The organism is Brachybacterium sp. AOP25-B2-12 (genome assembly GCF_052378625.1).
In the GTDB taxonomy this organism is placed as follows: Bacteria; Actinomycetota; Actinomycetes; order Actinomycetales; family Dermabacteraceae; genus Brachybacterium.
The window spans coordinates 1-228775 of record NZ_JBQSXW010000003.1; the positions used below are offsets into that span (position 1 = coordinate 1).

The window sequence follows — 228775 nt, forward strand, 5'->3', positions numbered from 1 at the left end:
ACTTAAACGCTGACCGCGACTGTAAAGAGGTGGGAGCCACTCCTCTCAGCATTGCCACGGGTTGCCGCAGCCCGTCCGATCCGGGTGCCGACCACCCGCAGGACCCGCCACGCCGGCGCCCGTCGGTGCGGGCCGTCACCCTGGTGCCCACAGCCACCTGGCATCGCCGGACCGCGCGCCCTACGCTGGTGGGACCCCCGCTCACGCCGGGGCCCCACCAGCACATCTGGAGACTCGATGAAGACCTCCGTCCAGCTCTACAGCGTCCGTGAGGCGCTCGCGGCAGACCCCCTCCGCACGTTCGAGACCCTCAAGGACGCCGGCTTCGCCCGCGTCGAGCCCTTCGGCCTCGTCGAGCACGCGCAGATCCTGCGCGACGGCCTCGCCGCCACCGGCCTGACGGCTCCCACCACCCATGCCTCGCTCCTGGCCGCCGAGGACCCCTCCGCGGCCTTCGGCCTCGCCGCCGAGCTCGGGATCGGCACCGTCATCGACCCGTACTGGGAGCCGACGGACTTCGAGACCGCCGAGGGCGTCCGCGGCGTCGCGGACAGGCTCAACGCCCTGGTCCCCGTGGCACGGCAGCACGGGGTCGGCGTCGGCTACCACAACCACGCCTTCGAGCTGCGGAACCGGATCGACGGGCGCCCCGCGCTCGTCATCCTGGCCGAGCTCCTGGATCCCGCGGTGGCGCTCGAAGTCGACACCTACTGGGCCGCCGTCGGCGGCGTCGACCCGGCCGCCCTGCTCACGGAGCTCGGGGAGCGCGTGCGCTTCGCCCACCTCAAGGACGGACCGATCTCCGAGGACCCCTCGGCGCAGCTGCCCCTGGGGCAGGGGCGGATCGACGTCCCGGCGATCCTCGCGGCCGCACCGTGGCTCGAGCTCGGCGTCATCGAGTTCGACGACTACGCGGGCGACACCCTCGAGGGCGTCGAGCAGTCGCTGCGACACCTCGAGCACCTCCTCGGAGCGACCGAGGAGGAGGGGCGATGACCGCCCAGGACCTCCGCGCCACGGCCACGGGCGACGGGCCTGCGGGCTCGGGCCCCGTCGGCATCGGGATCATCGGCGCCGGGACCATCTCGGCGCAGTACCTCCAGCAGCTGACCTCGTTCCCGGACGTGGACGTCCTCGCGATCGGCGACCTCGTGCCGGAGGCCGCCGCCTCCCGCGCCGAGGAGTTCGGCGTCCCGCACTTCGGGACGGTCGAGGAGCTGCTGGCCCGCGAGGACATCGAGATCGTCGTGAACCTGACGATCCCCGCCGCACACTTCGACGTCTCCCGGCAGATCCTCGCCGCGGGCAAGCACGTGTGGACCGAGAAGCCGCTGACGACGGATCGCGAGAGCGCCGCCGAGCTGCTGCGGATCGCCGACGAGGCAGGGCTGCGGATCGGCTCCGCCCCCGACACGGTGCTCGGCGCCGGCATCCAGACCGGACTGCGCGCGGTGCGCGACGGGGAGATCGGGACCCCCAAGTCCGGGCTCACGATCTTCCAGGTCCCTGGGCCCGAGGCCTGGCATCCCAATCCCGCCTTCCTGTTCCAGACCGGCGCGGGCCCCCTGTACGACCTCGGGCCGTACTACCTGACGACGCTGGTCCTGGCCTTCGGCCCGGTCGCCTCCGTGAGCGCGGTCGCCTCGACCGCGCGGACGACGCGCACCATCGGCTCCGGTCCGCGCGCGGGCGAGGACTTCGACGTCACCGTCCCCACGCAGGTCTCTGCGCTGCTGTCCTTCGACTCCGGCGCCAACGCCACGGTGCTGCTGTCCTTCGACTCCGCGCACGTCCACCAGGGGGTGGCCGAGCTCTACGGCACCGAGGGCACCGTCGCGCTGCCGGACCCCAACGTGTTCGACGGACCGACCCGGCACATCACCTACCGCGGCGAGGAATGGACGGAGAAACCCGCCGAGGGCTCCGTCGCCGGTCGCGGCCTGGGCACCCTCGACCTCGCACGCTCGATCCGCACCGGGGCCCCCCACCGCCTGCAAGGCGACCTCGCCGCGCACGTCCTGGACATCATGGTCTCCATCGACGAGGCCGCCGAGGACGGCGAGATCGTGCAGGTGGCCTCCACCTGCGCGATCCCGGATCCCCTGCCCGCGGACTTCGACCCCACCGCTCGCACGCTCTGACCACGCCGCGCCGCCGCCCGGTCGCGGCGACGCACTCCCCCACGCCCCCAGGAGGCACGATGACCACGTACGACCCCGACCGCCCCCTCGGCGTCGCCCTGATCGGCTACGAGTTCATGGGCCGCGCCCACTCGCAGGCCTGGCGCACCGTGACACCCGCCTTCGACGGCCCGGCCATCGCCCGTCGCGTCCTCGTGGGCCGCGACGCCCGGAAGGTCCAGGACGCCGCACGGCGCCTGGATTGGGAGGAGTACGCGACGGACTGGCACGAGGTCATCACCCGGGACGACGTCGACATCGTCGACATCTGCACCCCCGGGTTCCTCCATGCCGAGATCGCGATCGCCGCCCTCGACGCCGGCAAGCACGTCCTGTGCGAGAAGCCGCTGGCCAACGACACCGCCCAGGCCGAGCAGATGGTCGAGGCCGCCCGCCGCGCCGAGGACCGCGGGCAGATCGCGGCGCTCGGGTTCAACTACCGGCGCGTGCCGGCCCTCGCGCTGGCCCGAGGGCTCGTCGAGGACGGCCGCCTGGGCACCGTGTACCAGGCCCGTGCCGACTACCTCCAGGACTGGCTCGCCGATCCGGATTCGCCGATGAGCTGGCGCCTGCGCGCCGAGACCGCCGGCACCGGGGCGCTCGGGGACATCGGCTCCCACGCCATCGACCAGATCCAGTTCCTCACCGGGCAGCGCACCACCGCCGTGCGCGGACGCCTGGCGACCATCGTCCCCGAACGTCCCGGCGACGACGGCCGCGAGGCCGTCACGGTCGACGACGCCGCCTGGGCCACCCTCGAGCTCGACGGCGGGGCACTGGCCTCCGTGGAGGCCAGCCGCATGGCCACCGGCGCCAAGAACGAGCTCTCGATCGCGCTGTACGGCAGCAAGGGCGCGCTGCGCTTCGACCTCGAGAGTCCCAACGAGCTGTGGTTCCTCGACGCGACGGTGCCGGTGTCCGAGCAGGGCTTCTCCCGGATCCTCGTCACCGAGCCCGAGCACCCCTACCTGCAGGCCTGGTGGCCGCAGGGCCACGTGATCGGGTGGGAGCACACGTTCTCCCACCAGATCCACGACCTGCTGTCCGCGATCAGCGGCGCCGGTCCCGCCTTCCGCCCCGACTTCGCCGAGGGCCTCGCGCTGCAGCGGGTCCTCGACGCCGTCGTCGCCTCGGACGCCGCCGACGGCGTCACCGTCCATCTCGATCGCTGAGGAGCATCCATGTCACATCCGCACACCCTGTTCACCGGCCAGTGGGCCGACCTCACCCTCGACGAGGTCGCGGAGCTCGCGGCCGGCTGGGGCTATGACGGCCTCGAGATCGCCGTCTCCGGCGAGCACCTCGACGCCGCCCGCTGGGACGAGCCCGGGTACGTCGAGGAGCGACTGGGCATCCTCGCCAAGCACGGGCTGCAGGTCCACGCGATCTCCAACCATCTCAAGGGCCAGGCGATCTGCGATGACCCGATCGACTTCCGCCACCGCGACATCGTGGGCTCGGCGGTCTGGGGCGACGGCGATCCCGAGGGCGTGCGCCGCCGTGCCGCCGAGGACATGAAGAACACCGCGCGCCTGGCGCAGGCGATGGGCGTCACGACCGTCGTCGGCTTCACAGGCTCGAAGATCTGGAAGTACGTGGCGATGTTCCCGCCGGTCTCCCAGGAGGTCATCGACGACGGCTATCAGGACTTCGCGGACCGCTGGAACCCGATCCTCGACGTCTTCGACGAGTGCAGGGTGCGCTTCGCCCATGAGGTCCATCCCTCGGAGATCGCGTACGACTACTGGACGACGCGCCGCGCCCTGGACGCCCTCGACAACCGCCCGGCGTTCGGCCTGAACTGGGACCCCTCGCACTTCATGTGGCAGGAGATCGACCCGGTCTCGTTCATCACCGATTTCGCGGACCGCATCTACCACGTGGACTGCAAGGACATCCGGGTCCGCACGACCGGGCGCAACACGCGTCTGGGCTCGCACCTGGCCTGGGGCGACCCGCGTCGCGGCTGGGACTTCGTGTCCTTCGGCCGCGGGGACGTCCCGTGGGACGCCTCGTTCCGCGCGCTGCGGTCCATCGGCTACGACGGCCCCATCTCGATCGAGTGGGAGGACGCCGGCATGGACCGCCTGCACGGCGCCAAGGAGGCGCTGGAGAACCTGCGGGCGCTGGACTACCCGGTCTCGGAGACCTCCTTCGACGCGGCGTTCAGCAACCAGAGCTGAATCCCGCGGGTCCCGATCCGAGCGCGCACCGGCTGCCGGTGCGCGTTCAGTCCTCGATCCGCAGCCCGACGTGCCGGGCGAGGTCCTCGGCCCACCGGGTCACCAGCGCGGGATCCACGATCACTCCGCGCGCGCCCTCCCAGCCGTCGATCCGTTCGATCCGGGCGCCGCGCAGGTCCAGGTCCGCGCACCGCGCCTCGTGGAGATGGAGGGTCCCGATACGACCGCCGCGGACGGCCACGCGGGTCACCCGCGCGGCCCCCAGGTCGAGGTCCTCGATGTCGGCGTCCTCGAGGAGGCAGTCCTCGAGGACGGCACCCCGAAGGTTGAGATATCCCCACCGGCCCCCGTCGACACGGACGGACTGCCAGCTCGCGTCGGGCAGCTCCGCGGCCCCGATCCGCAGGCGCACCAGCTCGCAGTGCTCGAGCCGCACGTGGGGACCCTCCCAGGCCGCCGCGTAGGCGTCGGAGATCCGCACCTCGGCGAGCTCGGCGTGGGCGAGGTCGGGCAGGTGGGCACCGCCGGACGCGTCGATGCGTGCGATCCGGTCGAACGCGTCCCGGGGAGCGCGGTCGAGCTCATCGGCGACGACGCGCGGATCCTCGGGACCGAGGTCCGGGGCCTGGAGGCGGGGTGCGGCGACTCCGGTTCGACGGCCGGCACCGCGGCCGCCGGGTGTCGTGCGTGGGGTCATCTCTCTCCTCGTCAGGACCGGGGCCTCGACCGTGCGGTCGGCGGCGCGGCGGGCCGCGGAGGTTTCGTCCAGCCGCGGGCGTCCGCCGATCCTAGGATGGGAGACATGGCCGACATCCGAGCACAGTCCCTCGTCACCACCGAGCGGGCGTCCCTGTCCGACGACCTCGTGTCGTTCGGCCCCGATGCCCCCACGATCCTCCCGGGATGGGGCGCCCAGGAGCTGCTCGAGCACCTGATCGTGCGCGAGCAGCGGCCCGATCTGGCCCTCGGGGTCCTCGTGCCGGTGCCGGCGATCTCCCAGTGGGCCGAGTCCGAGCGGGCGAAGCTGCGCGACCTCGACTGGGCCGAGCAGGTCGCGAAGTTCCGTTCCGGCCCCCAGCGCTTCTCCCCCGTCCGCGGGCTGAACCGCCTCATGAACACCGGGGAGTACTTCGTCCACCACGAGGACCTGCTGCGGGCCCGCCCCGGCTGGGCCCCGCGCGACCTCGGTGAGCCCGCCGAGCGTGAGCTCTGGGGCATCGTCCGACACATGGCACGGGCACTCGTGCACGCCGACGTGGACCTCACCCTCGTCTCCCCTCTGGGCGGCGTCCGGATCCCCGCCAAGCACCCCGTGGGCAGCATCCGCGTGACCGGGAAGCCGTCGGAGCTGCTGCTGTGGGCCTTCGGCCGTGACCGGGTGGCGCGCGTCGACGTGCAGGGCGAGCCCGCGGCGATCGAGGCGCTCAACCGCGGGACGCGCGGCGTCTGAGCCGGAACAGCCGGGGGTGGTGCCCCTTCTGGAAGAAGCGGTGCTCGTCCATCAGCGACCATCCGCACTCCGGATCCTCGAGCACCGTGTGCATGCGCCGGATCTCGTGGGTGAGGACGCCCATGCGCGCCCCGGGTGCCGCGAGCTCGGCGGCACGGCGCAGCAGCGCCCCGTGCAGGGCGAGGTTCTCGGCGTGCTCCCCGTGCAGCTCACCCCAGGGCGGGTTGGACAGGATCCGGGTGAAGACGGGATCCAGCGGTGTGGTCAGCACGTCCCCGACGACCCACTCGACGCGTCCCTTGTGCCGTGCCGCCCGCTGGTGCGCGCGGGCGGCGTCGATCGCGACCTCCGACAGGTCCACGCCGACGGCGCGGGCCGGTGCCGTGACCGCGAGCTGCTCGACGAGGAAGGTGCCCGAGCCGCACGTCATGTCCAGCACCTCGTCGTCGGCTCCGATGTCCAGCAGGTCCAGGATGCTCGCGGCGATGGTCGCGTTGACGGCGCCGGGGTAGTCCACGACGCGCCAGGCCCGTGCCGAGAGCGGTCGCGGCGTCGTGCGCAGCAGCACTTCCCAGGAGGCCTCCCGGGCGATCCCCGGATCGGCGCGCCGGATCCGCACCAGCAGGTTGCCGTCCTCGGTGGCAGGGAGTCCGCTGCGTTCGGAGAGCTCCTCGGCGATCCGACGCATCACGGGTGTCCCGGCGCCGGCGGCGGCGATCCGGATGCCCGTGAACGGCGTGGTGCGCGGCGTCGCGCGGCGGATGCCCCGGATCCGTGCCGTCAGGTCCTGCATCACCGAGGTCTCCAGGATCCCGGTGGGGCGCCGCGTCGGCGCGATCACGCTCTCGTACGCCGAGACCACGCAGCGCAGAGCTCTGACGGCGGTGAGATCCCGCGTGCACAGGCGCAGCTCCGTCGACGAGATGATGTCGACGGGGCCCAGCCGCTCTGCCTCCCGGCGCGCGGCTTCGCCGCAGCCCTCGAGCACCTCGAGCACGATGTCGACGGCGGGTCCCTCCGCCGTGTCGACCGCGCTGTGCGCCGACCATGCGGCGCTCCTGGCACCGCCGGCCGCGCCCGGGTCCGTGTCTCGGCGCGCCATGGTTCTCCTCCGTCGTCCGTGCCCGTGCCGAGCTCCGGCCGGGCGATCCCCGAGCGTACCGGGCGCTCTCGCGGCTCGATCCGCCGCATGCGGGGCGACACGCGACACGCAGGGGGCGATTCGGGGCGGTCCGGGAGGTCGGATCGGTAGACTGCCAGGGTGTTCACCGTGAGTATCTGTTCCCTGAAGGGCGGCGTCGGCAAGACGTCCGTCACCCTCGGTCTCGCCTCGGCGGCCCTGCACCAGGGAGTGAATGCTCTGGTGATCGATCTGGACCCGCAGGGCGATGCGACCCTCGGCCTCCTGGGTGAGCCCGGCAGCTCCCCGGACGTCGCCGAGATCCTGTCCTCCCCCCGCACCGAGACGGTCGATCGGGCGATCCGCCCCGTCCCGTGGTCCGAGGGCGCGTCCTCGCACCTCGATCTCATCGCGGGCACGCACCGCTCGGGGCTCGTCGACTTCCCCGCGCCCACGCCCAAGGACGTGCGCAAGCTCCGGGAGGCCCTCGACAAGCGCACCCACCACTACGACATCGTCCTCATCGACTGCCCGCCGTCGCTGAACGGTCTGACCCAGATGGCGCTCGCCGCCTCGGACCGGGCGCTCGTCGTGTGCGAGCCGGGTTTCTTCGCCGTCACCGCGGCGGACCGCGCTCTCAAGCTCGCCGCCGAGATGCGCGAGGACGACCTCGCGCCGCGCCTGCAGCCGCTGGGACTCGTGGTCAACCGCTACCGGCCCCGCTCGGTCGAGCACCAGTACCGCCTGGCGGAGCTGCGTGATCTCTTCGGTCCTCTGGTCCTCGAGCCCGTGATCGAGGAGCGGGTGGGCCTCCAGCAGGCACAGGGCGGTGCGATCCCCCTGCACAGCTACGAAGGTGCCAGCGGCAAGCGGCTCACGGAGGACTTCGACGCCCTCCTGAAGACCGTGATGGACTCGCGGCAGAACAGCTGATCTGCGGGGGCCCCTCCCCCGGACGTGACGAAGGCCCTGCACCGTGCGGTGCAGGGCCTTCGTCGTGCGGTCCCTCGTGCGCCGGCGGCAGATTCCCCGGCCCGGGACGGCGCCGCGCGGCTCAGCCGGCGTGACGGGTGCGGCGGCGTGCGGCGAGCTCGTCCTGGAGGGCCAGCTCGGCGTCGTCGGCGGGATCCACGCTCGGGAGCGTCAGCAGGTCGTTCTCGACCTCGCGCCAGACGCGGCCGACAGCGATGCCGAACACGCCCTGGCCGCCCTGGACGAGGTCGAACATGTCCTCGGCGGAGGTGCACTCGTAGACGGAGGCGCCGTCGCTCATGAGGGTGATCTGGGCCAGGTCCTCGACGCCGCGCTCGCGCATCGCGGCGATCGCGACGCGGATCTGCTGGAGGGACACGCCAGTGTCCAGGAGGCGCTTGACCACCTTGAGGACCAGGATGTCGCGGAAGCCGTAGAGGCGCTGACTGCCCGAGCCGGAGGCGGCACGGACGCCGGGCTCGACGAGGCCCGTGCGGGCCCAGTAGTCGAGCTGGCGGTAGGTGATGCCGGCGGCCTTGCACGCGGCGGGGCCGCGATAGCCGACCTCACCGGGCGTGTCGACGAGCTCGTCGAACAGGACGCCCTGGGCGGGCTCGGCGGGGACGACGGTCTGTGCGGACCGGTCCGCGGGTCGGTCGATGTTCACGACTACCTCCAGGTGGACAGCTCGCACCGGGGAAGAGCGCGAGCACGGCCCCACACTAGTCCGATCCGGGGATGCAGGCACCGCGACGCGCCGTGTCCGCACGGACGTCGGGCGGGGTCAGAGATCGCGCAGAGCGCCGCGCAGCAACGCGGAGTGCAGCGAGATCATCGATTCGCCGAGGTCACGGGCCAGGTTCTCGGCCTCGCCGCGGGCTGCCGGGTCCGAGGGCCGGCTGTGGGGCCGTGCCACCGATCCGATCATGTGGGCCTGCCGCTGCGCCGAGGTGCGCAGCATGACGAGGTGCCGGGGGTGCAGTCCCTCATCGGCCAGCGCCGCGGCGGCACGCACGATCTCCAGCTCGGTGGCCCCGAACCGGGTGGCGCCCTCGGGGAGCATGCCGAACTGCTCGAGCTCGGTGAGGAAGGCGTCCTCGACCTGCGCCTCCCGGCGCAGCGCCGCACGATCCAACCGCACCGACCGCATCTGGGAGGTCGGGCCGGGCCGCGAGGCGATCGAGGTGACCGAGGCGTCGCCCTCGGCGACGCCATGCTCCTGCAGGTGCTCCTTGATGACCTTGAGCGGCCAGAAGCGATCCCGTTGCGCCCGCAGCACGAAGACGAGTCGCTCGACGTCCGTGCGGGAGTACTTGCGGTAGCCGCTCGCGGTGCGCTCGGGGGTGATCAGCTCCTCGGCCTCGAGGTAGTGCAGCTTGGAGTGCGAGAGGTCGGGGAACTCCTCCCGGAGCTGGGTGAGGACCTGACCGATGGACAGTCGCGCTCCCGGAGCCGGCTTGCGGGATGCTGACGCCGGCACGGGGTCACGACCTCCCGGGCTGCAGGTGGTACGTGAGGCGATACTTGCCGATCTGGACCTCCTGGCCGGACTGCAGGTGCGCCTCGTCGACGCGCTCCTTGCCGACGTAGGTGCCGTTGAGCGAGCCGAGGTCACGGATCAGGAAGCCCTCTCCGTCACGGATGAAGGCAGCGTGCTTGCGGGACACCGTCACGTCGTCGAGGAAGATCTCGCTCTTGGGGTGGCGGCCCGCGACGGTCTTCTCGCCGTCCAGCAGGAAGCGGGCACCGAGGTTGGGGCCCTTGCGGACGATCAGGAGGGCGGAGCCGTCGGGCAGCGCCTCGATGGCCGAGCGGTCCAGCGCCGTGAGGCCGTGCTCGGGCTCGTCGATGTTGTCGGGGATGGAGATCGCGCTGAGCGTCGACGTCTGGTCGTAGCGTTCCGGGCGCGCGTCCTCGCCCTGGATCGGATCGGTGTTCTCGGTCACCGTGTCACCCCTTCATCCTCCGAGCCGTCCGGTCACGGCGCAGCGACCCCTGCCGCCGGCTCTCGCCACCATCTTCGCACGTCATCGCGGGGAACGTCCTTCCCCGTGGCCGCGAACCGCAGGATTTGACGAGGATTTGACCAGCGCGGGCTCGCGCGGTATCAGACCTTCGGCACATCCGGGACATCGTGGACGAGTCGGGAGAAGTCGGTGAACGGGGACGTCGGGGGTTCCGGTGCCCTCGCGAGGACCCAGTAGCGCGAGACGGAGACCTCGAGCGGGCCGTGCTCCATGCGCGCCGCGAGCGACTCGATGGCCTCCCGATGGCGGTCCACGTCCAGGTCCGCCGGCGCCAGCCACGGCGCCCGACGCAGATAGCGCAGGAGGTCGGCCATGTTGGTGAACACCGCACGTCCGCGATGGGCGTCGGAGCGCTCCACGCGCAGCCCGGCGTGGGTCAGCTCCCGCTCGACGAGCTCGAGGGAGAGGTCGGGACGCGGCTCGGGGACACCGAAGGCCGTCCGGATCTCGTGCATGTCGTCGCCCCCGGACTGCTGGGTCGCGAAGGTCCCACCGGGGCCCAGCACGCGGCGCACGTCCTCGGCGTCGAAGTCGGCATGGCGCGCCAGCACGAGGTCGAAGCGTTCCGGCGCGAAGGGGAGCGAGGTGCCCGGAGTGGTGGTGTCCACCTCGATCACCTCGACGCCCAGCGGGGTCAGCCGCGCGCGAGCCGCCGCGGCGGAGCGGGCGTCGGCCTCGGTGACGACGGTGTCCTCGGGCAGCACGTCGGCGTAGGCCTCGAGGTACTCCCCTCCCCCGGCGCCGAGGACCAGCAGGCGATGGGACACCTGCGCGAGGTTGCGGGCCACGGTGTCGAAGCGCCAGGGCGTCTCCTCCTCGCCGTAGCCGGTGAGGTCCAGGAGGTCCTGGGCGACGGGGTCCTCGGCCAGGGCGGCACGCCAGGCGTCGAGGGTGGCAGGGTCCGTGGTCATCGCAGCAGGCTCCTCGTCGTCGGCGGGCCGGGCGCGCGGTGGCGCACCGGCATCCTCCAGCGTACCGATCGCGTGGTCCTGTCGAGCTGCTGGGCCGTGCCGCAGGTCACGCCCGTCTCGATTCGCGCCGCAGGGCAGGAGCGGGGTAGCATTCTGGACGGTCCGATGCTCCGCGGAGGACCGGATGGCCAGCACAACGGGATGTGGCGCAGCTTGGTAGCGCACTTGACTGGGGGTCAAGGGGTCGCAGGTTCAAATCCTGTCATCCCGACGGATGAGCCCCGGTGAGATCGCAGGATCTCACCGGGGCTCCGTCGTGTGCGGACTCTGGTGACCACGAGCCAGGCCGGTCGTAGCACGACGGACGCATCGTTGCGCCGAATCCGTGCCGGAGTGATCGTCGACGCGGCCGTGAACGCCGTGTGCACGACGACAGGGGTCGCAGATGCCTCTGCCACGGCCGATGCGCGTGTCGCGCGAGCCGGTGACGACCGCCCTGCGGGCCAGGGACCCGTGCCGGCGTGGATCGGCACTGCCGAAATGTCAGCCCTCGTCCAACCCCACCAGCGCCGCGGAACGGCTCCACAGCTCGGCGGCCAGCCGCGGATCGTCCGCCTGCCGGTTGGCGCGTGCCAGCTGCCGCGAGGCGAAGTACCCGCCCGAGGGGTAGGCCGGGCTCGGGCAGTGCTCGGCGAGCTGGACCAGGGTGTCGGCGCCCGTCTCCGTGGTGCCCATGAACCGGGACGTGAGGGGGTTCTGATACAGGAGCCCCAGGGCTGATCCCTTGCCGCCCGCGAAGCTGCTGGCGATCACCCCGGGGTGGAAGGCGGCGCTCGCGAGCCCCTGATCGCCGTAGCGCCGGTCGAGCTCGCGCGTGAAGAGGATCTGCGCCAGCTTGGCGTTGCCGTAGGCGCGCCGCGGCCGGTAGCTCTTCGTGGCCTCGAGGTCCTCGATGTCGAGGTGGCCGAACATCGTGTTGGCGACCGAGGAGGTGTTCACGACGGTCGCACGGCTCTCGAGGAGCCGGTCCAGCAGCAAGCGGGTCAGCAGGTACGGGGCGAGGTAGTTGAGCTGGAAGGTCAGCTCGTGGCCGTCACCGGTGACCTCGCGCTCGCGACCACGGATCCCGCCGGCGTTGTTGGCCAGCACGTCGATGTGCGGGACGTCGGCCAGGAGGCGTTCGGCGAGCTCGCGCACGGAGTCGAGGTGGGAGAAGTCCACGAGGTAGGAGGGGGCTTCGACCTCCTCCGCGACCTTCGCGGTGCGCTCGGCGGACCTGCCGATCACGATCACCCGGTGGCCCTCCCGGTGCAGGCGTCGTGCCGCGGCCGCCCCGATCCCGTCGCTGGCTCCGGTGATGACGATGGTCCTGGATGCGTCCATGGTGGGTTCCCGCCTGTCGAGATGTCGTGATCCGTCGAGGGCCAGACTAGGCACGTCCCCTCGACGGTGCGCTCAGCAACGGCGGCCGGTCGCGACCGGCACGCCGGGACGGCTCAAGCCCCGACGACCGCCCCGGCGCCGACCAGCCCGCCGCGGGGCTCGAACTCCGAGGGCGCCCTCCGGATCCGGGACAGGGCGCTGGCGACCGCCCCTCGCGCGACGACGTCCGCCCCCAGGGTGCTCAGCACCAGCTCGGGCACCGGATGGGGCATGTCCTGCAGCAGCACGCCCGCCCGGTCGAGGATCGGTCCCGACCAGTCCGCGGCCTGACCCGCGACGACCACCCGGTCGACGTCCACGAGGCTCGCGAGCACCAGCGCCAGGCGCGACAGACGATCGGCCATCCGCTCGACCACGAGCGCGGCCAGCGGATCCCCCGCGGCCGCAGCGGCCATGAGCACGGGACCGTTCAGCTCCGGGTCCGATCGCCCGGACAGCACCGAGGGCGCCTCGACCTCGTGGGCGAACGCGCGGGTCCACAGGCGGGCGAGCGAGGGGAACCCCTCCGCCTCGCCCTCGCCCTCGGCGCGCGGCACCCCGCCCAGCATCTGCCAGAACCGCATCTCGCCGGCGCCGCCGCGCGCGCCGCGCAGCAGACGTCCGTCCACGACCACCCCGGCACCGATCCGCTCCCCCATCAGCACCGTGACGCTGTCGGTGTCGTCGAGGAGCGAGTCCTCGGCCATCGCGGCGAGGTTCGCATCGTTCTCCAGCAGCACCGTGCCCCCGAGGGGCTCGTCGAAGCCCGGATTCATGATCGGCCAGTAGTCGCCGGAGGTGAGCGTGCGCCCCTGGCCGTCCACCGGGGCCGGGACCCCCACCACCGACAGCAGCACGTCTCCGGCCTCGCGGCCGGCGGCGGCCAGCGCCGCGTCCCGCACCTCGCGCGCGGCCTGCTGGCGCTCGGGTCCGGTTGCCCGGATCGAGGCGACCGGGCGTGTGGCGGCGCCGAGCTCGACCCCGCGCAGGTCCGAGACGATCACGGTGAAGTGGTGCTCGGCGGCATCGAGCCCCAGCACCACCCCTGCGGAGGCCCGCAGGGCGTAGCGCCGAGCCGGTCTGCCACCGCGCGAGCTCCTGCCCGACGGCACCTCGGCGGCCTCCTCGAGCCACCCCGCCTCCACCAGGTCCGCGCACACGCCCAGGACTGTCGCGCGGGTCAGGCCGGTCCGCCGCATGGCGTCGGCGGCGGTGAACACGCCGCTGTCCAGGGCGAACCGCACGAGCGCATCGGAGTTGATGCGGCGCAGGAGCTGAGGGGATCGCGCCGTGTCCGAAGTCATGGCTTGACGATAGCGGTTCCCTGCCGCACAATCGGATACACCCTAAATATAGGTTCCATATCAACAGGGGATCCTCCCCCGCGAACCCGTAGGAGACAACGATGTCCCCGTCCACCTCAGGACCGCTGACGCCCACGCGGCGTCATGTGCTCGCCGGCGCCGGAGCCGCCCTCGCGGCCCTCACGGCAGCCGGTTGCGGCGCCTCCGGCCGACCGACGGTCACCTTCTACCAGTCCAAGCCCGAGGCGATCTCGTACTTCAAGGACCTCACCGAGAAGTTCACCGCCTCCCAGGACCGATTCCGGATCCTGCACGACACGGCCACGAACCTCTCGGCGAGCTTCGTGCGCGACAACCCCCCGGACCTCGGCTGCCTCAACTACAACCTCGAGATGGGTCGGTACATGGAGCGCGGCGCGCTCTCGGACCTGGCCGATATGCCCGAGGCGTCGACGATCCGCGAGGACGTCCTCGATCTCGGCAAGGCCTACGCCTCCTACGCCGGACGCACCAGCGTGATCCCCTATTCGGTGACGGCCGCCTCGGTGATCTACAACCGGCAGATCTTCGCGGACAACGGCGTGGAGGTGCCCACGACGTGGGACGAGTTCCTCACCGTGTGCAACACCTTCCGCGACGCCGGCATCACCCCGATCTACTCGACCTACCGCGATCCCTGGACGATCGCGCAGGGCGTGTTCGACTACACCGTCGGCGGCATGATCGACGTCCAGGCCTTCTTCGCGAAGATGAACGAGCTGGGTGCTGACGTCGGGCCCGATTCCGAGGTCTCCTTCGCCAAGACCCTGCGCGAGCCCGTCCAGCGCATGCTCGAGATCACCGCCTTCTCCAACGCCGACGCCGAGTCCCGCGGATACGCCGACGGCAACACCGCGATGGCCCAGGGCAAGGCCGCGATGTACTTCCAGGGCACCTGGGCGCTCGCCGAGATCGAGAAGGCCGAGACCGGCGTGGACCTCGGGACCTTCCCGCTGCCCGTCACCGACGACCCCGCCGACCTCAAGGTCCGCGTGAACATCGACCTGTCGCTGTGGGTGCCCGAGAAGGCCACCCACCCCGACGGCGCCCGGGAGTTCATCTCCTACCTCATGCAGCCCGAGATCCAGGACGCGTACAACGCCGCGTTCCTGGCCTTCGGCACCACCAAGGACGCCCCGCCCGTGACGGACTCGCGGATCGTCGAGATGCAGGGCTACTACGACCGCGGCCAGTACTCCATGGGCGCCTCGCAGTTCATCCCCTTCACGATCCCCTCGCACAACTACATCCAGTCGATCGTCACCGGCAGCGACGCCGAGGCCACCCTGCGGCGGCTCGACTCCGACTGGGCCCGTCTGGCCTACCGCGCCTGATCTCGACACCTCACACCGAAGGACACACCATGTCTGCACCCAGCTCGGCCGCACCGGCCCGGGGTCGGCGGCGCGCTCCCGTGACGCCGAGGTCACGGCGCCGCGTCGACCCCGTCTTCTACCTCTTCCTGCTGCCCTCGCTCGCGCTCTTCACGGTCGCGATCACGGTCCCGGCCGTCATCGGCTTCGCCTACAGCTTCACCAACTCGATCGGCTTCGGCGACTTCGAGTGGATCGGCGTGCGCAACTACATCGCGCTGTTCCGAGACGAGGGCATCCTCTCCGCCTACGCATTCACCCTGGGCTTCGCCCTCGTGACGGTGATCGTCGTCAACGCGATCGCCTACCTGCTCGCGCTCGCGCTGACCTCGAGCATCCGCTTCAAGACGGCCCTGCGCACCATCTACGTGATCCCGATGGTCATCTCGGGCATCATCATCGCCTACGTCTTCCAGTTCCTCTTCTCCAACTCCCTGCCGGCGATCGGGCAGGCCATGGGGATCGAGACGCTGTCCACGAGCATCCTGGCCAACCCCGACCTCGCGTGGCTGTCGGTCGTCTTCGTCACCGCATGGCAGGCGATCCCCGGCACGATGCTCATCTACATCGCCGGCCTGCTCACGATCCCCGGAGAGGTCTACGAGGCCGCGGCCATCGACGGCGCCGGCTCCACGCGGCGCCTGTGGAACATCACGTTGCCGCTGACGGCCGGGTACATCGTCATCAACACGATCCTGGGCTTCAAGGGCTTCCTCAACGCATACGACATCATCGTCGGCCTGACCAACGGTGGCCCCGGGGTCTCGACCCGGTCGATCGCGATGGCGATCTTCAACGGCTTCAGCGGGGGCGACTACGCCTACCAGATGGCCAACGCCGCCATCTTCTTCCTCATCACCGTCGTCATCGCGCTGCTCCAGCTGCGCCTGACCCGCGGAAAGGCCGGGTTCGGATCATGACCATCATCGCCCCCACACCGATCGCAGACGAGACCCGGCGCGCTGACACGGCGCCGCTCAAGGGCCGTGGCGCCCGCGGCCGCTGGCCGCTGACGATCCTCCTGATCATCGGCTCGATCACCATCTTCGTGCCCCTGTACGTCACCATCACGATGGCGCTGAAGACCTCGGCCCAGGCCGTCGACGGCAACGCCTTCTCCCTGCCCGCCCCGTTCACGCTCTCGAGCTTCGCGGAGGCCTGGGCGCTCACGGACTTCCCACGGGCCCTGGCGATCTCCGTGTTCGTCACCGCGATCGCCGTCACCGGCGCGATCCTGCTGTCCTCCGCGGCCGCGTATGCGATCGTGCGCAACTGGGATCGTCGCCTGTTCCGCTGGTCGTTCTTCTACCTGCTCGCGGCGATGTTCATCCCCTTCCCCGTGGTCGCCCTGCCGCAGATCCGTCTGACCGGCATCTTCGGCCTCGACAACCCAGTGGGCGTGGCGATCCTGCACATTGTCTTCGGTCTCGCGTTCAACACGTTGCTGTTCACCGCATTCCTGCGCTCGCTGCCCCTCGAGCTCGAGGAGTCGATGCGGATCGACGGCGCCGGCACCTGGCAGGTCTTCTGGCGCCTGGTGTTCCCGCTGCTGTCCCCCATGGCGGCCACCGTCGGCATCTTCGCGTTCCTGGGATCCTGGAACGACTTCATGATGCCGAGCCTCATCATCTCCGACCCGCAGCTGCAGACCCTGCCGGTGCTCCAGAGCATCTTCCAGACGCAGTTCAGCAACAACTACAACGTCGCCTTCGCGTCGTACCTCATGGCGATGGGCCCGGCGATCCTGGTGTACCTGCTCACCCAGCGCTGGGTCCTGTCCGGGCTCACGCAGGGCGCCATCAAGTGACCGCACGCCCTCAGACCACCGCACGCACCCACGAAACGGAGCACGCATGACCACGACCGCTGTCGACGCCCAGCGCCGTCCCGCCGCCGACCAGGCCGACTGGTGGCGCCAGGCATCCGTCTACCAGATCTACCCGCGCTCGTTCGCCGACGGCAACGGCGACGGCATCGGGGACCTGACCGGGATGATCTCCCGCATCCCCTACCTCGACGCCCTCGGGATCGACGCCGTCTGGCTGAGTCCCTTCTACCCCTCGGCGCTCGCCGACGGCGGCTACGACGTCGACGACTACCGCGCGGTCGATCCCCGGATCGGCACGCTCGAGCAGTTCGACGAGCTCGTCGCCGGCCTGCACGGGGTCGGGATCCGCGTGATCGTCGACATCGTCCCCAACCACACCTCGGACCGTCACGTCTGGTTCCAGGTGGCGCTCGCCTCCGAGCCCGGCTCGGCCGCCCGTGCCCGGTACATCTTCCGTGACGGCCTCGGGGAGGACGGGTCCATCCCGCCCTCGGACTGGACCGCGATGTTCGGCGGCTCCGCCTGGGAGCGCGTCCCGGACGGGCAGTGGTTCCTCCACAGCTTCGCCCCGGAGCAGCCGGACCTGAACTGGGCCAACCCCGAGGTGCGCGAGGACTTCCTGACCACGCTGCGCTTCTGGTCGGATCGCGGGGTCGACGGCTTCCGGGTGGACGTCGCGCACGCGCTGGCCAAGGACCTCCCCGAGCACCTGCCCTCGACGGCGGAGATCGAGGCGCTCCAGGGCGACGGGGAGAACCCGTTGTGGGACCGCGACGAGGTCCACGAGATCTACGTCGGCTGGCGCGGCGTGTTCGAGGAGTACGACCCGCCCCGCACCGCGGTCGCCGAGGCGTGGGTCGAGGCCCATCGCCGGGTCCGCTACGCCTCCTCGGAGGGGCTGGGCCAGGCGTTCAACTTCGACCTGCTCGAGGCGGACTTCGATCCCGCGCAGTTCCGGGCGATCGTCACCGACAACCTGCGCCTGGCCGAGGCCTCGGGCTCCTCGAGCACGTGGGTGCTCTCCAACCACGATGTGGTGCGTCATGCCACGCGGTACGGCCTGCCGCCCCGCGGTGAGGACACCAGCCACAAGCAGGGCACCCGCTGGGTGCTCTCGGGAGGCACCGAGCCCGTTCTGCAGGCGGACCTCGGGTTGCGGCGTGCCCGCGCCGCGACCCTCTTCGAGCTGGCGCTGCCCGGCAGCGCCTACCTCTACCAGGGCGAGGAGCTGGGCCTGCACGAGGTCGCCGAGATCTCCGACGCGGACCGTCAGGACCCGACGTTCTTCCGCAGCCCGGGGATCGACAAGGGGCGCGACGGCTGCCGTGTGCCGCTCCCCTGGTCCCGCGAGGGCTCGTCGGCCGGCTTCGGCGAGGGTGGGGCGCACCTGCCCCAGCCGGACTGGTTCGCCGACAGCTCGGTCGAGGCCGAGGAGTCCGATCCGGACTCGACGCTGTCGCTGTACCGTCGCGCACTCGCCCTGCGCCACGCGCTGCAGTCCGGCGAGCACCTCGAGTTCGACGAGCGTCTGAGCGGCGGGGACGTGCTCGTCTTCACGCGCCCCGGCGGGTGGACGGTCGCCACCAACTTCGGGGACGCTCCCGTCGAGCTGCCCGAGGGCGAGGTGCTCCTGACCAGCAGCCCGCTCGACGAGCAGGGACGTCTGCCCGGGGCCACGACGGCCTGGCTGCGTCGCTGACCGCCGGACGCACGACCCAGGACCGCGGGCCGGCACCACCGCTTGTGGTGGTACCGGCCCGCGGCATGTCCGGGCGCCGCCCCCTGTCACGCCGGGGCGCCCTCGGACCGTGCTGCGACGCTCCCGTCGAGCTCGGGGCCGCTCCCTCTCCAGCGCCGCATGACCAGGAACTTCACCACCGTGGACACGATCGTCACGGCGCCGAGCACGACCGTCTGCACCCCGGTGGGGGCCGTCGGCCACACACCGTCCAGGCCGGCGAGTGCGCCCGTGGTCAGCGCCCAGGTCAGGACCAGCACCCCCAGGCCCTGCGCCTGGTGGACCAGGGCTCCCCGACGCGAGCGGACACCGAAGGTCCAGCGCCGGTTCACGGAGGTGTTGACGCCCGTGGCCACCAGCAGGGCCAGCGTGTTGGCGCCCTGCGCGCCGAGGATGCCCAGCAGGTGCAGCAGCGTGAAGCCGCCCAGATGCACCACGGTCGTGAAGGCACCCACGGCCGCGAACCGGATGACCTGTCCCCCGGTCTGGGCGGAGGGCATCGTGCGTCCCATCCGGCCGCGGATCTCCTGGATCGGCAGCTCGTCGTGGCGCAGCTCCCCCCGCAGCCGGAGGACGCCGCGGATGTCGTCGCGGGCCGTGGCCACGACGTCCACCCGGGAGTCCGGGTCGTCGTACCAGTCGACGGGGACCTCGTGGATCCTGAACCCGCAGCGCTCGGCGATCACGAGCAGCTCGGTGTCGAAGAACCAGGCATCGTCCCGGACCAGCGGCAGCAGCTCGCGCGCGACATCGCCCCGGATCGCCTTGAAGCCGCACTGCGCATCGGTGAACGAGGCGCCGAGCGCCACCGAGAGCCCCGCGTTGTAGCACCGCGAGATGACCTCGCGGCGCGTACCGCGCATGACCCGCGAGGAGCGGTGCAGGCGGGTGCCGATCGCGAGGTCGGAATGTCCCGACATGAGCGGCGCCACGAGCGTCCACAGGGCGTCCAGGTCCGTCGACAGGTCCACGTCCATGTACGCCGGGACGAAGGCGTCCGAGGCGCTCCATGCCGCGCGCAGGGCGAGCCCCCGCCCGCGACGGTCCAGACGCAGGACGGACACGGTCGATGTGGTGCGGGCGAGCTCGCCGGCGATCCGGTCGGTCCCGTCGGTGCTGCCGTTGTCGGCGATGGTGATCCGGTACGGGTAGGGGAAGGTGTCCCGCAGGTGCCGGTCCAGCCGCGCGATGCAGGCCGCGAGGCTCCGCGCCTCGTCGAGCACGGGGATCACCACCTCGAGGACGGTCGTGCCGACCCGGTCCTCGAGGAGCCCGAGGGCGGGCGCCGACCCCGATGCCGGTGCCGGTGCCGGACCCATCGGGGCCTCGGCCCCTGCCCGGGAGCCCCTGGCCGGCCGGGGTTCCCCGGCGCGCGAGGGCAGCACCTGCGGGGTGCCGGTCGAGAGGTCGGCGCTCATGACGTGGCTCCGGCCAGCGGCTGGGTGAGGTCGTAGAAGGTCTGGTCGCCCAGGGTGACCGTCGCGTAGTGCTCGCCGGCCCATGCCAGGATCTCCCGGGAGGCGGTCGATCCGCCGTTCTGCTGACCCATCCGGGAGCTCTCGAGCAGGTAGTGGATCCGACCGTCGGCCACGTACTGCTGGAACTGCGCAAGGGTCGGGCTCGGATCCGAGCCGTTGAACCCGCCGATCGCCATCACGGGGTGACCTGTGGCCAGCTGCAGTCCCGCGGCGTTCTGGCTCCCGATGGTCGCAGCGACCCACGTGTAGTCCCCGGCGTCGGCATCCAGGGCCGCGACGACCTCCGCGCTCGGTGTCGAGGCGGACAGGAGGCCCCCCATGCCGCCGCCTCCTCGGGATTGCCCCTCGCCGCCCTGTCCCGGGGAGGTCGAGGGGCCCTGCGCGCCGCCCGTCCCGCCCTGGGGGGCGCCCGCGGACCCTCCGGTGCCCTGGGGGCCGGTGTTCTGCCCACCTGCGCCCTGCCCACCTGTGCCTTGGTTGCCTGTGCCTTGCGGCCCGGCCGCCTGGCCGCCGCCCTGCCCGCCGCCCTGCCCGCCGTTCCGGCCGGGCATCCCGCCTGCGCCGCCCATCCCGCCGGGGCCGCCTCGGCCCGTGCTCGGGCCGGCCGTCACGATCGAGCCGGTGCGGGCGGTCGAGACGGTCGTCACCGCATAGGCGGCCTGGCCCGCGAACGCGGAGATCAGGCCCGCGGCGATCAGCGCCACGAGCATCGGACGCCGCAGACGCGGCAGGATCAGGAACCCGCAGGCCGCGAGGATGCCGGTGACCAGCACCAGCACCCGCAGCCAGAGCCCGTACTCCGTGGTGCGTGACAGCAGCACGTACCCCCAGCCGCCGGTCGCGAGCATCGCGACGGCCAGCACGATCCGCGGGATCGGACGCGACCGTGCGCGCCACAGCTCGGCCACGCCCGTGCCCACCACGGCGGCGATCGCCGGGGCCAGTGCCACGGTGTAGTAGTCGTGGAAGATCCCCGCCATGAAGCTGAAGGTCAGCGCCGTGACGAGCAGCCACCCGCCCCACACCACCAGGCCCGCCCGCGCGAGGTCCGTGCGGGGCCGGCGACCGCGCAGCGCGAGCCCTGCGACCAGCAGGATGAGCGCGGCAGGCAGCAACCAGGAGATCTGGCCGCCGGTGGCCTCGGAGAACATCCGACCCAGCCCGGTCGACCCCCAGGCCTGGCCACCGCCACCTCCTGCTCCCCCGCCGACGGAACCCGTCTCGTCACCGTTGATGCGACCCAGGCCGTTGTAGCCGAAGGTGAGCTCGAGGAAGGAGTCGTCCTGGCTGCCGCCGACGTACGGGCGCAGGCTCGCCGGGATCAGCTCGACGATCGCGACCCACCATCCGCCCATCACGACCAGCGACCCGAGCGCGACGAGGGCCCCGAGCAGTCGCCGTCGCAGCCCGGTCGCCGCGAACAGGACGAAGGCGAGTCCCAGCACGGGGACCACCAGGAAGACCTGCAGGGTCTTGGTGAGGAAGCCCAGTCCGATCAGCGCACCCGTGAGGGCCATCCAGCGGATCGATCCGCGCTCGATCGCCCGCACCGTGGCCCAGGCCCCGAGCGCCATGAGGAGCACCAGCAGCGCGTCGGGGTTGTTGAAGCGGAACATGAGCACCGCCACCGGCGTGAGGGCCATCGCAGCCCCCGCCAGCAGACCGGCCCCGATGCCCGAGGTCCGTCGCACCGTGCGGGTGACCACCAGGACGGTGCCGATCCCCATCAGCACCTGCGGCAGGAGGATCGAGAAGGAGGACAGCCCCAGCAGGCGCACCGACAGCGCCATCACCCACAGCGAGGCGGGGGGCTTGTCCACGGTGATCGAGTTCGCCGCGTCCGAGGAGCCGAAGAAGAACGCCTTCCAGCTGACGGAGCCCGCCTGCACGGCGGCGGAGTAGAACGCGTTGGCATAGCTGTTGACGGTGAGGTTCCAGAAGTACAGCACCCCGGTCAGGGCCAGCAGTCCCAGGAGTGCGAACAGGGCCCATCGGGGGTCCCTGGTCCTCGGGGATCCGGGGGCGTCGCCCGGGGACGGGCTTCCCGGCGGCGTGGCGGGGACGAGCGGTCGGGGCGTTGCGGTCGTGGACATGGCGACAGGCTCGACCCGATCCCTATGCCCCTGCTGTGCGAGGCCGATGGGCCGCTTGTGCGCCCGCGGGCCCGGATCCGCGCACGTCACAGCCGGACGCGGGGCCGATGCACAGCAGATCGACAGCCGCAGCGCCCACGGTGGCGCCCATGACCGCAACACCCGGCCCTGTGCCCGCGCCCTCCGGCCCCGCGCCCGTCCCACCCGGCTCGCTCCCCCCCGTCCTCCTCGGCTTCGGCACAGGGCGCGGCGGGCCCGTCGTCCGCGCCCGTCCCATGGTCCGGTCGCAAGAGCGCCATCTCGGCTCGCCTGGCCGTCCGCGCCCCCGTCGACGCGCTCGACGGTACGACTGCGGGAGGCTCCGACGCGCGCGAGCGACCCTCCGGCGCCCTCGCGGATGACGCGATGTGACGGCCGGATTCGCGCGAGGACCCAAGGATCCCTAAGGTCTGACCCAGGCCGGAGCAGGGCACGCTGCTCCCGCCCATGGAAGGACACCATGAGCATCAGGACCGACCACCCCGGGACGCTCGCACAGGACCGGGGGCGCGCGTTCTCGACCCGAGCCCTGTCCACGACGACGACCCCGGGGGACGGGCACGCCGCCCGGGCCACGCCCATCTATCTCACCGCGGGATTCGTGCTGGACGACTTCGACCACGCGCACGCCCGCTTCGCCGGGGAGAGCGAGGACGACGGGTTCGTCTACACCCGCCACGGCAACCCCACCACCCGCACCGTCGAGGCCCGCCTGGCCTCCCTCGAAGGAGGCGACGAGGCGATCCTGCTCGCGAGCGGCCAGGCCGCCGTCGCCGCCACCCTGCTGGGACTGCTCAGCGCCGGGGACCGCCTGGTGTCCTCCGCGAGCATCTACGAGGGCACCAAGGGCCTGATCCTCGAGCACCTCGGGCGTTTCGGGATCGGCGTCGACTTCGTCGGGGACCCCGCGGACCCCGCCGCCTGGGAGGCCGCGATCACCGATCGCACCCGGGCGGCCTTCGGGGAGTCGATCCCCAACCCCCGCAACGACGTGCTCGACATCCCGACGGTCGCCGGCATCGCGCACCGTCATGGGATCCCCCTGGTCGTCGACAACACCCTCGCCACGCCCGCCCTCCTGCGGCCCCTCGAGCACGGCGCGGACGTCGTCGTGCACTCGGCCAGCAAGTTCCTGGCCGGGCACGGCAGCGCCCTGGGCGGCGCGATCGTGCTGGCTCCCGCGGACCGCTGGGACCAGTCCCGCTACCCCCAGCTGGCCGAGCGCACCGGCCCGGACGGGCTCACCGCGCTGGACCGCAGCGGGGATCGCGCCTTCGCCATCTACCTGCGGGACCTGGTGGTGCCCCGCCTGGGCGCAGCGCCGTCCCCGATCAACGCCTTCCTCATCGGCCAGGGTCTCGAGACCCTCGCGCTGCGGGTCGAGCGCCAGAGCGAGAACGCCGCGACCATCGCCGCCTTCCTCGCCGAGCGGCCGGAGGTGGCCCGCGTGGACTACGCGGGACTGCCCGGGAGTCCGCATCACGCCACGGCGCGGCGCCTCCTGGGCGACGGCTGCGGCTCGGTGTTCGCGGTGACGCTGGCCGGGGGGCTGCCCGCGGCACGCGCCGTCTTCGACGCCGTCGAGGTGTTCACCCGCATGACCCACCTCGGGGACGTGCGGTCGCTGATCCTGCACCCGGCCTCGACCACGCATCTGCTGCGCACGCCCGCCGAGCTCGAGAGCTCCGGGATCGGTCCCGGCCTGCTGCGGCTCTCGGTCGGGATCGAGGACGTCCAGGATCTCCTGGCCGATCTCGCCCAGGCGCTCGACGCCATCGGGCGCCCCGTCCCCGCGGCCGTCGAGGCCGACGGGTCCCCGGACGGACGGAAGGCTCCGGCCCTTCCCGGCCCGGTCACGGGTCCGGCGGCACGCGCCGCCACGTCCCCCGTCGCCCTCGCGCACCGCGCGCTGACCGCCCAGGAGGCCTGATCATGGCTCGACCCCAGCATTTCGGATGGTTCCTGTCCCGCGGCTTCGGACCCCAGGGATGGGGACGCGCCGACTGGGACTGGGGCTACGACTGGCGCCGACCGGATCTCTACCAGCAGTCCGTGCGCGAGCTCGAGCAGGCGGGCCTGGACCTCGTGATCATCGAGGACGCCCTGTCGGCCGGGAATCCCTCGACCCTGGACCTGCGGGTGCGGGGCGCCTACGGCGCACCCAAGCACGACCCGGTGGCCCTGACCCCGTACCTCCTGGACGCGACGGAGCACATCGGGATCGTCCCGACCGTCAACGTCGGCTCCTACCTCCCCTACGTCGCGGCCCGGCAGTTCGCCAGCCTGCATCATCTGAGCGACTCGCGGGTGGGCATCAACGTCGTCACGGACGTCGGCAGCGCACGCCACCTGGGCCAGGAGCCCCTGGATCACGACGCCGCCTACGACCGCGCCGACGACTGGATGCGCGGGATCCGCGAGCTGTGGCACAGCTGGCACGAGGGCGCCCTGGTCCAGGACCCGGCGAGCGGACGCTTCGCCGACGCGGCCCACATCGAGGCGGTCTCCCATCGTGGCACGCACCATGCCTTCGAGGGCCCGCTGAACGCGGTGCCCTTCGACGCCGACGACCCGCTCATCGTCTCCCCCGGAGGGTCCCCGAGGGGGCTCGGCTTCGCCGGTGCGCAGTCCGACGTCCAGCTCGCGCTGGCCCGTCTCGACATCGAGTCGCTGCGCACCTATCGCCAGAAGGTCCGCAAGGCCGCCGCCGTCCACGGCCGCGAGGATCTCATCAGGACGCTCTTCGTGCTCAAGCCGCGACTCGTGGCCAGCGCCGAGGAGGCCGATCGGATCGTCGCGGCCTCGGCTCATCCCACCGAGGCGGACCTCGCGGTCATCGCCCATGCCTGGTCCTCGGACGCCGAGACGGACCTGACGGCCCTGGAGCTCGACGCCCCGCTGGACCCGGGCGTGTTCGGGGACCACGTCTCCCGGGGCACCATCTCGGGGTTGCGCGGCCGCCATCTCGAGGACCCGGATGCCTCGCTGCGCAACATCCTGTCCCAGCATGCGCGTCTCGGTCGGCTCGCCGACCGCAGCGGGCTCGTGGGTACCGCCGAGGAGCTCGCGGACTTCCTCGAGGAGGCGGGCGAGGAGGCGCACACCGACGGCTTCATCTTCTCCGGGGACCTGCACCCGGTGACCGTCCATCGCATGCTCGACGACCTCGTGCCCGTCCTGCGGCGGCGCGGGATCCTGCGTCGGGAGTACGCCGAGGGCGGGGTGACCGCGAACCTCCGGGACTTCTGAGGCTGCGTCCGTCCGCCTCTCGGGCGGGCGGACGGTAAGTCCTGGACCGGGGCACGCTCCGGCAGCGGTCGCCAGATCACCAGCACCGCGACCGCCGCGGCCATGATCACCGCCGTCAGCGCCACACTGAGCGGGAGCAGCGCGTCCAGCAGGACCAGCGCAACCACCAGCGGCATGGCGATGTTGACGGCGCGCGGTGCCTCGCGGCGCATGGCGATCCACCAGATGCCGAGCACGAACAGGGCCACGGGCACGCTGACGGCCAGCGCCGTCCCGACGTGCCCCAGCTCGGCCTCCCCGGAGATCGCGTCGATCTGCAGCTCGATCCCGGCGGAGAACGCCGCGGCGGCCGCGAACACGACGTAGTGGGCGTACCCGTCGCGCAGCGAGGACCCGAAGGACCGGATCGCCCGGTGGTGGGGATGCCAGGGAGTGCGGTGGCCGCGCTCGGCCAGCAGCGGCACGGCCAGCTCGGCGAGGATCAGGACGGGCACGACCGGCATCCGCAGGTGCTCGGGGACCACGAGCATGCCGAGCCAGAGCACCTGCACCAGGGCGATCCCTCCGGCGTAGCGCAGGGCGGTGGCCCGCAGCTCGGGTGCGCCGTGGGCCGCCCGCAGCCACTGCGTCACCATCGCCACGCGCATGACCACGTACCCGACGACGGAGATCGTGAGGTCGTCGTCGACGAACATCGGCTCGATCCCGGTGGCCAGCACGAGCACGCCGCTCATCTGCACGATGGCGAGCACCCGGTAGAGCCAGTCGTCGGTGTCGAAGGACGTCGCGAACCAGGTGAAGTTCATCCAGGCCCACCAGATCGCGAAGAACGCGAAGGCGAACAGCAGGATCCCGTGGAGCACGTGCCCCTCGGCGAGGGCGTGGTGGAGCTGGACCGAGGCGATGCTGACCGCCACGACGAACACGAGGTCGAAGAACAGCTCGAGGCTCGACGCGACCCGCCCGGGTGCGTGGGGGTCACGAGGAGGCATCGGGACGAGGCGATGGGAATCCGTGGGAGTCGACATCGAGAAGGCCTCCGGGTCGAGGGGTGGGGAGCAGGGACGCGGGACCGACGAGCGCGTCGCGCAGCGGGAGCGGCGTGTCACGAGGTCGGCGGGGTGCTGATGCGGGACGAGGTGCCCCCAGGATCGGTGCGACGATCGGCCGAGGCCGACGTGGGTGGCGCGGTCCGGTCCCCGCATCATCCCCCGCCCTGGCCGATGACGGGCCCTCCCGGCCGTGTGACCTAGACTTCCCCGCATGACCAGCGCCTTCACGACAGAGCCGGCCGCGCAGGGCACCTCCGGGACCGCGCACGAGCAGTACGTCCTCACGCTCGTGTGCACGGACCGGCCCGGGATCGTCCACGCGATCACGGGAGCAGTGATCGCCGTCGACGGCAACATCGACGAGAGCCAGCAGTTCACCAGCACCGCCACCGGCAGCTTCCACATGCGCCTGCAGGTCTCGACGTCCGCCTCCCTCACCGACCTCGAGAGCGCGCTGGCGCCCGTCATCTCCCGCTACGGCGTGACCCACACCCTGGACGTCGCCGGCCGGCACCGGCGCACGCTGCTGCTGGCCTCCACGGCTCCCCACTGCGTGCGCGACCTCCTGGTCCAGCGCGACAGCGGCGACCTCCCGATCGACGTGCCCCTGATCCTCGCCAACCATCCGGACCTCGCGCGCCTGGCCGCCTTCCACGACGTGCCCTTCGAGGCCCTGCCGACCCGGGGCGCCGCCGAGAAGGCGGCCTTCGAGGAGCGGGTCCTCGAGGCCGTGCAGGAGCACGACGTGGAGCTCGTGGTGCTCGCGCGGTACATGCAGATCCTGTCCCCCGAGCTCTGTGCGGAGCTGTCCGGGCGATGCATCAACATCCACCACTCGTTCCTCCCCGGGTTCAAGGGCGCCAACCCCTATCGGCAGGCCTACGAGCGCGGCGTCAAGCTCATCGGCGCCACGGCGCACTTCGTCACCAGCGACCTCGACGAGGGTCCGATCATCGAGCAGAGCGTGGCCCGGGTGGACCACACCCGCTCCCCCGCCGAGCTCATGGCGCTCGGGCGCGACGAGGAGGTCCGGGCTCTGCGTCGGGCGGTCGGCTGGTTCGCGCAGTCCCGCGTGCGCCTGGACGGCCAGCGCACCGTCGTCTTCCGCTGAGAGGCCCGGGGCAGGCCCCGGTGGCGCACCGCAGCGGGAACCCTCTGTGGCACAGGATGTGCACAGCAATGACCGGGGCCCGGCATAGAGCCAGGTCATAGCGTCGGGATCGTTCAGCACACGACGATCCGAGGAACGCCCCATGACCTCAGCACACCTGCCCGACCCCCGTGATCACAGCGCACCGGCGTCGGTTCCCGGCGACCACCCCGCACACGGGGTCCGTCCACCGGACGCGGAGCGTCCGACCTACGAGGGACGGCCCCTCGACCATCCCGACGAGCCCGTCGTCGACCAGGGACTCCGCTTCGACATCGGCACGCTCCTGAGCCGGCGGCGCTCGCTGGCCCTGCTCGGCGGGAGCGCGGCCGCGCTGGGGCTGGCGGCCTGCGGCGCGGCCGGCACCGAGGGCTCCACGAGCTCCTCCGCCTCCGACGGCGGCACCTCCGGCGGGGAGATCCCCGACGAGACCGCGGGCCCCTACCCCGGGGACGGCAGCAACGGCCCGGACGTGCTCACCGAGAGCGGCGTGGTCCGTCAGGACCTCCGCTCGAGCTTCGGCACCGGCTCTGCCACCGCGACCGGGGTGCCGATGACCCTCACGCTCTGGCTGACCGATCTGTCCCAGGACAACGCCCCCTACGCGGCGTCGCCGTGTACGTCTGGCACTGCACCGCCGACGGGCAGTACTCGATGTACGCCGAGACCCTGCAGGAGGAGAACTACCTGCGCGGCGTGCAGATCGCGGGCGAGGACGGCACGGTGACCTTCACGAGCATCTACCCGGGCTGCTACTCCGGCCGGTGGCCGCACATCCACGTCGAGGTCTACCCCGACGAGGCCTCCATCACGAGCACCGACAATCTGCTGGCCACGTCCCAGGTCGCGCTACCCCAAGCCGTCAGCGAGGGTGTCTACGCGACCACCGGGTACGACGGCTCGGCCCAGAACCTCGCGGCGATCACCCTGGACTCCGACAACGTCTTCGGCGACGACGGCGGGGAGCTCCAGCTGGCCGACGCCGAGGGTGACGTCACCGCGGGGTACACCGTGACCCTCCCGGTCGCGATCGACCCCACCACCACCCCGCAGGCCGGCGCGGTCCCTGAGGGCGGTGGGGGCGGCGCACCGAGCGACGGCGGCGGGGCACCCCCGCAGGGAGGCACGCCGCCGAGCGGTGGCCCCGGGGGCACGCCCCCGTCCGACGGGGGCGGCACGCCGCCGGCGGGCGCCCCCACGCAGGCTGCGAGCACGGCCGCCGGGGACCTGGTCGGCTCTCGCTGAGGCCCGCGCGTGGCGGTCGCCCCGGGAGGGAGACCGCCACGCCCGGCCGGCCACGCTCAGCCCTTGACGCCCCCGGCCGCCGCGAACCCGGTGCCCAGGCCGCGACCCAGCAGCAGGTAGAGCACCACCACCGGGAGCGAGTAGAACAGCGAGAACGCCGCGAGCTGCCCGTACGCCACCTGCCCGTACTGCGAGGAGAAGGTGTACAGGGTGACCGCCGCCGGCAGCTTGTCCGGCGTCAGCAGCAGCATGAAGGGCACGAAGAAGTTGCCCCACATGCCCACGAACGTGAAGATCGTGGCCACCGAGAGCCCCGACCTCATGAGCGGGATGACGATCGACGTCAGGGTGCGCAGGACGCCCGCGCCCTCCGTCCACGCGCTCTCCTCGATCTCGATCGGCACCGCGTCCATGAACCCCTTGGTGAGGAAGATGGCGTACGGCAGGGACGAGGCCCCCAGGAACAGGATCGCCCCCGGCATCGAGTCGATGAGGTTGACCCGCACGAACAGCGAGTACACGGGGATCATGATCGCCGTGATCGGCAGGCCCGTCGAGAAGATGATCGTCAGCAGGATCGTGCGCTTGCCGCGGAACCGGTACCGGGACATCGGATAGGCGCACAGCACGGCCGCGACCATCGTCACGATCGTCGCCCCACCGCAGAGGATCAGCGAGTTCAGCAGCGGTCGGAACGTCGTGTCGGTGTTCCAGATCGCCGCGAAGTTCCCGAGCGACCAGCGCTCGGGCCATTGCACCGAGAGCGAGGCCTCGGTGTTGAACGAGGCGAGCACCACCCACAGCAGCGGGACGAGGAAGATCACCCCGATCACGATCATCGCGAGCGAGGAGGCGCCCATCGCGGTCCGGGCGCGGGACCCGCCGCGGCGCGCGCGCCGCACGGCGCCGGGCGAACGGGTCACGGGCCTGCCTGCATCGGTGCGGACGTCGGTGGTCATCGCTTCTCCTCCTCGGGCAGCAGGCGCAGGTAGACGAGGGAGGCGATCGCCCCGATCAGCAGCAGGAGGAGCGCGACGGCGGTGCCGTACCCCAGCTGGCCGTAGGAGAACGCCTGCTCGTACATGTACAGCGGCAGCGTCTGGCTCCGCTGGGCGGGACCGCCGCCGGTCATGATGAAGATGAGGCCGAAGACCGACAGCGTCTGCAGCGTGATGAGCATGAGGTTGGTGGCGATCGCGGGCCGCAGCAGCGGGATCGTCACCGACCAGAAGCGTCGGATCGGCCCGGCGCCGTCGAGGGACGCGGACTCGTACACGTCCGGCGAGATCGAGCCGAGCGCCGCCGAGTAGACGAGCATCGAGAAGGCGCTGCCGCGCCACACGTTGGCGAAGCTCACCGCGATGATCGGCGCCGTGAACAGCATGTCCTGGGCGGGCAGGCCGATGGTCGTGAGGAACGCGTTCAGGCTCCCCTGGTCCGCGAAGAACGTGTAGAGCAGGTAGCCCGCCACGACCTCGGGGAGGATCCACGCGGCGATGATGATCGCCGTGACGACGTAGGTGACGGCGCGGTGCGCCTTCTCCATCATGGTCGCCAGGAACAGTCCCAGGATGTTCTGTCCGATGACCGCCGAGACGACCGTGAAGATCACGGTCAGCAGCACCGAGTTCCAGAACGCCGGGTCCGCGAAGGCCTCGAGGAAGTTGTCGACGCCCACGAACGACGTCTCCGCGGCGCCGTCGCCGCGCAGCGCGTTGTCGGTGAACGCGAGGTACAGCGAGTAGAGGATCGGCCCCAGCATGAACAGCGCGAGCAGGGCGAAGGCCGGGATCATCGGGATCCCGCGCCGGAACGTCAGCCGGTCGCCGATGCCGTGGCGTCCCGTCCTGCGAGCCGGGGGCGGGGTGCCGGGCGTCGGTCCTCCCGCCGGCACGGCGGTCTCGTCGGTCACGGTGCTCATGACCCCTCCTTCTCGACGTTCTCGGCGCCGACGATCCCCGTGACGGCGGTGTCGTAGGCCGCGGCGGCCTGCTCGGGGGTGCGGGACATCGTCATCACGGACTCCATCGCCTCCTGGATCGCGGAGGAGACCTCGGGGTAGGCCGGCAGCGTGGGCCGGTAGTACGCGGTCTCCAGGAGTCCCGTGAAGAACTCGGCTGTCGGGGAATAGGTCCGGTACTCCTCGACCTCGGCGACGTCGGCGCGCACGGTGATGTGGTTGTCCTCGATCGCCCGCTGGACGAGGTTGTCGCGGGTGCAGAGCGCCTCGATGAACGAGAACGCGATCTCGGGATCGGTGACGTACTGCGGCAGCGTCCAGCACCAGCCGCCCGCCAGGGTGACGAAGCCGTCGCCGCCGCCGTCCTGGGTGGGCATCCGCGCCAGGCCCATGGTGGCCTCCCATTCCGGCCAGGGGTTGGGGGCGCCCTCCGTCCAGTTCTGGGAGATCCAGGACCCGTCGAGGAGGATCCCGATCTTCCCCTCGGGCATGAGCTGGGTGTAGATGGTCTCCCCGATGTTGGGATCGAGGTGCCGGGAGACGGGGAGCGTGAGCTCCTCCTCGAACACCGTCCGCAGGAAGGTCAGCGCGTCGAGGAAGCCCTGCGAGCCGATCACCCACCTGCGGGTGTCCTCGTCGTAGAGCCGGCTGGGCGTCCCGTACAGCAGCATCTCGAAGCCCTGCATCGACGCCTTCTCGCCCTGTGCCTTCCCGGAGAAGAGGAAGAAGGGGGTGACATCGGGGGTGGCCTGCTTGATCGTCCGGGCCGCGTCGAGGATCCCGTTCCAGTCCGTGGGCTGCCAGTCCTCCGGCAGGCCCGCGGCCGTCAGCACGTCCTTGTCGAACCAGAGGGCGCGGGTGTCGGTGTGGGTCGGGACGGCGTAGACCTTGCCGTCCTCCCCCGTGACCGCCTCGCGGCTCGCCTCGGCGATCTGCTCCCAGTCCGCCCAGCCGGCCACCAGCTCGTCGATCGGGCGGATGTATCCGGCGCCGACGTCGGACAGCAGGATGAACGTGTCCTCGTACACGCAGTCCGGCGAGGTCCGCGGGGAGGACATGAGCAGTTCGTTCTTGGTGAAGTAGTCGTTCTCCGAGGCGACGATCGGCAGCAGGTCGATCGTGCGCTCGGGGTAGGTCTTGGTGTACGACGCGGCGGTCCGGTTGATCCACTGCTCCATGAGCGTGCCGGAGCCGAACTGCTGGAAGGCGATCCGGATGACGTCGGGGTCATCGACCGCGGAGGTGCCGCACGAGGTGAGGGCCGCGAGCGGCAGGACGGTCGCGGCACCTCCCACGTACCGCAGGAAGGTGCGCCGGTCCGGTGGGCGCGCAGGGTTCGGCATCAGGACCTCCTCGTCCGTGTCGACGGTCGAGCAGGTCGACCGGGGTGACCACGCTACAGGGCGTTCATCCCTCGGTCTCGTGCGGGGCCGGCTCCGGGCGCCTCGTGACCGGGAGGAACCGCTCGATCGGGACGTGCTGGCTGCGGGCCGCATCGGCGTACCGCATGCCGGGGGGCACCTGCGCGAGCTCGAACCACCAGCGGGCGCGGGGCGCCAGGCGCACGTCGTGCCAGGGCACCTCGAAGCCCGGCCGGCGCCACAGGGTCAGTCCCAGCTCCTCGGTCCGCCCCTGGGCCACGAGCGCGAGCCGGCGCAGCTGCGCCAGGGAGTGCACGCCGGGTCGCAGTGCGGCGGGGATCGCGAGGCGGCCGTCCAGGGGAAGAGGCCATCGTGTCTCTCCCCAGGCGAGCACCGCGTCGTCGGCGTCGCCGAGCACGACGGCCGGCATCCGGAGGTCCTCGGCGTGCGGTGCGCGGTGCCCTGCCACGCGCGCCCGGACGAGGTCGTCGGCGCGGACGAACGCCCCTGGGAGCAGGACGCGCCCTCCGGCGCTCGCCGTCACGAGGGCGGCACCGGTCCAGGGATCGAGAGCCCCCGGACGCCCGGGGACGGCATGCGGGCGCAGATCCCGGTCCACATCGGCGAGGACGTACACCTCGGCGGTGTCCCCCGGCCTCGAGGACAGCGGCACCTCGACCACGGTCCCCGCGCTCGGCGCACCGCCGGGGCGCGGTCGCCCGTGCATCCCATTCACGCGCGAAACGCGGCCGTCGGCTCGTCGCGCAGGGCGATCGCGTAGAGATCCCGGAAGCGATCGTTCATCGGCGGCGGACCGTCGACGGCGAACCAGCGCGCCGCGGTGTTCTCGCCGTCCGCCGGGTGCGGATCCCCGGAGACGTGCTCGTAGACGAAGGTGAGATCCAGGAACTGGGCGATGTCGCCGTTGTCGTACGTGATGGGCGCCAGGGCGCGCACGTCCACGAGGCGCAGCGGCCGCGCGAGGACCCCGGCCTCCTCCGCGACCTCGCGGGCGCCGGCCTGCGCCGGCTCCTCTCCCGGGTCGATGATGCCCGTCACGGGGGTCCACTCCCCGTTGTCCCGCCGACGCACGGCGAGCATCCGGGTGCGGTCCGCGTCGAACACGAAGGCGGTGACACCGGGCATCCAGAGCAGGTCGTGCCCGATCCGGCGTCGGAGGTCCAGGACGAAGTCCGGCGTGGCCACGGTCAGGCCCCCGGGAGATCGTTGTCGAGGGCGGGTGCGCCCTGGTCGTCCCGGGTCGTCGTCATGCGTGCGAGTCTACGGGAGACGACCTCCCCCGCATCCGTGCAGGTGCCGTGGACAGGCACCTCAGCGCTTGCGGAACCGCTTCTCGCGGATCCGCACCCCCAGGCCGATCGGCGAGCCCTCGAAGCCGAAGTCCTCGCGCAGACGGCGTTCGATGAACCGCCGGTAGCCGTGCTCGAGGAAGCCGGTGGCGAAGATGACGAAGCGCGGAGGGCGGGTCCGCGCCTGGGTCGCGAAGAGGATCCGGGACTGCTTGCCGCCCCGCAGGGGGTGGGGGTGCGCGGCCACCAGGGTGCCCAGGAAGGCGTTGAGCCGGGCCGTGGGGATGCGGGCGTCCCAGGACGCGAGGGCCGTGTCGAGCGCCGGCACCAGCTTGTCGGTGTGGCGGCCCGTCTGGGCGGAGATGTTCACGCGCGGTGCCCAGGCGACGTGCGCGAGATCCTTCTCGATCTCGCGCTCGAGCTGGCCGCGCCGCTCCTCGTCCAGGAGGTCCCACTTGTTGAAGGCCAGCACGAGGGCCCGGCCGGACTCGAGCACCATGTCGATGATCTTGAGGTCCTGGGTCGAGACCGTCTCGGAGGCCTCCAGCAGGACCACCGCGACCTCGGCGCGCTCGAGGGCCGCGCGGGTGCGCAGGGAGGCGTAGAAGTCCGCGCCCTGGCTCTGCAGCACGCGCCGACGGATGCCCGCGGTGTCCACGAAGGTCCACGTGCGCCCGCCCAGCTCGATGCGCTCGTCGACCGGGTCCCGGGTGGTGCCCGCGACGTCGTCGACGACGACCCGGTTCTCCCCCGCCAGACGGTTCAGGAGCGAGGACTTGCCCACGTTGGGGCGGCCCAGGAGAGCCACCCGACGCGGCCCGCTGTTCAGCGCCGTGCCGCGCCCCTCGAGCGGGAGGACGGCCATGGCGGCGTCCAGCAGGTCGCCGGAGCCTCGACCGTGCAGGGCCGAGACGGGATGCGGCTCGCCGAGACCGAGGTTCCACAGGGCCGCGGCCTCGAGCTCCCCGCGGGTGTCGTCGACCTTGTTGGCCACGAGCACGATGGGGCGCTGGGAGCGCCGCAGCACCTTGAGCAGCTGCTCGTCGGTCTCGGTGATCCCGACGTTGGCGTCGACCACGAACATCACGGCGTCGGCGAGGTCGACCGCGATCTCCGCCTGCTCGGCCACGCGATGGGCGATGCCCTGGACCTTCTCCTCCCAGCCCCCGGTGTCCACCAGCAGGAACTCGCGCCCGGCCCAGTCCGCCTCGTAGAACACGCGGTCGCGGGTGACGCCGGGCTTGTCCTCGACGACGGCCTCACGGCGGCCCAGGATGCGGTTGACCAGGGTGGACTTGCCGACGTTGGGGCGTCCCACCACGGCGAGCACCGGGAGGCGCCGCTCGGGGGCCGCATCGGGTCCCGCGACGGCCTCGCCGGCGAGCACCTGCAGGTCGTCCTCGTCGAGGTCGTAGTCCTCCAGCCCTGCCCGCCAGGCGGCAGTGATCTCCGCGTCGTCGGGCGCCTCGGAGAGGTCCTGCCCCGGGTCCGTGGCGGCCTGCGCCCGGACGTCCTCGACGAGGCCGACCACGACGTCGACGACCTCGTCGATCGTCAGGTCCGTGGTGTCCACCGGGACCACGCCCTCTGCGGGCGTGAGGAACTCCGAGACGCTCGAGTCGTCGCGGTCGCGACGCAGCACCTGATCCTGCATGCGGGCCTGGGTCTCCAAGCTGTCCTCGAGCCCGAGCTCGGCGGCGCGACGGCGCATCCGGGCCTCCTCGCTCGCGCCGAGCAGCACCCGCACGTCGGCGTCGGGGGCCACGACCGTGGTCACGTCACGCCCTTCGGCGACGGCGGAGCCGAACTCCTGGGCGGCCGCGCGCAGCAGCGCGCGCTGGCGCGCCTGCAGGATCGAACGGACCAGGGTGTTGGTGGCGACCGCGCTCACGGCCGTGCTGACCTCCTGCGTGCGGATCTGCTCGGTGACGTCCTGGCCGCGCACGACGACGCGGGCGCCGTCGGGGTCGGTGCCCAGCTCGAGGTCGAGGTCCTCGGCGACGGCCGCGACGGCCTCGCGGTCGGCGAGGTCGACGTGATCGGCGAGGCAGGCCCAGGTGACGGCGCGGTAGGTCGCGCCGGTGTCGAGGAGTCCCCCGTGCAGTCGCTGGGCGAGGAGACGGGAGACGGTGGACTTCCCCGATCCTGCGGGTCCGTCGATGGCGATCGTCACGGGATGCATCGCCCCAGGATACGGGGACTCAGGCGTCGACGACGCTCCACCCGCGCCCGCGGAGGGCCTCGATGAGTCCGTCCTCACGGGCGCGCTCGACCGCGACCTGTGCCAGACCCACCCGCTGGCCCAGCGAGTGGTCCATGCGCACGTCCTCGAGGTTCACGCCGATCTCCCCGATCTCGGTGAGCAGGCGGCCCAGCTCCCCGGGGCGGTCCGGGACGTGCACCACGATGGTCGCGAAGGAGTCCGCCGCCCCGCCGTGCTTGCCCGGGATCCGGTGCACGCCGCGGTTGCCGTCGTCGATGAGCTGGGCGAGGGGGCGCCGCTCCCCGTGGCGCCCCGGATCGCCCTCGTCCTCGGGGACCAGCGAGTCCAGCGAGGTGATGATCCCGTCGAGCCGGTCCCGCATCCGCGTCAGCACCGGACCGACGGCGCGGGCGTTGGCGCCCAGGATCTCGACCCACAGACGGGGGTCCGAGGCGGCGATGCGGCTGGTGTCGCGCAGTCCCTGGCCCGAGAGCTCGAGCGCCGTCTCCGGGGCGTCGAGGAGGCTCGCACCGAGCAGGCTCGCGACGACCTGCGGCACGTGCGAGACGTGGGCGACGGCCAGGTCGTGCTCTGCGGCGTCGAGCACGAGCGGGAGGGAGCCCACCTCGAGCGCGAGGGCGCGCAGCAGCGAGACGGCGTCCTCGCGCGTGGTGGTGTGCGGGACGACGATGAACGGGCGGGCGACGAACAGGTCGCCGGTCGCCGAGATGATCCCGGAGACCTCCCGTCCTGCCATCGGGTGGGCGCCCACGTACCGTTCGAGCGCCGCCGGGGGGACCCGGTGGCGCACCCCGTCCAGAACGGTCGACTTCACGCTCGCCACGTCGGCCACGATCGCCTCGGGCCACGCGGTCAGGGCGTGGGCAACCAGGGTCGCGGAGATGTCCGGGGGTGCCGCGACGAGCACGAGCACCGGGTCCGGGTCCTCGGCGGTCGGGCGACGCCCGGCCCCCAGCTCGACGGCGAGGGACTCCGTGCCCGGTGAGGCGTCCTGGACCTGGACGTCCACGCCGGCGTGGCCGAGGGCGAGCCCCAGCGAGCCGCCGATCAGGCCGGTCCCGATGATCCGCACCGGCGAGGGCACGAGCGGCGCGCTCACAGCCCCACCTGCGCCATGAGGGTGCCCAGCTCCCGGCCGACGACGGGGCGGGTGGCCCCGGGGGCGAGGTCGCCGAGCTGCACGGGACCGATGCGGGTGCGGACCAGGGCCGTCAGCTCGTGGCCCTGGGAGGCGAACATGCGGCGCACGATGCGGTTGCGCCCCTCGTGGAGCACGACCTCGACGACGGCCTCGCGGCCGTCGTGGGCGATCAGGCGGGCCGAGTCGGCGGCGGCCGGGCCGTCCTCGAGCTCGACGCCGTCCCGGAGGTCCTTCAGCAGGCCGCGCGGGAAGGCGCCGGGGCAGTCGAAGCGGCACACGTAGGTCTTGGTCATCTCGAAGCTGGGATGCGTGAGGCGATGGGCGAGCTCCCCATCGTTGGTCAGCAGCAGCAGGCCCTCGGTCTCGTAGTCGAGGCGACCCACGTGGTACAGCCGCTCGGCGCTGTCGGCGACGAACTCCGTGAGATCGCGCCGGCCCTGCGGATCGCTCATTGCCGAGACCACCTTGCGGGGCTTGTTCAGCGCGAGCGTCACGGTCGCCGCGTCCAGCTGCAGGCGCCGCCCGTCGACGTGGATCACCTGCCGGGCGGTGTCGACCCGGACCCCCTGCTCGGTGACGACGGCGCCGTCGACCGTCACACGTCCCTGGCCGATGAGCACCTCGCACGCCCGCCGGGAGCCGAGCCCCGCGTGGGCGAGGACCTTCTGCAGGCGCTCCCCCTCGGCGGTGTGCGCGTCCCCGGTCGGTGCGGTGCGCCGGGTGCCGTCGTCCGCGCGCAGACGGACGGTGCGCGGTGGGGAGAAGTCGCTGCGGCGGCGGCCGCGGCCGTCGGTGCCCACCACCGGGTCAGGCCGCCGCGCCGCGCGCGATGAGCTCCCGCGCGAGCTGGCGGTAGGCCTCGGCGCCCTTGGTCGCCGAGGCGAAGCTCGTGATCGGCTCCGCCGCGACGGAGGCGTCGGGGAACTTGACCGTGCGGTTGATCGTGGTGTGGAACACCGTGTCGGGGAACGCCTCGACGACCCGCGAGACCACCTCGCGGGCGTGCAGGGTGCGGGCGTCGAACATGGTGATGAGGATCCCGTCGATCTCGAGGCGCGGGTTGATCCGGTCCTGCACCTTCTCGATGGTCTCCACGAGCAGCGCCACACCGCGCAGGGCGAAGTACTCGGCCTCCAGCGGGATGATCACGCCGTGGCTCGCCGCGAGGGCGTTGATGGTCAGCAGCCCCAGCGAGGGCTGGCAGTCGATGATCACGACGTCGTACTCGTCGAGCACGGGCCGCAGGACGCGGGACAGGGCCATCTCGCGCGCCACCTCGTTGACCAGCTGCACCTCGGCGGCTGAGAGGTCGATGTTGGCGGGCAGGACGTCGAGGTTCTCCGTCTCGGTGGACCGGATGACGTCGTGCACGTCGTGCCGGCGGTCCATGAGGAGGTCGTAGACCGTGACGTCGAGGTCGTAGGAGTTGATCCCGGTGCCCGCGGACAGCGCGCCCTGGGGGTCGAGGTCCACGAGCAGCACCTTGCGACCCAGCTCCGCGAGGGCGGCGCCGAGGCTGATGACGCTGGTGGTCTTGCCCACCCCGCCCTTCTGGTTGACCATCGAGATGACGCGGGCGGGTCCATGGCCCTGGAGAGCGGGGGGCTCCGGGAAGTCCGGGACCGTGCGGCCCGTCGGTCCGAGGGTGATGTCCAGCGTCTGCTTGGCGTCGCTCACGTGGTCTTCCTGTCGTCTGCGTCGTCGGGGAGGCCGGTCCCGGGCCCTGGGGCTCGAGCCGCCGCGCTCGGTGCGCTCCGGGCCCGCGGCGGCAGGGAGGGACAGTCCGGGGAGGGTCGCCTGGCGCTCGTGGGGAGTCGATGCGCCGGGACCGCCGGGCGGGGTCGCCGCGGGAGGATCGCTGGTCAAGTCTAAGCCCCTCGGATCGCACGCGGATGGGCGGCGGCGTGCGCCTCCCGCAGGGAGTCGACCGTGACCTGGGTGTAGAGCTGGGTGGTGGCGACCGAGGCGTGCCCCAGGAGCTCCTGGACGCTGCGGACGTCCGCGCCGCCGTGCAGCAGATGGGTCGCATAGGAGTGCCGCAGGGTGTGGGGGCTGATGTGCGTGGCGAGGCCGGCGGCCTCGGCCGCCTCCTGGACGATGGCCCAGGCGGCCTGGCGGGTGAGCCGGCCGCCCCGGGCGCCGAGGAACATGGCGGGCGTCCCGCGCCCCGTCCGCGCGAGCTCGGGTCGGGACCGGGTCAGGTAGGCGTCGAGCGCCGCCCGGGCGTAGGAGCCCAGAGGGACCACCCGCTGACGGTCGCCCTTGCCGCGCAGCAGGGCCTGGCGGCCCTCGAGGTCGAGGTCGTCGATGTCCAGGCCGACCGCCTCGGAGATGCGGGCGCCGAAGCCGTAGAGCACCTCGAGCAGCGCGCGGTCGCGCAGCGCCCGCTCGGCGGGAAGGCGCCCCGGGCGGGGACGGCCCGCCGCATCGAGCAGCTGCTCGACCTCGGCCACGGTGATCGGGTGGGGCAGGCGGCGCGGACGTGCCGGGGCGGGCAGCGAGGCGGTCGGATCCGGGACGCCGGCAGAGCTCTCGTCGTCGAGGAAGGCGTGCAGCCCCCGGACCGCGGCCAGGGCCCGGGCCACCGACGAGGCCGCGAGCGCAGGGCGACCCTCGCCCCCCTCGCGGATCCGCCGCATCCAGCCGGTCACGTCGGCGGGCGCGGCGTCCGCGAGATCGACGTCGAGCTCCGCGAGGTGGTCGAGGTACCGCACGAGGTCGCGGCGGTAGGCGGCGACCGTGTTGGTCGACAGCCCGCGCTCGACGCGCAGGTGGGCGAGGTACTGGTCCAGCACGCGGGCGTCGCCGCGGCGCTGGGGAGCGGTGGTCACGCCGGAGCTCGGAGGGTCGGCACCGCGGTCGGGATCGGGCGGCTCAGAACCGCACGAACGGATCGACGGCCAGCGCGACGAACAGGAGGGAGAGGTAGGTGATCGAGGCGTGGAAGACCACCATCGGCCCCAGCGCCCTGCCGGTGAGGCCACGATGCACGCGCACCGCGTAGCGGATCACCAGCCACAGGAACCAGGCGCCGGTGGCCACGGCCGCGACGGTGTAGACGGGGCCGGTGTGGCCCAGCGGCACGATGGCCAGGCTCGCCGCGATCATCGCGACGGTGTGCCCGATCATCTGGTACGAGACGGATCGCCGCGAGGCGACGACGGGCAGCATCGGCACGCCGGCGGTCTCGTAGTCCTTGGAGAACTTCTCGGCCAGCGGCCAGTAGTGCGGCGGAGTCCAGAAGAAGATGACGAGGAAGAGCATCACCGCGGACCAGGAGATCCCACCGGTCACGGCGGACCAGCCGATGAGCACCGGCATGCACCCGGCGACACCGCCCCAGACGATGTTCTGGCTGGTGCGGCGCTTGAGGAGCATCGTGTAGAAGACGACGTAGAGCAGGATCGCGGCGACCGCGAGGGCCGAGGCCACCGGGTTGACGAGCAGCCACAGCCAGGCGGCGGCGACGATCGACAGCACGATGCCGAAGAGGAGCGCGGCGCGGGGCGAGACCTCCCCCGTGACGATCGGGCGGTTGCGGGTCCGCTTCATCTGCGCGTCGATGTCGCGGTCGAGGTACATGTTCAGCACGTTCGCGCCGCCGGCGGCGAGGTAGCCGCCCACCAGCGTCCACACGATCAGCAGCAGCGGGGGGAACCCGCCGGCCGCCAGGAACATCGTCGGGATCGTCGTGATGAGCAGGAGCTCGATGATGCGGGGCTTGGTCAGCGCGACATAGGCGCGGAGCGTCCGCAGAGGGGACGACGGGGTGGGGGCCTGCTGACGGGGTGCCGTCGCGGCATCCGTTCCGTGCGTGGCTGTCACGAGCCGTCGTCCTTCCGCGCGAGGTGCATGCCGAGCGGGGCCCACGGCAGCCTCCCCAGTCTAGGGGACGCCCGCTCGCGCGGAGCGGCAGCCCGCGCCGGATTGCGCCGATGATCACGGACGGCCCATGCGTCGGGGGGCGGACTACAGTGGAGGCGTCGACGCATGGGATCCCGTGCGTCAGCGTCTCTCGAGGGACGCGCCGTTGCGCGGCCCTCTCCGACGGAAGGAGCAACTTCAGTGACGGACACCTTCACGGCCCCCCAGGGCTGGACCGATCTCGACAAGCGCGCAGTGGACACGGCCCGCGCCCTCGCGGCCGACGCCGTGCAGAAGGTCGGCAACGGCCACCCGGGCACCGCGATCAGCCTCGCCCCGGCCGCGTACCTCCTGTACCAGGACGTCATGCGGCACGACCCGGCGGACACCCGCTGGCTGGGCCGCGACCGCTTCGTGCTCTCGGCCGGGCACTCGAGCCTGACCCAGTACATCCAGCTCTACCTCGGCGGCTTCGGCCTCGAGCTCTCCGACCTCGAGGCCCTGCGGACCTGGGGCTCGAAGACCCCGGGCCACCCCGAGTACCACCACACCGACGGCATCGAGACCACCACCGGCCCGCTCGGCCAGGGCCTGGCCACGGCCGTCGGCTTCGCGATGGCCCAGCGTCGCGAGCGCGGCCTGCTGGACCCCGACGCCCCCGAGGGCACGAGCCCCTTCGACCACTTCACCTACGTGATCGCCTCCGACGGCGACATGCAGGAGGGCGTGACGAACGAGGCCTCCTCGATCGCCGGCACCCAGAAGCTCGGCAACCTCGTCGTGCTGTGGGACGACAACGACATCTCGATCGAGGGCCACACCGACATCGCCTTCACCGAGGACACCCCGGCGCGCTACGAGGCGCTGGGCTGGCACGTCCAGGTCGTCGACTGGCGCGGCGGCGACACCTACGTCGAGGACGTCGCGGCGCTCAAGGCCGCGATCGAGACGGCGCAGAAGGTCACCGACAAGCCGTCCTTCATCGCCCTGCGGACGATCATCGCCTGGCCCGCCCCCGACGCCCAGAACACCGGCGCCGCCCACGGCGCGGCGCTCGGCGCCGACGAGGTCGCTGCCCTGAAGAAGATCCTGGGCCTTGACCCGGAGAAGGACTTCCAGGTCGACGACGAGGTCCTGGCCCACACCCGGGAGCTGCGCGAGCGCGGTGCCCGTGAGCACGCCGAGTGGGACGAGAAGCTCGCCGCCTGGCGCACCGCCCAGCCCGAGCGCTCCGCGCTGCTGGACCGGCTGGTGGCCCACGAGCTGCCCGAGGGCTTCGCCGAGGCGTTCCCGACCTTCGAGCCGAGCGCCAAGGGCCTCGCGACCCGCGCCGCCTCCGGCCAGGTCCTCGCGGCGCTCGCACCGGTGCTGCCCGAGCTGTGGGGCGGCAGCGCCGACCTCGCCGGCTCGAACAACACCACCATGAAGGGTGAGCCGTCCTTCATCCCCGAGGAGAACCAGACGGTGGAGTTCCCGGGCAACCGCTACGGGCGCACCCTGCACTTCGGGATCCGCGAGCACGCGATGGGCGCGATCCTCACCGGGATCAACGTCGACGGCCTCACCCGCGCCTACGGCGGCACGTTCCTGCAGTTCGCCGACTACATGCGCGGCGCCGTGCGCCTGGCCTCCCTCATGGGCGTCCCGGACATCTTCGTGTGGACCCACGACTCGATCGGCCTCGGCGAGGACGGACCGACCCACCAGCCGGTCGAGCACCTCGCGGCGCTCCGAGCGATCCCCGGGCTCGCCGTCGTACGCCCGGCCGACGCCAACGAGACGGCCGTCGCCTGGCGCACCACCCTGGCCCAGCGCGAGCAGCCGGTGGGCCTGGCCCTGACCCGTCAGGCCGTTCCCACCGTCGACCGCACGGAGTACGCCTCCGCGGACGGCGCGGCCCAGGGCGGCTACGTCCTCAAGGACGCCGCCGGCGGCGAGCCCGAGCTGATCCTCATCGCGACCGGCTCCGAGGTCTCCATCGCCGCCGAGGCCCAGAAGCAGCTCGAGGCCGACGGCGTGGCGACGCGCCTGGTGTCGATGCCCTCGACCGAGTGGTTCGAGGCGCAGGACGAGGACTACCGCGAGTCGGTGCTCCCGAGCGCCGTGCGGGCCCGCGTCTCCGTCGAGGCCGGCATCGCGATGCCCTGGTACAAGTTCCTCGGCGACGCCGGCCGTGCCGTGTCCCTCGAGCACTACGGCGCGTCCGCCGACGCCGCCACGCTGTTCGAGCAGTACGGCTTCACCCCCGAGCACGTCGTGCAGGCGGCGCAGGAGTCCCTCGCCGCGGCACGCCGCTGATCTCCCCCGGGGCAGCACCGTCCTCGGCGGACGGACGCCGCACACCCCGGCCGCCCCGGGCGGCCACCTCATGACAGGAGCCGAGCACATGTCCAATCCCCGCACCCAGGCACTCAGCGATGCAGGCGTCTCCATCTGGCTGGACGATCTGTCCCGCCAGCGCCTGACCTCCGGCAACCTCCAGCAGCTCATCGACACCGAGAACGTCGTCGGCGTCACCACGAACCCCTCGATATTCCAGGCGGCGATCGCCGGCAAGTCCGACTACGACGCCGACATCGCCCGCCTCGCGGGCGAGGGCAAGGGCGTCGAGGACGTCATCGAGGTCCTCACGACCGACGACGTCCGCGCCGCGTGCGACCTCTTCGAGGGCATCTACGAGGGCTCCGACGGCTTCGACGGCCGCGTGTCGATCGAGGTCGACCCGCGCCTGGCCCACGAGACCGAGCGCACCATCGAGCAGGCCACGCGTCTCCACGGCCTCGTCGGGCGCCCCAACGTCCTCATCAAGATCCCCGCGACCCTCGAGGGTCTGCCCGCGATCACCGCGGCGACCGCCGCCGGGATCAGCGTCAACGTGACCCTGATCTTCTCGGTGGACCGCTACCGCGCGGTCATCGACGCCTACCTCACCGGTCTCGAGCAGGCGCACGAAGCCGGGATCGACCTCTCCACCATCCACTCGGTGGCCTCCTTCTTCGTGTCGCGCGTCGACACCGAGATCGACCGCCGGCTGCAGGAGCTCGGCGGCACCGCCGAGGACCTCAAGGGCACCGCGGGCGTGGCCAACGCCCAGGTCGCCTTCGGCGAGTACCTCGAGCAGTTCGCCTCCGAGCGCTTCGCCCCGCTGCAGGCCGCCGGCGCCCGCGTCCAGCGCGCCCTGTGGGCCTCGACCGGCGTCAAGGACCCGGCCTACCCGGACACCCTCTACGTCGACCAGCTCGTCGCGGATCCCTCGGTCAACACCATGCCCGAGAAGACCCTCGACGCCGTGGCGGACCACTCGGTGATCGGCACCGTGCTCGATGCCGCCGTCGCCGAGCGCGCCGAGGCCGAGCTCGACCGGATCTCCGACGCCGGGGTCGACCTCGACGACGTCTGGGACGTGCTCGAGCGCGAGGGCGTCGAGAAGTTCGAGAAGGCCTGGAACGAACTGCTCGAGACGGTGTCCGCTTCCATCGACGAGACCCGGGCCTGACCCAGGTCGCAGAGGGCCGGCGGCATGGCCGCCGGCCCCTCGTGTGCCGAAAGGACCTCCATGACCCCGACCCCTCCCGCTGAGGAGCAGCGTCCCGCGCCCAGCGCGCCCGACGCGCCCCTCGGGAACAACCCTCTGCGCGATCCCCGCGATCGCCGCCTGCCGCTCATCGCGGGCCCGTGCTCCATGGTGATGTTCGGCGTCACCGGGGACCTGGCCAAGAAGAAGCTGCTCCCGGCGATCTACGACCTCGCCAATCGCGGCCTGCTGCCGCCCAGCTTCGGCCTCGTCGGCTTCGGCCGGCGCGACTGGAGCGACGAGCAGTTCGCGGACTACGTCGAGGAGAACGTCCGCGCCCACGCGCGCACCCCCTTCAACGAGGACGTCTTCGCCCAGCTCCGAGGCGGGCTCCGCTTCGTCACCGGCAACTTCGACGACACGTCCGCCTTCGAGCGGCTGACGAAGGTCGTCGGAGAGCTCGACGAGACCCGCGGGACGGGCGGCAACCACGCCTTCTACCTGTCGATCCCCCCGAGCGCCTTCCCCGACGTCTGCGAGCAGCTGGCCAACTCCGGGCTCAACACCCCGCGGGACGGCTCGTGGCGGCGCGTGGTCATCGAGAAGCCCTTCGGCCACGACCTGGCCTCGGCGCAGGAGCTCAACGCCGTCGTCGAGAAGGTCTTCCGCCCGGAGGACGTCTTCCGGATCGACCACTACCTCGGCAAGGAGACGGTCCAGAACATTCTGGCCTTCCGCTTCGCCAACCAGCTCTTCGAGCCGGTGTGGAACGCCAACTACGTCGACCACGTCCAGATCACGATGGCCGAGGACATCGGCATCGGCTCCCGGGCGGGGTACTACGACGGCATCGGCACCGCGCGCGACGTCATCCAGAACCACCTCCTGCAGCTCCTCGCGCTCACGGCGATGGAGGAGCCCGTCTCCTTCGACGCCGCGGACCTGCGCACCGAGAAGGAGAAGATCTTCAAGGCGGCGGAGGTCCCCGAGGACCTCTCCCTGCACACGGCCCGCGGGCAGTACGTCGGCGGCTGGCAGGGCGGGGAGCACGTCAAGGGCTACCTCGAGGAGGACGGGATCCCACAGGACTCGACCACCGAGACCTTCGCGGCGATCCGGCTGGACATCGCGACGCGCCGATGGGCGGGCGTCCCGTTCTACCTGCGCGCCGGCAAGCGCCTGGGTCGGCGGGTCACCGAGATCGCGGTCGTGTTCAAGCGGGCGCCGTTCCTGCCGTTCCGCGACACCGACACCGCGGACCTGGGGCAGAATGCGATCGTCATCCGGGTCCAGCCCGACGAGGGCGTCACCATCCGCTTCGGGTCCAAGGTGCCCGGCACGCAGATGGAGGTCCGCGACGTGACGATGGACTTCGCGTACGGCTCCTCGTTCACCGAGGAGTCCCCCGAGGCCTACGAGCGTCTGATCCTCGACATGCTGCTCGGGGATCCGCCGCTCTTCCCCCGCCAGCAGGAGGTCGAGCTGTCCTGGAGGATCCTGGACCCGATCACCGACTACTGGGCGGAGTCCATGCCCCCCTCGCCCTATCGGGCGGGGACCTGGGGCCCCGAGACAGCGACCGAGATGCTCGCCCGTGACGGGCGCACCTGGAGGCGACCGTGATCACCACCCTGACCGACACCACGTCCTCGGCGATCGACAAGAAGCTCGTCGAGATCCGCGAGGAGGGCGGCGTGACCGCCCTGGGCCGTGTGCTCACGCTCATCATCGTGGCCAGCGTCGACGACCTGGCCGAGCCGCTGGCCGCCGCCGTGCGGTCCAGCCACGAGCACCCGTGCCGCGTGCTGGTCCTGCGGGCCGAGCCCGATGCCGGGTCCGACGGGCTCGACGCGGAGATCCGCGTGGGCCGGGACGCCGGCGCCGGGGAGATCGTGCTGCTGCATGCCCGCGGGCAGGTGGCCACGAGCCTCGACACGCTCGTGACGCCTCTCCTCCTGCCCGACGCCCCGATCGTCGCGTGGTGGCCCTCGAACGCGCCCTCGAGCCCGGGACAGGACGTCCTGGGGTCGATGGCCCAGCGCCGCATCACCGACGCCAAGGAGGCCGCCGCACCCAAGGCGATGCTCAAGCGTCTGCGCCGCGGGTACCGCAGCGGCGACACCGACATGGCGTGGTCGCGCATCACCAACTGGCGCGGTCTCGTGGCGTCGGCCTTCGAGATCCCCCCGATCTCGGTGCCCCGCTCCGTCTCGGTCCACGGGGACCCCAAGGATCCCTCGGTGATCCTCATGGTGTCGTGGCTGGGCACCGAGCTGGGCGTGCCCGTCGAGGTCGTGTCCGAGGACGCGACGGCGGGGACCCTGTCGGCCGTGGTGCTGCACCGCGAGGACGGCGACATCGTCCTGCGGCGCGAGTCGGAGGAGTCCGTCGTCATGACGCTGCCGGGCGGCACGTCCGACCAGCACGTGACGATGCCGCGCCGCAGCCTCTTCGAATGCCTCTCGGAGGAGCTGCGCCGCCTGGACCCCGACGAGGTCTACGGTGACGCGCTGTGCCGGGCGTTCCCCGCGATCGAGGATCCGTCCACCTTCGCGGCCGGGAAGCCGGACACCGCCGACATCGTCGGCGCCGGTCCCGCCGAGCTCGCGGGTGCCGCGGCCAAGGCGGTCGCCGGTCAGCTCGCGGCGGCGATCGCGGCGCGCGGCGTGGCCCATCTGGTGCTGACCGCAGGGACCATCGGCGTGCGCACCGTCACGGAGCTGGCCGATGCGATCCTGGCCCACGGGATCGACACGGAGAAGCTCGAGCTGTGGTGGGGCGACGAGCGTTTCGTCAACGCAGACTCCACGGACCGCAACGACAACGCGGTGCGGGCCGGCTTCCTGGACCGTCTCCCGCTGTCCGAGCACCGGGTGCACACGATGCCCTCGACCAACAGCGGCATGGGGCTGGACGACGCCGCGGCCTGGTACGGCCAGCAGCTCGACCTCGCCGGCGGCGACCGTCCCTTCCACACCCGGGGCGAGGCGTTCTTCGACGTCCTGCTGCTGGGCGTGGGACCCGACGGGCACGTCGCCTCGCTGTTCCCGGAGCATCCGGACCAGAAGGACTCGACGGTCACGACGGTGGCGGTGCGGGACTCCCCCAAACCCCCGCCGGACCGTCTGTCCCTGACCTGGCCCGTGCTGAACTCGGCACGCCATGTGGCGCTGCTGGTCTCCGGCGCGGAGAAGGCCGCGGCCGTCGCCCGGGGTCACGCCGGGATCGATGCCTGGGAGTGCCCCGCCTCGGCGGTGCGCGGCCTGGAGTCGACCACCTGGTACCTCGACGAGGCCTCCGCCGCGGACCTCTGACGCGCGGTCCCGACGACGACGGGCCCCGACCTCCGCTCAGGAGGTCGGGGCCCGTCGTCGATGCGGCGGTGCCGCGATCAGCCGGTGACGGCCATGATCGGCGCGAGCACGCCCAGGGCGATCGCGCTGAGGGCCCAGATGAGGGCCATCGTCAGGGTGAGACGGTTCAGGTTGCGTTCGGCGACGCCGGAGGATCCGGCGCCCGAGGAGATGCCGCCGCCGAACATGTCGGAGAGGCCGCCGCCCTTGCCCTTGTGCAGCAGCACGAGCAGGATCACGAGCAGACCGGTGACGGCCAGCAGCACCTGCAGGATGATCTTGACGAGAGAGAGGTCCACGTAGGGGATCCACCTTCCGGGTCGGAACGACGAGCCGTGCCAGGATACGGCACGACACGGCCCGACGCCCCGCCGGGGAGCCGGACCGTGCCGTGGCGTGACGGATCAGGCGGCGTCGGCGAAGCGCACGATCTTCGCGAACTCCTCGGCCTTGAGCGACGCGCCGCCCACGAGGGCGCCGTCGACGTCGGGCTGGGCCATGATCTCGGCGACGTTGGAGGACTTCACGCTGCCGCCGTACAGCACGCGGACGGCCTGCGCCACGCCCTGGTCGTACAGCGCGGCGAGGGTCTCGCGGATCGCTCCGCAGACCTCCTGGGCGTCCTCGGGGGTCGCGACCTCGCCGGTGCCGATCGCCCAGACGGGCTCGTAGGCGATGACGACACGGCGGGCGTCCTCGGCGGACAGGCCCTCGAGGCCGCCCTCGAGCTGGGCCACCGTGTACTCGATCTGCTTGCCGGCCTTGCGCTCGTCCAGGCCCTCGCCGACGCACAGGATCGGGGTCAGGCCCGCGGCGATCGCGGAGTTCACCTTGCGGTTGGTGACGGCCTCGCCCTCACGGTGGTACTCGCGGCGCTCGGAGTGGCCCACCAGCACGTACGTCACGTCGAGGGCGGCGAGCATCTGTCCGGAGATCTCCCCGGTGTAGGCGCCCGTCCCGACGTGCTCGGAGAGGTCCTGCGCGCCGAGGGCGAGCGGGAAGGCGTTGGTGGCGATCGAGGTCTGCGCGGTGCGCAGATCCACGAACGGCGGGATCACCGCCGCCTCCACGGTGCTCTCGTCGACGCCCTTGAGCGCCTCGCCGAGCGACTCCACGAGGGCCAGGCCCTCCTTGTAGTCGAGGTTCATCTTCCAGTTGCCCGCCATGAGCGGGGTCCGCGTGGTCATGCCCTGTCCTCCTCGAGGATCGTGATGCCCGGCAGCTCCTTGCCCTCGATCAGCTCGAGGCTCGCACCGCCGCCGGTGGAGATGTGCGAGTAACGGCTCTCGTCGAGCCCGAGTGTACGGACGGCGGCGGCGGAGTCGCCGCCCCCGACCACGGTGTAGCCGGGGCACGCGGCGACGGCCTCGGCCACCGCACGCGTCCCGCCGGAGAAGGCCTCGAACTCGAAGACGCCCATCGGCCCGTTCCAGAACACGGTCGCCGCATCGGCGATCTTGCCCGCGAACAGCTCGGAGGACCGCGGCCCGATGTCCAGACCCAGCTGGTCGGCCGGGATCTTGTCGGCATCGACGACCGTGGGGGTCGCATCGGCCGCGAACTCCGGGGCGACGACCGCGTCGACCGGGAGCACGAGGTCCACGCCGCGCTCACGCGCCGTCTCGAGGTAGCCCCGGACGGTGTCGAGCTGGTCGGCGTCCAGCAGGGAGGTGCCGATCTCGTGGCCCTGGGCCTTGAGGAACGTGAACGCCATGCCGCCGCCGATGAGGATGCGGTCGGCCTTGTGCAGCAGCGACTCGATCACGCCCAGCTTGTCGGAGACCTTGGCGCCGCCGAGGATCACCACGAAGGGGCGTGCCGGATCGTCGGTGACCCTGCGCAGCGCCTCGACCTCGCCGAGGACCAGCTGGCCCGCCGCGGACGGCAGCAGGGTGGCGACGTCATAGACCGAGGCCTGCTTGCGGTGGACCACGCCGAAGCCGTCGGAGACGTAGGCGTCGGCCAGGGCCGCGAGCTGCTCGGCGAAGGCGTGGCGCTCGGCCTGGTCCTTACTGGTCTCCCCGGCGTTGAAGCGCAGGTTCTCCAGGACGGCGATCTGCCCGTCCTGCAGGCCCGCGGCGGTCTCGCGAGCGGAGTCGCCCACGGTGTCGGTCGCGAAGGCGACCGGCTGCTCGAGCAGCTCGGAGAGCCGCTCGGCGACGGGGCGCAGGGAGTACTTCTCCTCGGGGGTGCCCTTGGGGCGGCCGAGGTGGGCCACGACGACGACGCGGGCGCCGGCGTCGAGAAGGGTGCGGAGCGTGGGGACGGAGGCGCGGACGCGCCCGTCGTCGGTGATGCGGGTGCCGTCGAGCGGCACGTTGAGGTCGCTGCGGACGAGCACGCGCTTGCCGCGCAGGTCGCCGAGCGAGGCGATGGACTTCAGCACGGGGTTTCCTCCCGGGGTCTGTGGGGTGTCGGTACGACGGGAGCCCGCCCGGCGACCGGCCCCGAGGGGCGGTGCCGGACGGGCTCCCGATGGGTCACGCGATCAGGTCGCGCCGACGGTGTGTCAGAGGCTCTTGCCGACGAGCTGCGAGAGCTCGACGAGGCGGTTGGAGAAGCCCCACTCGTTGTCGTACCACGCGAAGACCTTCACGAGGTTGCCGTTGACCTTGGTCAGGCTCGCGTCGAAGATCGACGAGTGCGGGTCGCCCTCGATGTCCTTCGAGACGATCGGGTCCTCGGTGTAGCGGAGGATGCCCTTGAGGGGCCCCTCGGCGGCCTTCTTGATGGCGGCGTTGATCTCCTCGATGGAGACCTCGCGGGACGCCTCGAAGGTGAGGTCCGTGATCGAGCCGACCGGCACGGGCACGCGCAGCGAGTAGCCGTCGAGACGGCCCTTGAGCTCCGGCAGCACGAGCGCGACGGCCTTGGCGGCGCCGGTCGTGGTCGGGACGATGTTCAGGGCGGCGGCGCGGGCACGGCGCGGGTCCTTGTGGGGCCCGTCCTGCAGCACCTGGTCCGAGGTGTACGCGTGGATCGTGGTCATGAGGCCCTTGACGATCCCGAACTCGTCGTTGAGCACCTTGGCGACCGGCGCGAGGCTGTTCGTGGTGCACGACGCGTTGGACACGATGTTGTGCGCGGCCGGGTCGTAGTCGCCCTCGTTGACGCCGATGACGAACGTGGCGTCCTCGTTCTTGGCCGGGGCCGAGATGATGACCTTCTTGGCGCCGGCCTCGAGGTGGGCCTTGGCCTTCTCGGCGTCCGTGAAGATGCCGGTGGACTCGATGACGACGTCCGCGCCGATCTCGCCCCACGGGAGCTTCGCGGGATCGCGCTCCTCGAAGGCCTTGATCCGCTTGCCGCCCACCGTGATCGACTCGTCGTCGAAGGTGACGTCCTCGGAGAGGACCCCGCCGATCGAGTCGTACTTGATGAGGTTGGCGAGGGTGGCGTTGTCGGTGAGATCGTTGACGCCCACGATCTCGATGTCCGCGCCCTGAGCGAGCGCGGCGCGCAGGAAGTTGCGCCCGATCCGACCGAATCCGTTGATGCCGACCTTGACTGTCACAGGTTCCTCCTTGGATCGCGGCCCCTGGCCGCGGGAACGGTGGTGGCGCTGTCCTCCGAGCACGCCGGGGGCGTGCGCGGGCGAACGCGCCGGAACGACCCGAGCCTACCAAGTCCGCATGACGCGTCGTGACCTGCCCGGGGGCTGGATGTCGGGGAAGGATCTCCCGTCCCCCCGAGCCTCCCATCCCGGCGCCTGTCGACCCGGGTCCAAGGTCCCGTCGGGGCGCGGGATCAGTCCTCGCCCTCGGGCAGCCCGGTCGCGGTGGAGTCGATGCCGAGCTCCTCGGCACGCTTGTCGGCCATGGCCAGCAGCCTGCGGATCCGTCCGGCGACCGCGTCCTTGGTCATCGGGGGGTCCGAGAGCCGCCCGAGCTCCTCGAGGCTCGCCTGGCGGTGCTCGAGCCGCAGGGCGCCGGCGACCCTGAGGTGGTCCGGGACCTCGTCGCCGAGGATCTCCAGGGCCCGCTCGACGCGCGCCCCGGCCGCGACGGCGGCCCGGGCCGAGCGCCGCAGGTTCGCGTCGTCGAAGTTGGCGAGGCGGTGCGCGGTGGCCCGGACCTCGCGCCGGGTGCGGCGGTCCTCCCAGGTGAGCACGGTCTGGTGGGCGCCCATGTGGGCCAGGAGGGAGGCGATGGCATCCCCATCGCGCAGGACCACCCGATCCGCTCCGCGGGCCTCGCGGGCCTTGGAGGCCACGCCGAGCCGGCGGGCGGCGCCCACCATCGCCAGCGCGGTCTCGGGACCGGGGCAGGTCAGCTCGAGCGCGGCGCTGCGGCCGGGCTCGGTGAGGGAGCCGCGGGCCAGGAACGCCCCGCGCCAGGCGGCAGCGGCATCGGCCGCGGCGCCGCCGACGACCGCGGGCGGCATGCCGCGCACGGGCCGACCGCGATGGTCGAGCAGACCGGTCTGGCGGGCGAAGGCCCCGCCGTCGGCGAGCACCCGCACGGCGTAGCGCGTGGTCCTGCGGATCCCCGTCGGTGCGAGGACGGTGACCTCGCTGGGGTGTCCGTACACGTCGACGATCGCCGTCTTGAGCCGTCGGGCCGTCGCCGAGGTGTCGACCTCGGCCTCGACGACCACGCGCCCGCCCTCGAGGTGCAGTCCCCCGGCGAAGCGCAGCAGCGCCGCGACCTCGGCCTTGCGGGCCGAGGGGCGCGTCACCGGGAGGTGCGCGAGCTCCTCCTTCACGTCACCGGTCAGTGCCATGGGCCTCTCGCGTCTCCTTCCGGGGTTCCGTGTCGTCGGCGGCGGGCTCGCCGGGCGCCGTGGGTTCGAGGTCCGAGACGTCCCCGTAGACGCCGTCGAACACGTCACGATACGCGGCGGCCAGACGCACGGGGTCATGGACGGGTCTGCCCGAACCCACCGAGACCTGGCGCAGGAGCGCCTGGATGCCATGGCGCTCGGCGTGCTCGGCGAGGTCGAAGGAGTCGTCACGGAGCGTGGGATCGGCGATCAGCGCGTCGAACCGGATCCCGTCGGCGTGCTCGAGGAGGGCGTCCAGCAGGGAGCTGGAATCCATACCCGCGGTCTCGCTGGTCCCGGCCGCGAGGTTCATCGTGATGCAGCGCCGTGCGGGGCTGGTGCGGATCGCCTCGGCGAGCTCGGGGATCATCAGGTGCGGGAGCACCGAGGTGTACCAGGAGCCGGGCCCGATGATGATCCAGTCGGCGCCGCCGATCGCGTCGAGCACCTCGACGGGCACCGTCGGCGCATCGGGCACCAGGCGCAGCTCCTCGACGCGGCCCGTGGCCACGGCGACCTCGGCCTGGCCGCGCACGGTCCGGACGGTGCCGTCGGGATCGGCGACGCGGGCCTCGATGTCCAGGGGCTCGAGCGCCATCGGCAGCACCCGGCCGCGAGCTCCCAGCAGCTCCCCCACCTTGTCGAGCCCCGCGATCGGGTCGCCGAGGATCTGCCACAGGGCGACGATCAGCAGGTTGCCCAGGGCGTGGCCGTCCAGCTCCCCGTCGGTGCGGAAGCGGTGCTGGACGACGTCGCGCCAGACGACCCCCCAGTCGGAGTCCTCGCACAGGGCCGAGAGCGCCATGCGGAGGTCCCCTGGCGGCAGCACGGGCATCTCCGCCCGGATCCGCCCGCTCGATCCCCCGTTGTCGGCGACGGTGACGACGGCCGTCAGCTCGTCGGCGAGATGGCGCAGTGCCCGCAAGTTCGCGGCGAGACCGTGGCCGCCGCCGAGGGCGACCACCGACAGCCCGCGGTCGGCCCCGACGGCGGTGTAGGGCGAGGAGGGTCGCGGTCGGGGATGTGCGAGGGGGCGCCGGGTCCCGGCCGTCACTCGCGTCCCAGGTCGCGGTGACGCACCCGGACCGGGTGCCCTGCCCGACGCAGCTCGTCGCCGATCCGCTCGGCGACGGCGACCGAGCGGTGCTTGCCGCCGGTGCAGCCGATCGCGAGCGTCGTGAAGTGCTTGTTCTCGGTCGAGTAGCCGCGCAGGACCGGGGCGATCATGTCGAGGTAGCGCTCGACGAAGTCCCGGGCGTTGGCGTCGCCCAGGACGAACGAGGACACCGCGTCGTCGGTCCCGCGCAGGGGTCGCAGCTCCGGGACCCAGTAGGGATTGGGGATGAAGCGCACGTCGCTGACGTGATCGGCCTCGATCGGGATCCCGTACTTGAAGCCGAAGGACAGGATGTTGACGGTGAGCTCCTGCTCGCGCGAGGTCCCGAACAGCGTCCGCATCTTCATCGTCAGCTGGTGGACGTTCAGCGTGGAGGTGTCGATGACCACGTCCGCGAGCCGGCGGTAGGGCTCGAGCAGCTCGCGCTCGCGGCGGATCCCCTCGAGCACGCCCTCGTCACCCTGGAGGGGATGGGGTCGACGCACGGAGTCGAAGCGCCGCACGAGCGTGCCCTCATCGGCCGTCAGCATCACCAGACGGGGGCGCAGCTCCGCGTCCCGGAGCTCGCTGACCACGTCGTAGAGCTCGGAGAACAGGGACCCGGACCGGGGATCGACGACCACCGCGAAGCGCGGCGGGCGTCCCTCGGTCTGCAGCTGGAGGTCGTAGAGCGCACGGATCACCTGGGGGGCGATGTTGTAGACGACGTACCAGCCGAGGTCCTCGAGCGCGTGCGCCGCGGTCTCGCGGCCCGCTCCTGCGAGGCCGGTGATGATGACGATCTCGCCGGGCTCCTCGTCGGTCACCGAGACCTGCTCGGCCGTCGCCTCCTCGGGCACGGCGGCCCGCACGGCCGCGGCGTCCTCGCTCGGGTTCCGGTCCGCGTCGTCGGCGGACGGCGTCCGGGGGCTCTCATCGGTGGGCACGCCGGCCCCTCCTTCTGCTCGCTGGGCGTCGGTCCTCCGCGACCCGTCGGGACCTGCCGCTCACGAGAGGATCTCCCCGGTCGCCATGTCCACCGCGGGCTGCGGCCCTTCGGAGTGTAGTGCGGCGTGGATCACCTCGGCGAGCGAGGGCCCGATGCCGGGGACCGCCACGAGCTCCTCGACGCTCGCCTCGCGGATCGCCCGGACGGTCGTGAAGGCGTCCAGCAGGGCGGTGCGCCGGGAGGGACCCAGACCGGGGATCTCGTCGAGAGCGCTGTCGTGCATCGCGCGTCCGCGCTTGGACCGGTGGTACGAGATCGCGAAACGGTGGGCCTCGTCGCGCAGTCGCTGCACGAGGAACAGGGCCTCGCTGGTGCGCGGGAGGATCACGGGATGCTCCTCGCCGGGCAGCCAGATCTCCTCGAGGCGCTTGGCGATCCCGGCGAGGGCGATGTCGGTGACACCCTTGTCGTCCATGGCGCGCTGGGCCGCCGCGACCTGCGGGGGGCCGCCGTCGACGAGGATCAGCGAGGGCGGGTACGCGAAGCGGCGCGCCTCCTCGTCGTCCTTCTCGGGCGGATGCAGATGGCGCTCGAGGCGACGGGAGATGACGTCGTACATCGATGCGGTGTCGTCGCGGGCCGCCTCGCCGTGGACGGCGTAGCGCCGGTACTCGCTCTTGCGCGGGAGCCCGTCCTCGAAGACCACCTGGGAGCCGACGACGTTGGTGCCCTGGGAGTGGGAGATGTCGTAGCACTCGATCCGCAACGGCGGCTCGTCGAGGTCCAGCGCATCCCCGAGGTCCTCGAGCGCCTTCGAGCGGGCGGTGAGGTCCCCCGCGCGGCGCAGGCGGTGCAGGCGCAGGGCCTCCTCCGCGTTCTTGGTGACGGTGTCCAGCAGGTCCTTCTTCTCGCCGCGCTGGGGGACGCGGAGATCGGCCCGTGCACCGATCAGCGCCCGCACCTCCTCGACGTGGGCCGGCATCTGGGGCACGAGCACCTCGCGGGGCACGGCGCCGTCGGCATACAGGGTGGTCAGGGCACGCTCGACGAGGTCCGCGGAGGTCGACTCGTCGAGGATCTCGGCGGTCCAGCCGCGCTGGCCGCGGATCCGCCCGCCGCGCACGTGGAACACCTGGATCGCGGCCTCGAGGTCGTCCTGGGCCATGCCGATGAGATCGGCGTCGGTCGAGTCGGACAGGACCACGGCGTTGCGCTCCATGACCTTGTTCAGGGCGCCGAGGTCGTCGCGCAGCCGCGCGGCCGTCTCGTAGTCCATCGCGGCGGAGGCCTCGCGCATCCGCTTCTCGATCTGCCGGGTGTACTTGGCGGTGTTGCCCGCCATGAAGTCGCAGAACTGCTCGGCGAGGTCGCGGTGGTCCTCCGGGGTGATCTGCCCGACGCAGGGGGCCGAGCACTTGTCGATGAAGCCCAGGAGGCAGGGGCGCCCCGAACGCTCGGCGCGGCGGAACACCCCGGCGGTGCAGGTGCGCACCGGGAACACCCGCAGGAGCAGGTCGACGGTCTCGCGGATCGCCCAGACATGGGTGTACGGGCCGAAGAAGCGGTCCCCCTTGAGCTTGGCCCGCCGTGTCACGTGGATGCGGGGATACGTCTCCCCCATCGTCACCGCGAGATACGGGTAGGACTTGTCGTCGCGGAACTTGACGTTGAACCGGGGGTCGAACTCCTTGATCCACGTGTACTCCAGCGTCAGCGCCTCGACCTCGCTGGTCACGACGGTCCACTCGACGCTCGCGGCGGTCGTGACCATCCTCCGGGTGCGCGGATGCAGACCGGCGACGTCCTGGAAGTAGTTGGACAGGCGCGCGCGGAGGTTCTTGGCCTTGCCGACGTAGATGACACGGCCGTCCGCGTCGCGGAAGCGGTAGACCCCGGGCGAGACCGGGATGGTCCCGGGGGCGGGGCGATAGGTGGCCGGATCCGCCACGGCTCAGCTCCCCTGTGCGGCGTGCGCCCCCACGACCGCGGCGTGACGCCCCTCGAGCACGTGGCGCAGGAAGCGCCCGGTGTGGGACTCCTCGACGCACGCGATCTCCTCGGGGGTTCCGGTCGCGACGATCCGGCCGCCGCCGCTGCCGCCCTCGGGGCCGAGGTCGATGACGTGGTCGGCCGTCTTGATGACGTCGAGGTTGTGCTCGATGACGATGACGCTGTTGCCCTTGTCCACGAGGTGCTCGAGCACGCCCAGCAGCTTGCGGACGTCCTCGAAGTGCAGGCCGGTGGTGGGCTCGTCCAGGACGTAGATGGTGCGTCCCGCGGAGCGCTTGTGCAGCTCCGAGGCGAGCTTGACCCGCTGCGCCTCGCCGCCGGAGAGGGTGGGCGCGCTCTGGCCCAGCCGCACGTACCCCAGGCCCACGTCGCACAGGGTGGCGAGCTGCCGGTGGATCGCCGGGACCGCCTCGAAGAAGTCCACGGCCTCCTCGATGGGCATGTCGAGCACCTCGGCGACGTTGCGACCCTTGAAGTGCACCTCGAGGGTCTCGCGGTTGTACCGCGCCCCGTGGCACACCTCGCACTGGACGTAGACGTCCGGCAGGAAGTTCATCTCGATCTTGATGGTGCCGTCGCCCGAGCAGGCCTCGCAGCGGCCTCCCTTGACGTTGAAGGAGAAGCGGCCGGCCTTGTAGCCGCGGACCTTCGCCTCGGCGGTCTGGGCGAACAGGGTGCGCACGCGGTCCCACACCCCGGTGTACGTGGCGGGGTTCGAGCGCGGGGTCCGGCCGATGGGCGACTGGTCGACGTGGACCACCTTGTCCAGGTGCTCGAGGCCCTCGACGCGCTTGTGGCGCCCCGGGACGGTGCGGGCGCGGTTGAGGTCGCGTGCGAGCACCTGATAGAGGATGTCGTTGACCAGCGTGGACTTGCCCGATCCCGAGACGCCCGTGACGGCGGTGAGCACGCCCAGCGGGAAGGAGACGTCCACGCCGTGGAGGTTGTTCTCCCGGGCGCCGATGACCTTCAGGGCGCGTTTCGGGTCGATCTTCCGGCGCTCGGAGGGCACGGGGATCGACAGCTCGCCGGAGAGATAGCGGCCCGTGAGGGACTCCGGGTTGCGCCGGAGCTCCTCGACGGAGCCGGAGTGGATCACGCGGCCGCCGTGCTCCCCCGCCAGCGGGCCGATGTCGACCACCCAGTCCGCGGCGTTGAGGGTGTCCTCGTCGTGCTCGACGACGATCAGGGTGTTGCCCAGGTCCCGCAGACGGGTGAGCGTCCCGATCAGGCGCTCGTTGTCCCGCTGGTGCAGTCCGATCGACGGCTCGTCCAGGACGTACAGCACGCCCACCAGGCCCGAGCCGATCTGGGTGGCGAGCCGGATCCGCTGGGCCTCGCCGCCCGACAGCGTGCCCGCGGCGCGCCCCAGGTTCAGGTAGTCGAGGCCGACGTCGAGCAGGAAGCCCAGACGCGCGAGGATCTCCCGCAGCACGGCGTCGGCGATCTGGCGCTCACGCTCACCGAGCTCGAGGTGGGAGAGGAAGTCGCGGGCGTCGGCGATCGACATGTCGCAGACCTCGGCGATCGAGCGGCCCGCGACCGTCACGGCGAGGATCTCCGGACGCAGGCGGGCACCGCGGCACGCGGGGCACGGGACCTCGCGCATGAACTGCTCGTAGCGCTCCTTGGCCCATTCGGACTCGGTGTCGTCGTGCCGTCGCTCCAGGAAGAACAGGACGCCCTCGAAGCCCGTGGAGTAGGTGCGCTCGCGGCCGAACCGGTTGCGGTACTTCACGTGGACCTTGTGGTCCCTCCCGTTGAGGAGGGCGTCCTTGGCGCGCTCGGGCAGGGCGCGGAAGGGCGTGTCCATCGAGAACGCGAGGTCCTCGGCGAGGCCCGTCATGACCTGCTGGTGGTAGTCGGCCTGGCCCATCGTCCAGGGGGCGATCGCGCCCTCGGCGAGGGTGAGGTCCTCATCGGGGATCACGAGCTCCGGATCGACCTCGAGGCGCATGCCGATGCCGCTGCACTCGGGGCAGGAGCCGTACGGGGCGTTGAACGAGAACGCCCGGGGCTCGATGTCGTCGAGGGTCAGGGGGTGGTCGTTGGGGCAGGCGCGCTTCTCGGAGAAGCGGCGCTCACGGGCCGGGTCACCCTCGTCGAGGTCGACGAAGTCGATGAGGAGGATCCCCTCGGCCAGCCGCAGGGCCGTCTCGACGGAATCCGTCAGACGGCGGCGCGCGTCGGGCTTGGCCGCGAGGCGGTCCACGACGACCTCGATGGTGTGCTTGTACTTCTTGTCGAGGGTGATCTCCTCGTCGAGGCGGCGCACCTGGCCGTCCACCCGCGCCCGCGCGTATCCCTGGGCGCGCAGGGAGCTGAGGAGATCCGCGTGCTCGCCCTTGCGGCCGCGGACCACGGGCGCCAGGACCTGGAAGCGCGTGCCGGCCTCGAGGGCCAGCAGGACGTCGACGATCTGCTGCGGGGACTGCGAGGAGACCCTCTCGCCGCAGACCGGGCAGTGCTGGATGCCGGCGCGTGAGAACAGCAGACGGAGATAGTCGTACACCTCGGTGATGGTGCCGACGGTCGAGCGCGGATTGCGGTTGGTGGACTTCTGGTCGATCGAAACTGCGGGAGAGAGCCCTTCGATGAAGTCCACCGAGGGCTTGTCCATCTGCCCCAGGAACTGCCGCGCATAGGCGGACAGGGATTCGACGTACCGCCTCTGCCCCTCGGCGAAGATGGTGTCGAAAGCCAGGGAGGACTTCCCGGATCCGGACAGCCCCGAGAACACCACCAGGGCGTCCCGGGGGATCTCGATGTCGACGTTCTTGAGGTTGTGCTCTCGCGCACCACGGACGACCAGCGTTTCACTCACCGCGCCATCCTACGAGCGCCCCCCGACGAACGAGCGCGAGGTCTTTGTCACCGCAGGGCCCAGGCGAGATGGAACACCTCGGGTCGGGCCCGGGCGGCGATACTGGGACGATGACGAGCGCCGACGGCCCCCGACCCGACACCTACACCGGCGAGACCGCCCCGGGCGGGCCGACCGCGCTGCGGGTCCTGCCGAGCCTGATGATCCGCAAGGCCTCCGTCGGCCCGATGGACAACAGCGCCTACCTGCTCACGTGCCGCGTCTCCGGCGCGCAGCTGCTCGTCGACGCCGCGGCCGATGCCCCCCGGCTCGAGCGCCTGGTGCGGGAGGGCTCCTCCACCTCGCGTCTGGACACCATCGTCACGACGCACAGCCACCACGACCACGTGGGTGCGCTGGCCGCCCTCGTCCGCGCGACCGGGGCTCGTACCGCGGCCGGTGCGGCGGACGCCCCGGACATCGCCGTCCTCACGGACGTGCTGCTCCGGGACGGCGACGTGCTGCGCGTGGGCGTCCACGACCTGGAGGTGATCGGCCTGCGCGGCCACACCCCGGGAAGCATCGCCCTGCTCTACCGAGGCGGCGAGGACGGCGACCATCTGTTCACGGGCGACTCGCTGTTCCCCGGAGGGGTGGGAGCCACCCAGGGGGACGCCGAGCGCTTCTCCCGTCTGCTCGACGACGTCACCGCGCGCATCTTCGACCGGCTCGGGGACTCCACCTGGGTCTATCCCGGACACGGACCGGACACGACCCTGGGTGCCGAGCGCCCCCAGCTGGCCGCGTGGCGCGAACGCGGCTGGTGACGGACCCGAGGGATGCGACGGTCTCCTCGGCCGACGGGGCCGGCGGAGCTGACGGAGCCGACGGAGCCGACGGAGCCGACGGAGCCGACGGGCTCAGCGTGCTGGGCATCGCCGGCGATGGCGGGTTCGTGATCGTCGACCTCGATCGGCAAGGTCATGAGACAGGTCGCATCACGGGCGCCGCGGAGGACCTGGCCCCGGCGGTGCGCCTGCACGAGCAGCGGCGCTCCCCGCGCTGGGTGCTCGCCGACAGCGCCGAGGCCTGCCCTCCCCTGCTCGCCGACGGCGTGCGCCTGGCACGGGCGCACGATCTGCGTCTCGTCCACAGGATCCTCGCGGGCTCGGAGCTGGTGCGGGACCCCGGACCGCTCCGGGGCGCGGCCGCGTGGGCGGCACCCCTGGAGGAGCACGTGCCCTCTCCCGAGGAGCACGCCGCGCTGTTCGAGCTCGGTGCGTCCTCCGGCGGCGGGAGGGGCGGTGTGCCCCACGGCATCGACGAGATGCTCGCCGAGCTCGCCCGCCAGCGCACCGCCATCGAGGGCTCCGACGGCCCCGACCGTCTCCGACTCCTGGCCGCCGGGGAGTCGGTGGGCGGGCTCGTGGCCGCGGAGCTGCACGCGGCGGGCATCCCCTGGGACGTCGAGGCGCACGACGCGATCCTGCGCGCGGTCCTCGGTCCGCGCCCCGCGCACGAGCAGACACCGCCGGAGATGGTGCGCGCCGCGGCCGAGGTCCGCACCGCCCTGGGTGATCCGCGCGTCGGCCTCGACTCCCCGCCCCGGCTGCTGCGCGCCCTGCATCGCGCCGGCATCGACGCGCCCTCGACCTCGCGCTGGGACCTCGAGGCGATCGATCACCCCGCGATCGCGCCCCTGCTGCGGTACAAGAAGCTCTCCCGTCTGCACACCGCCAACGGCTGGAACTGGATCCGCACCTGGGTCCACGAGGGCCGCTACCGCCCCCTGTACGCACCCGGGGGTGTCGTCACCGGGCGCTGGGCCGCCAGCGGCGGCGGGGCGCTGCAGATCCCCCGCCTGCTGCGTCCCGTGCTCACGGCCGATCCGGGATGGGTCCTGGTCGGAGCCGACGTCGCCCAGCTGGAGCCGCGCGTGCTCGCGGCGATGTCCGGGGACACGGCCATGGCGCGCGCCGGGGCCGGGCAGGACCTGTACGCCGGGATCGTCGATGCCGGCATCGTCCCGACCCGCCAGGAGGCCAAGATCGCGGTCCTCGGGGCCCTGTACGGCGGCACCACCGGGGACAGCGGACGCCTGGTGCCCCGCCTGCGCAGCACCTTCCCGGTGGCGATGGCGCTCGTCGACGAGGCCGCACGCACCGGGGAGCGCGGAGGGACGGTGACCACGCTGCTCGGCCGCTCGTCCCCGCCGCCCGAGGAGCGCTGGTCGCGCTCCCAGAGGACGGCGAACGGTCCCGATGCGTCCGAGGCCGAGCAGGCCCTCGCCCGCCGCAGCGCGCGGGACCGGGGCCGGTTCACCCGGAACTTCGTGGTCCAGGGCACCGCGGCGGAGTGGGCCCTGACCTGGATCGCGCTGGTCCGTCAGTCCTTGGACGGGCTGGACCCCGTGCCCGAGCACGCGGCCGCTGCGCGATCGGGCCCGGTCGCCGCGCATCGTGCCCACCTCGTGTACTTCCTGCACGACGAGATCGTCGTGCACGCGCCACGAGAGCACGCGGACGCGGCGGCGGCGGCGATCCGAGCGGCCGCCGAGGGAGCCGGGCGACTCCTGTTCCCCGGCAGCGAGGTCGACTTCCCCCTGGACCTCGAGATCCGGGACCCGTCCGCGCTCCCCTGATCCCGGAGCGCACGAGAGCCCCGCGGCGATGCCGCGGGGCTCTCGTGGAGGTGATGCGGACGACTCAGGCGTCGACGTTGGCGGTGTGACGGTTCACCGCGGCGCGCAGCAGTGCGAGGTTGGTCCCCTGACGCTCGGCGGCGAGGTACAGGAACACGTGCGGGGAGAGCAGCTTGATGAGGTGCAGCTGGTCGTCCAGGGTCAGCAGCATGTCGTCCAGACGCGAGTTCAGACCGAGGGCACGGATCGTCTTGATCTTGGCCTTGACCATCTCGCTGTTGTAGGCGCTGGCCACATCGAGATCGAAGTCCGGACGGCGCGACACAGAGGTCAGCGGCATCCCGGACTCGATGTCGACGACGGAGGCGCCGATGAACCCGTTGATGTCGCCGGCGATGGCCTCGATCATCTCGTTGAGCTTCTCCTGCGATGCCATGGATTCTCCTTCAGATGGTGTGCCGCGCAATGGCGGTCACGACGTCCTTGCCCGGCACAGCATAAGGTGTGAAAGCGACAAGCGGCATATGACGCCGGAAACGTCCGCTTCCGATGGTCGGACCTGTCACAATTCACCACGAACCCGACGGAAAGACCCCGGCACCGCCGAGGAAGGCCCTCACCTCATGACCAGACCCCGCACCGCGGCGAACCGCGCCGCCGACGCCGGGACCGGGCGCCCCTCGCTCGACCACGGTCGTCGAGCCCGGCATCACCTGGGCACGGCTGCGCGTCATCGCGTCGTGTTCGCCGGCCCGGTGGGCGTGGGCAAGACCACCGCCGTGCGCGTCCTGACCGATGTCGACGCGGTCGACACCGAGGTCCCGATCTCGGCTCCGGCCTCGTCCGAGGATCGTGCCGTCCCCGGCAAGCTCACCACGACGGTCGGGATCGACTACGGCATCTGGAAGCCCACCGAGGACCTGTCCGTCGCACTCGTCGGCACCCCCGGACAGGATCGTTTCGGGACCGCTCGCGCCTCGCTGCTCGCGCCGCACTCGCGCGTGGTGCTGTGGGCCTTCGGCGACGGGGATCAGCTGGTCGACGACGTCCGGTCCTGGCTCGACACGGTGGCGTCTCCCGTGGTGCACCGCCGCATGGCGATCGCCGTCACCCGGACCGACGACGGCGCCAACGCCGCCCGTGCGGCGCTCGCACCGCTGCTCGCCGAGCACAACGTCCCCACCGCTCCGGTCCTCGCCGTCGATCCGCGCGACCGCGACGCCGTCATGCGGGTCGTGTGCGCGGCCCTCGACCTCCCGGAGGGAGCACGATGACCGAACCCGCCGAGACCGCCGAGCTCGACAGCCTGCATCTCCACCCCTCGATCGCGGCGGACTGGGACGTCTGGTCGATCGTGATCGCCCAGACCGCGCTGCGCCGGCTGGAGCAGGTCAGGGAGTCGTTCCCCGAGATGTCGGCGGCGGTGCTCGCGAGCGCCGACGGCATGCACGTGTGCTCCCTGGGCGTGGATGTCGACGACGCCGAGCGCCTCGCGGCCATGAACAGCTCGCTGTTCGGGGTGGCGCGCGCCGAAGCGCAGATCATGGTCGCGGACACGGACCCCGCGGCGCGGACGGTCGTGACCATCACGATCGGCAACGTCCAGACGGCCGTGCTGGGGCTCATCGTCGAGCCCTTCGGTCAGCTCCTGCTGGCGATCAGCGCGCAGGACGTGCAGCTGGGGACGCTCATGATCACGGCGAGGACCGCCGCGACCGAGATCGCGACGCTCCTCGGGGAAGCCGCACCGCCGACGCTGTGAGGCGGCAGGCGCGCTGTCTGACGGAGCCGCCCACGCTGTGAGGCGGACGGCGAGCTCTCAGGCCGAGCCGCCCTGGACCTGCCGCAGCTCCTTCTTGAGCTCACCGACCTCGTCGCGCAGGCGCGCCGCGACCTCGAACTGCAGGTTCTCCGCGGCTTGGTGCATCTGGGCGGTCATCTCGTCGACCATCGCGCTGAGCGCACCGACGGGATCATCGCCGAGGTCCACCGTGCGGGCACCGACGTTGTCGAGCACCTGTGCGCGCGCACGGTCGCGCGCGACCCGCTCCTTGCCGGAGCGGTAGTCCGTCGACAGCAGCGTGTCGGTGTCGATGTCCTCGCGCGCGAGCATGTCCGTGACGTCGGCGATCCGCTTGCGCAGCGGGGTCGGGTCGATGCCGTGCTCGGTGTTGTAGGCGACCTGCTTCTCGCGCCGGCGGTTGGTCTCGTCGATCGCCTGCTGCATCGAGTCGGTGATGCGGTCGGCGTACATGTGCACCTGGCCCGAGACATTGCGGGCGGCACGTCCGACCGTCTGGATGAGCGAGGTCCGGGAGCGCAGGAACCCCTCCTTGTCGGCGTCGAGGATCGCCACGAGGGACACCTCGGGCAGGTCCAGGCCCTCGCGCAGGAGGTTGATGCCCACGAGCACGTCGTACTCCCCGACGCGCAAGGAGCGGAGCAGCTCGACACGGCGCAGCGTATCGACGTCGGAGTGCAGGTACTGGACCCGCACTCCCTGCTCCAGCAGGTAGTCGGTCAGGTCCTCGGCCATGCGCTTGGTCAGGGTCGTCACGAGCACGCGCTCGTTCTTGGCGACCCGGTCCTCGATCTCTGCGCGGAGGTCGTCGATCTGGCCCTTGATGGGCTTGACGATGATCTCGGGGTCCACGAGGCCGGTGGGCCGGATGATCTGCTCGACGACCCCGTCGGAATGCTCGAGCTCGTAGGCGGCGGGCGTCGCCGAGAGGTACACGGTCTGGCCCACGCGCTCGGTGAACTCCGAGAAGGTCAGCGGGCGGTTGTCGAGCGCCGAGGGCAGGCGGAACCCGAAGTCGACGAGGGTGCGCTTGCGGGAGCGGTCCCCCTCGTACATCGCGCCGATCTGCGGGACGGTCACGTGGGATTCGTCCAGGACCAGCAGGAAGTCCTCGGGGAAGTAGTCGAGCAAGGTGTTGGGGGCGGTGCCGGCCGCGCGTCCGTCGAGGTGGCGCGAGTAGTTCTCGACGCCGTTGGTCGTGCCCATCTGGCGCAGCATCTCGAGGTCGTGGGTGGTGCGCATCCGAAGGCGCTGGGCCTCGAGGAGCTTGTTCTGGCCCTCGAGCTCGCTGAGGCGCTCCCCCAGCTCCTCCTCGATCGTGCCGATCGCGCGCGCGAGCCGCTCGGGCCCGGCCACGTAGTGCGAGGCCGGGAAGATGTGGATGGAGTCCTCCTGGCGGATCACCTCACCGGTGACGGGGTGCAGGGTGTAGAGGGCGTCGATCTCGTCGCCGAAGAACTCGATGCGGATCGCGAGCTCCTCGTACATCGGGATGATCTCGACGGTGTCCCCGCGCACCCGGAAGGTTCCGCGGACGAAGGACACGTCGTTGCGGTCGTACTGCATGTCCACGAAGCGCCGCAGCAGGTCGTCGCGGTCGATCTGCTCGCCCACCGCGAGGCGCACCATCCGGTCCACGTACTCCTGGGGGGTGCCCAGACCGAAGATGCAGCTCACGGAGCTCACGACGATCGTGTCGCGCCGGGTCAGCAGCGAGTTGGTCGCCGAGTGGCGGAGCCGCTCGACCTCCGCGTTGATGGCGGAGTCCTTCTCGATGTAGGTGTCGGACTGCGGGACGTAGGCCTCGGGCTGGTAGTAGTCGTAGTAGGACACGAAGTACTCGACGGCGTTGTGGGGCAGAAGCTCGCGGAACTCGCTCGCGAGCTGGGCGGCGAGGGTCTTGTTGTGCGCCATCACGAGGGTGGGGCGCTGGAGCTCCTCGATGAGCCAGGCGGTCGTCGCGCTCTTGCCGGTGCCCGTGGCGCCCAGCAGCACGACGTCCTGCTCGCCGGCGCGGATCCTCCGGGAGAGCTCGGCGATCGCCGCGGGCTGATCGCCCGAGGGGGTGTATTCGGAGATCACCTGGAAGGGGTGCTCCGTACGGGTGAGATCGGTGACCGGGCGCATGGGCACGAGCCTACGTCCGCCCTCCGACAGACGAGGCACACGCGGTGCTGGGTGCCTGTGGCGCGCGTCGGGCTCCCGGTCCCTCAGCGCGTGACGGGGATCCCCGTGATCCGCCAGAGGTCCGCGACGAGCTGGATCGTGACCTCGTCCCCCACCGGGGTGTCCCGCGGCTAGATCAGCTCGACGACCCGCGGCTCGCCGGAATCCAGGCGCTGGGTGCTCTGGGAGTCCGTGAGCGGCCTGTTCGATCGGCGCGGACCGCCGAGCGCGTGAGCGACCGACAGGTGGGCGACGCTGCCGTCGATCACCGCGATGTCGAAGTGCGACTTGTCGTCCGCGATCCCCTCCGGCATCTCGACCGTCCCGCTCTGGTTGCCGGGGCCGAAGATCGAATCGATCTCCCCGTCGGTCCTCGTCAGGGAGACCGTGACGACCAGGTGCCCCGTGATGATCCGGGCCTCCTCCGCCCGGAACTCGAGCTCCACCGAGCCGTCCGCCCAGGCCACGGGGTCCGGCGCGGTCGAGGTCGGTCCGTCGAAGGCGTTCGGCGCGTTCGCCCCCTCCGGGGCGGTCGACGTCTCCGGGGTCCGGATCGTGAGCTCGACCCGGCGGTTCATGGCCTTGCCCGCGGACGTGGTGTTCGAGGCGACCGGCGCGGACTCCCCCGTGCCGTCGATCGCCAGGGGGTACCGGGTGGTGTCGATCCTGGCGCCGAGGGCGTCGGCGACCGCCTGGGCAGGTCTGCGCGACAGGTCGAGGTTGTAGGCGTCCTCGTCGACGTCGTCGGTGTGGCCGACGACCTGGACCTCCCCGGGCTCGTGGTCCTGGATCACGAGTGCGGCGTCGGTGATCACCTGGTCGGCCTCGGCCGTGAGGTCGGCAGCGCTCGAGGCGAACAGGACGTCCGAGCCCAGGCTGACGGTCGTGGACTCCTCAGTGCTGGTCCGTCGGGTCTGGCGCTCGAGGTCGACGGTGCAGGAGATCATCGGCGACACCGGCGCCTCTGCGACGGGCGTGTCCAGGATCGGATCGAGCCCCTCGATGACGGGGGCTCGCCGTCCACGACCGGTACCCCGGTCACCAAGCGCGCCGTGGGCAGGTACACGGCGAGCTCGTCTGCCCCGAGGTCGCCGTACACGAGCTGGATCATGCCGGACACCTGCTGCTGCTCGTCCGTCTCCGCCCGGGATTCGTAACTCGACAGGAGCATGCCGTCCGCGTCGCCATCGAGCGCCACCGAGGCCACCAGGTCCCGCTCCAGGTCCACCAGTCGCGCCCCCATCCCGGCCCGGAAGTCCAGGGAGGCACCTCCCCGCCCCTGCGACACGTAGTACGCGACGCCGAGGTCCGCCAGGTCGCCGTGCGGATCCTCCGCCGTGAGATCGATGGTCAGGATCAGATGCCCGCGGGAACGGACGATCGGGCGCACCCCGATCCTGATGTGGGCACGGCCGCGCGCCGATCACGCGCCGCGCGGAGCGGCTCATAATGCCGCGACCGGGGGCGATACCGGTTTCGCGCCGGTCCGTCCGCATTCATCGGGCGAGCAGGTCGTGCGCCCTGTCGAGCTGATGGCGCGCCCGGTGCGCGAGGAGCGCCGCATCGCCGGTGTTCAGCACCAGCAGATCGCTGCGGCGGATCCGCTCCAGGTCGTCGACCTGTGCCGCCATGACGGACTCGGCATAGGCCCGGTCGCGACCACGGTCACGGGCGATCCGCGAGATCCGGTCCTCCCTCCGGGCCAGGACGCTCACGAGCACGGCGAAGTCCCCGTCCCGATGCTTCTCCAGCAGGAGTGGGCTGTCGTGCACGACGACCTCGATCCCCCGTGCGGCCGCCTCGACCTCCTGCCGCGCGACGGCGTCGTCGACCCGGCTCAGCACGATCCGCTCGAGGTCCTCGCGGGCGCGCGGATCGGAGAAGACCCGTGCCGCCAGGCGCGGGCGGTCCACGGTCCCGCCGTCGAGCAGGATCTCCGGTCCGAAGCGCGCGACGGCCTCGTCGACACCGGGCCCGGGGACGTCGAGCACGGCACGGGAGAGCGCGTCGAGGTCGATGACCGTCTCCCCCGCTCGACGCCAGAGATCGGCGACCGTGCTCTTGCCCGCACCGATGCCGCCGGTCAGCCCGATCCTGCGCATGATCATCGCCCCACTCTACGGAGCGTCACACGGGTGCCCGACCGGTGTGCCTGCACGGTAGATTCGCTCGGTGCCACCCGAACAGCTGCTCGCCTCCAACGACCTCCTGCGGGCGCTCGACCTCGTGGGCGTGGTCGTCATGGGGATCACCGGCGGAGCGCTCGCGGGACGGCTGCGCTTCGACGCGGTGGGCTTCGCCGCGATCGGGATCGTCTCCGGGCTCGGCGGCGGGATCCTGCGCGACCTGATCCTGGACCAGGGCACTCCCGCGGCCTTCGCGGGGCCCTGGTACCTGGTGTGCGCCCTGGGCGGAGCAGCCTTCTCCTACCTCGTCGCGACGGACGGTCGGACCTGGCGCCGCGCGACCACCCTGCTGGATGCCCTCGCGCTGGGGCTGTGGGCCGCGGCGGGCACCGCGAAATCGCTCGACGCCGGTCTCGATCCGCTGCCGGCGATCCTGCTGGGGGTGGTCTCCGCCGTGGGCGGGGGTGCCGTGCGGGACGTGATCGTCGGACGGGTCCCCGCGATCTTCGGCGGTGGCCCCCTGTATGCGACGAGCGCGCTGGTCACGGCGATCGGCACGTGGACCGTGCTCTCCCTGGGCCTGCCGGGGCCGACGATCCTGGGCGCCGTGGCGCTCGGAGCCGGACTCGCGATCCTCGCCGCCTGGCGCCGCTGGGGCCTCCCCCAGCACCAGGAATGGCAGGTCACGCTCTCGGCGCCCCAGCTGAAGTCCCTCGTCCGGCGGGTGCGGCGCAGCGAGCGCCGTCGGCTGGTCCTGGAGACCGGGTCGATCCCCGCGCAGACCCAGCTCGCCGGGGCCGACGAGCTGACGCAGGATGCGACGGCCGCGGACGACTCCGCCGAGGAGTACACGCGCGCGCCCGAGGGCTCGGGATCCGGGATCGACGGACCGGAATCCGCGCGTCGCCGCTTGCCCGGGACCGAGCAGGCCCAGGAGGAGCCGGGGCGCGGCTGACGCTGCGGGAGGGCCCGGGATGCACCCGGGCCGGCCGGATGCGGCGGCAGGCGCGGTCGCCTCGGGCGTGTGGACGCGGAGGCCTCAGGGCTCGAGCAGGTCCAGGGCGCGGGCGACGTCGTCGGCCCGGAGCTGGCCGGGTGCCGAGGCCCCGCCGACCGTGCCGAACGTGGCCACGGATCCGTAGCGGCCCCCGACCAGGCGGGACACCGCTCCGAGCGGGCCCATGCTCATCGTGACGAGCGGGACCCGTGCCCCGTGGTCGCGGAACCGGGCCGTGGCCCGCAGCAGCGTCAGCACGTCGCGGGGCTCCTGCGGCATCACGGCGAGCTTGGCGAGGTCCGCTCCCGTGTCCTGCAGGCGGAACAGGGCCTCCACGATCTCGTCCTCCGGGGGCGTCCGGTCGAGCACGTGCCGCGAGGCGATGGTCGGGACGCCGAGCGCGCGGGCGCGTTCGAGGACGGCGGGAAGCTGCGCGCCGAGGGCCGCGACCTCGACGTCCAGCAGCTCGGCGCCGCCGGCGTCGAGGACCGCCGCGCACAGGTCCCCCAGCGCCGTCCCCGAGATCGCCCGGGAGCCGCCCTCAGCGGCCGTGCGGACGGTGACGAGCAGGCCCGGACGCGGAACCGTCGCCTCGAGGTCCGCGCGCAGGCGAGGGAGCTGCGCGCCCACGGCCTCGCGGTGCGCCTCCTCGGTCAGCGAGGGCTCGAAACGATCGACCCGCCACTCCACGATGTCGATCCGGTGCCCCGGCAGCGCGCGTACCTCGGCCTCGAGCCCTGCGGGGTCGGCGGCGGTGAGGGGGACGACGAGGGCGGGCCGTCCCGGTCCGAGCGTCCGCCCCCGCACGAGGACCGATGGCGCGGGCGTCGTCATCCCTCAGCCCTCGTCCGCGGTGACCGCAGCGTAGGCCGCGAGCAGCAGCGCGGGATCCGGGCCCTCGAGGCGTGTGGGCCGTCCGATGCCGTCCAGGACGATGAAGCGGAGCATGCCCGCGCGGGTCTTCTTGTCGCGCCGCATCTCGTCCTCCAGGCGCGGCCACTGCCGGGACCGGTAGCTGGTGGGCAGGCCGAGCGAGGTGAGGATCCGACGATGGCGATCGACGTCGGCCTCGGGGAGCTTGCCGGCGAGGTGGGAGAGCTCGGCCGCGAACATCATGCCCACCGACACCGCGGCCCCGTGGCGCCACTGGTAGCGCTCGTTGTGCTCGATCGCGTGCCCCAGGGTGTGCCCGTAGTTGAGGAACTCGCGGCGCCCGGTGTCGGATTCGCGGAGGTCCGCGGAGACGACGTCCGCCTTGACGCGGATGCCGCGCTCGAGGACCTCGCGGAAGGCGTCGCTCGTGGTGTCGAGCACCGCGGCGGGGTCGGCCTCGGCGAGCTCGAGGATCCGCTCGTCGGCGAGGAAGCCCGCCTTGACGGCCTCGGCGAGCCCCGCCGCGGTGTCGTGCGCGCCGAGGCCGCCCAGCACGTCGAGGTCCTCGATCACGGCGATCGGCGGATGGAAGGCGCCGACGAGGTTCTTGCCCTCGGAGGTGTTGATCCCGGTCTTGCCCCCGATCGCCGCATCGACCATCGCGGCGACGGTCGTGGGGATCTGCAGCACCTCGACCCCGCGCAGCCAGGTCGCCGCGACGAACCCCGCGAGGTCCGTGGCGGCGCCGCCGCCGAGCCCGATCACGAGATCCTTCCGCCCGATCTCGGCCTGCCCGCACACCTGCCAGAGGAAGCCTGCGACCTGGGCGGTCTTGGCCTCCTCGCCGTCCGGGATCTCCGCGAGGAACGCGTCGCGCCCGGTGTCGGAGATGGTCGTGCGCAGCTCATCGGCCACGGCGCGCAGGGACGGCTGATGGACGACCATCACGCGGCGCGCCCGCTCGGGCAGGTGCTCGCCCACGGTCGCGAGCAGGCCACGGCCCACGAGCACCGGGTAGGAGCCCTCGGGGGTCGCGACGTCGATGCGGGTGGTGGTCATGAGGAGGCCTCTCGATCGGTCGGTGTCGCGGCGTCGTGGGCCGCGCGGGGGTGTCGGGTGCCGTGCGTCCGTCCCTCGAGGGTGCGGTCAATGCGTCGGGCGACGGCGACGGGTCCGCGGCCGGCCCCGTCGATGGTGTGCACCGCGAGCTCGCGGTAGGCGGGCATGCGCGTGGCGGTGATGCGGCGCCAGGCCACCATGGGGTCCTCGCCGGCCAGCATCGGTCGTCCCCGCCCGCCGCGCAGGCGGTGGCGGGCGGTGCGGTCGTCGACCGTCAGGAGGATCACCGTGTGGCCGAGGAGCCGGTCCCCGCTCGCGGGCGTCAGGGGGGCTCCGCCCCCGAGCGCGAGGACCCCGTCGTGCGTGGCCAGCAACTCGGCGAGGACGCGCGCCTCCACGTCGCGGAACCCGCTCTCCCCCTGGGCCTCGAAGATCTCCGGGATGCTCCTGCCCTCGCGTCGCTCGATCTCGTGATCGAGGTCGAGGAAGTCCACGCCCCACATGCGGGCGAGGGAGCGTCCCACCCGGGTCTTGCCCGCGGCCATGGGGCCGATGAGGACCGCGCGCGGTCCCACCTGTGCCACCGACCGGTCGCGCTCGGGGAGCTCGTCCTCCGGACGGCGGTTCACGGGCGGTCGCCGGCCGCGTCCTCCCGGCCCGTCCGCTGCAGCGCCAGGGTCGCGGCGAGGTGCGCGTCGATCTCCGTCACCGAGTCCCCGCCGGACTTCTCCAGGAGCAGGTCCGCGAGGGTCAGGGCGACCATGGCCTCGGCGATCACCGCGGCCGGCGCCACGGCGCAGACGTCGGAGCGCTGATGGTTGGCGGTCCCGGCCTCCCCGGTGGCGAGGTCGACCGTGCGCAGCGCGCGGGGCACGGTCGAGATCGGCTTGAGGGCTCCGCGCACCCGCACGACCTCGCCGTTGCTCATCCCGCCCTCGAGCCCACCGGCACGGTTGGACACGCGGGCGGTGCCGGCGGGGCCGCCGGTGCTCGGCACGATCTCATCGTGGGCGACGGACCCGCGACGGGCGGCGGACGCGAAGCCGTCGCCGATCTCGACGCCCTTCATGGCCTGGATCGACATGATCGCCTGGGCGAGCCGGCCGTCGAGGCGGCGGTCCCACTGGGTGTGGGAGCCCAGGCCCACGGGGACTCCGTACGCCAGGACCTCGACGACGCCACCGAGGGTGTCGCCGTCCTTCTGGCAGGCGTCGACCTCGGCGACCATCGCGGCGGAGGTCCCGGGGTCGAAGCAGCGCAGGGGGTCCTCGTCGAGCCGGCTGCCGTCGTCCGGACCTGGCAGCGGTGCGCCGTCCGGGACGCGGACGGGACCGACCGCGAGGGTGTGGGACACGAGCCGGATCCCGGCGGTCTGCTCGAGGATCGCGGCCGCGACACGGCCCGCGACGACGCGAGCGGCGGTCTCGCGCGCGCTCGCGCGCTCGAGGACGGGCCGGGCCTCGTCGAGGCCGTACTTGAGCATGCCCGCGAGGTCGGCGTGCCCGGGCCGGGGGCGGGTCAGGGGTCGGTTGCGGGCGATCTCGCGCTCGTCGCCGGTGCCCGCGTCGACCAGCAGGTCCTCGCGGGCGACGGGATCCGCGGACATGACCTTCTCCCATTTGGGCCATTCGCTGTTGGCGATCTCGACCGCGAGCGGCGAGCCGAGCGTGCGTCCGTGCCGCAGTCCGGCGACGACCCGCACGACGTCCTTCTCGAACTTCTGCCGGGTGCCACGGCCGTACCCGAGGCGCCGCCGGGCGAGGGTCTCGCGCAGGTCCTCGGTGGTCAGCGCGATGCCGGCAGGGACGCCGTCGAGGACGACGATCAGGGAGGGGCCGTGCGATTCGCCGGCGGTGAGCCATCGGAGCATGGGGTCGATTCTCCCATGACCGGGGACCGTGAGGCCCACGCGTCCCAGGAGGCATCCGGCGACGGCGCACGGGCGCCCGGCCCGCTGCCTCAGCCGCCGGTCCCTGGGCGGGAGAACAGCAGATGGGTCAGGCCCGACCCCGAGGCCACGGACTCCACGGCCAGGCGCTGCTCGAGGCCCTCGAGCCCGTCCCAGAGGCGTTCGCCGCGGCCGAGCACGATCGGGACCACGGCCAGATGCATGCTGTCGACGAGGTCCGCCGCCAGGAACTCCCGGACCGCCTGCACGCCGCCGCCGATCCGGACGTCAAGATCACCGGCAAGCTCACGGGCACGCGCGAGCGCCTCCTCAGGGCTCGCGTCGAGGAACTCGAAGCGCGTCCCACCCTTCATCACGAGCGGCGGACGCGGATGATGGGTCAGGACGATCACCGGGGTGTGGAACGGCGGGTCCTCGCCCCACCAGCCACGCCAGCCGTCATCCGGCCAGGGACCGCGCTGGGGGCCGAACTTGTGGCGACCCATGATCTCGACGCCGATCCCCCGGTCCCAGCGTGACGCGAGCACGTCGTCGATCCCGGTGGTGCCGGGGCCCTGACCCGGCAGGCCCATCTCCCGGAACGTCCGGGTCGGGAACGCCCAGCTCATCAGGCGGTGGCCGGCGTGCCCGAAGGGCTCCTCGAGCGACTGGCCCTCCCCCGTGCCGAAGCCGTCGAGGGAGAGGGAGAGGTTGTGCACCCGCACCTGGGACATGGATCCTCCGGGATTCCGGGACACCGGAGCCGGTGCCGTGTGCCCAGTATGAACCTGCGCCACCGACGGGTGCGTGCACCGGGCGCCCGACCGACGCAGGGGCGCCCGTCCGATCAGTCCTCGTCGAGCTCCTGGGATTCCAGCGGTGCGAGCTGCTCGACGAGCGGGACCACGTCGGCGATCCCGTCACGCACGATGCTGGCGCGATACGGAAAGCGGAAGATGTCCTCGGCCTGGGTCGATCCCGTCAGGACGAGGATCGTCCGCAGCCCGGCCTCGAGCCCCGAGCGGACGTCCGTGTCCATCCGGTCCCCGATCATCACGGTGGTCTCGGAGTGGGCGTCGATCCGATTCAGGGCCGTCCTCATCATGAGAGGGTTCGGCTTGCCGACGTAGTACGGGGAGATCCGGGTGGCGGCCGTGATCATCGCCGCGACAGCTCCCGTGGCCGGCAGCGGGCCCTCCGCGCTGGGACCTGTCACGTCCGGATTGGTGGCGATGAACTTCGCGCCGTTGCCGATCAGGCGCACGGCGCGCGTGACCGCCTCGAAGGAGTAGGTGCGGGTCTCCCCCAGCACCACGAACTCGACGTCCTCGTCGGACAGCACGAAGCCCGCGTCGTGCATGGCGCTCGTCAGGCCCGCCTCCCCGATCACGTAGGCGCTCGACCCGGGAGACTGCTCGGAGAGGAACTTCGCGGTGGCCAGGGCGCTGGTCCAGATGGCGTGCTCGGGCAGGTCGATGCCGGCTCGTGCCAGACGTGCCCGCAGGTCGCGCGGGGTGTAGATGGAGTTGTTGGTGAGCACGAGGTAGCGCCGGCCGCGCCGCTCCAGCTCGGCGATGAACTCGGCGGCGCCCGGCAGCGCGCGCTGCTCGTGGACGAGCACGCCGTCCATGTCGGTGAGCCAGGTGTGGACGGGACGGCCTTCGAACGACGTGGTCATGTCCCCAGTGTGCCGCACCGGTACGACGACGGGGCGCCGTCCTGGGAAGGACGACGCCCCGTCGGGCAGGCACCCGGACGCGCCGGGATGATCCGAGGATCAGTTGCCGGTGAGCTTCTCCCGCAGGGCGGCCAGCGCCTCGTCCGAGGCCAGGGTGCCCTCGTCCGTGGAGCTCGACTGGTACGAGGAGGCGTTGCTCGGCGCCGGCGAGCTGGAGCTCGTCGAGGTCGAGGAGGAGCTGCCGCCCGCGGCGGACTCCTCGTCGGCACGCAGCGCCTCGGCGACCTGCGCCTTGTGCTGGGTCCAGCGCTCGTACGCCTTGGCGTACTCGGCCTCCCACTGCTCACGCTGGGAATCGTAGCCCTCGAGCCACTCGTTGGTCTCCGGGTCGAAGCCCTCGGGGTACTTGTACTCGCCGTTGGCGTCGTACTCCGCGGCCATGCCGTAGAGCGCCGGGTCGAAGGTCGAGTCGTCGCCCTCGGGGTCGACGCCGTCGTTGGCCTGCTTGAGGGACAGCGAGATCCGGCGACGCTCGAGGTCGATGTCGATGACCTTGACGAAGACGTCCTGGTCGACGGTGACGACCTGCTCGGGCAGATCGACGTGACGCTGGGCCAGCTCGGAGATGTGGACCAGGCCCTCGATGCCGTCCTCGACACGCACGAACGCGCCGAAGGGGACCAGCTTGGTGACCTTGCCCGGGACGACCTGACCGATCGCGTGCGTGCGGGCGAACAGCTGCCACGGGTCCTCCTGGGTCGCCTTCAGCGACAGGGAGACGCGCTCGCGGTCCATGTCGACGTCCAGGACCTCGACCTTGACGGGCTGACCGACCTCGACGACCTCGCTCGGGTGGTCGATGTGCTTCCAGGACAGCTCCGAGACGTGGACGAGGCCGTCGACGCCGCCGAGGTCCACGAACGCACCGAAGTTGACGATCGAGGACACGACGCCCTCGCGGACCTGGCCCTTCTGGAGCGTCTGCAGGAAGTCGCTGCGCACGGCCGACTGGGTCTGCTCGAGGTAGGCGCGACGGGAGAGGACCACATTGTTGCGGTTCTTGTCGAGCTCGATGATCTTGGCCTCGATCTCCTGGCCCACGTAGGGCTGGAGGTCGCGGACGCGACGCATCTCGACCAAGGAGGCCGGGAGGAAGCCGCGGAGGCCGATGTCGACGATGAGGCCGCCCTTGACGACCTCGATGACGGTGCCGGTGACGACGCCGTCGTCCTCCTTGATCTGCTCGATCGTGCCCCAGGCGCGCTCGTACTGGGCGCGCTTCTTGGACAGGATCAGACGACCTTCCTTGTCCTCCTTCTGGAGGACGAGGGCCTCGACCTCGTCGCCGACCTCGACGACCTCGCCGGGATCGATGTCGTGCTTGATGGACAGCTCGCGCGAGGGGATGACGCCCTCGGTCTTGTATCCGATGTCGAGCAGCACCTCGTCGCGGTCGACCTTCACGACGGTGCCCTCGACGATGTCGCCATCGTTGAAGTACTTGATCGTCGCGTCAATCGCGGCCATCAGCTCATCGGCGTCGCCGATGTCGTTGATGGCGATCTGGGGTGCGGAAGAGTCGGTCAGGCTGGTCATGTAGTCGGAACTCCGTCGGGACAGGTTTGAGTAGGAACACGTTCGGTCGCACGGGCCGGCGGTGCGGCACGGGCCCTCCGGTCCGGAGGACGCACGTGGCAGAGCGCATGGCGGCGCACAGACGCGCACAAGCATAACAGGCTCGCGTCCCGCGCGCTCGGGGCGACGGCAGGCGCGGAGGCGTCAGGAAGGCAAGCGGGTCCTCAGTGCGCGGCGTCGAGCCAGGTCCGTCCCACGCCGACCCCCACCGACAGGGGCACGGACAGCTCGTACGCCGATCCCATGCCGTCGACGACGACGCGTCGGACCTCGTCGAGCTCACCGGGAGCGACGTCCAGCACGAGCTCGTCGTGGACCTGCAGCAGGATCTGCGAGGAGAGCTCGGCCTGGCGCAGCCCGATCTCCACGCGGAGCATCGCGAGCTTGATGATGTCGGCGGCGCTGCCCTGGATGGGCGAGTTCAGCGCGACCCGCTCAGCGTTCTCCCGACGCTGGCGGTTGTCGCTCGTGAGATCCGGCAGGTAGCGGCGACGCCCCAGGATCGTCTCGGTGTACCCGCTCTCGCGGGCCGCCTCAACGCTGCGCCGGAGGTAGTCGCGCACCCCGCCGAAGCGCTCGAAGTAGCCGTCGCGCAGGGCCGTGGCCTCTGCGTTGGAGATCCGCAGCTGGCGGGAGAGCCCGAAGGCCGACAGCCCGTAGGCCAGGCCGTAGCTGACGGCCTTGGTCTTGGAGCGCATCGCGGGGTCGACGGCGTCGGGAGAGACGTCGAAGACCCGCGAGGCCACGAAGTTGTGGAGGTCCTCCCCCGAGCGGAAGGCCTCGATGAGGCCGGCGTCCTCGGACAGGTGCGCCATGATGCGCATCTCGATCTGGGAGTAGTCCGCGGTCAGCAGGACGTCCGCATCGCGCGAGGCATGGAAGGCCGAGCGGATGCGGCGACCCTCCTCGGTGCGCATGGGGATGTTCTGGAGGTTGGGGTTGTTCGAGGACAGGCGGCCGGTGGCGGCGATGTTCTGGTGGAACGTGGTGTGGATGCGGCCGGTCGGGGAGATCGCCCGTCGCAGCGTGTCGATGATCTGGCGCATCTTGGTCACGTCGCGGTGGGCGAGGAGGTCGGCGAGGAACGGGTGCTGCGTCTGGACGTACAGGTCCTCGAGCGCCTCCGCATTGGTGGTGTAGCCCGTCTTGGTGCGCCGGGTGCGCGGCATCCCGAGACGCTCGAACAGCACCTCCTGGAGCTGCTTGGGCGAGCCCAGGTTGATGCGATCGCCCCCGAGGTGCCCGAACGCGGACTCGGCGACCGCGCTCTGCTGCTGGGCGTGCTGGGCGTCGAGCTCGGCGAGCACGTCGTCCTCGACCGCGATGCCACGGGCCTCCATCTGCTCGAGGACCAGGGCCAGCGGGAGCTCGAGGTCGTCGTGCAGGGAGAGGGCCTCGTGGGCCTCGAGGTCCGCGCGCAGGAGCGGCTCGAGCCGACGGGCGGCGTCGGCGAGCCGGGCCAGGGCCTCGGCGTCGGCGGAGGCGGAGTCCGCGTCGAGGTCCAGCTCCTGCTGGGCTGCGCCCGAGGCCGGGGCGAGATCCTCCTGCAGGTGCCGCAGCGCCAGCCCGGCGAGGTCCGTGGGGCGGGTGTCCGGGCGGCAGAGGAACTCCGCGATCGCGAGGTCGGTGCGCCACCCGGAGACGTGCAGGTCGCGACCGGAGAGGCGGTGCCCGGTGAGCTTGGTGTCGTATGCGGCCTTGGGGATCCCCGGATCCGCGAGCCAGGCCGCGAGGGCACGCTCGGCGACGTCGTCGAGGTCCACGAGATCGAGGACGACGGTGGCGCCGTCGGTCGACAGGGCCAGGAGGTCCGCGTCGCCCTGGCCCATCTCCCAGGTCCCGCGCACCTCGATCGCCGCGCCGGTGGCGAGGGTCTGCTCGAGCTCGGTCGCGATCGCGGCTCCGGTGGGGCGGCGCACGGCGGCGGTGTCGAAGCCGCCGTCTCCCGCGGCCGCGTCCGCGGAGGCATCGCCCCCGCCGCCGGCGTAGAACACCGTCGGGACGTCGCGGCGGATCGTGGGGCCGAAGGCGAGGTCGTCGAAGATGCCCATGAGAGCCACCTGGTCCCCGCGTCCGAGCGTGTACCGCTCCGCGTCCGTGGGCAGGTCGAGGTCGCGGACCGCGGCGTTCATCCGACGGTTGCGCACGACGTCCTCGACGTGATCGCGCAGCGACTGCCCGGCCTTGCCCGTGATCTCCTCCGCGTGGGAGAGCACCCCGTCCAGGCCCCCGAACCGCTCGATCCACTTGGCGGCGGTCTTGGGCCCGACGCCGGGGACGCCGGGGAGGTTGTCGGCGGACTCCCCGACGAGCGCCGCGAGGTCGGGATACCGCTCAGGGGAGACGGCGTACTTCTCCTCGACCGAGGCCGGGGTCATGCGACGCAGCTCCGTGACGCCCTTGACCGGCTGCAGCAGCGTGACCTCGTCGGTCACGAGCTGGATCGCGTCGCGGTCGCTCGAGACGATGAGGACCTCGCCGCCGTCCGCCTCGGTCGTGGTCGCGAGCGTGGCGATGATGTCGTCGGCCTCGAAGTCCTCGACGGTGACCCAGGTGACGCCCATCGCGTCCAGGACCGTCTGGATGAGCCCGATCTGGCCGACGAACTGGGCGGGGGTCTCGTCGCGACCCGCCTTGTACTGGTCGTAGATGCGGTCGCGGAAGGTGCCCCCGGGCAGGTCGAAGGCGACCGCGACGTGCGTGGGCTCCTCGGACTGCACGACGTTGATGAGCATGCGGACGAAGCCGTACACGGCGTTGGTCGACTGGCCGCGGCCGTCGGTGAAGCTGTCCGCGGGCAGGGCGAAGAAGGCCCGGAAGGCCATCGCGTGCCCGTCGATGACGAGGAGTCTCTCGGGGGTCGCGCTCGTCGCGTTCTGGCTCATGACCTCAGTCTCGCACGGAGCTGTGACACTCTGGCCCCATGCCCGAGACCGGCTCCGTGCCCTCCCCCGCCCCGCTCCCCTGGACTCCCGAGGAGGTCGGGTCGATCCTGCGCGGGACCCTCTGCGAACGCCTCGGGATGCAGCTCCTGGCCCTCGATGCCGAGGGCGGGACGATGACGATGCCCGTTCAGGGCAACACCCAGCCCGCCGGGCTGCTCCACGGCGGGGCGACCATCGCGCTCGCGGAATCCGTCGCGTCCTTCGCCGCGATCCTGCTGGCACGCCGCACCCACGGGCCCGAGGCCCAGGCGGTGGGGACGCACGTCACGGCCGTCCACCACCGGTCGGCGCGCACCGGGATCGTCACGGCCACCTGCACCGCCGTGCACACGGGCCGCACCCTGGCGACGTACGCGGTCCAGGTGCGCGACGAGGCGGATCGCCTGCTGTCGACGGTCTCGGTCTCGACGATGCTGCTGGCGCCGCGCTGAGCCTGTCCGGCCGGGGTGCAGGGCCCGGGGATCATCCCCGGAGGTCGACCCCGGAGGACTGCACGTCCTGGACCTGGTTGTTCTCGGCGTAGGTCACCGAGCTCACCTGAGCGGTCACGGGGTCGCCGTCCTGCAGGAGGATCGTGCCGCTGCGTCCGACGTAGTGGATGTCGCCGCCGTCGCGGAGCGCGACCAGCGCGTCCTCGACCGTCGAGGCCTCGTCACCGCCGTCCAGCACCGCCGGGATGAACTGCGCGACCTGGGTGCCCTCGACGGTCGCGGCCGACTGCGCCGAGAGCGCGAGCACGACCAGGGCGTCGTACGCCTCCTCGGAGAAGTCGAAGCCTCCCAGGCCCAGGCTCGTGTCGGCCGCGAGCATCATGTCGACGTGCTCCGCGCTCGGCACGACGCCGGCGCGGGTGCCCGTGACCTGGGCGAGGGCCTCCGGCGGCAGCTGGTCCCCGTAGGCTCCCGAGTTGTAGTAGCCCAGGCGGACGGGGATCCGCAGCACGGGCCTGCCGTCCGGGCCGAGATTGCCGTCGTGGAGCGAGCGCAGGATCGCCACCGATTCCTGGGCCCCGCCGTTGACGACGATCAGGGACGGCTTGGCGGCCAGGAGCGCCGCGGTGTCGAGGGCCGGCGCGTCCGGCGCAAAGAAGAAAGGACCCACGAGCGATCCGTAGTTCGGGGCGACGACGTCACGCAGCTCCTGCTCGAGGCTGCGGCCCTGGGTGGAGTCGCGCGAGACGTAGGCGACGCTGCGGGGCACGAGTCCCTGGTCCCCGGTGGTGGCCAGGGCCTCCTGGCCGAAGGTGCGGGCGAGGCCGCGGTCCGAGACGGTCAGCCGGAACAGCAGGCCCCGGGTCGCCGCGGCGTCGGCACGGATGCCCATCGCGGTCGACGTCACCGAGACGACCGCGATCCCCGCGTCCGCGAAGTGGGGCATCGCCCGGGCCAGGACGTCCTCGTCGCAGCTCACGATCGCCGCGGAGGCCCCCCGGTCGGCGAGCGTGGTGACGTAGCCCGCCAGATCATCAGCGGGATCGGTGACCACATAGCGCTCGACGAGCTCGACGGGCCGGCCGAACACGCCGCCGGCGTTGTCCACGTCGATCCGCGCCTCGGAGATCCCCAGCGCGATCTGCTTCTCGAACTGCGCCTCGAGGCCGTAGCCGCCGCCGACCGTCCCCACCACGAGCGGGACGCCGGGATCCTTGGTCGGGGCGTCGGGCGACGGCGAGGCGCTCTGCTGGCCACGCCCGGTCCGTCTCGTGCACGCCGTGAGCGTGACGCCGACGAACCCGGCCGCGAGCGAGCGCGACACGGCCCGACGCGAGGGCCCGGACCGGACGCTCATCGCTCAGTCTCTGCCCTGGCCGCCGAGCTGGTCGATGACGGCGTCGGCGACCTCGCGCATCGTGAGCCGGCGATCCATCGAGGTCTTCTGGATCCAGCGGAACGCCTCGGGCTCGGACTGGCCCATGTTCGACTGCAGGAGCCCCTTGGCGCGGTCGACCCGCTTGCGGGTCTCGAACCGCTCGCCGAGATCCTGGATCTCGTGCTCGAGCTGCATGATCTGCGCGTGGCGGGACATCGCGATCTCGATCGCGGGCAGCAGGTCCCCGGGGGTGAAGGGCTTGACCACGTAGGCCATGGCCCCCGCGTCACGGGCCCGCTCGACGAGCTCGGCCTGCGAGAAGGCGGTGAGCATGACGACCGGGGCGAGGTTCTCCGCGCCGATCTTCTCGGCGGCCGTCACGCCGTCGGTCTGGGGCATCTTCACGTCGAGGATCACGATGTCCGGGCGCAGCTCGCGGGTCTTCTCGATCGCGCTCTGCCCGTCGCCCACCGCGGCGACGACCTCGAAGCCCGCCTCGGTGAGGGTCTCGACGATGTCCATCCGGATGAGGCTCTCGTCCTCGGCCACGACGGCACGCCGGCGCACGACCCCCTCGGGGGTCTCGTCGGCTGCGATCGGATCGGGCGTCTCGTCGTCGTTCATGTCACCTCGGGGAACGAGCGACGGAGCCCTGGGCTCCGTCGCGATGATGTGCTGTGGGTATCCTAGACCAGCGCTCCGGGCCGGTCCCGGCGAGCCGGGTTGGCGAAATGGCAGACGCGGCGCACTCAAAATGCGCTGTCCTCAGGACGTGCGGGTTCGAGTCCCGCACCCGGTACGACGGGGGCGTGCCCGCGACAGCGGGCACGCCCTCCTCAGATGCTCACTCGGGGATCGGCTGGGCGATCGAGTCCGCCTCGATCCGCGCCGACTCCGTGCCGTCGAGATCGCCGATCCGGTGCACGCGCAGCGTGTTGGTGGAGCCATGGACCCCGGGGGGCGAGCCCGCCGCGACGACCACGAGGTCCCCCGGCTGGAGCCCCTTGTGCTCGCGGAGGAGGTCGTCGACCACGCGCACCATGGTGTCGGTGTCCTGCTGCATGGGCACGTGGTGGGCCTCGATGCCCCAGCTCAGCGCGAGCTGATGGCGGACGTGCTCGTAGGGCGTGAGCGCCAGCAGGGGGATCGTCGGACGCAGGCGGGACAGCCGCCGGGCCGTGTCCCCGGACTCGGTGAAGGTCACGAGGTACTGCGCGGAGAGCTGCTCGCCGATCTCCCAGGCCGCACGGGTGATGGCCCCGCCGCGGGTGTGGGGGATCGTGCCCAGCGGCAGGATGCGGTCCGCGCCGTTCTCCTCGGTGTTGGTGATGATCCGGTCCATCGTGCGGACGCACTCGAAGGGATAGGCCCCGACGCTCGTCTCGCCCGAGAGCATCACGGCGTCGGCCCCGTCGAGGATCGCGTTGGCGCAGTCCGAGGCCTCGGCGCGCGTGGGACGCGGGTTGGTGATCATCGACTCGAGCACCTGGGTGGCGACGATGACCGGCTTGGCGTTGCGGCGCGCGAGCTCGATGGCGCGCTTCTGGACGATCGGCACCTGCTCCAGCGGCAGCTCGACGCCGAGGTCGCCGCGGGCGACCATGATGCCGTCGAAGGCGCCGACGATCTGGCGCAGCGAGCGGACGGCCTGGGGCTTCTCGATCTTGGCGATGACGGGACGGCGGATGCCCTCCTCGCTCATGATCCGCAGGACGTCGTCCATGTCGTGCGCGTCGCGCACGAAGGACAGCGCGATGAGGTCCGCACCCAGGCGCAGGCCCCAGCGGAGGTCGTCGATGTCCTTCTCGCTCATGGCGGGGACGGAGACGGCGACGCCGGGCAGGTTGATGCCCTTGCTGTCCGAGACCGGGCCCGGGACCTCGACGACCGTGGTCACGTCGGTGTCGGTGACCTCGGTGACGCGCACCGAGACCTTGCCGTCGTCGATGAGGAGCAGGTCGCCGGGGCGGCAGTCGCCCGGCAGGCCCTTGAACGTGGTCGAGACCCGCTCCTTGGTGCCCAGGATGTCGTCGGTCGTGATGACGAACGTGTCCCCGACGGCGAGGGCGTGGGGTCCGTCGGAGAACTTGCCCAGACGGATCTTGGGGCCCTGCAGGTCCACGAGCACGGCGACGTTGCGGCCGAGGTCCTCCGCGGCCTGACGGATGTTGGCGTACACCGCCTCGTGATCGTCGTGCGTGCCGTGGCTCAGGTTCATCCGGGCGACATTCATGCCGGCCTCGATGAGAGTGCGGATCTGCTCGTACCCGGCGGTCGCCGGGCCGAGGGTGCAGACGATCTTGGCTTTGCGCATGGTGACCCATCTATCGGTACGTGAGGAACGTCAGAATCCTATCGTGACGGCGGATGTCGCCGCCTCCCCGGAATGCCCCGTCAGAGACCGATGGGGGACATGCCGGGTTCGACCGGGGACGGCAGCGCCGTCGACCCCGTCAGGTACTCGTCGACCGCCGCGGCGGCCGAGCGGCCCTCCGCGATCGCCCAGACGATGAGCGACTGGCCACGGGCGCAGTCGCCCGCGGTGAAGACGCCCGGCACCGAGGTGGACCAGCCGTCGTCGTGGACGATGTTGCCGCGGCCGTCGAGGTCCACGCCGAGCTCGCTCAGCAGACCCTGGTGCGCCGGCCCTGTGAAGCCCATCGCGATGAGCACCAGCTGGGCGGGCAGCACCTTCTCCGTGCCCGGGGTGGGGATGCGGCGGCCGTCGACGACCTGGGTGCGTGCGACCTGGATCCCGGCCACACGGCCGTCCTCGTCGACCTCGAAGCCGGTCGTCGAGGCGAGGAAGGAGCGGTCGCCGCCCTCCTCGTGGGAGCCGGACAGCTCGAACAGCACGGGGTGCGTGGGCCAGGGGTGGCGGTCGTCGCGCTCCTCGGGGGGCTGCACGCCGATCGCGAGCGTGGTCACCGAGCGCGCGCCCTGACGCAGCGCCGTGCCCAGGCAGTCGGCGCCGGTGTCCCCGCCGCCGATGACGATGACGTCGAGCCCCTCGGCCGAGATGTGCTCGGCGGGGTCGATCTCGTCGCCCTCGACGACGCGGTTGGCCTGGGTGAGGTAGGTCATCGCCGGGTGCACGCCCGCGGCCTCGCGGCCGGGGACGGGCAGGTCGCGCGGGATCGAGGCGCCCGTGGTCAGGACGACGGCGTCGACCCGGGAGCGGAGCTCCTCGATCGAGATCGCGTCGGGCCCGTCGCCGCCCACGGTCACGCCGGGGCGGAAGCGCGTGCCCTCGGCCCGCATCTGCTCGAGGCGGCGGTCCACGAAGCGCTTCTCGAGCTTGAACTCGGGGATCCCGTAACGCAGGAGCCCGCCGATCCGATCGTCCTTCTCGAGCACGACGACGGTGTGGCCGGCGCGCGTGAGCTGCTGGGCGGCGGCCAGACCCGCCGGGCCCGAGCCGACCACGGCGACGCTCTTGCCGGTCTGGCGGGACGGGACCTGCGGCTCGACCCAGCCCTCGTCGAAGGCGCGATCGATGATCGACACCTCGACGTTCTTGATCGTGACGGGCGGCTGGTTGATGCCGAGCACGCAGCTGGACTCGCACGGGGCCGGGCAGGCGCGCCCGGTGAACTCGGGGAAGTTGTTCGTGGCGTGCAGGCGCTCGCTGGCGTCGTGCCAGTCGCCGCGATAGACGAGCTCGTTCCACTCCGGGATGAGGTTGCCCAGCGGGCAGCCCTGGTGGCAGAACGGGATGCCGCAGTCCATGCAGCGTCCCGCCTGGCGGGAGACGACGTCCAGCTGGCCCTTCTCGCGCAGCTCGTACACCTCGCGCCAGTCCAGCAGGCGCACGGAGACGGGCCGCCGGGACGGCAGCTCGCGGTCGCGGTACTTCAGGAATCCACGCGGATCAGCCAAGGGAGCCCTCCAGGATCGAGTTCCACACCTCGTGGGAATCGGGGTCGATGCCGCCCTCGAGCGCGTCCTCCCGGATCTGCGTGACCCGGAGGAAGGCCCGCGGGGCGATCTCCGTCAGCCGGGCGACGAGGGCGTCCTCGTCGGCCAGCAGCGCCTCGGCGCTGTCCGAGCCCGTGCGACGGGCGTGCTCCCGCACGGCCTCGAGCACGAACTCGCGATGGTCCTCGCGGACCGCCGAGATCTCGAATGTCGCGGCGTCGGCGGGGTTCAGCCGCTCGCGGTCCAGATCCAGGACGAACAGCGTACCTCCGCTCATGCCGGCCCCGAGGTTGCGCCCGGTCGGGCCCAGCACGAGGATCGCGCCGCCGGTCATGTACTCCGCGCCGTGGTCGCCGATCCCCTCGACGACGAGGGTGGCCCCGGAGTTGCGGACCCCGAAGCGCTCCCCCGCACGGCCGGCGAGGAACAGGCGCCCGCGGGTCGCGCCGTAGGCGCAGGTGTTGCCCGCGACGACCGCGGAGTCGATCGAGGCCGCCGTGCCGCGGCCGTGGCCGATCGCGACGACCCCGCCGGACAGGCCCTTGGCGACGTAGTCGTTGGCGTCCCCGCGCAGCTCCATGGTGATGCCCGCGGGCAGGAAGGCGCCGAAGGACTGCCCGCCGACCCCGTCGAGCTCGAGCCGGATCGTGTCGTCGGGAAGGCCCTCGCCGCGGTAGCGGCGGGTGACCTCGTGGCCCAGCAGGGTGCCCACGGTGCGCTGGACGTTGCGGACGTGGTCGCGGATCACGACCGGCTCGCCCCGTTCGAGGGCGGGCTCGGCGGCGAGGATCCAGGGCTGGTCCGCGGCCTTGTCGAGCGCGTGGTCCTGGCCGCGGCGGCGCTTGGGGTGGTCCCCGTCCATGATCGTCGGTGCGGCGAGGATCGGCCCGAGATCGAGCCCCTCCTGCTTGTAGTGGCGATGCGCCTCGTCGACGTCGAGCAGGTCGACGCGGCCGATCGCCTCGTCGATCGAGCGCAGTCCGAGTGCCGCGAGGTGCTCGCGCACCTGCTCCGCGATGAACTCGAAGAAGGTCACGACGAACTCGGGCGTGCCGGTGTACCGGGCGCGCAGCTCGGGGTTCTGCGTCGCGACGCCCACCGGGCAGGTGTCGAGGTGGCAGACGCGCATCATGATGCAGCCGGAGACGACCAGCGGCGCGGTCGCGAAGCCGAACTCCTCGGCGCCCAGGAGCGCGGCGACGACCACGTCGCGGCCGGTCTTCATCTGCCCGTCGACCTGCACCGTGATGCGATCGCGCAGGCCGTTGAGCAGGAGGGTCTGCTGGGTCTCGGCCAGGCCCAGCTCCCAGGGGATGCCGGCGTGCTTGAGCGAGTTCAGCGGACTCGCGCCGGTGCCGCCGTCGTGCCCGGAGATGAGCACGACGTCGGCGTGGGCCTTGGAGACGCCGGTCGCGACGGTGCCCACACCGAAGCGCGACACGAGCTTGACGTGGACGCGCGCCGAGGGGTTGGCGGACTTCGCGTCGTGGATCAGCTGGGCGAGATCCTCGATCGAGTAGATGTCGTGGTGCGGGGGCGGCGAGATGAGGCCGATCCCGGGCGTCGAGTGCCGGGTCCGGGCGATCCAGGGGTAGACCTTCTCGGGCGGCAGCTGACCGCCCTCGCCGGGCTTGGCGCCCTGGGCGATCTTGATCTGGATGTCCCGGGCGAAGGTGAGGTACTCCGAGGTCACGCCGAAGCGACCCGAGGCGATCTGCTTGATGGCGCTGTTGCGCTCGGGGTCGTGGAGCCGTTCGGGATCCTCGCCCCCCTCGCCGGAGTTGGACATGCCGCCCAGGCGGTTCATGGCGATCGCGAGCGTCTCGTGGGCCTCACGGGAGATCGAGCCGTAGCTCATCGCCCCGGTCATGAAGCGCGTGACGATCGCCGAGACCGGCTCGACCTCCTCGATCGGGATCGCCGGCAGGGACCCGGTGCGCAGCCCCATGAGCCCGCGCACCGTGAACAGCCGCTGGGACTGGTCGTCGACCATGTCGGTGTAGCGGCGGAACTCGTCGTACTGGCGCGAGCGCGTGGAGTGCTGGAGCCGGAAGACCGTCTCGGGGTTGAACAGGTGGGGCGGCCCCTCGCGGCGCCACTGGTACTCCCCGCCCACCTCGAGGCGGCGGTGCGCATTGGCGTAGCCCTGCGGGGGGTAGGCCACGGCGTGACGGGCCGCGACCTCGGCGGCGATCGACTCGAGGCCGATCCCCTCGATCTGGCTCGTGACGCTCGGGAAGAACTCCTCGACGAGCTCGCTGGAGAGCCCCACGGCCTCGAACAGCTGCGCGCCGCGATAGGAGGCGACCGTCGAGACGCCCATCTTGGACATGATCTTCAGGACGCCCTTGCCGAGCCCCACCAGGAGGTTGCGCACGGCGGTGGGGCCGTCGATGTCGCCGACGATCCCGCGCTCGACGAGGTCCTCGGCGGACTCCATCGCGAGGTAGGGGTTGACGGCGCTGGCACCGAAGCCGATGAGCAGCGCCATGTGGTGGACCTCGCGCACGTCGCCGGCCTCGACCACGAGCGCGGCGCGGGTCCGGCGGCCCTCGCGGATCAGGTGGTGCTGGACGGCGCTCGTGAGCAGCAACGAGGGAATCGGGGCGAGCACGGGGTTGGAGTCGCGGTCCGAGAGCACGAGGAAGGTCGCGCCGTCGTCGATCGCCGCGACCGCCTCGTCGCAGATCTCCCGGAGGCGACGACGCAGCGCGTCCTCTCCCCCGCCGACCTCGTACAGCCCGCGCAGGCGGACGGTGTGGAAGTCCGCGGTCCGGGGGGTGGAGTCCACGGCGCTGATCTTGGCGAGCTGGTCGTTGTCGATCACGGGGAACTCGATGCGCAGCTGGCGCGCGTGGGCCGGGGTCGCGTCCAGCAGGTTGCGGGCCTCGCCGATGCTCAGGCCCAGGCTCGTGACCATGGCCTCGCGGATCGAGTCCAACGGGGGGTTGGTGACCTGCGCGAACATCTGCGTGAAGTAGTCGAAGAGCAGCCGTGGGCGGTCCGAGAGGACGGCGATGGGCGTGTCGGTGCCCATCGCACCGAGCGGCTCTGCGCCCTTGGCGGCGATGGGGCCGATGAGGATCCGCAGCTCCTCCTCGGTGTACCCGAAGGTCTGCTGACGACGGACCACCGAGGCCCGGGAGTGCGAGATGTGCTCGCGGTCGGGGAGGTCGGAGAGGGAGACCGTCTGGTCGGCGATCCACCGGGCGTACGGGTGGTGCTCGACGAGCTCGGCCTTCAGCTCGGCGTCGCCGATGATCCGGCGGGCCTCGGTGTCGACGCAGAAGACCTCGCCGGGGGCGACCCGGCCCTTCATCGCGACGTGCTCCGGCGGGATCGGCAGCAGCCCGGACTCGGAGCCGAGCACGACGAGGCCGTCGTCGGAGACCCAGTACCGCAACGGTCGCAGGCCGTTGCGGTCGAGCTTGGCGGCGACCTGGGTGCCGTCGGAGAAGACGAGGGCGGCGGGGCCGTCCCACGGCTCCTGCATCATCGAGTGGTACTCGTAGAAGGCCCGCAGCGCGGGGTCCATCCCGGGGTCGTTCTCCCACGGAGCCGGCACCATCATCATGATCGCGTGCGGCAGGGAGCGGCCCGAGAGGTGCAGCAGCTCGAGCACCTCGTCGAAGCTCGCGGAGTCCGAGGCGCCCGGGGTGTTGACGGGCAGCAGGCGCGAGAAGTCCTCGCCGAACGCGTCGGTCGCCAGGCTCGCCTCCGCCGCGCGCATGCGGTTGACGTTGCCGATCACGGTGTTGATCTCGCCGTTGTGGGCGAGCGTCCGGAACGGGTGGGCCAGCGGCCAGGCCGGGAAGGTGTTCGTCGAGAAGCGCGAGTGGACGATCGCGAGCTTGGTCTCGTAGCGCTCGTCGCGCAGGTCGGGGAAGAACTCGGCGAGCTGCGTCGTGGTGAGCATTCCCTTGTAGATGAGCGTGCGGGTCGACAGCGACGGGAAGTAAGCCACGGTGTCGTGCTCGCTGCGTCGGCGCACGGCGAAGACGGCGCGCTCGAGGGCCAGGCCCGTGCGCTCGGCCGCCGCGTCCGCCAGGAACAGCTGCGAGAAGACGGGCTGGGTCGAGCGCGCCGAGGGGCCGACGAGACCGTCGACCACGGGGACCTCGCGCCAGCCGAGCACCGTGAGGCCCTCGGAGACCGCGATCTCCTCGATCACGCGGACGGTCTCGGCCCGCTCGTCGTCGTCCTGGGGCAGGAAGGCGATGCCCGCGGCGTAGGCGCCGTAGGCGGGCAGCTCCACCGGGGCGACGGCGCGCAGGAACCGGTCCGGGAGCTGGGTCAGGATGCCGGCGCCGTCACCGGTGTTCTCCTCGGCACCCACGGCGCCGCGGTGGTCGAGGTTCTCGAGAGCCAGCAGCGCGTTCTCGACGATGTCGTGACCTGCGTGGCCGCGCAGCGTCGCGATCATGGCGACGCCGCAGGCGTCCTTCTCCTGCTCGGGGCGGTAGAGCCCCGTGGCCGCGGGAATCGCGGAGAATCGGGAGGACAGCGGGATCATGAGACACCCCTTCCGGTGACCGGGACTTTTCGACAGAGCTCACGCCAGGGGCCTCCACGGGCCGCCATGGCTGGGCGTGGTCGCGGTGCGGGGCGTGTGCACCGGTGTCGATATTACTCGCGGTGTCCGGACTCCGAGCGCGGACCATCCGAGATTCGAGACACATCGTCTCCCGGATCCTGGCCGTGACCAGGGATCCCGGGCTCCGATGCACCCTCGGTGACCGGCGCGGCAGAGCCCTCCGTGACCGACCCGGAGGCGTCGGCCGAGGCGGTCGCCGAGGCACCGACCGAGGCGTCCGCGGTCCGGTCGCCTCCGTCCGCGCGATGCGCCTCGAAGCCCCGTGCGGCACGGCGGCGGGAGAGCAGGACGAGCATCACGGCCGCCAGCAGCATCGTGATCATCGAGACCCAGACGTTGATCCGCAGGCCCAGCACGATCTCGGCCTCGTCGGTGCGCATGAGCTCGATCCAGAGACGGCCGGTCGTGTAGATGAGCACGTAGCCCCAGAACACGCGGCCCCCGCCCAGGCGGAACCGGCGCTCGAGCGCGAGGAGCAGGGCGCAGCCCGCGAGGTTCCACAGCAGCTCGTACAGGAAGGTCGGGTGGTAGGTGCCCGGGACGCAGCCGCCGATCGGGTCGCCGTTGGTGACGCAGGTGATGTCCAGAGCCCAGGGCAGGGTCGTCGGCCCCCCGTAGAGCTCCTGGTTGAACCAGTTGCCGAGCCGGCCGATGGCCTGGGCGACCATGAGGGTGGGGGCGATCGTGTCGGCGAGCACCGCGAAGGGCAGCTTCTTGCGCCGGGCCATGAACCAGGCGCCGAGGGCCCCGCCGAGGACGGCGCCCCAGATCCCAAGGCCCCCGTTCCAGATGTAGAGCGCCGCGACCGGGTTGCCCCCGGGCCCGAAGTACGCATCCGGGGAGGAGACGACGTGGTAGATCCGTGCCCCGATGATGCCGGCGACCACGGCGACGAAGACGACGTCGAAGAGCTGGTCGCCGTTGCCGCCACGCGCGACCCAGCGACGGGTGGACCACCACAGGGCCACGCCGATCCCGGTGAGGATGCACAGCGCGTAGAAGTGGACGGTGAGCGGTCCCAGGGAGATCGAGGAGACCGGGGGGCTGGGGATCTCGGCGCGGATCATGCCGTGGCCTCCGTGGTGCTCGTGTCCTCCGTGGCGTCGCGGACGGGGTTCTCGACGCCGGTGCGCAGCTCCCGGGCCGTGGCCGCGAGGGCGGTGCGGGCAGCGGCGGCGTCGGGGGCGTCGGCCAGCGCGCGCACGAAGGCTGAGCCGACAATGACGCCGTCGGCGTATCCGGCGACCTCCGCCGCCTGCGCGCCGGTGGAGACGCCGAGGCCCACGCACACGTTCTGCGCGCCTGCGGAGCGGGTGCGCTCGACGAGGCCGCGCGCGGCCCCGCTCACGGAGGTGCGGGCGCCGGTGACGCCCATGGTGCTCGCGGCATAGACGAAGCCGCGGGTCCGGGAGACGACGTACTCGAGGCGTTCGCGCGGGGAGCTCGGGGCCACGAGGAACACCCGATCGACCGCGTGCTCGTCGGAGGCGGCGATCCACTCCCCCGCCTCGTCCGGGATGAGATCGGGCGTGATGAGTCCGGCGCCGCCGGCGGCCGCGAGGTCGCGGGCGAGGGCATCGGGCCCGTACCGCAGGACCGGGTTCCAGTAGGACATCACGAGGATCGCGGCGCCGTGGCCCGACAGCGCCTCGACGGCGGTGAGGACGTCGCGGGTGCGGGTGCCGGCGGCGAGCGAGGCCGTCGCGGCCTGCTGGATCACGGGCCCGTCCATGACGGGATCGGAGTAGGGAAGACCCAGCTCGATCATGTCGGCGCCCTCGTCGATGAGCACGCGGGCGGCGTCGATCGAGGTCTGCAGGTCCGGGAACCCCACGGGGAGGTAGGCGACGAGCGCGGCGCGGTGCTCGGACCGTGCGCGGTCCAGGGCGTCCTGCGCCCTCAGGCGGGTGCTCATGCGGTGGGTCCCTCCGTGCTGTCCCCGGCCGGGGCGGCGGCGCCGTCCGGCAGGGTCGTGCGGGCGAGGTCCCTGAGGCGGGACAGGTCGTGGACGGCGTCCGGGTGCTCGGCGTCGCCCGCCGTGCCGTCGGTGTCCGCCGTGGTCGCTGCGGTCTCGTCGTCCTCGAGCAGGCCGAACCACCGGGAGGCGGTGTGGACGTCCTTGTCGCCGCGCCCCGAGAGGCTCACGAGGATCACGGCGTCCGGGCCCAGCTCACGACCCAGCTCGAGAGCCCCGGCGAGGGCGTGCGCGGACTCGATGGCGGGCATGATGCCCTCGGTCATCGACAGCAGGGCGAAGGCGTCCATCGCGGCGGTGTCGGTGATGCCGCGGTACTCGGCACGGCCGATGCTCGCGAGCCAGGAGTGCTCGGGGCCGACGCCCGGGTAGTCCAGGCCCGCCGAGATCGAGTGGGACTCGATGGTCTGCCCGTCCTCGTCCTGGAGCATGTAGCTGCGCGCCCCGTGGAGCACGCCCGGGGTCCCGCGCGAGATGGTCGCGGCGTGGCGGGGCGTGTCGACCCCGTCGCCGGCGGCCTCGCACCCGAGGATCCGCACGTCGGGATCGTCGAGGAAGGCGTGGAAGATGCCCATCGCGTTGGAGCCGCCGCCGACGCAGGCGACGACCGCGTCCGGGAGGCGTCCGATCCGCTCGAGCGTCTGCTCGCGCGCCTCCTCACCGATGATGCGCTGGAAGTCCCGCACGAGCGTGGGGAACGGGTGGGGGCCCGCGACGGTGCCGAAGATGTAGGTGGTGGTCTCCACGTTGGTGACCCAGTCGCGGAACGCCTCGTTGATGGCGTCCTTGAGGGTGCGCGAGCCGTGGGTGACGGGGACGACCTCCGCGCCGAGCAGCCGCATGCGTGCGACGTTGAGCGCCTGGCGGCGGGTGTCCTCCTCCCCCATGTAGATGGTGCAGTCCAGGCCGAACAGCGCCGCGGCCGTGGCCGTCGCGACGCCGTGCTGCCCCGCGCCCGTCTCGGCGATGACGCGCTTCTTGCCCATCCGCACGGTCAGCAGCGCCTGGCCGAGGACGTTGTTGATCTTGTGGCTGCCGGTGTGGTTGAGGTCCTCCCGCTTGAGCAGGATGCGGGCGCCCCCGGCGAGCCGCGAGAACCGCGGGACGTCGCTGAGCAGCGAGGGACGGCCGGTGTACTCCCGGGCCAGCCGGGCGAGCTCCTCGGTGAACTCGGGATCCACGAGCGCCTTCTCGTACGCCTCGGTGAGCTCGTCGAGGGCCGGGACGAGGGCCTCGGGCAGGAATCTGCCGCCGAAGTCCCCGAAATAGGGTCCGTGGTGCTCGCGCAGGGCGAGGCCGGGGGTGGGCTCGGCGGCCGTCATCGGCGCTCTCCGTCCGTCGGAAGGGTGGGGGTGGTCGGAGCGGGGCGGCCCGTGCGGGGCACGGACGCGAAGGCGCGGGCGGTCGCGGCGGGGTCGCCGGAGGTCACGAGCGCCTCCCCGACCAGGACCCCGTCGGCCCCGGCGGCGGCGTAGGCACGGACGTCCTCGACGCCGGCGACGGCGGACTCCGCGACCGCGAAGCGGTCCGCCGGGATGCTCGCCAGGAGTCCCGCGGCACGGTCGAGATCCACGTCCAGCGTGCGCAGGTCACGGGCGTTGACGCCGATGAGCCGGGCGGGCAGCCGGAGGGCGCGCTCGATCTCCTCGGCGGTGTGCGCCTCGACGAGGGCCTGCATGCCCAGGGCGGAGACGAGGGCGTGCAGGTCCGCGAGCTCGGCATCGGTCAGCGCCGCGACGATGAGCAGCACCAGGTCCGCGCCGTGCGCCCGGGCCTCGAGCACCTGGTACGGGTCCACCACGAAGTCCTTGCGCAGCACCGGGGTGTCGATGCGGGCGCGCACCGCGTCGAGATCGGCGAGGCTGCCGTGGAAGCGGCGCTGCTCGGTGAGGACGCTCACGGCACCGGCGCCGGCGCCGGCGTAGATCTCGGCGAGGGCGGCGGGGTCCTCGATGGCGCCCAGGTGCCCCTTGGAGGGGCTGGCCCGCTTCACCTCGGCGATCAGGCCCAGGGTGGTGCCGTCGCCGACGAGCGCGGCGTGGGCGTCGCGTGCGGGGGACGCGGCGGCGGCGAGCTCGCGGATCCGGGCGTCGTCGACGACGGCGCGACGGAGGGCGAGGTCCTCCCGGACCCCGGCGATGATGTCGTCGAGCACGGTCCCTGTCGTGATCACGGGGCGGATCCTTCCGGAGGCTGGAGGGCGAGGTGTCGGTGTCAGGCGCCGACGGAGGTCACGGGGGCCAGGACGGCCAGGGCCGGGAGGTTGCGGGCCACGGCGTAGGCCACGACGAGAACGGCGAGCACGACCAGGCCCGCGCGACCGCGGGTCCCGGGTCTCCATGGCGCGGCGGGCACCCCCCGGAGCCTGGCCCGGAACCATCGGGCCCAGCCCAGGACCGCGGCGGGCACCAGGAGCAGCACGAGGGCGTTCGAGCGCACGGCCAGCACCGGGTCACCGGCGGTGAGGGCGTGCACCGCACGGGTCATCCCGCAGCCGGGGCACAGCAGGCCCGTCATCGCGTGCACCGGGCACAGCGGCACGTCGCGGGTGAAGGGGTCGAAGAGGAGCTGCGTCGTCCCGAGCACCGCGAGTCCACCCGCGGCGACCGCGACGGGGACGAGCACCCGGCGCATCGCCGAGGCGTCACGGGGGCGGCGCGCCGGTGCGGGATCGAGCGCGAGCTCCGGGATCACCGCGAGGCGGCCTGCGCGCGGCGCGACCTCTGGCCGAACCCCGAGAGCCGGAGCACGAGGCTGACGACGAGGAGGACGACAGCGACCGCGAGCCCGATCGGGATCAGGACCGGCTGGCCGATGACCATGGCCAGCGCCACGATCGTCGCACCGATGACGACGCCCAGGAACATGACCCAGGCGGCGACGGTCTTGCCGTGGTTCTGGGGCGGTGCGGGCGGGACGCTGTAGGTCTTGGACATCGGTGAAGTCTCCACTCGGTCGTGCGGCGGTCGATCCGGCGCCCATTGTGCCACGCGAGGAGGTCCATCCCGGAGCCCGACGGGCCCCGCGGACGGCGGCGGCACCGGCGACGCGGCCGGTCAGGGGGTCCGGGCCTCGGGGTGCTGCGCCGGGGACGCGGGGGTGTCCACGTCCTCGTCGAGCTGTTCCTGGTCCGCCCATGTCGGGTCCTCGCCCCGGGACAGGGCGTCCCAGGCGGCCGAGGGATCGTCGAAGGGATGCTCCGGGGTGTCCGCCGGAGCGCCCACGGCGGCCGACGGGGCGCTGCCGTGCGGGCCGGCGTCACGGTCGTAGCGTCGGGAGCGTCGCCATCCGCGTCCCCGCCACAGCACGAGCACCCCGAGCGCCACGAGGAGCACCGACGGCACCAGGGCCACGAGGGACCAGGGCGTCACGGTCACCTCCGCCCCGGAGCCGAGCAGTCCGGTGGAGGCGACGACCGCGCTCGTGGCGTGGCCCTCGGGGTCCGCGCGCACGAGCAGCGCCGAGGCCGCGGCGCCAAGCCCGCACACGACCAGGACGGGTCCCGTCACGAAGCGCACCACCGAGGAGGAGATCGCCATGGCCAGGGAGGTCGCGAGCGCCACCACCGCGAGGGCGACGACCGCCGGGGCGGCCTGGTCGCCGCCGACGGCGACCGCGGTGCTGCCGCCCGCGAGGTCCGGGACCGAGGCGTGCAGCCAGGCCGCACGCGTGATCCCGAACAGGGCGCCGGCCACGATCAGGCCCGCGAGGACGGCGTCGCGTCGGCGCAGCCGCCCGCGAGAGGGCGACGTCGCGCCGGCGGACGTGGCGTCGATGTCGACCGTGGCGTCGGTGACTGCTGTGCCGGACGTGCCGTCGGTGCCTGTTGCCGCGTCGGTGCCGGTTGAGGCGCCGGTTGAGGCGCCGGCGTCGGCGTCGGTGACGCCGTCGGTGCCCGGGGCGGTCGGGTCGTCGTCGCTCATGCGTCCCGGAGGGTCGCGGCGGAGGCGACGGCGCGCAGGGCGGCGGCGGCCTTGGACTGGGACTCGCGGTACTCCATGCGCGGGCTGGAGTCGGCGACGACGCCACCTCCGGCCTGGACGTGCGCGCTGCCGTCCTTGATGACGGCGGTGCGGATCGCGATCGCCATGTCCATGTCTCCCGCCATGTCGAAGTACCCCACGGTGCCGCCGTACACACCCCGGCGCACGGGCTCGAGGCCGTCGATGATGCGCATGGCGCTCGGCTTCGGGGCTCCCGAGAGGGTCCCCGCCGGGAACGTCGCGCGCAGCGCGTCGTAGGCGGTCGCGTCCTCGTCCAGGACGCCGGTGACGGTCGTGACGATGTGCTGGACGTGGGAGTACCGCTCGACGTGCATGAGGTCGCGCACCACCACGGTGCCCGGGGCGCAGAAGCGCTGCAGGTCGTTGCGGGCGAGGTCGACGAGCATGAGGTGCTCGGCCCGCTCCTTGGGATCGGCCAGCAGCTCCTCGGAGAGCCGCTGGTCCTCCTCGGGTGTCGCGCCCCGTGGCCGGGTCCCGGCGATCGGGTGCGTGGTGGCCGTGCGTCCCCGCACCGTGACGAGGGACTCGGGGCTGGCGCCGACGACGTCGAGCGGCTCGCCGTCGCCGTCGACCGTGCGCACGAGGTACATGTACGGGCTCGGGTTCATGCGACGGAGCACCCGGTAGACGTCGAGGGGGTCCTCCGCCGTGGGCAGCGAGAAGCGCTGGGACGGGACCACCTGGAAGGCCTCGCCGTCGATGATGTCCTGCACCGCCGAGCGCACGGCCTCCTCGTACTCGAGCTGCGCCGTGCGGGCCTTGGGGTCGAGGTCGCGGACGGTCTCGTAGATCGTCGGCCGTCCCGGCAGGGGCGCCCGCAGGCGCCGCGCCATGGCATCGAGGCGGGCGCGCGCCTGGTCGTGCGCGGTGTCGACCCCCTCGTCGGTGGCGTTGAGGTTCAGGGCGTTGGCCACGAGGGTCACGGTGCCGTCGTGGGCGTCGTGCACGGCGACGTCCTGGGCCAGCATCATCGAGAGATCGGGGATGCCGACCTCGTCGGGCGGCGAGGGGTCGAGCTTCTCCCAGTGCCGCACGGCGTCGTAGGCGATGAATCCGACCAGGCCGCCGGTGAACGGGGGCAGGTCCTGCTGACGGCGCGCGCGGAAGGCGGAGGTGACCTCGGCGAGGGCCCGCAGGGGGTCCTCGGTCTCGGTGAGGCCGGCCGGGGCGTCGCCGAACCAGCGGGGGGCGCCGTCCTTCTCGGTGAGCACGGCCCGTGCACGGGTGCCGATGATCGACCAGCGGGAGTCCTCGCCCTCCCCCGCGGACTCCAGCAGGAAGGTGCCGCGCGGGTCCTCGGCGTCCACGAGCCGGCGGTAGAGGCTGATGGGCGTGTCCTCGTCGACGAGCAGACGCACCGACAGCGGCACGATCCGCTGGGTCGCGGCGAGGGTGCGGAAGGTCTCGCGGTCCGGGGTGACGACGCCCAGCGGAGCGGCCTCGATCCCACCGACCTGCTCGGGATAGGCGTCCTGGGAGCGCTCCGTCATGCGCGCACCGTCCCCACCTGGGCGGCATCGCTCCCGGAGGGCTGCCCGGCGGGAGCTTCGACCGCCGACCGGGCTCCGGAGGCGGCGCCATCCGCGGACGCGGCGCCATCCGTGACAGCGGACAGCTCACCGCCGTCGAAGCACGTGGCGGTGCCGCGATGGCATGCGGGGCCCACCTGGTCCACGCGGACCAGCAGGGTGTCGCCGTCGCAGTCCAGGGCCACCGAGCGCACGGTCTGCACGTGGCCGCTCGTGTCTCCCTTGCGCCAGTACTCCTGGCGCGAGCGCGACCAGAAGGTGGTGCGACCTCCCGTGAGGGTTCGGTGCAGCGCCTCGTCGTCCATCCAGCCGACCATGAGCACCCTCCCGCTCGTGGCGTCCTGGACAACGGCGGGCACCAGCCCGTCGGCGTCGCGCGTCAGGCGCGCGGCGACCTCCGGGTCCAGCGCCGAGTCCGCCGGGTCGACCCGGCCGCTCACAGGGCGCGCACCAGGTCGTCGGTGCGGTCGGTCCGCTCCCACGTGAACTCCTGCAGCTCGCGGCCGAAGTGGCCGTGCACGGAGGTCGCCGCATAGATGGGACGCAGCAGGTCCAGCTGGTCGATGATCGCGGCGGGGCGCAGGTCGAAGACCTTGCGGATCGCGGCGGCGAGCTGGTGGTCCGGCCGCGTGCCCGTTCCGAAGGTCTCGACGTACAGGCCCACGGGCTCGGCGCGGCCGATCGCGTACGCGACCTGGACCTCGCAGCGCTCGGCGACGCCCGCGGCCACGACGTTCTTGGCGACCCAGCGCATGGCGTACGCCGCCGAGCGGTCCACCTTGCTGGGGTCCTTGCCGCTGAAGGCGCCGCCGCCGTGGCGGGCCATGCCGCCGTACGTGTCCACGATGATCTTGCGGCCCGTGAGCCCCGCGTCGCCCTTGGGGCCGCCGATCACGAAGCGCCCGGTGGGGTTGACGTGCACGGTCACGTCCGAGACGTCCAGGCCCAGCGCGCCGAGGTCGGCGAGCACGGGCTGGACGACGACCTGCTCGATCCCGGGGGTGAGCTGGCCGGCGATGTCGACCTCCTCGGCGTGCTGGGTCGAGACGACGACGGTCTCGATGCTGCGGGCGACGCCCTCGTCGTCGTAGCCGATGGTGACCTGCGTCTTGCCGTCGGGCCGCAGGTAGGGCAGGACCCCGTCGCGGCGAGCCCGGGAGAGGTTCTGGGAGAGCTTGTGGGCCGCGTGGATGGGCAGCGGCATGAGCTCGGGGGTGTCCGTCGAGGCGAAGCCGAACATGAGGCCCTGGTCCCCCGCGCCGAGCTGGGAGTAGGCCTCGTGCCCGCCCCCGCCGCGCCGTTCGAGGGACTCGTCGACGCCGGCCGCGATGTCCGGGCTCTGCGAGCCGATCGAGACCTCGATGCCGCAGCTGTCGGCGTCGAAGCCCTTCTCCGAGGAGTCGTAGCCGATGTCCCGGATCACGTCGCGGACGATCTTCGCGACGTCGGTGTACCCGGTGGTGCGGACCTCTCCGGCCACGTGCACGAGACCGGTGGTCACGAGCGTCTCGACGGCTACGCGGGCCCCGGTGTCCTGGCGGAGCATGTCGTCCAGCAGCGCATCGGAGATCTGGTCGCAGATCTTGTCGGGATGCCCCTCCGTGACGGACTCGGAGGTGAACAGGCGCAGGGCGGTGCGATCGGGCGTCGGGCTCATGCGTCCCAGCGTACGTGGCCCAGCAGACGGACGACCTCGTCGATGACGGTGTGGGACACGACGAACTTGTCACCCTCGGCGGTCCCCACGTCCTGGCCCTCGCCGTCCAGGATCGTGACGGCGTTGACGGCGCCGCCGAACACGTCCCCGCTCACGTCGTTGAACACGAGCAGGTCCGCGCCCTTGGCACGGGCCTTGGCGCGCGCGTGCTCGAGCGCGGTCGTCCCGGCGTCGCCCGTCTCGGCCCCGAAGCCGACGATCACGGCGGGGCCGGTGGCGGGATCCTCCGCCCGGTCCTCGACGGTCGTGCGCAGCACGTCCTGCGTCCGGACCAGCGGGAGGGTGGGGACGTCGTCCCGACCCTGCTTCTTGATCTTCGCGCTCGCGAGTGCGGCGGGGGTGAAGTCGGCGACGGCGGCAGCCATGACCAGGACGTCCGCGGCGCCGCGCTCGCGGGCCACGGCCTCGGCGAGCTCGGCGGCGGTGCCCACGTCGATCCGGCGGGCGCCGGGCGGGGTCTCGAGGTCCACGGTCGCCGCGATGAGGGTGACGTCGGCCCCGCGGGCGAGCGCCGCGTGGGCCAGGGCGAACCCCTGGCGCCCGGAGGAGCGGTTGGCGAGGTAGCGCACCGGGTCGATGGGCTCCCGCGTCCCGCCCGCGGTGACGAGCACGTGGCGCCCTGCGAGGTCCGCGGGCGCGGGGCATCCCTGCTCCCGGGGCGCGGCGGCGACGGCGCGCAGCGCGTCGAGGATCGCCTCGGGCTCGGGCAGGCGTCCGGGGCCCACGTCGGGTCCGGTGAGGGGTCCATCGGCCGGTTCGAGGACGTGGACGCCCCGCTCGCGGAGCACGGCGACGTTCTCCGAGGTCGCGGGGTGGTGCCACATCTCGGTGTGCATCGCCGGGGCCACGACCACCGGGCAGCGGGCCACGAGGGCCGCCGCCGTCAGCAGGTCGTCGGCGCGCCCCATCCGCAGCCGCGCCAGGAGATCGGCGGTGGCCGGGACGATCACCATCAGATCGGCCTCGTGGCCCAGGCGGACGTGCGCGACCTCCTCGACGTCCTCGAAGACGGAGGTGCGCACCCGGTGATGGCTGAGGGCCTCCCAGGTCGCGCGTCCCACGAACTCGAGGGAGGCGGCGGTGGGGACCACGTGCACCTCGGCCCCGGACGCGACGAGGCCGCGCACGACGTGCGCGGCCTTGTACGCGGCGATGCCGCCACCGATGCCCACGAGCACCCGGGCTCCCTGCAGCGGGGAGCGGGACGGGGTCATCGGGAGGTTCCTGACCTGAGGGGGCGGGTCAGAAGCTGAGCTCGGAGTTCGGCGCCTCGGGTGCGTCGTCGCCGAGCTCGAGGGGAGCCGGGGACGGCGAGGCGGGCTCCTCGCCCGGGACGATGGGGCGCGCCTCGAGGAGTCGGGCGTCGATCTCGCGCAGCGCGATCGACAGCGGCTTCTCCTGCGCCTCGACGTCCACGAGGGGGCCGACGTGCTCGAGGAGGCCGTCGCCCTGGAGCTGGGAGTAGTAGGCGTTGATCTGCCGTGCGCGCTTGGCGGCGTACAGCACCAGCGAGTACTTCGAGTCGACCGTCTCGAGCAGGTCGTCGATGGGCGGGTTCGTGATGCCCTCGGGCTGGGCGACGGTTCCGGACACGGGGTCCCTTCCGGTTGACGGAGCGATGCAACTGACCACCATACGCCGTGGGCGCCCGAATGCCGGGCACGGCCCGAGGGCGCGCACGTGAGATCGGGCACGACGGTCCCCGTCCGGGGCGTCCCCGTGCGGACGCCGTCGCGACGCGACGGCGGTCAGGGGATGCCGATGACGCGGGCCAGCTCGTCGGCCGCGCGCTCGACGTCGTCGTTGACGATGGTCACGTCGAACTCCCCCTCGGCCGCGAGCTCGACCTTGGCGGTCTCGAGCCGACGTGCGCGCTCCGCCTCGTCCTCGGTGCCGCGTCCGACGAGCCGTCGGACCAGGGTGTCCCAGTCCGGCGGAGCGAGGAACACGAAGAGGGCGTCGGGGACGCTCGCGCGCACCTGGCGTGCGCCCGCGAGGTCGATCTCCAGCAGCACGGGCCGTCCCTCGGCGCGCGCCCGGTCCAGCTCGGCGCGCGGGGTCCCGTACCGGTTGCGGCCGTGGACGATCGCCCATTCGAGCATGCTGCCGGTCTCGACGAGCCGCTCGAACTCGGCTGCGGAGACGAAGTGGTAGTGCACGCCGTCGATCTCACCGGGTCGCGGCGCGCGGGTGGTCGCCGAGACGGTGAGCCGGATCTCGGGGTGCCGCGCGCGGATGGCCGCCGAGACGGTGCCCTTGCCCACGGCCGTCGGACCGGCGAGGACCGTGACCTCGTGCCGACCGTCCGGCCGCGGGGAGGGGGCCTGGCGGGCCGTCACTCCGAGAAGTGCTGGATGAGCTTCTCGGCCTGGTGGGAGCCGAGGCCGCGCACCTTGCGGGACGGGGAGATGCCGATCTCCTCCATGATCTGCTGGGCCTTGACCTTGCCGACGCCGGGAAGGGACTCGAGCAGCGCGGTCACGCTGAGGCGTCCGATGACCTTGTTGGTCTCGGCCTCCTCGATGACCGTGCGGATCTCGGCACCACGACGACCGGTGCTGTCCTTCAGGCGCGCCTTGATCGCCGCGCGCTCGCGCCGGGCCTCGGCGGCCTTCTGCAGAGCCTCGGCACGCTTCTCGGGAGAGAGAGGGGGGAGAGCCACGGTAGGTACCTCATGTTCTGTGTCGATGCGGTCGTGGTCGGTCCCGGATCCTGCTGGGGACCCGTTGGTGGCATGAGCCTAACCCTGACGGTGCTGTTCAGTGCACATTTCCCGCGCGTCGGACGCGATCCGTGCCGTTCGGATGCCCGGATCCGGGTCGTGCCCGGCACCCGGGGCCCGTCGTCCGGCGCGGGCGGAGGTCTCAGGTGCGGGTGCGGGCGTACGCGGTGCGCAGCACCCGGGCGGCGTCACCGAGCGCGGTGCGGTCCGGTCCCGCGGCCAGCAATGCGCGCGAGACCGACACGAGCACGCGGTCCGCCGCGGCACCGAAGACGGCGCCCAGCTCGGCGGGACCGGCGCCCTGGGCGCCGAAGCCCGGCGCCAGGAGCGGGGCGGTGCCCGAGGCCAGGTCGATCCCGAGGTCGCGGGCGGCCTGACCGGTCGTGGCCCCCACGACCAGCCCGACACTCCCCCACGGCGCGGCGAGACCGCGGGCGCGCAGTCGGGCGTTGTCCGCCTCGACCTCCTCGACGACCGCGCGGGCCACCGCGCGACCCGCCTCGCGCCCGGCGTGCTGCACGGCCGCGCCCTCGGGATTCGACGTCAGGGCAAGCACGAACAGTCCCTTGCCGTGCTCGGCCGCGAGGTCGACCGTCGAGGTCAGGGCGCCGACCCCGAGGTACGGGCTGACCGTGATCGCATCGGCCTCCAGCGGCGCGCCCACGGGCAGGTACGCCTGGGCGTAGGCGGACATCGTCGAGCCGATGTCCCCGCGTTTGACGTCGAGGATGCTGAGGACGCCGCGCTCGCGGGCCGTGGTCAGCAGCTCCTCGAGGACGGCGATCCCGGCGCTGCCGTGGCGCTCGAAGAAAGCCGACTGCGGCTTGATCGCGGCGACCTCTCCGGCCACGGCGTCGAGGGTCCCCAGCGCGAAGGTGCGCAGGCCCGCCGGATCGTCACCGAGGCCCCAGGCCGCCAGCAGCGGGCCGTGGGGGTCGACGCCGGCGACCATGGGACCGTGCCGCCGGACGGCCTCCTGCAGCCGGGCGCCGAACGGCACCGGGCCCTCCCCCGTGCCGGGGTCGCTCATCGCCGGATCCGTCATGCCGACACCGCCGCGGCGTGGTGGCGCGCACGCTCGGCGCGCAGGTGCGCCACGTGGTCCTGCAGGCTCGTGACGGCGAAGGGACCCTGCGGGAGCGACTCGATGCCCTGGACGGCCGCCTGGAACTCCTGGAGCGTCGTGATGATCGGGACGTCCACGCTCGTGGCGGCCGCGCGGATCTCGTAGCCGTCGTGGCGCGCGGAGGAGCCCGTGGGGGTGTTGAGGATCAGCGCGACCTCGCCCTGCTCGATGAGGTCGATGATCGTCTCCCCCTCGGTGACGTCCGAGGCCTTGGCCGTGACCGTGCAGGCCACGCCCGAGCGCGCGAGGACCTGCGCGGTCCCGGCGGTTGCGATGATCTCGAAGCCGAGCTCGGCCAGGCGTGCCGCCGGCAGCACGACGCCGCGCTTGTCACGGTCGGCCACGGAGACGAACACACGGCCGCTCGTGGGCAGTCCCTGCCCCGCGACGGCGAGCTGGGACTTGGCGAAGGCGCGGGGGAAGGTGCTGTCCAACCCCATCACCTCGCCGGTCGAGCGCATCTCGGGGCCCAGCAGCGAGTCGACGCTGCGCCCCTCGGCGGTGCGGAACCGCTTGAACGGGAGCACGGCCTCCTTGACGGCGATCGGCACCTCCGCCGGCAGGTGGGTGCCGTCGCCCTCGGGCGGCAGGACCCCCACCCCGCGGAGGTCGGCGATGCTGCGTCCGGCCATGACGAGGGAGGCCGCACGGGCCAGGGGCACGCCTGTGGCCTTGGAGACGAAGGGGACGGTGCGCGAGGCCCGCGGGTTCGCCTCGAGGACGTAGAGGATGTCCTGGGACAGCGCGAACTGGATGTTGAGCAGTCCGAGCACCCCCACGCCGCGCGCGATCGCCTCGGTCGAGACCCGGATCCGGTCGCACACCGCGTCGGACAGCGACACGGGCGGGAGGGTGCACGCGGAGTCCCCGGAGTGGATCCCGGCCTCCTCGATGTGCTCCATGATCCCGCCGATGTACAGCTCCTCCCCGTCGAACAGCGCGTCGACGTCGATCTCGGTGGCCGTGTCGAGGAACCGGTCGATGAGGATCGGCGCCTCGGCCCGTCCGCCGTCGGGCAGGTTGCGAGAGACGTAGTCCACCAGCCCGGCCTCGTCGTAGACGATCTCCATGCCGCGGCCGCCCAGGACGTAGCTGGGGCGCACGAGCACGGGGTAGCCGACGGACTCGGCGACCTCGCGCGCATCGGCCAGGGCCCAGGCGGTGCCGTAGGGCGGGGCGGGCAGCTGCGCCTCGCGCAGCACGCCGCCGAACAGCCCGCGGTCCTCCGCGGCGTCGATCGCATGGGCGGACGTGCCGATGATGGGCAGCCCCGCCTCCTGCAGGCGCGCGGCGAGCTTGAGCGGCGTCTGCCCGCCGAGCTGCACGATGACTCCTGCGACGGGCCCCGCGGCGCGCTCGGCCTCGTAGACCTCGACGACGTCCTCGAAGGTCAGCGGCTCGAAGTAGAGGCGGTCGGCGATGTCGTAGTCCGTCGAGACCGTCTCGGGGTTGCAGTTGATCATGACGGTCTCGTACCCGAAACCGCCCTCCTCGGGCCCCGTGGACAGCGACAGCGCCGCGTGGACGCACGAGTAGTCGAACTCGATGCCCTGGCCGATCCGGTTGGGCCCCGAGCCCAGGATCAGCACGGCGGGACGCTCGCGCGGCTCGATCTCCGTCTCCTGGTCGTAGGCCGAATAGTGGTACGGGGTGCGCGAGGCGAACTCCCCGGCGCAGGTGTCGACGGTCTTGTAGACGGGGTTGACCCCGAGGGCCTCGCGGACACCCTTGACGACGTCCCCGCTGATGCCGCGCAGCTGGCCGATCTGGTCGTCGGAGATGCCGTGGCGCTTGGCGCGCCGGATCAGCGCGGCGTCCAGCACCTCGGCGTCCCGGACGTCCTCGGCGATCTCGGCCACCAGCAGCAGCTGGTCGAGGAACCAGCGGTCGATCGCGGTCGCCTCGTAGAGCCGCTCGACGAGCTCGTCCGGGTCGGCGAGCCCGGCCGCCGCGGCGCGCAGGATCCGGGAGATCGCCACGAGGCGCCCGTCGGTGGGGGTGCGGGCGGCGTCGATGAGCGCGGCGACCTCGTCCTCGTCGGGGGCCTTCCCTGAGTAGTCGACGACCGCGCCGGGCACGTCGAGGGAGCGCTGTGCCTTGCCGAGCGCCTCGGTGAAGTTGCGGCCGATCGCCATCGCCTCGCCGACGCTCTTCATCGTCGTGGTGAGCGTCGCGTCGGCGGCGGGGAACTTCTCGAAGGCGAAGCGCGGGATCTTCACGACCACGTAGTCGAGCGTGGGCTCGAAGCTGGCCGGGGTGGTGCCGGTGATGTCGTTGCGGATCTCGTCGAGGGTGTAGCCGATCGCCAGGCGCGCGGCGATCTTGGCGATCGGGAAGCCGGTGGCCTTGGACGCCAGCGCCGAGGAGCGCGAGACCCGCGGGTTCATCTCGATGACGACGATCCTCCCGGTGTCGGCCTCGATCGCGAACTGGACATTGCAGCCGCCCGTGTCGACGCCCACCTCGCGGATGATCGCGATGCCCAGGTCCCGCAGCCGCTGCAGCTCGACGTCGGTGAGGGTGAGGGCCGGGGCCACCGTCACCGAGTCGCCGGTGTGGACGCCCACGGGGTCCACGTTCTCGATCGAGCAGATCACGACGCAGTTGTCGTGGCGGTCCCGCATGAGCTCGAGCTCGAACTCCTTCCACCCCAGGATCGACTCCTCGAGCAGCACCTCCGTGGTGGGCGAGTAGTGCAGGCCGTCCCCGGCGATCCGACGCAGGTCGTGCTCGTCGTAGGCCATCCCGGAGCCGAGGCCGCCCATGGTGAAGCTCGGGCGGACCACCATCGGGTAGCCCAGCTCCTCGGCGGCGGCCAGGCAGTCCTCCATCGTGTGGCAGATGCGGGAGGCGGCGCTCTCGCCGCCGATCTTCGCGACGACCTCCTTGAACCGCTGGCGGTCCTCGGCCTTGTCGATCGCCTCGATGGAGGCGCCGATCATCTCGACGCCGAACTCCTCGAGGGTGCCGCGCTGGTCCAGGGCGATCGCGGCGTTCAGCGCCGTCTGCCCGCCGAGGGTGGGCAGGATCGCGTCGGGGCGCTCCTTGGCGATGATCGTGCGGATCACGTCGGGGTCGATGGGCTCGACGTAGGTGGCGTCCGCGATCTCCGGGTCGGTCATGATCGTCGCGGGGTTGGAGTTGACGAGGATGACCCGCAGGCCCTCCTCGCGCAGCACGCGGCAGGCCTGGGTGCCGGAGTAGTCGAACTCGCAGGCCTGACCGATGACGATCGGGCCGGAGCCGATGACGAGGACGGAACGGATGTCGTCGCGACGGGGCATCAGGACTCCTTGCGGGGGGTGTCGGCGACCGGGGACGGGGTCGCGGGAGCGCGGTGCTCGCGCACGAGGTCGACGAGCCGGTCGAAGAGGTAGGCGGCGTCGTGGGGACCGGACGCCGCCTCGGGGTGGTACTGGACGGAGTAGGCGGGGATGTCGAGGCAGCGCAGCCCCTCGACGACATCGTCGTTCAGGCCGACGTGGGAGACGACCACGCGGCCGTAGCGCCCGCCGTCGTGGGGGGCGATGTGCTCGCCCTCGATGGGCAGGTCCACCGCGAAGCCGTGGTTATGGCTGGTGATCTCGACACGACGGGTGGCCGTGTCCAGCACCGGCTGGTTGATGCCGCGGTGGCCGTACTTGAGCTTGTAGGTGCCCAGGCCCAGTGCGCGCCCCAGGATCTGGTTGCCGAAGCAGATCCCGAAGAACGGGATCCCGGCGTCCAGCACACCGCGCAGCAGCGCGACCTGCTCGTCGGCGGCGGCCGGGTCCCCGGGGCCGTTGGAGAAGAACACCGCGTCGGGGGCGATCGCGAGGATCTCCTCGAGGGTGGTCGAGGCGGGCAGCAGGTGGACGCGCAGGCCGCGCGCCACCATGTGACGGGGGGTCGCCCCCTTGATGCCGAGATCGACGGCCGCGACGGTGCCCACGACGTCACCGTCCGGCTCGAGGACGACGGGCTGGGCGATCGTGACCTCGTCAACGAAGTTGGCGCCGGCCATCGAGGGCTCGGCGCGGACGCGCTCGACGAGCTGCTCGGGGGTCGACCCGGTGAGCTCCTCGCCGGAGAAGACGCCGCCGCGCACCGAGCCGCGCTCGCGCAGGTGGCGGGTGAGCAGGCGGGTGTCGATGCCAGAGATCCCCACGACGCCGGAGGCGGCCAGGAGGTCGTCCAGGCTCTGCTCGCTGCGCCAGTTCGAGGCGCGCCGCGCGGCGTCGCGCACCGCGTAGCCGCGGACCCACACGCGGGCGGACTCCATGTCCTCGTCGTTGGCGCCGGTGTTGCCGATGTGCGGGGCCGTCTGGACGACGATCTGCCCGGCGTAGGAGGGATCGGTGAGCGTCTCCTGGTAGCCGGTCATGCCGGTCGCGAAGACGACCTCGCCGAGGCGGGCGCCGACGGCGCCGTAGGCCTCCCCCTGCAGGGACAGGCCGTCCTCGAGGACGAGGGCGGCGGGCACGGGACGCCGGTGCTCGCGGGAGCGGGCGGTGGGGGTCATGAGGTCTCCTTCCGGAGGGCGTTCGGGACGTGGAGCAGGAGGTCGTGGTCCTCGCGGCGGTCGAGGCGGATCCCGGTGTCGAGCTCGCGCCCGCCGAGCCGCCATCGCAGGAGCAGCAGGCCGTCGCCGCCGATGACCTTGCCGGCCATGCCGGGGGCGGTGCGCACCTCGGCGACCGCCTCGGCGGGGATGGTGAAGGAGGCGGCGCCGGGGCGTCGGAGGTCCCAGGAGCCGTCGGCGCGGCGGCGCACGGACACCCGGGACCGGACGCCGAGGCCGTGGGCGACGATCCGCTCGAAGGGGCGGCCCGCCTCGGTGGTGTTCACGTAGGCGCCCGGCACCGGGCCGGCGGCCTCGGGGGACTCCTCGGTCACGAGCGGGGTCGGGGCGGGCAGGTCGCCCTGACGGCGGCCGCGGCGGCGCCAGCCCCACAGCGCGAGCAGCACGAGCAGCACGAAGATCGCCGCGAGCGCGAGGATCGGGGGGACGTACCTCATCGGGCCACGAGCTCCCCGTCGCGCACGGTGACGCGCCCGCGCAGGACGGTCAGGACGTTGCGTCCGGGCAGGTCGCGTCCCCGGAACGGGGAGTTCGACGAGCGCGAGGCATGCTCTGCGGGATCCACCGGGGCGTGGGGTCGCGGGTCCCAGACCAGCAGGTTCGCGGGCTCCCCTGCCGCCAGGGGCCTGCCCTGGCTCTCGTCGCGGGCGATGTGCGCGGGCGTCTCGGACAGGGTCCGGGCCACGTCCCGCCAGCTGATCGCGCCGGTGTCGACCATCGTGGACTGCACGACGGCCAGCGCGGTCTCCAGGCCCGTCATCCCGAAGGCGGCGACGTCCCACTCGCGGTCCTTGGCGTCGCGGGGGTGCGGGGCGTGGTCGGTGGCGACAATGTCGATGGTGCCGTCGGCCAGGCCCGCGCGGACGGCCTCGACGTCGCGGTCGGTGCGCAACGGCGGGTTCACCTTGAAGGTCGCGTCGTAGCCGCGGGCGTTCTCGTCGGTCAGCAGCAGGTGGTGCGGGGTGACCTCGGCGGTCACGTCGACACCGCGCTGCTTGGCCCAGCGGATGATCTCGACGCTCCCTGCCGTCGAGAGGTGGCACACGTGCAGGCGCGAGCCCACGTGCTCGGCCAGCAGCACGTCGCGGGCGATGATCGACTCCTCGGCGACCGCCGGCCAGCCGGCCAGGCCGATCTGCGCCGAGACGACGCCCTCGTGCATCTGGGCGCCCTCGGTCAGTCGGGGGTCCTGGGCGTGCTGGGCGATGACGCCGTCGAAGGTCTTGACGTACTCGAGGGCGCGGCGCATGAGCACGGGGTCGTGGACGCACTTGCCGTCGTCGCTGAACACGCGCACGCGGGCCCTCGAACTGGCCATGGCGTCGAGCTCGGCGAGGCGCTCGCCGGCCAGGCCCACCGTCACGGCACCGATCGGTCGCACATCGCACCAGCCGGCCTCCTCGCCGCGGGCGAGGACCTGCTCGACGACGCCGGCGGTGTCGGCGACGGGGGTGGTGTTGGCCATGGCGTGCACGGCCGTGAACCCGCCGCGCGCGGCGGCCTGCGTGCCGCTGTCGACGGTCTCGGCCTCCTCCCCGCCGGGCTCGCGGAGGTGCGTGTGCAGGTCCACGAGGCCGGGCAGGAGGATGCAGCCCTCGGCGTCGATCACCTCCGCACCCTCGGGGGCCACGAGGTCGGGGCCGATCTCGGCGATCACGACGTCCTCGACGAGGACGTCGGCGGTGCCGAGGCCGTAGGGGCTCGCGCCCCGGATCAGGATGATGCTCATGGGCTCAGGACTCCCGGGCGTTCGAGGCGAGCAGATGGTAGAGGACCGACATGCGGACGCTGACGCCGCTGGCGACCTGTTCGACGATCACGCTGCGCGCAGAATCGGCGACGTCCCCGGCGATCTCGAAGCCGCGATTCATCGGCCCGGGGTGCATGACGATCGCGTGCGCGGGCAGGCGGTCCGCGCGGTGCGTGGTGAGGCAGAAGCGCCGGGAGTACTCGGCGGGCGTCGGGAAGAACCCGCCGCCGATCATCCGCTCGCGCTGGACCCGCAGCATCATCACGGCGTCGGGCCCGCGGTCGATGGCCTCGTCGAGGTCGTACAGCACCTCGCAGGGCCACACCCCCGCGCCGACCGGGACGAGCGAGGGCGGCGCGACGAGGGTCACCCGCGCACCCAGCAGGGTCAGCAGGAGCACGTTGGAGCGTGCGACCCGCGAGTGCAGCACGTCGCCGACGATCACGATGTGGCGCCCGTCGAGGCCCTCGCCGTCGGGCGTGGCACCCACGAGGTGGTGGCGCAGGGTGAAGGTGTCCAGCAGCGCCTGGGTGGGGTGCTCGTGGGTCCCGTCGCCGGCGTTGACGATCGGCTGGTCGATCCACCCGGCGTGGGCCAGCAGGTGCGCGGCGCCCGAGGCCCCGGACCGCACCACGACGGCATCGGCCCCCATGGCCTGCAGGGTCAGCGCGGTGTCCTTGAGGGATTCGCCCTTGGAGACGCTCGAGCCCTTGGCCGAGAAGTTGATGACGTCGGCCGAGAGCCGCTTGGCGGCGGCCTCGAAGCTGATGCGGGTGCGGGTGGAGTCCTCGAGGAAGAGGTTGACGACGGTGGTGCCCACGAGGGTGGGCAGCTTGCGGATCGCCCGGGACTGCGTGGCCGCCATCTGCTCGGCGGTGTCGAGGATCCCGAGGGCCTCGACGCGCGAGAGATCCGCGATGGAGATGAGGTGCTTCATGCCTGCTCCCCCTCGGTCGCGCCAGGACGCTCGATGCGGACGGCGTCCTCGCCGTCGACCTCGTCGAGGTGGACGGTCACCCGCTCGCTGCGGGAGGTGGGGAGGTTGCGGCCCACGTGGTCGGCGCGGATCGGCAGCTCGCGGTGGCCGCGGTCCACGAGGACCGCCAGGCGCACGGCGGCCGGCCGGCCGATGGCCCCGAGGGCGTCCAGCGCGGCCCGCACGGTACGACCGGAGTACAGCACGTCGTCGACGAGGACGACGGTGCGTCCGTCGACGCCGCCGGGCGGGATGACGGTGCGCTGGGGGGCACGGGTGGGATGGGACCGCAGGTCGTCGCGGTACATCGTGATGTCGAGGGACCCGCAGAGGTTCGCGCCGTCGCGGCCGGTCCCCTCGGTCTCGGCGATCGTCGCGGCCAGGCGGCGGGCGATCGGGACGCCGCGCAGCGGGATCCCGAGCAGGACGAGGTCGTCGGTCCCCTGCCCGGTCTCGATGATCTCGTGGGCGATGCGGGTGAGGGCCCGACGGATGTCGTCGGCCCCCAGGACGGTGGTCGCTGTCGAGGGCATGATCAGGTGCTCCCTTCCACGCCTCACAGGACGTGCGGTTAAAGGGTTCGGATCGTTCCGGGCGAGTATAGGCCCGTCGGGCCACGCTCCGGTGCGGCGTCCCAGCGGTGCGCCGCGCCGGGCGTCAGCCGATCAGGCCTCGCAGGTCCGCGAGGCGCTGCAGGAGGGCGTTGACGAAGCGCGGGGAGTCCTCGGTGGACAGCTCGCGCGCGACCGAGGCGTACTCGCCGATCACCGCGCCGGTCTGCTCCTCGGGGGTGTCGAACAGGATCTCGGCCGCGCCCAGGCGCAGGATCGCGCGGTCGACCGCGGGCATGCGCCGCAGCGGCCAGTCGCGGCTGTGCGTCTCGAGCTGCTCGTCGATGTCGGCGGCGTGCTCGGCGTGCAGACGCACCAGGGCAGCGCTGCGATCGGGCAGTGCCGTCTGTGCCGCGGTGAGCACGAGGCGATCACCGAGCACCTCGAGCTCGGCGCGCCCCCGGGCGTCGGCCTCGTACAGGACGTCGATGGCGCGGATCCGCTCCCGGGTGCGTCCGGAGAGCCGGTGCGTGTTGGCGGGGTAGGTGCGCAGCAGCTCGACCTCCTCCCCCTCACGGCCGGGGATCGGGAGGTTCAGGGGGTCCGGGGTGCGCCGCGAGGACGCCGAGGGCTCGGTCACCTCAGGCGCGACCCAGGTAGTCGCCGTTGCGGGTGTCGACCTTGACCTTGGTGCCCTGCTCGAGGAACAGCGGGACCTGGATCTCCTTGCCGGTCTCGAGCGTCGCGGGCTTGGTGCCGCCGGAGGAGCGGTCGCCCTGCAGGCCGGGCTCGGTGAACGTGATCTCCAGGACGACGCTCGCGGGCAGCTCGACGAACAGCACCGTGCCCTCGTGGAAGGCGACGACGACGTCCTGGCCCTCGAGGAGGTAGTCCTTGGCCGAGCCCACGGCGTCGGCCGTGACGTTCGTCTGCTCCCAGGTGGTGGTGTCCATGAAGACGTACATGTCACCATCCATGTAGGAGTACTGCATGTCACGCTTGTCGACGGTCGCGGTCTCGACCTTGATGCCGGCGTTGAAGGTCTTGTCGACGGTCTTGCCGGACATGACGTTCTTGAGCTTGGTGCGCACGAAGGCGGGGCCCTTGCCGGGCTTGACGTGCTGGAACTCGACCACGGTCCAGAGCTGTCCCTCGATGTTGAGGACCAGTCCGTTCTTGAGATCGTTCGTCGAAGCCATGGTTCTCCTCGGGTCGGTTGTCAGGCACGGTCCGGCGGGTGCTCGATGCCGCCTGCTCCTCCTGCGGAACGGGCGGGGCGATGGGCCTCGCAGCTGCGCTCGCGGAGGAGTGCAGGGGTGAGCACGTCGTCCGGGCACGGGCCGACGAGGGCCCGGGCACGGCTCCGTACTTTACCGTGCCCGGCGACGCCGTCACCCGCGCGGCGTGGTGAGGTCGATCATCGCGAGCAGCCGCTCCAGCAGGGAGTGGGCCGCGCTCTCCTCGCGCCATCCGCTCGTGCGCAGGGCGCGCGAGACGGTCTGCTGGGTGATGCCGAGGGCCGTCGCGAGGTCCCGCTGGGTCACCCCCGGGCGCTCGCGGAGGGCACGGACCACGCGCCACTGCCCCGCGCTGCGGGTCCGGATCATCCAGGCGACCAGCCCCATCACCGCGTGCGCGTCGCGCACCGTGGCCTCCTGCCGGGGGTCGGCGGCGCGGATGCCCGCGGGTCCCTCCCCCGCGCGCCGCGCCGCCGTCAGCGCCGCCGCAGAGGCCTCGACGGCACCCCCGCGGGACGCCCGCAGCTCGGCGCCCCGGGCGAGGTCGAGAGCGCCGATCCCGAGGCCGACGTCCCACACGTCCTCCTCGAGGGTCACCAGGAGGAGCGCGAGCGCGTCGGCCGCACGGGCCGCACAGGCGATCACCTCGGTGCCGCGGGTGCGCTCGGGCGGGTGCGGAACGGGGACGCTCGACAGGGCCGTCAGGAGGGCCGGAACGGGGTCCGGGGTGGCGTCCGGGTCACGGGCGGCGATGCTGAGCACGTACATGGGTGGATCATACGTGCCGACAGCGCCAGAATGCTGTCATCGACACGACAGCTCGTGATGGCTGTCATCGTCCAGTTGGAAGTCGGCGTCGCTCGCGCACAGCGCGTCACGGGGGATGACCCGGGTCGGGAGCTCCGCGCCACGAGATGCGGCACGGGTCGAGCACGACACGCCGAGAGGTGCGGCCCGGGTCGAGCACGACACGTCGAGAGGTGCGGCCCGGGTCGGGCAGGGCGCGCCGAGCGGCCCCGGCACGTGCCGGCCGACGCCGCCCGGAGCCGGCCGGGCGGTCACGCGAGGTCGATGAGCTCCTCGTAGGAGGCGTTCCAGAGGTCCTCGACGGCGTCGGGCATGACGAGCACGCGCTCGGGGCTGAGGGCACGCACCGCGCCGGCGTCGTGGGACACGAGGATCACGGCGCCCTCGAAGGAGCCGAGCGCCCCCAGGATCTCCTCGCGGCTGGCGGGGTCGAGGTTGTTCGTGGGCTCGTCCAGCAGCAGCACGTTCGCGCTCGAGACGACGAGCGTCGCCAGCGCCAGGCGGGTCTTCTCGCCGCCGGAGAGCACCCCGGCCGGCTTGTGGACGTCGTCCCCGGTGAACAGGAAGGAGCCCAGGATCTTGCGGGCCTCGACCTCGGGCAGCTCGTAGGCCGCGGTCATCATGTTCTCGAGCACGGTGCGGGAGTCGTCGAGGGTCTCGTGCTCCTGGGCGTAGTAGCCGATCCGCAGGCCGTGGCCGGGGATGATGCGCCCGGTGTCCGGCTCGTCGACCCCGGCGAGGATCCGCAGCAGCGTCGTCTTGCCGGCACCGTTGAGCCCCAGCACGACGACACGGCTGCCGCGGTCGATCGCGAGGTCCACGTCGGTGAAGATCTCCAGGCTCCCGTAGGACTTCGAGAGCCCCTCGGCCATGAGCGGGGTCTTCCCGCACGGGGCGGGCTTGGGGAACCGCAGGCTGGCGACGCGGTCCACGCGCCGCTCCTCCTCGACCCCGTCGAGCATCCGCTCGGCGCGCTTGAGCATGTTCTGCGCGGCGACGGCCTTGGTGGCCTTGGCACGCATCTTCTCGGCCTGGGCGGTGAGCGCGGTCGCCTTCTTCTCGGCGTTGGCGCGCTCGCGCCGGCGGCGCTTCTCGTCGTCCTCACGGGAGCGGAGGTACTGCTTCCACCCCATGTTGTAGATGTCGATCACCGAGCGGTTGGCGTCGAGGTAGAACACGGTGTTGACGACCTCGCCGATCAGCTGGACGTCGTGGCTGATGACGATCACGGCCCCGCGGAAGGCCTGCAGGTACTCGCGCAGCCAGTGGATCGAGTCGGCGTCGAGGTGGTTGGTGGGCTCGTCCAGGATCAGCGTGTCGGCCTGGGAGAACAGGATGCGGGACAGCTCGACCCGGCGGCGCTGTCCGCCCGAGAGCGTCTTGAGCTGCTGGGTCAGCAGGCGCTCGGGCAGTCCGAGGTTCGCGGCCATCCGCTTGGCCTCGGACTCGGCCGCGTAGCCGCCGCGCGCCGCGAGCTCGTCGTCCAGGCGCGCGTAGCGGTTCATCGCCTTCTCGCGCTGGGCGTCGGTGATCGTCATGTCGGCCATGGCGTCCTCGGCCTTGCGCAGGCGCTCCATGATGTCGTCGAGGCCGCGGGCCCCGAGAATCCGGGCGATCACGGTCTGCTCGGGATCACCGGTGTGGGTGTCCTGCGGAAGGTAGCCCAGCTCGCCGCGGACCTCGACGGTCCCCGAGGCCGGCTGCAGGGTCCCCGAGAGGACCTTGGTGAGCGTCGTCTTGCCGGCGCCGTTGCGCCCGACGAGGCCGACCCGGTCGCCGGCGTTGACCTGGAAGCTGACGTCGCTCATGAGGAGCCGGGCGCCGACGCGGATCTCGAGGTCGCTGACGGTGATCACGGGGACGGCTCCTGCGAGGTGGGGGCTGGATGGGAGGCCCCGACACGGCAGGGCCCGGGCGAGTCTACGGCGGCACCGGGCTCGAAGGCCCCCTGTATTCCGTGGGGCTGTGATGGGATGAACGGACCGCCGCCCCGTGGACCACCCGTCCAGGGGCGTCTCCCGCTCGCCGCCGACCGGGGCGAGCCCCCACCACACCAAGGACGTGACGCAGGATGCTCGTCGGAGTGCCACGAGAGATCAAGAACAACGAGTTCCGGGTGGGCCTGACAGCCGCCGGGGTGCACGAGCTGGTGGCCGCGGGCCACGAGGTGCTCGTCGAGACCGCGGCGGGCCTCGGTGCCGGGGTCTCCGACGAGGACTATCTCGCCGCCGGTGCCCGGATCGTTCCGGATGCGACCTCCGTGTGGGAGCAGGCGGCGATGATCGTCAAGGTCAAGGAGCCCGTGCAGAGCGAGTACCCGCTGCTGCGGCGCGACCAGATCCTGTTCACGTACCTCCACCTCGCGGCCGACCGCGCGCTGACCGATGCCCTGCTGGCCTCGGGCACCACCGCGATCGCGTATGAGACCGTGCAGCTGCCCGACCGCTCGCTGCCGCTGCTGGCCCCCATGAGCGCGATCGCGGGGCGGCTCGCGTCCCAGGTCGCGGCCTATAACCTGATGGCGCCCATCGGCGGCTCGGGAGTCCTCATGGGCGGGGTCCCCGGGACCCGGGAGGCGAACGTGGTGGTGGTCGGCGGTGGGATCGTCGGCGAGCAGGCCGCGATCATGGCAAAGGGTCTGCACGCCAACGTCACCGTGATGGACGTGAACCTGGCCCGGCTGAACACCATCGCCACGGTCCACGACGGGGACATCCTCACCCGCTACTCGACCGCGCTCGATCTCGCCGAGCAGATCGCCGACGCCGATGTCGTGATCGGCTCGGTGCTGATCCCCGGCACGCGGGCTCCCAAGCTCGTCACAGACGCGATGGTGGCCACGATGCGCCCGGGTTCGGTGCTCGTGGACGTCGCGATCGACCAGGGCGGCTGCTTCGAGGGGTCGCACCCCACGACCCACGCGACGCCGACCTTCTCGGTGCACGGCACGACGTTCTACTGCGTGGCGAACATGCCGGGATCGGTCCCGGTGACCGCGACGGCGGCGCTGACGCACGCGACCCTGCCCTACGTGCTGCGCCTGGCACGCTCGGGCTGGCGCGAGGCGCTCAGGGCCGATGCCTCCCTCGTGCCCGGCCTGTCGGTGCACGACGGCGCCCTGCTGCACACGGGGGTCGCCGAGGCGCACGGGCTCGTGGCGACGCCGGTGGCGGACGTGCTGGGCTGACACCCCCGCGAGTGAGTCCGTCGCGGGCCGGGACCGCCAGAGGTCGGGCCGCGATCTGCGGACCGCGGGCGACGTGCGACGAGCGACGTGCGACGTGCGACGTGCGACGTGCCGAAGGGACCACAGAGGCTTCCGGAGCCGCGCACAGCCGCCGCCGGAGACCGCCAGGAAGCACGACGGGCCCGGGACGATCTCACGTCCCGGGCCCGGCGTGCTCGAAGGAGCGTCCGCTCAGAGGTTGAAGCCGATCGCCCGCAGCTGCGCGCGGCCGTCCTCGGTGATCTTGTCCATGCCCCACGGGGGCATCCAGACCCAGTTGATGCGGTGCGACTCGGTGATCGGGTCGAGCGCCGCGAAGGTCTGCTCCTCGAGGACGTCGGTCAGCGGGCAGGCAGCGGACGTCAGGGTCATGTCGATGACGGCCTCGCCGTCGGTGACGGTGACCCCGTAGACGAGGCCCAGGTCCACCACGTTGATGCCGAGCTCGGGGTCGATGACGTCCTTGAGCGCCTCGATCACCTCGTCCTGGCTCGCGTGGGCGGAGGCGGCGGGCTCCGCGGGGGCGGTGGCCTCCGCGGTCGCCTCGGGGGCGGCGGTGTTCTCGGTCATGGGAACCTCCTGGTGAGGGTGCGCGTCAGGACGCGGCGGTGAGGTAGCGCTCGTAGCCCTCGGCCTCGAGGCGCTCGGCGAGCTCGGGCCCGCCCTGCTCGGCGACCTGCCCGTTGACGAACACGTGCACGAAGTCGGGCTTGATGTAGTTGAGGATCCGCGTGTAGTGGGTGATGAGCATGATGCCCACATCGGTGTTGGCCTTGGCGCGGTTGACGCCCTCGGAGACGACGCGCAGGGCGTCGACGTCCAGGCCGGAGTCGGTCTCGTCGAGGATCGCGATGGAGGGCTTGAGCAGCTCCATCTGGAGGATCTCGTGGCGCTTCTTCTCGCCGCCGGAGAAGCCCTCGTTGACGTTGCGCTCGGCGAAGGCGGGGTCCATCTTCAGGGCGTCCATGGACGCGGCCATGTCCTTGACCCAGGTGCGCAGCGCGGGGGCCTCGCCGTCGACGGCGGTCTTGGCGGTGCGCAGGAAGTTCGAGACGGTCACGCCGGGGACCTCGACGGGGTACTGCATCGCGAGGAACAGGCCGGCGCGGGCGCGCTCGTCGACGCTCATCTCCAGGACGTCCTCCCCGTCGAGCAGCACGCTGCCCTGGGTGATCTGGTACTTCGGGTGACCGGCGATCGCGTAGGCGAGGGTGGACTTGCCCGAGCCGTTGGGGCCCATGATCGCGTGGGTCTCGCCGCCCTTGATGGTCAGGTCGACCCCCTTGAGGATCTCCTTGGTGCCCTCGGGCGTCTCGACGGTGGCGTGGAGGTCTGTGATCTCGAGGATCGACATCTGGGTAACTCCTTGTGGATGTGAAGGTGTGTCAGGGGGTCGCGGTCGCGTGGACGTCGACCGCGATGGTGCCGGTGGCCTCGTCGACCCGCACCGGGTGGACGGACACGGGCAGCACGGCGGGGAGCTGGCGGGGTCTGCCCGTCACCAGGTCGAACTGGCTGCCGTGCTTCCAGCACTCGAGGCAGTCCCCGTCGACGTCGCCGTCCGAGAGCGCGACCTCTCCGTGGGTGCAGAGGTCGTCCAGCGCGTGCACGCTGCCGTCCTCGGCCCGGGCGAGCGCGATCTCGACCCCGTCGACCTCGATCCCCAGCACGGAGCCGGGATCGAGGTCGGCGAGCGACGCGACGGGGGTGAAGCTCATGTCAGTTCATGCTCCGGGCCAGCTCGTTCTCGATCGAGGCGGTGAGGTGCTCGCGCAGCTCGGGCACGTCGATCTGCTGGATGAGCTCGGCGAAGAAGCCGCGCACCACGAGCCGTCGCGCCTCGAGCTCGGGGATGCCCCGGGCGCGGAGGTAGAACAGCTGCTCGTCGTCGAAGCGTCCGGTGGCGGCGGCGTGGCCGGCGCCCTCGATCTCCCCGGTCTCGATCTCGAGGTTGGGGACGGAGTCGGCGCGGGCGCCGTCGGTGAGCACGAGGTTGCGGTTGACCTCGTAGGTGCTGGTGCCCTCGGCGACCTTGCGGATGAGGACGTCGCCCACCCACACGCTGCGAGCGCCGTGGCCCTGGAGGGCCCCCTTGTACGTCGAGTTGGACGTGCACTTGGGGGCCGCGTGGTCCACGAACAGACGGTGCTCGAGGAACTGGTCGGCATCGGCGAAGTACAGGCCGATGTTCTCGATCTCGGCGCCGGGCTCGGCGAACTCGCCGATCACGTTGACGCGCACGGCGCGCCCGCCGAGGGAGACGGCGATGTGCTTGAGGCGCGCATCACGGCCGAGGCGGGCATGGTGCGTGGCCACGTGCAGGGCGTCGTCGTCCCAGTCCTGCAGGGAGATCACCGTCATCGACGAGTTGGCGCCGACCACGAGCTCGACGTTCTCGGCCACGCGGGCGGTGCCGCGATGGTCCAGCACGAAGGTCGCGCTGGAGGACTCCTCGGTCTCCAGCACCACATGCGCGTTGCCGCGCCGCTCGGCGCCGCGGCCGGTGACCGTCACGCGGAACGGGTCGGCGATCTCGGCGTTGCGCGGCGCCCGCAGGTGCAGCGCCTCGGTGGAGCGCGCGGACGCGACCGCCGAGACGATGTCCTCGGGGACCAGGGCGATGCCGCGCGGCGCCTGCCCGGGGGCGAGCGTCGAGGCCTCGGGGGCGCCGGCGGGGACGGTCACGTCGTAGTCGACCGCGGGGTCCCCGGGGAGGTCGTCGCTCGCGGCGTCCTCGAACAGGGGGGCGACCAGGCGCAGCGGGGTGAACCGCCACTCCTCGTCCTTGGAGGTGGGGCGCACGAAGTCGCCGACCTCGAAGGAGCGCGCACGGTGGGCGCGGCTCGCGGCCTCGCCGTCCTTGCGGGCGGTCCCGTAGGAGATGCCCTCGTCCTCGAGCTCCGCACGGGAGTGGTCGGTCACGGCTCCCGCGGCCGCCAGGTCCTGCTGGGCGAGCACGGGCACGGCGCCCGCGGCACCCCCGGCGGCCTCGTTGGCCTGCGGGTCGCCCGCGCTCTCGGGGCCCTTCACATCGGTCACGTCGGGCAGTGTCATCAGCCGACGGCTCCTTCCATCTGCAGCTCGATCAGGCGGTTCAGCTCGAGGGCGTACTCCATCGGCAGCTCCCGGGCGATGGGCTCGATGAAACCGCGGACGATCATCGCCATCGCCTCGGTCTCCTCCATCCCACGGCTCATGAGGTAGAACAGCTGCTCCTCGGAGACCTTGGAGACGGTGGCCTCGTGGCCCATCTGGACGTCGTCGACGCGGACGTCGACGTAGGGGTAGGTGTCGGTGCGCGAGATCGTGTCCACGAGCAGGGCGTCGCACAGCACGGTCGAGGCCGAGTGGTTGGCCCCGGGCATGACCTGCACGAGCCCGCGGTAGGACGAACGTCCGCCGCCGCGCGAGACCGACTTCGAGACGATCGAGCTCGAGGTGTGGGGGGCCATGTGGACCATCTTCGAGCCCGTGTCCTGGTGCTGGTTCTCACCGGCGAAGGCGATCGACAGCGTCTCGCCGCGGGCGTGCTCGCCCATCAGCCAGACGGCGGGGTACTTCATGGTGACCTTCGAGCCGATGTTGCCGTCGACCCACTCCATCGTCCCGCCCTCCTCGACCGTGGTCCGCTTGGTCACGAGGTTGTAGACGTTGTTCGACCAGTTCTGGATGGTCGTGTACCGCACGCGGGCGTTCTTCTTGACCACGATCTCGACGACCGCGCTGTGCAGCGAGTCCGACTTGTAGATCGGCGCCGTGCAGCCCTCGACGTAGTGCACGTAGCTGCCCTCGTCAGCGATGATCAGCGTGCGCTCGAACTGGCCCATGTTCTCGGTGTTGATCCGGAAGTAGGCCTGCAGCGGGATCTCGACGTGGACGCCCTTGGGGACGTAGACGAACGAGCCGCCCGACCACACCGCCGTGTTCAGCGCCGAGAACTTGTTGTCCCCGGCGGGGATGACGGTGCCGAAGTACTCCTCGAACAGCTCCGGGTGCTCGCGCAGCCCCGAGTCGGTGTCCAGGAAGATGACGCCCTGCTCCTCGAGGTCCTCGCGGATCTGGTGGTAGACGACCTCGGACTCGTACTGGGCGGCGACGCCGGCGACGAGGCGCTGCTTCTCGGCCTCGGGGATCCCGAGGCGGTCGTAGGTCTCGCGGATGTCCTCGGGCAGGTCCTCCCAGGAGGTCGCCTGCTGCTCCGTCGAGCGGACGAAGTACTTGATGTTGTCGAAGTCGATCCCCGACAGGTCCGGACCCCAGGTGGGGACGGGCTTCTTCGCGAAGAGCTTGAGGGCCTTCAGGCGGCGCTCGAGCATCCAGGCGGGCTCGTCCTTCTTGGCGGAGATGTCGCGGACGACGTCCTCGGACAGTCCGCGCCGGGCCGAGGCCCCCGCGGTGTCCTGGTCGTGCCATCCGTAGGCGTAGCTGCCGATGGACTTGATGATCTCGTCCTGGCTGAGCTGCTCTGGTGCACTCGTCATGATGTCCTTCCCTCCATGAGCGGTATGTGGGTCGTGCAGGCGTGGGCGCCGCCTGCGAGCGTGGCAAGTCTCTGGACGGGGACTCCCAGCATGCGGGAGATGGCTCGGGTCTCGATGTCGCACAGCTCGGGATGCTGCGCTGCGACGTCCTGCACCGGGCAGTGGCCCTGGCACAGCTGCGCGGTCACCACGGTACGCGGGCGCCCCGACGACCGGGCCGTCGCGGGATCCGCGGTGGGTGCGGGCACGTGGACCGTGACCGGGCGCACGGTGGTCGCGTAGCCGTGCTCGGTCAGCAGTGCGGCGAGGATCTCGACGCGCTCGGCGGGGCCGACCCGCTGCCCCGCGTCCGTGCGCTCGGCGACCCGGGCGGTGAACTCGGCCTCCCACGGCGCCACGCGCTCGGCGGCCAGCGTGCGCAGCGCTTCGATGCCCCCGACCTGCTGGAGCAGGTCCAGGGCCAGTCGGGTCAGGCCCTCGGCCTCGACGTCCGCCCCCGGGCGCACGCGCGCACGGGCCGACATCACGAAGGACTTGCTGGGTCGACCGCGTCCGCGGTGCGTCAGCACGACCTCGTGCTCCTCGATGGTGCCGTCGGCCTCGAGCGCCGCGAGGTGGCGTCGTACCGCGGCGCTCGTGAGCCCGAACCTCTCGGCGAGCTCGCGGGCCGTGACGGGGCCGTGGGCCGTGATGGCGTCGATGAGGCGGTCGCGGGTGTCGCGGCCGGAGTCGGACGGGGCGGGCCAGGTCTCGGCCCGGTCTGTCGGGGTCGTCATCTCGAACCCTCCTCCGTCTCACCGTTCCACAGCGGGCTCTCACCCTGCTGCGCGTCCTGCGGCGCCATGGAGGCGCCACCGGAACCATTTTACAAAGGTTCTGTTGCGAAAACGAGGAGTGCGCGCCGAGCCCGCGTGCCTCTGGACACACAGGCAACCCTCACCTCACCGAGAGCCGGGCGGTGGCCGCAGAGCGCATGAGCACGGTGGGCCACGAAGGACCCGTTGAAACTAGTACGTGTTTCAACTACCCTGAGGTGACACCCCCGAGCACCCGACCGGGGCGCACCAGCATCCAACACACCGAACCAGGAGGAGCGCCATGCCCGAGGACCACCGGACCTCTGCACCCGAGGAGCACACGTCGCAGGACGAGCACGACCAGAAGGGCTCCTACGTCCATCCCGGCCAGGAGTTCACCCGGGACATGCAGTACATCCCGACCCGGATCACGGCCGACGGCCGGAACGGCTACCCGGTCGAGCCCGGCCGGTATCGGCTCATCGTGTCGCGGGCCTGCCCCTGGGCCAACCGCGCAATCATCTCCCGGCGCCTGCTCGGGCTCGAGGAGGTGCTCTCGATGGGCATCGCCGGGCCCACGCACGACAAGCGGTCCTGGACGTTCGACCTCGATGCCGGCGGGAAGGATCCGGTGCTGGGGATCGAGCGCCTGCAGGAGGCGTACTTCGCCCGCTTCCCGGACTACCCCCGGGGGATCACGGTCCCGGCGGTCGTCGACACGCGGGACGGCGCCGTCGTGACCAACGACTTCCCGCAGCTCACGCTCGACCTCGCGACCCAGTGGACCGCCTACCAGCGCCCCGGGGCACCCGATCTGTACCCCGAGGCCCAGCGCGCCGAGATCGACGCGCTGAACGACTGGATGCTGCGCCACATCAACAACGGCGTCTACCGCACCGGGTTCGCCGGCTCGCAGGAGAAGTACGAGTCCGCCTACGCGGACCTGTGGGAGAGCCTCGACGTGCTCGAGGAGCGCCTGGGGCGCTCCCGCTACCTGATGGGCCCCGCGATCACCGAGGCCGATGTGCGCCTGTTCCCCACCCTGATCCGCTTCGATCCCGTCTACTTCTCGCACTTCAAGGCCAACCGGCAGCCGCTGGCGACGATGCCCAACCTCTGGGCGTACACGCGTGACCTGTTCACGACGCCGGGGTTCGGGGACACCATCGACCTCCAGCACATCAAGGAGCACTACTACGTGGTCCAGACCGACATCAACCCCACCGGGATCGTGCCCGTGGGCCCGGACATGTCCCACCTGCTGGACCCCCACGACCGGGACCGCTTCGAGACCCGCACCTGGGGCGAGGGCACGGCACCGCTGCCGCCGCTGCGGTCCGAGGTCGTCCCTGCCGACCACACCCCGCTGCACGTCGAGGGCCGCTGAGCGGCGGGCTCCGCCGAGTCCGGGGGCTCCGGCGGGGGCGCGCCCGGAGGACACTCGGGTGCCCGCACGGGCGCGCCCGGGCGGGTGCACGGGGCCGCGCGGGCCTAGCATGGTCGGCGCTATGGAAGAGATCCCCTCCCCCGCGCTCGAGATCGACGCGCTGGTCAAGTCCTACGGGCCCGTGCGTGCCGCCAACGGCATCTCGCTGACGGCCCGGCGCGGCGCGGTCACTGCGCTGCTGGGGCCCAACGGCGCCGGGAAGTCGACCACGATCCACTGCGCCACCGGACTCCTTCGACCGGACGCCGGCACCGTGCGCGTGCTCGGACGGGACCCGTGGCGCGGCGACGCGGACCTGCGCGCCCGGGTGGGCGTCATGATCCAGGACGGGGGCCTGGCCTCCGGCACCTCGGCGCTGTCGCTGCTGGAGTACGGCGCCTCGCTGTATGCGGACCCGTGGCCGGTCTCGGACCTCGCCGGCCGGCTCGGCATCGACGCCTTCGCCCGCACCCTCGTGCGGCGCCTCTCAGGCGGTCAGCGTCAGCGCCTCGCCCTGGCGCTCGCGCTCGTGGGGCGTCCCGAGCTCGTGTTCCTCGACGAGCCGACCGCGGGCATGGACACCGCGATCACCCGCACCGTGCGCGAGCTGATCCGCGAGCTCGCATCCGGGGGCACGGGCATCGTGCTCACCACGCACCTCATGGACGACGTCGAGGACCTCGCCGATCACGTCGTCGTCATCGCGGCCGGCCAGGTGGTCGCCGCGGGCAGCCCCGCCGAGGTGGTCTCCGAGCATCGTGCCTCCGACGGCACCGTCCACCTCACCGCGACCGCCGCGGGCCTGGCCCCGTCCCTCGCCGCGCCCCTGGAGGCGGACCTCGCCGCGGTCGCCGCCCGGCACGGTGTGGACCTGCAGGTCACCATCGGTGCTGCGGACCTCGAGAGCGTCCTGCTGGACCTCACGGAGAGCGACCGATGACCACCGCCCCCGCCCCCTCGACCGCCGGGCCTGCGCCCGCCGTCCGACGGGTCCTGGCCCATGCCGCCCTCGAGGCGCGGATCCTCCTGACCAACGGCGAGCAGCTCATGGTGGCGATCGTGCTGCCGGCGCTCGTGCTGCTGGCGCTCGTGCTCCTGCCTGTCGGGGAGATCGCGGGCGCCGCACGGATCGACACCGCCGTCGCCGCGACGGCCGCGACCGCCCTGATCTCCACCTCGTTCACCTCCCAGGCGATCCAGACGGGATTCGACCGCCGCGGCGGGGTTCTGCGATGGATCGCGACCACGCCGCTGGGTCGAGAGGGCTACCTGGCCGGCAAGATCCTCGCGACCCTTGCGGTGCACGGGATCCAGGTGCTCGTCCTGGGGGCCCTCGCCCTGGCCCTCGGGTGGAGGCCTGCTCCCCTGGGGGTCCTGGCGTCCGTCCCGGTGTGGGTCCTGGGCACCATCGCCTTCGGTGCGCTCGGCCTCCTCGTGGCCGGGACCCTCCGCACCGAGGCCGTGCTCGCCGTGTCCAACGTGCTGTTCATCCTGTTCGTGGCCGTCGGCGGGGTGGCCCTGCCCACCGGGTCCTACCCGCAGTTCCTCCGGGGGATCGTGGACCTGCTGCCCTCGGGCGCCCTCGGCGAGCTGCTCCGGACGTGCCTGGCCGGAACCGCCTTCTCCCCCGGGTCGCTCGTCGTGCTGCTCGTCTGGGCCGTCGTCGGCTCCGTGCTCGTCACCCGGTTCTTCCGGTGGACCTCCGTCTGACCCCTCCGGTGGGACTCCGTCAGGACGGCTCCCGCGGACCTCGACGGACGCGGTCCGACGATGATCTGCGATCCGACGTGATCTTGGTCCGCGATCACCGGTGCACCCCGGCCGGTCCCGGGATCCGTGCGCGCCGGAACCTAGACTGGAGCCCATGAGCACCCGATCCGGGGCGCAGGCCGCGCCCGCCGCACCCCCGGAGCCCGGCACCGCCGCGAGCCCCGTCCTCGCCTCGCTCTCCCCCCGGCAGCGGTGGATCGTGCTCGTCGCCTTCTGGGGGAACCTCGTCTGCCAGATGGGCATCATCGTCACCGGCGGCGTGGTGCGCCTGACCGGATCGGGACTGGGCTGCTCGACCTGGCCCAACTGCGAGCCGGGCCAGTTCGCCCCCAACACCGCCAACCCCACCGGGTTCCGCGCCTTCATCGAGTTCGGCAACCGCACCCTGACGGGCGTGCTGGGCGTCTTCGCGATCGCGGTGCTCGTCGTCGCGATCCTGTGGCTGCGCCGCAAGGGCCGTGGCTTCATGGTCCTGGCGGTGCTGCCTCTCGTGGGCACCGCGCTGCAGGCCATCGTCGGCATGGTCATCGTGAAGATGCACCTGCACCCCGGCGCCGTCGGACCGCACTTCCTGCTGTCGATCACGCTGGTGGTGCTCTCGACGATCCTGCTGGTGCGACTCCTCGACGGCGACGGCCCGGCCCGGCTCGCCGTGGCGCCCGCCGTCTCGGCGCTCGTCCTGGCCCTGGCCGTCGTCGCCGCGGGAGTCCTGGTCCTGGGCACCCTGGTCACGGGCTCGGGCCCCCATTCCGGGGATCTCGAGGCCACGGTCCGCCTGGGCCTCGACCCGCGGATGATCTCCTGGCTCCATGCCGATGCCGTGATGCTGTTCAGCGGACTCCTGCTCGGATCGCTCGTGACGGTGCACCTCGTGACCTGCCCGCGCCGCGCACGCGTCTCCGCCTGGGCGCTGCTCGTGGTGACCGCACTGCAGGCCGTCATCGGCTACACCCAGTACTTCACGGCTCTCCCACCCGTGCTGGTCGGGCTCCACATGCTGGGAGCGGCCCTGTTCACCGGCGCCGTCACGTGGTTCGCGTCGAGCCTGTGGACGTGGCGGGCCGTCGATGCCGCGGACACCGGTCTCGTCGCCCCCGACGCGGGGGACGCGGCATGATCCTCGGACGCTCGCGGCACGCCCCCGAGCCCCAGGGCCCCACGATCCAGGACATGCGCCCCTCGGGCGAGTTCGTCGCCGGGGTGCTCTCGGAGCTGCGCCGCACCGTCGCGGTCGGCACGAACCTCCTGGACATCGACGCCGAGGTGCATCGGATGATCCGTGAGGCCGGCGCCACCAGCTGTTACCTCGACTACCACCCGCGCTTCGGCGCCTACCCCTTCGGGAAGGTCATCTGCACGAGCGTCAACGACGCCGTGCTCCACGGCCGTCCCTGCGACCGCGCCCTGGTCGACGGCGACCTGCTCTCCCTGGACCTCGCCGTCGAGCTCGAGGGCTGGGTCGCCGACTCCTGCCTCTCGGTCGTCGTCGGCACCCCGCGAGAGGAGGACCTGCGGCTGATCCGCGACACCGAGACGGTGATGTGGGCAGGCATCGACCAGGTGCGCGCGGGCCGCACGGTCGGGGACATCGGCCACGCCGTCCAGGGAGCCGCCCACGCGCTGGGTTACACGATCAACCGGCAGTTCGGCGGGCACGGCGTGGGCCGCACGATGCACGAGGAGCCCTTCGTCCCCAACTTCGGCACTCCCGGCGGCGGCCGCGCGCTCCACGCGGGAATGGTGCTGACGGTCGAGCCGTTCCTGTCGGCCACCACGAGCGAGCTGGAGATCACCGACCGCGACGGGTGGACCGTCGAGACCGTCGACGGCTCACAGGGTGCGCACGCCGAGCACACGCTGTACGTGACGGACGGGGCGCCGATCATCCTCACCGCGCGGGCGGACGACCCCTCGCCCCGGTCCTCGCAGGTCGCCGCGGGCTGAGAACGCGGGGGCGACGCCCCCGGACGCGGACGCCCCGCATGGTCAGCCGAGGACGTCGCGCACGGACGCCGCGATGCCGGCGGCATCCAGCCCGTTGCGGGCCAGGATCGCGTCGCGCTTGGCGTGCGGGATGAACCCCTGCTGGACACCCAGGGCACGCACCGGCGGAGCCGGTCGCGAGAGCGTCGCCCGGGCACCGAGCGCCAGCGTGATCGCGGCCCCGACGCCCCGGGAGTCGACGCCATCCTCGACGGTGACCACGACGCGGGCGGTCTCCGCGAGGTCCAGGAGCGCGGGATCCACGGGCAGCGCCCGGACCGGATCCAGGACGACGACGTTGCCGGGCACCTGCGCAGCGGCCTCGACGGCACGTCCCGCGAGTGCACCGACGCTGATGACGAGGGCGTCGATCGCGGCCTCGGCGTCGCCCGCGAGCACCTGTCCCGCAGGGACCTCGGCCACGACGGGCAGGTCCGTCGGGCATGCGCCCTTGGGATAGCGCACCAGGGCTGCGCCGTCGTGGGCCACGGCGGCGTCGATCGCGGCGTCGAGCCGGGTCGCGTCCCGCGGGGCCCACACGTGCAGGCCGGGGACCTGGGCGGCCAGGGCGAGGTCCCAGATGCCGTGGTGGCTGGGGCCGTCGTCGCCCGTGACGCCTGCCCGGTCCAGGGTGATGGTGACGTCCTCGTCGTGCAGCGCCACGTCCAGCAGCAGCTGGTCCAGCGCCCTGGTCAAGAAGGTCGAGTACAGCGCGACGATCGGCTTGGCGCCGCCGCGCGAGAGGCCGGCCGCGGTGTCCAGTGCCAGCTGCTCGGCGATCCCGACGTCGATCACGCGGTCCGGCGACGCGGCTTGGAGAGGGCTCAGGCCCACGGGGTCGATCATGGCGGCGCTGACCGCCACGACCCGGTGATCCGCGCGGGCGGCCCGCAGGAAGGCCTCCCCCGCTCGGGCGGTCCAGGTGACCGGCGGCGCCGGGGCGTCGGGGGCAGGCAGCGTCTCCCGGGTGGCCTCGGAGGCCGTCGGCAGGTCGACGGCGAAGGGACCGGTCGCATGCCAATGGTCGATGACGTCCTGCTCGGCACGCTCGAAGCCCATGCCCTTGCGGGTGAGCACGTGGACCACGGGCGCGCCGCGGCGCGGGTCGCGGGATATCCGGTGCGCCGTCGCGAGGACGTCAGCGAGCGCGTCGAGGTCGTGTCCGTCGACCGGACCGAGATAGGAGAGCCCGAGCGCGGTGAAGACGTTGTCCGAGGCCGTCGCCGACCCATCGCGCAGCGCCGCGAGATGCGCGGCCAGACCCCCGATGGTCGGCGCGTAGGACCGCGTGTTGTCGTTGAGCACGACCACGGTGCGGCCGGCCGGATCCGCGGCGAGATCGTTGAGCGCCTCGAGGCCCACCCCGCCCGTGAGCGCGCCGTCGCCGATCACGGCGACCGTGCTCGCGGCCTCGGGACCCGCGTGCGCGGCACCGACCAGGCGCTGCGCGCGGTCGATGCCGTGTGCCCAGGCGATCGAGCCGGAGGCGTGGGAGTTCTCGACCACGTCGTGCTCGGACTCACCTCGGTCGGGATAGCCAGAGGTGCCGCCCTCCTGGCGCAGCCCCGTGAGGTCCGCGCGACCGGTCAGCATCTTGTGCACGTACGCCTGGTGTCCCGTGTCGAAGACGATCTGCTCGCGCGGGGAGTCGAACTCGCGGTGCAGGGCGATGGTCAGCTCCACCACACCGAGGTTCGGGCCGAGGTGCCCGCCGGTGGTCGAGGTGATCTCGACGAGGCGCTTGCGCACGAGAGCGGCGACGGCGGGGAGCTGCTGGGCGCCGAGGGCACGCAGCTGCTGAGGTGAGGCAGGGATGGCGGGGACGACGTCATCGGGTGCGAGCGACGTCGATCGCAGGGACCGCACGGGCATGGGACCTCCTGGAAGTCGGCGGGCCGATGGCCCGACCCCCCGAGACTACGTCCCCGTGACCAGCACGGACGCCCGACATGGTCACATCTGTGCAGATCTTCACGGCATGACCACGGCGTACCGACGCGGTCCGCAACAGCGTGCAGATCGCGTGGGCGGGCGTGCGTCGTCGAGAACGCCGATGGCCCACCCCCGGAAGGGGACGGGCCGTCGCACGGAGCTCCGCGGCAGCCTCGGCCACCGCTCAGCGCATCACGCCGCCACGAGCGAGCGCAGCACGTACTGCAGGATCCCGCCGTTGCGGAAGTAGTCCGCCTCGCCGGGGGTGTCGATCCGCACGACCGCGTCGAACGCGATCGGCTCGGCGCCCTCACGGGTCGCGACCACCTTGACGGTCTTGGGCGTGCGGCCCTCGTTGAGCTCGGTGACGCCCGAGACGTCGAAGGTCTCCTCGCCCGTCAGGCCCAGCGACTCCGCGGTCTCCCCCGCGGGGAACTGCAGCGGGAGGACGCCCATGCCGATGAGGTTGGAGCGGTGGATGCGCTCGTAGCTCTCGGTGATGACGACCTTGACGCCCAGGAGCTTGGTGCCCTTGGCGGCCCAGTCGCGCGAGGAGCCGGTGCCGTACTCCTTGCCTGCCAGGACGACCAGCGGGATGCCCTGCTCGGCGTAGGCCTGCGCGGCGTCGTAGATGAACTCCTGCTCGCCGGTCAGGAGGTTCTTGGTGTAGCCGCCCTCGACCCCGTCCAGGAGCTGGTTGCGGATCCGGATGTTGGCGAAGGTGCCACGGATCATGACCTCGTGGTTGCCGCGGCGCGAGCCGTAGGAGTTGAAGTCCTTGCGCTCGACGCCGTGCTCGCGGAGGTACTGGCCCGCCGGCGAATCGGCCTTGATCGATCCGGCCGGGGAGATGTGGTCCGTCGTCGTGGAATCGCCGAGCTTGACGAGCACGCGGGCACCGGAGATGTCCTCGACCGGGGCCGGGGTGTGCTCCATGCCCTCGAAGTACGGGGGCTTGCGCACGTAGGTGGACTCCTGGTCCCAGGCGAAGGTCGCGCCCTCGGGGGTGTCCAGCGAGCGCCAGCGGTCGTCGCCCGAGAAGACGTCGGCGTAGTCGGCGCTGAACATCTCCTGGGTGATGTTCTCCCCGATGACCTGCTCGACCACGGTGGGCGAGGGCCAGATGTCGCGGAGGAACACGTCGTTGCCGTCCGTGTCGGTGCCCAGCGCATCGTTCTCGAAGTCGAAGTCCATCGTGCCCGCGAGCGCGTACGCGATGACCAGAGGCGGCGAGGCCAGGTAGTTCATCTTCACGTCGGGGTTGATGCGCCCCTCGAAGTTGCGGTTGCCCGAGAGCACGGCGGTGACGGCCAGGTCGTTCTCGGCGATCGCCTCGGAGATCTCCGTGTCCAGCGGGCCGGAGTTGCCGATGCAGGTGGTGCAGCCGTAGCCGACGAGCTGGAAGCCCAGCCGGTCGAGGTACGGGGTCAGCCCCGACTTCTCGTAGTAGTTGGTGACGACCTGGGATCCCGGCGCCAGCGACGTCTTGACCCAGGGCTTGGCCGTGAGGCCCTTCTCGACGGCGTTCTTGGCCAGGAGGCCGGCGGCCATCATCACCGAGGGGTTGGAGGTGTTGGTGCACGAGGTGATCGAGGCGATCGACACGATGCCGTGGTCGATCGCGAAGTCCGTGCCCTGCACCGGGGTCGGGTGCGAGGCGCGCCCGGCGACCTTCTCGTGACGCGGGGCCTCTCCCCCGCCGTCGTTGTCCGAGCCCGGCTGGGCCGGGTCCGAGGCGGGGAAGCTCCCGGCCACGTCGCCGTCGGCGATGACCTCGGGCTCGTCGGCGTAGGTGGGCAGCACCTCGCGGAAGCTCTGCTTGGCCTCGGTGAGGACGATCCGGTCCTGGGGGCGCTTGGGGCCGGCGATCGAGGGGACGACCGTCGAGAGGTCCAGCTCGAGGTACTCGGAGTACTTCGCCTCGCGGGACGGGTCGTGCCACAGGCCCTGGCGCTTGGCGTAGGCCGCGACGAGCGCGACCTGCTCCTCGCTGCGGCTGGTCAGGCGCAGGTAGTCCAGGGTCACGTCGTCGATCGGGAAGATCGCGACGGTCGAGCCGAACTCGGGGCTCATGTTGCCGATGGTGGCGCGGTTGGCCAGGGGCACCTGGCCCACGCCCTCGCCGTAGAACTCGACGAACTTGCCGACGGCGCCGTGCTTGCGGAGCTGCTCGGTGATCGTGAGCACCACGTCGGTGGCGGTCGCTGCCGGAGGGATCTGGCCGGTGAGCTTGAAGCCCACCACGCGCGGGATGAGCATCGACACGGGCTGGCCCAGCATCGCGGCCTCGGCCTCGATGCCGCCGACGCCCCAGCCCAGGACGCCCAGGCCGTTGACCATGGTGGTGTGCGAGTCGGTGCCCACGCACGAGTCGGGATAGGCGCGCAGCGTGCCGTCGACCTCGCGGGTCATGACCGTGCGGGCCAGGTACTCGATGTTGACCTGGTGGACGATCCCGGTGCCCGGGGGAACCACCTTGAAGTCGTCGAAGGCGGTCTGGCCCCAGCGCAAGAACTGGTAGCGCTCCTGATTGCGCTCGTACTCGAGCTCCATGTTGCGCTCGAGGGCGTCCAGGCGACCCGCGACGTCGATCATGACGGAGTGGTCGATGACCATCTCGGCCGGCGCCAGCGGGTTGATCTTCTCCGGGTCCCCGCCGAGCTCCTCGACGGCCTCACGCATGGTGGCGAGGTCGACGACGCAGGGGACGCCGGTGAAGTCCTGCATGATCACGCGGGCGGGCGTGAACTGGATCTCGACGCTGGGGTCGGCGTCGGGGTCCCAGGCGCCGAGGGCGCGGACGTGATCGGCCGTGATGTTGGCCCCGTCCTCGGTGCGCAGCAGGTTCTCCAGCAGGATCTTGAGGCTGTAGGGAAGCTTGTCGTGTCCCTCGACCGCGTCGAGGGCGTAGATCTCGTACTCCGAGGGGCCGACGGCGAGGGTTTCGCGCGCGTCGAACGAGTTGACCGTGCTCACGGTGTGACTCCTTGTGGTCTGGGGCGTGGGCCCATGCTAGGGCCAGGTCCGGCCGGGGTGGGGCGATCCCGCGACAGCCGAACTTTTTCTCTTGACGTCAAGACAAATCTATCACGATGCGGGCTCGAGGACCGCGACCGACTCGATGTGATGTGTGTGGGGGAAAAGGTCGAACGCCCGCAGATCGGCGATGCGCCAGCCGTGGCGCTCGGCGACCGCGAGATCCCTGGCGAGCGTCGAGGGCTCGCACGAGACGTAGACGATGCGCCGGCGCGTCGCGGCGGTGAGCTCCCGGATCAGCTCGGCGCCGGCGCCGGCGCGCGGCGGGTCCAGGACCACGAGGTCCGGACGCGTACCGGCGCGGACGGCGGTGCGCACCCAGGCCAGGCAGTCGCCGCGCTCGGCGCGCGCCGCGGGCAGGTCCGCGAGGTTCTCGGCGGCCAGGGCGCTGGCTCGCGCGTTGCCCTCGACGGTCACGACCTCGCCGCCCTCGCCGGCGGCCCGGGCGGCGGACGCGGCGAACAGGCCGACGCCGCCGTACAGATCCCAGACGTGGTCGCCCGGACGGACGTCGAGGTCACCGGCGACCACGTCGGACAGCAGCGTCGCGGCCTCGCGGTGGCTCTGCCAGAAGCCGGTCTGGGACACCCGGAACTCGCGATCGGCCACGCGCTCGCGCACCAGGCCGTCCCCGCGCACCGGATGCAGACCGGAGGAGTTCTGGACGCTGACGGACGCCTGGCCCCAGGAGTCGGGGATGACGAGCGACGCGGGATCCAGGGTCCGCCCGACCACCACGACCGCGGCGGCCCCGGTCGAGGTGCCGACGACGTCGATGGCCTCCGTGCCCGCCGGCGGCGTCCAGCTCGGGACGTCGAGGGCGGTGATGGCCGGCACCGAGAGGGGGTCCTCGCCGACCGGTCGCACGTCGTGGGAGCGCCAGCCGCGCATCCCGACATGACCCTGCTCGTCGACCGCGAAGCGCACGCGCGTGCGCCAGGCCAGACCCTCGCCGTCGTGCGGGGCCGGCTCCACCTGGGCGTCCTCGACGGGGAAGGACTCGACATGCGCGCGGGACAGGAGGTCCTGCAGGACCTCGGTGGCGATCCGGCGCTGGGCGGGCAGGGCGATGTGCGCCCAGTCCGCTCCGCCGACGCCGTCGGTCCCGGCCTCGGGCCAGACGGAGGGGACACGGTCCGGGCTCGCCTCGAGGACCTCGACGGCCTCGGCGCGCCAGAAGCGGGCATCGGCCGCATCGTCGGGATCCTCGAGCAGGCGGGCGACGACGGTCTCCCCCGGTGCCGAGCCGCGCACGAACACGACGCGGCCCTCGTGGCGGGCCACGAAGGTGCCGCCGGTCGCGGGGTTCGACGAGGTGAGGGTGATCATGCGTCCTGCGCTCACGGGGGCGTCGTCAGCGGTGGGGGCTGCCACTGCGTCCACCTTCCTTTTCCTTCGGGGGTCGGGCGTCGGTCCCGGCGTCGTGGGCGGCGGCAGTCACGGCCACGTCTGCCGCATCGGGCACGGTGGGCACCGTGTCCTGATCGGCGGCGCCGAGGTCCCACGGCACCGTGGTGACCATGACGCGCGGCACGTGGGCGAGGCGGCTGCGGAGGCGTCGGGCGGAATGGTTGTGCAAGAAGTGCTCCCACCAGTGTCCCACCAGCACCTCGGGCACGTAGACCACGACGATGTCGCGCGGGTTGCGCCGTGCCAGCAGGTGCACGTGGGCCATCACCGGGGCGACCACGGCGCGGTACGGCGAGTAGAGGATCCGCAGCGGGATCTGCAGGTCCAGGGCGCGCCACCGCCGGACCAGCTCGGCGGTGCCGGAGGTCGCGTCGGCATCGTGGTCGTCGATGGTGAGGGCCTCGAGCGAGGAGTGGCGTGAGGAGGCCGCGACCGACAGCGCCCGCATGGTGGGCCGGTCCAACGTGGAGACCAGGACGACGGCGTGCGAGCGCGAGGGCAGGGCCGCGGGGTCCGTGCCGGACTCGTCGAGCGCCAGGCGCTCGGCCAGTCGCCGATAGTGGCGGTGGATCGCGGTCATCACCGCCCACAGCGCGATCATCGCCAAGACCGCGCTCCAGGCCCCGTGGGCCAGCTTGGTCACCAGCACGATGACCAGCACGAGCGTGACCAGCACGAACCCGGCGGCGCTGACCGCGCGCAGGAAGGCGATGACGCGGCGGTCCCGCGGGGACGACGCGACGCGGCGGCGCGCCGTGTAGTGGCGGACCATCCCGAGCTGGCTGAGCGAGAACGCCACGAACACGCCCACGATGTACATCTGGATGAGGAGCGTGACGTCGGCGCCGGTGGCCCACACGAGCCCGGCTGAGACGAGGGCGAGCGCCAGGATGCCGTTGGAGTAGGCCAGGCGGTCCCCGCGCACCCGCAGGCGACGGGGCAGGTAGTCGGCGCGGGCCAGCGAGCTCGCGAGGTTGGGGAAGCCGTGGAAGGCGGTGTTGGCCGCGAGGAACAGCACGAGCGCGGTGACGAAGGTGACGAGGTAGAACATCGGGGAGCCGGGAGAGAACACCGCCTGGGCCACCTGCCCCATCACCGGCAGCTGCTGGTACCCGGTCGCGGGCTCGCCCGCCCGCGTGAGCTGCGTGGCGGGGTCCTCGACGAACCGCACCCCGGTGGCCATCGCCAGCGCGATCACCCCCAGCAGCATCGCCGAGGAGATCAGCCCCAGCAGCACGAGCGTGATCGACGCGTTGCGCGCCTTGGGAGCGCGGAAGGAGGGCACGCCGTTGCCGATCGCCTGGACCCCGGTGAGCGCGGCGCACCCGCTCGAGAAGGCGCGCAGCACCAGGAGTCCGCCGCCGAGGGCCGTCATCCCGTGGTCGAAGGCGTCGACGGGCACCAGGGCGAGGTCGGCGCTGGGCGCGCGCCCCAGGGTCCCGGTGGCCGCCTCGACGGCCCCGACCGCGATCGTCACGCCGATCGCCCCCATGAAGAGGTACACCGGGATCGCCAGGACGGCGCCGGACTCCCGGACGCCGCGGAGGTTCACGACCGCGAGCACGCCGATGAGGATGACGGCGATGAGCGCCTCGTGGCCGTGCAGGGACGGCACCGCGCCCGTCGCGTAGTGCCCCGCCTGGGCGATGGACACGGCGACCGTCAGGACGTAGTCGACCAGCAGCGCGGAGCCGACGACCCGCCCGGCGCCGCTGCCGAGGTTGGTCTCGACGACCTCGTACAGACCGCCGCCGCTGGGGTACTCCCGGACGATGTTGCGGTTGGTCACGACGACGACCGCCATCACGAGGACGACGGCCAGGCCCACCCAGGGGCTCACGAGATAGGCCGACAGCCCGGCGACGGCGAGGGTGAGCAGGATCTCGTCGGGTGCATAGGCGACCGAGCTCAGGGCGTCGGCGGCGAACGTCGGCAGGGCGATCCGGATCGGCAGGCGCTCGCGCGAGAGCCGCTCGGTCGCATAGGCGCGGCCGAGCACCAGACGCTTGAGGGTGGAGGGGAGCCCGGGCACGGGACCAAGGGTAAGCCGGGGCCGGGACGCTCCCGTGCGACCCGGCGTGCGCCGCGCCGTGACGCCTCGTGCGCGAGCACCTACAGTGGGGACGCCCACCGCCCGGCGGGCAGGAGTCCCCACCAGGAGGCACGATGCACGTGGTCGTCATGGGCTGCGGCCGCGTGGGCTCGATGCTCGCGCTGCGCACCGTCGAGATGGGGCACACCGTCGCGGTGATCGACCAGGACCCCGCCTCCTTCGACCGTCTGGGCGCGGAGTTCCCCGGGACCTGCGTGACCGGCGTCGGCTTCGACCGTCGGACCCTCGTCCAGGCCTCCATCCGCGACGCCGCCGCCTTCGCCGCCGTCTCCAGCGGCGACAACACCAACGTGATCGCCGCGCGGGTCGCCCGCGAGGAGTACGGGGTCCGCAACGTCGTGGCCCGCATCTACGATCCCCGGCGCGCCGAGATCTACGAGCGCCTGGGCATCGCCACGGTGGCGACCGTGCGCTGGACCGCCCACCAGATGATGGCGCGGCTGCTGCCGGGCAGCCCGGACCACGAGTACCGCGACGTCTCCGGGCGCCTGACCATGCTCGTGGCCTCGTGCGAGCCGAGCTGGGTGGGCACGCCGATCGGTGAGGTGGAGCGCCGCACGCGGGCCCGCGTCGCCTTCGTGACCCGCCTCGGCGAGGGCCTGCTGCCCGGCGCCGAGACGCGGGTCCAGGACGGGGACCGGTTGCACCTCATGGCCGAGACGACGCGTCTGGACGAGGTGGAGACGGTGCTGGCGCATCCGCGCGCCGAGGACGCCGAGAGCACCGGCCCGGCGACGGGGCGCGTGCGATGAGGGTCGTCGTGGTGGGCGCCGGCGGCGTCGGGCGCTCGATCGCCGCCGAGCTCGTGGACAAGGACCACACGGTGGTGCTCGTGGATCGCGCCGTGACCGCCTCGCGCCGGGAGTCCGTGCCGCAGGCCGAGTGGCTCCAGGGGGACGCGTGCGAGCTGTCGGTGCTGTCGGCCTCCGGTCTGGCCGATGCCGAGGTGATCGTCGCGGCCACTGGCGACGACAAGGTCAACCTCGTGGTGAGCCTGCTGGCCAAGACGGAGTTCGCGGTGCCGCGGACCGTCGCGCGGGTCTCCCACCCCTCCAACGAGTGGATGTTCGGGGATGCCTGGGGCGTGGACGTCGCCGTCTCGACGCCGCGGGTGATGACGGCGCACGTCGAGGAGGCCGTCTCGGTGGGCCGCGTCGTCAAGATGTTCGGCTTCGCGGGCTCGCGCACCCAGCTCGTCGAGATCACGGTGCCCTCCGAGAGCCCCAAGATCGGCCGCACCGTGGGGTCGATGCGCTGGCCCCCGGGGACGGTGCTGGTGGGGATCATCCGCGACGGGCTGCCGGTGGCCCCGACGGCCCATGACGCGATCGAGGCGCTCGACGAGCTGCTGTTCCTCGCGGAGACGGATGGGCTGCGGCCCCTGCAGGACCTGTTCGTCCCGCGCACCGGGAGCTGATCGCCGCCCCAGGTGCCGTGCGGTGCCCGGCGCGGCCCAGGTGCCGTGCGGCTCAGAGAGCCGAGGCCTCCGCGGCGGCGGTGCGGGCCTCGCGGCGGTGCACGAGCGCCCGGTGCATGAGCCAGACGAGGTAGACGACGAGGGCGAACAGCGGCAGCCCCATCACGAGCTTGGCGATGCCGAGCGCGGCGACCTGGCCGGTCGCGTACAGCGTGGCCTGTACCGCGAGCTTGAGCAGGTACATCCCGGCGAGCATCCAGGTGGCGCGCGTGTAGGTCCGCACAGCGTCGCGGTCCTGCGCCCAATCGGCCACGCGGGGATCGAACACCGCGGCCACGAGTCCCACGAGCGGCCGGCGAGCGAGCACCGAGACGAGCAGGACGACGGCGGTCAGCGCGTTGATCGCAAGGCCGGGCAGGTAGAAGTCGGTGCCGTCACCCGAGCGGATCGCCCAGATCGCACCGACGGCCACGCCCAGCAGACCGCCGACGGCGCTGCCGACGCGCTGGCGCTGGATCACCCGCACCAGGATCGCGAGAATGCACGCGGCGATCGCGGCGATCCCCGCGACGGTGATGTCGCGGGTGGTCACGAAGAGGACGACGAACAGAGCAGTGGGCAGCGCCGACTCGAGGATCCCGCGCCATCCGCCCACGGCATCGGCCGCGGAGAACTGCTCCTCGCGGAGGAGCCGGCCAGCACCGCCCTGCGGCGTCGTGCGTGCCGCAGAGCCTGCAGGGCCGCCGCCCGGGCCGGAGGCGGTCCCCGGGTCGGTCGATGCGGTGCGGCCATGGGCCTGGGCCGCGTGGGCGTCAGCCTGCGCGGCCGGGCTGTCGGCCTGTGCCACCTGGCCGTCTGCCTGCGCGGACCGGCCCTCGGACGGCGCCTGCTCGGTCACGTCTGCTCCTCCCCCGCTCGCGCGAGGATCTCGTACCGGGGGTTGTACATGACGCGGTGGTTGCCGCGGTTGGCCGCGAAGCCGGTCACCGACAGGCGCGTCCCCGGTTCGATGCCGGGGATCTCCTCGCGTCCCACCCAGATCACGGTGATCGAGCCCGTGCCGTCGACGACGTCGACCTCGACGGTCGGCGCGGCCGAGCGCGGATGCACGACCATCGAGGAGATGAAGCCCGTCAGGTGCACCTTGCGGCGGTCCCCGACGTCGGCGACGCAGTCGTAGCCTGCGCGCACGGCGTCGGTGCGGGCCCGGGCGGCATCGATCTCGTCGCTCGAGGCGAGGAAGCGCCGGACCCGGGCGAGCAGGTCGGGGCCTCGGGCGGGCGCGGACACGACGCTCAGCCGCTCTGGGTGATCTCGGGGCCGCGCGCGAGCGGGTCGAGCGGGTTGGAGTCCGCCGGGACGAGCCCGGGTCGCTGGCCCGGCAGGGCCAGCGGGATGAGCTCCTGGGGCGCCATGGCGTCCCCTCCGCGCACCACGACGACGCGCGAGAGGATCTCCTCGAACCGGCGCGTGGCATCCGCGTCGCCCACGGCGGGGCCCGACAGGATCGCGCGGAGGAACCAGCGGGGGCCGTCGACGCCGAGGAAGCGCGCGGGACGATACGTGGTGCGGCCGTCCGCACGACGGACGGGCAGGCGGCACACGAGCTCGGGGCCGAAGATGCCCTCCCGGGACTCGGCGGTCCCGCCCTGGGACGAGACGGAGGTCCGCAGGGCGCCGCGCACCTCCTCCCACAGCCCGCGGGACTTCGGCGCCGCGAACGCCTGGATCTGGAGCGAGGAGCCGTCCAGCACGAGGTTCACGCCGGTCACTGCCCGGGTGCGCTGATCGAGCTCGAGGCGCAGCTCCGTCCCGTCGATGCTGGGGACCTGGAGGCCCGCGAGGTCGATGCGGTCCTCGTCCGGGGCATCCTTCTCGTCGAAGGGGCCGCCTGCGAGGTGGGAGCGGTCCGCCTCCTGCTCCCAGCCGTCGTCCGTACCGTCGTCGGTCGACTCGTCCGCGGGTGCCGTCGAGGCCTTCGGACCGGCCTGGACCGCGCCGTCCTCGTCGGCCTCCGCGTCCGGGGTCGTGTCGTCCGTGACGTCGTCGGTCACGGTGTCGCGCTGTCGGCGTGAGAACAGTCCCACCGTCTACACCTCTCGTCGTGTGGTTGCGGGGGCGACCGTCTCCGCGGCCGAACCCTCCTCGGAGCCGAAACCGCCGCTGGAGCCGAATCCGCCCTGTGCCCTGGCCGTCGCGTCGAGCTCCTCGACGACCTCGAGGGTCGGGGCGAGGAACGGGACGACGACCAGCTGGGCGATCCGATCCCCGCGAGCCACCACGAACTCCTCGCGGAGGTCCGTGTTGTGCAGCGGGACGCGGATCTCCCCGCGATAGCCCGCGTCCACGATACCGGGGCCGTTGAGCACGGTGACGCCGTGGCGCACGGCGAGTCCGGAGCGGGGGCACACCAGACCCACCGTCCCGCTCGGCAGGGCGAGGGAGACGCCGGTGCCCACGAGGGCGCGTCCCCCCGCGGGGATCACGACGTCCTCGGCCGCGACGAGGTCGAAGCCCGCGTCGTCGGGGTGGGCACGCCCGGGCAGGACGCCGCCGGGCGCCAGCCGCACGGGCATGGTCGCCGGGGTCGCCCCGGCACCGGGGATCGGGGGGTTCGGGGTGGTCGGTGGGGCGCTCACGGAGTCCTCGGGCATGCCGACCAATGTACCCACGGCCCGTGCCCCGGCCGGGAGCTCCCTGGACGGGCGGTCCCGCCGTGTCCGGGGTCCGCGGATCCGCGCGACCTCGGCATCCCGGGTGCCCCGTGAGACCATGGGTCCATGTCCCACGACGCAGCCGGCGCGCAGCCGAGCACCGACGATCAGGCACCCGCCACCGGTCCCGTCCACGGGGACGCTCCCCCCGCGACGGCCGACACGGTCCTGTTCCGGGAGCGTCTGCTCCCCAGCGTCGGGGTGTGGATCGTGGGCGCCCTGACCGGCGGGCTCTTCGGTCTGATCCTCGTGCCGATCTCGGTCGAGGCCGGCTTCGTCGTGTCGATCCTCATGGCGATCGGCGTGTGCGTGATCTTCGCGGCGACCTCCTCCGTGCTCGAGGTCCGCGAGGGTCTCGTCCGGGCCGGGAGCGCACGGATCGAGCCGGAGCTGCTGGGGATCCCCGCCGTCCTCGAGGGCGAGGCCTGGACGGAGGTCATGGGCACCGGCTTCGAGCCGCTCGCCTTCCACGTCACCCGCGGGTGGATCCGCCGCGGCGTCCGGGTCCCGGTGCTGGACCGGGAGGACCCCACCACGGCATGGGTGCTCTCCTCCCGGCACCCCGATCAGCTGGCTCGCGCCCTGCGCGCCGCCGCCTGAGCGGTCAGGGCCCCGAGGGCACGTCGCGCCCACGGCTCCGTGGGGCACGGCGGCACGGTCCCGACCAGGCTCCCAGGACGCACGAAGGGCGCCCCCGACGGATCCGGGGCGCCCTGCGGTCCTGCGATCGTCCCGCCGCGGGGGCGGGGTCATGTCATGCGGCCGCGCATTCCTTGCAGATGATCAGCCGGCCCTCGACATGGTCGATCTGGCTGCGGTGCTTCACCAGGAAGCACGATCCGCACGTGAACTCATCCGCCTGTCGCGGGAGCACGCGGACGGAGAGCTCCTCGCCGGAGAGGTCGGCGCCGGGCAGCTCGTAGCTGTCGGCGGACTCGGCCTCGTCCTCGTCGACGGCGGGGGTGGAGGCCTCGTTGCGGCGGCCCTTGAGCTCCTCGAGCGAGTCCTCCCCCATCTCCTCGTCGTTCTTGCGGGGAGCGTCGTAATCAGTGGCCATCTACGGTCCATTCCTCGTGGGGTTCTGCGGTCCTCGGACCTGCCTCGATGCTCGTCTGACGGCGGGCTCGGGTCAGGTCCGATGACCCCGGGAACGCCGGACGAGCGGCGATTATTGCACCCGGCCCCTGACCCTGCAACACGTGGGGCGGATCTGCGAGGTTCCTCAAGGGGGACGTGCGATGATGTCTCCCGGCAGCGACCCCCGGCGACCGGGCGACCCGAGCCCCGAGAGGACCACGATGAGAGAGCTGCAGCTCGATTCGATCCACGACGACGGCGAGCACATCGTGCTCACCGACACCGATGGCGAGCAGTACACCCTCCGGATCGACGAGGCGCTGCGCGCGGCGGTCCGCCGCGACAAGCCCGCCCTGGGACTGATCCAGTCCGCGGAGAGGACGCCCCTGCGCCCTCGCGAGATCCAGGCGCTGCTGCGCGCCGGTCACGACGCCGAGGAGATCGTCCGGATCTCCGACATCGACATCGAGCACGTGCGCCGGTACGAGGGCCCCGTCCTGGCCGAGCGCGAGTTCACCGCCCAGCGCGCCCAGCGGTTCCCCGTCGGACGCTCCGGCGGCCCGACCCTCGCGGAGATCGCCGCCGAGCGGCTCCGCGCGCGCCAGGCCTCCCCCGAGCGCCGGTGGGACGCGTGGCGCCGGGAGGACGGCACCTGGACCATCGCCCTGTCCTTCGAGGCCGCCGGCAAGGCGCGCGTGGCGCACTGGCAGGCCGACATGGCCCGCCAGAGCGTCGTCGCCGACGACGACGAGGCACGCTGGATGACCGACGAGGACTATCCCGATGCCGATGCGCCGCGCCCGCGCGCGCGCCTGACCGCCGTGCGCGGCCGGGTCTACGACGTCGAGGCCGACGGCGGGGTCGACCACCCCGACCGCGAGGGGTCGCCCGCCGCGAACGCCGGCCGCACCGGCCCGTGGCGCACCGTGCGTCCCTCCGTCCGCGCCGACCACCCCTCCTCCATCGGCGAGGACGAGCTCGACGCGCTCAACGCCCGGCGCGGCCTGCGGCCCGTCCCCTCGCCCTCGTCCCCGGAGGACCGGGACGGGGACGACCACCCCGAGCACTCCGTCTGGACCTCCGTCGGCGACGACGAGGCGCACCTGGACGCCCGGGACCACGACGAGGCTCCCGCGGACTCCGTCGCCGCGACCGAGCACGCGAGCGGCACCGATGCGTCGCCCGCGCGCGAGGACGACGGCCACCTGGACACCGACCTCGGCACGGACTCCGCCGCACCGGCGGACGAGGGCCACGATCACCCGGGCACGCCCGTCGCGTCCGCTCGGGGCGGCTCCGCCGCAGGTGACGAGCCCCACGAGGACACGGTCGAGCTGACGCCCCTGCCCGGCTTCGACGACGCCGAGGCCCACACCGGCAGCGCGCGCAAGCGGTCGAGGACCCGCCGGGCGACCATGCCCAGCTGGGACGAGATCGTCTTCGGCTCCAAGAACGACTGAGGGGTGCGGGCGGGGTCTCAGGACCCGGCTGTCGCCCGCACCACCGGCACCAACGCCTCGCGGGAGTCGAGGGAGCCGTGCATGCCGATCATCGAGCGTGCGCCGTCCCCGCGCCGTGAGAAGTCGTCGACCGCCCAGCGGCCGCGGGCGATCACCAGCACGTCGGGCACCCGGGCGCGCACCGCGGGCTCGACCGGCGTGTCCACGGGGCCCAGGAGGCCCGCCGTCAGCACGTCCTCGCCATGCACGACGTGCGCGCGCTCGCCCAGCAGGTCCCGCAGGTCGGACGCGAGCTCGGCGGGATCGTCGTCGGTCTGCAGGGCCAGGGCCCTCGACTCCCCGGCGAGGCGAGGGATCCTCGCCGTGATCCGGGGATGCTCGGCCAGGTCCACGCGGTGCTCGTCGTCGGTGTCGAGCATCCCGTGGTCCGCGGTCACGGTCAGGCGCGTCCCCAGGGGCAGCCGGCGCAGGAGCGCGCCGAGCACCGCATCGGCCTCCGCGAGCGCGGTGCGCCACGCCTCGGAATCGACGCCGTGGACGTGCCCGGCGTGGTCGACCTCGGCGAGGTGCACGTACACCAGCCCGTCCTCGCCGGCTCGCCGCACGGCCAGGCGGACCGCGTCGACCGCCTCCGCACCGTGGCGGAACCCCGTGAACGGCCAGTCGGCGTAGGCGCAGCGCGTGAGGAACGAGCCGGCGTGCTTGAGCGGCCCCACGTGGACGCTGCGGCGTGTGGAGGTCCGGCCGAGATCAGGGGTGCGGATCCAGGTGGCGGGGTCCGGCGGGGGTGCGCCGCCCGGTGGGACGGGTGCGCCGCTGAGCTGCTGGACGCCCAGACCGGTGCGCGGATCGGTCACCGCGTATCCCAGGATCCCGTGGTCCAGCGGCGGGCGTCCCGTCATCAGGGAGCTGACGGCGGCTGCGGTGGTCGAGGGGAAGACGGTGCGGACCGCGGTCGTGGATCCGGCGAGCACCCGCAGGGTCGGCACGTGCGAGCGATGCTCCTCGAGGAGCTCGGCCCCGAGGCCGTCGATGAGCACGACGACGTCGCGACCGGTGACGGGCTCGGCGACAGGTCCGGGCAGCAGGGGCGGCAGGAGGTCCAGCAGACCGGGATGGGCGCCGTCGGCGAACGGCGGGGGCAGCAGGTCCCCGGGCCAGGTCGGCACCGGCGGTCAGTCCTCGAGGGCGTCGACGGCGTCGGCGAGCTCGGTGTGGAAGCGCAGCGCGGCCTGCACCGCGTGGTCGCCGTCGGCGAGCGCGCTGACCCGCAGGGCGAGGTCGGACGGGGAGAGCATCCCCGTGTAGCCGTGGTCGGCCTGGCATTCGGGGTCCTCGCACCAGGCGCGCTCGAGCTCGAGCCGACGGCTCCCGCCCCACGAGATCCCGAGCGTGACCTCGGCCTCGCGGCTGCCGACGGCGCCGGGGTCCGAGTCGAAGGTCTGCGACAGGCCCAGCGACCCGATCCGGGTCAGCCGGATCCGTTCCGTGGTCACGACGACCTGGCTGGGGTTCAGCTCGTCGGCGGCCTCGTCGTCGAGGTGGGCGATCACGAGGTGCCGGGCCGTCAGGGCCAGGACCGTGAGATGACGTCGCACCTCGGCCCCGTCGAACGTCGTCTCCGGGCGCACGAGATGCCCGATCACGGAGGCGCCGCGGAGCGAGCGCGCGATGCACCCGGCGGCGATCTCGGGGAAGTAGCCCGAGCGACGGAGGTCGTCGCGGAGGTCTGCCGGGAGCTGGACGGTCATGCGCCCATCCTCCCACGGTGCTGGGCGCGGCTCCGCTCGGCGGTGGGCGAGGGCCCCGGCGCCCCGGACTGGAGCACCCGGCGCGTGGCATCGGTGCGGTTGGGGGCCGGGGCCAGGCACACCCGGGCGCCGACCAGGTGGACCCCGTCGGCCGCGACGACCACTGGGTGCAGCTCCAGGCGTGCGACCTCCGGGAGGTCCTCGGCGAGCATGCCGACCCGGACGACCGTCTCGACGAGCGCCCCGAGGTCCGCGCCGGGCAGGCCGGGCCCCGGGGACAGGCGCACGGCGGTCGCGGGCTGGGCGATGAGGCGGCGCGCGCCCGCCTCGTCGAGCGGAGGGATCGCGTAGGCGACGTCCTCGAGGAGGGCGTCGGCGTCCCCGGACAGGGAGAAGCTCACGACCGGGCCCAGCGACGGGTCCTCGACGCTGCGCACCACGACCGCGACCCCTGGGGGCGCCATCGGCTGCACCAGCAGGGGGGCGTCGGAGAAGGGGAGGTCCCGGCGCATGGCGGTGACGGCGTCGCGGAGCCGCTCGGCGTCCGGGATCCCCAGGCGCACGCCCCCGAGGTCGGCGCGGTGGGCCAACTGCGGATCGGTGCTCTTGAGCACGGCGGGGAACCCCAGGGCGGTCGCGGCGGCCGCGGCCTCCTCGGGCTCGGAGACCACGCGCCCCGGCATCAGCTCGAGCCCGTAACAGGCCAGCAGCGCCCGCGCGGCGTCGGTGTCGAGCTCGACGACCCCGCGGACTCCCTCGAGCGCGTCCTCGACGAGCGCGCGAGCACGCACGCGGTCCACGTCCTCGCGCTCCGGCGGCCGGGGGTCGGCGACGCCCGTCCCGGCCAGGTGCGCCAGCGCGCCCGCGGCGGCCCGCACCACGAGCGCGGGGGTGGGGTGCACGGGCGGCAGCGCGGGGTCGTCGCGGACGGCGCGGCGCACCTCGTCGTAGCGGTCGGGCTCGGTCACGAGGCACACGCCGAGCCCCGCGCCCGAGCCGCGCGCGACGTCCGCCATCCGGCGCACGAGCTCGACGGGGTCGCCGGAGAGCGGATCGAGCACCCCGGCCAGCACCATGTCGACGCCGCCGGGGCCCGCCATCCGGGTCAGTGCGCGCACCATCATGCGCTCGTCGCCGATCGCCGGGACGTGGCGCTGCTCGGCGACGACGTGCAGGCCCGCCTCGTCGGCCGCGCCGCGCAGGGCCGCCCCGAGCGCCGGGGTGTTGGCGAGCAGCCCCACCCGTGTGCCCGAGGGAACGCCCTGGCGGTCCAGCATCTCCACGACGTCGACGAGATGGTCGACGCTGCGGGTGCCGACCACGCCCGCCGAGGTGAGCACCTGGTCCAGGGCGCGGCGCGGCAGCGTCGAGGAGCGCACGTCGTGCCCCGGCGGCGCCTGGATGGTCAGCGCGGGCGGGCGCAGGACCACGACGGGATGGCTCCGGGTGATGCGGCGGGCGATCCGGGTGAACTTGCGGGGGTTGCCCATGGATTCCAGCGCGAGGCCGATCACCCCGATCTCCGGGTCGTCCTCCCAGTGCTGCAGGCAGTCGTTGATCGAGACGTCGGCCCGGTTGCCCGCGCCCACGAACTCGCGGATCCCGACCCCACGGGCGGCTGCTCCGCTGAGGATCATCGCCGCCAGGGCGCTGGACTGCCCGGCCAGCGCGGCGCGGCCGGCGCGGGGCAGCCGGGGGGCGAAGGAGACGTTGATGGGGTCCTGCCCGGTGCGCAGGAACCCGAAGGCGGCCGGCCCCAGCACCCGCATCCCGAAGCGCCGTGCCCGGGACACGAGCCGGCGCTGGGCCCGTGCGCCCTCCTCCCCCGCGTCGGCGAAGCCCTCGGTGGGCACCACGAGCGAGCGCACCCCGATCCGCGCGCACTCGGCGACGGCAGCGATGCAGTCCGCGGGACGCAGCGCGAGGACCGCGAGGTCGACCGGACCGGGGACGTCGGCGATCCGCGGATGGGCCGGGCGCCCGCGGACCTCGAAGGCGTCGCGGGTGACCACGTGCACCGGCCCCGTGAACCCGGAGTCCTCGAGGGCCGTGAGCAGGCGGCCGCCCACGCTGTCGCGCGCCGCGGAGACGCCCGCGACGAGGATCGAGGACGGGGTCAGCATGCGTTCCATCGCCCGGGACTCGGCACGGTGCTCGCGTTCGAGGCGGACGGCCTCCGAGCGGTCGGTGGGGTCGATGTCGAAGGCGACCTCGACGATCCCGTCCTCGTAGTGGCGTCGCACGTCGAAGCCCGCGTCCGTGAACACCGAGAGCATGCGGCTGTTCTGGGGCAGGACCTCGGCCACGAAGGTGCGGATCCCGACCTCGCGGGCCGCGGCCGCGAGGTGCTCCAGGAGCACGGACCCCAGCCCCCGGCCCTGGTCGCGGTCCGAGACGTTGAAGGCGATCTCGGCCTCGTGGGGCGCGACCCGGTCGAAGCGGCCGACGGCGATGATCGCCTCGCCCTGGAACACGACGAGGGCGACCCGGTCGTGATGGTCCACGACGGTGAAACGTTCGAGGTCCCGCGGGGACAGCCTCGGCATGGGCGCGAAGAAGCGCAGGTACCGGGAATGCTCGGACTGCGCCTCGTGGAAGGCCTCGAGCGCGTCCGCGTCGCCGGGGAGGATCGGCCGCAGGTGCGCGGCGGTCCCGTCGCGCAGGGCGATGTCCGCCTCCCACGGGGCCGGATAGGGGGCCGCGCCGTGCGAGGCCGCCCGTCGCCCGTCGTCGTCGCGCCGTCGTGCCATGCGTCGACCCTATCCGGGCGGCGCACCCGGCGTCGGGTTCGTCGCATCCCGGCGTCCCGCGGGCCCGCCTGCGCAGGCACGTGCAGGTCATGGGGCAGGATGGCGGGCATGGCACGCAGGAGCACGAGCACCCAGGGCAGCGGCACCTCGGAGGAGGAGTACATCGACGGCACCGTCCTCGATGTCGACGTCACCAGCGAGATGGAGACGTCCTTCCTCGAGTACGCCTACTCCGTCATCTACTCCCGCGCCCTGCCCGATGCCCGCGACGGCCTCAAGCCGGTCCAGCGCCGCATCCTCTACACGATGGCGGACATGGGCCTGCGCCCGGACCGCGGGCACGTGAAGTCCCAGCGGGTCGTCGGCGAGGTGATGGGGAAGCTCCACCCCCACGGCGACACGGCGATCTACGACGCCCTGGTGCGCATGGCCCAGGACTTCGCGATGCGGCTGCCCCTCGTGGACGGCCACGGCAACTTCGGCTCCCTGGACAACGGGCCCGCAGCGGCCCGGTACACCGAGGCACGGCCGTCCCGGGCGGCGATGCTCATGACGGCGTCCCTGGACGAGGACGTCGTGGACCTCGTGCCCAACTACGACAACCAGCTGCTGCAGCCCTCGGTGCTGCCCGCGCAGTTCCCCAACCTCCTGGTCAACGGCGCCTCGGGCATCGCGGTGGGGATGGCCACGAACATGCCGCCGCACAACCTCGTCGAGGTGATCGCCGCGGCCCGCCACCTCATCGCCCACCCGGACGCGACGATCGAGGACCTCATGCGCTTCGTCCCGGGTCCGGACCTGCCCACGGGCGGACGGATCGTCGGCCTCGACGGCGTGCGCGACGCGCTGCGCACAGGTCGCGGCTCCTTCAAGGTCCGGGCGACGGCGCGGATCGAGAACGTCACCAGCCGCAAGAAGGGGATCGTCGTCACCGAGCTCCCCTACCTGGTGGGTCCCGAGAAGATCGCCGAGAAGCTGCGGGACGTGGTCCAGGCCAAGAAGGTCCAGGGCATCAGCGACTACCAGGACCTCACCGACCGCCATCACGGGCTGCGCCTGGTCATGACCGTCAAGTCCGGCTTCAACCCCGAGGCGGTGCTGGAGCAGCTCTACAAGCACACCCCTCTCGAGGATTCCTTCTCCGTCAACAACGTGACCCTCGTCGAGGGGCGCCCCCGCACGCTCGGGCTGCGCGAGCTGCTCGAGGTGTTCATCTCCCACCGCCTCGAGGTGGTGCGCCGACGCACCGAGCATCGCCTGGGCAGGCGCACAGATCGCCTGCACCTCGTCGAGGGCCTGCTCATCGCGATCCTCGACATCGACGAGGTCATCCAGATCATCCGCGGAAGCGACGACGCGGAATCGGCCCGGACACGGCTCAGCCAGGTCTTCGACCTCTCGCCCGCCCAGTCCGAGTACATCCTGGAACTGCGCCTGCGACGCCTCACCCGCTTCTCGCGGATCGAGCTCGAGGGCGAGCGCGACGAGCTGCGCGCCGAGATCGCGCGGCTCGAGGAGATCCTCGGCTCCGACACGGTGCTGCGGGCCCTCGTCTCCGACGAGCTGGCCCAGGTCGCAGCGGAGCACGGCACGCCGCGGCGCACCGTCCTGCTCGAGGCCACCTCGCAGCCGGTTCCGGCGGCAGGCGGGGACCTCGAGGTGGCCGACGAGCCCTGCCGCGTGCTGCTGTCGGGCTCCGGGCTCATCGCGCGCCGCGCCGGGGAGGAGGCGCCGAGCCATGAGGGCGACCGCAGCTCCCACGACCTCGTGGTGGCCGAGGTGCTCACCTCGACACGCTCGACGATCGGGGTCATCACCGATCGCGGGCGCCTCCTGCACGTGCCCGTCGTGGACCTCCCGGCGATCGCGCCGACCGCGGGGCCGCCGTCCCTGGCCGGCGGGACCCGCCTGACGGACCTGGTGGTCCTCGACAAGGACGAGCATCCCGTCTCGATCGTCCGCGCGGCCGCCGGTGACCTCGAGCGCGGGGGCGGCTACGCCGTGGGGACGCGCGACGGCGTGGTCAAGCGCGTCACCCCTGACTTCCCGCGCGGCGACGGCTTCGAGATCATCTCGCTGCGTCCCGGGGACGCCGTGGTCGGCGTCGCGGACCTGACGAGCGACGCGGACCTCGATCTGGTGCTCGTGACCGCCCAGGCCCAGCTGCTGCACTTCCCCGCCTCCGGCGTCCGGCCGCAGGGTCGCAATGCCGGGGGCGTGGCCGGCATCAAGCTCGCCGAGGGCGATCACGTCATCGCGTTCTCGGCCGTCGACGTGACCCGGGACAACGCCGTGGTCACCGTCTCCGGCAGCTCCGGGGTGCTGGCGATCGCCCAGACCGGCTCGCTCAAGGTCTCCTCCCTCACGGAGTACCCGGCCAAGGGGCGTGCGACCGGCGGCATGCGCTGCCACCGGTTCCTGCGGGGCGAGGACTCGCTGATCGGTGCGTGGGTCGTGCCGTCACCGGCGCGGGCGTGCTCGGAGGCCGGGCAGCCGATCGACCTCCCGGAGCCCCTGGGCCGGCGCGACGGCTCCGGCTCCCCGGTGGCCGTTCCGATCGCCGCGGTGGGCTGATCCGGCGACGACGTGGTCCCGCGCAGTGCTGCGGACCGCATCCCGTGACCGTTCTCACCTGATCCATCGGTGCAGGTCACGGCGGAGAATCCCGGGTTCTCAGGCTGTTCGCATGGTCCGTCCGCGCGTCGTGGAGGGCACTGGTGCACAGTGGAAACATGCCTGATCCCGCTCCCGAGAATCCCCGTCCACCCGCCTCGCACCGTTCCGAGTCCTCCCCCGCCTCGTCCTCCGGGACGTCGTCCTTCGGCGTGCCGTCGTCGGGCGCGGCCGCGACCCCGCACGCCGCGGGAGCGACACCGCCTCCCGGCAAGGACGCCGCTCCCGACGGCAACGGGCTGCGCTCGCTGAGCCCGCTGGGGCTCGCGGCCGGCGGTGCCGCCGCGGCGACGGCCTCGGTCGTCGGCGGCCAGCTCGGCGTGGCGGGAACCGTGATCGGTGCGTTCCTCACCTCGATCGTCTCGGCCACGGCGCTCGCCGTGTATTCGGAGTCGGTCAAGCGCGGCAAACGGGCCGTCGTCAAGATCAATCACGCGCTGGCGCACGGTCCCGCCGACGGTGCGGCCTCCTCGGGCACGCCGGCCGGAGGACCCGGCGCAGCCGCGGCGGCGGATCGCTCCCCGGACGCCGATGACGGCGGCGCCGCGACGCTCGCCGACGACGGGTCCGCCGGGGACGCCGATGGGCGCTCGACGTCCCGCAAGCGCGTCCTGAAGATCGTGGTGGGCGCGCTCGCGATGGCCGCGATCGCGGTCGTCATCGTCTTCGGGGTCCAGCGCGCCACCGGCACCGAGCTGTCCACCGGCACCGGCTCCATCCAGCGCTCGGTCAGCGGGGACGACGCAGTCGTCCCGCGCTCCGGCGGCGACGGCTCCACGACCCCCGTGGAGGATCCGTCCTCCTCCTCGGGCCCGCGGGAGTCGTCCTCCTCGGGCACACCCACGGAGGACGGCACGACCGGGACCGGCACGCCGTCCTCGAGCGGCTCGGCGACGCGCTCCGGTCAGAGCTCCGCGCCGACCTCGGCACCGGCCACCACGAGCGGCGGCCGCGGGGCGACGACCCACGCACCCACCGGCGGGGCGACGCAGGGCTCCCAGAACCAGGGGGCACAGACCCAGGGCGGCCAGAACCAGGGAGCCGCGACGGCCCCCTCGGGCCAGTCCGGCACCGACTGACGCTCGGCGGACGTCCTGCCGCGGCGGCACGGGGGTGATGCCTCCGTGCCGCCGCGACCCCTCCGTGTCCGCGTTCGCGGTCACCGTCGCGCGCGGGGCCCCTCGCGTGCCACGATGCCGTCATGACCTCCGCACCCCCTGCCCTGCCCGCCGGCGTCGAGCTCGTCGAGCGCCACGGCACCCCCGCGATCGAGGTGCGCACCGCCGCGTCCTCGGCGACCATTCATCTCGACGGCGGCCACGTGACGTCCTGGATCCCCGCCGGCGGCGAGGACGTCCTGTGGACCAGCCCCACCGCGCACTACGCCGAGGGCGCCTCGATCCGCGGGGGCATCCCGCTGATCGGCCCCTGGTTCGGTCTCGGCCGGTACGGCACCGCGAGGCCCAGCCACGGCTGGCTGCGCTCGGAGCGCTGGGAGCTCGAGGCCGCCGAACGGATCGGTGATGCCGTCACGCTCGTCCTGCGCCTCGACGGCGGGGATCGCTCCGGGGCGGGGATCACCGCCCAGTGCTTCGTGGCGATCGGCGAACACCTGACCGTCGAGCTCTCCGTCCGCGCGGGCGCACTCCCGCTCGAGCTCGAGGCGGCCCTGCACACATATCTCGCGGTCTCGGACGTCCGGGACGTGCGCCTCGACGGCTTCGATGGTGCCGCCTACCTGGACAACACCCAGGGCCTGGCCCGCCGCGTCCAGGACGAACGGCTCGTGCTGACCGGACCCACCGATCGTGTCTTCGAGGTCGACGACGAGGTCGCGGTGGTCGATCCCGGCCTGGGCCGCGTGATCCGCGAGGAGCCCTCGGGGTCCACCCGCACCGTGGTCTGGAACCCCTGGGAGGAGGGCGCGCGCGAGTACGACGACATCCCCGACGAGGACTGGACCCGTTTCGTGTGCGTCGAGACCGCCGCCGCGAAGGACGGGTACATCCCGGTGGCGCCCGGAGAGGCCCACGCGTTGCGGGTGCGCCTGATCGTCGACCGCACCTGATCCGTGTCCGACGACCCATCGCCCTCATCGGCCACGGACTCGACCGGGGCGAGCCGCCGATCCCTCGAGGGTGCACCGGGCAGCTCCGCGGAGGAGCGGGCGTCCGGTGACGGCGCGCCCGTCGCAGCCGGTTCAGCGGCGACGCAGCTCGACGAGCACCAGCTCGGGTCGGTTGGCGATCCGCGGCAGGTGCCACCGGACCTTGAGCCCGCGGCTGATGACCATGCGGGTCCTGCCCCGGGTGTGGACGCCCGCCGTCAGGCGCGGCAGGATCCCTTGGTTGGGGGCGTAGAGCCCTCCGATGCCGGGGACCCGCCACTGGCCGCCGTGCGCATGGCCGCTGAGGACGACGTCGACCTCATGGGCCGCGTACACGTCGAGCAGCTCGGGGCGGTGGGCCAGGAGCACGGTCACGAGCGCTTCGCGGTCCCCGTGCTCGGCCAATGGCGTCCCGGGGACGGCCCCCCGGCGTGCCAGCCCCGCCCGGCGCAGGCCGCCCGCGGCGAGGCGGTGGTCGATGGCCGGGGACACCTGGGAGGATGCCGGTCCGCCGTGCACGCGGGGGTCGTCGATCCCCGCCACCCGCACCGCGTCGCCGTCGCGCTCCAGGAGCACGGACCGGTCCCCGAGGACCTCGACGCCCCGGGCGCGCAGACCTGCCATGAGCGCGGGTCCTCGTCGCGAACCGCCCTCGTGGTTCCCGGTGATCGCGTGGACGGGTGCGCCGCGCACGAGCTCCCCGGCCAGCTCGAGCAGCGGGCCCACGTCCCGGGTGCCACGGTCCAGGGCGTCACCGGTGAGGACCACGAGGTCCGCTCGAGCGTGCTCGACCGCCGCGAGCAGATCGCGCTGGCCAGGCCCGAACCGGGTCGCGTGGAGGTCGGAGATCTGCAGGATCCGGAAGCCGTCGAAGGACGTCGGGAGGTGCGGCAGGTCGATCACCTGCGTCGTCGTCTGGATCCGGCGGGACCATGCCCCGGACAGCGCCGTCCCGAGGACGGCCGCACCGCCGGCGAGGGCGAGGCCCAGCGCCCCACGGCACCTGGGCGATCGGCCCGCACGGTCAGGGCGGCCGCGCCCCATGGGACCGGCGGGGGCGGTAGGCCGTCGACGCGGCGGGCGCCGGCGGCCACCGGTCATCGGACCTCCAGGCCGTCGGCGCGCAGGGCATCCTTGACCTGGGCGACGGTGAGGATCCCGAAGTGGAAGACGCTCGCCGCCAGGACGGCGTCGGCGCCGGCGCGGACGGCCGGCGGGAAGTCCTCGGGCCGCCCCGCGCCCCCGGAGGCGATCAGCGGCACGGTCGTGGCGGCGCGGGCCGCGCGGATCAGCTCGAGGTCGAAGCCCTGCTCGGTGCCGTCGGCGTCCATCGAGTTCAGGAGGATCTCGCCGGCTCCGCGGCGTGTCACCTCCTCGATCCAGGCGATCGCGTCGATCCCCGTGCCGCGGCGTCCGCCATGGGTGGTCACCTCGAAGCCGCTGCCCGCTTGCGCGGTGCCCTGCGGGGACTCGTCCGTGACCCGACGGGCGTCCACGGAGATCACCAGCACCTGATTGCCGAAGCGCTCGGCGATCTCGCCCACCAGCTCGGGACGCGCGATCGCGGCGGTGTTGACGCCCACCTTGTCGGCCCCGGCGCGCAGCAGCTGGTCGACGTCCTGGACGGAGCGGACGCCGCCGCCGACGGTCAGGGGGATGAAGATCTGCTCGGCCGCGGCACGGACCACGTCGATCATCGTCGCGCGACACTGCGTCGAGGCGGAGACGTCCAGGAAGGTCAGCTCGTCGGCGCCCATCTCGTCGTATCGGGCGGCGAGCTCGACGGGATCCCCGGCGTCGCGGAGGTCGCGGAAGTTGACGCCCTTGACCACCCGACCGGCGTCGACGTCGAGGCAGGGGATCACGCGCACGGCAAGGCTCATGCCCCGATCATCCCAGACCCCGCTCCGGGGCGGGCGCCCGTCCGAACCCGGCCGACGGGCCCACGACTCCGGCACGATGCGCTCCGGCGTTCCGACGGGTCCGGAAGAGTCCGGACCCGTCGGACCGGGTGGCCGACGTGCGGCGCGCCGTCCGCGAGGTCACGCGTCGATGCGTTCCTGGTCGAGCTCGGAGGCGCCCTCGATGATGAACTGCTTGCGGGGCGCGACGTCCGAGCCCATGAGCAGCTCGAACATCGTCGCGGCCGCCTCGGCGTCCTCGATGCGGACCCTGCGCAGGGTGCGGTGGCGCGGATCCATCGTCGTGTCGGCCAGCTGGTCGGCGTCCATCTCCCCGAGCCCCTTGTACCGCTGGATCGGCTCCTTGTAGCGCTTGTTGCGGCGCTCGAGGTTCTTCAGCAGACGGGTCAGCTCGGCCTCGGAGTACGTGTACACGTACTCGTTCTTCTTGGCGCCGCCATGGATGATCTCGACCCGGTGAAGCGGCGGGACGGCCGCGTAGATGCGCCCGGCGTCCAGCATCGGCCGCATGTAGCGGTGGAACAGCGTCAGCAGCAGGGTGCGGATGTGCGCGCCGTCGACGTCGGCGTCGCTCATCATGATGATCTTCCCGTAGCGCGCCGCGTCGAGGTCGAAGGTGCGTCCGGAGCCGGCCCCGAGCACCTGGATGATCGCGGCGCACTCGGCGTTCTTGAGCATGTCCGTGATCGACGCCTTCTGGACGTTGAGGATCTTGCCGCGGATGGGAAGCAGCGCCTGGAACTCCGAGCTGCGGGCGTGCTTGGCGGTGCCCAGGGCGCTGTCGCCCTCGACGATGAACAGCTCGCTGCGCTCGACCTCGTTGGAGCGGCAGTCGGCCAGCTTGGTGGGCATGGTCGAGGACTCCAGCGCGTTCTTGCGGCGCGAGACCTCCTTGTGCATGCGGGCCGCGATGCGGGCGCGCATCTCGGAGACCACCTTGTCCAGCACGAGCGCCGCCTGCTCCTTCTCGCCCTTCTTCGTGGAGGACAGCACCTCGGTCAGACGCTCCTCGACCACCCGGGAGACGATCTGGCGGATCGCGGGCGTCCCGAGGATCTCCTTGGTCTGCCCCTCGAACTGCGGCTCCTCGAGACGGACGGTGACCACGGCGGTCAGGCCCGCCAAGGTGTCGTCCTTCTCGATCTTCTCGTTCTTGGCGTTGAACTTCACGCGCCGGGCCTGGGCCTCGACCTGCTTGCGCACGGTCTTCAGCAGCGCCTGCTCGAAGCCGGCCACGTGGGTGCCGCCCTTGGGCGTCGCGACGATGTTGACGAACGACCGCAGCGTCGTCTCGTAGTCGCTGCCCCAGCGCAGGGCGATGTCGACGTGGCAGGTGCGGTCCACGTCCGTGGAGACCATGTGGCCCTGGGCGTCCAGGACGGGCACCGTCTCGGTGTAGCTCCCCTCCCCCTGCAGCCGCAGGACCTCGGTGATCGGCTCGTCCTGGGCCAGGTACTCGACGAACTCGGCGATCCCGCCGTCGTAGCGGTAGTCGACCGTCTCGGGGGCCTCCGGCATGCGCTCGGGGCGATGATCGGTCACCGCGATCTCGAGGCCGGGGATCAGGAAGGCTGTCTGACGGCAGCGCCGGGTGAGGTCCTCGATGCTGAAGTGCGATCCCTTGACGAAGATCTGCGGATCGGCCCAGTACCGCACGCGGGTCCCGGTGACGCCGCGCCGGGCCTTGGCGACGATGCGCGGCTCGGCCGGTCCCGAGGTCGCGGTGAACGGGGCCTGGGGATCCGGTCCCTCGGCCGGGTCGGTGAAGACACACGGGACGCCCCGGTGGAAGGACATCGCGTAGGTCTTGCCCGCGCGGTCGACCTCGACGTCCAGGCGCTCGGAGAGGGCGTTGACGACGGAGGCGCCCACCCCGTGCAGACCCCCGGAGGCGGCGTACGAGCCGCCGCCGAACTTCCCGCCGGCGTGCAGCTTGGTGTAGACCACCTCGAGGCCGGTCAGCCCGGTACGGGGCTCGACGTCGACGGGGACACCGCGACCGCGGTCCCGGACCGACACGGAGCCGTCCGGGTGCAGCTCGACGTCGATCCGTTCCCCGTGACCGCCCAGGGCCTCGTCGACGGAGTTGTCGAGGATCTCCCAGAGGCAGTGCATGAGGCCGCGGGAGTCCGTCGAGCCGATGTACATGCCGGGGCGCTTGCGGACGGCCTCGAGGCCCTCGAGGACCTGGAGGTTGCGGGCGTCGTAGGCGGAGCTGCGTGAAGATGACACGCCTGTGATTCTACGGGGCCGGGCCCGTTGCGCGGTGAGCGAACCTGTGGCGCAGCTCGCCCCGCAACGGGGCCCGCTCTGTTTGAATGGCTCCCATGAACATGACGCTCGAAGCCCCCCGCCTGACGGCTCACGACCGCTGCGACCGCTGCGGTGCTCAGGCGTACGTCAAGGTGGTCCTCGCTGCCGGTGGCGAGCTGCTCTTCTGCGCCCACCATGCCCGCGCCCACGAGGATGCCCTGCGTCCCCTGGCCGCCGAGATCATCGACGAGAGCGACCGCCTGCACCGCAAGCCGGAGCCGGTCGAGGACTGACCTCCCCATCCCGTCACGAGGGCCCCGCACCGCTTCGGTGCGGGGCCCTCGTCGTCGTGGACGCGGGGATCCTCAGCCGACGTCGAGGGCGTCGATCGTGGCGGCGTACTCGAGCTCCTCGTGCTCCGGACGGCGCGGGTCCGGTTCCCGGAGACCTGTCGGGCGCAGACCCAGGCGCTCGTAGCTCCGTCGTGCCGGGAGGTTGTCGTCGGTGACGTGCAGGTGCAGCCCCGTCGCGCCGAGCGCCCTCGCCTCCGCTGCCGCCCGGGCGAAGAGCGCACGGGTGACGCCACGGCCGCGGTGGTCCGGATGCACGAACATCGCCACGACGCACAGCGAGGTCCCGGAGCGCGGTGCGGCGATCTCCGAGCCTGTCGGAGCCGCTGGGGCCGTCGATGCGGCCGCCCCGTCCCGGACCTCGACGACGAGCCCGAGTCCGCCCACCACGGCGCCGTCCGTCGTCACCGCCTGCCAGAACCGGACGGATCCCTCCAGGCTCGTCCGCCACTGGTCCGCGCTGCGATCGACGACCTGCTCGTCGGTGGTGAAGAACGCGTCGGGCGCCTCCTGCAGCATGCGCAGTCGCTGGTCGCGGTGGGATGCCCAATGCTCGGGCAGGACACGGCGCACGTGGGAGAAGCCGTGCTGCGCTGCGGGCGTGGTCATCGCGCCATCGTAGGGTCGGGCCATCGCATGGTCCGAGCGATCACAGCACCGTGTGCCTCCAGGTCCCGTCGACGGGCTCGTAGACGATCCGGATGTGCCGGCGATCCGCCGAGCCCTGCCAGAACTCGACGCGCGCGGCCACGACACGCCACAGCTGCCAGTCGCCCCGAGGGACATCGGCGCGGGCGGCGGCGCTGCGGGCGGCGAGGTCCGCCCCGCTCTCGTGGCGGGATGCCTCGACGACCACACCGCGCACCCGCACCGCGCGCAGCACCCCGGGCCACCAGAAGGCCAGGGCCGCTGCGGGGCGGGCCCTCAGCTGGGACCCCTTCCGGCTCGAGACGGGGCCGGCGAACGCCCAGCCCCGGGCGTCGACCCCCTTGAGCAGCAGCGTCCGTGCGTCGGGCACGCCGTCGGCGTCGACAGTGGCCAGCGTCATCGCATGGGGTTCGGGGACCCCCGCCGCCACCGCCTGGTCGAGCCATCGCACGAACAGTGCGACGGGGTCCTGGGGCAGCGCGTCGAGCCCGTGAACGGGTGCCGTGCCCGTCAGGCTCGGGAGGGCACGCAGGCGTGCCGCGAGATCGTCCATGCCCGCAGGGTACGCGGGGCCCGTGCCCAGGCGATGCCCGACGGACCCCGACGACGAGAGCCCCCGCACCGTGGTGCGGGGCTCTGCTGGAGATCGTGGTGCCCCGCGCGGGGGCGCGAGGCCGGAGGCTCAGTCCAGGTAGTCGCGCAGGACCTGCGACCGCGAGGGATGGCGCAGCTTGCTCATCGTCTTGGACTCGATCTGGCGGATCCGCTCCCGGGTCACGCCGTAGACCTTGCCGATCTCGTCGAGGGTCTTGGGCTGACCGTCCTCGAGGCCGAAGCGCATCGCGACGACGCCCGCCTCCCGCTCGGAGAGGGTGTCCAGCACCGAGTGCAGCTGCTCCTGGAGGAGGGTGAAGCTCACGGCATCGGCGGGGACGACGGCCTCGGAATCCTCGATGAGGTCGCCGAACTCGCTGTCGCCGTCCTCGCCCAGCGGGGTGTGCAGGGAGATCGGCTCGCGCCCGTACTTCTGGACCTCGACGACCTTCTCCGGGGTCATGTCGAGCTCCTTGGCGAGCTCTTCCGGGGTGGGCTCGCGGCCCAGGTCCTGGAGCATCTGGCGCTGCACGCGGGCGAGCTTGTTGATGACCTCGACCATGTGGACGGGGATGCGGATGGTGCGGGCCTGATCGGCCATGGCGCGGGTGATGGCCTGGCGGATCCACCACGTCGCGTAGGTCGAGAACTTGTAGCCCTTGGAGTAGTCGAACTTCTCCACGGCGCGGATGAGGCCGAGGTTGCCCTCCTGGATGAGGTCCAGGAACAGCATCCCGCGGCCGGTGTAGCGCTTGGCCAGCGACACGACCAGGCGCAGGTTCGCCTCGAGCAGGTGGTCCTTGGCCGCGCGGCCGTCCTGGGCGATGATCGCGAGCTCGCGCCCGGCCTTGGTCTTGACCAGGGACTCGTCGCCCTTGATCTTCTGCTCGGCGTACAGGCCCGCCTCGATGCGCTCGGCGAGCTCGACCTCCTGGGCGGCGTTGAGCAGAGCGACCTTGCCGATCTGCTTGAGGTAGTCCTTGACCGGGTCCGCGGTGGCGCCGGCGGTCACGACCTGCTGGGCCGGGGAGTCGTCCTCGGCGGCGGTGACGACGAAGCCGCCGGCGCTCTCGTGCTCCTCGGCCTCCTTCGTCTTGGCCGTGCGCTGCTCGGCCTCCTCGGCCGACTCCTCGGTCGAGGCGTCCTCGGCCGAATCCTCGGCGGCGGCCTTGGCCGCGGCCTTCTTGGCGGCGGCGGTGGTCCGGGCGGCCGGCTTCTTGGCACGCGAGGCCGGAGCCTTCTTGGCGGGAGCCTTCGTGGCCGTCGCGGTCGCGGTCGTCGCGTCGTCCGAGGACGCCGACGTGGTGGCGGCCGTCTTCGCAGCGGTGGCCTTCGTGGCGGGGGCCTTGCGGCGGGTGGTCTTCTTGACGTCGTCCGCGGCCGGGGCGTCGGCCGTGGTGGAGGTCTTGGAGGAGGCAGTCACGCGGTTCCTTCTTCCGGCAGACCGCGGCGCGGCGGTCCGTCTTGCTCGGGCGATCGGTTCTCTGAGCTCGGCTCGACCGCTCCGGGTCTCGGACGTCGCGGCGGCCCATGGGGCGTCCTGCTCTCGGGGAGCGTGCACGGTGCGCGGCGTGGCCGGCCCGGCGGCAAGCCTGACAAGTATAACGTCCGGGCCGTCGAGGTATTCCTCAGGTTCGGTCCCTCGGGCCCCCGAGGGTCACGCCGCCTGCAGCGCGGCGGTGTCCTTGACGGCGAGGACGGGGCAGGTCGCGGCGAGGACCACGCGGCGGGCGGTGGCACCGAGGTTGAGCTTGCCCATCGGGGAGGAACCGCGCAGACCGATCACGATCGTCGTGGCCGTGACGTCCTCGGCGGTGTCGAGGAGGAACTGCGCGACGTCCTCGGCGTCGGAGATCCGCACCTCGACCAGGAGGTCCGCCGCGTCGTCGCCCAGCTGGGAGAGCACCTCCTCGCGCGGGGACGTGGCCCGCCCCCCGTCGGGGTCGGAGTACGCGTGCGAGGCGACCACGAGCCCCGTGCGACGGCGGCGCGCGGCGCGGATGCCTGCGGCGAGGGCCGCACGGCCCTGGGGCGAGGGTGCGTAGGCGACGACGACTGTCATCGTCACTCCTCCCGGACACGACCGGCGGTGGTGTCGGCGACTCCGACGACCCTGGTGCCCCCGGTCTCCGGACCGACCCTAGACCCCAGGAGGTCGTGGATCCACCCGGCGAGCGCCGGGGAGGTCACCAGGAACCCGTCGTGGCCCAGCGGCGAGTGGATCACGTGGAACTCGGCGTCGTCGACACCCTCGGCGATCTGCTCGCTCATCGCCAGGGGGAACAGGCGGTCGGTGTCGACGCCCACGACGAGGGTGCGCGCGGTCACCGTCGACAGCGCCGCGGCCAAACCTCCGCGGCCACGCCCGACGTCATGGGCGTCCATCGCCTCGACGAGACGGAGGTAGGAGTTCGCGTCGAAGCGTCGGACCAGCTTGTCGGCGTGGTGGTCGAGATAGCTCGCGACCTGGAAGCGCTGGTCCCAGGCGTCATCCTGGCGCCGGTTGCCGAATCGTCCCTCGAGCTCGGAGGCCGTCCGGTAGGTCGTGTGAGCGATCCGTCGGGCGATCCCGAGACCGTCCTGCGGACCGTCCTCGGGAGGGCTGTCGTAGTAGTCCCCGCCGTGGAACCCGCTCGAGCCGCGGATCGCCGCCAGCTGCGCGCTGTTCCACGCGATCTGATCGGCGCTCGCGCGGGCGCAGCTCGCGATCACGGCGAGGCGTCGAACCTGCTGCGGGGCGGTGACAGCCCACTCGACGGCTCGCATGCCCCCCATCGAGCCGCCGATCACGAGCGCCCAGGACCCGATGCCCAGGCGCGCGGTCAGGGCGAGCTCGGCGTGGACCTGGTCTCGCGTCGTGATGGCCGGGAACCGGCTGCCCCAGGGAGCGCCGTCGGGACCGGGAGATGCAGGTCCCGTCGATCCCTGGCAGCCGCCGAGGACGTTGGGTGCCACCACGAAGTACCGGTCGGTGTCGATCGCGCGACCGGGTCCGATGAGGTCCTCCCACCATCCCGCGGTCGGATGCCCGGGACCGGCCGGGCCACGGGCGTGGGAGTCGCCCGTCAGCGCATGCAGCACGAGCACGGCGTTGCCGCCGTCGGCGTCGAGCTCGCCCCAGGTCTCGTAGGCGAGGGTGACGGGAAGGGTGGAGCCGTTCTCGAGCGCGAGCGGTCCGATGTCCAGGAACGTCCGTGCCCCGATGGGATCGCCCGCGCGCCATGCACCGCTGACGGGCGACGGTGCGCGACCCGGGGCATGAGCGACCATCGATCGTGCCTCCTCGGGCGTTCCGGGCGTACCGGCGGGTGCGGGCGACCTCTCAGAGGCCTGTCCGCGGGGTCCAGGCGGGCGGGAGCCCCGCCCCCGCCATGAGCGCGACCCATCGTGCCAGAGAGTGCTCGGGGTCGTGCCGGCACACGTCGTCCGCGAGCGATCCGGCGGTCGCGAACCGATGGTTCCACCACGCCAGGAGCGCGAGCAGAGCCGCGAGATCGCACCAGGCATCCTGCGCGACGTAGCGCTCGGTCCGAGGGTGAGGGGCACCCGGGGGGCGCAGGACGGCCTCGGCGAGCGCGAGGCCCTCGTACCACTGCCCACCTGGGGTGATGCTCGCATGCGGGACGGAACGGGGGTCGCGCAGGAGGTGGCTCGGGGGGCCGGAGCAGGGTGTGCGGTCACCCTTCCCGCGACCCAGGAAGATCGCGGTGAGGCGGTCACGCCGCAGCGGATCCCGGAGGTCGGCGGACAGGACGCACAGGCGTTCACACACGGTCATGCACAATGCGGACGACGGCTCGTCCCGGCGTGCGCGATAGCTCGACAGTGCCTCCAGCGCTGCTCTCCAGGTCTCCTCGATCCGCGGGCGCGGCAGAGCGGGCGACGGGGTGGGCGGGTCGAGGATCAGGACAGCTCGCAGGGGCCCCGGTCCTGGTCCGTCCGCGCCGGGCGCGTCCTCCCCTGCGAGCACCGCCTCGGCGGCGACGAGCGTCGAGTCCGCCCCGTCGAGAGGCACGGGCGGGGCGACCGAGATGTCGATCGCATCGGCGCCCGTCGACGGACAAGGAGCCCCGCCACCATCGTGGAGGTGCGCACCGGGGCTCATCGCATGTGCCCGGACGGCAGTCGCACGCGAACCCGCCAGGACCCACAGCTCCCCCAGGTCGAAGCCCGGGGCGGCGGTCCCGGCCAGGGCCAGCAGGCGCATGGCGGCGAGCACCCCGTCGAGCTCCGCCTCGCACGGTTCGGCCATCAGGTCCTGCGGATCCTCGCAGGAGCCGTGGCCGTCATCCGGATGCGCCGGGCAGTGCGACGCGTGGCAGACCCGCTCGCGGCCATCACCCACGACCACGATGCCGAAGGCCCCGTCGGCACCGGCGCCGACCAGCGCCGACAGGAGGTCCGTGACGGCTCCCGGACCGCCGTGCCCCGTGGCCTGCGCCAGGTCGATCCGCGCCGTGACGACGGTGCGACGACGGCCCACGTGCCCGATCAGTGCGATCGAGTCCCGGGGCGCGGCACGCATCTGCAGGTGGACCTGCGCGAGGAGCTCCGCGGGCTCGCGCGCCCGAAGGGTCCTGGGCGTCGAGGCCCCGGCGATCGAGGGGATGTCCGAGGGGATGTCCGAGGGGATGCTGGGAGGTGGTGCCGCGCTGTCCATGGGACGATGCTGGTCCCCGGAGCTCCCCGTCCGCCATGATCAGGGGTGCAATGGGGACAAGTCCGACCGCACGTCATCTCGTGCTCCTGGGGAGGGAACGCGGCCGCCGACGGCGGCCGGGTCACCCGACCGCCCGACGCCCCCGTGATCGCCCATCGCCCAGCGCCCAGCGCCCCCTGCCCCGGCGCCCCAGGAGGGACCCATGACCCCCAGCACCCGGCCCGTGCCGCCTGCTCCCGTCGCAGCGGAGCCGCGTCTCGACGACCAGCTCCCGACCACGGTGCGCACGGTGCTCGCGGACGTCCTCACCGCGCGGCGCGCGGAGCTCACGGCGATCGCCCCGGAGACCACCGAGCTCCTGGACCTGCTGTCGGTGTTCCTCGAGGGCGGCAAGCTCCTGCGCCCGCGCTTCTGCTTCTGGGGCGGCACCGCCGTGCGGGTCCCCGACGACGCCGAGCGCGCCCGCCTCGCCGCGCTCGGTGCGGCGATCGAGCTCGTGCAGGCGGCCGCCCTGCTCCACGACGATGTCATGGACCATGCCCTCACCCGCCGCGGACGCCCGGCAGCCCACATCGCGGCGGCGGACACCCATCGTGCGCGGGCACTGGCAGGGGATTCCGCGGATCACGGCCGTGCGGTCGCGATCATCCTCGGGGATCTCGCGCTGTCCTGGGCCCACGCACTCGTGACCCGCACGGTCGCGGGCCTTCGTACCGCGCCGGCGGTCCAGCGCGAGTTCGACCGTCTGACCACGGAGGTCATGGCCGGGCAGTACCTGGACATGCTCCATCAGGCAGGCGGCTTCGCATCGGCCCCGGACGCGACGGACGCCGCACGTGAGGTCATCCGCTGGAAGACCGTCCCGTACACGGTGCTGCGGCCGTTGCGGATGGGTGCGGCGCTGATGGGCGCCGACGACGGGCTGCTCGCGGTGCTGGACCGCTATGCCGTCGCCACCGGTACGGCGTTCCAGCTGCTCGACGACCTCCTGGGAGTGTTCGGCGACGAGGAGGCGACGGGCAAGACCGCGAGCGGTGACATCCTCGAGGGCAAGCGCACGGTGCTGCTGGCCCTCACCGGAGACCGTGCCGACGCCTCGGAGGCCCGGATCGTGGAGGACGTCGCAGGTGACGGCGCGGCGAGCGCGGAGGACGTCGCCGAGGTGCGACGGATCATGCGCTCCTCGGGAGCGGCGCGCGCCGTCGGCGCGATGATCGAGGACGGACGCGCGGAGGCGCTGTCGATCCTCGCGTCCTCGGAGGCCGACCGCCTGACGCCGGAGGCCCGTGACGCCCTGGCCGGACTCGCCCGTGCCGCCAGCTCGCTGACGGGGCTCGACCTCGGCTGAGGTCGGTCGAGCGCGACCCGGCGCGAGGTCCCGTCGTCGACGGGTCCCCTCAGAAGGCCAGGGACTGCGCCCTGCGTCGCACCTCGCCGCGCTGACCCTCGCGGAGGCGGTCGATGGGGCGGCCGGGGAGCGTGTCGTCCTCGGTGAAGAGCCAGCTCAGGAGCTCGTCGTCGGTGTACCCGGCGTCGCGCAGCACCGTGATGGTCCCCGCGAGGTGGGGCACGATGGCCTCCTCGAGGATCATCGCCGTGGGGACCGAGCGGACGACGGGCTCGCCGCGGCGCACGGCCACCAGCTGCCCCTCGTCGATCAGCCTGCGGACGCGGGAGGTCTCGATGCCCAGGCGCTCGGCGACGTCGGGCAGGGTCAGCCACTCGCCGACCAGTTCATCCAGGGTGCTCACGGGTCCAGGGTGCCATGCCTGCGACCCGCGCGTCGCGTCGCCCGCACCCGGACGGTTCCGACGTCGGCAAGGTCTCACCTCGCGCGCATGGCGCCCGCGTGTGTCGCAGCCCGGGCGTCCAGGGCCCCGGCCATACACTGACCAGCGTGAGCGCGGCGCCGTCCACTTCCCCGGACCTCGGCCTGCTCCTCGACCATCGCTACCGTGTCGAGGAGCTCATCGCGCGCGGCGGAATGGCGACCGTGTACCGCGGCCTCGACGAGCGGCTCGACCGGCCCGTCGCCCTGAAGATCATGCACCCCCACCTGGCGGCCGACCCGGTGTTCCTCGCGCGCTTCGCCCGCGAGGCGCGCTCGGCGGGACGCCTGGCCCACCCGCACGTGGTCCCGGTCTTCGACCAGGGCGAGGACGCGGGCCGCGTCTACCTCGCGATGGAGCTGGTGGAGGGTCCGACCCTCCGCGCCGTCCTGGCCGAGGAGGGCCCGCTGACCGTGCGCGAGTCGGTGCGCATCGCGATCGGTGTGGCCGAGGCGGTCCGCGCCGCGCACCGCGCGGGGATCATCCACCGCGACATCAAGCCCGAGAACATCCTGCTGGACACCGACGGCCGCGTCCGGGTCGCGGACTTCGGCCTCGCCCGGGCGATCGGCGCCGCCCAGACCTCGGCGACGGGCACCCTGCTGGGCACGGTCGCGTACGTGAGCCCCGAGATCGTGACGCGGGGCCAGGCCGACGAGCGCAGCGACCTCTACGCCCTCGGCGTGGTCCTCTTCGAGATGCTCACGGGCGCCCAGCCCTACCGCGGCGAGCTGCCGGTGCACATCGCCTTCCAGCACGTGCACGAGATCATGCCCGCACCCTCCCAGCGCGTGTCCTCGGTCCCGCGTGAGCTCGATGCCCTCGTCGCCTGGTGCTGCGAGCGCTCCCCCGAGTCCCGTCCCCAGGATGCCGATGCCGTGCTGCGGGTGCTCCAGGACGCCCTCGCCTCGTTGCCGGCGGCGGTCCTGGACGCCGATCCCGTCGTGGCGCTGACCCCCGACACCCACGACGTCCCCCGGGTCACCGCCTCCCTGGACGAGGCGGTGCTCCACCAGGACTCCCCGGCCCGGGTCTTCCCGTGGTCGGCCGGGATCGCCGGGACGGAGGACGAGGACGCCACGGATCGCGCCGCGGACGAGACCCCCGACAGCGCACAGGACCCCGACGCGGATCCGTCCCCGGCCATCGCGCCCGCCGGCCCGTCCCCACGGGAGGCCGCACCGGGATCGGACTCGACGGACCCCCAGGACGCGGAGGACCTTCCCGGGACCTCCACCCGCGATCTCACCCTGCGTCCCCCGCGGCCCCGTCGGGCCCGGCATCTCGCCCACCGGCGCAGGCGCCGCTCGAGGGCGCTGCGGCTGGTCGCGACGCTGTGCGTCGTCGCGCTCCTGGTCGCCGGCGCAGGTCTCGGGGTCCGCTGGTACGCGACCGAGGGTCCGGGCGGCGACCGCACCGTGCCGGTGCTGGCGGGCACCACCCTCGGGGACGCCGAGTCCGCGCTGGACGCCCAGGACCTCCTCGTCCGTACCCGGGACACCTTCAGCGACTCGGTGCCCGCAGGTCACGTCATCTCCGCCAAGCCCGCACCGGGCTCGACCGTCAAGCGCGGGGACGCCGTGCTGCTGCTCGTGTCGCGGGGGGTGCAGACCTTCACGGTGCCGGACGTCCGCGGCACCGCCCTGGCGGACGCGCGCGCCGCGATCGAGGGCGCGGGACTGTCGCTCGTCGAGGACGACCCCGCGTACGACGAGACCGTGCCGGAGGGCTCGGTCGTCAGCCAGCAGTCCTCCGCCGCCGCGCTGCCGGCAGGCGGCGAGGTCCACGTCGTGGTCTCCCGCGGGCCTCAGCCCGTCGCGGTCCCCGACACCGTGGGACGCACCGGCACGGACGCCAGGTCGGCCCTCGAGGCGCAGGGCTTCACGGTCTCGACCTCGGAGGCCTTCTCGACCTCCGTCGCCGCCGGGTCCGTCGTCTCGCAGAACCCCGCGGGGGGCAGCGCCCGTCGGGGTGCGACGGTCTCGATCGTGGTGTCCAAGGGGCCGGAGATGGCCGCGGTGCCCGACGTCTACCAGCAGACCGAGGCCCAGGCCACCCAGACCCTGCAGGCCGCAGGCTTCCAGGTCGCCGTGGCCTACGACCGCGGAGTGCCCGTCTTCGGCCTCGTCTACGCCCAGGATCCCGCCGGCGGCGGCCAGGCGCCGAAGGGCTCGACGATCACGATCCGGGTCCTCTGACCCACGGACAGCCCCCGCGCGCGAGGACGGGCCCGTCCCATCCCGGCAGGGGATGCGACGGGCCCGTCGTCACGGACGTCCTGTGCGCCGGAGACCTCAGTCCGTCCCGAGCATCTCGGCGACGAGGAAGGCCAGCTCGAGGGACTGCTGGTGGTTCAGGCGCGGGTCCACGAGGGTCTCGTAGCGACGCTCGAGACCGATCTCGTCGATCTCCCCGCTGCCGCCGAGCACCTCCGTGACGTCGTCCCCGGTGAGCTCCATGTGCAGTCCCGCCGGGACGGTCCCGAGGGCGCGGTGGACCTCGAAGAACCCGGTGACCTCGTCGAGGATGTCCTCGAACCGGCGGGTCTTGTAGCCGTTGGACGAGGTGATGGTGTTGCCGTGCATGGGATCGGTGACCCAGGCGACCTGCGCCCCGGCGTCCCGGACGCCCTGCACGAGCGCGGGCAGGCGGTCGCGGACCTTGGCGGCTCCCATGCGGGCCACGAACATGAGCCGGCCCGGGACCCGGTCGGGGTCCAGGCGGTCGATGAGGCGCAGGGCGTCGTCGACCGATGCGTCGGGCCCGAGCTTGACGCCGATGGGGTTGTTCACCGTCGACAGGAACGCCACGTGGGCGCCGTCGAGCTGTCGCGTGCGCTCCCCGATCCACAGGAAGTGGCCCGAGCAGTCGTAGATCTCCCCGGTGCGGGAGTCGATCCGGGTCAGCGCCTCCTCGTAGTCGAGCAGGAGCGCCTCGTGCGCGGCGTAGAACTCGACCTGGCGCAGGGCCTCGAAGTCGTACCCGCACGCCGCCATGAAGCGGACGGCCTTGTCGATGTCGTGGGCGATCCGCTCGTAGCGGTCGTAGCCGTGCCCGGAGATGAACCCCTGGTTCCAGGCGTGCACCTCGCGCAGGTCCGCGAAGCCCCCCGTGGTGAAGGCGCGCAGGAGATTCAGCGTCGAGGAGCTCGTGGTGTACATCTTCCACAGCCGCTCGGGGTCCGGACGGCGGGACTCCTCGGTGAAGGCGAAGCCGTTGACCGCGTCGCCGCGGTACGTGGGCAGCGTGACGCCGTCCACGGTCTCGGTGTCCGAGGAGCGCGGTTTGGCGAACTGCCCGGCCATGCGGCCCATCTTGATGACGGGCATCGAGGCCCCGTAGGTCAGCACCGCCGACATCTGCAGGATCGTCCGGATCTTGTTGCGGATCCGATCGGCCGTCGAGTCCGCGAAGGTCTCCGCGCAGTCCCCGCCCATGAGGACGAAGGCCTCCCCGCGGGCGGCGGCGGCCACGCGGTCACGCAGCTGATCCACCTCACCGGCGAACACGAGCGGCGGTGCGCTGCGCAGACGGGCGGACACCTCGGCGCGATGGCCCTCGTCGGGCCAGGTCGGCTGCTGGACCCGCGGGAGGTCGCGCCACGTCGAGAGCACGTCGAGCGCGTCGCTCGAGGCGGACAGGGCGAAGTCGTGGTCGTGGGCGCGGGTGGCGTGCTGCAGCGGGTTCACGCCCACAGGGTACGCAATCCCACCATGCGACCGGGCGCGCGCCCGAGTGCCGGGACGCCTCGGAGCGGCCGGGTCACCCGCGGTGGGGTCGGCGGCGCGGGCGTCGAGCGGTGCGGCCCGAGGCGCCGCCGGCCTCGGCCTCGCGCGCCGCCTGCTCGGCGAGCCGCCGCTTGGCCTCGGTGACGTACTCGTCGGCACGCTCCTGACCCGACAGCGCGGCGATGGCGTCGACGACGGCATCGGTGACGGCACGGAGGCGCTCACCCTCGAGCCGTGCGCCCGAGGCCTCGGCGATGGCGCGAGGATCCAGCGCCTCGCCGACCACGATCCGCATGCGCGGCCTGCGGCGCGGGAAGAACTTCCGTCCGCGCTGGGCCTCGAAGGTGCCGATCATGGCGATGGGGACGATCGGGCTGCCGGTCTCCAGCGCCATCCGCGCGGCACCGGTCCGTCCACGGTAGAGGCGTCCGTCGGGGCTGCGGCTGCCCTCGGGGTAGATGCCCAGCACGTTCCCGCTCTCGAGGATCGCGACGCCCGCGGTGATCGCGGCGCGCGAGGCCGAGCCGCCCGAGCGGTTGATCGGCATGACGCCGAGGCTCTTGAGGAATCCCGCGAGGGCCCGCGAGGCGATCCCGCGCCCGGCGAAGACGTCCGCCTTGGCCAGGAAGTGCACCCGACGGCTGACCTGGGTGGGCATGATCCAGGTGTCGGCGATCGCCAGGTGGTTGCTCGCGAGGATCACGCCGCCGGTGGCGGGGATGCGCTCGTCGCCCTCGAGGACGGGGTTCCAGGCCACCCGCACGATGGGGCGGACGATGGCCTTGGCGACCTCGTAGAACATGCGGCGTCCTTCCTCGGGGCGTGCTCGGGGCGCCGGGTGGGACCGGACACCGATCGGGGGTCGTGCGACGATGCACCCGTGACGTTCACGGAGCTCTCCAGGGCGTGGCATGCGCCGGCACACTGTACCGCGGACACCGTGGGCGGCGTCCTGCTGTGCCACGGCATCAGCGGCACCCCGCAGAGCCTCCGGCCCTGGGGCGAGGACCTCGCGGCCCGCGGCTGGGAGGTGAGCATCCCGCTCGTGCCCGGCCACGGCACCCGATGGCAGGACCTGGGGCGCGTCCGCTGGTCGCAGTGGCTCGAGCACCTGCGCGCCGCCGCCGCGGAGCTGGTGCGACGCCACGGGTCCGTCAGCATCGGCGGCCTGTCGATGGGCGGTGCCCTCGCGCTCGCCCTCGCCGAGGATCCAGGACTTGCCCCGCACGTCGACGCGCTCGCCCTGGTCAACCCCGCGGTGCGGCTGCCGCTGCCCGCACGGGCCGCGCTGCCGTTGCTGCGTCACGTCGTGGGGTCGATCCCGGGGATCGCCTCGGACATCGCCCTGGCGGGCGCGCACGAGGAGGCCTACGACCGGCTGTCGGTCCGCGGCGCCGATCAGCTGCGCCGCCTGCAGGCCCACGTCCGGCGGGGCCTGGGCACCGTCACCTGTCCCGTGCTGATCGCCACGTCACCGAGCGATCACGTGGTCGATCCGGGATCGAGCGATCTCGTGGCGAGACGGGTCGCCGGACCCGTGTCCCGCCTGGCGCTGACACGGTCCCACCACGTCGCGACGCTGGATCACGACGCGGGACGGATCCTCGAGCGCTCGGCCGTGTTCCTCGACCGGCATCGGTCCTCCGCGCGCGCCTGACCGCGCCGCGCGGCTCAGAGCTCGCGGGCGAGGTCCGCGGCGCCGATCATCCCGGCGCGGTTGCCGGTGCTGGCCTGCACGAACGGGGCCAGGCGCCGGTGCGTCCGGGCCGTGAGGGTGCGGGCGTAGCCGTCCCGTGCGGCGTCCAGGAGGATGTCGCCGGCGTCCGCGACCCCGCCGCCGACCACGATGATCTCGGGGTCCAGCACCGCGGCGATGCTCGCGGCGCCCGTGCCCAGCCAGCGACCCAGCTCGCGCATGTGGCGCAGGCAGCCGGGGTCTCCCTCGGCGGCGAGGCGGCTGATGAGGGGACCGTCGATCGCCGCGAGGTCACCGCTGGCGGCGGCGAGGACCGGGGCCATGAGGGGATCGTCGGCGGCGGCCTCGGCCCGCACCCCGCGCACGAGGGCCGTGCCCGAGGTGTACTGCTCGAGGCAGCCGCGGTTGCCGCATCCGCACCACTGCCCGCCGGGGACGGCGGTCATGTGGGCGATCTCGCCGGCGAAGCCGCCCGACCCCCGCACCAGACGCCCGTCGATCACGACGGCCCCGCCCAGCCCGGTGCCCACCGTCATCATGAGCATGGTGTCGGCGTCGGCCGCGGGTCCGAAGCGGAACTCCGCCCACCCGGCCGCGTTGGCATCGTTCTCCACGACGACCGGGAGGTCGACGAGGGCCTCGACGTGGTCGGCGAGATGGCGATCCCTCCAGGCGAGGTTCGCGGCGAAGACGACGGTCCGCCGATCGGCCCCCACGAAGCCCGCGGCCCCGATGCCGACGCCGACCACCTCGTGGACCTCGCGGAGCTCGCGGACGGCATCGGCCACGGCCTGCTCGAGCAGCTCGGGGTCCTGGGCGGGCGTCCGACGCTGGGCGCTGGCGATGATCCGCCCCTCCTCGTCCACCACGCCCGCGGCGATCTTCGTCCCGCCGATATCGACACCGATGGAGAGCATGGAAGGACCTTTCGACGATGCGGCGGGGGCAGGTGCCGGACGTGCTGTGCGCTCTCGCGCGGGTCTCGGCCCGCGCCCATGCTAGTGGTCGCGCACACCGTAGACTCCAGGGACCCTCCCCTACGGATCGAAGGAGATCACGTGAAGCAGTTCGGCACGGCGGCCATCGCCACGGCACGGGATGACGAGAACGCGACCGACCTGCTGCTGGGGCGCCTGGAGCGCTTCGGGAGCATCCCCATCTTCGAGCGCGCGACGGCGCCGGACACCTGGCAGCCCGTGGCCGTGAGTGCCTTCGTCGAGGACGCCCGCGCGCTCGCCAAGGGTCTCCTGGCCCTGGGTCTCCGCAGCGGCGACGGCGTCGCGATCATGTCCCGCACGCGGTACGAGTGGGCGCTCGTGGACTGGGCGATCTGGTTCGCCGGCGGTCTGTCCGTCCCCGTGTACGAGACGTCCTCCCCCTCCCAGATCCAGTGGATCCTCGGGGACTCCGGGGCGCGCTTCGCGATCGTCGAGACCCGGCGCCATGGCGAGGACGTCGCCTCCGTGCGCACCGAGCTGCCCGCGCTGGAGGGCATCGTGACCCTCGACGACGGCGCGATCGCCGAGCTGACCGAGAAGGGGCGCGCGATCGACGACGAGACGCTCGAGGCCGCGCGCACCAGCCGCGGCGCCCGCGACATCGCGACGATCATCTACACCTCGGGCACGACGGGACGTCCCAAGGGCGCCGAGCTGACGCACGCGAACTTCGTCGACACCTCCCGCAACGCCCTGGGCCTGCTCGGCGAGGGCGTCGTGCCCCCCGGTTCGCGCATGCTCATGTTCCTGCCGATGGCCCACGTGTTCGCACGCCTGCTCGTGGTGCTCGCCTCGAGCTGGGGGGTGACGACCGCCTTCACCCCCGACACCAAGAATCTCGTCGGGGACCTGCAGTCCTTCCGCCCGACGTTCCTGCTGGCCGTGCCCCGCGTGTTCGAGAAGGTCTACAACGCCGCCGAGCAGAAGGCCATCGCCGGGGGCAAGGGGAAGATCTTCCGCGCCGCTGCCGACACCGCGGTCGCCTACTCCGAGGCGCTCTCGACCTCGAAGCCGGGTCTGGCGCTGCGTGCTCGCCACGCCCTGTTCGACCGCCTGGTCTACTCCAAGCTGCGGGCCACCATGGGCGGGCAGGTCTCCTGGGCCGTCTCGGGCGGCGCGCCGCTCGGGGCACGTCTCGCGCACTTCTTCCGCGGCGTCGGCGTGACCATCCTCGAGGGCTACGGCCTCACCGAGACCACGGCGCCCGTGTGCGTGAACACGCCGTGGAACGTCAAGGTCGGCACCGTGGGGCCGCCGCTGCCCGGCGGCACCGTCGCGATCGACGACGACGGCGAGATCCTCGTCAAGGGCGTGATGGTGTTCGCCGGCTACCACGGCAACCCCGAGGCGACCGCCGAGGCGCTGCACGACGGCTGGTTCCGCACCGGGGACATCGGCTCCCTCGACGACGAGGGCTATCTGTCGATCACCGGACGCTCCAAGGAGCTGATCGTGACCGCGGGCGGCAAGAACGTCTCGCCGGCCGCGCTCGAGGACCAGATCCGCGCCGAGCCGCTGATCAGCCAGTGCGTCGTCGTGGGCGATCAGAAGCCCTTCGTCGCGTGCATCGTCACGCTGGACCCCGAGATGCTCCCGACCTGGCTGAAGAACCACGGCCGTCCTGAGCTCACGATCGCCGAGGCCGCGAAGGACGATGCCGTGCGCGCCGCCGTCCAGGCCGCGATCGACCGGGCCAACACGTCCGTGTCGCGTGCCGAGTCGATCCGCAAGTTCGAGATCATCGACACCGACTTCACCGAGGAGAACGGGTACCTCACGCCCTCGCTCAAGCTCAAGCGCAACGTGGTGGTCAAGGACTACTCCGACGTGATCGAGCACCTGTACTCCGGCCCCAAGCCCGCCGCGGGCAGCGGCGTGCAGCACGCGGGCGAGCGCTGAGTCCTCCGTGCCCGCCCTCGTGCGAGGGCCGGGCGCCGAGGGCGACGCCTCGCGCGTCGCAGGATCCACGAGGCCGGTGCGGACGATGCACCGGCCTCGTCCGTCGGCCCGTCGGCCTACCGTGGGGACCATGAGCACCGTCCCCCGCGCCCGCCACCGTCAGCTCTCGCTGGACGACCTCGGGACGCCGCTCGCAGAGGCCGACCTGGTGGTGGTCGACCTCGAGACGACAGGGACCAGCGCCTCCTCGGACGCCATCACCGAGATCGGCGCGGTGCACGTGCGCGGCGGCGAGGTGATCGGCGAGTTCCAGACGTTCGTCGACCCGCGACGTCCGATCCCGGCGTACATCGCCGCGCTCACCGGCATCTCCGACACCACGGTCCGCGGCGCACCCGCGATCGACACCGTGCTGCCGATGTTCCTCGATTTCGCCCGCGGTGCGGCCCTCGTCGCGCACAACGCGCGCTTCGACCTGTCCTTCCTCACCGCGAGCGCCGCCCGCATCGACCTGGAATGGCCCTCCCCCACGGTGCTGGACACGCTGCGTCTGGCACGGCTGGCGTTCGGCCGCGACGAGGTGCGCGACCACCGCCTGGGCACGCTGGCCGCGCACGTCTCGGCGACCACGACCCCCGACCACCGGGCGCTCTCGGACGCCCGCGCGACCGTGGACGTCCTCCACGCGATCATCGAGCGGCTCTCGGCCCGCGGGGTCAGCACGCTCGAGGACCTCGCCTCGGCCCACCGCAAGGTGTCCGCGGTGCAGATGCGCCAGAAGCACCTCGCGGATTCCGTGCCGTCCGGTCCGGGCGTCTACCAGTTCGTCGACGAGCACCGGGCGGTGCTCTACGTCGGGACCAGCCGCGACCTCCGCACCCGCGTGCGCACCTACTTCACGGCCGCCGAGACCCGACGCAAGGTGCTCGACATGCTGCCCCGGGCCCGCGAGATCCGCACCATCACCTGCGCCACGGCCACCGAGGCCGCGGTCCGCGAGCTGCGGGTGATCGCCGCCGAGCAGCCCCCCGCCAATCGGCACGGCCTGCGCCCGGAGAAGGCGACATGGCTGCGCCTCGGCGCCGGCCGTGAGGGTCTGCGCGGGGCACGTCTGGCGCGCGGTGAGGACGACGGGTCCGCGCAGATCGGTCCCCTGCGCTCCCGGCACGACGTCGAGGCGCTGCGGGGCCTGCTGCACGACGCCGTGATGGGGCGCGCGACGACATTCGAGGGGACCGATCGTGCACGGCCCGACGCGGCGCACCACGAGCGCCTCCGGCGCGCCATGATCGAGGATCCCACCGAGGTCCTCGACCATGTCGTCGGGCGTCTGCGCACCCTGGCGGGGCTGGGGCGGTACGAGGACGCCGAGGCGCTGCGGGGACGGGTCCAGACCTACCTCGACGCCGCCCGTCGTGCCGGTCGCCTGCGCGCCCTCGCGCGGGTCGGGATCCTGGTCGCGGCGCGACCCGCGCCGGCGCCCGCCCCGATGCGTCCCGGGTGGGAGCTGCTCGCCGTCCGCGGGGGACGCTTCGCCGGGGCGTCCGTCGTGGCCGCCGGCGCGGATCCGGTCGCGGTGGCCCGGGCGCTGGCGGCGACCAGCACCGGGGAGGCCGAGCTCGTGACGCCGCTGTGCCAGGGCTACCACCAGGAGGCGGAGATCCTGCACGGGTGGCTCGCGGGCCAGGACGTCAGGATCGTCCTGTCCGACGGGAGCTGGGCGCAGCCGGCCCGCGCACGGTTCGACACCGAGGCCCTCCAGCGCCGCTACCGCGCGGCGGCGAGCTGATCGCACCCCCGCACCCGTCGACGAGCTCCCGGAAGTCTCGCGAGGGCGCATCCGGGCACGCCGGGGGCGCGACGACCGCCCCCGACGGACGCAGCACGGCGCCCGACGGCTCTAGGCTTGCGACAGCACCGTCCCCCCCCCCCCAGCGACAAGGACTCCCCATGATCACCGCGATCGTCTCGATCATCGTCCGCAGCGACAGCATCCCGGAGGTCGCCCGCGCCGTCGCCGGTCTCGACGGGGTGCAGACCGTCTACTCGGTGACCGGGGACGTCGACCTCGTCGCGATCGTCACGGTGCGCCGCCACGACGAGCTGGCCCGCGTCATCGCCGATGCCATCGGCAAGGTCGACGGCGTCCTGGACACGTCCACGAACATCGCCTTCGAGACGTACTCGGCCCAGGACCTCGGCGAGGGGTTCAGCCTCGGCGAGCCGGAGGACTGAAGCCCTCGCGTGACGGGCGCAGGGCGACCGGACCGCTCAGGACCGCCGGGAGGCCTCGGCCCAGCGCGCGAGCAGGAGGGCCGGCTCCCCGGCATCGAGCACCTCGGCGGCCTCGGCGTGCGCGGCGCGGAACCGGTCCTCGAAGGGCACCCGGCGGGCGTCGACGGATCCCCCTGCGGCATCGGCGGTCATGATCCCGGCAGCCGTGTTCAGGAGCACGGCGTCGCGCACGGGCCCCTCGGCGCCGGCGTAGAGCTCGCGCGCGACCCGGGCGTTGTCCTCCGCGCTGCCCCCGCGCAGGGCCTCGACGGGGCTGCGCGGGACACCGAGGAGCGCGAGCGGATCGAGCACCCGGGACGTGACCGTGCCGCCCATGACCTCCCAGACGTCCGAGGGAGCGCCCACGGTCAGCTCGTCCAGCCCGTCCTGCCCGCGGAACACGAGGGCCGAGGTGCCGCGCCGTGCGAACACCTCGGCGACCACGGGGGCCATCGCGGGGTCCGCCACCCCCACCGCCGAGGCGGCAGGCCTGCCGGGGTTCGTGATCGGGCCCAGCACGTTGAACACGGTCGGGATGCCGAGTCCCTTGCGCGCGTCGACCGCATGACGCATCGAGGGATGGAAGACCTGCGCGAAGCAGAAGGTGATCCCCACCTCGTGGGCCAGCTCCTCGACGCGGGAGGCCGGCAGGTCCAGGCGCACCCCCAGCACCTCGAGCACGTCCGCCGAGCCCGACCGGGACGTCGATGCCCGGTTGCCGTGCTTGACGACGGGACGCCCGGAGGCCGCGATGACGATCGAGGACATGGTCGAGATGTTGACGGTGTGCGCGAGATCGCCGCCCGTGCCCACGATGTCGACAGCACCCGCGGGCGCCGTCAGCGGCACGGCGTGCTCGACCATGGCATCGGCCAGCGCCGTCAGCTCCTCGCCCACGACACCCTTGGCGGCGAGGGCCACGAGGAACGCGGCGAGCTGGACCGGGGTCGCCTGACCGTCCATCACCTCGTGCATCGCCCAGGCCGCCTGCCCGGCGGAGAGGTCCTCGCCGCGCACGAGCTGTGAGGTGAGCAGGGGCCAGGTGGAGGTGGCTTCCGTCATGTCGGCATCATCGCATCCACGGGCCCCGGAGGTCGGGTCGGGATCGTCCCGCGAGACGTGTCCGGGGGCGCGTCCGGGATCCGCGACCCCCGGGGAGCCGATATGCTGACCTGGCCCCTAGGGTTCGCCCCGCGCGTCCCGCCCACGAGCTCCGCATCTCTGCCGGCCCGGCACCGCGGAACCCGCGCTCCGAACCTGTGTGGCGAGCCCCTCACGTGGCACCGGGTGTCGTGTCCTGGTCCCACACGTTCTGACGACACGACATAATGAGCCTGTGACTACTGCGACCCTCCCTCCTCGTGCATCGCATGCAGTCGGTGTGAACCGCCCCAACGCGACGCAGATCGGCACCATCGTCTGGCTCTCGAGCGAGCTGATGTTCTTCGCCGGGCTCTTCGCGATGTACTTCACGCTGCACTCGATGGTCCCCGAGCAGTTCTACGAGGGCCACAGCCACTTCAAGCTCGGGTTCGCCCTGACCAACACGGTCATCCTGGTGCTGAGCTCCTTCACCTGCCAGTTCGGCGTGTTCGCCGCCGAGCAGCGCCGCAAGACCCGGACCGGCTCGATCTTCAACCTCGCCGGCTGGGGCATGGTCGAGTGGTACACGCTGACCTTCATCATGGGCGCGGTCTTCGTCTCGGGTCAGGCCCTGGAGTACACCGAGCTCGTCCATGCCGGCGTCACGCTGTCCTCCTCGCCCTTCGGCTCGGTGTTCTTCATCGCCACCGGCTTCCACGGGATGCACGTGCTCGGCGGTCTGATCGCCTTCCTGTTCGTCCTGGCCCGCGCTTTCGCGGCCGACGACTTCGGGCACCACGAGGAGGTCAGCGCGATCTGCATCTCCTACTACTGGCACTTCGTGGACGTGGTGTGGATCGGGCTGTTCTTCGTGGTCTACCTGATGGACCCGATCTTCACCTCCGCCGTCCCGTTCAACTGGTCGTTCTTCTGATCGGCGCTCCCGCCCCGACATCCCCGCCGATCCCTTCCCTGCACTCCCCCACCGAATCGAGGTCCGACCCGTGAAGGCTCTCAGCCAGCACCGTCACCACCCGATGGCGTATCTCGTGATCCTCCTGCTCGCGCTCGTCGCGACGGGCGGCATCTACACCGCCTTCCAGCCGCGCGCCGCCGAGGCCGAGGGCTCCTCCCAGGAGGAGATCGCCGCCGGACAGCAGCTCTTCGTCGCCAACTGCGCGACCTGCCACGGCACGGGCGGTCAGGGTCGCACCGACGCCGACGGCAACACGATCGGCCCCTCGCTGGTGGGCGTCGGCGCCGCCGCCGTGGACTTCCAGGTCGGCACGGGCCGCATGCCCATGCAGGCTGGCGGACCCCAGGCCCAGGCCAAGCCGTCGCAGTTCGACGAGAAGCAGACCGAGCAGCTGGCCGCGTACGTGGCCTCTCTCGGCCCCGGCCCGTCGATCCCCACCGACGAGGCGGTCGATGCCAGCAAGGGCGACCCGGTCGTCGGCGGCGAGATCTTCCGGATCAACTGCGCCATGTGCCACAACGCCGCGGGCGCCGGCGGCGCGCTGACCCACGGCAAGTACGCCCCGCCCCTGACCGGCGTGGATCCCCGCCACATCTACGAGGCGATGGAGACGGGCCCCCAGAACATGCCCGTCTTCAACGACGCCAACATCTCCGCCGAGGAGAAGCGCGACGTGATCGCCTACCTCGACGCCATCGAGAAGAACGGCTCCCCCGGCGGCCTCTCGCTCGGGTCCCTGGGTCCCGTCACCGAGGGCGTGTACGTCTGGACGATCGGTCTCGCGCTGCTCGTCGGCTGTGCCGTCTGGCTGGGGGCGAAGGCCAAGTGAGCACGGACAAGGACATGACGACGCAGGGTTCGAAGGCCGGCACGGCCACCATCTCCGCGCGGGAGTCGGGAACGCTGTTCCCCAATCCCGGGCTCCCCCCGCACGAGTACCGCCAGGCGGACCTCGACCCCAAGGCCGAGAAGCGCGCCGAGCGCGTGGTCGCCGGGATGTTCGTGATCTCCATCCTGGGCACCGTCCTGTTCGTCGCGTCGTACTTCCTGTTCTCGCCGCTGAACACCAACCTGCTCGCCGAGCCCGGCACGATGCAGGCGGTCCGCTGGAACAACCTCTTCACGGGCCTCGGGCTCGCGATCTCGGTGTTCTTCATCGGTGCGGCCGCGGTCCACTGGGCCAAGACCCTCATGCCCGACCACGAGATGGTCGAGGAGCGTCACGAGCTCGGCGGGAACGAGGCCACGCAGAAGGCGGCCGTCAAGATCCTGGGCGACGGCATCCAGGAGTCCGGGATCGCCCGTCGGCCCCTGATCGTCACGGCCATGGTCGGGGCGTTCGCGGTGCTGCCGATCGCGGTCCTCGCGCCCCTGTCGACGATGGGTCCGCTGCCGGGCAACAAGCTCCATCACACGTTCTGGAAGGCCGGGCTCCGCCTGACCCGCGACCACGACGGCACGCCGATCAAGGCCGCCGACGTGGCGATGAACTCGATCTTCCACATCATGCCCGACGGCCTGACCCACGAGACCGAGGACTACCTCGAGGAGCGGGCCAAGGCCGCGGCCGTCATCGTCCGCATCGATCCGGCGATCGGCCAGGACCCCGAGAGCCTCGCGCACGGCTACGACGGGATCCTCGCGTTCTCGAAGATCTGCACGCACGTGGGCTGCCCGGTGGCGCTCTACGAGCAGCAGACCCACCACATGCTGTGCCCGTGCCACCAGTCGACCTTCGACGTCACCGATGGCGCCAAGGTGATCTTCGGCCCCGCGCACCGCCCGCTCCCCCAGCTCCCGATCGAGGTGGACGCCGAGGGCTACCTCGTCGCCACGGGCGATTTCCCATCCCCGATCGGCCCCAGCTTCTGGGACCTCCACAAGGAGAAGTGATCCTTCGTGACGACCACACAGACCCCTCCTCGCGAGACGGAGCGCGCCGCTCCCGGCCGCGCCGTGCGCCTGGGCGCCGTGGGCGGCCGCTGGATCGATGACCGCGTCGGCGGCGCTGGCCTCGTCAAGTTCTTCGCGCGCAAGATCTTCCCGGACCACTGGTCCTTCATGTTCGGCGAGGTCGCGCTCTACAGCTTCGTGATCCTGCTGATCTCGGGCACCTTCCTCACGATGTTCTTCGTCCCCTCGATGGACGAGGTCATCTACGACGGCGTGTACGAGCCCCTCCAGGGCCTGCACGTCTCCAAGGCCTTCGAGTCGACGCTGCACATCTCCTTCGAGGTGCGCGGCGGATTGCTGTTCCGCCAGATCCACCACTGGTCGGCGCTCGTGTTCATGGTCGCGATCTTCGTGCACATGTTCCGCGTCTTCTTCACCGGGGCGTTCCGCAAGCCCCGCGAGATCAACTGGCTCGTCGGCTTCAGCCTCATGGTTCTGGGCCTGGTCGCCGGCTTCTCCGGCTACTCCCTCCCCGACGACGTCCTCTCGGGCAACGGCCTGCGGATCGTCGAGGGCCTCATGCTGGCCATGCCGCTCGTGGGACCGTTCCTCTCGTTCTGGCTGTTCGGCGGCGAGTTCCCGGGGCACGACATCATCCCGCGCCTGTTCACGATCCACATCCTGCTGGTGCCGGCGGCGATCCTCGGGCTCATCGCCCTGCACCTCGCGATGCTCGTGGCCCACAAGCACACCCAGTACCCCGGCCCCGGCCGCACCGACAAGAACGTCGTCGGCTTCCCGCTGTTCCCGGTGTACACCGCCAAGGCCGGTGGCTTCTTCTTCCTGGTCTTCGGCATCATCGCGCTGATCTCGGCGACGACCGCGATCAACCCGGTGTGGATCTACGGACCCTACGATCCCTCCCCCGTCTCCGCGGGATCCCAGCCCGACTGGTACATGCTCTTCACCGATGGCGGCCTGCGACTCATCCCCGGATGGGAGTTCACGATCTTCGGGTACGTGATCTCGCTGAACATGCTCATCCCGATGGGCTTCTACGCGGTGTTCCTCGCCTTCTTGGCGCTGTACCCGTTCCTCGAGGCATGGGTCACCGGCGACAATCGCGAGCACCACGTCCTGGACCTGCCCTACAACGTGCCGGTCCGCACCGGCCTCGGCGTCGCCTGGATCTCGATCTACTTCATCCTGTGCCTGGGTGCCACCAACGACCTCCTGGCCGTGGCTCTGAAGCTGTCGATCAACGACCTCACGTGGCTGTACCGGATCTCGATCTTCGTGGTCCCGGTGCTGGTCTTCTACATCACCAAGCGGCTGTGCCTGTCGATCCAGCGCCACAAGCGCGGTCTGGCGCTGCACGGCGTGGAGACCTCCAAGGTCGTCCGCATGGACAACGGCGAGATGCTCGAGATCCACGAGCCCCTCGACGACTACGAGCGCTGGGTGCTCGTGGATGTCGACCAGTTCCGTCCCCTCAAGGCCGGCAAGGGCGTCTCGGGGCTCCGCGCCCGCGCCACGTCGTTCTTCTTCAAGGACTACGTCGAGCCCGTCACGCCCGAGGAGCTGCACCACGCCCTCGAGCACGGGCGGCACGAGACCCACAAGATCGACCGCGTCATCGAGTCCTCGGGCGACCACCAGTCCAACTGACACCGCCTCGACATCACGACCGGGAGGGCCCGGGAGCTTCTGCTCCCGGGCCCTCCCGCGTCGGTGCCGATCACGGGCATCGACCCCGCATCGCGCTCCTCCCGCACCGCGATGCGGTGGTGGACGAACGAGGTGCGGATGCCGAGCACGTGCCGGTGAGGACGCGTGGGGGGGGGCACCGGGCTCCCCGTTCCCGTGAGGGCGCGGACAGGGCCGGCCGCACGTGCCTGCGCCGCGGCTCGAGCCATCCGTCCCCGTGTCCGCATGCCGCATCCCCACCGCGGCGACGGCGCACGGGGCCCCGCTCGCCGACGTGCTCGTGCCTCATCCCGGGACGCAGCCGTCCCGCGGCGCCGTCCCGGGCGTTGAACCGCCCCCGCGACGCCGCGATCGCGCCGCTGAGAGCGGTGTCTCCGCTCAGATGCCCGCTGCCTCGGATCGAGGGCGCGGAACGCAGACGCCTCCAGCACGACGCGCGTGCGCCGGCGATGCCTCTGTGCGGCACGCTGACCGGATGCTCCCGTGCGTTCCACGGTGCGGAGGTCTCCTGCGCGCTGCCGCACCCGGGAGCTCATCGCATCGGACGGTCGCTCCGTGCCCATCGGATCGTGGTCGCCCACCCTGCCGGAGAACGTGCCCGCTCCTGGAGACGGAGGCCGGCCGCCCGCGCCCCTGGCCGCGCCCGTGCCGCGCGACCGTGCCCGCCTCGGCAGGGTGACCCGCACGGATCCCCGCGCATCGCCGGGCGCGGTCGGAACCCCATGGGCACCCGCGGGACAGGCGGAGATGCACGAGCCCGGCCCTCCCGTCATGGGAGGGCCGGGCTCGGTGGTGGGATCCGTGCTGCGGGCGCCCGGATGCCGTCAGGACCTCAGTGGGCGTGCTGCCCGCGGGAGAACTCCATGACCCACCCGGTGATGCCGTAGATCGCGACGACGACGCCCAGCGCGGAGATCCAGAATCCGGCTGCCACGCCCAGGAACACCAGCGCACAGGCGATGGCCGTGTAAAGGGGCCACCAGCTGTAGGGGGCGAAGCTGCCCTGGATGCCGGCGTCGGCCGACACGGGGGCGTTCTCGTCGTCCTCGGGACGATCCTTGTGGCTGCGGGCGTTGAGCGCGGTGACCGCGGCGATCATGAGCGCCATGCCGCCGCCCATGAGGATCGCGGCGAAGCCGACCGGCTCGATGCCCATCGGGGCGTACATCGCACCGAGGATGCCGTAGACGACACCGACGATCACGAAGAAGAGGAACAGGATCCCGAAGATCCGCGATGTGCTGCGCATGTCAGTTGGTGCTCCTGTTCTTCACGGGTTCCTCGTGGAGGATGTGGTCGACCGCGGCGACCTCCGGATGGTGCAGGTCGAACGCGGGGCGCTCGGAGCGGATCCGGGGAAGCTCGGTGAAGTTGTGACGCGGGGGCGGGCACGAGGTGGCCCACTCGAGCGACGCACCGTAGCCCCAGGGGTCGTCGACCGTGATCCGCGGGCTGCGCAGGTGGCTGAGGACGACGTTGAGGAAGAACGGCAGCGTCGAGGCGCCCAGGATGAAGGCGCCCACGGTGGAGATCTGGTTCATCCACTCGAAGCCGTCCTCGGCCAGGTAGTTGACGTAGCGGCGCGGTGCACCCATGACGCCCAACCAGTGCTGGATGAGGAACGTCGTGTGGAAGCCGATCATCAGCAGCCAGAAGTGGACGACACCGATCTTCTCGCTGAGCTTGTACCCGAACATCTTGGGCCACCAGAAGTAGAAGCCCGCGAACATCTCGAACGCGACGGTGCCGAAGATGACGTAGTGGAAGTGCGCCACCACGAAGTACGTGTCCGAGAGATGGAAGTCCAGGACGGGGCTGGACAGGATGACGCCGGTCAGGCCGCCGAAGAGGAACGTCGTCATGAACCCGAGCGTGAAGAGCATCGGGGTCTCGAACGTCACCGATCCGCGGAAGATCGTGCCCACCCAGTTGAAGAACTTCACGCCGGTCGGCACGGCGATCAGCATCGTCATGAAGCTGAAGAAGTCGAGCATGACCGCGCCGGTCGTGTACATGTGGTGGGCCCAGACCGTGGCCGAGAGGGCCGCGATCGCCGTGGTCGCGTAGACGAGCGTCTTGTAGCCGAAGATCGGCTTGCGGGAGAACACAGGCAGGATCTCCGAGGCGATCCCGAAGAACGGCAGCGCCAGGACGTACACCTCGGGATGCCCGAAGAACCAGAACAGGTGCTGCCAGAGGATCGGTCCGCCGTTGGCCGGATCGAAGATCAGCGCGTCGAACTTGCGATCCGCGCCCAGGGCGAACAGCGCCGAGGCCAGCGGCGGGAAGGCCATCAGCACGAGGATCGCGGTGATGAGGACGTTCCAGGTGAAGATCGGCATCCGGAACATCGTCATGCCGGGCATGCGCATGGTGATGATCGTGGTGATGAAGTTGACCGAGCCGAGAATCGTGCCGAAGCCCGACAAGGCGAGGCCGAACACCCAGAGATCACCTCCGAGACCTGGTGAGAACGTCGTGTCCGACAGGGGCGCGTAGGCGAACCAGCCGAACGACGCCGCACCCTGAGGGGTGAGGAAGCCCGCCACGGCGATCAGCGATCCGAACAGCGTGAGCCAGAAGGCGAACATGTTCAGGCGCGGGAAGGCCATGTCCACGGCGCCGATCTGCAGCGGCACCAGGAAGTTCGCGAACCCGTTGAACAGCGGCGTCCCGAACATCAGCAGCATGATCGTGCCGTGCATCGTGAAGAGCTGGTTGTACTGGTCCTTGGAGACGACGACCTGCAGGCCGGGCTCCCAGAGCTCTGCACGGATCATGAGCGCCAGGATCCCGCCGAAGCAGAAGAACCCGAAGGACATCGCCATGTACATGATGCCGATCAGCTTGTGATCGGTCGTGGTGAGCAGGTTGAAGAACATGCGGCCGAGCGAGGTCGGCCGGGTCGGCTCGAAGCGCGCCGTCCGCACGGGCGGGGCGACCGGGGTGTCCGTGGTCACTTCGAGTCCTCCTCGATCTTGTTCTGCTGGGCCGTGTCGGCCTTCTCCCGCATGCTCCAGTCCCTCTGCTCGCGGTTGAGATCCAGACCCAGCTGACCGGTGTTGCCCTGGTCCCGCAGATCCTGGATGTGCTGGTCGTACTCCGCCTGGGAGACGACCTTGACGTTGAAGAGCATGTCGGAGTGGTACTCGCCGCAGAGCTCCGCGCACTTGCCGGCGTAGGTCCCCTCCTTGGTCGGGGTCACCTGGAAGGAGTTGGTGTGCCCGGGGAACATGTCCTTCTTGTAGAGGAAGTCCACGACCCAGAACGAGTGGACGACGTCCCGGGAGTCGAGGGTGAACTTCACGGTGCTGTTCACCGGGAGGTACAGCGTGGGCAGCGACTCCGCCGCGCCCGGCTCACCGGTGTCGAAGGACTGCACGCCCGCGGGCTCGTGGACGTCCTCGTCCACGTAGTTGAAGTCCCAGCTCCACTGCTTGGCGACGACGTTGACCGTCACGTCGGGATCAGCGTCGATGTGCTCGATCTCCGCGACGTCCTGCTGCGTGAAGTAGAAGAGGGTCAGCACCATGACGACCGGCAGCAGCGTGGCGGCCAGCTCGAGGGGCACGTGGTAGCGCACCTGCACGGGGAAGCCCGTGTCGCCCTTGCGGCGGCGGTAGGCGATCGCGCACCAGATGATGAAGCCCCACACGATGAGGCCGATGATGATCAGGGTGATCCACGAGCCGTCCCACAGGCGCATGATCCGACCGGTCTGATTCGTGACCTCGTGGTCCGAGTCGCCGGGCAGGTAGCCGCGCTTCTGGGCGTCCGTGCACCCGGCGAGCACGAGTGTCACGAGCGCGAGGCCCGCGGCGATCCGCGGTGCGCGCGTGCGGCGGGGTGGGGCCTGGGGAGTCACGAGGAGACCTTCCGCTCTGACTCTCCTGCCGCGCCCGAGGAGGCCGGGCGACGAGGCGGGAGGTCGTGGGTGTTCAGGGGGCGAGGGGCAGGGTCCGCAGGCCCGGGCCGGACCGCGACGCCGTGGGCACGGGACGCGGGTGACGCAAAGGACCTGACGGCACGTCGTCATCATACGCGGTCCGCGGGACGACTCGGCGCGGGCCGCGCCCGGCGCGTCCGCCCGATCTGGTCGGGACGGAGCGCCGCGTGCGGCCCGCTGGCGGGTTCAGCTGAACGAGTCGCCGCAGGCGCAGGAGCTCTGCGCGTTGGGGTTGTCGATGGTGAAGCCCTGCTTCTCGATGGTGTCCGCGAAGTCGATCACGGCGCCGCTGAGGTACGGGGCGCTCATCTTGTCGACGACGACGTGGACGCCCTCGAACTCGACCGCGAGGTCGCCGTCGAGCTCGCGCTCGTCGAAGTAGAGCTGATAGATGAGGCCGGAGCAGCCGCCGGGCTGCACGGCGATGCGGAGGCGCAGGTCGTCCCGGCCCTCCTGGGCGAGCAGGGAGTCGACCTTGGCGGCCGCTCCGGGCGTGAGCGTCACGCCGTGCGCCGGCGTGGTCTCGGTGCGCTCGGTGGTCGTAGTGGTCATGGTGGGAACCTCCTGGCTGACGGGTACCACCAGCGTACGCCCTCGCCCTGACGGCCGGTGGGGTCCGAGCAGGCGCGTCGCCGGCCGCGGGCGCGTCGGCGGCCGGCGCGTGCTCGGTGCATGGTCAGGCGGACAGCACGGTCATCAGAGCGAGGAGCATCACGCCGCCGTAGCCCAGCACGACCCCCCCGGCGCCCGCGACCGCCACCTCGCGCTGGTCGGGTCGCAGGGCCGCGAGGAGCACCGCCCCGACGGCGACCACGAGGACGAGCACCCCCGCCCAGGGGCCCAGGAGGTATCCGCTCACGATCCCCACCACGAGCCCGCCCAGCAGCGCCGGGACCGTGAGCGTGGCGACCGGCACCGGCTCCGGGCGGGGTGCGGCCCCTCGTCCCGCGGACGGCGCGTCGCCCGCGGTGCCGCGCTCTGCCGGGGTGCGCGGCGCGGCGCTCGTCCCTGCGCGCCGGGACCCGCGCGCGCGGCGGGGACGCCCGGTCACGCCTCGTCCTCGAGCTCGGCGGCGTCGCGGAGCAGGAGCGCCTCGGCGAGGCACACCTTGGCGAACTCCCCGAGGTGCAGGGACTCGTCGATGCCGTGAGCGCGGGAGTCCGGGTCCTCGACCCCGGTGACCAGGACCTCGGCATGCGGGAACACCTCCAGCAGATCGGCGATGAACGGGATCGATCCGCCGAGACCCGTGTCCACCGCCTCGGTGCCCCACGAGCGGGCGAAGGCGCTGCGTGCGAGATGCATCGCGGGAGTCTCGTCACCGGCGAGGTAGGGACGGCCCTGCTCGCCCTCGGTGACCTCGACCTCGGCGCCGAACGGCGCGTGCTCCAGCAGGTGGGCCGTCAGGGCCTCCATCGCCGCCGCGGGCTCCTGGCCCGGGGCGATCCGCAGCGAGACCTTCGCCCGCGCGGCGGGCACCAGCGTGTTCGAGGCGTCCCGCACGGGGGTCGCGTCGATCCCGAGCACGGACAGCGCCGGACGTGTCCACAGGCGCGCGGTGAGGGGGCCGGTCCCTGCCAGCCGCACCCCGTCCAGGACCCCGGCGTCACGCCGGTAGTCGGCCTCGGGCATGTCCACGGCGGGGTCCTCCGCGTGCACGAGACCCTGGACGGCGACGGAGCCGACCTCGTCGTGGAGCGTGGCGATCAGCCGCGAGAGCAGCGTCAGGGCATCCAGGGCGGGCCCCCCGAACAGGCCCGAGTGCACGGCGTGGCGCAGGGAGCGGACGGTCACGGTGAGGTCCACGAGCCCGCGCAGGCTCGTCGTGAGGGCGGGCGTGCCCACCGCCCAGTTCGCGGAATCGGCGACCACGATCACGTCGGCGCGCAGATCCTCCGAGAACGCCTCGATGAAGGGCCGGAAGGTGGGCGATCCCGCCTCCTCCTCACCCTCGACGAACACGGTGACGCCGATCCCGCGCTCGGCGAGCTCCTCCCCGACCAGGCGCAGAGCGGTGACGTGCGCCATGACGCCCGCCTTGTCGTCCGCGCTCCCCCGCCCGTAGAGCCGCTCGCCCCGGCGCTCCGGCTCGAACGGATCGCTGCTCCACGCGGCAGGGTCCCCCGTGGGCTGGACGTCGTGGTGGGCGTACAGCAGCACGGTGGGCAGGCCGTCGCGCGCCGGTCGCCGGGCGATGACGGCGGGGGCGCCGTCGGCCACCCGTTCGATCCGGACGTCCGGCAGCCCGGTGCCGCGCAACAGCTCGGCCACGGCCTCGGCGCTGCGCTCCAGCGGGGCGCGGTCGTAGCCCGCGAAGGCGAGGGAGGGGATGCGGACCAGGGACTCGAGGTCCTCGATCGCGGACGGCAGCAGCTCGTCGAGGCGTGCCCGGAGGACCTCGACCTCCGCGGCGTCGGTGGGGTGGGAGGCAGGGGCGGGGGTGATGTCGGCCATCGCTCCAACCTACCGCCGTCCCTGAGGGGCGTTCACGGCGGTGCACCGCCTAGACTGCCGGGGTGAGTTTCCTGAAGAGATCCCGACCCGACGCCGAGACCTCCTCCGCCGCGGAGGAGTCCGTCACGGCGCGCCCGGGGTCCAAGGGGCGCCCCACCCGGACCCGCCGCGAGGCCGAGGCCGCGCGCCGCCGCCCGCTGGTCCCCCAGGACCGCAAGGACGCCAAGCGCCGCGACCGCGACGCGGCCAAGATCGAGCGCAACAAGGCGCAGGTCGCCCTCGTCACCGGCGACGAGGCCAACATGCCCTATCAGCACAGGGGACCGCAGCGCCGGTACGTGCGCGACCTCGTGGATACCCGGCACAACGTCGCCGAGTACTTCTTCCCGCTGGCCCTGATCATCATGGTCGTGGCCCTCGTGCTCCCCCTCGTGGTGCCGTCCGCGGCGACCGTCATGAGCACGCTCATGCTCGCCGTCCTCTGGGGCGGGATCCTCGTCTGCGTGGTCGACGCGCTGATCCTGCGCAAGCGGCTGCGGTCGCGTCTGACCGAGCGCTTCGGCGAGGTCGGTCAGGGCCTCGTGACCTACGGCCTCATGCGCGCCGTGCAGATCCGCCGCTGGCGGCTGCCCAAGGCGCAGATCCGTCACGGGGAGTCCCCCCGCAGCTGAGCGGCTCGCATGGCCCCCGGATCCTCCGGGACCCACGACGCACCGCCGGCACGACGAACGGGCCCGATCCTCCGCGGAGGATCGGGCCCGTTCGTCGTCGCAGGAGGCTCAGGCGTCCTCGGCGGGAACCACGGGAGCCTCGGAGTCCTCGACCGGTCGCTTCTCCTTCACGACGGGCTTCGCATCGACGCCGGCCTCCTTGCGCTGCTGGGCCGTGATCGGCGCGGGCGCCTGCGTCAGCGGGTCGAAGCCGCCGCCGGACTTCGGGAACGCGATGACGTCGCGGATCGACGAGGTCTTCGCGAGCAGGGCCACGATCCGGTCCCAGCCGAAGGCGATCCCGCCGTGGGGCGGGGCGCCGAAGGCGAAGGCGTCCAGGAGGAAGCCGAACTTCTCGCGCGCCTGCGCCTCGTCGATGCCCATCACGCGGAACACGCGCTCCTGGACGTCCTGGCGATGGATGCGGATCGAGCCGCCGCCGATCTCGTTGCCGTTGCACACGATGTCGTACGCGTAGGCCAGCGCCGATCCCGGATCGGAGTCGAAGGTGTCCATGAACTCGGGCTTGGGCGAGGTGAACGCGTGGTGCACGGCGGTCCAGGCGCCCGAGCCGACGGCCACGTCGCCCGCGGCCACGGCATCACCGGCGGGCTCGAACAGCGGGGCGTCGACCACCCACACGAACGCCCAGGCGTCCGCGTCGATGAGGCCCAGGCGCTCGGCGATCTCGTTGCGGGCCGCACCCAGGATCGCCCGGGAGGTCTTGGCCTCGCCCGCGGCGAAGAAGATGCAGTCGCCGGGAGAGGCCCCGGTGGCGGCCGCCAGGCCCGCCTTCTCCTCCTCGGAGATGTTCTTGGAGACGGGACCCGTGAGGGAGCCGTCCTCCTGGACCAGCACGTAAGCCAGCCCGCGCGCTCCGCGCTGCTTGGCCCATTCCTGCCAGCCGTCGAGGGTGCGGCGCGGCTGCGAGGCCCCGCCCTGCATGACCACGGCGCCGACGTACGGCGACTGGAACACGCGGAACGGCGTGTTCGCGAAGTACTCCGTCATCTCGGTGATCTCGAGGTCGAAGCGGAGGTCCGGCTTGTCCGAGCCGTAGCGTCGCATCGACTCCGCGTAGGTGATCCGCGGGATCGGCAGCGGGAGCTCCTCGCCCGCGGCGGCCCACACGGCCTTCAGCACGCGCTCGGCGAGCTCGATGATGTCCTCCTGGTCCACGAAGCTCATCTCGACGTCGAGCTGGGTGAACTCCGGCTGGCGGTCGGCGCGGAAGTCCTCGTCGCGGTAGCAGCGGGCGAGCTGGAAGTACCGCTCCATGCCCGCGACCATGAGCAGCTGCTTGAACAGCTGCGGCGACTGCGGCAGCGCGTACCAGGAGCCGGGAGCCAGGCGCGCGGGCACGAGGAAGTCGCGGGCGCCCTCCGGCGTGGAGCGCGTCAGGGTGGGCGTCTCGATCTCGACGAACCCGTCGTCCAGCAGCACGTCGCGGGCGGCGCGGTTGACGGTCGAGCGCAGGCGCAGCGCCGCGGCGGGGCCCTCACGGCGCAGGTCGAGGTAGCGGTAGCGCAGGCGCGCCTCCTCGCCGACCTCGGTGTGGCTGTCGAGCTGGAAGGGCAGCGGCGCCGAGGTGTTGAGCACCTCGACGTCGGTCGCGGTGACCTCCACCTCGCCGGTCGGCAGCTGGGGGTTCTCGTTACCCTCGGGCCGACGATCGACGGTGCCCGTCACCCGGAGCACGTACTCGTTGCGCAGGTGCAGCGCCTCGTCCTCGCGGACGACCACCTGGGCGACGCCGCTCGCGTCGCGCAGATCCAGGAACGTCACGCCGCCGTGGTCGCGGCGGCGGGCGATCCAGCCGGTGAGGATGACGGTCTGGCCGATGTGCTCCGGGCGGAGCGCGCCGGCGTCGATGGTGCGCAGCACTGTGGGTCCTTCGCGGGTCGGGGATCCCGGCGCCGAACGGCGGTCGGGTGGCCCGTCGATCCTAACGCGGCGTGAGCGACGTCGCCCGCCCTGCCCCTGGGGTCCGACGCCCCGTCGACCTAGAATGGAAGCACGTCTTGACCTGCGCGCGAGTGGGTCCGCCCCGAACCCTCCGCATCCCCGAACAGAGGAACGCATGTCCGAACACGCCCTTGGCACGTCCACCCCCGAGCCGGACCACCACGCGTCCGATCGCCACGACGCCGATCAGCACCAGACCGGGGGCTCGGATTCCGCACAGGGCCAGGCCCCGGCCGAGGCGACCCCGACCTTCGCCGACCTCGACCTCCCCGCGGTCCTCCAGCGCGCCGTCGCCGGGCTCGGCTTCACCACCCCCTCCCCCATCCAGGAGCAGGCGATCCCCGCCCTCCTGGCCGGGCGCGACGTGATCGGCGTGGCCCAGACCGGGACCGGCAAGACCGCCGCCTTCGGCCTGCCGCTGCTGGCCGCCGTGGACGTCGAGGACCGGGCGACCCAGGCCATCGTCCTGGCCCCGACCCGCGAGCTCGCGATGCAGGTGGCCGACGCGATCGCCTCCTTCGCCCACGACGTCCCCGGCCTCGTCGTCACCCCCGTCTACGGCGGCTCCCCCTACGGCCCCCAGGAGCGCGCGCTCTCGCGCGGCAGCCAGGTCGTCGTCGGCACCCCCGGCCGCGTCATCGACCACCTCAAGCGCGGGAACCTGCGCCTCGAGCACGTGCGCACCCTCGTCCTGGACGAGGCCGACGAGATGCTCCGCATGGGGTTCGCCGAGGACGTGGACCAGATCCTGTCCTACACCCCGGCCCAGAAGCAGATCGCGCTGTTCTCGGCGACCATGCCGCCGGCGATCAAGAAGGTCGCCGCCGACCACATGACGGACCCCGTCAGCGTCTCGGTCGCCCGGCAGTCCTCGACCGTGACCTCGGTGCGCCAGCGCTTCGCGGTGGTCCCCTTCCGTCACAAGACCGGGGCGCTGGCCCGGGTCCTGGCGACCTCCGACGCCGACGCCGCGATCGTCTTCGTGCGCACCCGGTCCGCCGCCGAGGAGGTCGGGGTCGAGCTCGTGGCCCGCGGCGTCGTCGCCGCGACGATCTCCGGTGACGTGGCCCAGAAGGAGCGCGAGCGGATCGTCGAGCGCCTTCGCGACGGCTCCCTCGACGTGCTCGTGGCGACCGATGTCGCGGCCCGCGGCCTGGACGTGGACCGCATCGGCCTCGTCGTGAACTTCGACGTGCCCGGGGAGCCCGAGGCCTACGTGCACCGCATCGGGCGCACGGGTCGCGCCGGCCGCACGGGCGAGGCGCTGACCTTCGTCGCCCCGCACGAGCGCCGCAAGCTCCGCGCGATCGAGAAGACGACGCGGCAGAGCCTCGAGGAGATCCAGGTCCCCTCCCCCGCCGACGTCTCGCGCCACCGCATGCGCGGGCTGCTCGAGAGCGTCCCCGCGCGCGCCGAGAAGGGCCGCCTGGGCATCTACACCGAGCTCGTGGGCGAGTTCCTCGCCACCCACGACATCGATCCCGCGCAGCTGGCGGCGGTGCTCGGCTCGATGGCCGTCGGCGACGACGGACCCGGAGCCCGGTCCGAGGACGAGGAGTTCACCGGCGCCTCGCTCAAGGGCTCGGACCGTTCCGAGCGGGACGGGGGCGGCGACGACCGTCGCGGCGGCGGTGCGTCCCGCCCGTCCTCCAAGGGCTACACGACCTACCGCATCAACGTGGGACACAGCCAGGGCGCCAAGCCGCCGTCGATCGTGGGCACCATCACGGGCGAGGGCGGTCTGACGGGCAAGGACATCGGCAAGATCGACATCCTCGGCTCGTTCTCCCTCGTCGAGCTGCGCACCGAGCTCACCCCTGAGCAGGAGTCGCGCATCGGCCGCGCGAAGATCTCCGGCCGTGCGCTGCACATCAGCAAGGACCAGGGCCCGCGCGGCGGGAGCCGTCAGACGGCGCGCCACGGCAGCCGCGAGTGGGACGAGCGTCGCGGAGGCGGACGCTCCGACCGCGACGAGCGCTCCTCGCGCCCGCGCCGTGAGGGCGGGTTCCGCGATCGGGACCGCGACCGCGGCGGACGCGGTCGTCACTGACCTCGCCCGTCCCGGGACGACATGGGAACGGGCCCCGCACCAGCTGGTGCGGGGCCCGTTCCCGTGCGGGTGGAAGGGTGTCAGGCCTTCTGCTCGGCCTTGGCCTTCTCGTAGGCGGCGCGGACCTCGTCCATGTCGAGCTTCTCGACCTGGCCGATGAGATCGCTCAGGTCGCTCTCGCGCAGGGCGCCGGGCTGGGAGAAGACGGGCACGCCGTCGCGGTAGGCGACGATCGTGGGGATCGAGGTGACGCCGTACTGCGTGGCCAGCTGCTGCTGGTCCTCGGTGTCGACCTTGGCGAAGGTGATCTCCGGGTGCGCCTCGGAGGCCTTCTCGAAGATCGGGGCGAAGCGCTGGCACGGGACGCACCAGCCCGCCCAGAAGTCGATGAAGACGATGCCGTCCTTGACGGTCTCGTCGTGGTTGGCGGTCGTGAGAGTCGTGGTGGACATGCCCGGCTCAACGCCCGAAGGAGCCGTCGCATTCCCGGGGTCGTGACGGTGTGACGTGGTTCATGGAGGCCCTCGGCCCCCTCGGGCGCCGGTCGGTCGCGCTCGCGGCGCGGTCGCGGGACCCCCGCCCCCTGCGCGCGGGGACCCCGCCCTCAGGCGCCCTCGCCGGTGGGCACCACGCGCGGGTGGAGGTCCTCGGCGGGTGCCTCCCAGCGGTCGGCGTCCGCCCCGACCTGCCGGCCCGAGCGCAGGTCGCGCACCTCGTCCCCGTCGGCCCCGGGGAACCACACGAAGGGGATGCCGCGGCGGTCGGCGTGCTTGAGCTGCTTGCCGAACTTCGCCGCCGTCGGGGCGATCTCGGTGGGGATCCCGCGGGCACGCAGCCGGGAGGCCACCTGCTCGCTGCGGGCGCGCTCGTCCTCCGAGGAGACCGAGACCAGCACGCAGGTCGGGACGCCGCGCGTGGCGTGCGCGATGTCCGCCGACAGGATCCGCGAGACCAGGCGCGAGAGCCCGATCGACAGGCCCACCCCCGGGTAGGTGTGGCGGTTGTCGGCGGCCAGACGGTCGTAGCGGCCCCCGGAGCACACGGAGCCGAGCGCCGCATGTCCCTCGACGAACGTCTCGAAGACGGTGCCGGTGTAGTAGTCGAGACCGCGCGCGATCGAGAGGTCGGCGACACAGACGCCGGGCACCTCGGCGTTGACGCGGCGCACCACCTCCGAGAGCTCCGCGATCCCCTGCTCGACCTCCTCGCCGGTGCCGCCGAGCGCGCGCACACGATCGCCGAAGGTGCCGTCGTCCGTGACGATCCCCGCGAACCCCAGGCACGCCTGCGCCTGCTCCTCGGTGGCACCGGACTGCTCGCGCAGCAGCGTGGCGACCGCCTCGGGGCCGATCTTGGCCAGCTTGTCGATCGAGCGCAGCACGCCCTGGGTGTCCTCGAGCCCGATCGCGCGGAAGAACCCCTCGGACAGGCGACGGTTGTTGGCGTGGATGGTGAACCCGGGGATCGGCAGCGCCGCCAGGATCTCGGCCATGACGAGGGCGACCTCGGCCTCGATGTGCGCGGGCAGCACGTCCTGGCCGATCACGTCGAGGTCGGCCTGGTAGAACTCGCGGAACCGTCCGTCCTGGGGGCGCTCCCCGCGCCAGACCTTCTGGATCTGGTAGCGCCGGAACGGGAAGGCGAGGTCGTTCTGGTGCTCGAGCACGTAGCGCGCCAGAGGCACCGTGAGGTCGAAGTGCAGTCCCAGCTGGCGGTCCGGGTCGACGTGATCGGTCTCGCCGTCCTCGGCGTGCAGGCGCCGCAGCACGTAGACCTCCTTGTCGATCTCGCCCTTGCGCAGGAGCTGGCTCATCGGCTCGACGGCGCGCGTCTGGATGCCGGAGAACCCGTGCAGCTCGGCCACGCGGCGGAACGTGTCGATGACGTGCTGCTCGACGATCCTCCCGGCGGGCAGCCATTCGGGGAATCCGGACAGGACGGACGTCTTCGCCATCGCGGCGATCTCCTTGTCTCGCAGTGCGTGCGCTGGGTGATGGGGCCTGTCCATTATCCAGGTCCGCCCTCGGGTGCGCGGCGTCGGCACCGCGTGCCTCGTGCGAGCGGGTGTCCCTGTAGAGTTTTGCGGTGGCTGCCCGTGCCACCTCCCATGACGCCGCGTCCGCGGCAGTGCCCCGCCCCGCAGCGGGAACGACCGAAGGAGCTCTCCGTGAGCGAGTCCACGACCCCCTCCCCCAGCCCGGCCCCGCGTCCCACGCCGCCGCGACCCGGTGCGCCCCGTCCGGCGGCCCCCTCGCCCGCCGCTCTGGCCGGTCGTGCCACGCACGCCCCGCTCGTCCCGGTCGTCGCCCCGGACGCGGAGCACGACGAGGCCGAGGTCGCCGCCGCCCTGGCCTATGGCTCGGTCGACGAGGAGCGCACCATCGCCGTGCAGGACGGGACGCAGAAGCGGCCCCTGGGCACCGCGGACGAGGGCACCTCCGAGGAGGACGCCCTGCGTCCCTTCGCCCACGCCTACCTCGATCTGGTGTCGTTCCTGGACCTCTCCGAGCGCAAGCTCGCGGTCCCGGGCCTCAGCCAGGCCGAGCTCAACCGCATCCTCGAGCAGTTGCGCAAGCGCCTCAAGGACCCGCAGGTCGTCGGCGACGTCCCGGCCCTGCGCGCCCGCGCCGCGGAGCTGCGCGAGAAGGCCAAGGGCTTCATCCAGGAGATCGAGACCGAGCGCACCGCCGCCCGCGAGGCGGCGCTGGCCCGCCGCACCGAGTTCGTCGAATCGATCGAGGCGCTCGTGGCGACCGATCCCTCGCGGATCTCGTGGCGCAGCGCCGGCGAGACGATGCGCCAGATGGTGCCGACCTGGAAGCAGCTGCAGTCCGAGGACAAGAACCTCGACCGCGCCACCGAGGACGCCCTGTGGAAGCGGCTCTCCGCGGCCCGCGGCGCCTTCGACCGGGTCCGCAAGCAGTTCTTCTCGGGTCTGGACGAGCAGCATGCCGAGGCCGAGAAGGTCAAGGAGGCCCTCATCGTGCGCGCCGAGGCGCTGCGGGAGTCGACCGACTGGGGCCCGACCGTGCGCTCCTACCGTGAGCTGATGGACGAGTGGCGCGCCGCGCCGCGCGGGAACCGCCGCAAGGACGATGCCCAATGGGCACGCTTCAAGGCGGCCCAGGACACGTTCTTCACCGCCCGCAACGCCGACCTCGAGGCCTCCGACGCCGAGCAGCGGGAGAACCTGACCGTCAAGGAGGCCCTGCTCACCGAGGCCGAGGCGCTCGTCCCCGTCGAGGACGTCGAGCGCGCGGCCGCGGCCCTGCGCCGGGTCCAGGACCGCTGGGAGAGCGCGGGCAAGGTGCCGCGCGCGGACATCCGGCGCGTCGAGGACCGCCTCCACGCGGTCGAGCGGGCCGTCAAGCAGGCCGAGGACGCCGAGTGGCGCCGCACCGATCCCCGCACCCGGGAGCGCGTCCAGGGCGCGTCCTCGCAGCTGCACGCGGCGATCGCTGAGTACGAGGACGCCCTGGCCGCCGCCCGCGACAGCGGGGATCCCCGTCGCATCGACGAGGCCGAGAAGGCGCTGGCCGCCCGCCAGGAGTGGCTCGCCGTCATCGAGCGCTCCGCGCGCGACCTGGGCTGAGCCGAGCACGCACCCCCGACGACCCCGCCCCCGGAACCTCGGGGGCGGGGTCGTCCACATCTCGGGCCGCGGCATTGCTCCGGGCCCTCGCGATGGGCGAACCTCGGGCATGACTCTCGTCCGTGCGCCCCTCGTCTCCGCTCCGCGGGCGCTCCCGGCGCCCGCGGCACCGGAGCACCCGTGCAGGGTCTGGTCCGCGCACGCCGAGGATCTCGCCCTCGCGCTCGCGGCGGAGATCGCCGCGTGGCCGGAGAGCCCCGTGCAACGGCTCCTGGCGGCTCGCGGGCACCTGGTCCTGCTGCGCGAGGGCAGCTACGTCCCGGCGTCGGCCCTCGCCTCGATGGCGGCCCGTGCCGTGGTCATCGGCTGCGCCCTGGGGACGGCCCTGCGGGGGTCGTTCGTGATCGCCGGGCCGAGCGCCGCGTGGGTGCTCGCCGGGGGCCCGTGCCCGTCCCCCATCGCGCTGCTGAGCACCGCGCGTCCCGTCGTGCTGGCCGGGGTCGTCATGCGCCAGGCGCCGCTGCCCGCCCGAGACGTCGAGAGCATCGGCGGCTGTCCGCTGACCGTCCCCGAGCGGTCCGCGACGGACGCCCTGCGCTTCGAAGCGCTCCCGGAATGTGCGCTGAGCACGGTGCGGTCGCTGCGCGACGCCGGACTCCTGGACGACGAGGAGGTCGAGCGCCGATTGCGTCGCCTCGACGGGCACCCGCACGCGCGCCGGGCCCGGGAGCGGTGGTCCGTGATCCTCCGGGACGACGGCGCGTCGGACGAGCATGCCGGACGATCTCGTGCCGCCGGTCCGTGACCGAAGCCCGAGCCCCGAAGAACGCGCCGTCCACGGCACGGGCACGGTCCCCGTGCGAGGGCCTGCCACCGACCCGCGTCGGGACCGTGACCGGCGTCGGAGGTCAGAGGTGCGCCGCACCCGGTCCGACGGCGGCGGCGTCGACCCGCTTCCCGTCGGCGGTGACGCGGTATGCGTCGTAGACGCCCTCGACGCGCCGCACGGAGGCGAGCACGGCCTGCAGATGGGAGGGATCGGCCAGTTCGAAGGAGAAGTACGCCGAGGCCAGACGGTCCTTCTGGGACTGGCACGCCGCCGAGGACAGGTTCACGTGCTGCTCGGAGATCGCCAGCGCGAGATCTGTCAGCAGGCGGCTCCGGTCCAGCGCCTCGACCTTGATGTGCACGAGGTACGCGGCGGCGGTGCGCCCCGACCAGCGCACCGGCACGATCCGATCCGGCTGCTCGGCCTTCAGCTGCAGGGCGTTGGAGCACTCCGCGTGGTGCACGGAGATCCCCGAGCCGCGGGTGACGAAGCCGATCACCGGGTCCCCGGGGACGGGGGCGCAGCATCGGGCGAGCTTGACCCAGAGGTCGCTCTGGCCGTCGACGACGATCCCCTGGTCGGAATCGTCGATCCGCGGTCTCGGTCGTGAGCGCGCCTTGGACGGCAGGACCATCTCGGCGACGTCCTCGGCGGCCCCCTCGTCCCCGCCGAAGGAGGCGACCAGGCGTGCCGTGACGGCCTCGGCGCTGATGTGCCCCTCGCCGATCGCCGCGTACAGGCCGTCGACGTCCGGATAGTTGAGATCGGTCGCGACTGCCTGCACGGTGTCATGGGTCAGCAGGCGTCGCATCGGCAGGTTCTGCTTCCGCAGCGACTTCGAGAGCGCATCCTTGCCGCGCTCGAGGGCCTCCTCGCGCCGCTCCTTGGAGAACCACTGCCGGATCTTCGTGCGCGCCCGCTGGGAGGCCACGAAGCCCAGCCAGTCGCGGCTCGGGCCGGCCCCCGGGGCCTTGGACGTGAACACCTCGACGACGTCACCGGTCTGCAGCACCGATTCGAGCGAGACCAGGCGCCCGTTGACGCGGGCCCCCATCGTCCGGTGACCCACCTCGGTGTGCACCGAGTACGCGAAGTCCACGGGGGTCGCGCCCTGGGGCAGGGCGATCACGTCGCCCTTGGGCGTGAAGACGTAGACCTCCTGCGTGTTGATCTCGAACCGCAGGGATTCGAGGAACTCGCCGGAGTCGGCGGTGTCCTTCTGCCACTCCATGAGCTGGCGCAGCCACGCCATCTCCTGGTTCCCGGCGCGCGCCATCTCCCCGGGGCCCGACAGCGCCTTGTACTTCCAGTGCGCGGCCACGCCGTACTCGGCGCGGCGGTGCATCTCCTTGGTGCGGATCTGGATCTCGACCGGCTTGCCGGTGGGGCCGATCACCGTGGTGTGCAGCGACTGGTAGAGGTTGAACTTGGGCAGCGCGATGTAGTCCTTGAACCGCCCGGGCACCGGCGACCAGCGGGCGTGCAGGATCCCCAGCACGCCGTAGCAGTCGCGGACCGAGTCCACGAGCACGCGGATCCCCACGAGGTCGTAGATGTCGGCGAAGTCGCGGCCCCGCACGATCATCTTCTGGTAGATCGAGTAGTAGTGCTTGGGCCGCCCGCTCACCTCGGCCTTGATCCGGGCCTTGCGCAGGTCGTCGTTGATCTGCTCCGTGACGGTCGTGAGGTACTGGTCGCGGGCCGGGGCGTGCTGGGCCACGAGGGCGACGATCTCGTCGTACACCTTGGGGTACAGCGCTCGGAACGAGAGGTCCTCGAGCTCCCACTTCATGGTGTTCAGGCCGAGCCGGTGCGCGAGCGGGGCGTAGATCTCCAGCGTCTCCTTGGCCTTGCGCTCGGCGGAGGAGGCGGAGACGTACTTCCAGGTGCGGGCGTTGTGCAGGCGGTCGGCGAGCTTGATGAGCAGGACCCGGATGTCGCGGCTCATGGCCACGATCATCTTGCGCACGGTCTCGGCCTGCGCGGCCTCGCCGTAGGTCAGCTTGTCGAGCTTGGTGACCCCGTCGACCAGCTGGGCGATCTCGTCGCCGAACTCGTGGCGCAGGCGGTCCAGGGAGTAGTCGGTGTCCTCGACCGTGTCGTGCAGGAGCGCCGCGGCGAGGACCTCCTTGGGCGATCCGAGCTCGGCGAGGATCGTCGCGACCGACACGGGGTGGGTGATGTACGGATCGCCGCTCTTGCGGAACTGTCCGCGATGGGCGCGCTCGGCCACGTGGTAGGCGCGCTCGAGGAAGGCGATGTCCTCCCGGCCGTTGGTCTTGGCGACGGCCTGCAGCAGCGGTTCGAGGATCCGGTCCACGCCCGAGGAGCGCGCGCCGAAGAACCCGCGCCGGGATCGACGCCCCCATGAGGCCGGAGTGGCCGGGGTGGCCGGGGTCGCTCCGCCTGCGGCGGGGCGGGGCGCGACGGCGCTCTTCTCGGCATCGTCCATGACCGGGCCTCCCTTCGCAGGTGGCACAGTCTACTCAGCGAGGAGGGATGCACGGACCATCGTCCGTGCGCGCTGGGCGAACACCGCCGAGGCCCCGTCGCGGGTCTCGCGGACGGTCAGTTGGGGATGCTCCACACGGCGCTGGCGGGCAGGTCACCGAGCTTGTCGCGCCCGCCGAGACCCTGCAGCTCGATGAGGAACGAGGCCCCGAGGAGATCGGCGTCGAAGCTGCGGACCAGCTCGGCGGTCGCGGCGGCGGTGCCCCCGGTCGCGAGCAGGTCGTCGACGATCACGGTGCGAGCACCGGCGGGCAGTGCCCCGTCGGAGATCTCGACCGTCGCGGTGCCGTACTCGAGGCTGTAGGAGACGCTGCGCGGGAAGCCCGGGAGCTTGCCGGCCTTGCGGACCGGCACGAAGCCGGCCCCCAGCTCGTACGCGAGCGGCGCTCCGAGCACGAAGCCGCGCGCCTCGGTGCCCACGACGTACTCGACGTCGTCGGGCAGCAACGTGCACCAGTGCGCGATCACGGTGCGCAGGGCCACCGGGTCGCGCAGCAGCGGGGTGATGTCGCGGAACAGGATCCCCGGCTCGGGGAAGTCCGGGAAGTCGGTGATGTGCGAGGCCATGACGGCCTCGACCTCTGCGGCGCTGGGCCGCGGACGATCGGTGGACATGCGTGCCTCCCGGCGGGTCAGGAACGACGCCGACGACGCGTGCTGCGTCGGGGCTGCTGGCGGGCGGGCGCGGGGCCCGAGCCGGAACGGGCGAGGGGACGGGGCTTCACGGTCCCGTGATCGGTGTCGTCGGAGGCGTCGCCATCGACGTCGACGTCGACCTCGTCGTCCACGACAGCGGTCGCGGCCGATCGCGTGGCACCGGCACGGTCCGCGGTCCGGGCGGTGCGCCCGGTGACCTCGGCGTCGTGGGCGACGATCGCCGGCTCACGGCGCCGGAGGTCCACGAGGACGCCCGGGGCCACGAAGATCGACGAGTAGGTGCCGGCGAGGATCCCGACGAACAGCGACAGGGCGATGTCCTTGAGCGTGCCGGCACCCAGCACGAAGGCACCGATCACGAGGATCGACCCGACGGGCAGGAGGGCGACGACCGAGGTGTTGATGGAGCGCACCAGGGTCTGGTTCGCCGCCCGCTCCACGGCGTGCTCGTAGGTCCCGGGCATCGCTGGGATGTCGGCGGTGTTCTCGCGCACCTTGTCGAACACGACGACGGTGTCGTAGATCGAGTACCCGAGGATCGTCAGGAACCCGATGACGGTCGCCGGCGTGATCTCGAAGCCGACGGCGACGTACACGGCGGCCGTCAGCAGCATGTCGTGGACCAGCGCGACGAGCGCCGCGACCGACGCCTTGATGTTGCGGAAGTACACCGCCATGACCGTGCCCACGAGCACGAGGAAGACGAGGACCGCGCGCAGCGCCGTCCACGTGACGTCCGCGCCCCAGGTGGGCCCGATGAAGGAGCTCGACACCTGCTCGGTGGTGACCCCGTAGGCCGACGCGAGATCCCCGGCCAGGGAGCCCGTCTCGTCCGAGCTGAGCTGCTCGGTCTGGATCCGCAGGGAGGATCCGCCGAGCTGGGTGATCTTGGGCTCGTTGCCCGGGAGGTGCTCGCGCACGACGTCGCGGGCGAGGTCCTGGTCGGTGGTGGCGACGCCGGACACCTGGAACTCCGAGCCGCCCGTGAACTCGATGCCGAGGTTCGGGCCGCGCACCACCGCGATCGAGCCCAGGATGACGAGCACGGCGACGCTGATCAGGTACCAGGTGCGACGGCGGCTCACGATCGGGAGGGTCCTGACCCCTGAGTGGAGGTCGTTGCCCAGGCGCGAGAGGTTGATTCTCATCGGGTCTTCTCCTCGCCGTCCGTGTCGGTGCGGGTGTCCGGGGCGTCGCCGTCGTCACGATCGGTCGCGGGGCCGGCGGCATCGGTCCCGGGCCCGCCCGAGGTCGTCTCCGCCTCGCGGACGAGGCGTGCCTTGCGCGCGGCGAGGGACTCCCGCGGCTGCTCCTCGTCCTCGGCATCGCGACGCCGTCGCTCCTCGGTCGTCCGGACCCGTCCGCGGCCCGCATAGGCCGGGAGGTCCCGTCCCAGGGCGAGGGGATCCAGGCCGCTGAGCGGATGCCCCTTGCCGAAGAACCGTGTGCGCACGAGCGACTGCAGGAGCGGGTGGGTGAACAGGAACACGACGAGCAGGTCCAGCAGGGTCGTCAGCCCCAGCGTGAAGGCGAAGCCGCGCACGCTGCCGGTGGACAGCACGTACAGCACCACGGCGGCGATGATGTTGACGGTGTCCGAGGCGACGATCGTGCGTCGGGCGCGCGACCATCCGTGGTCGACGGCGCTGACGATCCCGCGGCCGTCGCGGATCTCGTCGCGAACACGTTCGAAGTACACGATGAACGAGTCCGCCGTGAACCCGATGGCGACGATCAGGCCGGCGACCCCGGCGAGCGAGAGGCGGTAGCCGATGTCCGGGATGTTGGACATCGTCGTGATGATCCCGTAGGCCAGCAGACCCATCACACCCAGGCTCGCGGTGGTGACGATCGCGAGCACGCGGTACTGGGCGATCGCGTAGAGGACCACGAGGACCAGGCCGATGAGACCGGCGATGAGGCCCTTCTCGAGCTGGTCCGAGCCCAGCGTCGCCGAGATCTGCTGCTCGGACTGCACGGTGAACTGCAGGGGCAGGGCGCCGAACCGGAGCTGGTCGGACAGCTGCTGGGCCTCGTCCTGGGTGAAGTCGCCCTCGATGGACGTCGAGGTGGTCGAGGGGCCCGTGACCTGGGGGGCGGAGATGACCTCGCTGTCCAGCACGATGGCGAGCTGATTGGTGGCGCCCTCGCCGCCGTACAGGGCCGTGGTCATCGCACCCCACTTGGGTGCGGCGTCCCCGGTGAACGACACGTTGACGACGTAGCCGCCGGTGGCCTGCCCCGTGGAGTTGGTCTGCGGGCCGACGCTGGAGTCCTGGATCCCGGTCCCCGTGATCACCTCGGGGCCCAGGAGGTACTTGGTCGTGCCGGGCTCGTCGCACAGGACCACCAGGTCGCTCGGCGCTGCGGCCTCGGCGTTCGCGGCCAGGGTCGTCCTGTCGGTGCAGCTCGACCCGAGGAAGATCTGCTGCGCCTCGGGGGTGAGCTGATCCGGCGACCACGCGGCGACGCCGCTGCTGGCGTCCGCTCCGCCGGCGGCGGAGGCTCCCTGTCCATCGGAGGCTCCGCCGGCATCGGAGGCGCCGGCCGTCCCCGCCGTTCCGCTCACCGAGGCGGTGGTGCTGGGCCCTCCCCCGCCGTCGGAGGCGGCGCCCGCATCCGAGGCCCCTCCGCCGTCCGAGGGCGCGCCCTCGCCGGCGCCCACCGCGAGGACGGGGCGGAAGGCCATGAGCGCGGTCTTCCTCAGGGCGTCGGACGTCTGCTGGTCGATGGTCCCGGGCACGTCGACGACGATGTTCGAGCCGCCCTGGATGCTGATCTCGGTCTCGGCGACGCCGAGGGCGTTGATCCGCTGCGACATGATCTGCCGCGCCTGCTCGAGGGTGGTGCTGTCGATCGGCTCGCCGGTGCGGGACTGCGCCTTGAGGATGACCTGCGTCCCGCCCTCGAGGTCCAGGGCGAGCTTGGGAGCGGGATCCCAGCCGCCCTTCCAGGTCCCCGCACCGATGCCGCCGCCGAGGACGAGCAGGATCAGGGCGATGACCGCCAGGGCTGTGCGACGTGCGGGCATGGTCGGGTCAGGTCCTCGAGGTGCGGGGTCGGGAGGGTGTCGGCGGGGCGCTGCGCCCCGGACCGGGGGACGTCAGCGGCGGTCGTCGTCGCGCGTGGTGACGCCGGGGATCCCGTCGCGCTCGGCCGTGGTGGGCTTCTCCTCCGGGACGTCGGCCTCGGCGAGCTCCGAGGCGTCGTCGGGGACCTCGGTGGAGGTCGGCTCGGCGAGACCGGCGATCGCGGCGCGGGCCCAGCGCAGCTGGGAGCCGTCCTCGGACTCGAGGACCACGGTGTCGCCGATCTCCTCGACGATCAGGCCGTAGAAGCCCGAGTGCGTCCGGACCTCCTCGCCGACGCCGATCTTGGCGATCTTCTCCTGCTGCTCGCGCTGGCGCTTCCGCTGGCGGCTGGACATGAGGAACATCGGGATCATCATGACGGCGAACAGGACGAGGAGCATGAGCATCGGGTCCATGTGGATCCTTTCGGCGGCGGGCACGCCGCGCGGATGCGGGGCCTCGGCCAAGGTCGGGGGGCGTCCTGCCGGTGCATGGACGCTCGGACTACCCCGCCACTGTACCCGGCCTCCCCTGGGAGCGGTCGGCGGCGCGGACGGGGGTGCGGCGGCTCACCCGCCGCTGCCGCGACCCGTCCCGCAGGGCGCCGGACCCGGGGACGGCGAGCGGTCGCCGCGGTCCGGGCGGCGCCCGGGACCGGCTGGGTGGCCCGATGCCTCAGAACCGACCGGCGGCCTGTCCATCACCCAGGGTGGCCTGCGGCGCCGCGATCCCGAGGTGCGCCCAGGTCGCGGGGGTGGCGATCCGGCCGCGCGGCGTGCGGGAGATCAGCCCCTCCCGGACGAGGAAGGGCTCGACCATCGTCTCGACGGTCTCCGTCTCCTCCCCCACGGCCACGGCGAGGGTCGACAGCCCCACGGGGCCCCCGCCGAAGCGTTCGCACAGGGCGCGCAGGACGGCCCGGTCCAGGCGGTCCAGGCCCGCCGGGTCCACCTCGTAGACCGCGAGCGCCGCATGGGCGGCCGCGAGGTCCACGGCGCCGCTGCCCCGCACCTCGGCCCAGTCGCGCACCCGTCGCAGCAGGCGGTTGGCGATCCGCGGGGTCCCGCGGGACCGGGAGGCGATCTCGGCGGCCGCGTCGTCGTGGACCTCGACGCCCAGGCGCGCCGCGGAGCGGGTCACGACGACGTGCAGCTCCTCGGGCCGGTAGTAGTCGAGGTGGGCGGTGAAGCCGAAGCGGTCGCGCAGCGGGGCCGGGAGGAGGCCGGCCCGGGTGGTGGCACCGACGGCCGTGAACGGCGGCAGCTCGAGGGGGATCGACGTGGCGCCGACCCCCTTGCCCACGATCACGTCGACGCGGAAATCCTCCATCGCCATGTACAGCATCTCCTCGGCAGGGCGCGCGAGGCGGTGGATCTCGTCGATGAACAGCACCTCCCCCTCCTCGAGGGAGGAGAGGATCGCGGCGAGATCCCCCGCGTGCTGCACGGCCGGCCCCGAGGTGATCCGCAGCGGCGCCGAGAGCTCAGCGGCGATGATCATGGCCAGCGTCGTCTTGCCCAGACCCGGCGGGCCCGACAGCAGCATGTGCTCGGGGGCCCTCCCCCGCGCGGCCGCGGCGTCGAGCACCAGGGAGAGCTGATCGCGGACCACCTGCTGGCCGACGAAGTCCTCGAGCCGTCGGGGCCGCAGCGCCGCCTCGGCCGCGCGTTCGAGGGCGCCGGCCTCCGCCTCGGTGACCGCGCGGTCGCGCGCGGGGCCGCCTCCTGCCACCTCGTCCAGACCGCTCTCGAAGGCCGAGCCGTCCGCGGGGACGCCGGGGCCGGGCGTCATCGGGTCCCGCCGAGGGAGCGCAGGGCCGTGCGCAGGATTGTCCCCGGATCGCCCTCGCCGGCCGCGACGGCACGATCCACGGCCGCCCCGGCGGCCTTCTCGGGCCAGCCGAGACCCACGAGCGCCTCGATCACGTCGGCGGCGGGTCCGCTCGGGGCGCCGTCGCCCGATGCGGAGGCCGTCGGGTCCGCTCCGACCGGGGTGCTCGCAGGTCCCAGCCGGTCCTTGAGCTCGAGCACCATCCGCTGGGCCACCTTCGGCCCGATCCCGGGGGTGCGGGCGATCGCCTTCGTGTCCTCGTCCGCGACCGCGCGCCGCAGGTCGTCCGGGGAGAGGACGGCGAGGACGGCCAGGGCGATCCGGGGCCCGATGCCCGAGACCGACTGCACGATCCGGAAGGTCTCGGTCTCCTCGCGGCGCGGGAAGCCGAACAGGGTCAGGGAGTCCTCGCGCACCACCAGCTCGGTGTGCATGGTCAGCTCCTGCCCGTGCCGGGCGTGGGCGAGGGCCTGGGGGGTCGTGCGGACGGCGAAGCCCACGCCGCCCACGTCGAGCACGAGGGCGTCGAGGGAGATGGCGCTGACGCGTCCGGTCAGGGTCGAGATCACGGGGGCCAGCCTAGAACAGGTGTTCGATCAGGAGCGGGAGGTGGAGGTGTCGCGGGCGCGCCGCGCGGAGCGCTCGGCATCGGCCCACACGGTCTGGGCGCTCGTGCGCGCCCCGCCGGAGGAGTCCAGGCGCACGGGCCCGGGTCCCCGCCACAGCTGGGTCAGGGCGATCGCGAGTGCATCGGCGGCATCGGCCGGCCGCGGCGGGCCGGGGAGCCCCAGCAGGCGCACCAGCATCGCCTGGATCTGCTTCTTGTCGGCCCGGCCGCTGCCGGTCACGGCGGCCTTGACCTCGCTGGGGGTGTGCATGGCGATGGGGATGCCTCGCTCGGCGGCCAGCAGGATCGCGATCCCGGAGACCTGGGCGGTGCCCATGACCGTCGGCGTGTTGTTCTGGCTGAACACCCGCTCGACGGCCACGACGTCCGGGGCGTGCCGTTCGATGACCTCCCGCAGCCCTCCGGAGATCCGCAGGAGGCGCCGGTCGATCCCGTCGTCGGGGTCCGAGCGGATCACGCCGACGTCGACCAGGTGCGCGCCGCGCCCGGCACCGGCGTCCAGGACGCCGATCCCGCAGCGGGTGAGCCCGGGATCCACGCCCAGCACGCGCAGGCTCATCGGTGCCCGTTCAGTCCTCGGCGTCGAGCTGCGCGGCGACGTCGTCGGGGATGTCGACGTTGGTGTAGACGTTCTGCACGTCGTCGGCGTCCTCGAGGGCGTCGACCAGGCGCAGCACCTTCTGGGCGCCGTCGAGGTCGACGGCCACGCGCATGTCCGGCACGAACTGCGCCTCGGCGCTGTCGTAGTCGATCCCCGCCTGCTGCAGGGCGGTGCGGACCGCCACCACGTCGGAGGCCTCGGAGATGATCTCGAAGACGTCGCCCTCGTCGTTGATCTCCTCGGCGCCGGCGTCGAGGACCACCTCGAGCAGACCGTCCTCGGTCTGGCCCTCCCGGGGAAGGGTCACCACGCCCTTGCGGGCGAACAGGTAGGAGACCGAGCCCGAATCGGCCATGTTGCCGCCGTTGCGGCTGAAGGCCACGCGGACCTCGGAGACTGCCCGGTTCTTGTTGTCGGTGAGGCACTCGACGAGGACGGCCACGCCGCCGGGCGCGTACCCCTCGTACATGAGCGTCAGGTACTCCGCGCCGCCCGCCTCCAGGCCCCCGCCGCGCTTGACGGCACGGTCGATGTTGTCGTTGGGGACCGAGGACTTCTTGGCCTTCTGGATCGCGTCGAACAACGTCGGGTTGCCCGACGTGTCAGGACCGCCCGTCCGCGCGGCGACCTCGATGTTCTTGATGAGCTTGGCGAACAGGTTGGCGCGCTTCGCGTCGATCGCGGCCTTCTTGTGCTTGGTCGTCGCCCACTTGGAATGACCCGACATTGACCCTCCTTCGATGATGGCTGATCCATTGTACGAGCCGCCGTCGCCGTGCTCTGCGCCTCAGGCGGCAGGGACCCGCGCGACGGGGCGGGAGACGGCCCCCAGCAGGCGACGGTCCGCGGTGATCCGGGCCAGGAGCTCCCGCTCCTGGGCGCGCAGCTTCTCCGAGGGCCGGGCGTGCACGGCGCTGTTGCGGTGCAGGGCGAGCTCGACCGCCGCCTGGATCCAGTCGCGCATGGCCATGCGGGCGATGGCGCCGCGACGTCCGGCCCAGCGCAGCGCCTTGCCGCGTCGGCGCATCGAGACCAGCATGTGCACCTCGGCGGGGGTGAACCAGCCGGCGCGCCCGTAGTCCCCCAGACGCCGACGGATCACGCGCCGCTCACGCCATCGCAGCCCGACGACGAGCGCCGCGAGGATCACGAAGATCGGCACCTGCACACTCGCGTAGTACACGAGGAAGGAGCGCAGCGGAGCCTCGGGATCCACCTCGAGGAGGGAGGCTGCCCCGTTCCACAGGGCGTGCAGCATCATCCCGAGGCCGAGCCCCCCGGCGCCGAGCCCGACGTAGAGCAGGAGCGAGCGGCGTTCGGCGGCGATGCCGATGCCGAGCCCGCACAGCGCCGTGAAGCTCACGTGCGCGAAGGGCGAGAGGAGCCCACGCAGGATGAAGGTCTGCCAGAACACCGACGCCTCCCCCGCCGCCTGCGCCTGGAGGAACGAGTTCCCGAAGTAGAGGATGTTCTCGGTGAAGGCGAAGCCGCCCGCCATGAGGGCGGCGTAGACGACGCCGTCGAGAGGTCCGGCGATGAACCGGCGGCCGAAGAGCAGCAGCACCAGCAGCCCCGCGGACTTCATCGACTCCTCGACCACGGGCGCCTGGACGACGGTGTTCAGGAACGTCGCGACGGACTCCTCCGTGACGTCGGCCAGCAGGATGCCCTGGAAGCGCTCACCCAGGAACAGGGTCAGCGCGACCGAGGCCGCCGCACCCCAGGCAAAGGCGAAGACGAGGGTCACCCGGGGCTGGGGGGTGTACCGGTCCAGCCACCACACCACCAGCAGGACCAGCGAGACGGGGACCAGCGCCGCGGTGAGGGCCACGAGCGAGGTGCCCACGCCCATCGGCCCGATCGCCCGGACGTAGACGATCACGGCGAGGACCACGAGCACGGTGAAGGCGAGGGACCACAGGAGTCGCCGCAGCCAGCGCCGCGGGGGCTTGCGCGGACGGGGACCGGAGCCCTCGCCGAGTCGTCCCGGGCCGCGCGGATCCGAGCGCGCGAGATCGTAGCCATAGGCGTCGGGCGCGCGCCCCACGGGTGTCATGGTCATGAAGTCCCCTCCTCCGCCGCGGCGGCCCGTGCCTGCCGTCGGACCTCGGTCATCCGCTGCTGCACGGTCCAGGCGCTGCCCGCGACGAGCACGGCGAGCGCGACGAGCAGGGCCCAGGGTCCCACGAAACCGGCCACGAGGGCGCCGGCGAGCAGCACCACGAAGCGATCGGCGCGCTCCATGAGGCCGACATCGGCGGTCATCCCGAGGGACTGCGCGCGCGCCTTGGCGTAGCTGATGGCGGCGCCGAGGACGACGGCGACGAGCGCGAGGACCCCGCACGCGATGTGCAGGGGCGTGCGATCGGCGACCGCGAGGAAGTGGATGCACAGGGATCCGAGGACCACGCCGTCGGCGATCCGGTCCAGCGTCGAGTCGAGGAAGGCGCCCCAGTCGCTCGCGGTCCCCGTCAGGCGCGCCACCAGCCCGTCGAGGCTGTCCAGCAGCAGCACCAGGGCCAGCACGACGGAGCCGAGCACGAAGTGGCCGGGGATCAGCAGCACGAGCGCCGCGAGGCACGTCAGGATGGTCCCGCCCCAGGTCAGGGCATCCGGGGGGACCCGCCAGCGGGTCAGCAGCCGCGCGAGCGGGGTGAAGGCCGTGCCGATCCCGGCGCGCGCGTCGCGTCCGAGCATCAGGCCGCGGGACCGGCGGCGGTCGGGCCGTCCGTCCCCGACGTGCCCTGCGGTGCCGGCCAGGCCTCGGCGTAGAGCCGACGGGTGTCGGCCAGCAGGATCGGCAGCGCCTTGGTGCGGCCGATGATCGGCAGGAAGTTCGCATCGCCCTGCCAGCGGGGCACGACGTGCTGGTGCAGGTGGGCGGCGATCCCGGCCCCGGCCACCTCGCCCTGGTTCATGCCCAGGTTGAACCCCGCGGGGTGGGAGACCTCCCGGATCACGCGCATCGCGGTGCGGGTGAGCTCGGCGACCTCGAGCACCTCGTCCTCGGTGAGGTCGGTGTAGTCGGCGACGTGGCGGTACGGGCACACGAGCAGGTGGCCGCTGTTGTACGGGAAGAGGTTCAGGATCACGAAGGCGACCCGTCCGCGATGGATGATCAGGGCGTCCTCGTCCTCGCGTCCCGGGGCCGTGCAGAAGGGGCACTGCCCGGCGTCCTGCGGGTCCTCGGGACGGCTGTCCCCGAGGATGTAGGCCATCCGGTGCGGCGTCCAGAGGCGCTGCAGGCCGTCGGGGTCCCCCGCGAAGGTGCCGGTGTCCTCGACCGGGACGCCGGATCCCGGCGCGCCGTCGCGGCGCGCCGGGTCCGACGTCCCGGTGTGCGGCTCGGTCACACCTGCACCTTGTCGCGGATGGAGGCCACGATCCGCTCGACGGCCTCGTCGACGGGGATCCCGTTGTCCTGGCTGCCGTCGCGGAACCGGAAGGAGACCGCGCCGTTGTCCTGGTCCTCGCCGCCGGCGATCAGCAGGTAGGGGACCTTCTCCTTGGTGTGGGTGCGGATCTTCTTGGGCATGCGGTCGTCCGAGGTGTCCACCTCGACGCGCACGCCGCGCGCCCGCAGCTTCGCGGCGACCTCCTCGAGGTAGGGCGCGTACTCCGAGGCCACGGGGATCCCGACGACCTGCACGGGCGCCAGCCACACCGGGAAAGCCCCCGCGTAGTGCTCGAGGAGCACCCCGAAGAACCGCTCGATCGAGCCGAACAGCGCGCGGTGGATCATCACCGGGCGCTGCCGGGTGCCGTCCGAGGCGGTGTACTCGAGCTCGAAGAGCTCGGGCTCGAAGAAGTCGAGCTGGATGGTGGAGAGCTGCCAGGTGCGGCCGATCGCGTCCTTGGCCTGGACGGAGATCTTCGGGCCGTAGAAGGCGGCGCCGCCGGGATCCGGCACGAGGTCCAGGCCCGAGGCCGTCGCGACCTCCTCGAGGGTGCGGGTGGCCTCCTCCCAGGTCGTCTCGTCGCCCACGGACTTCTCGGGGTCCCGGGTGGACAGCTCGAGGTAGAAGTCGTCCAGCCCGTAGTCGCGCAGGAGGTCCAGGACGAACCCGAGCAGGCTCGTGAGCTCGTCCTTCATCTGCTCGCGGGTGGTGTAGATGTGGGCGTCGTCCTGGGTGAAGCCGCGCGCGCGGGTGAGCCCGTGGACCACGCCCGACTTCTCGTAGCGGTAGACGCTGCCGAACTCGAACAGTCGCAGCGGCAGCTCGCGGTACGAGCGTCCGCGGGAGCGGTAGACGAGGTTGTGCATCGGGCAGTTCATGGGCTTGAGGTAGTAGTCCTGGCCCTGCTTGGTGACGTTGCCGTCCGCGTCGACCTCCTCGTCCACGTGCATCGGGGGGTACATGCCGTCGGCGTACCACTGAAGATGCTTGGAGGTCTCGAAGAGGTTCTTCTTGGTGATGTGCGGGGTCGAGACGAAGGAGTAGCCGGCCTCGACGTGGCGGCGGCGGGAGTAGTCCTCCATCTCCATCTTGACCATCGCGCCCTTGGGATGGAACACCGGCAGACCGGAGCCGATCTCCTCGGGGAAGGAGAAGAGGTCCAGCTCCGCGCCGAGGCGTCGGTGATCGCGCTTCTCCGCCTCGGCGAGGCGCTCCTGGTAGGCGCGCAGCTCGTCCTTGGTGGGCCAGGCGGTGCCGTAGATCCGCTGCAGCATCGGGTTCTTCTCAGTGCCGCGCCAGTACGCGGCGGCGCTGCGGGTCAGCGCGAAGCCGTTGCCGATCAGCTTGGTCGTGGGCAGGTGGGGTCCGCGGCAGAGGTCGGTCCAGACCACGTCGCCGGTGCGCCGTACGTTGTCGTACATCGTGAGGCCGCCCGCGCCGACCTCGACCGAGGCGCCCTCGCCGGCATCCGCGGCGCTGGACTTCAGGCCGATCAGCTCGAGCTTGTAGGGCTCCCCGGCCTCCTCGAGGCGGGCCTCGTCGTCGCTGACCTCGCGGCGCACGAAGCGCTGCCCCTCCTTGACGATCCGCGCCATGGTCTTCTCGAGCTGCTTGAGGTCCTCCGGGGTGAAGGGCACCTCGACGTCGAAGTCGTAGTAGAAGCCGTCGGTGATGGGCGGGCCGATGCCGAGCTTCGCCTCGGGGTTGACCTGCTGCACGGCCTGGGCCAGCACGTGGGCGGCGCTGTGGCGGAGGATCGCCAGGCCGTCGGCGCTGGAGATGTCGACGCCCTGGACGCTCTGGCCCGCGGTGACCGTGGTCGCGAGGTCCCGCAGCTCGCCGTCGATGCGCAGCGCGACGACCGAGGGGGTGGTCGCGAAGAGCTCGGTGCCCGTGGTCCCCTCCTCGATCTGCTGCTGGTTGCCGTCGAGGGTGATGTCGTGCTGAGCCACGGGGGTCTCTCCTAGGGTTCGCGGATGGACCGGCCTACCGTGCCGGACCCGCGGTCCATCGTAGTGGCGCGCCCGGTCCCGGGGCACCGCGGTGTCGGGCCGTGCCGTGACGTTCCGGGCGGCCACAGGCCGTGGCGCCCGCGACGATCGGTCCCACGCCCGCTCCGGGGAGCCCGACCCTCACGCATCTCGGCACGGCGTGCGCCACGCGGCACCCGCGGACGGCCTACGCTTCGGCCGGGACCCACTCGATCGAGGAGCATCCATGGCGCACATCCGTGCCTATCCGTTCATCCACCACTTCCTGGGCACGCCCACGGACTTCGTGGTCCACCTGGACGGCGGCACCGTGCGCCACCAGGGCGTGGGCCAGTCGTTCTGGTACTCCCCCCGCAGCTCCGTGCTCAGCGAGGTCCCCGCCGGGGACCAGGAGCTGCCGATCCTCCTGCACGCCGTGACCCGCGATCATCAGGACGTCACCGTCCAGCTCGCCATCACCTACAGGTTCGGCGATCCTGCGCTGGCCGCGGCCAGGCTCGACTTCGCCCTCGACGCGCGAGGCGCCGCGTCCGCAGGGGGCCGGGAGCAGGTCGCCACGATCCTGACCCAGCTCGCCCAGGCGGGCACCGGCGACCTGGTCGCCGGCGGCGAGCTCGCCGCGGTGCTGTCGGCCGGCACCGCCCCGGTGCGGGCCGCCCTGGCCCCGCTCCTGACGGAGGACCCCCGCCTCCACGAGATGGGCATCGCCGTCGTGGGCGTCCAGGCCCTGCGCGTGCGCCCGGACGCCGACATGGAGAAGGCCCTGCAGACGCCCGTGCGCGAGCGGGCGCAGACCGAGGCGGATCGGGCGGCCTACGAACGCCGCGCCCTCGCGGTCGAGCGGGAGCGGACGATCTCCGAGAACGAGCTGGAGTCCCGGATCGAGCTGGCCCGGCGCCGCGAGCAGCTCGTCGCCCAGGAGGGCAGCAATGCCCGGCGCGAGGCGGAGGAGAGCGCGGCCGCGCGACTCATCGAGGCGCGCGCCGCCGCCGAGCGCGCGGCCATCGAGGCCTCCGCGGAGGCCGAGCGGGTCCGCGGGCTCGGCGAGGCCCAGGCGGCACGGGACGCCGCCGCGATGGACGTCGTCCGCGACGTCGACCCGGGCCTGCTGCACGCGCTCGCCCTGCGCGACGCGGCGCAGAACCTGCCCGATCTCGATGCGCTGACGATCACCCCGGACCTCATCGGCGGGGCGCTGGCGCACCTCGGGTCGGCGCGGGCGTCCGGAGCCGCGCGCTCGTGACGACGCCCCGTGTCGTCCTGGTGCGCCGGCGCACGGAGCTCGAGGACCTCCTGGACCGCCATGGGACGCGCGGCCAGGCCGAGTTCTTCCTCCGCACACGGGGACGACGGCTCGACGACGTCCAGGCGGCCCACGATGCGCTCGCCGACGCGCTGTCCACGGTCCTGCGCGCCGTGCCCTCCCCGTGGAGCCGCGCCGAGGTCGAGCGCGCGGATCTCGACCGTTTCCTCTTCGGACCCGGCGACGTGGTGGTGGTCGTCGGACGCGACGGCCTGGTGGCCAACGCCGCGAAGTACCTCGTCGACCAGCCCGTGGTGGGCGTGGATCCGGAGCCCGGCCGCAATCCCGGCGTGCTCGTGCCCTTCTCCTCGGCAGGTGCGGCGGCTCTCCTGATCGCGCTCGAGGACCCAGAGGGCGACGACCGGCGCGTGCACGCGCTGGTCACGCGGGATCTGACGACGGTGCGCGCGCGGACGGACGACGGCCAGGAGCTCACGGCGCTCAACGAGATCTTCGTGGGGCATCCCTCGCACCAGAGCGCGCGCTACCTCCTGGATCCTGGCCTCGGCGTCCGCTCGCGGGCCGAACGGCAGTCGTCCTCGGGCGTGGTCGTCTCCACCGGCACCGGGGCGACGGGCTGGAGCGCCTCGATCACGGCGGACCGGGGCCGGGGCGCCGTGCCCGAGCCGACCGATCCGCTCCTGGCCTGGGCGGTCCGCGAGGCGTGGCCCTCCCCGCTGACGGGACGGGAGCTGACCCAGGGCACGCTGGACGTCGACGGCCCGCCCCTGCGTCTGATCGTCGAGTCGGACGAGCTGGTGGTGTTCGGCGACGGCATGGAGGGCGATCGCCTGCGGATCGGCTGGGGCCAGGAGGTCGTCGTGTCCGTCGGACCCCGCGCACTGCGACTCGTCGCCCCGACGGGTCGTGCCCGGCGCTGAGGATCCGGGATCGACGAAGGCCCCGGCGCTGGTGCGCCGGGGCCTTCGTGGTGGTGGGCGATACTGGGATCGAACCAGTGACCTCTTCCGTGTCAGGGAAGCGCGCTACCGCTGCGCCAATCGCCCCTACGAGGTGGGTACGGGATTCGAACCCGTGTACACGGCTTTGCAGGCCGTTGCCTCGCCTCTCGGCCAACCCACCGTGGAACCCCGGGATCCGGTGGTGCCGAGCTCTGTGACCCGGCACCACCGACGTTCCCGAGCGGACGACGGGACTCGAACCCGCGACCCTCACCTTGGCAAGGTGATGCTCTACCAACTGAGCCACGTCCGCATGAAGAACCCGGAGGTTCCTCGTGGGCGATACTGGGATCGAACCAGTGACCTCTTCCGTGTGAAGGAAGCGCGCTACCCCTGCGCCAATCGCCCGTCTGCGTCCCGCCGTCAGCAGGACCTCACAGAGATTACACGATGCGGGCCCGCGGGCCCGCATCGGCGCCGTGTGACCTGGACCATGGGGTCAGGGCCCGGGCCCTCCGCGCGCACCGGCCCGGACCCCCGGTGATCTGCGGCACCTCGCCCCCCGCCGGTTTGCGCGGCACGCTCGGGGCCGCGTACTGTCGTCCCTCGTCGGCATCGCCGATCAGCGGACGTGGCTCAGTTGGTAGAGCATCACCTTGCCAAGGTGAGGGTCGCGGGTTCGAGTCCCGTCGTCCGCTCGCTGAGAACACCGCATCCCGGTGGGTTGGCCGAGAGGCGAGGCAACGGCCTGCAAAGCCGTGTACACGGGTTCGAATCCCGTACCCACCTCGCACGACCGGGCATCCGGTCAGCATCGGGCGATTGGCGCAGCGGTAGCGCGCTTCCCTGACACGGAAGAGGTCACTGGTTCGATCCCAGTATCGCCCACCACCACGAGAGCCCCACCCGTCCAGGGTCGGGGCTCTTGTCGTCCCGGCGTGAGATACCGCCCGCACGCCCGCCCAGGCGGGCAGGGCCCGTGCCCGTATCCTGGGTGCATGCAGATCTGGCCCGGCCACTCCTATCCCCTCGGTGCGACCTTCAACGGTTCCGGCACCAACTTCGCCCTCTTCTCGGAGGTCGCGACGGCCGTCGACCTCTGCCTGATCGCCGACGACGGCACCGAGACCACGATCCCGGTCGACGAGGTCGACGGGCACGTGTGGCACATCTACCTCCCCAGCGTCCAGCCCGGCCAGCGCTACGGCTACCGCGTGCACGGCCCCTACGCCCCCGAGAAGGGCCAGCGCTGCGATGCCTCCAAGCTGCTGCTGGATCCCTACGCCAAGTCGATCGAGGGCATGGCCACCAACCATCCCTCGCTCTACAGCTACGACTTCGAGGACCCGACCCGCCGCAACGAGGAGAACTCCGCGGCGCACACGATGCACTCGATCGTCGTCTCCCCCTACTTCGACTGGGGCAACGACCATCCGCCGGCGCACGACTACCACGACACCGTCATCTACGAGGCGCACGTCAAGGGCCTGACCATGACCCACCCCGGGATCGATCCCTCGATCCGCGGCACCTACGTGGCGATGGGGCACCCGGTGATCATCGCGCACCTGAAGTCGCTCGGCGTGACAGGCGTCGAGCTCATGCCCGTCCACCAGTTCGTCCAGGACGGTCACCTCCAGGAGAAGGGCCTGCGCAACTACTGGGGCTACAACACCATCGGCTTCTTCGCCCCGCACAACGAGTACGCCTACGCCGGGCAGCGCGGCCAGCAGGTCCAGGAGTTCAAGCAGATGGTCAAGAACCTCCACGAGGCCGGGATCGAGGTGATCCTCGACGTGGTCTACAACCACACCGCCGAGGGCAACCAGCTGGGCCCCACCCTGTGCTTCCGCGGGATCGACAACGCCGCCTACTACCGCCTCGTGGACGACGACAGGGCCCACTACTACGACACCACGGGCACCGGGAACTCGCTGCTCATGCGCACCCCGCACGTCCTGCAGCTGATCATGGACTCCCTGCGCTACTGGGTCACCGAGATGCACGTCGACGGCTTCCGCTTCGACCTCGCCTCGACGCTGGCCCGCGAGCTGCACGAGGTGGACCGGCTCTCGGCCTTCTTCGACATCATCCAGCAGGATCCGGTCATCTCCCAGGTCAAGCTGATCGCCGAGCCCTGGGACCTCGGCGAGGGCGGCTACCAGGTGGGCGGGTTCCCGCCCCTGTGGTCGGAGTGGAACGGCCGCTATCGCGACACGGTGCGCGACTTCCAGCGCAGCGAGCCCGGGATCCTCGCCGAGTTCTCCTCGCGCCTGGCCGGCTCCTCGGACCTCTACCAGCACTCCGGTCGCACGCCGATCGCCTCGATCAACTTCGTCACGGCGCACGACGGCTTCACGATGCGCGACCTCGTCTCCTACAACGAGCGCCACAACGAGGCGAACCTGGAGGGCGGCAAGGACGGCGAGAGCCACAACCGCTCGTGGAACTCCGGCGTCGAGGGTCCCTCGGAGGATCCCTCGATCCGGGAGCTGCGGCTGCGTCGCGCCAAGAACTTCATGGCCACGCTGCTGCTGTCCCAGGGTGTGCCGATGATCCTGCACGGCGACGAGCTGGGACGCACCCAGCAGGGCAACAACAACACCTACTGCCAGGACGACGAGCTCTCCTGGATGGATTGGGACCTCGACGCCGATCAGCAGGCGATGCTCGACTTCACGCGGTCGATGATCGCCCTGCGGCGGGCCCATCCCATCTTCCGGCGTCGCCGGTTCCTGCAGGGGCAGGTGCCCGAGGGATCCTCGACCTCGATCCCGGACGTGGTCTGGATGGGCACGGACGGCGCGCCGATGCGGGACGGCGAGTGGCACGACTCCCTCAACAAGTGCCTCACCGTGTTCCTGAACGGCTCGGCGATCCCGGAGCCCGACGAGCGTGGCCAGCGGATCGTCGACGACTCCGCGCTGATCCTGTTCAACGGCTCGGGCAACGGCGTGGACTTCACCGTCCCGCCCGCCGAGTACGGGGAGTCCTGGGTCGTCGTGGCGGGCACCGAGGCCGGGATCACGACCGGTCAGGTCGTCGAACCCGGCACGGTGCTGACCCGGCTGGAGTACTCGGTGCTGGTCCTGGGACGGTCCCACATCGAACCGGTCCGCGAGGTCCCCGGGGCCCACGCCCCCGCCGACTCGATCGGCGCCGCCGTCGAGACCGCCCGGGCGCAGGATCCCGAGACCGCCCCGGCACCGCCCGAGGGCGAGCCCGCCCCCGTGCTCGAGGACTCCGCGTCCACCACTCGTCCAGCGTCCGCGGCACGCCGCGGGAAGACGTCCCCCGAGGAGCCCACCGCGTCATGACCGCCACCGCGCCCACCAGCACGTACCGACTGCAGTTCCATGCGGACTTCACCTTCGACGATGCGGTGGGCGTGGTGCCCTACCTGGCCCGCCTGGGGGTCGGGCACCTGTTCTGCTCCCCCGTGCTGCAGGCGGCGCCCGGCTCCCGCCACGGCTACGACGTCGTGGACCACTCCCGGATCAGCGACGAGTGCGGCGGCCAGGACGGTCTGCGCCGCCTGGCCGACGCCGCCCACGAGCACGGCCTGGGACTGATCGTCGACGTCGTCCCCAACCACATGGCGATCCCCACGCCCATCTGGCACAACCGTGCCCTGTGGGACGTGCTCGCCCAGGGCCCCGCTTCCGAGTTCGCCGACTGGTTCGACCTCGACGCGAGCGCCGAGCGGTCGATCCTGGTGCCGGTGCTCGGCAGGCCGCTGGGGCAGGTGCTCGCGGACGGCGAGATCACCCTCGACGAGATCGACGTGCCCGGCCCGGACGGCGAGGTGCGGCCCACACGGGTGGTGCGCTACTTCGACCACGTGCTGCCGGTCGCCGCGGGCACAGAGAGCCTCGGCATCGCCGACCTCCTCGAGCGGCAGTGGTACCGCCTGGCCTACTGGAAGGTCGCCGACGACGAGCTGAACTACCGGCGGTTCTTCGACGTGGACACCCTCGCGGCGCTGCGCGTCGAGGACCCGCTCGTCTTCGAGGCGACCCATCGCCTGCTCCTCGCGCTCCACGAGGAGGGCGTCATCGACGGCTACCGGATCGACCACCCCGACGGCCTCGCCGATCCGCGCGGCTACCTCGACGATCTCGCGGCCGCCACCGACGGCGCCTGGACGGTCGTCGAGAAGGTCCTCGAGGGCGAGGAGCAGCTCCCGGCCGACTTCGCATGCGCCGGGACCACCGGCTACGACGCCCTCTGGCGGGTCGGCGGGCTGTTCCAGGACGGCCGCGGCGCCTCGGCGCTGACCCAGCTGTGGCAGCGCACCACCGGGGACCTCCGTCCCTTCGAGGAGATCGCCGCGGAATCCACCGCCCTCGTCGTCACCACGAGCCTGTGGGCCGAGATCGAGCGCCTCACCGCGCTCGTGCACCGGATCTGCGCCGAGGACATCCGGCTGCGGGACACCACGCGCCGCAACATCCAACGGGCGATCGTCGCGCTGCTGGAGTCGATGGACCGCTACCGCGCCTACATCGTCCCGGGCGAGAAGGCCCCCCGGGCCCAGCACGAGGTCATCGACGAGGCCGCCGAGCGTGCACGCCCCGGCTTCGGGGAGGACGCCGATGCCCTGCAGACCCTCGACCTCGTCGTGGCGCTCGCCTGCGGGGACGAGGTCGGCAGCGCCGGGCGCACCGCCTCCCCCGACCGCGCGGAGTTCATCGTCCGCTTCGCCCAGACCTGCGGCCCCGTCCACGCCAAGGGGCTCGAGGACACCGCGTTCTACCGCTACCAGCGGTTCATCGCCGTCAACGAGGTGGGGGCCGACCCCGATCGGATCGGTGTCGAGCCCGATGAGCTGCACGACCACTGCGCGCGGATGCTGCGCACCTTCCCCGACGCGATGACGACCCTGTCCACGCACGACACCAAGCGCAGCGAGGACGTCCGGGCCCGCCTGGCGGTGCTCACCGAGCAGCCCGAGGAGTGGGCGCTGACCGTCCGGGCCCTGCGCGAGGCCTCGGCCGCGACCCGCGGCGAGCACGTCGATGCCGCGACCGAGCTCCTGCTGTGGCAGACCCTCGTGGGCACCTGGGACCTGCCGGGGGCGCGCCGTGAGCGGATCACGGCCGAGCGTCTGACGGGCTACCTCACCAAGGCGGTCCGGGAGGCCAAGGTCCACACGACGTGGACCGCCCCGGACGAGGAGTACGAGGGCGAGGTGCTCGCCCTGGCCACCTGGGCGCTGGCCGCGCCCGAGATCGCCGAGATCCTCGAGGACTGGACCCGTCGCACGGCGGGCGCCCAGCGCGCCGCGATCCTCGGGCAGAAGCTCGTCCAGCTGACCATGCCGGGCGTCCCGGACGTCTACCAGGGCAACGAGACCACCGACTTCTCCCTCGTGGATCCGGACAACCGTCGTCCCGTGGACCACGTCGCGCACGCCGCGCGGCTGGACCGGATGATCGAGGGTGCACGGCCCGACGGGATCGCCGACGAGAAGCTCTGGCTCACCCACCACGCGCTCGGCCTGCGGGCCGAGCGCCCCGAGGTCTTCCGCGGACGCACCGCCGCCTACACCCCCGTCGCGACGACGACGGGCCACGCCGTCGCCTTCGCCCGCGGCACCGGGGAGGAGCCCCCCGTGGTGGTCGCCGTCGCGACCCGCTTCGGCGCGGGCCTCGCGCAGCGCGGCGGGTGGGGCGAGAACGCCGTCGTGCTGCCCGAGGGCACCTGGACCGACGTCCTGACGGGTCGGGAGCTCGCGGGCGGCCCGGTGCGCCTCGCGGACCTCCTCGAGGACCTGCCCGTCGCCCTGCTCACCGCCCAGGAGACCGCATGACGCCCCCGGACCGCACGTCGCCGCAGGACGGTCCGACTCCCCCGGACCGCACGTCGACGGACTCCGCGTCGTCGCCCGATCGTCCGACCGTCGGCCGGCCGCACCTGGTGCCCGCCGTGGACGGCACGCACGATCCCGGGCCCCGCGACCACCGCATCCTGCAGGTCTGGGCGCCCGGGGCCGGGACCGTCGACGTGCGGCTGCGCACGGCGGGCGGCGAGGAGGTCCTGCCCCTGACCGCCGCCGACGCCGGCTGGTGGACCCTGGCCGGGCGCGAGGTCCCTCCCGGTGTGCGCTACGCCTACCGGATCGACGGCGCCGAGCCGTGGCTCCCGGACCCCCGCTCGCTCCTGCAGCCCGAGGGCGTGCACGGCGACAGCGAGGTCGTGGACCCCGCGACGTTCGCGCAGCCCTCCTGGGACGGCATCGAGCTGCGCGGGAAGGTGCTCTACGAGCTGCACGTGGGCACCTTCACCCCGGGGCCCGAGGGCGCGGGCGGCACGTTCGACACCGCGATCGAGCGGCTCGAGGACCTCGTGGCCCTGGGGGTGGACGCCGTGGAGGTCATGCCGGTCGCCCAGTTCCCCGGGGATCGCGGCTGGGGCTACGACGGCGTGGACCTGTACGCGACCCACGCCGCGTACGGCGGCCCCGGGGCGCTGGCACGTTTCGTCCGCGCGGCCCATGCGCGGGGCCTCGGGGTGATCCTCGACGTCGTCTACAACCACCTGGGACCCGACGGGAACTACCTGGGCGCCTTCGGCCCCTATTTCACGGACACCCACGAGACGCCGTGGGGCTCGGCCGTGAACCTCGACGCCCCCGGCAGCTCCGCGGTGCGCGCCTTCATCCTGGGCAACGCGCGCCAGTGGCTCGTGGACCTGGGTCTGGACGGTCTGCGCCTGGACGCCGTGCACGAGCTGCGGGACGACTCCGGCCGCCAGATCCTCGCGGAGCTGTCCGATGCCGTGTCCGCGTGGTCCGCCTCCCTCGGACGGCCCCTGACGCTCATCGCGGAGTCCGACCGCAACGATCCCGCGACCGTGACCCCCACTGCCGACGGCGGGCTGGGCATGCAGATGCAGTGGGCCGACGACATCCACCACGCGGTCCACGCCTGGATCACCGGCGAGCGCGAGGGGTACTACGCCGACTTCGGCAGCACCGAGGTGCTCGCCAAGGCCCTGACACGGATCTTCGTGCACGACGGGACCTACTCCTCGTTCCGCGGACAGGACTGGGGTGCCCCCGTGGACCCGGATTCCCCCGCCTACGACGCCTCGTCCTTCGTCGCCTTCCTGCAGGACCACGACCAGGTGGGCAACCGCGCGGCCGGGGACCGCATCCACGCGTCGCTGACCCCCGACGAGCACGCCGCGGCCGCGGCGCTCGTCCTGTGCGGGGCCACGACCCCGATGATCTTCCAGGGCGAGGAATGGGCCGCCTCCACCCCCTTCGCCTACATGACCGACCACGAGGAGGAGCTGGGCCACCTCGTCACGCAGGGGCGCACCGAGGAGTTCTCCCGGATGGGCTGGGGACAGGAGGTCCCGGACCCGCAGGCGCGCTCGACGTTCACGGACTCGATCCTCGACTGGGACGAGCGCGGACGGGGCGACCACCGCCTCGTGCTCGACTGGTACCGGGCGCTGCTGTCGGCCCGCCGCACGGTCCCCGAGCTCGGCCGCACCGACTTCGCGAGCGTCGACGTCGAGGTGCTGTCCGAGGAGACCGTGATCCTGTGGCGCGGCGACGTCGGCCTGCTGGCACACCGCGGCGACACCGACCTCACCCACCCGGCCGCCGGCCTCACGGTGATCGCGAGCTTCCGCCCCCTGCCCGCCGACACGGACATGGCGATCGTGCTCACCGGCCCCGGCGTGGTCCTCTTCCGCCGGAGCTGAGGCCCCGGCGGCTCAGACCCCCGCGGCTCACACCCCCGCGACCGTGCGCTGGCCGTCCCGGGCCAGCGAGGAGAGCCGCGAGAGCGAGCGGTAGTACTTCTTGCGGTAGCCGCTGGCAAGGAGCTCGTCGGTGTACAGCGCCGTGAGGTCCGAGCCGGAGGCGAGCACCGGCACCTCGCGGTCGTACAGGCGATCCACCAGGACCACGAACCGCAGACCGTCATGGTGGTTGCCCAGGGCATGGACCCCGGTCAGATGCACCGAGGTCACGTCGTCGATCATGGCGCCGTACCGCGAGGGATGCACCTCCTTGAGGTGGGCCAGCAGGTCGTCGAAGGCGTCGAGGGTCGCACCGGGCGTCTGCTGGGCGTGAGCCCGGACGACCTCCTCGGCGAGCTCGGGGACCTCCGCGGTCGCGTCCCGGCGACGGAAGTCCTCGCCGTCGATGCGCAGCACGTCGAAGCGCTCGGACATCGCATGGATCTCGCGCAGGAAGTCCTGCGCGGCGAAACGCCCCTCGCCGAGCGCCTCGGGCAGGGTGTTGGACGTCGCCACGATCGCGACGCCGGCGTCGGAGAGCTCCCGGATCAGCCGGGTCATGAGCAGGGTGTCCCCCACGTCGTCGAGCTCGAACTCGTCGATGCACACGACCGAGGCGTCGGACAGCAGCTCGACGGCCTTGCCGAAGCCGAGCGCCCCCACGAGGTTCGTGTACTCCACGAAGGTGCCGTACACGGGACGCCCGGGGGCGACGTGGAACAGCGAGGTCAGCAGGTGGGTCTTGCCCACGCCGAAGCCGCCGTCGAGGTAGAGGCCCCGTGCGGGCGCGGGTTCGGCACGGCGCAGCCGCGACAGCAGCCCGCCGCCGCGGCGCGGCGCGGCGAGCGCCTCGGCGAAGCGGCCGATGCGCTCCTTGGCCTCGGCCTGGGCCGGGTAGTCCGGATCCGGGACGTAGGTGTCCAGGCGCGCCTGGGCGAAGCGGGGCGGCGGCACGAGGTCGCCGATCAGGCGCTCGAGGGAGGGTACGGGACGGCGGTCGACGAGGGCTCCTGTCACCGGGTCAGTGTACGAGGGGCCGACGACCCCGGATCCGTCGCGGCGGCGGGGCTGCCCACCGGGAGTCATGAGGCAGGATCGTGCCCATGCATCTCCTGGTCCGCGACGGCGCCCCGACCCCCGCGATCCCCGTGCCGTCGGACACCGTCGGCGCCCGTGCCCTCGCCGGGCTCTACGCCTACGGCCCCGGTGTGACGGTGCGCGCGATGATGAACACCACGATCGACGGTGCCGTCGCGGGGCGCGACGGCACCAGCGGATCCCTGCGCAATCCGGACGACTCCTTCGTGTTCGGCGTCCTGCGTGCCCTGGCCGACGTGATCGTCGTGGGCGCGGCGACCGTGCGCGTCGAGGACTACCGCCGGCCGCTGGGCCGCTCCGACCTACGTGCCACCAGCCTGCGCCCGGCCGGCGGCGCCCATCCGGCGCTCGCGATCCTGTCCCGCAGCGGGGAGCTGCCTCCGAGCGTCGGGGCCGACTGGCCCACCCTGCTGGTCACCCCGCGGTCCGGCGTCGCGCGGGCGAGCCGTCGCAGCGGCCTGCCCCCGCAGCAGGTGATCGCCGCCGACGGGCCCGCGGAGATCATCGCCGCTCTTGCCGCGCGGGGGCTGCGGGGGATCCAGGTCGAGGGCGGCCCGTCGACGCTGGGGCGCTTCGCCGCCGCCGATGCCCTGGACGAGCTGTGCCTGTCCACCACGCACCGCACCGTGGGCGGCACCTCCCCGCGGGTGCTCGACGGCCCGCTGCACGAGATCGACTGGGACCTGCGCTCCCTGCTGGTCGGCCCGCACGCGTCGTGCGCGCGCTACAGGCGCCGGCCGGTCGAGCGGGGCTGAGGCGGCGAGGCCACGTCACGGACCGGCAGCGCGAGATGGTCCACGTCGACGTCGAGCCTGAGCGTCGCCACGAGGAACCGTGCCAGACGTCGCTCCCACGCCGCCGGGTCGGTGTTCCACTCGCGCGTGTGCGAGGCGTCGGCCACGAGCTCGTAGTCCACGAGATCGGGCCGCAGGCCCGCGAGGATCCCGCTGGGTCCCGGGGGCACGGTGAGGTCCTGCTGGGCGTGGAACAGCAGGGTCGGGTGCTCGAGGTGGCGGGCGTAGAAGTCCGGGCGCATCTCGGCGAGCGCGATGGGCTCGTGCAGGCGCACCGCCCGGTAGCCCCAGGGCGAGCGCATCATCCACAGCGCGAGCGCCCGCATCGGCCGAGGTGCCCGCAGCATCCGGGCGTGGTAGTCGAGGATGTCGCGCCAGTCGACGGCCGGGCTGTCGAGGACGAGCGCGGCGATCCGATCGCGGTGGGCCGAGCGGACCGAGGTGCGCAGGGCGATCCCCCCGCCCATCGACCAGCCGGCCAGGACCACGCGACGCGCACCGTGCTCGAGCGCGAGGTCGATCGCCGCCTCGGCGTCCTCCCACTCGTCGGCACCCAGGTGGTACATGTGGTCCGCGGAGGCGGGGGCCCCGAGATCGTTGCGGTAGGTGATCGACAGCGTGGTCAGCCCGAGCGCCCGCAGCACGGGGATCGCCCGGAGCGTCTCGCCGCGGGTGGCGCCGTGGCCGTGGATCATGATGACCCAGGTCGCACCCGGATCGCCGTCCCGGTCCGTCCCCCCGGCAGCGGCCTTGGCACCGGCATCGACCGTCGCACCGGGATCGGCCGTCGCACGGGGTTCGGCCCCGCCGGCCGTCGCCGGGACCGCCCCGACGGCGGCACGTCGCCGCCCCGGCGGCCGCACCAGCCACGCGGGCATCGGACCCACCGGCGAGGGCACCGCGACCTCCTCGAAGGGGTAGCCGTGCGCGCTGAGGGGGTCACCCGCCCAGAAGAAGCCGTTGGTCGCCGCGCCGCCGAGGTCGGGAGCACCCGAGGGCCCCGGGGTGTCGCGCGCCAGGATCGGGCGGGCCACGGTGGTCGGGGTCGGCGCGGAGATCACGTCGCCGAGGCGCACGTGCACGGCACCCGCCTGCTGGCGCAGCGAGAGCACTCCCGGCCGCCGGGTCTCCGGCGTCACGTCGAGATGCAGACGATCGGCATGGACCGCACGGATCGTCGCATCGGGCCGCCGCTTCTCCTGCGGGACGAGCGGGACCCGGGCCATGACACGCGCACCCGCCGTGAGCAGGGCCGCGCTGAGCACGAAGGTGACCCCGCCGATCACCAGCCCGGCGGCGCCGACGGAGGACCACGGCGTCGGGGGCCGGCTTCGCCGGGCCGAGCGCACGGACCCGAGGGCCGGGCCGGCGCCGCCACCTCCACGTCTCGTCGGGGCAGAGGAGGAGCGCCGGACCGTCATGCCCCGGAGTCTACGAGGCCGTCGCCGGACGCGTACGATCGGGGCCATGCCGCATTCCGTCATCGTCCTGTCGGAGGTGCTCCTCGAGCCCTCCGACGCCCAGACCGCCCTCGGCTACCTGGGCATCGAGCCCGCCGACCGCGACGACCCCATCCACGTGCGCGCCGTCGTCCCCGCGGACACCGAGCGCTCGCTCATCGCCGAGGTCATCGACGCGCTGGGACTCGCGGACCTGCAGGGAGCATGGGACGCGATCGCCGAGCGGGCCCGCGGCGACCGCACCCCCGATTCCGCCCACGCCGACGCCCAGGGCGTCCTGGCCTCGGTCACCTCTGCCTTCCGGAACGTGGGCTGTGAGGTCGAGGGCACGATCAGCCCGGACGATCCCGTCCCCACGGTGCGTGGGCTCCTGGACGACTGCGAGACGCAGACCGTCGTGGTGTTCTCCGACCCCCAGCTCCTCGAGGAGACCTTCGCCCAGGACTGGGCGCACAAGGTGGAGGACGCCCTGGATGCGACGGTGCTGCACCTGTACCCGGGCAGCCCCGTCCTCGGCACGTCCTGACGCACGCCCCGGTCCCCCGACCGCGCACAGCTGGAGGCACAGCATGAACGACAAGCCCCTCGGCGGCGGCACCTATCCCGTCGCCTTCACGCCCGAGCAGTGGCGTGCCCGCCTGGATCCCGCCGAGTACCACGTGCTCCGCGAGGGAGGCACCGAACGTCCCTTCACCGGGGAGTACGAGGAGGTCCGTCCCGCGGGCACCTACGAGTGCCGCGCGTGCGGCGCCGCGCTGTTCACGGCGACCGAGCAGTTCGACGCGCACTGCGGATGGCCCGCCTTCTGGGCGCCGGCGGACTCCGACGCCGTCGAGCTCATCGAGGACGACTCGCTGGGGATGCGCCGCATCGAGGTGCGCTGCGCGCGGTGCGGATCCCACCTCGGCCACGTCTTCGAGGGCGAGGGCTTCCCCACGCCCACCGACCAGCGGTACTGCATCAACTCGGTCAGCCTCCGCCACACGGACTGACCTCTCCGCGGTCCGCGGCGCCGCGCACCCGGGGCCTCGCGGCCCTGCGGCGCGCCTGGCCCTCCCACGGGTGCTCGGCGGCTACGCTCCCAGCGTGCCCGTGCATCCCCTGACCCCCACCGGAAGCGCCTTCGCCGAGGCCATCGCCGCGATGAGCGCCACTCCCCTGCGCGCCGAGGTCCTGTGGACCGAGATCCCCGCGCCCCAGAAGATGGCACCCCACACGTGGGCCGCGTCCGGCGAGGTCGAGCTCCACGACGAGGAGCTGGCCTCCGGCCGGCTCGTGGTGCTCCACGATCCCGCGGGCAACGACGGCTGGAAGGGCAGCTACCGCATGGTGGTCCTCGTCCAGGCCCAGCTCGAGCCCGAGTTCGCCGTCGAGGCCATGCTGGGCGACGTCGCCTGGTCCTGGGTCACCGAGTCCCTCGAGCTCGCCGGCGCCGAGGCCCACGAGCTCGGCTGCACCGCGACGCGGGTCGTCTCCCAGAGCTACGGCGCCCTCGCCGCGCGGCCCTCGACCGTCGACGTCGAGATGCGCGTGTCGTGGACCCCGGACGAAGACGACCTCGCACCCCATTTCGCCGCCTGGGCCGCGATGCTCGGTGCCGCGGGCGGCCTTCCGCCCGCTCCGAGCGACATCGCCCCGATCTCACCGAGCCATCGGGCTCGCGCACCCCGCACCCGGGAGGACGCATGACCGCCGCCGCCCAGGAACCCCGCACCGGAGGTCCCACGAGCACCGACGAGGCCACCTCCCGCCGCGACCCCGTCCCGGCGTCCGCCGACGCGACCGCCGTCGCCCCGGCCGCGCCCGCGGCGCGTCTCTCCGCGCCCCGGGACGGCCTGACCCCCGTCATCGACCGCATCCAGCCGCTGCTCGCGTGGTGCGAGGCGGCCGCCTCCGCGCCGGACGAACCGGTGGCCGTGGACGTCGAGCGCGCCTCGAGCTACCGCTACTCCTCGCGCGCGTACCTCCTGCAGCTGCGCACCGAGGCGGCCGGCACGGCCCTCGTGGATCCCGTGGCCTTCACCCTGCCCACGACGCTGCGCACGACGCTGGCGAGCCGTGAATGGGTGCTGCATGCCGCGACCCAGGACATCCCGAGCCTCACCGACCTCGACCTCGTCCCCGGGCGCCTGTTCGACACCGAGCTCGCGGCGCGCCTGCTGGGCATGCCCCGAGTGGGCCTGGGCGCCGTCGTCGAGGACACCCTGCACCTCGCGCTCGCCAAGGAGCACTCCGCCGCGGACTGGTCCAAGCGTCCCCTGCCCGAGCCCTGGCTCGTGTACGCGGCCCTGGACGTCGAGGTCCTCGTGGAGGTGCGCGACATCCTCGCCGAGAGGCTGCGCGAGGCGGGGAAGCTCGACTGGGCCCTCGCGGAGTTCGACCATCTGCTCCACCGGGACGTCACGCCCAAGCACGCCGAGCCGTGGCGGGCGCTGCACGGCCTGGGCACCCTGCGCCACCCCCAGCAGCTGGCCGTCGCCCGCGCCCTGTGGGAACGGCGCGACGAGATCGCCCGGCGCGAGGACCTCTCGCCCCACCGGGTCATCAAGGACCGGGAGATCGTCGCGGCCGCGAAGGCGGCGGTCGCGTCCCGGGGAGCGTTCGAGCAGGCCCTGCCCGCGCCCCTGCGGCGCAAGGACGCGTGGTGGCAGGTCACCCGGGCGGCCCTCGAGCTGCCCGCCGCGCACCTGCCCGCACGCTCCGAGGCCACGTACCCGCCGCCGCACAAGCTCTGGTCCAAGAAGCACCCGGAGGCGTGGGACCGCTACCAGGTGGTGCGTGACGCGATCTCCCAGCGGGCCGAGGACCTCGAGATGCCGACGGAGAACCTGCTCACCCCGAGCCTGCTGCGCCAGTGGGTGTGGGAGCACGAGCAGGTGGGCTCCGAGGAGTCCGTCGAGGCCGACCTCGAGCAGCTCGGGGCCCGTCCCTGGCAGGTCGAGCAGAGCGGGCCGGTCATCCACCGGGCCGGGCTCGAGCACGGCTTCCGGGAGGCCTGAGACCCCTCAGCGCGGGGCGCGCGCGGGCCAGGCCGCGCCGACCTCGCGCAGCGGCGGGGCATCCGCGCCCAGCGCCCGACGTGCCATGAGCGCGAGGACCCCGGCGACCAGCGTCCCCGACGTCAGGTCCCCGCGCAGGATCGCCGCGGCGACCTCGCCCGCGGGGACGCGCCGCGTCACGAGGTCGGCCTCCTCGTCGACCCGCTCGAAGCCCTCCTCGTCCTGGGCGCGCAGCCCGGTCGCGAGGTACACGCGGATGATCTCGTCGGAGCCCCCCGGGCTCGGACGCAGGTCCACCAGGGGGTGGAGCACCGCCGCGTCGTGCCCGGCCTCCTCGCGCAGCTCGCGGCGCGCCCCGACGGCGGGGTCCTCCCCTGCCACGTCGAGCAGCCCCGCCGGCAGCTCCCACAGGAATCCGCCCGCGGGATGGCGGTACTGCCGGATCAGCAGGATCCGGTCCTGCTCGTCCAGGGCCAGGACCGCGACGGCGCCGGTGTGACGCACGTAGTCGCGTTGGAACCGGACCCCGGGGGCGTAGTCGACGGCGTCACGGACCACGTCCCAGACATGCCCCTCGAACACCGTCGCGCGCTCGGCGACGGGGCGCGGGTCGTGGACATCGGCCAGGACCTCGTCCCGGATTCCCGTCGGGCTCATACCTCGTCGCCCTCCGGGGCCGCCTCGCGGTGCACCTCGAGCAGACGGGTGGCCTTCTGCGCCTCCAGCGCCGCGCCCACGAGACCCGCGAAGAGGGGGTGGCTGCGGGTGGGGCGGGACTTCAGCTCCGGGTGGGCCTGGGTGCCGATGAAGTAGGGGTGGACCTCGGGATCGATCTCGACGAACTCGACGAGGCTGCGATCCGCCGAGACGCCGGAGATGCGCAGACCCGCCTCCTCGAGGCGGTCGCGGTAGGCGTTGTTGACCTCGTAGCGGTGACGGTGGCGCTCGGAGACGGTGGTGGCCCCGTAGGTGCGGGCCGCGAGGCTGCCGGGCACGAGCTCGTGGCGGTAGGCGCCCAGGCGCATGGTGCCGCCGAGGTCCCCGGAGCCGGTCACGATCTCCTCCTGCTCGGCCATCGTGGCGATGACGGGGTCCGGGGTGCCGGGCTCGAACTCCGTCGAGCTGGCCCCGGGGAGGTCCAGGACGTTGCGGGCCACCTCGATGACCATGCACTGCATGCCCAGGCAGATCCCGAGGGTGGGGATGCCCTTCTCCCGGGTGTGGCGCAGCGCCCCGATCTTCCCGTCGAGCCCGCGGATCCCGAAGCCGCCGGGGACGACGATCCCGTCGACGTCGCGCAGCTGGGTGGCGGCGCCCTCGGGGGTCTCGCAGAGGTCCGAGGCCACCCAGCGGAGGTTCACCCGGGTCCGGTGGTGGAAACCGCCGGAGCGCAGGGCCTCGGACACGGAGAGGTACGCGTCGGGCAGGTCGATGTACTTGCCGACGATCGCGATCGTGACCTCGTACTCGGGCTGGTGGACCCGCTCGAGGAGGTCGTCCCAGTGCGACCAGTCGACGTCGTGCGACAGCAGGTCCAGGCGCCGGATCGCGTACGCGTCCAGGCCCTCGTCGTGCAGCACGTGGGGGATGTCGTAGATCGAGCGGGCGTCGGGGCAGGTGACGACGGCATCGGGATCGACGTCGCACATCGAGGAGACCTTCTGCTTGATCGACGACGGCAGCTCGCGGTCGGCCCGCAGCACGATCGCGTCGGGCTGGATGCCGATCGACCGCAGCGCCGCGACGGAGTGCTGGGTCGGCTTGGTCTTGAGCTCCTGGGAGGGGCCGATGAAGGGGATCAGCGAGACATGGACGAAGAACACGTTGTCGCGGCCGATGTCCTGGCGTACCTGCCGGGCGGCCTCGAGGAAGGGCTGGGACTCGATGTCGCCGACGGTCCCTCCGATCTCGGTGATGATGACGTCGACCTCGTCGGAGGCCTGGGAGCGCATCGAATCCTTGATGGCGTTGGTGATGTGGGGGATCACCTGCACGGTGTCGCCCAGGTACTCGCCGCGGCGCTCCTTGGCGATGACCCCGGAGTACACCTGGCCGGTGGTCACGTTCGCCTCGCGCGAGAGATTCTCGTCGAGGAAGCGCTCGTAGTGGCCGATGTCGAGGTCCGTCTCGGCGCCGTCCTCGGTCACGAAGACCTCGCCGTGCTGGAAGGGGTTCATCGTCCCCGGGTCGACGTTGAGGTAGGGGTCGAGCTTCTGCATGGTCACGCGCAACCCGCGGGCACGCAACAGCATGCCGAGCGAGGAGGCGGTGAGGCCCTTGCCGAGCGAGGACACCACACCCCCCGTCACGAAGATGTGCTTGGAGGTGCCCGGATTGCGGAAGGGCCTGGTCGTGTTCACGGTGCGATCTGCCACGGACCCCGAATCTATCAGCGCCCGCGCTCCGGAGCCAGGACGGCACGCAGCTGTGTGGTCATGTCCTCGATCGTCGGCAGGTCGGCGGCGCGCTGACGTGACGCCGCCTCCCGCTGTGCCCTCGCGGCGGGATCGCTCAGGGAGAGCACCGCGGCGGCGATCGCGGCGGCGTCCCCGACCGGCACCAGGACCGCGGCCCCGCCGGTGACCTCGCGGGTCCCGCCCGCGTCCGTGGCCACGACGGCGCGGCCCGCGTGGAGCGCTTCCTGCAGGGACACGGGCTGGCCCTCCCAGACGGCCGCGGACACGACGAGGTCGGATGCGGCGAGGAGCCGGGGCACGTCGTCCCGGCGGCCCAGCAGCTCGACGTCGAGATGCTCGGCGTCGATCCGTGCCGCGAGCTCGTCGTGCAGGGGTCCGTCGCCCACGACACGGAAGCGGACGGTGCCCGGCGCGCGGGTGCGGAGGACCGCGGCGGCGTCCAGCAGCGTCCCGAGTCCCTTCTGCGGCGCCAGACGGGCGATCACGAGGGCCGCGAGAGGTCCGAGCGGCCCGTGGGTCCCGGGGGTCCCGGACGTCGCCGTGACGCCCGTGGGCGGTGCCGGGGGCTCCCCCGGCTCCCGGAGGCGCGCGGGGACGATCGCGGTGCGCACGTCGCGGGCCCCTGCCGCGCTGGCGTCCCGCGCGAGATCGCCCGAGACCGCGAGGACGGTGTCGGCTCGGCGGCAGAGGATCCGCAGGAGGGCGTGCCCGAGTGCCCGCTGCGCCCGACCTCCGACGGTCCGGTTGTGCAGGGTGACGACGAGCCGCGGTCCCCGGGAGCGGGCGCGCCGTGCCCGGGACCCGAGGGCGAGGGAGCTCAGGGCACCCGCGCGCAGGCCGTGCGCGTGGACGGCCGTGACGTCGCCGCGGGCCACGCGCCGCCGGAGAGCCCGCAC

At 72.3% G+C, this 228775-nt stretch carries 194 protein-coding genes, 9 tRNA genes and 2 pseudogenes (1 of these 205 cut by a window edge); 68 read left to right on the plus strand and 137 right to left on the minus strand.

The annotated features are described in order from the left end of the window. Positions 1 to 237 precede the first annotated feature (237 nt). Genes ACT3TZ_RS02855 through ACT3TZ_RS02870 form a run of 4 tightly spaced genes read left to right on the plus strand, consistent with a single transcriptional unit; the run spans position 238 to position 4363 of the window. Positions 238 to 996, plus strand: coding sequence for a sugar phosphate isomerase/epimerase family protein (locus ACT3TZ_RS02855; RefSeq protein WP_444581887.1), 759 nt, complete (start codon positions 238 to 240; stop codon positions 994 to 996). Then, positions 993 to 2141 (plus strand): Gfo/Idh/MocA family protein, encoded by a 1149-nt coding sequence (locus tag ACT3TZ_RS02860; RefSeq protein WP_444581888.1) that lies wholly within the window; start codon positions 993 to 995, stop codon positions 2139 to 2141. Before ACT3TZ_RS02855 ends, ACT3TZ_RS02860 begins: the two co-directional genes overlap by 4 nt. Positions 2142 to 2200: 59 nt before the next feature. After that, positions 2201 to 3352, plus strand: a complete 1152-nt coding sequence (locus ACT3TZ_RS02865) for a Gfo/Idh/MocA family protein (protein WP_444581889.1) — start codon at positions 2201 to 2203, stop codon at positions 3350 to 3352. Positions 3353 to 3361: 9 nt separating this feature from the next. Then, positions 3362 to 4363 carry a sugar phosphate isomerase/epimerase family protein gene (locus ACT3TZ_RS02870; RefSeq protein WP_444581890.1) on the plus strand — a complete coding sequence of 334 codons (1002 nt, stop codon included), beginning with the start codon at positions 3362 to 3364 and terminating at the stop codon, positions 4361 to 4363. Between the two features lie 46 nt (positions 4364 to 4409). Here ACT3TZ_RS02870 and ACT3TZ_RS02875 read toward each other — a convergent pair whose 3' ends face one another. Next, on the minus strand, positions 4410 to 5060 hold the full coding sequence (locus ACT3TZ_RS02875) for a pentapeptide repeat-containing protein (RefSeq protein ID WP_444581891.1): 651 nt from the start codon (positions 5058 to 5060) through the stop codon (positions 4410 to 4412). A gap of 105 nt (positions 5061 to 5165) precedes the next feature. On the opposite strand from ACT3TZ_RS02875, the gene ACT3TZ_RS02880 reads away from it, so the two are divergent. Next, complete coding sequence (locus tag ACT3TZ_RS02880) at positions 5166 to 5813, plus strand: TIGR03085 family metal-binding protein (protein ID WP_444581892.1); 648 nt, start codon at positions 5166 to 5168, stop codon at positions 5811 to 5813. On the opposite strand, the gene ACT3TZ_RS02885 is transcribed toward ACT3TZ_RS02880, so the two are convergent. After that, entirely contained in the window at positions 5788 to 6915 is a 1128-nt protein-coding gene (locus ACT3TZ_RS02885; RefSeq protein ID WP_444581893.1) for a methyltransferase, read from the minus strand. The genes ACT3TZ_RS02880 and ACT3TZ_RS02885 overlap by 26 nt on opposite strands. A gap of 159 nt (positions 6916 to 7074) precedes the next feature. On the opposite strand from ACT3TZ_RS02885, the gene ACT3TZ_RS02890 reads away from it, so the two are divergent. Beyond that, entirely contained in the window at positions 7075 to 7866 is a 792-nt protein-coding gene (locus tag ACT3TZ_RS02890) for a ParA family protein (RefSeq protein WP_444581894.1), read from the plus strand. 121 nt (positions 7867 to 7987) lie between these two features. Here ACT3TZ_RS02890 and ACT3TZ_RS02895 read toward each other — a convergent pair whose 3' ends face one another. The 4 genes from ACT3TZ_RS02895 to ACT3TZ_RS02910 all read right to left on the minus strand — a co-directional run bounded on the left by ACT3TZ_RS02895 (position 7988) and on the right by ACT3TZ_RS02910 (position 10843). Continuing rightward, entirely contained in the window at positions 7988 to 8566 is a 579-nt protein-coding gene (locus ACT3TZ_RS02895; RefSeq protein ID WP_444582082.1) for a MerR family transcriptional regulator, read from the minus strand. Positions 8567 to 8689: 123 nt separating this feature from the next. Beyond that, complete coding sequence (ftsR, locus tag ACT3TZ_RS02900) at positions 8690 to 9385, minus strand: transcriptional regulator FtsR (protein WP_444581895.1); 696 nt, start codon at positions 9383 to 9385, stop codon at positions 8690 to 8692. 4 nt (positions 9386 to 9389) lie between these two features. After that, positions 9390 to 9851, minus strand: coding sequence for an FHA domain-containing protein (locus ACT3TZ_RS02905; protein ID WP_444581896.1), 462 nt, complete (start codon positions 9849 to 9851; stop codon positions 9390 to 9392). Between the two features lie 161 nt (positions 9852 to 10012). Then, positions 10013 to 10843 carry a methyltransferase domain-containing protein gene (locus ACT3TZ_RS02910; protein ID WP_444581897.1) on the minus strand — a complete coding sequence of 277 codons (831 nt, stop codon included), beginning with the start codon at positions 10841 to 10843 and terminating at the stop codon, positions 10013 to 10015. 197 nt (positions 10844 to 11040) lie between these two features. On the opposite strand from ACT3TZ_RS02910, the gene ACT3TZ_RS02915 reads away from it, so the two are divergent. Then, positions 11041 to 11114, plus strand: a tRNA-Pro gene (locus ACT3TZ_RS02915). Positions 11115 to 11386: 272 nt separating this feature from the next. Here ACT3TZ_RS02915 and ACT3TZ_RS02920 read toward each other — a convergent pair. Both ACT3TZ_RS02920 and ACT3TZ_RS02925 read right to left on the minus strand, forming a co-directional pair. Then, positions 11387 to 12226, minus strand: a complete 840-nt coding sequence (locus ACT3TZ_RS02920; RefSeq protein WP_444581898.1) for an SDR family NAD(P)-dependent oxidoreductase — start codon at positions 12224 to 12226, stop codon at positions 11387 to 11389. Between the two features lie 113 nt (positions 12227 to 12339). Next, the gene (locus ACT3TZ_RS02925; RefSeq protein WP_444581899.1) at positions 12340 to 13569 is read right to left on the minus strand and encodes an ROK family protein; all 1230 of its coding nucleotides are present in this window, start codon (positions 13567 to 13569) and stop codon (positions 12340 to 12342) included. Positions 13570 to 13670: 101 nt separating this feature from the next. On the opposite strand from ACT3TZ_RS02925, the gene ACT3TZ_RS02930 reads away from it, so the two are divergent. From ACT3TZ_RS02930 to ACT3TZ_RS02945, 4 genes are read left to right on the plus strand one after another with little or no spacing between them, the layout of a single operon-like run. Continuing rightward, positions 13671 to 14942 carry an ABC transporter substrate-binding protein gene (locus ACT3TZ_RS02930; protein ID WP_444581900.1) on the plus strand — a complete coding sequence of 424 codons (1272 nt, stop codon included), beginning with the start codon at positions 13671 to 13673 and terminating at the stop codon, positions 14940 to 14942. Positions 14943 to 14971: 29 nt separating this feature from the next. Then, positions 14972 to 15901, plus strand: a complete 930-nt coding sequence (locus ACT3TZ_RS02935; RefSeq protein WP_444581901.1) for a carbohydrate ABC transporter permease — start codon at positions 14972 to 14974, stop codon at positions 15899 to 15901. Further along, entirely contained in the window at positions 15898 to 16788 is an 891-nt protein-coding gene (locus ACT3TZ_RS02940) for a carbohydrate ABC transporter permease (RefSeq protein ID WP_444581902.1), read from the plus strand. The genes ACT3TZ_RS02935 and ACT3TZ_RS02940 overlap by 4 nt, the downstream gene beginning before the upstream one ends. A gap of 46 nt (positions 16789 to 16834) precedes the next feature. Continuing rightward, positions 16835 to 18508: a glycoside hydrolase family 13 protein gene (locus ACT3TZ_RS02945; RefSeq protein WP_444581903.1), complete on the plus strand. Its 1674-nt coding sequence runs from the start codon at positions 16835 to 16837 to the stop codon at positions 18506 to 18508. Between the two features lie 86 nt (positions 18509 to 18594). Here ACT3TZ_RS02945 and ACT3TZ_RS02950 read toward each other — a convergent pair whose 3' ends face one another. Together ACT3TZ_RS02950 and ACT3TZ_RS02955 are read right to left on the minus strand one after the other, a co-directional pair. Beyond that, the gene (locus tag ACT3TZ_RS02950) at positions 18595 to 19965 is read right to left on the minus strand and encodes a glycosyltransferase (protein WP_444581904.1); all 1371 of its coding nucleotides are present in this window, start codon (positions 19963 to 19965) and stop codon (positions 18595 to 18597) included. Continuing rightward, positions 19962 to 22118, minus strand: a complete 2157-nt coding sequence (locus ACT3TZ_RS02955) for a glycosyltransferase family 39 protein (RefSeq protein ID WP_444581905.1) — start codon at positions 22116 to 22118, stop codon at positions 19962 to 19964. Before ACT3TZ_RS02955 ends, ACT3TZ_RS02950 begins: the two co-directional genes overlap by 4 nt. A gap of 499 nt (positions 22119 to 22617) precedes the next feature. On the opposite strand from ACT3TZ_RS02955, the gene ACT3TZ_RS02960 reads away from it, so the two are divergent. Both ACT3TZ_RS02960 and ACT3TZ_RS02965 read left to right on the plus strand, forming a co-directional pair. Continuing rightward, positions 22618 to 24087: an O-acetylhomoserine aminocarboxypropyltransferase/cysteine synthase family protein gene (locus tag ACT3TZ_RS02960; protein ID WP_444581906.1), complete on the plus strand. Its 1470-nt coding sequence runs from the start codon at positions 22618 to 22620 to the stop codon at positions 24085 to 24087. Positions 24088 to 24089: 2 nt separating this feature from the next. After that, complete coding sequence (locus tag ACT3TZ_RS02965) at positions 24090 to 25406, plus strand: LLM class flavin-dependent oxidoreductase (protein WP_444581907.1); 1317 nt, start codon at positions 24090 to 24092, stop codon at positions 25404 to 25406. Between the two features lie 95 nt (positions 25407 to 25501). Here the strand turns inward: ACT3TZ_RS02965 and ACT3TZ_RS02970 are convergent. Next, a pseudogene (locus ACT3TZ_RS02970) lies at positions 25502 to 26671 on the minus strand (low temperature requirement protein A); the annotation flags it as partial. On the opposite strand from ACT3TZ_RS02970, the gene ACT3TZ_RS02975 reads away from it, so the two are divergent. From ACT3TZ_RS02975 to ACT3TZ_RS02985, 3 genes are all read left to right on the plus strand, one after another. After that, a complete protein-coding gene (locus tag ACT3TZ_RS02975) occupies positions 26670 to 27569 on the plus strand; it encodes a formyltetrahydrofolate deformylase (protein ID WP_444581908.1) in 900 nt (299 codons plus the stop codon). The pseudogene ACT3TZ_RS02970 and the gene ACT3TZ_RS02975 overlap by 2 nt on opposite strands. Before the next feature lie 142 nt (positions 27570 to 27711). Then, positions 27712 to 28335, plus strand: coding sequence for a hypothetical protein (locus ACT3TZ_RS02980; protein ID WP_444581909.1), 624 nt, complete (start codon positions 27712 to 27714; stop codon positions 28333 to 28335). After that, positions 28224 to 28853 carry a hypothetical protein gene (locus ACT3TZ_RS02985; protein ID WP_444581910.1) on the plus strand — a complete coding sequence of 210 codons (630 nt, stop codon included), beginning with the start codon at positions 28224 to 28226 and terminating at the stop codon, positions 28851 to 28853. The genes ACT3TZ_RS02980 and ACT3TZ_RS02985 overlap by 112 nt, the downstream gene beginning before the upstream one ends. A 56-nt stretch (positions 28854 to 28909) precedes the next feature. Here ACT3TZ_RS02985 and ACT3TZ_RS02990 read toward each other — a convergent pair whose 3' ends face one another. The 11 genes from ACT3TZ_RS02990 to ACT3TZ_RS03040 all read right to left on the minus strand — a co-directional run bounded on the left by ACT3TZ_RS02990 (position 28910) and on the right by ACT3TZ_RS03040 (position 40674). Next, positions 28910 to 29812 (minus strand): carbohydrate ABC transporter permease, encoded by a 903-nt coding sequence (locus ACT3TZ_RS02990; protein WP_444581911.1) that lies wholly within the window; start codon positions 29810 to 29812, stop codon positions 28910 to 28912. Then, positions 29809 to 30774 carry a carbohydrate ABC transporter permease gene (locus ACT3TZ_RS02995; protein ID WP_444581912.1) on the minus strand — a complete coding sequence of 322 codons (966 nt, stop codon included), beginning with the start codon at positions 30772 to 30774 and terminating at the stop codon, positions 29809 to 29811. The genes ACT3TZ_RS02990 and ACT3TZ_RS02995 overlap by 4 nt, the downstream gene beginning before the upstream one ends. After that, entirely contained in the window at positions 30771 to 32156 is a 1386-nt protein-coding gene (locus tag ACT3TZ_RS03000; protein ID WP_444581913.1) for an extracellular solute-binding protein, read from the minus strand. The genes ACT3TZ_RS02995 and ACT3TZ_RS03000 overlap by 4 nt, the downstream gene beginning before the upstream one ends. A gap of 64 nt (positions 32157 to 32220) precedes the next feature. After that, complete coding sequence (locus tag ACT3TZ_RS03005) at positions 32221 to 32901, minus strand: hypothetical protein (RefSeq protein ID WP_444581914.1); 681 nt, start codon at positions 32899 to 32901, stop codon at positions 32221 to 32223. 5 nt (positions 32902 to 32906) lie between these two features. Continuing rightward, on the minus strand, positions 32907 to 33380 hold the full coding sequence (locus ACT3TZ_RS03010; RefSeq protein ID WP_444581915.1) for an NUDIX hydrolase: 474 nt from the start codon (positions 33378 to 33380) through the stop codon (positions 32907 to 32909). A gap of 126 nt (positions 33381 to 33506) precedes the next feature. After that, positions 33507 to 35666 (minus strand): bifunctional cytidylate kinase/GTPase Der, encoded by a 2160-nt coding sequence (gene der / locus ACT3TZ_RS03015; protein WP_444581916.1) that lies wholly within the window; start codon positions 35664 to 35666, stop codon positions 33507 to 33509. A gap of 19 nt (positions 35667 to 35685) precedes the next feature. Continuing rightward, a complete protein-coding gene (locus ACT3TZ_RS03020; RefSeq protein WP_444581917.1) occupies positions 35686 to 36807 on the minus strand; it encodes a prephenate dehydrogenase in 1122 nt (373 codons plus the stop codon). Next, a complete protein-coding gene (locus ACT3TZ_RS03025) occupies positions 36804 to 37649 on the minus strand; it encodes a pseudouridine synthase (protein ID WP_444582083.1) in 846 nt (281 codons plus the stop codon). Before ACT3TZ_RS03025 ends, ACT3TZ_RS03020 begins: the two co-directional genes overlap by 4 nt. Before the next feature lie 7 nt (positions 37650 to 37656). Further along, on the minus strand, positions 37657 to 38526 hold the full coding sequence (locus ACT3TZ_RS03030) for a ParA family protein (RefSeq protein WP_444581918.1): 870 nt from the start codon (positions 38524 to 38526) through the stop codon (positions 37657 to 37659). Positions 38527 to 38717: 191 nt separating this feature from the next. After that, positions 38718 to 39680, minus strand: a complete 963-nt coding sequence (locus ACT3TZ_RS03035; RefSeq protein ID WP_444581919.1) for a site-specific tyrosine recombinase XerD — start codon at positions 39678 to 39680, stop codon at positions 38718 to 38720. Between the two features lie 43 nt (positions 39681 to 39723). Continuing rightward, complete coding sequence (locus ACT3TZ_RS03040; RefSeq protein WP_444581920.1) at positions 39724 to 40674, minus strand: heme o synthase; 951 nt, start codon at positions 40672 to 40674, stop codon at positions 39724 to 39726. 240 nt (positions 40675 to 40914) lie between these two features. Between ACT3TZ_RS03040 and tkt the strand changes: the two genes are divergently transcribed. The 4 genes from tkt (at position 40915) to pgl (ending at position 47541) form a co-directional block, all read left to right on the plus strand. Next, positions 40915 to 43011, plus strand: coding sequence for a transketolase (tkt, locus tag ACT3TZ_RS03045; protein ID WP_444581921.1), 2097 nt, complete (start codon positions 40915 to 40917; stop codon positions 43009 to 43011). Between the two features lie 88 nt (positions 43012 to 43099). Beyond that, the gene (gene tal / locus ACT3TZ_RS03050; RefSeq protein WP_444581922.1) at positions 43100 to 44209 is read left to right on the plus strand and encodes a transaldolase; all 1110 of its coding nucleotides are present in this window, start codon (positions 43100 to 43102) and stop codon (positions 44207 to 44209) included. Between the two features lie 60 nt (positions 44210 to 44269). After that, positions 44270 to 45850: a glucose-6-phosphate dehydrogenase gene (gene zwf, locus ACT3TZ_RS03055; protein WP_444581923.1), complete on the plus strand. Its 1581-nt coding sequence runs from the start codon at positions 44270 to 44272 to the stop codon at positions 45848 to 45850. After that, positions 45847 to 47541 (plus strand): 6-phosphogluconolactonase, encoded by a 1695-nt coding sequence (pgl, locus tag ACT3TZ_RS03060; protein WP_444581924.1) that lies wholly within the window; start codon positions 45847 to 45849, stop codon positions 47539 to 47541. The genes zwf and pgl overlap by 4 nt, the downstream gene beginning before the upstream one ends. A 77-nt stretch (positions 47542 to 47618) precedes the next feature. Here the strand turns inward: pgl and secG are convergent, their stop codons facing one another. The 9 genes from secG to uvrA form a co-directional block, all read right to left on the minus strand. Further along, positions 47619 to 47879, minus strand: a complete 261-nt coding sequence (gene secG, locus ACT3TZ_RS03065) for a preprotein translocase subunit SecG (RefSeq protein ID WP_444581925.1) — start codon at positions 47877 to 47879, stop codon at positions 47619 to 47621. A gap of 105 nt (positions 47880 to 47984) precedes the next feature. Further along, positions 47985 to 48767, minus strand: a complete 783-nt coding sequence (gene tpiA / locus ACT3TZ_RS03070) for a triose-phosphate isomerase (RefSeq protein WP_444581926.1) — start codon at positions 48765 to 48767, stop codon at positions 47985 to 47987. Further along, positions 48764 to 49963 carry a phosphoglycerate kinase gene (locus ACT3TZ_RS03075; protein WP_444582084.1) on the minus strand — a complete coding sequence of 400 codons (1200 nt, stop codon included), beginning with the start codon at positions 49961 to 49963 and terminating at the stop codon, positions 48764 to 48766. The genes tpiA and ACT3TZ_RS03075 overlap by 4 nt, the downstream gene beginning before the upstream one ends. A gap of 126 nt (positions 49964 to 50089) precedes the next feature. Further along, a complete protein-coding gene (gene gap, locus ACT3TZ_RS03080; RefSeq protein ID WP_444581927.1) occupies positions 50090 to 51094 on the minus strand; it encodes a type I glyceraldehyde-3-phosphate dehydrogenase in 1005 nt (334 codons plus the stop codon). A gap of 233 nt (positions 51095 to 51327) precedes the next feature. After that, positions 51328 to 52302 (minus strand): DNA-binding protein WhiA, encoded by a 975-nt coding sequence (whiA, locus tag ACT3TZ_RS03085; RefSeq protein WP_444581928.1) that lies wholly within the window; start codon positions 52300 to 52302, stop codon positions 51328 to 51330. Continuing rightward, positions 52286 to 53395, minus strand: a complete 1110-nt coding sequence (locus ACT3TZ_RS03090) for a gluconeogenesis factor YvcK family protein (RefSeq protein WP_444581929.1) — start codon at positions 53393 to 53395, stop codon at positions 52286 to 52288. Before ACT3TZ_RS03090 ends, whiA begins: the two co-directional genes overlap by 17 nt. Then, complete coding sequence (rapZ, locus tag ACT3TZ_RS03095; RefSeq protein ID WP_444582085.1) at positions 53392 to 54297, minus strand: RNase adapter RapZ; 906 nt, start codon at positions 54295 to 54297, stop codon at positions 53392 to 53394. Before rapZ ends, ACT3TZ_RS03090 begins: the two co-directional genes overlap by 4 nt. Before the next feature lie 147 nt (positions 54298 to 54444). After that, complete coding sequence (uvrC, locus tag ACT3TZ_RS03100; RefSeq protein WP_444581930.1) at positions 54445 to 56334, minus strand: excinuclease ABC subunit UvrC; 1890 nt, start codon at positions 56332 to 56334, stop codon at positions 54445 to 54447. Between the two features lie 3 nt (positions 56335 to 56337). Continuing rightward, positions 56338 to 59220: an excinuclease ABC subunit UvrA gene (uvrA, locus tag ACT3TZ_RS03105; RefSeq protein WP_444581931.1), complete on the minus strand. Its 2883-nt coding sequence runs from the start codon at positions 59218 to 59220 to the stop codon at positions 56338 to 56340. 110 nt (positions 59221 to 59330) lie between these two features. Here uvrA and ACT3TZ_RS03110 point away from each other — a divergent pair, with 110 nt between their 5' ends. Together ACT3TZ_RS03110 and ACT3TZ_RS03115 are read left to right on the plus strand one after the other, a co-directional pair. Then, entirely contained in the window at positions 59331 to 60026 is a 696-nt protein-coding gene (locus tag ACT3TZ_RS03110; RefSeq protein ID WP_444581932.1) for an MBL fold metallo-hydrolase, read from the plus strand. A 98-nt stretch (positions 60027 to 60124) separates the two neighbouring features. Continuing rightward, a complete protein-coding gene (locus ACT3TZ_RS03115; protein ID WP_444582086.1) occupies positions 60125 to 61840 on the plus strand; it encodes a bifunctional 3'-5' exonuclease/DNA polymerase in 1716 nt (571 codons plus the stop codon). Positions 61841 to 61904: 64 nt separating this feature from the next. On the opposite strand, the gene ACT3TZ_RS03120 is transcribed toward ACT3TZ_RS03115, so the two are convergent. Next, positions 61905 to 62276 (minus strand): hypothetical protein, encoded by a 372-nt coding sequence (locus ACT3TZ_RS03120; protein ID WP_444581933.1) that lies wholly within the window; start codon positions 62274 to 62276, stop codon positions 61905 to 61907. A 187-nt stretch (positions 62277 to 62463) separates the two neighbouring features. On the opposite strand from ACT3TZ_RS03120, the gene ACT3TZ_RS03125 reads away from it, so the two are divergent. Further along, positions 62464 to 63114, plus strand: coding sequence for a GTP-binding protein (locus ACT3TZ_RS03125; RefSeq protein ID WP_444581934.1), 651 nt, complete (start codon positions 62464 to 62466; stop codon positions 63112 to 63114). Then, positions 63111 to 63602 carry a roadblock/LC7 domain-containing protein gene (locus ACT3TZ_RS03130; RefSeq protein ID WP_444581935.1) on the plus strand — a complete coding sequence of 164 codons (492 nt, stop codon included), beginning with the start codon at positions 63111 to 63113 and terminating at the stop codon, positions 63600 to 63602. Before ACT3TZ_RS03125 ends, ACT3TZ_RS03130 begins: the two co-directional genes overlap by 4 nt. A gap of 57 nt (positions 63603 to 63659) precedes the next feature. Here the strand turns inward: ACT3TZ_RS03130 and uvrB are convergent, their stop codons facing one another. The 4 genes from uvrB to coaE form a co-directional block, all read right to left on the minus strand. Beyond that, positions 63660 to 65768, minus strand: a complete 2109-nt coding sequence (gene uvrB / locus ACT3TZ_RS03135) for an excinuclease ABC subunit UvrB (RefSeq protein WP_444581936.1) — start codon at positions 65766 to 65768, stop codon at positions 63660 to 63662. 170 nt (positions 65769 to 65938) lie between these two features. Next, positions 65939 to 66754, minus strand: a complete 816-nt coding sequence (locus ACT3TZ_RS03140; protein WP_444581937.1) for an OmpA family protein — start codon at positions 66752 to 66754, stop codon at positions 65939 to 65941. Beyond that, the gene (locus tag ACT3TZ_RS03145) at positions 66751 to 67197 is read right to left on the minus strand and encodes a hypothetical protein (protein WP_444581938.1); all 447 of its coding nucleotides are present in this window, start codon (positions 67195 to 67197) and stop codon (positions 66751 to 66753) included. The genes ACT3TZ_RS03140 and ACT3TZ_RS03145 overlap by 4 nt, the downstream gene beginning before the upstream one ends. A 106-nt stretch (positions 67198 to 67303) precedes the next feature. After that, positions 67304 to 67915, minus strand: coding sequence for a dephospho-CoA kinase (gene coaE, locus ACT3TZ_RS03150; protein WP_444581939.1), 612 nt, complete (start codon positions 67913 to 67915; stop codon positions 67304 to 67306). Positions 67916 to 67979: 64 nt separating this feature from the next. On the opposite strand from coaE, the gene ACT3TZ_RS03155 reads away from it, so the two are divergent. Continuing rightward, the gene (locus tag ACT3TZ_RS03155; RefSeq protein ID WP_444581940.1) at positions 67980 to 68888 is read left to right on the plus strand and encodes a trimeric intracellular cation channel family protein; all 909 of its coding nucleotides are present in this window, start codon (positions 67980 to 67982) and stop codon (positions 68886 to 68888) included. An 84-nt stretch (positions 68889 to 68972) separates the two neighbouring features. Here the strand turns inward: ACT3TZ_RS03155 and aroD are convergent, their stop codons facing one another. The 8 genes from aroD to polA form a co-directional block, all read right to left on the minus strand. Next, positions 68973 to 69764, minus strand: coding sequence for a type I 3-dehydroquinate dehydratase (aroD, locus tag ACT3TZ_RS03160; RefSeq protein ID WP_444581941.1), 792 nt, complete (start codon positions 69762 to 69764; stop codon positions 68973 to 68975). Between the two features lie 3 nt (positions 69765 to 69767). Next, the gene (aroB, locus tag ACT3TZ_RS03165) at positions 69768 to 70862 is read right to left on the minus strand and encodes a 3-dehydroquinate synthase (RefSeq protein WP_444581942.1); all 1095 of its coding nucleotides are present in this window, start codon (positions 70860 to 70862) and stop codon (positions 69768 to 69770) included. Beyond that, positions 70859 to 71491, minus strand: coding sequence for a shikimate kinase (locus tag ACT3TZ_RS03170; RefSeq protein ID WP_444581943.1), 633 nt, complete (start codon positions 71489 to 71491; stop codon positions 70859 to 70861). Before ACT3TZ_RS03170 ends, aroB begins: the two co-directional genes overlap by 4 nt. After that, positions 71488 to 72732, minus strand: coding sequence for a chorismate synthase (aroC, locus tag ACT3TZ_RS03175; RefSeq protein ID WP_444581944.1), 1245 nt, complete (start codon positions 72730 to 72732; stop codon positions 71488 to 71490). The genes ACT3TZ_RS03170 and aroC overlap by 4 nt, the downstream gene beginning before the upstream one ends. Before the next feature lie 89 nt (positions 72733 to 72821). Further along, entirely contained in the window at positions 72822 to 73484 is a 663-nt protein-coding gene (locus tag ACT3TZ_RS03180; protein ID WP_444581945.1) for a dihydrofolate reductase family protein, read from the minus strand. A gap of 113 nt (positions 73485 to 73597) precedes the next feature. Further along, positions 73598 to 74428, minus strand: coding sequence for an HAD-IIA family hydrolase (locus ACT3TZ_RS03185; protein WP_444581946.1), 831 nt, complete (start codon positions 74426 to 74428; stop codon positions 73598 to 73600). 99 nt (positions 74429 to 74527) lie between these two features. Next, positions 74528 to 76024 carry a 30S ribosomal protein S1 gene (gene rpsA / locus ACT3TZ_RS03190; protein ID WP_444581947.1) on the minus strand — a complete coding sequence of 499 codons (1497 nt, stop codon included), beginning with the start codon at positions 76022 to 76024 and terminating at the stop codon, positions 74528 to 74530. Positions 76025 to 76227: 203 nt separating this feature from the next. After that, positions 76228 to 78948 (minus strand): DNA polymerase I, encoded by a 2721-nt coding sequence (polA, locus tag ACT3TZ_RS03195; protein WP_444581948.1) that lies wholly within the window; start codon positions 78946 to 78948, stop codon positions 76228 to 76230. Between the two features lie 38 nt (positions 78949 to 78986). Here polA and ACT3TZ_RS03200 point away from each other — a divergent pair, with 38 nt between their 5' ends. Then, a complete protein-coding gene (locus tag ACT3TZ_RS03200; RefSeq protein WP_444581949.1) occupies positions 78987 to 79439 on the plus strand; it encodes a PaaI family thioesterase in 453 nt (150 codons plus the stop codon). A 31-nt stretch (positions 79440 to 79470) separates the two neighbouring features. On the opposite strand, the gene ACT3TZ_RS03205 is transcribed toward ACT3TZ_RS03200, so the two are convergent. Together ACT3TZ_RS03205 and ACT3TZ_RS03210 are read right to left on the minus strand one after the other, a co-directional pair. Then, positions 79471 to 80763 (minus strand): ABC transporter substrate-binding protein, encoded by a 1293-nt coding sequence (locus ACT3TZ_RS03205; protein WP_444581950.1) that lies wholly within the window; start codon positions 80761 to 80763, stop codon positions 79471 to 79473. A 36-nt stretch (positions 80764 to 80799) separates the two neighbouring features. Continuing rightward, positions 80800 to 81441: an ANTAR domain-containing response regulator gene (locus ACT3TZ_RS03210; RefSeq protein ID WP_444581951.1), complete on the minus strand. Its 642-nt coding sequence runs from the start codon at positions 81439 to 81441 to the stop codon at positions 80800 to 80802. Positions 81442 to 81534: 93 nt separating this feature from the next. Here ACT3TZ_RS03210 and ACT3TZ_RS03215 point away from each other — a divergent pair. Continuing rightward, positions 81535 to 81616 (plus strand) — tRNA-Leu (locus tag ACT3TZ_RS03215). A 45-nt stretch (positions 81617 to 81661) separates the two neighbouring features. On the opposite strand, the gene pyk is transcribed toward ACT3TZ_RS03215, so the two are convergent. From pyk to ACT3TZ_RS03355, 28 genes and pseudogenes are all read right to left on the minus strand, one after another. Beyond that, positions 81662 to 83131, minus strand: a complete 1470-nt coding sequence (gene pyk / locus ACT3TZ_RS03220) for a pyruvate kinase (RefSeq protein WP_444581952.1) — start codon at positions 83129 to 83131, stop codon at positions 81662 to 81664. A gap of 80 nt (positions 83132 to 83211) precedes the next feature. Next, positions 83212 to 84696, minus strand: a complete 1485-nt coding sequence (locus ACT3TZ_RS03225) for a glutamate synthase subunit beta (protein ID WP_444581953.1) — start codon at positions 84694 to 84696, stop codon at positions 83212 to 83214. Next, a complete protein-coding gene (gene gltB, locus ACT3TZ_RS03230) occupies positions 84689 to 89248 on the minus strand; it encodes a glutamate synthase large subunit (protein ID WP_444581954.1) in 4560 nt (1519 codons plus the stop codon). The genes ACT3TZ_RS03225 and gltB overlap by 8 nt, the downstream gene beginning before the upstream one ends. A gap of 113 nt (positions 89249 to 89361) precedes the next feature. Beyond that, entirely contained in the window at positions 89362 to 90396 is a 1035-nt protein-coding gene (gene lgt, locus ACT3TZ_RS03235) for a prolipoprotein diacylglyceryl transferase (RefSeq protein WP_444581955.1), read from the minus strand. Continuing rightward, complete coding sequence (gene trpA, locus ACT3TZ_RS03240) at positions 90393 to 91244, minus strand: tryptophan synthase subunit alpha (protein ID WP_444581956.1); 852 nt, start codon at positions 91242 to 91244, stop codon at positions 90393 to 90395. Before trpA ends, lgt begins: the two co-directional genes overlap by 4 nt. Beyond that, positions 91241 to 92626: a tryptophan synthase subunit beta gene (trpB, locus tag ACT3TZ_RS03245; protein WP_444581957.1), complete on the minus strand. Its 1386-nt coding sequence runs from the start codon at positions 92624 to 92626 to the stop codon at positions 91241 to 91243. Before trpB ends, trpA begins: the two co-directional genes overlap by 4 nt. Next, positions 92623 to 93477: an indole-3-glycerol phosphate synthase TrpC gene (gene trpC / locus ACT3TZ_RS03250; protein WP_444581958.1), complete on the minus strand. Its 855-nt coding sequence runs from the start codon at positions 93475 to 93477 to the stop codon at positions 92623 to 92625. The genes trpB and trpC overlap by 4 nt, the downstream gene beginning before the upstream one ends. Positions 93478 to 93518: 41 nt before the next feature. Further along, positions 93519 to 93998 (minus strand): DUF2752 domain-containing protein, encoded by a 480-nt coding sequence (locus ACT3TZ_RS03255; protein ID WP_444581959.1) that lies wholly within the window; start codon positions 93996 to 93998, stop codon positions 93519 to 93521. Continuing rightward, complete coding sequence (locus ACT3TZ_RS03260) at positions 93995 to 94240, minus strand: HGxxPAAW family protein (protein ID WP_444581960.1); 246 nt, start codon at positions 94238 to 94240, stop codon at positions 93995 to 93997. The genes ACT3TZ_RS03255 and ACT3TZ_RS03260 overlap by 4 nt, the downstream gene beginning before the upstream one ends. A 120-nt stretch (positions 94241 to 94360) precedes the next feature. Next, the gene (locus ACT3TZ_RS03265) at positions 94361 to 95227 is read right to left on the minus strand and encodes a Trp biosynthesis-associated membrane protein (RefSeq protein WP_444581961.1); all 867 of its coding nucleotides are present in this window, start codon (positions 95225 to 95227) and stop codon (positions 94361 to 94363) included. Beyond that, on the minus strand, positions 95224 to 96798 hold the full coding sequence (locus ACT3TZ_RS03270) for an anthranilate synthase component I (RefSeq protein ID WP_444581962.1): 1575 nt from the start codon (positions 96796 to 96798) through the stop codon (positions 95224 to 95226). Before ACT3TZ_RS03270 ends, ACT3TZ_RS03265 begins: the two co-directional genes overlap by 4 nt. A gap of 113 nt (positions 96799 to 96911) precedes the next feature. Continuing rightward, a pseudogene (hisI, locus tag ACT3TZ_RS03275) lies at positions 96912 to 97277 on the minus strand (phosphoribosyl-AMP cyclohydrolase); the annotation flags it as partial. Next, on the minus strand, positions 97274 to 98494 hold the full coding sequence (gene metK / locus ACT3TZ_RS03280) for a methionine adenosyltransferase (RefSeq protein WP_444581963.1): 1221 nt from the start codon (positions 98492 to 98494) through the stop codon (positions 97274 to 97276). The pseudogene hisI and the gene metK, both read right to left, overlap by 4 nt. Beyond that, on the minus strand, positions 98491 to 99768 hold the full coding sequence (gene coaBC, locus ACT3TZ_RS03285) for a bifunctional phosphopantothenoylcysteine decarboxylase/phosphopantothenate--cysteine ligase CoaBC (RefSeq protein ID WP_444581964.1): 1278 nt from the start codon (positions 99766 to 99768) through the stop codon (positions 98491 to 98493). The genes metK and coaBC overlap by 4 nt, the downstream gene beginning before the upstream one ends. Positions 99769 to 99796: 28 nt before the next feature. Further along, complete coding sequence (gene rpoZ / locus ACT3TZ_RS03290; RefSeq protein WP_444581965.1) at positions 99797 to 100147, minus strand: DNA-directed RNA polymerase subunit omega; 351 nt, start codon at positions 100145 to 100147, stop codon at positions 99797 to 99799. A 155-nt stretch (positions 100148 to 100302) separates the two neighbouring features. Next, the gene (gene gmk / locus ACT3TZ_RS03295) at positions 100303 to 100893 is read right to left on the minus strand and encodes a guanylate kinase (RefSeq protein WP_444581966.1); all 591 of its coding nucleotides are present in this window, start codon (positions 100891 to 100893) and stop codon (positions 100303 to 100305) included. Continuing rightward, on the minus strand, positions 100890 to 101216 hold the full coding sequence (mihF, locus tag ACT3TZ_RS03300) for an integration host factor, actinobacterial type (protein ID WP_444581967.1): 327 nt from the start codon (positions 101214 to 101216) through the stop codon (positions 100890 to 100892). Before mihF ends, gmk begins: the two co-directional genes overlap by 4 nt. A 202-nt stretch (positions 101217 to 101418) precedes the next feature. Continuing rightward, positions 101419 to 102306 (minus strand): orotidine-5'-phosphate decarboxylase, encoded by an 888-nt coding sequence (gene pyrF / locus ACT3TZ_RS03305; protein WP_444581968.1) that lies wholly within the window; start codon positions 102304 to 102306, stop codon positions 101419 to 101421. An 11-nt stretch (positions 102307 to 102317) separates the two neighbouring features. Then, on the minus strand, positions 102318 to 105686 hold the full coding sequence (carB, locus tag ACT3TZ_RS03310) for a carbamoyl-phosphate synthase large subunit (protein ID WP_444581969.1): 3369 nt from the start codon (positions 105684 to 105686) through the stop codon (positions 102318 to 102320). Continuing rightward, complete coding sequence (gene carA, locus ACT3TZ_RS03315; protein WP_444581970.1) at positions 105686 to 106903, minus strand: glutamine-hydrolyzing carbamoyl-phosphate synthase small subunit; 1218 nt, start codon at positions 106901 to 106903, stop codon at positions 105686 to 105688. The genes carB and carA overlap by 1 nt, the downstream gene beginning before the upstream one ends. Further along, positions 106900 to 107400 (minus strand): PH-like domain-containing protein, encoded by a 501-nt coding sequence (locus ACT3TZ_RS03320; RefSeq protein WP_444581971.1) that lies wholly within the window; start codon positions 107398 to 107400, stop codon positions 106900 to 106902. The genes carA and ACT3TZ_RS03320 overlap by 4 nt, the downstream gene beginning before the upstream one ends. Continuing rightward, the gene (locus ACT3TZ_RS03325; RefSeq protein WP_444581972.1) at positions 107397 to 108692 is read right to left on the minus strand and encodes a dihydroorotase; all 1296 of its coding nucleotides are present in this window, start codon (positions 108690 to 108692) and stop codon (positions 107397 to 107399) included. The genes ACT3TZ_RS03320 and ACT3TZ_RS03325 overlap by 4 nt, the downstream gene beginning before the upstream one ends. Positions 108693 to 108696: 4 nt before the next feature. Beyond that, positions 108697 to 109650: an aspartate carbamoyltransferase catalytic subunit gene (locus ACT3TZ_RS03330; RefSeq protein ID WP_444581973.1), complete on the minus strand. Its 954-nt coding sequence runs from the start codon at positions 109648 to 109650 to the stop codon at positions 108697 to 108699. Then, positions 109647 to 110222, minus strand: coding sequence for a bifunctional pyr operon transcriptional regulator/uracil phosphoribosyltransferase PyrR (gene pyrR / locus ACT3TZ_RS03335; RefSeq protein WP_444581974.1), 576 nt, complete (start codon positions 110220 to 110222; stop codon positions 109647 to 109649). The genes ACT3TZ_RS03330 and pyrR overlap by 4 nt, the downstream gene beginning before the upstream one ends. A 124-nt stretch (positions 110223 to 110346) precedes the next feature. Further along, positions 110347 to 110880: a transcription antitermination factor NusB gene (gene nusB, locus ACT3TZ_RS03340; RefSeq protein ID WP_444581975.1), complete on the minus strand. Its 534-nt coding sequence runs from the start codon at positions 110878 to 110880 to the stop codon at positions 110347 to 110349. A 1-nt stretch (position 110881) separates the two neighbouring features. After that, on the minus strand, positions 110882 to 111439 hold the full coding sequence (gene efp / locus ACT3TZ_RS03345; protein WP_444581976.1) for an elongation factor P: 558 nt from the start codon (positions 111437 to 111439) through the stop codon (positions 110882 to 110884). Positions 111440 to 111631: 192 nt separating this feature from the next. Beyond that, on the minus strand, positions 111632 to 112246 hold the full coding sequence (locus tag ACT3TZ_RS03350) for a MarR family transcriptional regulator (protein ID WP_444581977.1): 615 nt from the start codon (positions 112244 to 112246) through the stop codon (positions 111632 to 111634). Positions 112247 to 112536: 290 nt separating this feature from the next. Then, entirely contained in the window at positions 112537 to 114141 is a 1605-nt protein-coding gene (locus tag ACT3TZ_RS03355; RefSeq protein ID WP_444581978.1) for an ABC-F family ATP-binding cassette domain-containing protein, read from the minus strand. Positions 114142 to 114356: 215 nt separating this feature from the next. Here ACT3TZ_RS03355 and ald point away from each other — a divergent pair, with 215 nt between their 5' ends. After that, a complete protein-coding gene (gene ald, locus ACT3TZ_RS03360; protein WP_444581979.1) occupies positions 114357 to 115472 on the plus strand; it encodes an alanine dehydrogenase in 1116 nt (371 codons plus the stop codon). Positions 115473 to 115703: 231 nt separating this feature from the next. On the opposite strand, the gene ACT3TZ_RS03365 is transcribed toward ald, so the two are convergent. The 6 genes from ACT3TZ_RS03365 to ACT3TZ_RS03390 are packed head-to-tail and all read right to left on the minus strand — an operon-like array spanning position 115704 to position 120768. Then, a complete protein-coding gene (locus ACT3TZ_RS03365; protein ID WP_444581980.1) occupies positions 115704 to 116081 on the minus strand; it encodes a metal-sulfur cluster assembly factor in 378 nt (125 codons plus the stop codon). A 25-nt stretch (positions 116082 to 116106) separates the two neighbouring features. Continuing rightward, positions 116107 to 116865 (minus strand): Fe-S cluster assembly ATPase SufC, encoded by a 759-nt coding sequence (gene sufC, locus ACT3TZ_RS03370; protein ID WP_444581981.1) that lies wholly within the window; start codon positions 116863 to 116865, stop codon positions 116107 to 116109. A 31-nt stretch (positions 116866 to 116896) separates the two neighbouring features. Next, a complete protein-coding gene (locus tag ACT3TZ_RS03375; protein ID WP_444581982.1) occupies positions 116897 to 117229 on the minus strand; it encodes a non-heme iron oxygenase ferredoxin subunit in 333 nt (110 codons plus the stop codon). A 1-nt stretch (position 117230) separates the two neighbouring features. Then, on the minus strand, positions 117231 to 118565 hold the full coding sequence (gene sufD, locus ACT3TZ_RS03380; protein ID WP_444581983.1) for a Fe-S cluster assembly protein SufD: 1335 nt from the start codon (positions 118563 to 118565) through the stop codon (positions 117231 to 117233). Next, entirely contained in the window at positions 118565 to 119992 is a 1428-nt protein-coding gene (gene sufB, locus ACT3TZ_RS03385) for a Fe-S cluster assembly protein SufB (protein ID WP_444581984.1), read from the minus strand. Before sufB ends, sufD begins: the two co-directional genes overlap by 1 nt. Next, the gene (locus ACT3TZ_RS03390; protein ID WP_444581985.1) at positions 119989 to 120768 is read right to left on the minus strand and encodes a helix-turn-helix transcriptional regulator; all 780 of its coding nucleotides are present in this window, start codon (positions 120766 to 120768) and stop codon (positions 119989 to 119991) included. The genes sufB and ACT3TZ_RS03390 overlap by 4 nt, the downstream gene beginning before the upstream one ends. A gap of 322 nt (positions 120769 to 121090) precedes the next feature. Here ACT3TZ_RS03390 and ACT3TZ_RS03395 point away from each other — a divergent pair, with 322 nt between their 5' ends. The 5 genes from ACT3TZ_RS03395 to map all read left to right on the plus strand — a co-directional run bounded on the left by ACT3TZ_RS03395 (position 121091) and on the right by map (position 125929). Beyond that, the gene (locus tag ACT3TZ_RS03395) at positions 121091 to 122176 is read left to right on the plus strand and encodes a glutathione S-transferase family protein (protein ID WP_444581986.1); all 1086 of its coding nucleotides are present in this window, start codon (positions 121091 to 121093) and stop codon (positions 122174 to 122176) included. A 121-nt stretch (positions 122177 to 122297) separates the two neighbouring features. After that, the gene (locus tag ACT3TZ_RS03400; RefSeq protein ID WP_444581987.1) at positions 122298 to 123155 is read left to right on the plus strand and encodes an ABC transporter ATP-binding protein; all 858 of its coding nucleotides are present in this window, start codon (positions 122298 to 122300) and stop codon (positions 123153 to 123155) included. After that, positions 123152 to 123925, plus strand: coding sequence for an ABC transporter permease (locus ACT3TZ_RS03405; protein ID WP_444581988.1), 774 nt, complete (start codon positions 123152 to 123154; stop codon positions 123923 to 123925). The genes ACT3TZ_RS03400 and ACT3TZ_RS03405 overlap by 4 nt, the downstream gene beginning before the upstream one ends. A gap of 154 nt (positions 123926 to 124079) precedes the next feature. Beyond that, on the plus strand, positions 124080 to 125102 hold the full coding sequence (locus ACT3TZ_RS03410; protein ID WP_444581989.1) for a COX15/CtaA family protein: 1023 nt from the start codon (positions 124080 to 124082) through the stop codon (positions 125100 to 125102). After that, a complete protein-coding gene (map, locus tag ACT3TZ_RS03415; protein ID WP_444581990.1) occupies positions 125099 to 125929 on the plus strand; it encodes a type I methionyl aminopeptidase in 831 nt (276 codons plus the stop codon). Before ACT3TZ_RS03410 ends, map begins: the two co-directional genes overlap by 4 nt. A 42-nt stretch (positions 125930 to 125971) precedes the next feature. Here map and ACT3TZ_RS03420 read toward each other — a convergent pair whose 3' ends face one another. The 4 genes from ACT3TZ_RS03420 to ACT3TZ_RS03435 form a co-directional block, all read right to left on the minus strand. Then, a complete protein-coding gene (locus tag ACT3TZ_RS03420) occupies positions 125972 to 127840 on the minus strand; it encodes a 1-deoxy-D-xylulose-5-phosphate synthase (RefSeq protein WP_444581991.1) in 1869 nt (622 codons plus the stop codon). 252 nt (positions 127841 to 128092) lie between these two features. After that, a complete protein-coding gene (acnA, locus tag ACT3TZ_RS03425) occupies positions 128093 to 130876 on the minus strand; it encodes an aconitate hydratase AcnA (protein ID WP_444581992.1) in 2784 nt (927 codons plus the stop codon). 111 nt (positions 130877 to 130987) lie between these two features. Beyond that, entirely contained in the window at positions 130988 to 132265 is a 1278-nt protein-coding gene (locus ACT3TZ_RS03430) for a class I SAM-dependent RNA methyltransferase (RefSeq protein ID WP_444581993.1), read from the minus strand. A gap of 25 nt (positions 132266 to 132290) precedes the next feature. Beyond that, positions 132291 to 134378, minus strand: coding sequence for an APC family permease (locus ACT3TZ_RS03435; protein ID WP_444581994.1), 2088 nt, complete (start codon positions 134376 to 134378; stop codon positions 132291 to 132293). A gap of 134 nt (positions 134379 to 134512) precedes the next feature. Between ACT3TZ_RS03435 and ACT3TZ_RS03440 the strand changes: the two genes are divergently transcribed. Together ACT3TZ_RS03440 and ACT3TZ_RS03445 are read left to right on the plus strand one after the other, a co-directional pair. Then, positions 134513 to 135211, plus strand: a complete 699-nt coding sequence (locus ACT3TZ_RS03440; RefSeq protein ID WP_444581995.1) for a potassium channel family protein — start codon at positions 134513 to 134515, stop codon at positions 135209 to 135211. Next, positions 135208 to 135876, plus strand: coding sequence for a potassium channel family protein (locus ACT3TZ_RS03445; RefSeq protein WP_444581996.1), 669 nt, complete (start codon positions 135208 to 135210; stop codon positions 135874 to 135876). The genes ACT3TZ_RS03440 and ACT3TZ_RS03445 overlap by 4 nt, the downstream gene beginning before the upstream one ends. A gap of 52 nt (positions 135877 to 135928) precedes the next feature. On the opposite strand, the gene ACT3TZ_RS03450 is transcribed toward ACT3TZ_RS03445, so the two are convergent. The 4 genes from ACT3TZ_RS03450 to dut are packed head-to-tail and all read right to left on the minus strand — an operon-like array spanning position 135929 to position 138530. Further along, the gene (locus ACT3TZ_RS03450) at positions 135929 to 136774 is read right to left on the minus strand and encodes a DUF3159 domain-containing protein (protein ID WP_444581997.1); all 846 of its coding nucleotides are present in this window, start codon (positions 136772 to 136774) and stop codon (positions 135929 to 135931) included. Continuing rightward, a complete protein-coding gene (locus ACT3TZ_RS03455; RefSeq protein WP_444581998.1) occupies positions 136771 to 137166 on the minus strand; it encodes an OB-fold nucleic acid binding domain-containing protein in 396 nt (131 codons plus the stop codon). Before ACT3TZ_RS03455 ends, ACT3TZ_RS03450 begins: the two co-directional genes overlap by 4 nt. Positions 137167 to 137171: 5 nt before the next feature. Then, positions 137172 to 137963, minus strand: a complete 792-nt coding sequence (locus ACT3TZ_RS03460; RefSeq protein ID WP_444581999.1) for a DUF3710 domain-containing protein — start codon at positions 137961 to 137963, stop codon at positions 137172 to 137174. A gap of 3 nt (positions 137964 to 137966) precedes the next feature. Then, positions 137967 to 138530 (minus strand): dUTP diphosphatase, encoded by a 564-nt coding sequence (gene dut / locus ACT3TZ_RS03465; protein WP_444582000.1) that lies wholly within the window; start codon positions 138528 to 138530, stop codon positions 137967 to 137969. 126 nt (positions 138531 to 138656) lie between these two features. Here dut and ACT3TZ_RS03470 point away from each other — a divergent pair, with 126 nt between their 5' ends. Then, positions 138657 to 139190 carry a DUF3093 domain-containing protein gene (locus tag ACT3TZ_RS03470; protein WP_444582001.1) on the plus strand — a complete coding sequence of 178 codons (534 nt, stop codon included), beginning with the start codon at positions 138657 to 138659 and terminating at the stop codon, positions 139188 to 139190. Positions 139191 to 139344: 154 nt separating this feature from the next. Here ACT3TZ_RS03470 and ACT3TZ_RS03475 read toward each other — a convergent pair whose 3' ends face one another. Then, positions 139345 to 139647: a DUF4193 domain-containing protein gene (locus tag ACT3TZ_RS03475; RefSeq protein ID WP_444582002.1), complete on the minus strand. Its 303-nt coding sequence runs from the start codon at positions 139645 to 139647 to the stop codon at positions 139345 to 139347. Positions 139648 to 139888: 241 nt separating this feature from the next. On the opposite strand from ACT3TZ_RS03475, the gene sepH reads away from it, so the two are divergent. Next, positions 139889 to 141127, plus strand: coding sequence for a septation protein SepH (gene sepH, locus ACT3TZ_RS03480; RefSeq protein ID WP_444582003.1), 1239 nt, complete (start codon positions 139889 to 139891; stop codon positions 141125 to 141127). A 17-nt stretch (positions 141128 to 141144) separates the two neighbouring features. On the opposite strand, the gene ACT3TZ_RS03485 is transcribed toward sepH, so the two are convergent. The 3 genes from ACT3TZ_RS03485 to ACT3TZ_RS03495 are packed head-to-tail and all read right to left on the minus strand — an operon-like array spanning position 141145 to position 145628. Continuing rightward, the gene (locus tag ACT3TZ_RS03485) at positions 141145 to 142296 is read right to left on the minus strand and encodes an alkaline phosphatase family protein (protein WP_444582004.1); all 1152 of its coding nucleotides are present in this window, start codon (positions 142294 to 142296) and stop codon (positions 141145 to 141147) included. 6 nt (positions 142297 to 142302) lie between these two features. Then, the gene (locus tag ACT3TZ_RS03490; protein WP_444582005.1) at positions 142303 to 142878 is read right to left on the minus strand and encodes a DUF5998 family protein; all 576 of its coding nucleotides are present in this window, start codon (positions 142876 to 142878) and stop codon (positions 142303 to 142305) included. Then, the gene (locus ACT3TZ_RS03495; protein ID WP_444582006.1) at positions 142875 to 145628 is read right to left on the minus strand and encodes a bifunctional acetate--CoA ligase family protein/GNAT family N-acetyltransferase; all 2754 of its coding nucleotides are present in this window, start codon (positions 145626 to 145628) and stop codon (positions 142875 to 142877) included. The genes ACT3TZ_RS03490 and ACT3TZ_RS03495 overlap by 4 nt, the downstream gene beginning before the upstream one ends. A gap of 108 nt (positions 145629 to 145736) precedes the next feature. Here ACT3TZ_RS03495 and ACT3TZ_RS03500 point away from each other — a divergent pair, with 108 nt between their 5' ends. The 3 genes from ACT3TZ_RS03500 to ACT3TZ_RS03510 all read left to right on the plus strand — a co-directional run bounded on the left by ACT3TZ_RS03500 (position 145737) and on the right by ACT3TZ_RS03510 (position 150369). After that, positions 145737 to 148202: a DNA gyrase/topoisomerase IV subunit A gene (locus tag ACT3TZ_RS03500; RefSeq protein WP_444582007.1), complete on the plus strand. Its 2466-nt coding sequence runs from the start codon at positions 145737 to 145739 to the stop codon at positions 148200 to 148202. 158 nt (positions 148203 to 148360) lie between these two features. Further along, on the plus strand, positions 148361 to 149380 hold the full coding sequence (locus ACT3TZ_RS03505) for a hypothetical protein (RefSeq protein ID WP_444582008.1): 1020 nt from the start codon (positions 148361 to 148363) through the stop codon (positions 149378 to 149380). A gap of 122 nt (positions 149381 to 149502) precedes the next feature. Beyond that, complete coding sequence (locus ACT3TZ_RS03510) at positions 149503 to 150369, plus strand: D-hexose-6-phosphate mutarotase (protein ID WP_444582009.1); 867 nt, start codon at positions 149503 to 149505, stop codon at positions 150367 to 150369. Positions 150370 to 150501: 132 nt separating this feature from the next. On the opposite strand, the gene ACT3TZ_RS03515 is transcribed toward ACT3TZ_RS03510, so the two are convergent. The 3 genes from ACT3TZ_RS03515 to ACT3TZ_RS03525 form a co-directional block, all read right to left on the minus strand. Then, positions 150502 to 151311 (minus strand): metallophosphoesterase, encoded by an 810-nt coding sequence (locus ACT3TZ_RS03515; protein ID WP_444582010.1) that lies wholly within the window; start codon positions 151309 to 151311, stop codon positions 150502 to 150504. 194 nt (positions 151312 to 151505) lie between these two features. Then, the gene (hisF, locus tag ACT3TZ_RS03520; protein ID WP_444582011.1) at positions 151506 to 152291 is read right to left on the minus strand and encodes an imidazole glycerol phosphate synthase subunit HisF; all 786 of its coding nucleotides are present in this window, start codon (positions 152289 to 152291) and stop codon (positions 151506 to 151508) included. Between the two features lie 159 nt (positions 152292 to 152450). Further along, the gene (locus ACT3TZ_RS03525; protein WP_444582012.1) at positions 152451 to 154562 is read right to left on the minus strand and encodes a DNA gyrase/topoisomerase IV subunit B; all 2112 of its coding nucleotides are present in this window, start codon (positions 154560 to 154562) and stop codon (positions 152451 to 152453) included. A 95-nt stretch (positions 154563 to 154657) separates the two neighbouring features. On the opposite strand from ACT3TZ_RS03525, the gene ACT3TZ_RS03530 reads away from it, so the two are divergent. Beyond that, entirely contained in the window at positions 154658 to 154876 is a 219-nt protein-coding gene (locus ACT3TZ_RS03530) for a DUF7455 domain-containing protein (RefSeq protein ID WP_444582013.1), read from the plus strand. Positions 154877 to 154948: 72 nt separating this feature from the next. Here the strand turns inward: ACT3TZ_RS03530 and ACT3TZ_RS03535 are convergent, their stop codons facing one another. The 6 genes from ACT3TZ_RS03535 to ACT3TZ_RS03560 all read right to left on the minus strand — a co-directional run bounded on the left by ACT3TZ_RS03535 (position 154949) and on the right by ACT3TZ_RS03560 (position 160835). After that, positions 154949 to 155542 carry a GNAT family N-acetyltransferase gene (locus ACT3TZ_RS03535; protein WP_444582014.1) on the minus strand — a complete coding sequence of 198 codons (594 nt, stop codon included), beginning with the start codon at positions 155540 to 155542 and terminating at the stop codon, positions 154949 to 154951. Between the two features lie 40 nt (positions 155543 to 155582). Beyond that, positions 155583 to 156134, minus strand: a complete 552-nt coding sequence (locus tag ACT3TZ_RS03540) for a pyridoxamine 5'-phosphate oxidase family protein (protein ID WP_444582015.1) — start codon at positions 156132 to 156134, stop codon at positions 155583 to 155585. Between the two features lie 129 nt (positions 156135 to 156263). Next, complete coding sequence (locus ACT3TZ_RS03545; RefSeq protein ID WP_444582016.1) at positions 156264 to 157736, minus strand: RNA polymerase sigma factor; 1473 nt, start codon at positions 157734 to 157736, stop codon at positions 156264 to 156266. Positions 157737 to 157832: 96 nt separating this feature from the next. Further along, the gene (locus ACT3TZ_RS03550; protein WP_444582017.1) at positions 157833 to 158237 is read right to left on the minus strand and encodes a universal stress protein; all 405 of its coding nucleotides are present in this window, start codon (positions 158235 to 158237) and stop codon (positions 157833 to 157835) included. 2 nt (positions 158238 to 158239) lie between these two features. Beyond that, entirely contained in the window at positions 158240 to 159445 is a 1206-nt protein-coding gene (gene metX / locus ACT3TZ_RS03555) for a homoserine O-acetyltransferase MetX (protein WP_444582018.1), read from the minus strand. 52 nt (positions 159446 to 159497) lie between these two features. Further along, positions 159498 to 160835, minus strand: a complete 1338-nt coding sequence (locus tag ACT3TZ_RS03560; RefSeq protein ID WP_444582019.1) for a hypothetical protein — start codon at positions 160833 to 160835, stop codon at positions 159498 to 159500. Positions 160836 to 161037: 202 nt separating this feature from the next. On the opposite strand from ACT3TZ_RS03560, the gene ACT3TZ_RS03565 reads away from it, so the two are divergent. Next, positions 161038 to 162183, plus strand: coding sequence for a polyprenyl synthetase family protein (locus tag ACT3TZ_RS03565; protein ID WP_444582020.1), 1146 nt, complete (start codon positions 161038 to 161040; stop codon positions 162181 to 162183). A 49-nt stretch (positions 162184 to 162232) separates the two neighbouring features. Here the strand turns inward: ACT3TZ_RS03565 and ACT3TZ_RS03570 are convergent, their stop codons facing one another. Continuing rightward, positions 162233 to 162586: an Rv2175c family DNA-binding protein gene (locus ACT3TZ_RS03570; protein WP_444582021.1), complete on the minus strand. Its 354-nt coding sequence runs from the start codon at positions 162584 to 162586 to the stop codon at positions 162233 to 162235. A 146-nt stretch (positions 162587 to 162732) separates the two neighbouring features. Here ACT3TZ_RS03570 and pknB point away from each other — a divergent pair, with 146 nt between their 5' ends. Then, positions 162733 to 164862, plus strand: coding sequence for a Stk1 family PASTA domain-containing Ser/Thr kinase (gene pknB / locus ACT3TZ_RS03575; protein ID WP_444582022.1), 2130 nt, complete (start codon positions 162733 to 162735; stop codon positions 164860 to 164862). Positions 164863 to 164958: 96 nt separating this feature from the next. Here the strand turns inward: pknB and ACT3TZ_RS03580 are convergent, their stop codons facing one another. Together ACT3TZ_RS03580 and ACT3TZ_RS03585 are read right to left on the minus strand one after the other, a co-directional pair. Next, a complete protein-coding gene (locus tag ACT3TZ_RS03580) occupies positions 164959 to 166305 on the minus strand; it encodes a class II 3-deoxy-7-phosphoheptulonate synthase (protein ID WP_444582087.1) in 1347 nt (448 codons plus the stop codon). A gap of 121 nt (positions 166306 to 166426) precedes the next feature. Next, entirely contained in the window at positions 166427 to 167194 is a 768-nt protein-coding gene (locus tag ACT3TZ_RS03585; protein WP_444582023.1) for a lysophospholipid acyltransferase family protein, read from the minus strand. A 78-nt stretch (positions 167195 to 167272) separates the two neighbouring features. Here ACT3TZ_RS03585 and ACT3TZ_RS03590 point away from each other — a divergent pair, with 78 nt between their 5' ends. Further along, positions 167273 to 168049, plus strand: coding sequence for an alpha/beta hydrolase (locus ACT3TZ_RS03590; RefSeq protein WP_444582024.1), 777 nt, complete (start codon positions 167273 to 167275; stop codon positions 168047 to 168049). Between the two features lie 14 nt (positions 168050 to 168063). Here ACT3TZ_RS03590 and ACT3TZ_RS03595 read toward each other — a convergent pair whose 3' ends face one another. After that, on the minus strand, positions 168064 to 169005 hold the full coding sequence (locus ACT3TZ_RS03595) for an ROK family glucokinase (protein ID WP_444582025.1): 942 nt from the start codon (positions 169003 to 169005) through the stop codon (positions 168064 to 168066). Positions 169006 to 169146: 141 nt separating this feature from the next. On the opposite strand from ACT3TZ_RS03595, the gene ACT3TZ_RS03600 reads away from it, so the two are divergent. From ACT3TZ_RS03600 to ACT3TZ_RS03610, 3 genes are all read left to right on the plus strand, one after another. After that, a complete protein-coding gene (locus ACT3TZ_RS03600) occupies positions 169147 to 170985 on the plus strand; it encodes an AMP-dependent synthetase/ligase (RefSeq protein WP_444582026.1) in 1839 nt (612 codons plus the stop codon). Between the two features lie 130 nt (positions 170986 to 171115). After that, positions 171116 to 172774: a DEDD exonuclease domain-containing protein gene (locus ACT3TZ_RS03605; RefSeq protein WP_444582027.1), complete on the plus strand. Its 1659-nt coding sequence runs from the start codon at positions 171116 to 171118 to the stop codon at positions 172772 to 172774. Between the two features lie 161 nt (positions 172775 to 172935). Then, positions 172936 to 173220: an Lrp/AsnC family transcriptional regulator gene (locus ACT3TZ_RS03610; RefSeq protein WP_444582028.1), complete on the plus strand. Its 285-nt coding sequence runs from the start codon at positions 172936 to 172938 to the stop codon at positions 173218 to 173220. 36 nt (positions 173221 to 173256) lie between these two features. Here the strand turns inward: ACT3TZ_RS03610 and trpD are convergent, their stop codons facing one another. Continuing rightward, on the minus strand, positions 173257 to 174321 hold the full coding sequence (gene trpD / locus ACT3TZ_RS03615) for an anthranilate phosphoribosyltransferase (protein WP_444582029.1): 1065 nt from the start codon (positions 174319 to 174321) through the stop codon (positions 173257 to 173259). A 274-nt stretch (positions 174322 to 174595) separates the two neighbouring features. On the opposite strand from trpD, the gene ctaE reads away from it, so the two are divergent. The 4 genes from ctaE (at position 174596) to qcrB (ending at position 178879) form a co-directional block, all read left to right on the plus strand. Then, on the plus strand, positions 174596 to 175276 hold the full coding sequence (gene ctaE, locus ACT3TZ_RS03620; RefSeq protein WP_444582030.1) for an aa3-type cytochrome oxidase subunit III: 681 nt from the start codon (positions 174596 to 174598) through the stop codon (positions 175274 to 175276). Between the two features lie 70 nt (positions 175277 to 175346). Beyond that, positions 175347 to 176147: a cytochrome bc1 complex diheme cytochrome c subunit gene (gene qcrC / locus ACT3TZ_RS03625; RefSeq protein WP_444582031.1), complete on the plus strand. Its 801-nt coding sequence runs from the start codon at positions 175347 to 175349 to the stop codon at positions 176145 to 176147. A 14-nt stretch (positions 176148 to 176161) separates the two neighbouring features. Further along, complete coding sequence (gene qcrA, locus ACT3TZ_RS03630; protein WP_444582032.1) at positions 176162 to 177211, plus strand: cytochrome bc1 complex Rieske iron-sulfur subunit; 1050 nt, start codon at positions 176162 to 176164, stop codon at positions 177209 to 177211. Positions 177212 to 177217: 6 nt separating this feature from the next. Continuing rightward, on the plus strand, positions 177218 to 178879 hold the full coding sequence (gene qcrB / locus ACT3TZ_RS03635; protein WP_444582033.1) for a cytochrome bc1 complex cytochrome b subunit: 1662 nt from the start codon (positions 177218 to 177220) through the stop codon (positions 178877 to 178879). Positions 178880 to 179750: 871 nt separating this feature from the next. On the opposite strand, the gene ACT3TZ_RS03640 is transcribed toward qcrB, so the two are convergent. The 6 genes from ACT3TZ_RS03640 to ACT3TZ_RS03665 form a co-directional block, all read right to left on the minus strand. Next, positions 179751 to 180167 (minus strand): cytochrome c oxidase subunit 4, encoded by a 417-nt coding sequence (locus ACT3TZ_RS03640; protein WP_444582034.1) that lies wholly within the window; start codon positions 180165 to 180167, stop codon positions 179751 to 179753. A 1-nt stretch (position 180168) separates the two neighbouring features. After that, entirely contained in the window at positions 180169 to 181800 is a 1632-nt protein-coding gene (gene ctaD, locus ACT3TZ_RS03645; RefSeq protein WP_444582088.1) for an aa3-type cytochrome oxidase subunit I, read from the minus strand. Between the two features lie 74 nt (positions 181801 to 181874). Beyond that, on the minus strand, positions 181875 to 182783 hold the full coding sequence (gene ctaC, locus ACT3TZ_RS03650; protein WP_444582035.1) for an aa3-type cytochrome oxidase subunit II: 909 nt from the start codon (positions 182781 to 182783) through the stop codon (positions 181875 to 181877). A gap of 267 nt (positions 182784 to 183050) precedes the next feature. Then, positions 183051 to 183416 carry an iron-sulfur cluster insertion protein ErpA gene (erpA, locus tag ACT3TZ_RS03655; protein WP_444582036.1) on the minus strand — a complete coding sequence of 122 codons (366 nt, stop codon included), beginning with the start codon at positions 183414 to 183416 and terminating at the stop codon, positions 183051 to 183053. Between the two features lie 124 nt (positions 183417 to 183540). Next, positions 183541 to 183915, minus strand: coding sequence for a hypothetical protein (locus ACT3TZ_RS03660; protein WP_444582037.1), 375 nt, complete (start codon positions 183913 to 183915; stop codon positions 183541 to 183543). Beyond that, positions 183912 to 185318, minus strand: coding sequence for a dipeptidase (locus tag ACT3TZ_RS03665; protein WP_444582038.1), 1407 nt, complete (start codon positions 185316 to 185318; stop codon positions 183912 to 183914). Before ACT3TZ_RS03665 ends, ACT3TZ_RS03660 begins: the two co-directional genes overlap by 4 nt. Positions 185319 to 185380: 62 nt before the next feature. Here ACT3TZ_RS03665 and ACT3TZ_RS03670 point away from each other — a divergent pair, with 62 nt between their 5' ends. Continuing rightward, positions 185381 to 185989 (plus strand): DUF3043 domain-containing protein, encoded by a 609-nt coding sequence (locus ACT3TZ_RS03670; protein ID WP_444582039.1) that lies wholly within the window; start codon positions 185381 to 185383, stop codon positions 185987 to 185989. A gap of 108 nt (positions 185990 to 186097) precedes the next feature. Here ACT3TZ_RS03670 and aspS read toward each other — a convergent pair whose 3' ends face one another. Beyond that, the gene (aspS, locus tag ACT3TZ_RS03675; RefSeq protein WP_444582040.1) at positions 186098 to 187912 is read right to left on the minus strand and encodes an aspartate--tRNA ligase; all 1815 of its coding nucleotides are present in this window, start codon (positions 187910 to 187912) and stop codon (positions 186098 to 186100) included. A 196-nt stretch (positions 187913 to 188108) separates the two neighbouring features. On the opposite strand from aspS, the gene ACT3TZ_RS03680 reads away from it, so the two are divergent. Then, positions 188109 to 190043: a DEAD/DEAH box helicase gene (locus tag ACT3TZ_RS03680; RefSeq protein WP_444582041.1), complete on the plus strand. Its 1935-nt coding sequence runs from the start codon at positions 188109 to 188111 to the stop codon at positions 190041 to 190043. An 80-nt stretch (positions 190044 to 190123) separates the two neighbouring features. On the opposite strand, the gene trxA is transcribed toward ACT3TZ_RS03680, so the two are convergent. Continuing rightward, on the minus strand, positions 190124 to 190495 hold the full coding sequence (gene trxA / locus ACT3TZ_RS03685; RefSeq protein ID WP_444582042.1) for a thioredoxin: 372 nt from the start codon (positions 190493 to 190495) through the stop codon (positions 190124 to 190126). A 152-nt stretch (positions 190496 to 190647) separates the two neighbouring features. Beyond that, positions 190648 to 191997 (minus strand): histidine--tRNA ligase, encoded by a 1350-nt coding sequence (gene hisS / locus ACT3TZ_RS03690; RefSeq protein ID WP_444582043.1) that lies wholly within the window; start codon positions 191995 to 191997, stop codon positions 190648 to 190650. 213 nt (positions 191998 to 192210) lie between these two features. Here hisS and ACT3TZ_RS03695 point away from each other — a divergent pair, with 213 nt between their 5' ends. Both ACT3TZ_RS03695 and ACT3TZ_RS03700 read left to right on the plus strand, forming a co-directional pair. Then, on the plus strand, positions 192211 to 193635 hold the full coding sequence (locus ACT3TZ_RS03695; RefSeq protein ID WP_444582044.1) for a DUF349 domain-containing protein: 1425 nt from the start codon (positions 192211 to 192213) through the stop codon (positions 193633 to 193635). 109 nt (positions 193636 to 193744) lie between these two features. Next, the gene (locus ACT3TZ_RS03700; RefSeq protein ID WP_444582045.1) at positions 193745 to 194440 is read left to right on the plus strand and encodes an SHOCT domain-containing protein; all 696 of its coding nucleotides are present in this window, start codon (positions 193745 to 193747) and stop codon (positions 194438 to 194440) included. A gap of 103 nt (positions 194441 to 194543) precedes the next feature. Here the strand turns inward: ACT3TZ_RS03700 and ACT3TZ_RS03705 are convergent, their stop codons facing one another. From ACT3TZ_RS03705 to thrS, 13 genes are all read right to left on the minus strand, one after another. Further along, positions 194544 to 196916: a RelA/SpoT family protein gene (locus ACT3TZ_RS03705; RefSeq protein ID WP_444582046.1), complete on the minus strand. Its 2373-nt coding sequence runs from the start codon at positions 196914 to 196916 to the stop codon at positions 194544 to 194546. Between the two features lie 116 nt (positions 196917 to 197032). Further along, positions 197033 to 197590, minus strand: a complete 558-nt coding sequence (locus tag ACT3TZ_RS03710) for an adenine phosphoribosyltransferase (protein ID WP_444582047.1) — start codon at positions 197588 to 197590, stop codon at positions 197033 to 197035. A 17-nt stretch (positions 197591 to 197607) separates the two neighbouring features. Next, on the minus strand, positions 197608 to 198780 hold the full coding sequence (secF, locus tag ACT3TZ_RS03715; RefSeq protein WP_444582048.1) for a protein translocase subunit SecF: 1173 nt from the start codon (positions 198778 to 198780) through the stop codon (positions 197608 to 197610). Continuing rightward, complete coding sequence (gene secD / locus ACT3TZ_RS03720; RefSeq protein WP_444582049.1) at positions 198777 to 200663, minus strand: protein translocase subunit SecD; 1887 nt, start codon at positions 200661 to 200663, stop codon at positions 198777 to 198779. Before secD ends, secF begins: the two co-directional genes overlap by 4 nt. 72 nt (positions 200664 to 200735) lie before the next feature. Continuing rightward, a complete protein-coding gene (gene yajC / locus ACT3TZ_RS03725; protein WP_444582050.1) occupies positions 200736 to 201119 on the minus strand; it encodes a preprotein translocase subunit YajC in 384 nt (127 codons plus the stop codon). A 259-nt stretch (positions 201120 to 201378) separates the two neighbouring features. Continuing rightward, the gene (gene ruvB / locus ACT3TZ_RS03730; RefSeq protein WP_444582051.1) at positions 201379 to 202494 is read right to left on the minus strand and encodes a Holliday junction branch migration DNA helicase RuvB; all 1116 of its coding nucleotides are present in this window, start codon (positions 202492 to 202494) and stop codon (positions 201379 to 201381) included. Beyond that, positions 202491 to 203102 (minus strand): Holliday junction branch migration protein RuvA, encoded by a 612-nt coding sequence (gene ruvA, locus ACT3TZ_RS03735; RefSeq protein ID WP_444582052.1) that lies wholly within the window; start codon positions 203100 to 203102, stop codon positions 202491 to 202493. Before ruvA ends, ruvB begins: the two co-directional genes overlap by 4 nt. Before the next feature lie 27 nt (positions 203103 to 203129). After that, entirely contained in the window at positions 203130 to 203720 is a 591-nt protein-coding gene (gene ruvC / locus ACT3TZ_RS03740) for a crossover junction endodeoxyribonuclease RuvC (RefSeq protein WP_444582053.1), read from the minus strand. A gap of 10 nt (positions 203721 to 203730) precedes the next feature. After that, complete coding sequence (locus ACT3TZ_RS03745; protein ID WP_444582054.1) at positions 203731 to 204489, minus strand: YebC/PmpR family DNA-binding transcriptional regulator; 759 nt, start codon at positions 204487 to 204489, stop codon at positions 203731 to 203733. A 60-nt stretch (positions 204490 to 204549) separates the two neighbouring features. After that, the gene (locus tag ACT3TZ_RS03750; RefSeq protein WP_444582055.1) at positions 204550 to 205824 is read right to left on the minus strand and encodes a PrsW family intramembrane metalloprotease; all 1275 of its coding nucleotides are present in this window, start codon (positions 205822 to 205824) and stop codon (positions 204550 to 204552) included. After that, a complete protein-coding gene (gene pgsA / locus ACT3TZ_RS03755) occupies positions 205821 to 206459 on the minus strand; it encodes a phosphatidylinositol phosphate synthase (RefSeq protein WP_444582056.1) in 639 nt (212 codons plus the stop codon). The genes ACT3TZ_RS03750 and pgsA overlap by 4 nt, the downstream gene beginning before the upstream one ends. After that, positions 206459 to 207115 carry an HIT family protein gene (locus ACT3TZ_RS03760; protein WP_444582057.1) on the minus strand — a complete coding sequence of 219 codons (657 nt, stop codon included), beginning with the start codon at positions 207113 to 207115 and terminating at the stop codon, positions 206459 to 206461. Before ACT3TZ_RS03760 ends, pgsA begins: the two co-directional genes overlap by 1 nt. Then, a complete protein-coding gene (gene thrS / locus ACT3TZ_RS03765; protein WP_444582058.1) occupies positions 207112 to 209112 on the minus strand; it encodes a threonine--tRNA ligase in 2001 nt (666 codons plus the stop codon). Before thrS ends, ACT3TZ_RS03760 begins: the two co-directional genes overlap by 4 nt. Before the next feature lie 265 nt (positions 209113 to 209377). Here thrS and ACT3TZ_RS03770 point away from each other — a divergent pair, with 265 nt between their 5' ends. Next, on the plus strand, positions 209378 to 210394 hold the full coding sequence (locus ACT3TZ_RS03770; RefSeq protein ID WP_444582059.1) for an SPFH domain-containing protein: 1017 nt from the start codon (positions 209378 to 209380) through the stop codon (positions 210392 to 210394). Beyond that, positions 210391 to 211335 (plus strand): hypothetical protein, encoded by a 945-nt coding sequence (locus tag ACT3TZ_RS03775; RefSeq protein WP_444582060.1) that lies wholly within the window; start codon positions 210391 to 210393, stop codon positions 211333 to 211335. Before ACT3TZ_RS03770 ends, ACT3TZ_RS03775 begins: the two co-directional genes overlap by 4 nt. A gap of 51 nt (positions 211336 to 211386) precedes the next feature. On the opposite strand, the gene ACT3TZ_RS03780 is transcribed toward ACT3TZ_RS03775, so the two are convergent. From ACT3TZ_RS03780 to ACT3TZ_RS03795, 4 genes are all read right to left on the minus strand, one after another. Further along, positions 211387 to 211461, minus strand: a tRNA-Val gene (locus ACT3TZ_RS03780). Between the two features lie 5 nt (positions 211462 to 211466). Further along, positions 211467 to 211537: transfer RNA gene (locus ACT3TZ_RS03785), tRNA-Cys, on the minus strand. Positions 211538 to 211596: 59 nt separating this feature from the next. Then, positions 211597 to 211669, minus strand: a tRNA-Gly gene (locus ACT3TZ_RS03790). A gap of 23 nt (positions 211670 to 211692) precedes the next feature. Next, a tRNA-Val gene (locus tag ACT3TZ_RS03795) sits at positions 211693 to 211764 on the minus strand. Between the two features lie 217 nt (positions 211765 to 211981). Here ACT3TZ_RS03795 and ACT3TZ_RS03800 point away from each other — a divergent pair. The 6 genes from ACT3TZ_RS03800 (at position 211982) to treZ (ending at position 219072) form a co-directional block, all read left to right on the plus strand. Then, positions 211982 to 212054: transfer RNA gene (locus ACT3TZ_RS03800), tRNA-Gly, on the plus strand. 20 nt (positions 212055 to 212074) lie between these two features. Then, positions 212075 to 212145 (plus strand) — tRNA-Cys (locus tag ACT3TZ_RS03805). Positions 212146 to 212172: 27 nt separating this feature from the next. Further along, positions 212173 to 212247: transfer RNA gene (locus ACT3TZ_RS03810), tRNA-Val, on the plus strand. A 107-nt stretch (positions 212248 to 212354) separates the two neighbouring features. Beyond that, complete coding sequence (gene glgX / locus ACT3TZ_RS03815) at positions 212355 to 214673, plus strand: glycogen debranching protein GlgX (protein WP_444582061.1); 2319 nt, start codon at positions 212355 to 212357, stop codon at positions 214671 to 214673. Further along, positions 214670 to 217168 carry a malto-oligosyltrehalose synthase gene (treY, locus tag ACT3TZ_RS03820; protein WP_444582062.1) on the plus strand — a complete coding sequence of 833 codons (2499 nt, stop codon included), beginning with the start codon at positions 214670 to 214672 and terminating at the stop codon, positions 217166 to 217168. Before glgX ends, treY begins: the two co-directional genes overlap by 4 nt. After that, positions 217165 to 219072, plus strand: a complete 1908-nt coding sequence (gene treZ / locus ACT3TZ_RS03825; RefSeq protein ID WP_444582063.1) for a malto-oligosyltrehalose trehalohydrolase — start codon at positions 217165 to 217167, stop codon at positions 219070 to 219072. The genes treY and treZ overlap by 4 nt, the downstream gene beginning before the upstream one ends. A 27-nt stretch (positions 219073 to 219099) precedes the next feature. Here the strand turns inward: treZ and zapE are convergent, their stop codons facing one another. Further along, the gene (gene zapE, locus ACT3TZ_RS03830; protein ID WP_444582064.1) at positions 219100 to 220128 is read right to left on the minus strand and encodes a cell division protein ZapE; all 1029 of its coding nucleotides are present in this window, start codon (positions 220126 to 220128) and stop codon (positions 219100 to 219102) included. Between the two features lie 86 nt (positions 220129 to 220214). Here zapE and ACT3TZ_RS03835 point away from each other — a divergent pair, with 86 nt between their 5' ends. Continuing rightward, positions 220215 to 220964 (plus strand): dihydrofolate reductase family protein, encoded by a 750-nt coding sequence (locus ACT3TZ_RS03835; protein ID WP_444582065.1) that lies wholly within the window; start codon positions 220215 to 220217, stop codon positions 220962 to 220964. On the opposite strand, the gene ACT3TZ_RS03840 is transcribed toward ACT3TZ_RS03835, so the two are convergent. Then, a complete protein-coding gene (locus tag ACT3TZ_RS03840) occupies positions 220934 to 222424 on the minus strand; it encodes an alpha/beta hydrolase family protein (RefSeq protein WP_444582066.1) in 1491 nt (496 codons plus the stop codon). The genes ACT3TZ_RS03835 and ACT3TZ_RS03840 overlap by 31 nt on opposite strands. Positions 222425 to 222470: 46 nt before the next feature. On the opposite strand from ACT3TZ_RS03840, the gene ACT3TZ_RS03845 reads away from it, so the two are divergent. The 4 genes from ACT3TZ_RS03845 to ACT3TZ_RS03860 all read left to right on the plus strand — a co-directional run bounded on the left by ACT3TZ_RS03845 (position 222471) and on the right by ACT3TZ_RS03860 (position 225462). Then, the gene (locus ACT3TZ_RS03845; protein WP_444582067.1) at positions 222471 to 222989 is read left to right on the plus strand and encodes a hypothetical protein; all 519 of its coding nucleotides are present in this window, start codon (positions 222471 to 222473) and stop codon (positions 222987 to 222989) included. A gap of 43 nt (positions 222990 to 223032) precedes the next feature. Continuing rightward, positions 223033 to 223455, plus strand: a complete 423-nt coding sequence (gene msrB, locus ACT3TZ_RS03850) for a peptide-methionine (R)-S-oxide reductase MsrB (RefSeq protein WP_444582068.1) — start codon at positions 223033 to 223035, stop codon at positions 223453 to 223455. A 94-nt stretch (positions 223456 to 223549) separates the two neighbouring features. Continuing rightward, positions 223550 to 224152: a DUF3000 domain-containing protein gene (locus ACT3TZ_RS03855; protein ID WP_444582069.1), complete on the plus strand. Its 603-nt coding sequence runs from the start codon at positions 223550 to 223552 to the stop codon at positions 224150 to 224152. Beyond that, a complete protein-coding gene (locus ACT3TZ_RS03860) occupies positions 224149 to 225462 on the plus strand; it encodes an HRDC domain-containing protein (RefSeq protein ID WP_444582070.1) in 1314 nt (437 codons plus the stop codon). Before ACT3TZ_RS03855 ends, ACT3TZ_RS03860 begins: the two co-directional genes overlap by 4 nt. A gap of 6 nt (positions 225463 to 225468) precedes the next feature. Here the strand turns inward: ACT3TZ_RS03860 and ACT3TZ_RS03865 are convergent, their stop codons facing one another. The 3 genes in view from ACT3TZ_RS03865 to ACT3TZ_RS03875 are tightly spaced (at most 14 nt apart) and all read right to left on the minus strand, a layout consistent with a single transcriptional unit that may run on beyond the window. Beyond that, entirely contained in the window at positions 225469 to 226119 is a 651-nt protein-coding gene (locus tag ACT3TZ_RS03865; RefSeq protein WP_444582071.1) for an NUDIX domain-containing protein, read from the minus strand. Continuing rightward, the gene (locus ACT3TZ_RS03870) at positions 226116 to 227837 is read right to left on the minus strand and encodes a CTP synthase (protein ID WP_444582072.1); all 1722 of its coding nucleotides are present in this window, start codon (positions 227835 to 227837) and stop codon (positions 226116 to 226118) included. The genes ACT3TZ_RS03865 and ACT3TZ_RS03870 overlap by 4 nt, the downstream gene beginning before the upstream one ends. Before the next feature lie 14 nt (positions 227838 to 227851). Beyond that, on the minus strand, positions 227852 to 228775 hold the 3' portion of the coding sequence (locus ACT3TZ_RS03875) for a glycosyltransferase (RefSeq protein ID WP_444582073.1). 156 nt of this gene lie beyond the right edge of the window; 924 of the gene's 1080 nt are visible here — the last part of the coding sequence; its start codon lies beyond the right edge, outside the window; its stop codon occupies positions 227852 to 227854.

What these genes read in the sequence shown, in the direction of transcription:
- ACT3TZ_RS03350 (WP_444581977.1), bottom strand. Translation starts at nt 112,246, where the DNA reads ATGTACGTGCTCAGCATCGCCGCCCGTGACCCGGACGCCACCCCGGAC.
- ACT3TZ_RS02910 (WP_444581897.1), bottom strand. Translation starts at nt 10,843, where the DNA reads ATGACCACGGACCCTGCCACCCTCGACGCCTGGCGTGCCGCCCTGGCC.
- yajC (WP_444582050.1), bottom strand. Translation starts at nt 201,119, where the DNA reads ATGGACCCGATGCTCATGCTCCTCGTCCTGTTCGCCGTCATGATGATC.
- ACT3TZ_RS02935 (WP_444581901.1), top strand. Translation starts at nt 14,972, where the DNA reads ATGTCTGCACCCAGCTCGGCCGCACCGGCCCGGGGTCGGCGGCGCGCT.
- erpA (WP_444582036.1), bottom strand. Translation starts at nt 183,416, where the DNA reads ATGACCACTACGACCACCGAGCGCACCGAGACCACGCCGGCGCACGGC.
- ACT3TZ_RS03400 (WP_444581987.1), top strand. Translation starts at nt 122,298, where the DNA reads ATGGAAGAGATCCCCTCCCCCGCGCTCGAGATCGACGCGCTGGTCAAG.
- tal (WP_444581922.1), top strand. Translation starts at nt 43,100, where the DNA reads ATGTCCAATCCCCGCACCCAGGCACTCAGCGATGCAGGCGTCTCCATC.
- ACT3TZ_RS03770 (WP_444582059.1), top strand. Translation starts at nt 209,378, where the DNA reads ATGGCGCACATCCGTGCCTATCCGTTCATCCACCACTTCCTGGGCACG.
- ruvB (WP_444582051.1), bottom strand. Translation starts at nt 202,494, where the DNA reads ATGACGCCCGGCCCCGGCGTCCCCGCGGACGGCTCGGCCTTCGAGAGC.
- ACT3TZ_RS03330 (WP_444581973.1), bottom strand. Translation starts at nt 109,650, where the DNA reads ATGAAGCACCTCATCTCCATCGCGGATCTCTCGCGCGTCGAGGCCCTC.
- ACT3TZ_RS03490 (WP_444582005.1), bottom strand. Translation starts at nt 142,878, where the DNA reads ATGACCGTCCAGCTCCCGGCAGACCTCCGCGACGACCTCCGTCGCTCG.
- ACT3TZ_RS03595 (WP_444582025.1), bottom strand. Translation starts at nt 169,005, where the DNA reads ATGCTCTCCATCGGTGTCGATATCGGCGGGACGAAGATCGCCGCGGGC.
- ACT3TZ_RS03185 (WP_444581946.1), bottom strand. Translation starts at nt 74,428, where the DNA reads ATGACCACGTCGTTCGAAGGCCGTCCCGTCCACACCTGGCTCACCGAC.
- ACT3TZ_RS02950 (WP_444581904.1), bottom strand. Translation starts at nt 19,965, where the DNA reads ATGAGCGCCGACCTCTCGACCGGCACCCCGCAGGTGCTGCCCTCGCGC.
- ald (WP_444581979.1), top strand. Translation starts at nt 114,357, where the DNA reads ATGCTCGTCGGAGTGCCACGAGAGATCAAGAACAACGAGTTCCGGGTG.
- metK (WP_444581963.1), bottom strand. Translation starts at nt 98,494, where the DNA reads ATGAGCCCGACGCCCGATCGCACCGCCCTGCGCCTGTTCACCTCCGAG.
- ACT3TZ_RS03440 (WP_444581995.1), top strand. Translation starts at nt 134,513, where the DNA reads ATGCACGTGGTCGTCATGGGCTGCGGCCGCGTGGGCTCGATGCTCGCG.
- ACT3TZ_RS03390 (WP_444581985.1), bottom strand. Translation starts at nt 120,768, where the DNA reads ATGACGACCCCGACAGACCGGGCCGAGACCTGGCCCGCCCCGTCCGAC.
- sufD (WP_444581983.1), bottom strand. Translation starts at nt 118,565, where the DNA reads ATGACACTGCCCGACGTGACCGATGTGAAGGGCCCCGAGAGCGCGGGC.
- ACT3TZ_RS02960 (WP_444581906.1), top strand. Translation starts at nt 22,618, where the DNA reads ATGAGCATCAGGACCGACCACCCCGGGACGCTCGCACAGGACCGGGGG.
- ACT3TZ_RS03535 (WP_444582014.1), bottom strand. Translation starts at nt 155,542, where the DNA reads ATGACCACGCCCGCAGCGCAGCACGGCTTCTCCCACGTGCGCCGTGTC.
- tpiA (WP_444581926.1), bottom strand. Translation starts at nt 48,767, where the DNA reads ATGACCACGCGGACCCCGCTCATGGCGGGCAACTGGAAGATGAACCTC.
- ACT3TZ_RS02930 (WP_444581900.1), top strand. Translation starts at nt 13,671, where the DNA reads ATGTCCCCGTCCACCTCAGGACCGCTGACGCCCACGCGGCGTCATGTG.
- metX (WP_444582018.1), bottom strand. Translation starts at nt 159,445, where the DNA reads ATGGTCGCTCATGCCCCGGGTCGCGCACCGTCGCCCGTCAGCGGTGCA.
- carB (WP_444581969.1), bottom strand. Translation starts at nt 105,686, where the DNA reads ATGCCCCGTCGCGACGACATCCGTTCCGTCCTCGTCATCGGCTCCGGC.
- ACT3TZ_RS03120 (WP_444581933.1), bottom strand. Translation starts at nt 62,276, where the DNA reads ATGGCATCGCAGGAGAAGCTCAACGAGATGATCGAGGCCATCGCCGGC.
- ACT3TZ_RS03540 (WP_444582015.1), bottom strand. Translation starts at nt 156,134, where the DNA reads ATGGACGATCTCGCGGCACGCCTGCGTGCCCTCCCGAGCCTGACGGGC.
- ACT3TZ_RS02945 (WP_444581903.1), top strand. Translation starts at nt 16,835, where the DNA reads ATGACCACGACCGCTGTCGACGCCCAGCGCCGTCCCGCCGCCGACCAG.
- ACT3TZ_RS03835 (WP_444582065.1), top strand. Translation starts at nt 220,215, where the DNA reads ATGCATCTCCTGGTCCGCGACGGCGCCCCGACCCCCGCGATCCCCGTG.
- ACT3TZ_RS02925 (WP_444581899.1), bottom strand. Translation starts at nt 13,569, where the DNA reads ATGACTTCGGACACGGCGCGATCCCCTCAGCTCCTGCGCCGCATCAAC.
- treY (WP_444582062.1), top strand. Translation starts at nt 214,670, where the DNA reads ATGACCGCCACCGCGCCCACCAGCACGTACCGACTGCAGTTCCATGCG.
- ACT3TZ_RS03270 (WP_444581962.1), bottom strand. Translation starts at nt 96,798, where the DNA reads ATGACGGAGCGCTCCCAGGACGCCTATCCCGAGCAGGTCGGTGGGATC.
- ACT3TZ_RS02995 (WP_444581912.1), bottom strand. Translation starts at nt 30,774, where the DNA reads ATGAGCACCGTGACCGACGAGACCGCCGTGCCGGCGGGAGGACCGACG.
- ACT3TZ_RS03640 (WP_444582034.1), bottom strand. Translation starts at nt 180,167, where the DNA reads ATGCGCAGCACATCGCGGATCTTCGGGATCCTGTTCCTCTTCTTCGTG.
- ACT3TZ_RS02940 (WP_444581902.1), top strand. Translation starts at nt 15,898, where the DNA reads ATGACCATCATCGCCCCCACACCGATCGCAGACGAGACCCGGCGCGCT.
- coaE (WP_444581939.1), bottom strand. Translation starts at nt 67,915, where the DNA reads ATGATCATGCGCAGGATCGGGCTGACCGGCGGCATCGGTGCGGGCAAG.
- ACT3TZ_RS03000 (WP_444581913.1), bottom strand. Translation starts at nt 32,156, where the DNA reads ATGCCGAACCCTGCGCGCCCACCGGACCGGCGCACCTTCCTGCGGTAC.
- ACT3TZ_RS03260 (WP_444581960.1), bottom strand. Translation starts at nt 94,240, where the DNA reads ATGTCCAAGACCTACAGCGTCCCGCCCGCACCGCCCCAGAACCACGGC.
- hisS (WP_444582043.1), bottom strand. Translation starts at nt 191,997, where the DNA reads ATGGCGAAGACGTCCGTCCTGTCCGGATTCCCCGAATGGCTGCCCGCC.
- ACT3TZ_RS03610 (WP_444582028.1), top strand. Translation starts at nt 172,936, where the DNA reads ATGATCACCGCGATCGTCTCGATCATCGTCCGCAGCGACAGCATCCCG.
- ACT3TZ_RS03530 (WP_444582013.1), top strand. Translation starts at nt 154,658, where the DNA reads ATGAACATGACGCTCGAAGCCCCCCGCCTGACGGCTCACGACCGCTGC.
- ACT3TZ_RS02885 (WP_444581893.1), bottom strand. Translation starts at nt 6,915, where the DNA reads ATGGCGCGCCGAGACACGGACCCGGGCGCGGCCGGCGGTGCCAGGAGC.
- ACT3TZ_RS03200 (WP_444581949.1), top strand. Translation starts at nt 78,987, where the DNA reads ATGCCCGAGACCGGCTCCGTGCCCTCCCCCGCCCCGCTCCCCTGGACT.
- ACT3TZ_RS03745 (WP_444582054.1), bottom strand. Translation starts at nt 204,489, where the DNA reads ATGTCGGGTCATTCCAAGTGGGCGACGACCAAGCACAAGAAGGCCGCG.
- ACT3TZ_RS03510 (WP_444582009.1), top strand. Translation starts at nt 149,503, where the DNA reads ATGACCTCCGCACCCCCTGCCCTGCCCGCCGGCGTCGAGCTCGTCGAG.
- ACT3TZ_RS02875 (WP_444581891.1), bottom strand. Translation starts at nt 5,060, where the DNA reads ATGACCCCACGCACGACACCCGGCGGCCGCGGTGCCGGCCGTCGAACC.
- ACT3TZ_RS03475 (WP_444582002.1), bottom strand. Translation starts at nt 139,647, where the DNA reads ATGGCCACTGATTACGACGCTCCCCGCAAGAACGACGAGGAGATGGGG.
- treZ (WP_444582063.1), top strand. Translation starts at nt 217,165, where the DNA reads ATGACGCCCCCGGACCGCACGTCGCCGCAGGACGGTCCGACTCCCCCG.
- ACT3TZ_RS03845 (WP_444582067.1), top strand. Translation starts at nt 222,471, where the DNA reads ATGCCGCATTCCGTCATCGTCCTGTCGGAGGTGCTCCTCGAGCCCTCC.
- ACT3TZ_RS03605 (WP_444582027.1), top strand. Translation starts at nt 171,116, where the DNA reads ATGAGCACCGTCCCCCGCGCCCGCCACCGTCAGCTCTCGCTGGACGAC.
- ruvC (WP_444582053.1), bottom strand. Translation starts at nt 203,720, where the DNA reads ATGAGCCTGCGCGTGCTGGGCGTGGATCCCGGGCTCACCCGCTGCGGG.
- ACT3TZ_RS03410 (WP_444581989.1), top strand. Translation starts at nt 124,080, where the DNA reads ATGAGCACCCGATCCGGGGCGCAGGCCGCGCCCGCCGCACCCCCGGAG.
- sufC (WP_444581981.1), bottom strand. Translation starts at nt 116,865, where the DNA reads ATGTCGATCCTCGAGATCACAGACCTCCACGCCACCGTCGAGACGCCC.
- ACT3TZ_RS03005 (WP_444581914.1), bottom strand. Translation starts at nt 32,901, where the DNA reads ATGCACGGGCGACCGCGCCCCGGCGGTGCGCCGAGCGCGGGGACCGTG.
- ACT3TZ_RS02920 (WP_444581898.1), bottom strand. Translation starts at nt 12,226, where the DNA reads ATGGACGCATCCAGGACCATCGTCATCACCGGAGCCAGCGACGGGATC.
- ACT3TZ_RS03180 (WP_444581945.1), bottom strand. Translation starts at nt 73,484, where the DNA reads ATGTCCCAGGTGCGGGTGCACAACCTCTCCCTCTCCCTCGACGGCTTC.
- ACT3TZ_RS02965 (WP_444581907.1), top strand. Translation starts at nt 24,090, where the DNA reads ATGGCTCGACCCCAGCATTTCGGATGGTTCCTGTCCCGCGGCTTCGGA.
- whiA (WP_444581928.1), bottom strand. Translation starts at nt 52,302, where the DNA reads ATGGCACTGACCGGTGACGTGAAGGAGGAGCTCGCGCACCTCCCGGTG.
- ACT3TZ_RS03420 (WP_444581991.1), bottom strand. Translation starts at nt 127,840, where the DNA reads ATGCCCGTGCGGTCCCTGCGATCGACGTCGCTCGCACCCGATGACGTC.
- trxA (WP_444582042.1), bottom strand. Translation starts at nt 190,495, where the DNA reads ATGTCCACCACGACTCTCACGACCGCCAACCACGACGAGACCGTCAAG.
- ACT3TZ_RS03375 (WP_444581982.1), bottom strand. Translation starts at nt 117,229, where the DNA reads ATGAGCTTCACCCCCGTCGCGTCGCTCGCCGACCTCGATCCCGGCTCC.
- ACT3TZ_RS03700 (WP_444582045.1), top strand. Translation starts at nt 193,745, where the DNA reads ATGACTCTCGTCCGTGCGCCCCTCGTCTCCGCTCCGCGGGCGCTCCCG.
- ACT3TZ_RS03710 (WP_444582047.1), bottom strand. Translation starts at nt 197,590, where the DNA reads ATGTCCACCGATCGTCCGCGGCCCAGCGCCGCAGAGGTCGAGGCCGTC.
- ACT3TZ_RS03705 (WP_444582046.1), bottom strand. Translation starts at nt 196,916, where the DNA reads ATGGACGATGCCGAGAAGAGCGCCGTCGCGCCCCGCCCCGCCGCAGGC.
- ACT3TZ_RS02870 (WP_444581890.1), top strand. Translation starts at nt 3,362, where the DNA reads ATGTCACATCCGCACACCCTGTTCACCGGCCAGTGGGCCGACCTCACC.
- ACT3TZ_RS03865 (WP_444582071.1), bottom strand. Translation starts at nt 226,119, where the DNA reads ATGAGCCCGACGGGAATCCGGGACGAGGTCCTGGCCGATGTCCACGAC.
- ACT3TZ_RS03265 (WP_444581961.1), bottom strand. Translation starts at nt 95,227, where the DNA reads ATGAGCGACGACGACCCGACCGCCCCGGGCACCGACGGCGTCACCGAC.
- carA (WP_444581970.1), bottom strand. Translation starts at nt 106,903, where the DNA reads ATGACCCCCACCGCCCGCTCCCGCGAGCACCGGCGTCCCGTGCCCGCC.
- ACT3TZ_RS03125 (WP_444581934.1), top strand. Translation starts at nt 62,464, where the DNA reads ATGACCAGACCCCGCACCGCGGCGAACCGCGCCGCCGACGCCGGGACC.
- ACT3TZ_RS03430 (WP_444581993.1), bottom strand. Translation starts at nt 132,265, where the DNA reads ATGATCACCCTCACCTCGTCGAACCCCGCGACCGGCGGCACCTTCGTG.
- efp (WP_444581976.1), bottom strand. Translation starts at nt 111,439, where the DNA reads ATGGCTTCGACGAACGATCTCAAGAACGGACTGGTCCTCAACATCGAG.
- ACT3TZ_RS03500 (WP_444582007.1), top strand. Translation starts at nt 145,737, where the DNA reads ATGGCACGCAGGAGCACGAGCACCCAGGGCAGCGGCACCTCGGAGGAG.
- ACT3TZ_RS02865 (WP_444581889.1), top strand. Translation starts at nt 2,201, where the DNA reads ATGACCACGTACGACCCCGACCGCCCCCTCGGCGTCGCCCTGATCGGC.
- ACT3TZ_RS03445 (WP_444581996.1), top strand. Translation starts at nt 135,208, where the DNA reads ATGAGGGTCGTCGTGGTGGGCGCCGGCGGCGTCGGGCGCTCGATCGCC.
- ACT3TZ_RS03560 (WP_444582019.1), bottom strand. Translation starts at nt 160,835, where the DNA reads ATGGACAGCGCGGCACCACCTCCCAGCATCCCCTCGGACATCCCCTCG.
- polA (WP_444581948.1), bottom strand. Translation starts at nt 78,948, where the DNA reads ATGAGCCAGAACGCGACGAGCGCGACCCCCGAGAGACTCCTCGTCATC.
- rpsA (WP_444581947.1), bottom strand. Translation starts at nt 76,024, where the DNA reads ATGACCAGCCTGACCGACTCTTCCGCACCCCAGATCGCCATCAACGAC.
- ACT3TZ_RS03840 (WP_444582066.1), bottom strand. Translation starts at nt 222,424, where the DNA reads ATGACGGTCCGGCGCTCCTCCTCTGCCCCGACGAGACGTGGAGGTGGC.
- pyrF (WP_444581968.1), bottom strand. Translation starts at nt 102,306, where the DNA reads ATGAGCGACCCCGGCACGGGGGAGGGCCCGGTGCCGTTCGGCGCCCGG.
- qcrA (WP_444582032.1), top strand. Translation starts at nt 176,162, where the DNA reads ATGACGACGCAGGGTTCGAAGGCCGGCACGGCCACCATCTCCGCGCGG.
- trpD (WP_444582029.1), bottom strand. Translation starts at nt 174,321, where the DNA reads ATGACGGAAGCCACCTCCACCTGGCCCCTGCTCACCTCACAGCTCGTG.
- msrB (WP_444582068.1), top strand. Translation starts at nt 223,033, where the DNA reads ATGAACGACAAGCCCCTCGGCGGCGGCACCTATCCCGTCGCCTTCACG.
- der (WP_444581916.1), bottom strand. Translation starts at nt 35,666, where the DNA reads ATGCATCCCGTGACGATCGCCATCGACGGACCCGCAGGATCGGGGAAG.
- aroD (WP_444581941.1), bottom strand. Translation starts at nt 69,764, where the DNA reads ATGACGACGCCCGCGCCATCGGTCCTCGTGCGGGGGCGGACGCTCGGA.
- ACT3TZ_RS02975 (WP_444581908.1), top strand. Translation starts at nt 26,670, where the DNA reads ATGACCAGCGCCTTCACGACAGAGCCGGCCGCGCAGGGCACCTCCGGG.
- ACT3TZ_RS02955 (WP_444581905.1), bottom strand. Translation starts at nt 22,118, where the DNA reads ATGTCCACGACCGCAACGCCCCGACCGCTCGTCCCCGCCACGCCGCCG.
- ACT3TZ_RS03680 (WP_444582041.1), top strand. Translation starts at nt 188,109, where the DNA reads ATGTCCGAACACGCCCTTGGCACGTCCACCCCCGAGCCGGACCACCAC.
- ACT3TZ_RS03860 (WP_444582070.1), top strand. Translation starts at nt 224,149, where the DNA reads ATGACCGCCGCCGCCCAGGAACCCCGCACCGGAGGTCCCACGAGCACC.
- secF (WP_444582048.1), bottom strand. Translation starts at nt 198,780, where the DNA reads ATGAGAATCAACCTCTCGCGCCTGGGCAACGACCTCCACTCAGGGGTC.
- gltB (WP_444581954.1), bottom strand. Translation starts at nt 89,248, where the DNA reads ATGATCCCGCTGTCCTCCCGATTCTCCGCGATTCCCGCGGCCACGGGG.
- coaBC (WP_444581964.1), bottom strand. Translation starts at nt 99,768, where the DNA reads ATGACCCCGTCCCGCTCCCCGCTGCAGGGAGCCCGGGTGCTCGTGGGC.
- aroC (WP_444581944.1), bottom strand. Translation starts at nt 72,732, where the DNA reads ATGCTCCGATGGCTCACCGCCGGCGAATCGCACGGCCCCTCCCTGATC.
- ACT3TZ_RS02990 (WP_444581911.1), bottom strand. Translation starts at nt 29,812, where the DNA reads ATGACCACCGACGTCCGCACCGATGCAGGCAGGCCCGTGACCCGTTCG.
- hisF (WP_444582011.1), bottom strand. Translation starts at nt 152,291, where the DNA reads ATGAGCCTTGCCGTGCGCGTGATCCCCTGCCTCGACGTCGACGCCGGT.
- ctaD (WP_444582088.1), bottom strand. Translation starts at nt 181,800, where the DNA reads ATGTTCTTCAACCTGCTCACCACGACCGATCACAAGCTGATCGGCATC.
- uvrB (WP_444581936.1), bottom strand. Translation starts at nt 65,768, where the DNA reads ATGCGCCCGGTCACCGATCTCACCCGTACGGAGCACCCCTTCCAGGTG.
- ACT3TZ_RS03325 (WP_444581972.1), bottom strand. Translation starts at nt 108,692, where the DNA reads ATGAGCATCATCCTGATCCGGGGCGCGAGCCCCTACGGCCTCGGCACC.
- ACT3TZ_RS03210 (WP_444581951.1), bottom strand. Translation starts at nt 81,441, where the DNA reads ATGAACGACGACGAGACGCCCGATCCGATCGCAGCCGACGAGACCCCC.
- ACT3TZ_RS03585 (WP_444582023.1), bottom strand. Translation starts at nt 167,194, where the DNA reads ATGTTCTACGAGGTCGCCAAGGCCATCGTCCGCCCCATCGTGCGGGTG.
- ACT3TZ_RS03495 (WP_444582006.1), bottom strand. Translation starts at nt 145,628, where the DNA reads ATGGCACGACGGCGCGACGACGACGGGCGACGGGCGGCCTCGCACGGC.
- ACT3TZ_RS03665 (WP_444582038.1), bottom strand. Translation starts at nt 185,318, where the DNA reads ATGGCCGACATCACCCCCGCCCCTGCCTCCCACCCCACCGACGCCGCG.
- ACT3TZ_RS03750 (WP_444582055.1), bottom strand. Translation starts at nt 205,824, where the DNA reads ATGACCATGACACCCGTGGGGCGCGCGCCCGACGCCTATGGCTACGAT.
- ACT3TZ_RS03505 (WP_444582008.1), top strand. Translation starts at nt 148,361, where the DNA reads ATGCCTGATCCCGCTCCCGAGAATCCCCGTCCACCCGCCTCGCACCGT.
- trpB (WP_444581957.1), bottom strand. Translation starts at nt 92,626, where the DNA reads ATGACGGCCGCCGAGCCCACCCCCGGCCTCGCCCTGCGCGAGCACCAC.
- dut (WP_444582000.1), bottom strand. Translation starts at nt 138,530, where the DNA reads ATGCCCGAGGACTCCGTGAGCGCCCCACCGACCACCCCGAACCCCCCG.
- sepH (WP_444582003.1), top strand. Translation starts at nt 139,889, where the DNA reads ATGAGAGAGCTGCAGCTCGATTCGATCCACGACGACGGCGAGCACATC.
- ACT3TZ_RS03405 (WP_444581988.1), top strand. Translation starts at nt 123,152, where the DNA reads ATGACCACCGCCCCCGCCCCCTCGACCGCCGGGCCTGCGCCCGCCGTC.
- ACT3TZ_RS03130 (WP_444581935.1), top strand. Translation starts at nt 63,111, where the DNA reads ATGACCGAACCCGCCGAGACCGCCGAGCTCGACAGCCTGCATCTCCAC.
- ACT3TZ_RS03470 (WP_444582001.1), top strand. Translation starts at nt 138,657, where the DNA reads ATGTCCCACGACGCAGCCGGCGCGCAGCCGAGCACCGACGATCAGGCA.
- ACT3TZ_RS03565 (WP_444582020.1), top strand. Translation starts at nt 161,038, where the DNA reads ATGACCCCCAGCACCCGGCCCGTGCCGCCTGCTCCCGTCGCAGCGGAG.
- ACT3TZ_RS02980 (WP_444581909.1), top strand. Translation starts at nt 27,712, where the DNA reads ATGACCTCAGCACACCTGCCCGACCCCCGTGATCACAGCGCACCGGCG.
- pgsA (WP_444582056.1), bottom strand. Translation starts at nt 206,459, where the DNA reads ATGCTCGGACGCGACGCGCGCGCCGGGATCGGCACGGCCTTCACCCCG.
- ACT3TZ_RS03320 (WP_444581971.1), bottom strand. Translation starts at nt 107,400, where the DNA reads ATGAGGTACGTCCCCCCGATCCTCGCGCTCGCGGCGATCTTCGTGCTG.
- trpA (WP_444581956.1), bottom strand. Translation starts at nt 91,244, where the DNA reads ATGAGCACCCGCCTGAGGGCGCAGGACGCCCTGGACCGCGCACGGTCC.
- ACT3TZ_RS03395 (WP_444581986.1), top strand. Translation starts at nt 121,091, where the DNA reads ATGCCCGAGGACCACCGGACCTCTGCACCCGAGGAGCACACGTCGCAG.
- aroB (WP_444581942.1), bottom strand. Translation starts at nt 70,862, where the DNA reads ATGACCACCACCCGCATCGACGTCGCGACCCCCGAGGGCTCCTACCCG.
- ACT3TZ_RS03550 (WP_444582017.1), bottom strand. Translation starts at nt 158,237, where the DNA reads ATGACAGTCGTCGTCGCCTACGCACCCTCGCCCCAGGGCCGTGCGGCC.
- secD (WP_444582049.1), bottom strand. Translation starts at nt 200,663, where the DNA reads ATGCCCGCACGTCGCACAGCCCTGGCGGTCATCGCCCTGATCCTGCTC.
- glgX (WP_444582061.1), top strand. Translation starts at nt 212,355, where the DNA reads ATGCAGATCTGGCCCGGCCACTCCTATCCCCTCGGTGCGACCTTCAAC.
- pyk (WP_444581952.1), bottom strand. Translation starts at nt 83,131, where the DNA reads ATGCGCAAAGCCAAGATCGTCTGCACCCTCGGCCCGGCGACCGCCGGG.
- ACT3TZ_RS03365 (WP_444581980.1), bottom strand. Translation starts at nt 116,081, where the DNA reads ATGACCGAGAACACCGCCGCCCCCGAGGCGACCGCGGAGGCCACCGCC.
- ACT3TZ_RS02855 (WP_444581887.1), top strand. Translation starts at nt 238, where the DNA reads ATGAAGACCTCCGTCCAGCTCTACAGCGTCCGTGAGGCGCTCGCGGCA.
- lgt (WP_444581955.1), bottom strand. Translation starts at nt 90,396, where the DNA reads ATGATCCGCGCCGAGATCCCCAGCCCCCCGGTCTCCTCGATCTCCCTG.
- ACT3TZ_RS03110 (WP_444581932.1), top strand. Translation starts at nt 59,331, where the DNA reads ATGACGAGCGCCGACGGCCCCCGACCCGACACCTACACCGGCGAGACC.
- ACT3TZ_RS02880 (WP_444581892.1), top strand. Translation starts at nt 5,166, where the DNA reads ATGGCCGACATCCGAGCACAGTCCCTCGTCACCACCGAGCGGGCGTCC.
- sufB (WP_444581984.1), bottom strand. Translation starts at nt 119,992, where the DNA reads ATGACGAGTGCACCAGAGCAGCTCAGCCAGGACGAGATCATCAAGTCC.
- zwf (WP_444581923.1), top strand. Translation starts at nt 44,270, where the DNA reads ATGACCCCGACCCCTCCCGCTGAGGAGCAGCGTCCCGCGCCCAGCGCG.
- pyrR (WP_444581974.1), bottom strand. Translation starts at nt 110,222, where the DNA reads ATGCCCTCGACAGCGACCACCGTCCTGGGGGCCGACGACATCCGTCGG.
- map (WP_444581990.1), top strand. Translation starts at nt 125,099, where the DNA reads ATGATCCTCGGACGCTCGCGGCACGCCCCCGAGCCCCAGGGCCCCACG.
- ACT3TZ_RS02860 (WP_444581888.1), top strand. Translation starts at nt 993, where the DNA reads ATGACCGCCCAGGACCTCCGCGCCACGGCCACGGGCGACGGGCCTGCG.
- ACT3TZ_RS03140 (WP_444581937.1), bottom strand. Translation starts at nt 66,754, where the DNA reads ATGATCTCCTGCACCGTCGACCTCGAGCGCCAGACCCGACGGACCAGC.